Source organism: Tenacibaculum sp. M1.3A, from assembly GCF_057732375.1.
The window spans coordinates 57,672-288,357 of sequence record NZ_JBYJEF010000003.1 but is presented as its reverse complement, the minus strand read 5'-3'; the positions used below and the strand labels follow the sequence as shown (position 1 = coordinate 288,357).

The 230,686-nt window shown below is 33.9% G+C and carries 229 protein-coding genes and 3 tRNA genes (2 of these 232 only partly in view); 135 read left to right on the top strand and 97 right to left on the bottom strand.

What is annotated here, in order from left to right; translation table 11 throughout:
- The 9 genes from AC28QF_RS06740 to AC28QF_RS06700 all read left to right on the top strand — a co-directional run.
- Positions 1 to 506 carry the 3' portion of a cytochrome c oxidase subunit II gene (locus AC28QF_RS06740; protein ID WP_488201044.1) on the top strand. The gene continues 502 nt to the left of window position 1, outside the view, so 506 of the gene's 1,008 nt are visible here — the last part of the coding sequence; its start codon lies beyond the left edge, outside the window; its stop codon occupies positions 504 to 506.
- 29 nt (positions 507 to 535) lie between these two features.
- Positions 536 to 2,323, top strand: a complete 1,788-nt coding sequence (locus AC28QF_RS06735; protein ID WP_488201045.1) for a cytochrome c oxidase subunit I — start codon at positions 536 to 538, stop codon at positions 2,321 to 2,323.
- Between the two features lie 151 nt (positions 2,324 to 2,474).
- Positions 2,475 to 3,497 (top strand): Holliday junction branch migration DNA helicase RuvB, encoded by a 1,023-nt coding sequence (gene ruvB / locus AC28QF_RS06730; protein WP_488201046.1) that lies wholly within the window; start codon positions 2,475 to 2,477, stop codon positions 3,495 to 3,497.
- Positions 3,498 to 3,501: 4 nt separating this feature from the next.
- A complete protein-coding gene (locus tag AC28QF_RS06725; RefSeq protein ID WP_488201047.1) occupies positions 3,502 to 4,797 on the top strand; it encodes a hypothetical protein in 1,296 nt (431 codons plus the stop codon).
- Positions 4,798 to 6,528 (top strand): SulP family inorganic anion transporter, encoded by a 1,731-nt coding sequence (locus AC28QF_RS06720; RefSeq protein WP_488201048.1) that lies wholly within the window; start codon positions 4,798 to 4,800, stop codon positions 6,526 to 6,528. It abuts the gene before it with no gap.
- A gap of 8 nt (positions 6,529 to 6,536) precedes the next feature.
- Complete coding sequence (locus AC28QF_RS06715; protein ID WP_488201049.1) at positions 6,537 to 7,943, top strand: MBL fold metallo-hydrolase; 1,407 nt, start codon at positions 6,537 to 6,539, stop codon at positions 7,941 to 7,943.
- Positions 7,944 to 7,949: 6 nt separating this feature from the next.
- Positions 7,950 to 8,327, top strand: a complete 378-nt coding sequence (locus AC28QF_RS06710) for a rhodanese-like domain-containing protein (protein WP_488201050.1) — start codon at positions 7,950 to 7,952, stop codon at positions 8,325 to 8,327.
- Between the two features lie 17 nt (positions 8,328 to 8,344).
- Complete coding sequence (locus tag AC28QF_RS06705; protein ID WP_488201237.1) at positions 8,345 to 8,497, top strand: heavy-metal-associated domain-containing protein; 153 nt, start codon at positions 8,345 to 8,347, stop codon at positions 8,495 to 8,497.
- A gap of 470 nt (positions 8,498 to 8,967) precedes the next feature.
- Positions 8,968 to 10,125 carry a Fic family protein gene (locus tag AC28QF_RS06700; protein ID WP_488201051.1) on the top strand — a complete coding sequence of 386 codons (1,158 nt, stop codon included), beginning with the start codon at positions 8,968 to 8,970 and terminating at the stop codon, positions 10,123 to 10,125.
- Positions 10,126 to 10,550: 425 nt separating this feature from the next.
- Here the strand turns inward: AC28QF_RS06700 and AC28QF_RS06695 are convergent, their stop codons facing one another.
- Positions 10,551 to 11,528 (bottom strand): PorP/SprF family type IX secretion system membrane protein, encoded by a 978-nt coding sequence (locus tag AC28QF_RS06695; RefSeq protein WP_488201052.1) that lies wholly within the window; start codon positions 11,526 to 11,528, stop codon positions 10,551 to 10,553.
- A gap of 12 nt (positions 11,529 to 11,540) precedes the next feature.
- Positions 11,541 to 14,681: a T9SS type B sorting domain-containing protein gene (locus AC28QF_RS06690; RefSeq protein ID WP_488201053.1), complete on the bottom strand. Its 3,141-nt coding sequence runs from the start codon at positions 14,679 to 14,681 to the stop codon at positions 11,541 to 11,543.
- A gap of 1,101 nt (positions 14,682 to 15,782) precedes the next feature.
- On the opposite strand from AC28QF_RS06690, the gene AC28QF_RS06685 reads away from it, so the two are divergent.
- Positions 15,783 to 16,220: a hypothetical protein gene (locus AC28QF_RS06685; RefSeq protein WP_488201054.1), complete on the top strand. Its 438-nt coding sequence runs from the start codon at positions 15,783 to 15,785 to the stop codon at positions 16,218 to 16,220.
- Here AC28QF_RS06685 and AC28QF_RS06680 read toward each other — a convergent pair.
- From AC28QF_RS06680 to AC28QF_RS06650, 7 genes are all read right to left on the bottom strand, one after another.
- On the bottom strand, positions 16,210 to 16,341 hold the full coding sequence (locus tag AC28QF_RS06680; RefSeq protein ID WP_488201055.1) for a hypothetical protein: 132 nt from the start codon (positions 16,339 to 16,341) through the stop codon (positions 16,210 to 16,212). The genes AC28QF_RS06685 and AC28QF_RS06680 overlap by 11 nt on opposite strands.
- A gap of 176 nt (positions 16,342 to 16,517) precedes the next feature.
- Entirely contained in the window at positions 16,518 to 18,839 is a 2,322-nt protein-coding gene (locus tag AC28QF_RS06675; RefSeq protein WP_488201238.1) for a TonB-dependent receptor, read from the bottom strand.
- Positions 18,840 to 19,321: 482 nt separating this feature from the next.
- Positions 19,322 to 19,726 (bottom strand): alternative ribosome rescue aminoacyl-tRNA hydrolase ArfB, encoded by a 405-nt coding sequence (gene arfB / locus AC28QF_RS06670; protein WP_488201056.1) that lies wholly within the window; start codon positions 19,724 to 19,726, stop codon positions 19,322 to 19,324.
- Between the two features lie 2 nt (positions 19,727 to 19,728).
- The gene (locus AC28QF_RS06665; RefSeq protein WP_488201057.1) at positions 19,729 to 20,340 is read right to left on the bottom strand and encodes an AAA family ATPase; all 612 of its coding nucleotides are present in this window, start codon (positions 20,338 to 20,340) and stop codon (positions 19,729 to 19,731) included.
- A complete protein-coding gene (gene pnuC, locus AC28QF_RS06660) occupies positions 20,301 to 20,933 on the bottom strand; it encodes a nicotinamide riboside transporter PnuC (RefSeq protein WP_488201058.1) in 633 nt (210 codons plus the stop codon). Before pnuC ends, AC28QF_RS06665 begins: the two co-directional genes overlap by 40 nt.
- On the bottom strand, positions 20,917 to 21,177 hold the full coding sequence (locus AC28QF_RS06655; protein WP_488201059.1) for a hypothetical protein: 261 nt from the start codon (positions 21,175 to 21,177) through the stop codon (positions 20,917 to 20,919). The genes pnuC and AC28QF_RS06655 overlap by 17 nt, the downstream gene beginning before the upstream one ends.
- Before the next feature lie 83 nt (positions 21,178 to 21,260).
- Complete coding sequence (locus AC28QF_RS06650) at positions 21,261 to 21,887, bottom strand: 4'-phosphopantetheinyl transferase family protein (RefSeq protein WP_488201060.1); 627 nt, start codon at positions 21,885 to 21,887, stop codon at positions 21,261 to 21,263.
- A 63-nt stretch (positions 21,888 to 21,950) separates the two neighbouring features.
- Here AC28QF_RS06650 and ahcY point away from each other — a divergent pair, with 63 nt between their 5' ends.
- Positions 21,951 to 23,267 carry an adenosylhomocysteinase gene (gene ahcY, locus AC28QF_RS06645; RefSeq protein ID WP_488201061.1) on the top strand — a complete coding sequence of 439 codons (1,317 nt, stop codon included), beginning with the start codon at positions 21,951 to 21,953 and terminating at the stop codon, positions 23,265 to 23,267.
- A 1,434-nt stretch (positions 23,268 to 24,701) separates the two neighbouring features.
- On the opposite strand, the gene AC28QF_RS06640 is transcribed toward ahcY, so the two are convergent.
- The 12 genes from AC28QF_RS06640 to AC28QF_RS06585 all read right to left on the bottom strand — a co-directional run bounded on the left by AC28QF_RS06640 (position 24,702) and on the right by AC28QF_RS06585 (position 41,074).
- The gene (locus AC28QF_RS06640; RefSeq protein ID WP_488201062.1) at positions 24,702 to 25,709 is read right to left on the bottom strand and encodes a TlpA family protein disulfide reductase; all 1,008 of its coding nucleotides are present in this window, start codon (positions 25,707 to 25,709) and stop codon (positions 24,702 to 24,704) included.
- Positions 25,710 to 25,786: 77 nt separating this feature from the next.
- Complete coding sequence (locus AC28QF_RS06635) at positions 25,787 to 27,325, bottom strand: YifB family Mg chelatase-like AAA ATPase (protein ID WP_488201063.1); 1,539 nt, start codon at positions 27,323 to 27,325, stop codon at positions 25,787 to 25,789.
- Between the two features lie 139 nt (positions 27,326 to 27,464).
- Complete coding sequence (locus AC28QF_RS06630; protein ID WP_488201064.1) at positions 27,465 to 29,429, bottom strand: protein-disulfide reductase DsbD family protein; 1,965 nt, start codon at positions 29,427 to 29,429, stop codon at positions 27,465 to 27,467.
- A gap of 26 nt (positions 29,430 to 29,455) precedes the next feature.
- Positions 29,456 to 30,769, bottom strand: coding sequence for a tRNA lysidine(34) synthetase TilS (gene tilS, locus AC28QF_RS06625; protein ID WP_488201065.1), 1,314 nt, complete (start codon positions 30,767 to 30,769; stop codon positions 29,456 to 29,458).
- 17 nt (positions 30,770 to 30,786) lie between these two features.
- Complete coding sequence (locus AC28QF_RS06620; RefSeq protein ID WP_488201066.1) at positions 30,787 to 31,608, bottom strand: lysophospholipase; 822 nt, start codon at positions 31,606 to 31,608, stop codon at positions 30,787 to 30,789.
- Positions 31,609 to 31,611: 3 nt separating this feature from the next.
- Positions 31,612 to 31,845: a hypothetical protein gene (locus AC28QF_RS06615; protein WP_488201067.1), complete on the bottom strand. Its 234-nt coding sequence runs from the start codon at positions 31,843 to 31,845 to the stop codon at positions 31,612 to 31,614.
- A gap of 5 nt (positions 31,846 to 31,850) precedes the next feature.
- A complete protein-coding gene (locus AC28QF_RS06610) occupies positions 31,851 to 32,771 on the bottom strand; it encodes a sterol desaturase family protein (protein WP_488201068.1) in 921 nt (306 codons plus the stop codon).
- 35 nt (positions 32,772 to 32,806) lie between these two features.
- Complete coding sequence (locus AC28QF_RS06605) at positions 32,807 to 34,129, bottom strand: anthranilate synthase component I family protein (RefSeq protein WP_488201069.1); 1,323 nt, start codon at positions 34,127 to 34,129, stop codon at positions 32,807 to 32,809.
- A gap of 64 nt (positions 34,130 to 34,193) precedes the next feature.
- Entirely contained in the window at positions 34,194 to 36,737 is a 2,544-nt protein-coding gene (locus AC28QF_RS06600; RefSeq protein WP_488201070.1) for a sodium-translocating pyrophosphatase, read from the bottom strand.
- 118 nt (positions 36,738 to 36,855) lie between these two features.
- The gene (locus AC28QF_RS06595; protein ID WP_488201071.1) at positions 36,856 to 37,383 is read right to left on the bottom strand and encodes an inorganic diphosphatase; all 528 of its coding nucleotides are present in this window, start codon (positions 37,381 to 37,383) and stop codon (positions 36,856 to 36,858) included.
- Positions 37,384 to 37,485: 102 nt separating this feature from the next.
- Positions 37,486 to 40,014, bottom strand: a complete 2,529-nt coding sequence (locus tag AC28QF_RS06590; protein WP_488201072.1) for a DUF5686 and carboxypeptidase-like regulatory domain-containing protein — start codon at positions 40,012 to 40,014, stop codon at positions 37,486 to 37,488.
- Between the two features lie 76 nt (positions 40,015 to 40,090).
- Positions 40,091 to 41,074 (bottom strand): pyruvate dehydrogenase complex E1 component subunit beta, encoded by a 984-nt coding sequence (locus AC28QF_RS06585; protein WP_218772143.1) that lies wholly within the window; start codon positions 41,072 to 41,074, stop codon positions 40,091 to 40,093.
- Between the two features lie 215 nt (positions 41,075 to 41,289).
- On the opposite strand from AC28QF_RS06585, the gene AC28QF_RS06580 reads away from it, so the two are divergent.
- The 9 genes from AC28QF_RS06580 (at position 41,290) to AC28QF_RS06540 (ending at position 49,138) form a co-directional block, all read left to right on the top strand.
- The gene (locus tag AC28QF_RS06580) at positions 41,290 to 42,030 is read left to right on the top strand and encodes an electron transfer flavoprotein subunit beta/FixA family protein (RefSeq protein ID WP_488201073.1); all 741 of its coding nucleotides are present in this window, start codon (positions 41,290 to 41,292) and stop codon (positions 42,028 to 42,030) included.
- A 92-nt stretch (positions 42,031 to 42,122) separates the two neighbouring features.
- Positions 42,123 to 43,076 carry an electron transfer flavoprotein subunit alpha/FixB family protein gene (locus AC28QF_RS06575; protein WP_488201074.1) on the top strand — a complete coding sequence of 318 codons (954 nt, stop codon included), beginning with the start codon at positions 42,123 to 42,125 and terminating at the stop codon, positions 43,074 to 43,076.
- 142 nt (positions 43,077 to 43,218) lie between these two features.
- A complete protein-coding gene (locus AC28QF_RS06570) occupies positions 43,219 to 43,836 on the top strand; it encodes a bifunctional nuclease family protein (RefSeq protein WP_488201075.1) in 618 nt (205 codons plus the stop codon).
- A gap of 13 nt (positions 43,837 to 43,849) precedes the next feature.
- Positions 43,850 to 45,568 carry a NupC/NupG family nucleoside CNT transporter gene (locus AC28QF_RS06565; protein ID WP_488201076.1) on the top strand — a complete coding sequence of 573 codons (1,719 nt, stop codon included), beginning with the start codon at positions 43,850 to 43,852 and terminating at the stop codon, positions 45,566 to 45,568.
- Between the two features lie 112 nt (positions 45,569 to 45,680).
- Positions 45,681 to 46,505 carry a thymidylate synthase gene (locus AC28QF_RS06560; protein ID WP_488201077.1) on the top strand — a complete coding sequence of 275 codons (825 nt, stop codon included), beginning with the start codon at positions 45,681 to 45,683 and terminating at the stop codon, positions 46,503 to 46,505.
- Positions 46,506 to 46,567: 62 nt separating this feature from the next.
- The gene (locus AC28QF_RS06555) at positions 46,568 to 46,753 is read left to right on the top strand and encodes a hypothetical protein (protein WP_488201078.1); all 186 of its coding nucleotides are present in this window, start codon (positions 46,568 to 46,570) and stop codon (positions 46,751 to 46,753) included.
- A 20-nt stretch (positions 46,754 to 46,773) separates the two neighbouring features.
- A complete protein-coding gene (locus AC28QF_RS06550; RefSeq protein ID WP_488201079.1) occupies positions 46,774 to 47,262 on the top strand; it encodes a dihydrofolate reductase in 489 nt (162 codons plus the stop codon).
- A gap of 126 nt (positions 47,263 to 47,388) precedes the next feature.
- Positions 47,389 to 48,282, top strand: a complete 894-nt coding sequence (gldA, locus tag AC28QF_RS06545; protein ID WP_488201080.1) for a gliding motility-associated ABC transporter ATP-binding subunit GldA — start codon at positions 47,389 to 47,391, stop codon at positions 48,280 to 48,282.
- A gap of 13 nt (positions 48,283 to 48,295) precedes the next feature.
- Positions 48,296 to 49,138, top strand: coding sequence for an alpha/beta hydrolase family protein (locus AC28QF_RS06540; RefSeq protein ID WP_488201081.1), 843 nt, complete (start codon positions 48,296 to 48,298; stop codon positions 49,136 to 49,138).
- Here the strand turns inward: AC28QF_RS06540 and AC28QF_RS06535 are convergent, their stop codons facing one another.
- Positions 49,139 to 49,495, bottom strand: a complete 357-nt coding sequence (locus AC28QF_RS06535; RefSeq protein WP_488201082.1) for a hypothetical protein — start codon at positions 49,493 to 49,495, stop codon at positions 49,139 to 49,141.
- A gap of 2 nt (positions 49,496 to 49,497) precedes the next feature.
- Positions 49,498 to 53,871: a DNA polymerase III subunit alpha gene (dnaE, locus tag AC28QF_RS06530; RefSeq protein ID WP_488201083.1), complete on the bottom strand. Its 4,374-nt coding sequence runs from the start codon at positions 53,869 to 53,871 to the stop codon at positions 49,498 to 49,500.
- 239 nt (positions 53,872 to 54,110) lie between these two features.
- On the opposite strand from dnaE, the gene AC28QF_RS06525 reads away from it, so the two are divergent.
- The 3 genes from AC28QF_RS06525 to rimM all read left to right on the top strand — a co-directional run bounded on the left by AC28QF_RS06525 (position 54,111) and on the right by rimM (position 55,536).
- The gene (locus AC28QF_RS06525) at positions 54,111 to 54,302 is read left to right on the top strand and encodes a cold-shock protein (protein ID WP_260587001.1); all 192 of its coding nucleotides are present in this window, start codon (positions 54,111 to 54,113) and stop codon (positions 54,300 to 54,302) included.
- A 173-nt stretch (positions 54,303 to 54,475) separates the two neighbouring features.
- Positions 54,476 to 54,985, top strand: a complete 510-nt coding sequence (locus tag AC28QF_RS06520) for a 30S ribosomal protein S16 (RefSeq protein WP_488201084.1) — start codon at positions 54,476 to 54,478, stop codon at positions 54,983 to 54,985.
- A 20-nt stretch (positions 54,986 to 55,005) separates the two neighbouring features.
- Positions 55,006 to 55,536: a ribosome maturation factor RimM gene (gene rimM, locus AC28QF_RS06515; RefSeq protein WP_488201239.1), complete on the top strand. Its 531-nt coding sequence runs from the start codon at positions 55,006 to 55,008 to the stop codon at positions 55,534 to 55,536.
- A gap of 92 nt (positions 55,537 to 55,628) precedes the next feature.
- Here the strand turns inward: rimM and AC28QF_RS06510 are convergent, their stop codons facing one another.
- Positions 55,629 to 56,132, bottom strand: a complete 504-nt coding sequence (locus AC28QF_RS06510; RefSeq protein WP_488201085.1) for a GNAT family N-acetyltransferase — start codon at positions 56,130 to 56,132, stop codon at positions 55,629 to 55,631.
- Between the two features lie 57 nt (positions 56,133 to 56,189).
- Here AC28QF_RS06510 and AC28QF_RS06505 point away from each other — a divergent pair, with 57 nt between their 5' ends.
- Positions 56,190 to 56,780 carry a PhnA domain-containing protein gene (locus AC28QF_RS06505; RefSeq protein ID WP_488201086.1) on the top strand — a complete coding sequence of 197 codons (591 nt, stop codon included), beginning with the start codon at positions 56,190 to 56,192 and terminating at the stop codon, positions 56,778 to 56,780.
- Between the two features lie 95 nt (positions 56,781 to 56,875).
- Here AC28QF_RS06505 and AC28QF_RS06500 read toward each other — a convergent pair whose 3' ends face one another.
- Positions 56,876 to 57,925, bottom strand: a complete 1,050-nt coding sequence (locus AC28QF_RS06500; RefSeq protein WP_488201087.1) for a nucleoid-associated protein — start codon at positions 57,923 to 57,925, stop codon at positions 56,876 to 56,878.
- Positions 57,926 to 57,958: 33 nt separating this feature from the next.
- Entirely contained in the window at positions 57,959 to 58,558 is a 600-nt protein-coding gene (rnhB, locus tag AC28QF_RS06495) for a ribonuclease HII (protein WP_488201088.1), read from the bottom strand.
- 70 nt (positions 58,559 to 58,628) lie between these two features.
- On the opposite strand from rnhB, the gene AC28QF_RS06490 reads away from it, so the two are divergent.
- On the top strand, positions 58,629 to 60,596 hold the full coding sequence (locus tag AC28QF_RS06490) for a putative porin (protein WP_488202413.1): 1,968 nt from the start codon (positions 58,629 to 58,631) through the stop codon (positions 60,594 to 60,596).
- A gap of 38 nt (positions 60,597 to 60,634) precedes the next feature.
- Positions 60,635 to 60,889, top strand: coding sequence for a hypothetical protein (locus AC28QF_RS06485; RefSeq protein WP_488201090.1), 255 nt, complete (start codon positions 60,635 to 60,637; stop codon positions 60,887 to 60,889).
- Here the strand turns inward: AC28QF_RS06485 and AC28QF_RS06480 are convergent.
- Positions 60,840 to 61,292 (bottom strand): GNAT family N-acetyltransferase, encoded by a 453-nt coding sequence (locus tag AC28QF_RS06480; RefSeq protein ID WP_488201091.1) that lies wholly within the window; start codon positions 61,290 to 61,292, stop codon positions 60,840 to 60,842. The genes AC28QF_RS06485 and AC28QF_RS06480 overlap by 50 nt on opposite strands.
- A gap of 104 nt (positions 61,293 to 61,396) precedes the next feature.
- Positions 61,397 to 62,863, bottom strand: a complete 1,467-nt coding sequence (nhaC, locus tag AC28QF_RS06475; protein WP_488201240.1) for a Na+/H+ antiporter NhaC — start codon at positions 62,861 to 62,863, stop codon at positions 61,397 to 61,399.
- An 80-nt stretch (positions 62,864 to 62,943) separates the two neighbouring features.
- Between nhaC and AC28QF_RS06470 the strand changes: the two genes are divergently transcribed.
- On the top strand, positions 62,944 to 63,966 hold the full coding sequence (locus AC28QF_RS06470) for a metal-dependent hydrolase (protein WP_488201092.1): 1,023 nt from the start codon (positions 62,944 to 62,946) through the stop codon (positions 63,964 to 63,966).
- Here the strand turns inward: AC28QF_RS06470 and AC28QF_RS06465 are convergent.
- Positions 63,963 to 64,601 (bottom strand): MarC family protein, encoded by a 639-nt coding sequence (locus AC28QF_RS06465; RefSeq protein ID WP_488201093.1) that lies wholly within the window; start codon positions 64,599 to 64,601, stop codon positions 63,963 to 63,965. The genes AC28QF_RS06470 and AC28QF_RS06465 overlap by 4 nt on opposite strands.
- 212 nt (positions 64,602 to 64,813) lie before the next feature.
- On the opposite strand from AC28QF_RS06465, the gene AC28QF_RS06460 reads away from it, so the two are divergent.
- Positions 64,814 to 65,272: an Lrp/AsnC family transcriptional regulator gene (locus AC28QF_RS06460; protein WP_488201094.1), complete on the top strand. Its 459-nt coding sequence runs from the start codon at positions 64,814 to 64,816 to the stop codon at positions 65,270 to 65,272.
- Here AC28QF_RS06460 and AC28QF_RS06455 read toward each other — a convergent pair.
- From AC28QF_RS06455 to AC28QF_RS06440, 4 genes are all read right to left on the bottom strand, one after another.
- Positions 65,267 to 66,367, bottom strand: coding sequence for a DUF4407 domain-containing protein (locus AC28QF_RS06455; RefSeq protein WP_488201095.1), 1,101 nt, complete (start codon positions 66,365 to 66,367; stop codon positions 65,267 to 65,269). The two genes, AC28QF_RS06460 and AC28QF_RS06455, sit on opposite strands and share 6 nt — an antisense overlap.
- Positions 66,368 to 66,463: 96 nt before the next feature.
- Positions 66,464 to 68,173: a M56 family metallopeptidase gene (locus AC28QF_RS06450; protein ID WP_488201096.1), complete on the bottom strand. Its 1,710-nt coding sequence runs from the start codon at positions 68,171 to 68,173 to the stop codon at positions 66,464 to 66,466.
- Positions 68,173 to 68,541 (bottom strand): BlaI/MecI/CopY family transcriptional regulator, encoded by a 369-nt coding sequence (locus AC28QF_RS06445; RefSeq protein WP_488201097.1) that lies wholly within the window; start codon positions 68,539 to 68,541, stop codon positions 68,173 to 68,175. The genes AC28QF_RS06450 and AC28QF_RS06445 overlap by 1 nt, the downstream gene beginning before the upstream one ends.
- Before the next feature lie 436 nt (positions 68,542 to 68,977).
- Positions 68,978 to 70,366, bottom strand: a complete 1,389-nt coding sequence (locus tag AC28QF_RS06440; protein WP_488201098.1) for a dipeptidase — start codon at positions 70,364 to 70,366, stop codon at positions 68,978 to 68,980.
- A gap of 101 nt (positions 70,367 to 70,467) precedes the next feature.
- On the opposite strand from AC28QF_RS06440, the gene AC28QF_RS06435 reads away from it, so the two are divergent.
- Positions 70,468 to 70,549: transfer RNA gene (locus AC28QF_RS06435), tRNA-Leu, on the top strand.
- Between the two features lie 180 nt (positions 70,550 to 70,729).
- Here AC28QF_RS06435 and AC28QF_RS06430 read toward each other — a convergent pair.
- The gene (locus AC28QF_RS06430; protein WP_488201099.1) at positions 70,730 to 71,371 is read right to left on the bottom strand and encodes a TlpA family protein disulfide reductase; all 642 of its coding nucleotides are present in this window, start codon (positions 71,369 to 71,371) and stop codon (positions 70,730 to 70,732) included.
- A gap of 211 nt (positions 71,372 to 71,582) precedes the next feature.
- Between AC28QF_RS06430 and AC28QF_RS06425 the strand changes: the two genes are divergently transcribed.
- Entirely contained in the window at positions 71,583 to 71,789 is a 207-nt protein-coding gene (locus AC28QF_RS06425; RefSeq protein ID WP_488201100.1) for a hypothetical protein, read from the top strand.
- A gap of 248 nt (positions 71,790 to 72,037) precedes the next feature.
- Here AC28QF_RS06425 and AC28QF_RS06420 read toward each other — a convergent pair whose 3' ends face one another.
- The 5 genes from AC28QF_RS06420 to AC28QF_RS06400 form a co-directional block, all read right to left on the bottom strand.
- Positions 72,038 to 72,838, bottom strand: a complete 801-nt coding sequence (locus AC28QF_RS06420) for a DNA/RNA non-specific endonuclease (protein ID WP_488201101.1) — start codon at positions 72,836 to 72,838, stop codon at positions 72,038 to 72,040.
- A complete protein-coding gene (locus AC28QF_RS06415) occupies positions 72,838 to 73,281 on the bottom strand; it encodes an acyl-CoA thioesterase (RefSeq protein ID WP_488201102.1) in 444 nt (147 codons plus the stop codon). The genes AC28QF_RS06420 and AC28QF_RS06415 overlap by 1 nt, the downstream gene beginning before the upstream one ends.
- Positions 73,282 to 73,450: 169 nt before the next feature.
- Positions 73,451 to 74,533: an ABC transporter permease gene (locus tag AC28QF_RS06410; protein WP_488201103.1), complete on the bottom strand. Its 1,083-nt coding sequence runs from the start codon at positions 74,531 to 74,533 to the stop codon at positions 73,451 to 73,453.
- The gene (locus AC28QF_RS06405) at positions 74,523 to 75,812 is read right to left on the bottom strand and encodes a mechanosensitive ion channel family protein (RefSeq protein ID WP_488201104.1); all 1,290 of its coding nucleotides are present in this window, start codon (positions 75,810 to 75,812) and stop codon (positions 74,523 to 74,525) included. The genes AC28QF_RS06410 and AC28QF_RS06405 overlap by 11 nt, the downstream gene beginning before the upstream one ends.
- A gap of 8 nt (positions 75,813 to 75,820) precedes the next feature.
- Positions 75,821 to 76,516 (bottom strand): queuosine precursor transporter, encoded by a 696-nt coding sequence (locus AC28QF_RS06400; RefSeq protein WP_488201105.1) that lies wholly within the window; start codon positions 76,514 to 76,516, stop codon positions 75,821 to 75,823.
- Positions 76,517 to 76,646: 130 nt separating this feature from the next.
- Here AC28QF_RS06400 and fabD point away from each other — a divergent pair, with 130 nt between their 5' ends.
- Positions 76,647 to 77,534, top strand: a complete 888-nt coding sequence (gene fabD, locus AC28QF_RS06395; protein WP_488201106.1) for an ACP S-malonyltransferase — start codon at positions 76,647 to 76,649, stop codon at positions 77,532 to 77,534.
- Between the two features lie 60 nt (positions 77,535 to 77,594).
- Here the strand turns inward: fabD and AC28QF_RS06390 are convergent, their stop codons facing one another.
- Both AC28QF_RS06390 and AC28QF_RS06385 read right to left on the bottom strand, forming a co-directional pair.
- Positions 77,595 to 78,005 carry an MFS transporter gene (locus tag AC28QF_RS06390; RefSeq protein WP_488201107.1) on the bottom strand — a complete coding sequence of 137 codons (411 nt, stop codon included), beginning with the start codon at positions 78,003 to 78,005 and terminating at the stop codon, positions 77,595 to 77,597.
- Between the two features lie 6 nt (positions 78,006 to 78,011).
- Entirely contained in the window at positions 78,012 to 79,163 is a 1,152-nt protein-coding gene (locus AC28QF_RS06385; RefSeq protein WP_488201108.1) for a DegT/DnrJ/EryC1/StrS family aminotransferase, read from the bottom strand.
- Positions 79,164 to 79,233: 70 nt separating this feature from the next.
- On the opposite strand from AC28QF_RS06385, the gene AC28QF_RS06380 reads away from it, so the two are divergent.
- Entirely contained in the window at positions 79,234 to 81,615 is a 2,382-nt protein-coding gene (locus AC28QF_RS06380) for a penicillin acylase family protein (protein WP_488201109.1), read from the top strand.
- 48 nt (positions 81,616 to 81,663) lie between these two features.
- Here the strand turns inward: AC28QF_RS06380 and AC28QF_RS06375 are convergent, their stop codons facing one another.
- From AC28QF_RS06375 to AC28QF_RS06345, 7 genes are read right to left on the bottom strand one after another with little or no spacing between them, the layout of a single operon-like run.
- On the bottom strand, positions 81,664 to 81,957 hold the full coding sequence (locus AC28QF_RS06375; protein ID WP_488201110.1) for a hypothetical protein: 294 nt from the start codon (positions 81,955 to 81,957) through the stop codon (positions 81,664 to 81,666).
- A gap of 3 nt (positions 81,958 to 81,960) precedes the next feature.
- Positions 81,961 to 82,695 (bottom strand): nitroreductase family protein, encoded by a 735-nt coding sequence (locus tag AC28QF_RS06370; protein ID WP_488201111.1) that lies wholly within the window; start codon positions 82,693 to 82,695, stop codon positions 81,961 to 81,963.
- Positions 82,696 to 82,730: 35 nt separating this feature from the next.
- Positions 82,731 to 84,104 carry an aldehyde dehydrogenase gene (locus tag AC28QF_RS06365; protein WP_488201112.1) on the bottom strand — a complete coding sequence of 458 codons (1,374 nt, stop codon included), beginning with the start codon at positions 84,102 to 84,104 and terminating at the stop codon, positions 82,731 to 82,733.
- Positions 84,105 to 84,108: 4 nt separating this feature from the next.
- The gene (locus tag AC28QF_RS06360) at positions 84,109 to 85,140 is read right to left on the bottom strand and encodes an alkane 1-monooxygenase (RefSeq protein ID WP_488201113.1); all 1,032 of its coding nucleotides are present in this window, start codon (positions 85,138 to 85,140) and stop codon (positions 84,109 to 84,111) included.
- A 26-nt stretch (positions 85,141 to 85,166) separates the two neighbouring features.
- The gene (locus AC28QF_RS06355; protein WP_488201114.1) at positions 85,167 to 85,853 is read right to left on the bottom strand and encodes an RluA family pseudouridine synthase; all 687 of its coding nucleotides are present in this window, start codon (positions 85,851 to 85,853) and stop codon (positions 85,167 to 85,169) included.
- Positions 85,854 to 85,886: 33 nt separating this feature from the next.
- Positions 85,887 to 86,498: a ribosome biogenesis GTP-binding protein YihA/YsxC gene (gene yihA, locus AC28QF_RS06350; RefSeq protein WP_488201115.1), complete on the bottom strand. Its 612-nt coding sequence runs from the start codon at positions 86,496 to 86,498 to the stop codon at positions 85,887 to 85,889.
- Between the two features lie 15 nt (positions 86,499 to 86,513).
- The gene (locus AC28QF_RS06345) at positions 86,514 to 87,281 is read right to left on the bottom strand and encodes an alpha/beta fold hydrolase (RefSeq protein WP_488201116.1); all 768 of its coding nucleotides are present in this window, start codon (positions 87,279 to 87,281) and stop codon (positions 86,514 to 86,516) included.
- Between the two features lie 203 nt (positions 87,282 to 87,484).
- Here AC28QF_RS06345 and mraZ point away from each other — a divergent pair, with 203 nt between their 5' ends.
- The 15 genes from mraZ (at position 87,485) to AC28QF_RS06270 (ending at position 103,460) form a co-directional block, all read left to right on the top strand.
- Entirely contained in the window at positions 87,485 to 87,952 is a 468-nt protein-coding gene (gene mraZ / locus AC28QF_RS06340; protein ID WP_488201117.1) for a division/cell wall cluster transcriptional repressor MraZ, read from the top strand.
- The gene (rsmH, locus tag AC28QF_RS06335) at positions 87,939 to 88,835 is read left to right on the top strand and encodes a 16S rRNA (cytosine(1402)-N(4))-methyltransferase RsmH (protein WP_488201118.1); all 897 of its coding nucleotides are present in this window, start codon (positions 87,939 to 87,941) and stop codon (positions 88,833 to 88,835) included. Before mraZ ends, rsmH begins: the two co-directional genes overlap by 14 nt.
- A complete protein-coding gene (locus AC28QF_RS06330; protein ID WP_488201119.1) occupies positions 88,835 to 89,164 on the top strand; it encodes an FtsL-like putative cell division protein in 330 nt (109 codons plus the stop codon). The genes rsmH and AC28QF_RS06330 overlap by 1 nt, the downstream gene beginning before the upstream one ends.
- Before the next feature lie 6 nt (positions 89,165 to 89,170).
- Positions 89,171 to 91,183 carry a penicillin-binding protein gene (locus AC28QF_RS06325; RefSeq protein ID WP_488201120.1) on the top strand — a complete coding sequence of 671 codons (2,013 nt, stop codon included), beginning with the start codon at positions 89,171 to 89,173 and terminating at the stop codon, positions 91,181 to 91,183.
- Between the two features lies 1 nt (position 91,184).
- The gene (locus AC28QF_RS06320) at positions 91,185 to 92,651 is read left to right on the top strand and encodes a UDP-N-acetylmuramoyl-L-alanyl-D-glutamate--2,6-diaminopimelate ligase (protein WP_488201121.1); all 1,467 of its coding nucleotides are present in this window, start codon (positions 91,185 to 91,187) and stop codon (positions 92,649 to 92,651) included.
- 1 nt (position 92,652) lies between these two features.
- Positions 92,653 to 93,879, top strand: a complete 1,227-nt coding sequence (mraY, locus tag AC28QF_RS06315; protein ID WP_488201122.1) for a phospho-N-acetylmuramoyl-pentapeptide-transferase — start codon at positions 92,653 to 92,655, stop codon at positions 93,877 to 93,879.
- Between the two features lies 1 nt (position 93,880).
- Complete coding sequence (gene murD / locus AC28QF_RS06310) at positions 93,881 to 95,215, top strand: UDP-N-acetylmuramoyl-L-alanine--D-glutamate ligase (protein WP_488201123.1); 1,335 nt, start codon at positions 93,881 to 93,883, stop codon at positions 95,213 to 95,215.
- 15 nt (positions 95,216 to 95,230) lie between these two features.
- Complete coding sequence (locus AC28QF_RS06305) at positions 95,231 to 96,421, top strand: FtsW/RodA/SpoVE family cell cycle protein (protein ID WP_488201124.1); 1,191 nt, start codon at positions 95,231 to 95,233, stop codon at positions 96,419 to 96,421.
- Entirely contained in the window at positions 96,405 to 97,499 is a 1,095-nt protein-coding gene (gene murG / locus AC28QF_RS06300; RefSeq protein WP_488201125.1) for an undecaprenyldiphospho-muramoylpentapeptide beta-N-acetylglucosaminyltransferase, read from the top strand. Before AC28QF_RS06305 ends, murG begins: the two co-directional genes overlap by 17 nt.
- The gene (murC, locus tag AC28QF_RS06295; RefSeq protein ID WP_488201126.1) at positions 97,496 to 98,842 is read left to right on the top strand and encodes a UDP-N-acetylmuramate--L-alanine ligase; all 1,347 of its coding nucleotides are present in this window, start codon (positions 97,496 to 97,498) and stop codon (positions 98,840 to 98,842) included. Before murG ends, murC begins: the two co-directional genes overlap by 4 nt.
- 2 nt (positions 98,843 to 98,844) lie before the next feature.
- The gene (locus AC28QF_RS06290; RefSeq protein WP_488201127.1) at positions 98,845 to 99,582 is read left to right on the top strand and encodes a cell division protein FtsQ/DivIB; all 738 of its coding nucleotides are present in this window, start codon (positions 98,845 to 98,847) and stop codon (positions 99,580 to 99,582) included.
- Positions 99,572 to 100,918 carry a cell division protein FtsA gene (gene ftsA, locus AC28QF_RS06285; RefSeq protein WP_488201128.1) on the top strand — a complete coding sequence of 449 codons (1,347 nt, stop codon included), beginning with the start codon at positions 99,572 to 99,574 and terminating at the stop codon, positions 100,916 to 100,918. The genes AC28QF_RS06290 and ftsA overlap by 11 nt, the downstream gene beginning before the upstream one ends.
- Before the next feature lie 77 nt (positions 100,919 to 100,995).
- A complete protein-coding gene (gene ftsZ / locus AC28QF_RS06280; RefSeq protein ID WP_488201129.1) occupies positions 100,996 to 102,864 on the top strand; it encodes a cell division protein FtsZ in 1,869 nt (622 codons plus the stop codon).
- Positions 102,865 to 102,932: 68 nt separating this feature from the next.
- On the top strand, positions 102,933 to 103,379 hold the full coding sequence (locus tag AC28QF_RS06275; RefSeq protein ID WP_488201130.1) for a GatB/YqeY domain-containing protein: 447 nt from the start codon (positions 102,933 to 102,935) through the stop codon (positions 103,377 to 103,379).
- A 7-nt stretch (positions 103,380 to 103,386) separates the two neighbouring features.
- Positions 103,387 to 103,460, top strand: a tRNA-Arg gene (locus tag AC28QF_RS06270).
- Here the strand turns inward: AC28QF_RS06270 and AC28QF_RS06265 are convergent.
- From AC28QF_RS06265 to AC28QF_RS06250, 4 genes are all read right to left on the bottom strand, one after another.
- Positions 103,414 to 105,030 carry a recombinase family protein gene (locus AC28QF_RS06265; RefSeq protein WP_488201241.1) on the bottom strand — a complete coding sequence of 539 codons (1,617 nt, stop codon included), beginning with the start codon at positions 105,028 to 105,030 and terminating at the stop codon, positions 103,414 to 103,416. The genes AC28QF_RS06270 and AC28QF_RS06265 overlap by 47 nt on opposite strands.
- Before the next feature lie 4 nt (positions 105,031 to 105,034).
- A complete protein-coding gene (locus AC28QF_RS06260; protein WP_488201131.1) occupies positions 105,035 to 105,208 on the bottom strand; it encodes a hypothetical protein in 174 nt (57 codons plus the stop codon).
- A 124-nt stretch (positions 105,209 to 105,332) separates the two neighbouring features.
- On the bottom strand, positions 105,333 to 105,509 hold the full coding sequence (locus AC28QF_RS06255) for a hypothetical protein (protein WP_349372899.1): 177 nt from the start codon (positions 105,507 to 105,509) through the stop codon (positions 105,333 to 105,335).
- 98 nt (positions 105,510 to 105,607) lie between these two features.
- Positions 105,608 to 106,303: a hypothetical protein gene (locus tag AC28QF_RS06250; protein ID WP_488201132.1), complete on the bottom strand. Its 696-nt coding sequence runs from the start codon at positions 106,301 to 106,303 to the stop codon at positions 105,608 to 105,610.
- A gap of 515 nt (positions 106,304 to 106,818) precedes the next feature.
- On the opposite strand from AC28QF_RS06250, the gene AC28QF_RS06245 reads away from it, so the two are divergent.
- Genes AC28QF_RS06245 through AC28QF_RS06230 form a run of 4 tightly spaced genes read left to right on the top strand, consistent with a single transcriptional unit; the run spans position 106,819 to position 109,975 of the window.
- The gene (locus AC28QF_RS06245; RefSeq protein WP_179022111.1) at positions 106,819 to 108,060 is read left to right on the top strand and encodes a replication/maintenance protein RepL; all 1,242 of its coding nucleotides are present in this window, start codon (positions 106,819 to 106,821) and stop codon (positions 108,058 to 108,060) included.
- A gap of 3 nt (positions 108,061 to 108,063) precedes the next feature.
- Complete coding sequence (locus AC28QF_RS06240) at positions 108,064 to 108,549, top strand: hypothetical protein (protein WP_178989515.1); 486 nt, start codon at positions 108,064 to 108,066, stop codon at positions 108,547 to 108,549.
- Positions 108,549 to 108,821 carry a hypothetical protein gene (locus AC28QF_RS06235; protein ID WP_179022112.1) on the top strand — a complete coding sequence of 91 codons (273 nt, stop codon included), beginning with the start codon at positions 108,549 to 108,551 and terminating at the stop codon, positions 108,819 to 108,821. Before AC28QF_RS06240 ends, AC28QF_RS06235 begins: the two co-directional genes overlap by 1 nt.
- Positions 108,821 to 109,975, top strand: a complete 1,155-nt coding sequence (locus AC28QF_RS06230; RefSeq protein ID WP_488201133.1) for a glycosyltransferase family protein — start codon at positions 108,821 to 108,823, stop codon at positions 109,973 to 109,975. Before AC28QF_RS06235 ends, AC28QF_RS06230 begins: the two co-directional genes overlap by 1 nt.
- An 11-nt stretch (positions 109,976 to 109,986) precedes the next feature.
- Here AC28QF_RS06230 and AC28QF_RS06225 read toward each other — a convergent pair whose 3' ends face one another.
- The gene (locus AC28QF_RS06225; protein ID WP_488201134.1) at positions 109,987 to 110,118 is read right to left on the bottom strand and encodes a hypothetical protein; all 132 of its coding nucleotides are present in this window, start codon (positions 110,116 to 110,118) and stop codon (positions 109,987 to 109,989) included.
- Between the two features lie 327 nt (positions 110,119 to 110,445).
- Here AC28QF_RS06225 and AC28QF_RS06220 point away from each other — a divergent pair, with 327 nt between their 5' ends.
- Genes AC28QF_RS06220 through AC28QF_RS06200 form a run of 5 tightly spaced genes read left to right on the top strand, consistent with a single transcriptional unit; the run spans position 110,446 to position 118,946 of the window.
- Entirely contained in the window at positions 110,446 to 113,106 is a 2,661-nt protein-coding gene (locus AC28QF_RS06220; RefSeq protein ID WP_340154445.1) for an N-6 DNA methylase, read from the top strand.
- A gap of 20 nt (positions 113,107 to 113,126) precedes the next feature.
- Positions 113,127 to 113,528, top strand: coding sequence for a hypothetical protein (locus tag AC28QF_RS06215; RefSeq protein WP_340154446.1), 402 nt, complete (start codon positions 113,127 to 113,129; stop codon positions 113,526 to 113,528).
- Positions 113,521 to 117,780, top strand: a complete 4,260-nt coding sequence (locus AC28QF_RS06210; protein ID WP_349372903.1) for a strawberry notch C-terminal domain-containing protein — start codon at positions 113,521 to 113,523, stop codon at positions 117,778 to 117,780. Before AC28QF_RS06215 ends, AC28QF_RS06210 begins: the two co-directional genes overlap by 8 nt.
- On the top strand, positions 117,781 to 117,993 hold the full coding sequence (locus AC28QF_RS06205) for a hypothetical protein (RefSeq protein ID WP_272022813.1): 213 nt from the start codon (positions 117,781 to 117,783) through the stop codon (positions 117,991 to 117,993).
- Positions 117,994 to 117,995: 2 nt separating this feature from the next.
- Entirely contained in the window at positions 117,996 to 118,946 is a 951-nt protein-coding gene (locus AC28QF_RS06200; RefSeq protein WP_272022814.1) for an AAA family ATPase, read from the top strand.
- Between the two features lie 2 nt (positions 118,947 to 118,948).
- Here the strand turns inward: AC28QF_RS06200 and AC28QF_RS06195 are convergent, their stop codons facing one another.
- From AC28QF_RS06195 to AC28QF_RS06185, 3 genes are read right to left on the bottom strand one after another with little or no spacing between them, the layout of a single operon-like run.
- Positions 118,949 to 119,155, bottom strand: coding sequence for a GDCCVxC domain-containing (seleno)protein (locus AC28QF_RS06195; protein WP_272022815.1), 207 nt, complete (start codon positions 119,153 to 119,155; stop codon positions 118,949 to 118,951).
- A gap of 8 nt (positions 119,156 to 119,163) precedes the next feature.
- Positions 119,164 to 119,763 carry a mercuric transport protein MerTP gene (gene merTP, locus AC28QF_RS06190; RefSeq protein WP_272022816.1) on the bottom strand — a complete coding sequence of 200 codons (600 nt, stop codon included), beginning with the start codon at positions 119,761 to 119,763 and terminating at the stop codon, positions 119,164 to 119,166.
- A gap of 11 nt (positions 119,764 to 119,774) precedes the next feature.
- Complete coding sequence (locus AC28QF_RS06185; protein ID WP_272022817.1) at positions 119,775 to 120,146, bottom strand: ArsR/SmtB family transcription factor; 372 nt, start codon at positions 120,144 to 120,146, stop codon at positions 119,775 to 119,777.
- 128 nt (positions 120,147 to 120,274) lie between these two features.
- On the opposite strand from AC28QF_RS06185, the gene AC28QF_RS06180 reads away from it, so the two are divergent.
- Genes AC28QF_RS06180 through AC28QF_RS06155 form a run of 6 tightly spaced genes read left to right on the top strand, consistent with a single transcriptional unit; the run spans position 120,275 to position 123,284 of the window.
- Entirely contained in the window at positions 120,275 to 121,288 is a 1,014-nt protein-coding gene (locus AC28QF_RS06180) for a DUF7192 family protein (RefSeq protein ID WP_272022818.1), read from the top strand.
- On the top strand, positions 121,281 to 121,607 hold the full coding sequence (locus AC28QF_RS06175) for a hypothetical protein (protein ID WP_272022819.1): 327 nt from the start codon (positions 121,281 to 121,283) through the stop codon (positions 121,605 to 121,607). Before AC28QF_RS06180 ends, AC28QF_RS06175 begins: the two co-directional genes overlap by 8 nt.
- Positions 121,608 to 121,610: 3 nt before the next feature.
- A complete protein-coding gene (locus tag AC28QF_RS06170) occupies positions 121,611 to 121,925 on the top strand; it encodes a hypothetical protein (protein ID WP_488201135.1) in 315 nt (104 codons plus the stop codon).
- Positions 121,926 to 121,934: 9 nt separating this feature from the next.
- Positions 121,935 to 122,555: a hypothetical protein gene (locus AC28QF_RS06165; RefSeq protein WP_272022821.1), complete on the top strand. Its 621-nt coding sequence runs from the start codon at positions 121,935 to 121,937 to the stop codon at positions 122,553 to 122,555.
- Positions 122,556 to 122,557: 2 nt separating this feature from the next.
- Positions 122,558 to 122,803 carry a hypothetical protein gene (locus AC28QF_RS06160; protein ID WP_272022822.1) on the top strand — a complete coding sequence of 82 codons (246 nt, stop codon included), beginning with the start codon at positions 122,558 to 122,560 and terminating at the stop codon, positions 122,801 to 122,803.
- A 4-nt stretch (positions 122,804 to 122,807) separates the two neighbouring features.
- Positions 122,808 to 123,284 (top strand): hypothetical protein, encoded by a 477-nt coding sequence (locus AC28QF_RS06155; protein ID WP_272022823.1) that lies wholly within the window; start codon positions 122,808 to 122,810, stop codon positions 123,282 to 123,284.
- Here AC28QF_RS06155 and AC28QF_RS06150 read toward each other — a convergent pair.
- The 4 genes from AC28QF_RS06150 to AC28QF_RS06135 all read right to left on the bottom strand — a co-directional run bounded on the left by AC28QF_RS06150 (position 123,253) and on the right by AC28QF_RS06135 (position 128,136).
- Positions 123,253 to 123,984 (bottom strand): hypothetical protein, encoded by a 732-nt coding sequence (locus AC28QF_RS06150; protein ID WP_349372904.1) that lies wholly within the window; start codon positions 123,982 to 123,984, stop codon positions 123,253 to 123,255. The two genes, AC28QF_RS06155 and AC28QF_RS06150, sit on opposite strands and share 32 nt — an antisense overlap.
- 50 nt (positions 123,985 to 124,034) lie before the next feature.
- Positions 124,035 to 124,166, bottom strand: a complete 132-nt coding sequence (locus AC28QF_RS06145; protein ID WP_282068584.1) for a hypothetical protein — start codon at positions 124,164 to 124,166, stop codon at positions 124,035 to 124,037.
- Positions 124,167 to 124,248: 82 nt separating this feature from the next.
- A complete protein-coding gene (locus AC28QF_RS06140) occupies positions 124,249 to 126,048 on the bottom strand; it encodes a UvrD-helicase domain-containing protein (RefSeq protein ID WP_349372905.1) in 1,800 nt (599 codons plus the stop codon).
- Positions 126,049 to 128,136, bottom strand: coding sequence for an ATP-dependent nuclease (locus AC28QF_RS06135; RefSeq protein WP_145000630.1), 2,088 nt, complete (start codon positions 128,134 to 128,136; stop codon positions 126,049 to 126,051).
- A 143-nt stretch (positions 128,137 to 128,279) separates the two neighbouring features.
- Here AC28QF_RS06135 and AC28QF_RS06130 point away from each other — a divergent pair, with 143 nt between their 5' ends.
- From AC28QF_RS06130 to AC28QF_RS05995, 28 genes are all read left to right on the top strand, one after another.
- Positions 128,280 to 128,732 carry a hypothetical protein gene (locus AC28QF_RS06130; RefSeq protein ID WP_145000632.1) on the top strand — a complete coding sequence of 151 codons (453 nt, stop codon included), beginning with the start codon at positions 128,280 to 128,282 and terminating at the stop codon, positions 128,730 to 128,732.
- Between the two features lie 4 nt (positions 128,733 to 128,736).
- Positions 128,737 to 129,759 carry a hypothetical protein gene (locus AC28QF_RS06125; RefSeq protein WP_488201136.1) on the top strand — a complete coding sequence of 341 codons (1,023 nt, stop codon included), beginning with the start codon at positions 128,737 to 128,739 and terminating at the stop codon, positions 129,757 to 129,759.
- A complete protein-coding gene (locus AC28QF_RS06120; RefSeq protein WP_145000636.1) occupies positions 129,759 to 130,688 on the top strand; it encodes a zonular occludens toxin domain-containing protein in 930 nt (309 codons plus the stop codon). Before AC28QF_RS06125 ends, AC28QF_RS06120 begins: the two co-directional genes overlap by 1 nt.
- A gap of 167 nt (positions 130,689 to 130,855) precedes the next feature.
- Positions 130,856 to 132,337 carry a Fic family protein gene (locus AC28QF_RS06115; RefSeq protein WP_145000639.1) on the top strand — a complete coding sequence of 494 codons (1,482 nt, stop codon included), beginning with the start codon at positions 130,856 to 130,858 and terminating at the stop codon, positions 132,335 to 132,337.
- A gap of 245 nt (positions 132,338 to 132,582) precedes the next feature.
- Positions 132,583 to 132,708, top strand: a complete 126-nt coding sequence (locus tag AC28QF_RS06110; RefSeq protein ID WP_488201137.1) for a hypothetical protein — start codon at positions 132,583 to 132,585, stop codon at positions 132,706 to 132,708.
- A gap of 73 nt (positions 132,709 to 132,781) precedes the next feature.
- Positions 132,782 to 133,693: a hypothetical protein gene (locus AC28QF_RS06105; RefSeq protein WP_145000641.1), complete on the top strand. Its 912-nt coding sequence runs from the start codon at positions 132,782 to 132,784 to the stop codon at positions 133,691 to 133,693.
- 102 nt (positions 133,694 to 133,795) lie between these two features.
- The gene (locus tag AC28QF_RS06100; protein ID WP_145000643.1) at positions 133,796 to 134,437 is read left to right on the top strand and encodes a hypothetical protein; all 642 of its coding nucleotides are present in this window, start codon (positions 133,796 to 133,798) and stop codon (positions 134,435 to 134,437) included.
- 91 nt (positions 134,438 to 134,528) lie between these two features.
- A complete protein-coding gene (locus AC28QF_RS06095; RefSeq protein WP_488201138.1) occupies positions 134,529 to 135,065 on the top strand; it encodes a hypothetical protein in 537 nt (178 codons plus the stop codon).
- A 1-nt stretch (position 135,066) separates the two neighbouring features.
- Positions 135,067 to 135,627, top strand: coding sequence for a hypothetical protein (locus AC28QF_RS06090; RefSeq protein WP_145000647.1), 561 nt, complete (start codon positions 135,067 to 135,069; stop codon positions 135,625 to 135,627).
- Positions 135,602 to 135,829 (top strand): hypothetical protein, encoded by a 228-nt coding sequence (locus AC28QF_RS06085; RefSeq protein WP_145000649.1) that lies wholly within the window; start codon positions 135,602 to 135,604, stop codon positions 135,827 to 135,829. Before AC28QF_RS06090 ends, AC28QF_RS06085 begins: the two co-directional genes overlap by 26 nt.
- A 9-nt stretch (positions 135,830 to 135,838) precedes the next feature.
- The gene (locus AC28QF_RS06080) at positions 135,839 to 136,312 is read left to right on the top strand and encodes a hypothetical protein (RefSeq protein ID WP_145000651.1); all 474 of its coding nucleotides are present in this window, start codon (positions 135,839 to 135,841) and stop codon (positions 136,310 to 136,312) included.
- Positions 136,309 to 137,067 carry a hypothetical protein gene (locus AC28QF_RS06075; RefSeq protein WP_282068599.1) on the top strand — a complete coding sequence of 253 codons (759 nt, stop codon included), beginning with the start codon at positions 136,309 to 136,311 and terminating at the stop codon, positions 137,065 to 137,067. The genes AC28QF_RS06080 and AC28QF_RS06075 overlap by 4 nt, the downstream gene beginning before the upstream one ends.
- Positions 137,060 to 138,649, top strand: a complete 1,590-nt coding sequence (locus tag AC28QF_RS06070) for a YncE family protein (RefSeq protein WP_145000653.1) — start codon at positions 137,060 to 137,062, stop codon at positions 138,647 to 138,649. Before AC28QF_RS06075 ends, AC28QF_RS06070 begins: the two co-directional genes overlap by 8 nt.
- Positions 138,633 to 139,070: a TIGR02594 family protein gene (locus AC28QF_RS06065; protein WP_145000655.1), complete on the top strand. Its 438-nt coding sequence runs from the start codon at positions 138,633 to 138,635 to the stop codon at positions 139,068 to 139,070. The genes AC28QF_RS06070 and AC28QF_RS06065 overlap by 17 nt, the downstream gene beginning before the upstream one ends.
- A gap of 10 nt (positions 139,071 to 139,080) precedes the next feature.
- Positions 139,081 to 139,575, top strand: coding sequence for an N-acetylmuramoyl-L-alanine amidase (locus AC28QF_RS06060; RefSeq protein WP_145000657.1), 495 nt, complete (start codon positions 139,081 to 139,083; stop codon positions 139,573 to 139,575).
- Entirely contained in the window at positions 139,576 to 139,764 is a 189-nt protein-coding gene (locus AC28QF_RS06055) for a hypothetical protein (protein WP_145000658.1), read from the top strand.
- Positions 139,764 to 140,210, top strand: coding sequence for a hypothetical protein (locus tag AC28QF_RS06050; RefSeq protein ID WP_145000660.1), 447 nt, complete (start codon positions 139,764 to 139,766; stop codon positions 140,208 to 140,210). Before AC28QF_RS06055 ends, AC28QF_RS06050 begins: the two co-directional genes overlap by 1 nt.
- Complete coding sequence (locus AC28QF_RS06045) at positions 140,207 to 140,695, top strand: hypothetical protein (protein WP_145000662.1); 489 nt, start codon at positions 140,207 to 140,209, stop codon at positions 140,693 to 140,695. The genes AC28QF_RS06050 and AC28QF_RS06045 overlap by 4 nt, the downstream gene beginning before the upstream one ends.
- 1 nt (position 140,696) lies before the next feature.
- Entirely contained in the window at positions 140,697 to 141,218 is a 522-nt protein-coding gene (locus tag AC28QF_RS06040) for a hypothetical protein (protein WP_186439166.1), read from the top strand.
- 9 nt (positions 141,219 to 141,227) lie between these two features.
- The gene (locus tag AC28QF_RS06035) at positions 141,228 to 141,731 is read left to right on the top strand and encodes a peptidoglycan-binding domain-containing protein (protein ID WP_145000664.1); all 504 of its coding nucleotides are present in this window, start codon (positions 141,228 to 141,230) and stop codon (positions 141,729 to 141,731) included.
- Positions 141,731 to 142,234 carry a hypothetical protein gene (locus AC28QF_RS06030; RefSeq protein WP_145000666.1) on the top strand — a complete coding sequence of 168 codons (504 nt, stop codon included), beginning with the start codon at positions 141,731 to 141,733 and terminating at the stop codon, positions 142,232 to 142,234. Before AC28QF_RS06035 ends, AC28QF_RS06030 begins: the two co-directional genes overlap by 1 nt.
- Positions 142,212 to 142,460: a hypothetical protein gene (locus AC28QF_RS06025; RefSeq protein WP_145000668.1), complete on the top strand. Its 249-nt coding sequence runs from the start codon at positions 142,212 to 142,214 to the stop codon at positions 142,458 to 142,460. Before AC28QF_RS06030 ends, AC28QF_RS06025 begins: the two co-directional genes overlap by 23 nt.
- Entirely contained in the window at positions 142,457 to 142,780 is a 324-nt protein-coding gene (locus AC28QF_RS06020; RefSeq protein ID WP_145000673.1) for a hypothetical protein, read from the top strand. Before AC28QF_RS06025 ends, AC28QF_RS06020 begins: the two co-directional genes overlap by 4 nt.
- Positions 142,780 to 143,130 (top strand): hypothetical protein, encoded by a 351-nt coding sequence (locus AC28QF_RS06015; protein ID WP_145000675.1) that lies wholly within the window; start codon positions 142,780 to 142,782, stop codon positions 143,128 to 143,130. Before AC28QF_RS06020 ends, AC28QF_RS06015 begins: the two co-directional genes overlap by 1 nt.
- Positions 143,081 to 143,455, top strand: a complete 375-nt coding sequence (locus AC28QF_RS06010; RefSeq protein WP_145000677.1) for a hypothetical protein — start codon at positions 143,081 to 143,083, stop codon at positions 143,453 to 143,455. Before AC28QF_RS06015 ends, AC28QF_RS06010 begins: the two co-directional genes overlap by 50 nt.
- Positions 143,455 to 143,985, top strand: coding sequence for a hypothetical protein (locus AC28QF_RS06005; protein ID WP_145000679.1), 531 nt, complete (start codon positions 143,455 to 143,457; stop codon positions 143,983 to 143,985). The genes AC28QF_RS06010 and AC28QF_RS06005 overlap by 1 nt, the downstream gene beginning before the upstream one ends.
- Before the next feature lie 85 nt (positions 143,986 to 144,070).
- Positions 144,071 to 144,412, top strand: coding sequence for a hypothetical protein (locus AC28QF_RS06000; protein ID WP_042269915.1), 342 nt, complete (start codon positions 144,071 to 144,073; stop codon positions 144,410 to 144,412).
- A gap of 110 nt (positions 144,413 to 144,522) precedes the next feature.
- The gene (locus AC28QF_RS05995; protein ID WP_145000681.1) at positions 144,523 to 145,053 is read left to right on the top strand and encodes a D-Ala-D-Ala carboxypeptidase family metallohydrolase; all 531 of its coding nucleotides are present in this window, start codon (positions 144,523 to 144,525) and stop codon (positions 145,051 to 145,053) included.
- A 301-nt stretch (positions 145,054 to 145,354) separates the two neighbouring features.
- Here AC28QF_RS05995 and AC28QF_RS05990 read toward each other — a convergent pair whose 3' ends face one another.
- From AC28QF_RS05990 to AC28QF_RS05870, 25 genes are all read right to left on the bottom strand, one after another.
- Positions 145,355 to 146,272 (bottom strand): NERD domain-containing protein, encoded by a 918-nt coding sequence (locus AC28QF_RS05990; RefSeq protein WP_261375250.1) that lies wholly within the window; start codon positions 146,270 to 146,272, stop codon positions 145,355 to 145,357.
- On the bottom strand, positions 146,269 to 147,819 hold the full coding sequence (locus tag AC28QF_RS05985; RefSeq protein ID WP_145000683.1) for a hypothetical protein: 1,551 nt from the start codon (positions 147,817 to 147,819) through the stop codon (positions 146,269 to 146,271). The genes AC28QF_RS05990 and AC28QF_RS05985 overlap by 4 nt, the downstream gene beginning before the upstream one ends.
- Positions 147,806 to 148,753 (bottom strand): hypothetical protein, encoded by a 948-nt coding sequence (locus tag AC28QF_RS05980; protein ID WP_349372909.1) that lies wholly within the window; start codon positions 148,751 to 148,753, stop codon positions 147,806 to 147,808. The genes AC28QF_RS05985 and AC28QF_RS05980 overlap by 14 nt, the downstream gene beginning before the upstream one ends.
- Positions 148,750 to 151,944 (bottom strand): hypothetical protein, encoded by a 3,195-nt coding sequence (locus tag AC28QF_RS05975; RefSeq protein WP_145000688.1) that lies wholly within the window; start codon positions 151,942 to 151,944, stop codon positions 148,750 to 148,752. Before AC28QF_RS05975 ends, AC28QF_RS05980 begins: the two co-directional genes overlap by 4 nt.
- Entirely contained in the window at positions 151,937 to 152,632 is a 696-nt protein-coding gene (locus AC28QF_RS05970) for a condensin complex protein MksE (protein ID WP_488201139.1), read from the bottom strand. Before AC28QF_RS05970 ends, AC28QF_RS05975 begins: the two co-directional genes overlap by 8 nt.
- Entirely contained in the window at positions 152,602 to 153,675 is a 1,074-nt protein-coding gene (locus AC28QF_RS05965) for a hypothetical protein (RefSeq protein ID WP_145000691.1), read from the bottom strand. The genes AC28QF_RS05970 and AC28QF_RS05965 overlap by 31 nt, the downstream gene beginning before the upstream one ends.
- 454 nt (positions 153,676 to 154,129) lie before the next feature.
- The gene (locus tag AC28QF_RS05960) at positions 154,130 to 154,894 is read right to left on the bottom strand and encodes a M90 family metallopeptidase (protein ID WP_145000693.1); all 765 of its coding nucleotides are present in this window, start codon (positions 154,892 to 154,894) and stop codon (positions 154,130 to 154,132) included.
- Positions 154,895 to 154,909: 15 nt separating this feature from the next.
- Positions 154,910 to 155,122 carry a heavy-metal-associated domain-containing protein gene (locus tag AC28QF_RS05955; RefSeq protein WP_145000695.1) on the bottom strand — a complete coding sequence of 71 codons (213 nt, stop codon included), beginning with the start codon at positions 155,120 to 155,122 and terminating at the stop codon, positions 154,910 to 154,912.
- A gap of 23 nt (positions 155,123 to 155,145) precedes the next feature.
- The gene (locus AC28QF_RS05950; RefSeq protein ID WP_145000697.1) at positions 155,146 to 157,404 is read right to left on the bottom strand and encodes a heavy metal translocating P-type ATPase; all 2,259 of its coding nucleotides are present in this window, start codon (positions 157,402 to 157,404) and stop codon (positions 155,146 to 155,148) included.
- A 110-nt stretch (positions 157,405 to 157,514) separates the two neighbouring features.
- Complete coding sequence (locus AC28QF_RS05945) at positions 157,515 to 158,081, bottom strand: helix-turn-helix domain-containing protein (RefSeq protein ID WP_145000699.1); 567 nt, start codon at positions 158,079 to 158,081, stop codon at positions 157,515 to 157,517.
- 12 nt (positions 158,082 to 158,093) lie between these two features.
- Positions 158,094 to 158,270, bottom strand: a complete 177-nt coding sequence (locus AC28QF_RS05940; RefSeq protein WP_186439168.1) for a hypothetical protein — start codon at positions 158,268 to 158,270, stop codon at positions 158,094 to 158,096.
- Between the two features lie 71 nt (positions 158,271 to 158,341).
- Positions 158,342 to 160,144, bottom strand: coding sequence for an efflux RND transporter periplasmic adaptor subunit (locus tag AC28QF_RS05935; protein WP_145000701.1), 1,803 nt, complete (start codon positions 160,142 to 160,144; stop codon positions 158,342 to 158,344).
- An 11-nt stretch (positions 160,145 to 160,155) separates the two neighbouring features.
- Complete coding sequence (locus AC28QF_RS05930; protein WP_488201140.1) at positions 160,156 to 160,584, bottom strand: DUF305 domain-containing protein; 429 nt, start codon at positions 160,582 to 160,584, stop codon at positions 160,156 to 160,158.
- A gap of 76 nt (positions 160,585 to 160,660) precedes the next feature.
- Positions 160,661 to 161,365, bottom strand: coding sequence for a PepSY domain-containing protein (locus AC28QF_RS05925; RefSeq protein ID WP_145000705.1), 705 nt, complete (start codon positions 161,363 to 161,365; stop codon positions 160,661 to 160,663).
- A 1-nt stretch (position 161,366) separates the two neighbouring features.
- Entirely contained in the window at positions 161,367 to 161,951 is a 585-nt protein-coding gene (locus AC28QF_RS05920) for a DUF2911 domain-containing protein (protein ID WP_488202412.1), read from the bottom strand.
- A 6-nt stretch (positions 161,952 to 161,957) separates the two neighbouring features.
- Positions 161,958 to 162,440, bottom strand: coding sequence for a YybH family protein (locus AC28QF_RS05915; protein WP_488201242.1), 483 nt, complete (start codon positions 162,438 to 162,440; stop codon positions 161,958 to 161,960).
- A 19-nt stretch (positions 162,441 to 162,459) separates the two neighbouring features.
- Positions 162,460 to 163,017, bottom strand: coding sequence for a potassium channel family protein (locus tag AC28QF_RS05910; protein ID WP_488201142.1), 558 nt, complete (start codon positions 163,015 to 163,017; stop codon positions 162,460 to 162,462).
- A gap of 561 nt (positions 163,018 to 163,578) precedes the next feature.
- A complete protein-coding gene (locus AC28QF_RS05905) occupies positions 163,579 to 164,139 on the bottom strand; it encodes a DUF3347 domain-containing protein (RefSeq protein WP_488201143.1) in 561 nt (186 codons plus the stop codon).
- Positions 164,140 to 164,159: 20 nt separating this feature from the next.
- Positions 164,160 to 164,615, bottom strand: coding sequence for a heme-binding domain-containing protein (locus tag AC28QF_RS05900; protein WP_488201144.1), 456 nt, complete (start codon positions 164,613 to 164,615; stop codon positions 164,160 to 164,162).
- Positions 164,616 to 165,218, bottom strand: coding sequence for a DUF3347 domain-containing protein (locus tag AC28QF_RS05895; protein WP_488201145.1), 603 nt, complete (start codon positions 165,216 to 165,218; stop codon positions 164,616 to 164,618).
- Between the two features lie 28 nt (positions 165,219 to 165,246).
- The gene (locus tag AC28QF_RS05890) at positions 165,247 to 167,787 is read right to left on the bottom strand and encodes a multicopper oxidase domain-containing protein (RefSeq protein WP_488201146.1); all 2,541 of its coding nucleotides are present in this window, start codon (positions 167,785 to 167,787) and stop codon (positions 165,247 to 165,249) included.
- Positions 167,788 to 167,846: 59 nt separating this feature from the next.
- Entirely contained in the window at positions 167,847 to 168,281 is a 435-nt protein-coding gene (locus AC28QF_RS05885) for a hypothetical protein (RefSeq protein WP_145000714.1), read from the bottom strand.
- Positions 168,282 to 168,283: 2 nt separating this feature from the next.
- A complete protein-coding gene (locus tag AC28QF_RS05880; RefSeq protein ID WP_488201147.1) occupies positions 168,284 to 169,504 on the bottom strand; it encodes a TolC family protein in 1,221 nt (406 codons plus the stop codon).
- Positions 169,501 to 173,253 carry an efflux RND transporter permease subunit gene (locus AC28QF_RS05875; protein WP_488201148.1) on the bottom strand — a complete coding sequence of 1,251 codons (3,753 nt, stop codon included), beginning with the start codon at positions 173,251 to 173,253 and terminating at the stop codon, positions 169,501 to 169,503. Before AC28QF_RS05875 ends, AC28QF_RS05880 begins: the two co-directional genes overlap by 4 nt.
- Positions 173,254 to 173,360: 107 nt before the next feature.
- Complete coding sequence (locus tag AC28QF_RS05870) at positions 173,361 to 173,777, bottom strand: HYC_CC_PP family protein (protein ID WP_488201149.1); 417 nt, start codon at positions 173,775 to 173,777, stop codon at positions 173,361 to 173,363.
- Between the two features lie 258 nt (positions 173,778 to 174,035).
- Here AC28QF_RS05870 and AC28QF_RS05865 point away from each other — a divergent pair, with 258 nt between their 5' ends.
- The 39 genes from AC28QF_RS05865 to AC28QF_RS05675 all read left to right on the top strand — a co-directional run bounded on the left by AC28QF_RS05865 (position 174,036) and on the right by AC28QF_RS05675 (position 213,939).
- Complete coding sequence (locus AC28QF_RS05865; protein ID WP_488201150.1) at positions 174,036 to 176,234, top strand: TonB-dependent receptor family protein; 2,199 nt, start codon at positions 174,036 to 174,038, stop codon at positions 176,232 to 176,234.
- Positions 176,235 to 176,327: 93 nt separating this feature from the next.
- On the top strand, positions 176,328 to 177,026 hold the full coding sequence (gene rpiA / locus AC28QF_RS05860; RefSeq protein WP_267676232.1) for a ribose 5-phosphate isomerase A: 699 nt from the start codon (positions 176,328 to 176,330) through the stop codon (positions 177,024 to 177,026).
- Between the two features lie 307 nt (positions 177,027 to 177,333).
- Positions 177,334 to 177,756: an HYC_CC_PP family protein gene (locus AC28QF_RS05855; protein ID WP_449274495.1), complete on the top strand. Its 423-nt coding sequence runs from the start codon at positions 177,334 to 177,336 to the stop codon at positions 177,754 to 177,756.
- A 171-nt stretch (positions 177,757 to 177,927) separates the two neighbouring features.
- A complete protein-coding gene (locus AC28QF_RS05850) occupies positions 177,928 to 178,509 on the top strand; it encodes a helix-turn-helix domain-containing protein (RefSeq protein ID WP_488201151.1) in 582 nt (193 codons plus the stop codon).
- Between the two features lie 72 nt (positions 178,510 to 178,581).
- On the top strand, positions 178,582 to 179,184 hold the full coding sequence (locus tag AC28QF_RS05845) for a WG repeat-containing protein (protein ID WP_488201152.1): 603 nt from the start codon (positions 178,582 to 178,584) through the stop codon (positions 179,182 to 179,184).
- Between the two features lie 221 nt (positions 179,185 to 179,405).
- Positions 179,406 to 179,675, top strand: a complete 270-nt coding sequence (locus AC28QF_RS05840) for a hypothetical protein (protein WP_488201153.1) — start codon at positions 179,406 to 179,408, stop codon at positions 179,673 to 179,675.
- Positions 179,676 to 179,970: 295 nt separating this feature from the next.
- Positions 179,971 to 180,189: a heavy-metal-associated domain-containing protein gene (locus tag AC28QF_RS05835; protein ID WP_034886844.1), complete on the top strand. Its 219-nt coding sequence runs from the start codon at positions 179,971 to 179,973 to the stop codon at positions 180,187 to 180,189.
- A 19-nt stretch (positions 180,190 to 180,208) separates the two neighbouring features.
- A complete protein-coding gene (locus tag AC28QF_RS05830; protein WP_145000736.1) occupies positions 180,209 to 180,427 on the top strand; it encodes an SHOCT domain-containing protein in 219 nt (72 codons plus the stop codon).
- A 17-nt stretch (positions 180,428 to 180,444) separates the two neighbouring features.
- Positions 180,445 to 180,723: a DUF5676 family membrane protein gene (locus AC28QF_RS05825; protein ID WP_070237419.1), complete on the top strand. Its 279-nt coding sequence runs from the start codon at positions 180,445 to 180,447 to the stop codon at positions 180,721 to 180,723.
- A gap of 114 nt (positions 180,724 to 180,837) precedes the next feature.
- Positions 180,838 to 181,458, top strand: coding sequence for a lycopene cyclase domain-containing protein (locus AC28QF_RS05820; protein WP_488201154.1), 621 nt, complete (start codon positions 180,838 to 180,840; stop codon positions 181,456 to 181,458).
- 4 nt (positions 181,459 to 181,462) lie between these two features.
- Positions 181,463 to 181,978 carry a hypothetical protein gene (locus tag AC28QF_RS05815; protein WP_349372913.1) on the top strand — a complete coding sequence of 172 codons (516 nt, stop codon included), beginning with the start codon at positions 181,463 to 181,465 and terminating at the stop codon, positions 181,976 to 181,978.
- 26 nt (positions 181,979 to 182,004) lie between these two features.
- Positions 182,005 to 182,469, top strand: a complete 465-nt coding sequence (locus tag AC28QF_RS05810) for a universal stress protein (protein WP_261375252.1) — start codon at positions 182,005 to 182,007, stop codon at positions 182,467 to 182,469.
- A 34-nt stretch (positions 182,470 to 182,503) separates the two neighbouring features.
- Positions 182,504 to 183,856 (top strand): NAD(P)/FAD-dependent oxidoreductase, encoded by a 1,353-nt coding sequence (locus AC28QF_RS05805; RefSeq protein ID WP_488201155.1) that lies wholly within the window; start codon positions 182,504 to 182,506, stop codon positions 183,854 to 183,856.
- Between the two features lie 7 nt (positions 183,857 to 183,863).
- On the top strand, positions 183,864 to 185,219 hold the full coding sequence (locus AC28QF_RS05800; protein ID WP_488201156.1) for an APC family permease: 1,356 nt from the start codon (positions 183,864 to 183,866) through the stop codon (positions 185,217 to 185,219).
- 21 nt (positions 185,220 to 185,240) lie between these two features.
- Positions 185,241 to 186,254 carry a type II glyceraldehyde-3-phosphate dehydrogenase gene (locus AC28QF_RS05795; protein ID WP_488201157.1) on the top strand — a complete coding sequence of 338 codons (1,014 nt, stop codon included), beginning with the start codon at positions 185,241 to 185,243 and terminating at the stop codon, positions 186,252 to 186,254.
- A gap of 11 nt (positions 186,255 to 186,265) precedes the next feature.
- A complete protein-coding gene (locus AC28QF_RS05790; protein ID WP_488201158.1) occupies positions 186,266 to 187,327 on the top strand; it encodes a class I fructose-bisphosphate aldolase in 1,062 nt (353 codons plus the stop codon).
- 12 nt (positions 187,328 to 187,339) lie between these two features.
- A complete protein-coding gene (locus AC28QF_RS05785; protein WP_145000749.1) occupies positions 187,340 to 188,695 on the top strand; it encodes a dicarboxylate/amino acid:cation symporter in 1,356 nt (451 codons plus the stop codon).
- Positions 188,695 to 189,615 carry an alpha/beta fold hydrolase gene (locus AC28QF_RS05780; RefSeq protein WP_145000751.1) on the top strand — a complete coding sequence of 307 codons (921 nt, stop codon included), beginning with the start codon at positions 188,695 to 188,697 and terminating at the stop codon, positions 189,613 to 189,615. Before AC28QF_RS05785 ends, AC28QF_RS05780 begins: the two co-directional genes overlap by 1 nt.
- Positions 189,602 to 190,576, top strand: a complete 975-nt coding sequence (locus AC28QF_RS05775; protein WP_488201159.1) for an ATP-dependent 6-phosphofructokinase — start codon at positions 189,602 to 189,604, stop codon at positions 190,574 to 190,576. Before AC28QF_RS05780 ends, AC28QF_RS05775 begins: the two co-directional genes overlap by 14 nt.
- A gap of 2 nt (positions 190,577 to 190,578) precedes the next feature.
- Positions 190,579 to 191,847, top strand: coding sequence for an MgtC/SapB family protein (locus AC28QF_RS05770; protein ID WP_488201160.1), 1,269 nt, complete (start codon positions 190,579 to 190,581; stop codon positions 191,845 to 191,847).
- Positions 191,848 to 191,859: 12 nt separating this feature from the next.
- Positions 191,860 to 192,849 carry a 2-hydroxyacid dehydrogenase gene (locus tag AC28QF_RS05765; RefSeq protein WP_488201161.1) on the top strand — a complete coding sequence of 330 codons (990 nt, stop codon included), beginning with the start codon at positions 191,860 to 191,862 and terminating at the stop codon, positions 192,847 to 192,849.
- Positions 192,850 to 192,891: 42 nt separating this feature from the next.
- Positions 192,892 to 193,665, top strand: coding sequence for an SDR family oxidoreductase (locus AC28QF_RS05760; protein ID WP_488201162.1), 774 nt, complete (start codon positions 192,892 to 192,894; stop codon positions 193,663 to 193,665).
- 24 nt (positions 193,666 to 193,689) lie between these two features.
- Positions 193,690 to 194,526 carry a universal stress protein gene (locus tag AC28QF_RS05755; protein ID WP_488201163.1) on the top strand — a complete coding sequence of 279 codons (837 nt, stop codon included), beginning with the start codon at positions 193,690 to 193,692 and terminating at the stop codon, positions 194,524 to 194,526.
- Positions 194,523 to 195,365: an ATP cone domain-containing protein gene (locus AC28QF_RS05750; RefSeq protein WP_488201164.1), complete on the top strand. Its 843-nt coding sequence runs from the start codon at positions 194,523 to 194,525 to the stop codon at positions 195,363 to 195,365. The genes AC28QF_RS05755 and AC28QF_RS05750 overlap by 4 nt, the downstream gene beginning before the upstream one ends.
- 42 nt (positions 195,366 to 195,407) lie before the next feature.
- The gene (locus AC28QF_RS05745; RefSeq protein ID WP_488201165.1) at positions 195,408 to 195,662 is read left to right on the top strand and encodes a hypothetical protein; all 255 of its coding nucleotides are present in this window, start codon (positions 195,408 to 195,410) and stop codon (positions 195,660 to 195,662) included.
- Positions 195,663 to 195,677: 15 nt separating this feature from the next.
- On the top strand, positions 195,678 to 197,054 hold the full coding sequence (locus AC28QF_RS05740) for an MBL fold metallo-hydrolase RNA specificity domain-containing protein (protein WP_488201166.1): 1,377 nt from the start codon (positions 195,678 to 195,680) through the stop codon (positions 197,052 to 197,054).
- 28 nt (positions 197,055 to 197,082) lie between these two features.
- A complete protein-coding gene (locus AC28QF_RS05735) occupies positions 197,083 to 198,585 on the top strand; it encodes a thymidine phosphorylase family protein (protein WP_047418785.1) in 1,503 nt (500 codons plus the stop codon).
- 6 nt (positions 198,586 to 198,591) lie between these two features.
- Positions 198,592 to 199,485 (top strand): ribose-phosphate pyrophosphokinase, encoded by an 894-nt coding sequence (locus tag AC28QF_RS05730; RefSeq protein WP_488201167.1) that lies wholly within the window; start codon positions 198,592 to 198,594, stop codon positions 199,483 to 199,485.
- A 44-nt stretch (positions 199,486 to 199,529) separates the two neighbouring features.
- Positions 199,530 to 200,126 carry a hypothetical protein gene (locus AC28QF_RS05725; protein ID WP_261375255.1) on the top strand — a complete coding sequence of 199 codons (597 nt, stop codon included), beginning with the start codon at positions 199,530 to 199,532 and terminating at the stop codon, positions 200,124 to 200,126.
- 5 nt (positions 200,127 to 200,131) lie between these two features.
- Entirely contained in the window at positions 200,132 to 200,425 is a 294-nt protein-coding gene (locus tag AC28QF_RS05720) for a phosphoribosylpyrophosphate synthetase (protein WP_145000763.1), read from the top strand.
- 18 nt (positions 200,426 to 200,443) lie between these two features.
- Positions 200,444 to 202,576, top strand: a complete 2,133-nt coding sequence (locus AC28QF_RS05715; protein WP_145000765.1) for a copper-translocating P-type ATPase — start codon at positions 200,444 to 200,446, stop codon at positions 202,574 to 202,576.
- Positions 202,576 to 203,796, top strand: a complete 1,221-nt coding sequence (locus AC28QF_RS05710; RefSeq protein ID WP_145000767.1) for an MFS transporter — start codon at positions 202,576 to 202,578, stop codon at positions 203,794 to 203,796. The genes AC28QF_RS05715 and AC28QF_RS05710 overlap by 1 nt, the downstream gene beginning before the upstream one ends.
- A gap of 235 nt (positions 203,797 to 204,031) precedes the next feature.
- Positions 204,032 to 204,403, top strand: coding sequence for a hypothetical protein (locus AC28QF_RS05705; protein WP_349372916.1), 372 nt, complete (start codon positions 204,032 to 204,034; stop codon positions 204,401 to 204,403).
- A gap of 114 nt (positions 204,404 to 204,517) precedes the next feature.
- Positions 204,518 to 208,882, top strand: a complete 4,365-nt coding sequence (locus AC28QF_RS05700; RefSeq protein ID WP_145000771.1) for a CusA/CzcA family heavy metal efflux RND transporter — start codon at positions 204,518 to 204,520, stop codon at positions 208,880 to 208,882.
- A complete protein-coding gene (locus AC28QF_RS05695; protein WP_145000773.1) occupies positions 208,883 to 210,076 on the top strand; it encodes an efflux RND transporter periplasmic adaptor subunit in 1,194 nt (397 codons plus the stop codon). It begins immediately after the preceding gene.
- Positions 210,077 to 210,086: 10 nt separating this feature from the next.
- Positions 210,087 to 210,503, top strand: a complete 417-nt coding sequence (locus tag AC28QF_RS05690; RefSeq protein ID WP_042293777.1) for a Fur family transcriptional regulator — start codon at positions 210,087 to 210,089, stop codon at positions 210,501 to 210,503.
- 53 nt (positions 210,504 to 210,556) lie between these two features.
- Complete coding sequence (locus tag AC28QF_RS05685; RefSeq protein ID WP_042270709.1) at positions 210,557 to 210,919, top strand: DUF3703 domain-containing protein; 363 nt, start codon at positions 210,557 to 210,559, stop codon at positions 210,917 to 210,919.
- Positions 210,916 to 212,883 carry a heavy metal translocating P-type ATPase gene (locus tag AC28QF_RS05680; RefSeq protein WP_488201168.1) on the top strand — a complete coding sequence of 656 codons (1,968 nt, stop codon included), beginning with the start codon at positions 210,916 to 210,918 and terminating at the stop codon, positions 212,881 to 212,883. Before AC28QF_RS05685 ends, AC28QF_RS05680 begins: the two co-directional genes overlap by 4 nt.
- A gap of 240 nt (positions 212,884 to 213,123) precedes the next feature.
- Positions 213,124 to 213,939, top strand: a complete 816-nt coding sequence (locus AC28QF_RS05675; protein ID WP_488201169.1) for a zinc-dependent peptidase — start codon at positions 213,124 to 213,126, stop codon at positions 213,937 to 213,939.
- Here the strand turns inward: AC28QF_RS05675 and AC28QF_RS05670 are convergent.
- The 3 genes from AC28QF_RS05670 to AC28QF_RS05660 all read right to left on the bottom strand — a co-directional run bounded on the left by AC28QF_RS05670 (position 213,928) and on the right by AC28QF_RS05660 (position 216,607).
- Entirely contained in the window at positions 213,928 to 214,560 is a 633-nt protein-coding gene (locus AC28QF_RS05670) for a Crp/Fnr family transcriptional regulator (RefSeq protein WP_488201170.1), read from the bottom strand. The two genes, AC28QF_RS05675 and AC28QF_RS05670, sit on opposite strands and share 12 nt — an antisense overlap.
- 12 nt (positions 214,561 to 214,572) lie before the next feature.
- Positions 214,573 to 215,229, bottom strand: coding sequence for a ribulose-phosphate 3-epimerase (gene rpe / locus AC28QF_RS05665; RefSeq protein WP_488201171.1), 657 nt, complete (start codon positions 215,227 to 215,229; stop codon positions 214,573 to 214,575).
- Between the two features lie 514 nt (positions 215,230 to 215,743).
- Positions 215,744 to 216,607: a sigma-70 family RNA polymerase sigma factor gene (locus AC28QF_RS05660; RefSeq protein ID WP_028890199.1), complete on the bottom strand. Its 864-nt coding sequence runs from the start codon at positions 216,605 to 216,607 to the stop codon at positions 215,744 to 215,746.
- 222 nt (positions 216,608 to 216,829) lie between these two features.
- Here AC28QF_RS05660 and AC28QF_RS05655 point away from each other — a divergent pair, with 222 nt between their 5' ends.
- The 3 genes from AC28QF_RS05655 to AC28QF_RS05645 are packed head-to-tail and all read left to right on the top strand — an operon-like array spanning position 216,830 to position 218,435.
- Entirely contained in the window at positions 216,830 to 217,399 is a 570-nt protein-coding gene (locus AC28QF_RS05655) for an RNA polymerase sigma factor (RefSeq protein ID WP_488201172.1), read from the top strand.
- Positions 217,400 to 217,404: 5 nt separating this feature from the next.
- Entirely contained in the window at positions 217,405 to 217,599 is a 195-nt protein-coding gene (locus AC28QF_RS05650; RefSeq protein WP_488201173.1) for a hypothetical protein, read from the top strand.
- A gap of 17 nt (positions 217,600 to 217,616) precedes the next feature.
- The gene (locus tag AC28QF_RS05645) at positions 217,617 to 218,435 is read left to right on the top strand and encodes a mechanosensitive ion channel family protein (protein ID WP_488201174.1); all 819 of its coding nucleotides are present in this window, start codon (positions 217,617 to 217,619) and stop codon (positions 218,433 to 218,435) included.
- Positions 218,436 to 218,743: 308 nt separating this feature from the next.
- Here the strand turns inward: AC28QF_RS05645 and porT are convergent, their stop codons facing one another.
- From porT to AC28QF_RS05620, 5 genes are all read right to left on the bottom strand, one after another.
- Positions 218,744 to 219,445 carry a type IX secretion/gliding motility protein PorT/SprT gene (porT, locus tag AC28QF_RS05640; protein ID WP_488201175.1) on the bottom strand — a complete coding sequence of 234 codons (702 nt, stop codon included), beginning with the start codon at positions 219,443 to 219,445 and terminating at the stop codon, positions 218,744 to 218,746.
- Between the two features lies 1 nt (position 219,446).
- Positions 219,447 to 220,175 (bottom strand): bifunctional demethylmenaquinone methyltransferase/2-methoxy-6-polyprenyl-1,4-benzoquinol methylase UbiE, encoded by a 729-nt coding sequence (gene ubiE, locus AC28QF_RS05635; RefSeq protein WP_488201176.1) that lies wholly within the window; start codon positions 220,173 to 220,175, stop codon positions 219,447 to 219,449.
- Positions 220,176 to 220,187: 12 nt separating this feature from the next.
- Positions 220,188 to 221,081, bottom strand: a complete 894-nt coding sequence (locus AC28QF_RS05630) for a NifU family protein (protein WP_488201177.1) — start codon at positions 221,079 to 221,081, stop codon at positions 220,188 to 220,190.
- A 103-nt stretch (positions 221,082 to 221,184) separates the two neighbouring features.
- Entirely contained in the window at positions 221,185 to 222,537 is a 1,353-nt protein-coding gene (locus AC28QF_RS05625; protein ID WP_488201178.1) for an OmpP1/FadL family transporter, read from the bottom strand.
- 48 nt (positions 222,538 to 222,585) lie between these two features.
- Positions 222,586 to 223,806 (bottom strand): hypothetical protein, encoded by a 1,221-nt coding sequence (locus AC28QF_RS05620; RefSeq protein WP_488201179.1) that lies wholly within the window; start codon positions 223,804 to 223,806, stop codon positions 222,586 to 222,588.
- A gap of 147 nt (positions 223,807 to 223,953) precedes the next feature.
- Between AC28QF_RS05620 and proS the strand changes: the two genes are divergently transcribed.
- From proS to rpsT, 3 genes are all read left to right on the top strand, one after another.
- A complete protein-coding gene (gene proS, locus AC28QF_RS05615; RefSeq protein WP_488201180.1) occupies positions 223,954 to 225,432 on the top strand; it encodes a proline--tRNA ligase in 1,479 nt (492 codons plus the stop codon).
- Positions 225,433 to 225,816: 384 nt separating this feature from the next.
- A tRNA-Glu gene (locus AC28QF_RS05610) sits at positions 225,817 to 225,888 on the top strand.
- Positions 225,889 to 225,923: 35 nt separating this feature from the next.
- Entirely contained in the window at positions 225,924 to 226,175 is a 252-nt protein-coding gene (rpsT, locus tag AC28QF_RS05605; RefSeq protein WP_488201181.1) for a 30S ribosomal protein S20, read from the top strand.
- Positions 226,176 to 226,352: 177 nt separating this feature from the next.
- On the opposite strand, the gene rodA is transcribed toward rpsT, so the two are convergent.
- The 4 genes in view from rodA to mreC are tightly spaced (at most 54 nt apart) and all read right to left on the bottom strand, a layout consistent with a single transcriptional unit that may run on beyond the window.
- Positions 226,353 to 227,630 (bottom strand): rod shape-determining protein RodA, encoded by a 1,278-nt coding sequence (gene rodA / locus AC28QF_RS05600; protein WP_488201182.1) that lies wholly within the window; start codon positions 227,628 to 227,630, stop codon positions 226,353 to 226,355.
- Positions 227,611 to 229,494, bottom strand: a complete 1,884-nt coding sequence (gene mrdA / locus AC28QF_RS05595; protein ID WP_488201183.1) for a penicillin-binding protein 2 — start codon at positions 229,492 to 229,494, stop codon at positions 227,611 to 227,613. Before mrdA ends, rodA begins: the two co-directional genes overlap by 20 nt.
- Before the next feature lie 54 nt (positions 229,495 to 229,548).
- Positions 229,549 to 230,055: a rod shape-determining protein MreD gene (gene mreD, locus AC28QF_RS05590; RefSeq protein ID WP_488201184.1), complete on the bottom strand. Its 507-nt coding sequence runs from the start codon at positions 230,053 to 230,055 to the stop codon at positions 229,549 to 229,551.
- Positions 230,048 to 230,686, bottom strand: the 3' portion of a protein-coding gene (mreC, locus tag AC28QF_RS05585) for a rod shape-determining protein MreC (protein ID WP_488201185.1). 168 nt of this gene lie beyond the right edge of the window; 639 of the gene's 807 nt are visible here — the last part of the coding sequence; the start codon falls outside the window, past its right edge; it ends in the stop codon at positions 230,048 to 230,050. Before mreC ends, mreD begins: the two co-directional genes overlap by 8 nt.

Sequence of the window (230,686 nt, the reverse complement as noted above, 5' to 3'; positions counted from 1 at the left end):
TCGACTGGCAAGCACGTTATGCAGGAGCAGATAATGAATTAGGTTTAGGGAACGTAAACTTTATTAAAGGTATTAACTCGATGGGAGTTGATATGTCTGACCCAAAAGCTCAGGATGATAAAAAAGTAACAGAACTTGTTTTACCTAAAGGGAAAAAGATATTATTTAAGTTCCGTTCTCAAGATGTATTACACTCAGCTTATATGCCTCACTTTAGAGCTCAAATGAACTGTGTACCAGGTATGGTTACTCAATTTGCATTTACACCTAAGTTTACTACTGAAGAGATGCGTAAAAGCTCTGAAGTAATTGCTAAAACAGATGGAATTAATAAAATCAGAAAAGCAAAAGGTGAAGACCTTTACGAATTTGATTATTTGTTATTGTGTAATAAAATTTGTGGTGCATCTCACTACAATATGCAAATGAAAATTACTGTTGTTGAAGAAGCTGAATACAGTAAGTGGTTATCAGAACAACAAACGTTAGCTCAAGTTATTAAATAAGATATTTTTTAAAAGTATATATATAGATTATGTCAGATCATCATCACAAAGAAACATTTGTAACCAAATACATCTTCAGTCAAGATCATAAAATGATCTCGAAACAATTCCTTGTTACGGGTATATTTATGGGTGTTATAGGAGGTTTTATGTCTATGTTATTTCGTTTGCAATTAGCATGGCCAGAAACATCATTTTCAATTATTGAAGCATTCTTAGGAAACCATCAAACAGATGGAATTATGGACCCTGATATGTACTTAGCATTGGTTACAATTCACGGTACAATAATGGTATTCTTTGTATTAACTGCAGGATTAAGTGGAACCTTTTCTAACTTATTAATTCCATTGCAAATTGGTGCACGTGATATGGCTTCTGGTTTCTTAAACATGGTATCATATTGGTTATTCTTCTTATCATCGGTAATAATGATAATTTCATTATTTGTTGAAGCAGGACCAGCATCAGCTGGATGGACAATTTATCCACCTTTATCAGCATTGCCACAAGCAATTCCAGGTTCAGGTACAGGTATGACATTATGGTTAGTTTCTATGGCAATTTTTGTTGCATCGTCGTTAATAGGATCATTAAACTATATCGTAACAATTTTAAACTTACGTACAAAAGGAATGAAAATGACAAGATTGCCATTAACAATGTGGGCATTCTTTATCACTGCTATTATTGGTGTTATTTCATTCCCAGTATTATTATCTGCAGCTTTATTATTAATTTTTGATAGAAGTTTCGGAACCTCATTTTTCTTGTCAGATATTTTTATATCAGGTGAAGTATTACATTACCAAGGAGGATCGCCTGTATTATTTGAACACTTATTTTGGTTCTTAGGGCACCCCGAAGTATATATTATATTATTACCAGCATTAGGCCTTACTTCAGAAGTAATATCAACAAATGCTCGTAAACCAATTTTTGGGTACCGTGCAATGATTGGATCAATCATCGCGATTGCTTTCTTATCAACTATTGTATGGGGTCACCACATGTTTATTACAGGAATGAATCCTTTCTTAGGATCTGTATTTACATTTACAACAGTATTAATTGCAATTCCATCCGCAGTTAAAGCGTTTAACTACGTTACAACTCTTTGGAAAGGTAATTTACAGTTAAACCCTGCCATGTTATTCTCTATCGGATTGGTTTCTACATTCGTAACAGGAGGTTTAACAGGATTAGTTTTAGGAGATTCTGCATTAGATATTAACGTGCATGATACTTATTTCGTAGTAGCACATTTCCACTTAGTAATGGGTGTATCTGCTTTATTAGGTATGTTTGCTGGTGTATATCACTGGTTCCCTAAAATGTATGGTAGAATGATGAATAAAACATTGGGTTACTGGCACTTTTGGTTAACAATTATTGCGTCATACGGGGTGTTTTTTCCAATGCACTTTGTTGGTTTAGCAGGTTTGCCTCGTCGTTATTATACAAACTCAAACTTTCCAATGTTTGATGATTTAATTGAAATCAATGTATTTATGACTTTAATGGCATTCTTAGGAGGAGCTGCTCAGTTAATATTTTTAGCAAACTTCTTTATCTCAATGTATAGAGGTAATAAAGCAGAACAGAATCCTTGGAAGTCTAATACTTTAGAGTGGACTACACCTGTTGAACATATTCACGGAAACTGGCCAGGTGCTATTCCAGAAGTTCACAGATGGGCGTACGATTATAGTAAAGTTTGGGATGATGAAAATGATCCTAGATTTGGGGAGTATGTTCACGGAAAAGATTTCGTTTTACAAACTACACCATTGTTAGATGGAGAAGAACCATCTTAATAAATAAAAGAATTTATGAAAAGCCTTCCAATATTGGAAGGCTTTTTTGTTTTACAATTCTAAATGCTATTATGTACCTTAGCATTGGTAATGTTGTTGCGTAACAATTATTACAAAACAAAAATTATATTTCAAGTATATTTGTACCTATATGAACGAAAACTTAAATCCTGAAAATACGAATCTATCAAATGACGATTTAGATGTAGAAAAAAAACTACGTCCGCTTTCTTTTGATGACTTTTCAGGACAAGATCAAGCAATTGATAACTTAAAAATATTTGTTGAAGCAGCCAATCAAAGAGATGAAGCATTAGATCATACCTTGTTTCATGGTCCTCCGGGACTGGGTAAAACAACCTTGGCACATATTTTAGCCAATGAGTTAGGTGTGGGTATTAAAGTTACCTCAGGACCTGTTTTAGATAAGCCAGGAGATTTGGCAGGTTTGTTAACAAACCTTGATGAACGAGATGTGTTATTTATAGATGAAATTCATCGATTAAGTCCTATTGTAGAAGAGTATTTATATTCTGCAATGGAAGACTATAAAATCGATATTATGATTGAGTCTGGACCCAACGCACGTACAGTTCAAATCAATTTAGAACCGTTTACATTAGTAGGAGCAACAACTCGATCTGGATTGTTAACAGCACCAATGAGAGCACGATTTGGTATCAGTAGTCGTTTGCATTATTATTCAACAGAATTACTTACTACTATTATCCAACGAAGTTCACAAATACTAGGCGTACCAATTTCTATGGAAGCAGCAATAGAAATTGCAGGTAGAAGTAGAGGTACACCAAGAATAGCAAATGCATTATTACGAAGAGTTAGAGATTTTGCACAAATAAAAGGAAACGGAAATATTACTATTGAAATTGCAGAATATGCCTTAAAAGCATTGAATGTAGACGCCCATGGATTGGATGAAATGGATAATAAAATTTTAGTAACTATAATTGATAAATTTAAAGGAGGCCCAGTAGGAATTAGTACAATTGCAACAGCGGTTAGTGAGAATACTGAAACTATTGAAGAAGTTTATGAACCGTTTTTAATTCAACAAGGTTTTATAATGCGTACCCCGAGAGGAAGAGAAGTAACCGATTTAGCCTACAAACATTTAGGACGAATAAAAGAAGCAACCCAAGGAGGATTATTTTAAATTTATGGAAGACAATATTAAAACTAAAAATTGGTTACAAAGATTGAAAGACGAAAGTTGGGAAGCAGAATTATTAGTTTCTGCAATAGCCATTTTTGGTACTTTTAAGCTTTTTAATTTTGTTGATTTGGGTACAAATTTCTTTATAAATATTTTAAACCCTAACCAATATTTCATTGCCTACTTCATTACTTTTTTTGGTCTTATTGCTGTAAGTATGTTATCAGCCATGTTTGTGACGCACTTTGTATTAAGAGCTTATTGGGTCGGTTTAGTTGGTTTGAATTCTGTTTTTCCTGATTACAGTATTGAGGATAGTGCTTATTCAAAAATTTACACAAAAAAAATAGTTGGCATATTGCCAAAACTCAAAGATTCTATTAAAAAAGTAGATGAAATGTGTAGTGTTATTTTTTCGATGGCATTTACTTTTTTGTTTATAATCGGGTACATGGCAATATTTAATAGTATCTATTTACTATTTTATAATTTATTGTCGCCTTATGTTTATTCATACATTCTCTTAATTCCGGCAACTATTATTGGTGTAGGATTAATGGTTCAAATGGTAGTTTCTATTTATGCAAACCTTAAAAAAAATAAAGAAAAAGAAAAATTACAACATATTAATTTTACATTAGTAAAGTATGTAAATATGTTGGCTTTCGGACCTTTATATAAAAATATTTTACAAGTAACGATGATTTTTGGCTCTAACTTTAAGAAAAAAAAATCATTAGCATATTTAGGAATATTATTCTTTTTTTTAGGCTTTTTTGTAGCTGGAATGCAAATACCAAAAACGAATATTTTCTTTTTGGTAAAAACTCATTTCAATACTCCTTTTGATGTTGATAAAACGTATTCTAATTATTATAAAGATGCGAATAATTCTAATTTTTTATTAGCGCCAGAAATTCAATCTGACATGGTGAAATCAAATATTCTTGAAGTTTTTATTCCAATATTTGATTATGAAGTTTCTATGAGAGAAACTGTTTGTGGTATTTATGAAAAACAAAACGAGATGAGTAAACCAGAGGAACGTGTTCATCGAGCTGAATATTTAAAAGAATGTTATAAGAAATACCATAATATATTTTTAGACGAAGAAAAGATTGAAACTTCATATTTAAGATATAACAACCATTATAAAACAAATCAGTTTGGAATTTTATGTTTTATAGAGTTAGATAAATTATCAAAAGGATTGCATGAAATTAAGATTGAAAAAATTAATAAAAACGAACCTTTTTTAAAATGGACGATTCCATTTTATTATAATTTTAAAAAGGAATAATTGAAACTACTGAAAAAGCTCATACCAATACTTGAATGGTTACCAAACTACAAGAAATCACAAATAAGAGGTGATGTTGTAGCTGGTATAACTGTAGCAACGGTTTTAATTCCGCAAGGAATTGCTTATGCACTAATTGCAGGATTACCACCTATTTATGGTTTGTATGCAGCCTTGGTACCGCAATTAATGTATGCAATTTTTGGATCGTCTCGCCAAGTAGCAATCGGTCCTGTAGCAATGGATTCTTTAATTGTGGCTACAGGAGTTTCAACATTAGCATTAATGGGATCAGAAAGTTATATTGCTATTGCTATTTTATTAGCATTAATGGTGGGAAGTATTCAGCTTTTAATGGGGTTGTTTCGTTTGGGTTTTATTGTTAATTTTTTATCAAGACCCGTAATAGTAGGATTTACATCTGCGGTAGCATTAATTATAGGTTTAAATCAATTTAGAAACTTATTAGGAGTAGATTTTTTACAGAGCGATCAGGTACATATTATTATTGAAGACATCTTTAAAAGAGTTTCATATTTTAATACTAACACAGCCATAATCGGAATTATTGCATGTATTATAATTATGATTTTTAGAAAAATCAATAAAAAAATACCTAATGCCCTAATTGTTGTAATAATAGGGATATTGGTAATCCGTTTTTCTAAAGATTATTTTATAGATGTAGCAATTGTAAAAGGGATTCCGTCTGGATTACCAGGCTTTAATATTCCGGTTATAGATATCGCATTAATAAGAGAGTTATTACCAATAGCAATAACCTTAGTTATGGTAGGATATTTAGAAATTATATCGATAGGAAAAACATTAGAAGCAAAGCAAGATGAATATAGAATAAGACCAAATCAAGAACTTATAGCTTTAGGTTTAAGCAACGTTGTAGGTTCGTTATTTCAATCATATCCATCAACATCAAGCTTTTCTCGTTCGGCAATTAATGAAGAAGCAGGTGGTAAAACGGGTATATCAGCAATTGTATCTGTACTAATAGTTGTACTCACATTACTTTTCTTAACACCAGTTTTTTATCATTTACCAAAAACAATATTGGCTGCTATTATTATAGTAGCTGTATTTAATTTAATAAATGTAAAAGAAGCTAAACGACTTTGGACAGCTAATAATTTAGATTTCTGGTTATTGGTGGCAACATTTTTAGCAACTATATTTTTTGGTATTGAATACGGTATTTTAATAGGTGTAAGCTTGTCTTTAGTGATCTTAATTTTTAGAACATCTCGACCATATGTAATAGAATTAGGAAAGGTGCCAAATTCGGATTTTTATAGAAATAAAAACAGATTTAAAGATGTAATTATTGATGAAAAAGTATTAGTATTTCGTTTTGATGCACAACTATTTTATGCCAACTCAAACTATTTTCATGAAAAACTAGATGAAATGGTAGAGGATAAAGGAAAATTATTAAGACTAATTGTTTTAGACGCCGAAAGTATTAATAGGGTTGATAGCACCGGAGTAGAAATGCTTAAAGAGCGTATAAAATATTATAATAAAAGAAATATAGCGTTTTATTTTGCAGGTGTAAAAGGCCCTGTTAGAGATGCTTTTTTTAGAGGAGGTTTGTTAGAAATTGCAAGTATAGATCACTTTTTTATGCGTGCCAATGGCGCAGTAAATTTTTTTAAAACAGGAGATAATAAAAATCAAAAAAAATACGCACAGTACATACATCAAGCGTACGAATAAATAAGATTATGAATATAGAGCAAATTTATACAGGTTGTTTAGCACAAGGAGCATATTATATAGAAAGTAATGGTGAAATAGCCATTATAGATCCGTTACGTGAAGTGGCACCTTACATAAAAAAAGCAGCAGAAGCTAACGGGAATATTAAATATATTTTTGAAACTCATTTTCATGCAGATTTTGTTAGTGGTCACGTAACCTTAGCAGAAAAAACAGGAGCAACAATTGTGTACGGTCCAACCGCTAAAACAAATTATCAATCTCATATAGCAACAGATGGTGAAGTTTTTAAAGTAGGTAATATTACCATTACAGCAATGCACACCCCAGGGCATACGATGGAGAGTACTTCATATTTATTGAAAGATGAAAACGGGAAAAATCACGCAGTTTTTAGTGGAGACACCTTGTTTTTAGGTGATGTTGGGCGCCCTGATTTAGCACAGAAAGGAGCACTTACTCAAGATGATTTAGCGGGACTTTTATATGATAGCTTACGCACAAAGATAATGACATTAGAGGATGATGTTATTGTATACCCTGCACACGGAGCAGGTTCTGCTTGCGGAAAAAACTTAAGCAAAGAAACGGTAGGCTCTATTGGAGATCAAAAGAAAACCAATTATGCTTTAAGAGCAGATATGACTAAGGCAGAATTCATAAAAGAAGTAACAGATGGCTTAGCACCACCACCAGCTTATTTTCCTTTAAATGTAAAGATGAATAAAGAAGGATATGAATCAATAGATGAAGTTATTAAAAAAGGAGCAATAGCATTATCAGCTACTGATTTCGAAAAAGTAAGTAACTCAACGGATGCCATTATTTTAGATGTACGTCATCAATTCGATTTTATAAAAGGATTTATACCGCAATCAATATTTATTGGTTTAGGAGGAACCTTTGCTCCTTGGGTTGGTGCTTTAATTAAAGATGTAACACAACCAATTTTATTAATAACACCTTTAGGAGAAGAAAAAACAGCAATTACACGTTTATCTCGTGTAGGTTTTGATAATGTATTGGGATATTTAGAAGGTGGTTTTGATACCTGGCAAAAATCAGGAAAAGAAATAGATACTTTACGTTCTGTATCGGCAAATGATTTAGAAGAAGCGATAAACAACAAAGCAAAAGTTTTTGATGCCCGAAAACCGGGCGAATATGCAAACGAACATATTATCGATGTGCCAAGTACGCCGTTAGATTTTTTAAATGATCATATACAAGAGTTTCCTAAAAAGGAAAACTTTTATATTCATTGTGCCGGAGGGTATCGTTCAGTAATAGCAGCATCTATTTTAAAATCGAGAGGGTATCATAATGTAATTGATGTAGCTGGTGGTTATGGAGCCATCAAAAAAACAACGATCAATAGAACAGTCAGTGTTTGTCCGTCAACTTTAAAATAAAACAACATGAAAAAAAATATTTTTTATTTAGGATTTATTTTAACGATAATAATGTCTTGTGCTTCAAAAGAAGATGGAGTAAAAGATATTTCTATTAACGATTTACAAGTTGTATTAAAGAACAATGAAAATGTTCAGCTAGTAGATGTTCGTACGCCAGAAGAATGGGTAGAAGGTACTATTAAAAATGCGATAGAAATAAATGTAACAGGTAGTGATTTTGAAACAAAGGCATTGGCTAAATTAGATAAAACAAAACCAGTATATATCTATTGCCGATCAGGAGGTAGATCTAAAATAGCATCAGAGTTATTATTAAAAAAAGGATTTCAACCATATAATGTTTTAGGCGGTTATTTAGAGTGGGAAGAAAAAAACAGATAAAATAAAACAAGAAATATATAGAGAATTTAAAATGTGGTGGTTGTGCAAATACCATAATTAACGGATTAAATTCAATAAATGAAGTAGCTGAAGTAAATGTTAATATAGAAAATTCATTGGTTACTCTAAAAGTAAACAACTTTAGGTTTAGTAAAATAAAAACCACCTAAATTTGGATATCCTGAAGTAGGAGATAAAAAAACGGTATTGCTTTAAGCAATACCGTTTGTAATTTGTGCAATTGGTAGCGTAAATAAATAATAAAAAATCCCGAGTTAAAAACTTGGGATTTTTTATGTTCCGCTAACGTTTAGTATAAAACACGTATGGCATTTAAAATACACTACATTTCGGGTTTAACACTTAGTTAAATATAAATATTTTGCTTTTAAATTTCGTTTAAATGCCAAATTTTATATTTAGCGGACTTTGTAATTAGCACAAAAGCCCTATGTTTTTTATAGATTGTTAGCTGTAGTTGTTGCTTCTTGTATTCAATGTTTGTTAAATAGTTAATTCAATATTGTTAATTGTCGTTTTTTAAAATATATTTGTAATATCTTGATAAGTAGTTGTTTTTTGTTGAAAACCGTTAATTATTGTTGTTGTTGTTGTTAATTGTTTTTTAAATTAAATATAAATGTCACAAGCTAAATTTTTAGATTATAAATTAAAATTAGTAGAACCTTCTTTCGACTCTTCTTTAACTGATTTGATAATTGAATTAGATTATCTAAGAAAAAAACCATTGGGAGGTTCGACACATCCTCGTGTTTTTTTTCAGTTAAAACATATTTTTCATACTTTGGAAAGTATTGGTTCTGCAAGAATAGAAGGGAATAATACAACTGTAGCAGAATATATTGAGACAAAATTAGAAATTAATGAAAGTGTTTCTGAAGGAGTAAGAGAAATTAAGAATATTGAAAAAGCTATGGAATTCATAGAGGATAATATTAATGAATACCCTATTAATAGAATGTTTCTTAGTGAATTGCATAAGATGATTGTGGAAGATTTACCACCTCCACCACGAGGTGAAGGAGACAGCACTCCTGGAGTATATAGAAAAGTAAATTTAAAAATTAGTAATTCAACTCATTTACCACCTGATTCTATTAAAGTTCAGGATTATATGACAGAATTATTGGATTTTATAGAAAGAGAAGATAGTCCTAAATATGATTTACTAAAGGCAGCTATTGCTCATCATCGTTTTGTTTGGATTCACCCGTTTGGAAATGGAAATGGTAGAACAGTAAGGTTATTTACTTATGCAATGCTTGTAAAAACAGGATTCAATGTTAATGTAGGTAGAATTATAAATCCAACAGCTGTTTTTTGTAGTAATAGAAATGATTATTATGATAATTTGTCAAAAGCTGATTTAGGGACAGACAAGGGTATTTTGTCTTGGTGCGAATATGTATTAAAAGGATTGAAGGATGAGATAGAAAAGATTGATAAATTAAGTGATTATGATTTTTTAAAAAGTGAAATATTATTGCCTTCAATAATTCATTCTCTTGAAAGAAAATATATAACAGATACAGAATCAAAAATATTAAAAAAAGTAATTGAGTTACAAGTTATTCAAGCCTCTGATTTAAAAAAGATATTCGCAGGTAAAATGAGTGCTGAAATATCAAGACAAATAAAAAGGTTAATTAAAAAAAAGATGTTAGTTCCAGAGAAAGAAGGAGGAAGGAAATATATTATTCGTTTCGATAATAACTTTTTACTTAGAGGAGTAATTAAGATTCTTGATGAAAAAGGTTTTCTTCCTGTTAGAGATTAATTTTAATTACAGCTAACTTTAATGATATGAGTGCGTTTCAATGACTTATATCAGGAGTTAGCGAAGTTATATTCTTCCAACAAAAAAATCAAGAGGAAAATGGCTTATTTTAATAAAAAAAACCTGAGCTTTTGCTCAGGTTTTTTCCTTTCAAAAAATAATATATTTTAAAATTTTAAAGTAGCATTATATTAAATTTTAAACGTAGCTCCGTCATTAGCATTTACTGTGTATGTGACATAATACATTAATCTATTAGATTCATCGTCATTAGCACAGAAAAAAAGCGGTGTAATTATTACAACAAAAAGTAATTTTTTTCATATTTATTATTCGGATTTAAAAGTACTTCTACTGCTTTTCTTATATGTAAGCTAAAATGCCCGAGTAAATGTAGTAGTTTTCGCTTCTAGGCTATGTAGAGATCACTCTCCTTCTTCTTTTTTGTTTTCTGTGATAGTTTCAATAGATTTAGAACTATTCATCCAATAGAATGAAGGTTTTTTATTTGGTGTTTTAGATGATTTACCAATATCGAATATTAAACTTAATTCATGTGAGCCTCCCACTGCATTAGAAAGATCTGATGTAATTGCATCATACGAATACCCAATTTTAAGTGCTTTTGTAATTCCTATCTGAAATAACCCCGAAACAGATTCTCCGATTCTATGGGAAACTCCAAATTCTAACTTATTAAGCCATAATACACTTGTCGATATATCGGTAGATAATGGACTTCCATTAACTGCTCTCATTAAAAAAGATGGCTTTAGTTTAAAGGCCTTTCCTAAATTAAAAGCATAGCCAGAAGAAAGATAAAAAATCATTTCATCTGAAGCACCCGTTACCACATTATTTTTTTCGTAATGTTTACTTTTTAAAATGTTAACAGTTGATATACTGGCGTAAAATTTTTCTAAATAGTAAAAAACACCTACACCAAAATTAGGATTAAATTTATTGACATTATTACTAAACAAGTCATCATTATTAATTCCTAAAGATAAAAAATCAACATTCAAAAAAGTTCCACCTGCTTTTAAACCAAAAGCTAGGGTAGAGTTTTCAGATGGAGAAATTGAATAGGAAAAATCAGCATAAACATCTGTTTGATCTAGTACAGACACTTTATCATGAACAATAGAAAAACCCAATCCTACATTTTTACCCAAAGGACCATGAATTGATAGTGTTTGAGTTTGAGGACTATTAGGTTCTCCTGCCCATTGACTCCTTACATTTAGTGTACCCGTAAAAAGACCATGACTGCCAGAATATGCTGGATTAATCAAACTAAAATTATTATAATACTGAGTGTATAAAGGATGTTGTTGCCCGAAAATCTGTACCGTTGTAAATACTATAAATATAACAACCGTGTTTTTTAATATATTTTTCATTTTCTTTTTTTCTTAATAATTAATGAAAACCCAACCCTTAACTATTCTACGACCACCATCGATGCTTAGTACATAGTAGTAGGGAGCTGCAGGTAATTTTCTGTTTTTACCAGAAGAGATACCATTCCAAGAGTTTTGATAGGCTTTTGATTCATACACCTTATTTCCATAACGGTTGTATACTTGAATACTGTTGTTCGGGTATTTATGAAGCCCTAAAATGATAAACTCATCATTAGTGCCATCTCCATTAGGAGAGAATCCTTTAGGTATTTCTATATCTCCTTGGTCACATATATCTCCAATACCATTACGATCTAAATCTTGTTGGTCACTGTTCGCTGTTGTTGGACAGTTATCAATATCGTTGTCAATACCATCACCATCCATATCATTGTCACATACATCAGCAATATTGTCATTGTCTAAATCATTGGAAGTAATGGTTATAATTGCCATTTCAGAAGCGCTGTTGCCGTTTACATCAGCAACTGTTAACGTTACGGTGTGATCTCCTAAAGTAGGGCACGAAAATGATGCTTGGTCTAAACTCATAGAAGCAATACCACAAGCATCGCTCGAACCATTGTCTATATCACTAGCTACGATACTAGCATTTCCAAAATTATCTAATTCTACAGAAATGTTTTGAGTAACCACAATCGGAGTGATAGTATCTGTAACAGTTACCATTGCTGAGCATATAGTACTATTTCCAGAACTATCGGTTACGGTAAGTGTTACGGTGTTTTCACCTATAGATGAACAATCAAAAGAAGTAACATCAATACTCATAGAAGCAATACCACAAGCATCGTTCGAACCATTGTCTATATCACTAGCCACGATAGAACCATTACCACTTGCATCTAGTTGCACTGTTATATCTTGGCAAATTGCCACTGGAGGGACATTGTCTTCTACAGTAACTGTAGCGGAACAGATAGAGGAATTTCCGTTATTATCGGTCACTGTAAGAGTTATTGTATTAGTACCTAAATTAGCACAAGTAAATGAACTTTGCGATACAGAAAGTGAAGCGATACCACTGGTATCATTAGAACCATTATCTACATCGGCTGCAGTAATAGATCCATCACCATTTACATCTAGTTGCACAGTTACATTTTGACAAATAGCCACCGGAGGAATATTATCAACTGGCGTGGCACTTGCATTACCAGAAGGACTCGTGTCTTCTGAGGCTCTTGTAGTTATTATAAAATCATAGGCAGTGCCATTGGTAAGTCCGGTTACCGTATAAGTGATTATATTAGGGTCAAAAACCTGATGAAAATCTACAAAATTCCCTGTTACTTGTTCATACCAAAAAATATTGTATTGTTGGAAAGTACGTCCGCCTATATCTGATATATCCCAGGAAAGCGCTACCTCCGTATTACCCGGTGTAGCGGTTACTGCAGGAGCGGTCATGGTGCCATAAGGCGTTGCCGACACAGTATTACTCGCTGGCCCAAGATTCCCTGGAAGGGCAGCACCATAATTTGCCTGTACCTCAAATTCATATTCAGTTCCATTGGTCAGGCCAGTAATTGTTGCAGTCAAATCAGTTGAAGGAACATCTACAGACTCACCGAAATCTCCTACTTCACGATATTCTATCCGATAATTAAGAATAGTAAGATTATCATGATGAAGAGGTTCAGTCCAACTTAAGCCTACAGATCCATCTGTAATTGTTCCAAGACTTAACGCTGAAGCTAGACCTAACTGAAAAGCGCCAATATCGCGAAAACCGTTGGCATCATTTCTATCATTACCAAATACATCCAAAGTAATAGGAGTACTAGTTATTGGATTTGTTAAAACAGATACCGCAGGGATTATGTCTATCAACTCACCTGGAAAGGCTGGTTTCACCATTTCTGCATCAAAATAACTAGTAGAAGTAACAACAGGGCTATTGAAAGCAGTTCCATTTGAACGTAGTTGAGATTGAAATGTAATGGCTCTTAGTGCAATTGCATCTTGATTAGTAGTAGGTTGTATCCATGTATATGTATCCGCAGTAAATCCAGCACCAGTGCCTGTATTACCTAGTGTATTCAGAAGCGTAGTTAAGCCACTTGTATTATTTAAACCGATAGCCGACTCCTTAATATTTATTTTACCAGCTCCTCTACGTTCAATGAGCGATTGTGAAAGCTGAGACTGGCATAAACCATCACAGTAATTATTATTCCACATCAATGAGGATGCCGTAATATTCATGTCTCCACTCGCGCTATTGATAATTCGGTCACCAGACTTTGGATTTTGAGTATCTTCATTTACCCATATTGAGTTCACAAAATTACTAACACTTATACTTCCTGATAAAAATATACCACCGGATAGCATAAATCTAGAACTTACAATATTTACTTTTGAGGTTGATTGACCGTCCCAACTGATGGCAAATTGGTTTCCTCCATTATTATTAAAAAACAGTGTGTTTTCTATAGTTAAATCACCAGCATTAGAACTACTTATTTCAGAAGTAGTAGCTGGATCTCCCCAGTTTACGGTATTAATAAATTGTGAGTTTTTAATAGAAATTGAGGCGCCAGCATCTGCACTTAACAGACCTCTAGAATTACAATTAAGAGTTGACCATATTTTATCGGCGTTAAAATTTTCAAATTCTAAAACGGCATTATCTCTTACCTTAGCGATAGAATTAAATTGTTCTATAGATAAATTTTTAACGGTTACAGTAATACCCGTGTTATCGACATTAATAGTCCCAACCTGCATAAAATTGGGCATCGACGCAAGAACAACTGAACTCGGGACATCACCAGGGCAATCGTTTAGAGAATTCCATTCACCACTAGCACTTAGCCATCTTTGCGAACCAATTAAGGCACCACCTTTTCCGTCGATGGTAACGGATTCCGTAATGTTAAGCATATAATCGGCTAGACCCCCTGGTATATAGTTAAGATGAGTTGCGACTATTTGTAATCCAGGTGTAAACTCAATAATATCGGCACCAGGGTTGTTGTTGGCTAAATCAATAGCTTCATTAATTGAACCAACTCCATCTTTTGAAGTTGAAGTTACGGTATACGTTGTTTGTGAATAACCTATATGAATATATAAAAAACAGGTTAATAATAAAATTGTGTTGTAGTGTAATAGTTTTTTCATACTTATTATTTTTAGCAATTAATGGTAATTATAAAGATAAGAATTTTTGTTAAGTATGTATTAAAGTGAAAAAAATCAATTACTTATACCTATTCTAAGTTTGTATTTCGCTTTTTTAATTATAATATGAATTGCTTTAATCGGGCAAAGCTTTTCCTGGCACTCTTAATTCAATATTATTTATAGTTGAATTTGGAGTATCATTTTCAATTGATTGTTTGTCTGATTGCAAAAGACCTCCTTCAGGAGTCCATTCCGTCTATATAGATAAAGTTCCTTGATACGAAATATATCCAAAAGTTACTGTTTCTAACACTAATCCGGCTCTTATTCGAAGATTGATTACCCAAAGAGAAGAAACATTGTTTACTTCTTTTAAATTATCTTGTCAATCTGATATAGGCTACTTACTAGCATTTACTGTTTATCTGACATCATACATTAATCTATCAGGTTCATCATCATTAGAAAATGAAAAAAGTAATTTTTTCATAATTAATATTTTTTTGTGCATTATTCGGTTTTGAAACTGAACTGTACCAAGAACGTCTCCGTTTTTATGCATATTTTATGTAATTCATTGCTAGATTTTTATAGTGAATCATCACTGGTGGTCTAAATATATGCAAAACTTTTATTTTTAGTAAGCAGAAGACATAAAAAAAGGCATCAACCTTTAGATTAGTTGTAAACTCAATTATACATACAAATCAAAACCTAGGTAAGCGCAATTCGGAATCTTTTCAGAACTGGGATGCTTCTTTAGTGTATCGAAAACATAGAGATGTAAAATGGAGTATGAAATTAAAGTAACCAACATTTTAAATATCGATTCTCAGGTAAGAAATAGCGCAAATAACCTTTCCGTTTTACGTCATAAATTTTTATACAATCATGATTTGTAACCTTTAGGTTTGTATATACTTTGTAAGTTAAAGCTTGAATTTTAAATAATGGTTTTAGATATGGGAAGTAGAATTTAATGATAGTTGGTTCTCCCTACAAAAATTAGATAAATTTCTGATTAAGCATTCAAATGAGTGTTTTTTGTAAAGTTTATTTATCATAATTTAATTAAATTACGATGAAAAAAATAGTAAAATGAGTAGAGCAAAAGATAGACAAAAACTTTCTTGGGAGGGAATGTTTTATAGTATTCAAAGAATTGATCTTTTAATTGTTTCAATTTGTGGAGCAGGAATTTATGTTTGCTTAGAAACAATTAAATATTTGTCTGATAAACCTCAAGATATAAATTTACTAGTCAGAATTTCAGGTGGTTTATTTTTGTTTGGAATAATAATCAATTTTCTATCTCAAATTTTTGGATATAAAGCAAATCAACAAGATTTTTTAATGTGTCAAACGGAAATTGAGTCAGGAGATAAAATTAGTAAATCAGAGCAAGGTGAAATTGATAGTTATGACAAAAAAGCAGAAATGTTCTCAAAACTGACAGACAAATTTAATTACATGAGTATGGGCTTCATGTTTGTAGGATTAATATTAATAATGTGGTTTTTCCTATTTATTTTTTAGGAGGTGTAGGTCTAATTGGTGGCCGAGTAATCCCTTTATTTCCACCTCTGTCTGGGTTAGAATTTGGTTTTGGCTGACTTGGTCTATTTGGCTTGGTTGGTCTTGTTGGTTGTTTACCCATAATTTTGTTTTTTTCAAATTGTTGCCAACTTTAATAATATGACGATTTTCAATTCTTTATATCAAGAATTAGCTGAGTTATATTTTTAGAATGATATAGTCAAGAGAAAAAACACCCATAAAACAAAAAACCCTGAGTTATAACTCAGGGTTTTTTGTTTTAATAAATTTAAGTTCCTAAAACTTAAAAGTAACACCTACTAAAAAGTTAATAGTTGCCTGCGGATAATATCCTTGTGCTTCTTGTGTAGTTCCGGGAGTAGACCAATCATCTAAATAAATATAACCTCTATCTACATATTCTTTGTTAAAAACATTGTTTACCAACCCTGTAAATACAATAGATTTAAAAATTGATGCTGTTTTTAATTCATACATCACATTTAAATCACTTGTGTAATAGCTATCTAATCTTGATGCTTTTGTATCCGTATTACTTAAGTATTGCTCCCCAACAAATTTTGTTAAAAAAGCTATCTGAAAATCCTCAGAAGGTTGATAGGTAAATGCGTTACCGGCAACAATATTAGGCGAATTTGCAATGGTGGTATTTCCTAATTCTTGTATTGCTCCGTCTCTATTAGTAAAAAAATCTACATTTTTGTTTTTACTTACAGCAATGTTTTGGCGAACAGAAAATTGCTCAGTTAAACGAATGTCTGCATCAATTTCTAAACCTAACCTATAACTGTTACCGCTTGTACCACGCAAAGGGTCTCCGGTATCATCAATTTCACCAGTTAATACTAACTGATTCTGGTAATCCATAAAGTAAACATTCGTGTTTAATTTAACGATGTTGTTTTTTAAACGCCAACCTAATTCGTAATCATTTAAACTTTCCGAAGTGTTTATACCATCTTTAAAATCGCTTCTATTTGGTTCTCTATTTGCTTTTGCAAAAGATGCGTAAAAACTATTTTCGTCGTTTAGTTTGTAAGTTAAACCTACTTTCGGATTAAAGAATTTAAAATTTTCATCAACATTTAAAGGTTTTCTTTTAGAGGTTAATCCGTTTGTTTTATAAGAAATAAAACGTCCTTGTAAATCGATAAAAGTTCTAAGTTTTTCGGTAATATTAAAAGACACTTTAGAGAAAATACTAAAGTCGTTTTTAGTTGATTTTCCTTCATAATAACGATCTCTAATATTAGTGTTAGCAGCTAAATCGCTTCCCCAAATAAGTTCACCGTAATGATCGTTTTTAAAGTTACTAAAAGAACCTCCCGATATAATTTCTAATCCTTCATTTTTATAAGTAGCGTTAAAGTTACCAACATAAAAGTGATTGTCTAACCAACGACGAACAATAACATCGCTATCATCAACAATTAAATTATTATAATCTTCAGCATCTCTACCGTCTTTAAATTGCTCGAAATAACCTTTACCACGTGTATAGTTTAAACCAAGATTGGTAGTCCAATTATTAGTTAATTTTTCGTTCCAATGTAATTGATAATGGTCTTGTTGATAGTTGTCAACCTCGTTATCGTAGGTTAACGGATTCTGTCTTCTATCCTCTTTTAATTGTTGTGCAGAAATTCCGTCCCAAGCTTGGTACGTTTCTTCTTTTCCACCAAAAGCTATTGCCTTAATCAACGTATTATCATCGGTATAACTACCTTGTAAAAAGTACGATTTTAAATCGGTAGAAGCTCTATCTATATATCCATCAGAATAAATGTTAGATACACGCCCTGCAAATTCAAAGTGTTTGTTTAGTTTTCCTGTCGTAAATTTTACAGTGTGTTTTCTTGTGTTAAAAGAACCAAAAGAATTAGAAATTTCTCCACCAGCATTTTCGGCACTAGCATCCGTAAGAATATTTAAACTTGCTCCAAAAGCACCCGCACCATTGGTTGAGGTACCAACACCACGTTGTAATTGTAGGCTTTGTGTAGATGAAGCAAAATCGCCTAAATTAACCCAAAAAGTTCCTTGACTTTCGGCATCGTTATACGGAATTCCGTTTATCGTAACATTTACTCTCGAGGCGTCAGAACCACGAACACTCATGTACGTATAACCAACACCAGCACCAGCATCTGAAGAAGAAACAACGTTTGGTAAATAGTTTAATAAAACAGGAATATCTTGACCTAAATTACGTTTCGCAATTTCTTTTTTAGATAAGTTAGAGTGTGTTACAGGCGCATCGGCTTGTACACGAACTGCTGAAACTAATACTTCTTCTAAGACAGTAGTATCTGAATTTAATTGAATGTTGATGTTTTGATTTTTTAAAACAGTTATGTTTTTAACTAAAGTTTCAAGACCTACATAAGAAACCTCTATTTCGTATGTTCCTTTTTCTAGTTTTAATTTAAAGTTTCCGTCAAAATCAGTAGCGGTTCCTTTTTTTAATTCTTTTATAGCAATGGTAGCGCCTACAAGTGGTTCTTGATTATTGTTAACTACTTTACCCGTTATAATAAAGTTTTGTGCATTTACTGTTATAGCAGTAAATAATACGATTAAAAAAGCTACAGCTTTCATTTGTTTACTAAAAGACATCGGTCTCATTTTTTTATAAAATAAAATCGAATAAAAAGAGGTAATTATTCCTTGTTATTGTTGAATAATTGATTGCTTACGTTATTGTGATTATGGCAAAATATCTTTTACATAAAGATTACGTTACTTGGTTCACAACAGTTTGTTTACAAAATGGCGATTATCGCCTCCCTAAACAGCATTACCTGTTCTAGGTTCATTGGGTATGATCTCAGCCGATATAGGCACCCCTTTACGAGAACGCGGCAAAGGTAAAGCGAATTTTAAAATTAAAAACAAAACAATAGATAATTTTAAGTGTAATGTTAAGGTTGGTAAAAAGTAGTCAACATAATACATTAAAACATATAAGAATTTTATTCAGAAGCTATTTCCTGCTTTCACTACTCGCTTTTTTCGTACCTCAAAAGAGCTCAAACAAACCGTTCAATCAGGGCTAAGATTTTTGTGAAGTATTTAGCTGTTTAATCGAGTTTTGGTTTCTTTCTCAAAGTTTTTTTAACGGAGGTTCTTTTTTTGTTTTCAGCTTTTCTTAAAACAGAGCCTCTACTTGGTTTCGTAGTCCTTCTTATTTTAGGTCTTTTTAAGCCTTGGGTAATTAGCACTAAAAAACGTTTTATAGCAAGGTCTTTGTTTCTGTGTTGAGAACGTGTTTCATCACAAGACAGCATTAAAACATGTTCTTTGGTAAGTCGAGAAGCTAGTTTTTTAAAGAGTATTTCTTTTTGTCTTTCAGATAATTGATTAGAATTTGCAAGATCAAAAGCTAATTCTATTTTAGACGATACTTTATTTACATGTTGCCCGCCAGCGCCAGAACTTTTTATGGCTTTATATTTTAGTTCTTTAATAAGCTCGTGCAAATTCATAATTATAAAGAAGGTTTGTTTAAAGTGGTAGAAAAAGAATACAGATTTTCTTTTTTAGAAAGCAATTCATCTATAATTTCAATTGCTTTTTTCAATCGCGTTTCTTTATCTCCTTTTAATAAAATATATGGTCGATTGTACTTTTTTAACGTATTTTCAAAAGCAGTAAACATTTCTAAACGTTCGCCGGGTTTATCACGTAAATCGTCAGCTTCCCACGGAGTATCAATATACGTTAAAAAATAAATATCATACGAGTTTTCAATAGCTGCTTCATCGAGTATAGGATCTACAAAACCACCATAATATTCTTCTGAATATACTTTTGTTTCTAGCAAATCGGTATCGCAAATTAAAACTTTATCTGCTTTTAGCGATAAATCGTTTTCTAGTTTTATTTGTCCTTCGGCAATAGGTATTATGTCTTTTTGTTCACAAATTTCACGTTCGTTATTCCATTTGTTTTGTAAATACTCACGCGCAAATTCAGGTGTCCAAACGGTGTTGTAATAACGTGCTAATTGTCCAGAAAGTGTAGTTTTGCCGGTGCTTTCGGGTCCGAATAAAACAACCTTTACAAGGTTGCTGTTTTTTTGTTTAAGCTTTTTTTCCATGCTAAATAACCGCTAACGGCAATAAAGGTAAAAATTAAATATTGAAAACTTGTAAACGTAAACCCTTTGTAAAGATAAAGAGGCACAGAGATAATATCTCCGATAATCCAATAAATCCAATTTTCAATTTTGCGTTTTGCCATTAACCACATTCCTACAAAGAAAATAGCGGTAGTAAAAGTATCTACATAAGCTGTCCAATTATTCCATTTATCAAAATAAGTATATACAGCATACACAAAAATTAGAGTTGCAAAAAATATAAAAACACTTGTTTTCTTTTCTTTTAAGGTCGTACTAGAAATAGGAGTAACGTGCGTTGCATCTACACTGCGAGTCCAAATATACCAACCATAAACGCTCATGATAAAATAGTAACCATTTATCATCATATCGCCTAATAGTTGCCATTTTAATAACAGATACACAAAAATAGCGGTGCTAATCATTCCGGTAGGAAATACCCAAATTTTATTTTGTTTAGAAAACCAAACAGATAAAAAACCAAAAATTACAGCAATAATTTCTAACCAAATATCTAAATTAGAGTAGGTTGTGTACTGGTTGAATAGAAAATCAAAAACTTGGTTCATAGTCGCTACGGTCTGATTTTACAATTTTCATAAATAAAATCCCTTTATCAATTAATTCGAATGAATTTTTTAATTCTGTAGTAACCACTTGCATTACGGTATCATAATGGCCATATACTTGTGTGCTTAATGGGTTTTCAAGCACTGTTAAGCCAGAAGCTCTTAGTTTTTTTATAAAATGAATAATTGGTTCTTCAAAATTATTTTGAAGTGGTGTTAAGGTAAGTTCTACTGATATTTTCATAAACGAAATTTAAAGGAAGCAAAGTTACAAAGTTTGTAAGTGCCATTTTTATGAAGAGCGTAAACTTTTAGGATATGTCTTTTTTAACTAGCATAGACACAAGTAAATCCTTCGGTTTCTAAAAAGTAAATTTTATATTCATCGGTAACACCTTCATATAAAATTTTACCAGAAGTTTCGTTTGTTTCAAAAGAAAAATCTTCAATATAAATATTATCTAAAAAGAGTAATTTTTTCTTACCGTAAATTTTATACAAGCTTTCTTTGGCTCCCCAAACAATGGTTAGTTTACTCACTAAAGCTTCGTGATTTGCGATCGATTTATATTCTTCAATCGGTGTAAATTTATGTGCTATTTTTAAAATTTTATCTCGTTGTTTTTCAATATCAATACCTACGGGTTTGTCATCAGAAATTATAATACCAGAAAAAGTAAAAGAATGTGTTATCGAAATAAATTTACCATCTTTTAAATGTGGCTTTCCATATTCATCATATACTAAGTCTGCATCAGTATAGCCAAACTTATTTAGTAAGTGACGAATGCTTAAAAAACCCCTGCGGTGTAAATCCGATTTCATGTTGTTAACTCGGTCTTTACTACTTTGAGTAAGTTCAATGCCTACAGATAAATTTTCAAAAGATTCTTCAATCTTCCAAATCAATACTTTAGTGGTTTCGTTTACCGTTAATGTTTTGTGAACAGGCATATTTTAGAAAGTTATTTCGTAATTTTGCGACTTAGAAATTTAGATATATAAATATACATAAATATGAGCACAAAAAACGCTACATACGTTCCTTTTAAAGTTAAAGATATCACTTTAGCTGATTGGGGAAGAAAAGAAATTTTATTGGCAGAAGCTGAAATGCCAGGATTAATGAGCTTACGTGAAGAATATAAAGATGAGCAACCATTAAAAGGAGCTAGAATTGCAGGGTGTTTACACATGACAATTCAAACTGCTGTTTTGATAGAAACTTTACAAGCTTTAGGTGCTGAGGTAACTTGGAGTTCTTGTAATATTTTTTCTACACAAGATCAGGCTGCTGCTGCAATTGCTGCTACAGGAACACCTGTATATGCTTGGAAAGATATGACAGAAGAAGAATTTGACTGGTGTATCGAACAAACTTTATTCTTTGGTGAAGATAAAAAGCCATTAAACTTAATTTTAGATGATGGAGGTGATTTAACAAATATGGTATTAGATCGTTATCCAGAATTAGCTGCTGGAATTAACGGATTATCTGAAGAAACTACTACAGGAGTTCACAGATTGTATGACAGAGTAAAGGCAGGAACTTTACCAATGCCAGCAATTAACGTAAACGATTCTGTAACTAAATCTAAATTTGATAACAAATACGGATGTAAAGAATCTGCAGTTGATGCAATTCGTCGTGCAACTGATATTATGTTAGCAGGTAAACGTGTTACAGTTTGTGGTTATGGTGATGTAGGTAAAGGTACAGCTGCTTCTTTTAAAGGTGCAGGTTCTATCGTTACTGTTACTGAAATTGATCCTATTTGTGCTTTACAAGCTGCAATGGACGGTTTTGAAGTTAAAAGACTAGAAACTGTTGTTGGTAATTCTGATATTATTATTACAACTACTGGTAACAAAGACATTATTCAAGGTCGTCATTTCGAAGAAATGAAAGACAAAGTTATTGTTTGTAACATTGGGCACTTCGATAACGAGATTGATATGGCTTGGTTAAATAAAAACCATGGTCATACAAAAGATACTATCAAACCTCAGGTTGATAAATACAACATCAACGGAAACGATATTATTCTTTTAGCAGAAGGACGTTTAGTAAACTTAGGCTGTGCAACTGGTCACCCAAGTTTTGTAATGAGCAACTCATTTACAAACCAAACTTTAGCACAAATCGAACTTTGGAAAAATAAAGCTGCTTACGGAAATGATGTATATATGTTACCAAAACATTTAGATGAAAAAGTAGCGAAATTACACTTAGCTAAAATAGGAGTAGAGCTTACAGAATTACGTTCTGAGCAAGCATCTTATATTGGTGTAACTGTTGATGGTCCTTATAAGCCAGAACACTACAGATACTAAATTTTATTATTCTGAAATTGTCACCTTGAGCGTAGTCGAAAGGTTGTTTTAGAATTTTATCATAACAAACCTAAAACCCTTGCATTAATTTGTAGGGTTTTTTTGTTTGAGCGTTTTAACAGGCTATCCGCTATATCTTTTTTATTGTTGTTCTCGATACAATTTTTATCATTCTTCAAAAAATCACTCGAACAGACATTAAAAAAGGATGCCACTACTATCCTTAATGCAGCTTTAGGCTCGGAACAATAATTTATTACAACTCCATTTTGTTTCCTGTCACCTTGATCACAGTCGAAAGGTTGTGTTTTAATTGTTTTGGTATTATAGCTAATAATGTTGAATTTCGGAGCTATTCTATTTTAAGAAGAAGATTACTTCGTTTCTCTCGTAATGACGTTTTATTAAAAATTATAGAGAAAGGTTTTATTTCTTGTCTTTAAACACAAATATGTTTTTGCATAGCATCATTCTGAATTTATTTTAGAATCATATGAAACCTGCTATTAATTATGCGAACCTGAAACAAGTTCAGTTTGACGTATTCGATTCGTAACAATAACTTCTGTCACCTTGAGAGCAGTTAAAAGGTTGTGTTTTAATTGTTTTGGTTTTATAGCTAACAATGTTGAATATTCTGTGGTAATCTATTTTAAGAATAGGATTGCTTTGTTTCTCTCGTAATGAGGTTTTATTAAGAATTATAGAGAAAGGTTTTATTTCTTGTCTTTAAACACAAATATGTTTTTGCGTAGCATCATTCTGAATTTATTTTAGAATCATATGAAACCTGCGCTATTAATTATGCGAACCTTAAACAAGTTTTTCAATTTGACGTATTCGATTCGTAACAATAACTTCTGTCACCTTGAGAGCAGTCGAAAGCTTGTGTTTTTAATTGTTTTGGTTTTATCGCTAACAATATTGAATTTCGGAGCTATTCTATTTTAAGAAGAAGATTACTTCGTTTCTCTCGTAATGACGTTTGTTTAAGAAGTATAAATAGGTTTTATACCTAGCCTTAGTATAAAATTACATTTTCAGAGATTTTGCTATTTTGTAATCGTCATTGCGAAGTTTATTTTTTTAAACTGTGGCAATCTATCTCTAATAATAAGATTATTTCGTTTTTCTCGTAATGACTTTTGTTTAAGAATTATAGAGAAAGGTTTTAGTTCTTGTCTTTAAACACAAATATGTTTTTGCGTAGCATCATTCTGAATTTATTTCAGAATCACACCTAATAAGTTAACTCATTATTAAAAAACTAGAATGACCAATTGTTTTAAAATTAAACACATTAAAATACTTAGCCCCGATTGAAATGTTTGTTTGAGCTCCTCGCAGAGAGCGAGTGCGGAAAGCGGGAATTAGCTTCAAAAAAGAATCCTACAACTAAGTTGCAGGATTCTTTATATAAATTTTAAACTTAAATTATATCTTTAAAGAATTAAACAATTCAATTAACCTTGGGCTAGAAGGTCTAGGAGCATTTGCATCTACAATATTACCTTGTGGATCGATTAAGATAAAACGTGGTATGCTATTTACTTTATAAGCGCCAGCAAAGTTTTTATCTCTTTTAGAATATAATTGAATTCCGGTTAAGTTTTTGTCGGCTACCATTTTTTTCCAAGTTTCATAATCTCTTTCACTATCAACAGAAATACTTACAAACTCAATGTCTTTGTTATGATATTGTTTTTCTATTTTTTGTAAAAAAGGAATTTCTTGTTTACATGGGTTACACCAAGTAGCCCACATATCAACATAAACATATTTACCTTTTAAGTCATCTAAAGAAGTTGTGCCTCCTTTAAAATTTTCGTAATCAACAAACTTAGGCGACTCAATACCTTTTGCTAGTTTAGTAGCTAAATATAACTTGTCTGCATGTGTTTTGTTTAAGTAATTTGTTAAACCTGTAATGTTTTGTTTTTGTGAAGCAACAAAAGTAGAATCTAACTTTGTCTCAGAGATTCTTTTGTTAAAATCAGCAGTATAATTATTTACTTTCGTATCGAATTTCTCTTTTGGTAAAGTAAATAAGTCTTTATCGTTTAAAAGATTTTCTTGTAATAATGATGTTTTTGCTAAGAAGTTACTTTCACCAGAACCTTCACCTGTATAAGCAACACTTTCATCAAATTCTTTTGAGTCAATTGTCATAGTAACATTTGCTCCGTTTTTTAAATATAAAGAAGTTGATTCTTGTCCGTCAAAAAGACGATAAAAACCATCTTTAAGGTTCATAGTGTCTTTAAAAGTACCGTTTTCATCAACCTTAATTACTCTACTAAATTTTAATTGAGGATTAGAAATGACGATAGAATCTGAATTTTTATTGGTAATTTTCCCTGAAAAAGTAACAAAATTATTTGGTTCTTTTTTACAAGAAATCATAGCAATGGCAATTGCCATTATACAAACTATTTTTTTCATCGGATGATTAATTTAACTGTTGTTTTATAAGCTACTAAATTACTAATTTTTCTATATAAATTATTAGTTTTTGCGTTTTATCCTAACCAGCCTTCCCTATCTAAACTTCGATATTGAATTGCTTCTGTTAAATGATCTGATTTTATATTTATAGATGCATCAATATCTGCAATTGTGCGTGCTACTTTTAAAATTCGATCATAAGCTCTTGCAGAGAGGTTGAGTTTTTCCATCGCCATTTTTAATAAACTTTTACTTTCGTTAGATAGTTTACAAAATTCACGAATCTGTTTTACGTTCATCTGGGCGTTGTAATGTACAGTATCAGAATTGCTAAAACGAGCTGTTTGTATTTCGCGAGTTTTTGTTACTCTCTTTCTTATGTCTACGCTAGATTCTCCTTTTCTTTCTTCTGATAATTTATCAAACGGAACCGGTGTTACTTCAATATGTATATCAATCCGATCTAATAAAGGTCCAGATATTTTACTTAAATAGCGTTGCATTTCTGCAGGTGAAGATGTCATTGGTGAACTAGGATCGTTAAAAAAACCAGATGGACTAGGATTCATGCTTGCAACTAACATAAAACTACTGGGGTAGTTTACCGTGAATTTAGCTCTAGAAATAGTTACTTCTCTGTCTTCTAAAGGTTGTCTCATTACTTCTAAAACTCCGCGTTTAAATTCTGGCAGTTCATCTAAAAATAAAACACCATTATGAGCTAAGGAAATTTCACCCGGTTGGGGTAAGTTATTTCCCCCACCAATTAAAGCGATATCCGAGCAGCTGTGGTGAGGAGATCTAAAAGGACGGCTAAATTGTAATCCCGAATTTTTTATTTTACCTACAACAGAGTGTATTTTGGTGGTTTCTAAAGCTTCTTGTAATGTCATTGGTGGCAATATAGAAGGTAGTCTTTTAGCTAACATTGTTTTTCCTGCGCCTGGCGGACCAATTAAAATAATGTTATGACCACCCGAAGCTGCAATTTCCATACAACGTTTTATACTTTCTTGCCCCTTTACATCTGAAAAATCAAATTCAGGAAAATCAATATGCTTGTAAAATTCAGCACGTGTATCAACAATAGTAGGGGTTATTAATTCTTTGTTTTCTAGGTGATTAATAACCTGCATAATATTATCAACTGCTAAAACATTTAAATCATTAACGATTGCAGCTTCCCTTGCGTTTTCTTTAGGTATAATAAAGTACTTGTAACCTTCCTCTCTAGCTTTAATAGCAATTGGCAAAGCTCCTTTAATAGGTTGAAGACTTCCGTCTAAAGAAAGTTCTCCCATTATTATGTACTCGTTAATGTTTGTGGTTTTAATTTGATTAGAAGCAGCAAGAATACCAACAGCTAAAGTTAAATCGTAAGCGGCTCCCTCTTTACGGATATCGGCAGGAGCCATATTTATAATTATTTTTTTTCCAGGAAGTTTAAATCCGTTATTATTTAATGCTGCAGAAATACGATAAGAGCTTTCGCGAACAGCATTGTCTGGTAAACCAACCAAATGATAGCCTACTCCTTTATCTATATTAACCTCTACAGTAATAGTTGTGGCTTCAATACCAAAAACAGCTGACCCATAGGTTTTTATTAGCATAACTTTCTCTTTCTGTTAAAGATAGCTAAAATTATTGTCTTTATTTATTATGTGTTAATTGTAATATTATTACAATTAAGTCTATCAAAAAAAATGCCTCTTTATTAAAGAGGCATTTTTGAATATATAGTTTAATAGATTATTTTTTATTAAAATTATCTAATCCTGTTTTTAACCATTCGTAATATGCTGTTTGATCTGAATATTGTTGAGGTGAGTTTAAAAGCTCTAAACTTGGGCTCATTAATATATAAAATGGCTGTGATGCTGTTTTAAAGTTTGCAACCTGTAAAGTAGCCCATTTATCACCATAAGTTCTAATCCTTTTTACTTTACCATTCGGCTTAATAAAATCGAATTGCTCTTCTTCTGGTAATTGTCTTTCGTGATCATCAACATATAAAGATATTAAAACATAATCATCATTAATTAAAGAATAGATTTCTGGTTTAACCCAAATCGTTTCCTCCATTTTACGACAGTTAACACATGCCCATCCTGTAAAATCTAATAATACTGGTTTGTTAACTGATTTCGCGTAAGCAATACCTTCTTCAAAATCTTTATAGCAGTTTAATCCTAACGGACATTTATTGTCTTTTTTATAGATACTATGAAATTGAGGTGGAGCAAATCCACTTAATAAAGCATTTTGGTTCCATACTGGTTTTTCCATTACACCAGGTGCTAAGTATATTGCTAACGATAGAGACGCTATTCCTAGTAGTACTCTAAAGAAAGTAATTTTACCGTACTTTTTACCGATGAAACCGAATAAGTATAGTGCAGTTAATAATGATATAACCGTCCAGATACCAATAAATACTTCTCTTTTTAATAAATCCCAGTGACCTACTAAATCAGCATTTGATAAGAATTTAAAAGCAAAAGCTAATTCTAAGAAACCTAAAAACACTTTTACGGTGTTTAACCATCCACCAGATTTTGGTAAAGAGTTTAACCATTTAGGGAACATTGCAAATAAAGCAAAAGGTAATGCTAAAGCTGCTCCAAAACCGATCATACCTGCTGATAATTGCATTGCACCACCATCACTTCCTAAAGAACCTGCTAATAATGACCCTAAAATAGGACCCGTACAAGAAAAAGAAACAATCGCTAAAGTTAAAGCCATAAAGAATATACCAATAATTCCTCCAATACTTGAAGCACTATCAGCTTTGTTACTCCATGAGCTAGGCAATGTTAATTCATAAAATCCGAAGAATGAACCTGCAAAGAATATTAATACTGTGAAGAAAAATAAATTCAACCACATGTTGGTAGAAATACTATTTAAAATCTCAGGATCTAAAGTATCTAAGTAATGAAAAGGTAAGCTTAATAAACCGTAGATTAACACGATAAAGAAACCATATAAGATTGCACTACGAATCCCTTTTCCTTTTTTCTCATTATGCTTTGTAAAGTAAGATACTGTTAAAGGCACCATTGGAAAAACACAAGGAGTTAAAAATGCTAGTAAACCACCAACAAATCCTAATAAGAATATGTTAAGTAAACTATCTCCGTCTTCTTCAGAAGATTTTTGAGTTGTACTTTTTAATAAAGCAGTATTTTTTAAGTTTAAGTTTAAAGATTGTGCTAAAGATTGACTTTTATCATCAACTTCAACAACAGTTTGTGAAACTTCTTCTCCAATTAAAGAGAAAGTAAAGTCTTCATCAAAAGGTAAACAGTATTCTTTACAAACTTGTGCGTCTAAATTAAGTGTTATTTGAGTTAGGCTAGCGTCAGAAACAGTAATTCTTTGTACTAATCGACCTTCGTCTACGAAGAAGATTTCGTCTTTCCCCCAAATTTCACTAAATTCAGTCTCAGTATCACCCTCTTTTGCTTTTCCATTAAGAGTGTAACCTGTTTGTCCTTCAGCAGGAGATATCGACATTGGTAATGAAGCATCTTCTGGATTGTATTGTGAGTATAAGTGCCAGTCTTCTGCAATTTCAATATCGAAAATTAAATCGTATTCTGTATCCGAAATTTTTTCAACGGTAGGTGTTACCACAATAGGATTATCATCAGATTGGGAGAATACCGTTAAACCGATGAATAATAAAAATAGAGTAAAGAATTTTTTCATTCGAGTTAGTTTATAAGGGGTTGTTTTTAATTAGTTATTCTTAATAATTGTGTTGTTTTACTTGAAGGTAAAAAACGTTTGTCTTGTCGCCTTCCAATAATCCATATAATTTCATTATCATTTGAGCAAAGCAACCATGTGTTGTTTTTATCCAAAAGCGATAATTTTTCATCTTTAAAATACTTGCTAACTTTTTTCTTTCCTAACATTCCTGTTGGATAAAAATAATCACCAGCTTTTTGCTTTCTAATGATGAGGGGGTAATTTAACAAAATTTTATCAACAAAAATACAATTTGTGTTAATAATTATATTTTCATAAACATTTTTGAATAACAAGTTAATTGGATTTGTTATTCTTGTTTTGTCCTTATGAATTATAACCTCTTCATTTTCAGCGGTGTCTTGTTCATTGGTGGGTAAAAGTAGTAAAAAATCTCTATCTTTTAATAAAGTATGTGATTTTGTTGTTAGTTTCTTGCCAGATTCTGCGTAAATTAAGTCGTAAACATCATTCCATTCAGTGAATTTATATTGTTTTAAAAGTTGTTGTAAATAAGGTTTCGGGTCCGATAACTGTAATAATTCTACAATATTTATTTTTAATAAATTTTCTTGTTTACTAACTATTTTAGAAGAAATTTCTTCCATTTTGTCAGTAATGATTTGTTGAGATTGTTTAAGAAAAGTGGTAGTTTTATGATGTGTTTTTAAAAAACTAGGATTTAATTCTTTTAAAAGAGGAATAATTTGATGCCTTATTTTATTTCTGATATATTTTATTTCGGAATTACTAGCATCTTCTCGCCATTGAATGTTATTATCTGTGGCGTATGTTTTTATTTGTTCTCGAGAGAAAATTAATAAAGGACGTACTATTTTTCCGTTTACAGCAGGAATACCTGTTAAACCATCTAAACCTGTTCCTCGGGTTAAATTAATAATAAAAGTTTCTAGATTGTCATCAGCATGATGCCCCGTTAAAATATAATCGAAATTATTTTCTTTTATCAATTCATCAAACCAATTATACCGAAGCTTTCTAGCAGCTATTTGGGTTGATAATTTATGTTCTTTAGCATATTTGGATGTTTCAAATAGTACTGAGAAAACAGGAGTATTTAATTCATTTGCTAGCTCTTTAACATACAGTTCGTCTAAATTACTTTCTTCATCTCTTAGCTGAAAATTACAATGTGCTAAAGAAATAGTAAAGTTTAATTGATGTAATAAATGTGTTAAAACAACACTGTCAACTCCTCCTGAGATTGCAATTAAGAGTTTTTTTTCTTTTAAAAACGAAAAATGAGTATCAATATGTTCCGCTAATTGTTGCAGCATTTTATAACCTATATTTTTTACAGTTGATTATTTAACCAGTTAATAATGTCTTGCATCATTTCTTCTTTACACAAATCATGTTGTAGCTCATGATAACCGCCTTCATAAAGTTTTAAGCTTGCTTTTTCTGTAGCATTGGCAAAAGTTTTGGTTCCTTTATAATCGATAATTTTATCACCTGTGCCATGTAATAGAAACATAGGTTTTTTTAAGTTTGTAGCATTTTTAATAGCCCATTGACCGGAATCAATAAATGATAAAGAAAAATTCGGACTAATTTTATCATGCACTAACGGATCGTTAATATATTTTGCTACTTCAGTTTTGTCTCGAGAAACATCATTTGCATCTAATTCGTTTCCTAAGGTTATTGACGGTGCAATTTTTTGCATCATTTTACCTAAAGAAAGTTTCCATGCTGGCGGATCAAAAGCTAACTTAAGCATTGGGCTAGTGGCAATGATTCCTGTTAAGTCATTTTCTTTACGAAGTGTGTAGTTAATAACTGCGTTTCCGCCCATAGAATGTCCGTATAAAAAAAATTGTTTATCTCCGAACACTTCCTTTGCTTTTGTAATTAACTTTGATATGCTTTCTAAAACGGTATCAAAACCAGGATTATGACCTCTTTTGCCTGTGGTTTTTCCATGGCCAAAATGATCAAAAGCAATAACACCAAAATTATTATCGGTTAATTTTTTAGCAACATGTTGGTAACGACCAGAATGTTCTCCCATTCCGTGAATAATAACCACCACAGCTTTTACGGTTTCGGGTTGCCAAAACTGACCAAAGAAAGTAGTTTTATGATAATCGAAATTGAATTCTTGATGCGTCATAGTTTATTGTTTTTGTAACCACTGTCTTATCTCTTTTCTTAAAGAAACTTCGGGTTTTGGTAACGGAATTGTTTTTCCAAACTGTTTACCTCTCTTAAATTTAGAGAAGGTAATTTTATGTTGTTTCCAAGCTTCAGGATACAATTCTAAAAATTTATTAAAAAAACTTTGTTCGTTTACGCTTCCTTCTATTTTAGGAAGTACTGCTTTAAATTTTTCTTCTTGATCTATTATCATTACACCTATTTTTTTTGGGCGATAAGTTTTCGCATCTCTTTAACACTAATCGTACTTCCGTCATGACTCCAGCCCGGAGGGCCAAAAATATACATAAATTTATGAATCCAATTACTAGATTTTTTGGAGTCGTTAAAAATATCTTTGTATTCATGGGTTAAAATTACCCAAGGATTATATGAATTAGGAGCATGAGTTACACCATATTCAATATCAATTTCTTCATCTAATTCTTTCCACGTACCAAATATTCTATCAAAAATGTTTAAAAATCCGCCATGATTTTTATCCATATATTCAATATTCTTTGCGTGATGTACTTGGTGCATTGTATGCGTGTTAAAAATTACATCAATATATTTAATTTTTGATATATAAACCGAATGTAATTGAAATTGCCATAAAGCTTCAATACCTAAACAAACAACTACCATTTCTGGTGGAAAACCAATTGCAGGCAACCACATATAAAAAAAAGGCTTGTATAAAATGGTAAACCAACCATTACGAACGGCGGTTCCTAAATTAAAGTTATTTGATGAATGGTGTACAATATGTGCTGCCCATAAAAAACGAACCATATGATTTTGTCTGTGAAACCAGTAGTAGCTAAAATCATCTAATAGCTGGCAAATAATCCAAACATACCAAGCATACCCAAAAGACTCCCAACCCATAATATTCATGCGAACATCATCTACTAACGGATTAAAAATTTCATACACATAATTAAAGATAATAATTGCTGAAATTGTTTTAATTAAAGGCGCAATAATAGCAGAGCCAATTCCCATTGTTAAGCTAGATCCTAAATCTTTCCAGTCATATAAATCTTTCTTATTGTGTGTTTTGCTATAGGTGAGTTCTAATAAAATAAGACCCAAAAAACAAGGTACGCCATATACTAATGGATTGGTGAAATTCATGTAATTTTTAAATATTGAGGGTTCAATATAGTGAACTACTTTGAGTTTAATAGCACATATTTCATTGCTTTTGCTTTTAGTAGGCACTCTTCATATTCTTTTTCGGGAGTTGACTTGGCTGTAATTGCGCCACCAACTGAATATGAAACGTATTTTTCATCAGCATTGTATAAAATGCTTCTAATAATTACATTAAAATCAAAGTCGCCATTTGGTGTGAAATAACCAATGGTTCCTGAATACAAACCACGTTTGGTCTCCTCTAGTTCTTCAATAATTTTCATGGCGGATACTTTCGGAGCTCCCGTCATGCTTCCCATCGGAAACGTGTCTTTAATAACATCAACAGGATGTGTGTTTATAGCTATTTCTGAAACTATGGTAGATATCATTTGATGCACTTGTTTAAAAGAATGTACTTTGCAAAGTTCTTCAACAATAACACTTCCTTTTTTTGCAGTTTTTGATAAATCATTACGAACCAAATCTACAATCATCACATTTTCTGCTCGCTCTTTTTCATCGCGCGATAAATCGAAAGCTATTTTATCATCTTCAATAGCATCAATTAATCGCTTTGCGGTACCTTTAATAGGTTGCGATATAATTTTTGTTCCTTCTTTTTTTAAATACCTTTCGGGTGTAGCGGATAATAAATACAAGTTTTCGTGCCTGAAAAAAGTAGCAAAAGGTGGTTCTGATATGTCGTTTAAATGCGTGTATATTTTATAAGGATTGATGCTGGTATTTTCGGCATAAAATTCTTGGCAGAAATTAGCTTCATAAATATCGCCTCTATGGATATGTTTTAAAACTTTTGTTACTTTTTGAAGGTACTCATCTTTATGGATACGAAGTTTTATTTTAATTTTTTCTTCTTCTGATGATTTTTCGATTTCATCAGGAATAATAGTAGGGTTCGTTTCTAAGATGTCATTAAAATCTTCTTCCAGTTCATCATCTATCATTTGTAAATAATGAAACTCAACCGTATTTCCTTTAATGAAAATTAATTTTTGAGGTTGAAAAAAATATAAGTCAGGAAAATGAAGTCCGTCAAAATTAGTAGATCGTAGTTTTTCGACGTCATTTTTAACATCATAAGAAATATAGCCAAAAAGATAATCTTTTGTATATGATTGATATTCTTTTAGTTTATCAAAAGCATTATAAGCATCAGTTTTTATCGATGTAAATTCATCTGCAGCCAAACAACAATCGAACGAAGAATATTTTTGCTCGTAATTATTAGAATCCAACCAAATAGCAGTTTCAAACTGTTTAGACCAAGCAAATAGTTTTTGCTTAAACTCTTTAGGGTTATCTATTTTAAAATTAGACAGGGTTCTTTTAGACATCGTACAAAAATAAGAAACCCTATAGAATATAACTATCGGGTTTCTATAAAATATAGTTGTTAAATTATTTTACTTCTTCAACATCAATCGTTATTTCTTTAACGATTTTATTACCCTTTTCTGTAGCATTGATGTTAATTTTCTCTTCGCTATTTTCTAAAGCTTTTATTTTCTCTTTTACCTCCTCTAAAGTTCCTTCTACAGTTTCTTCTTTTGTAACTTTTTCTCCGTTTTCGGTAGTAGATGTAGTGATTATAGCTTTTGCGGTTCCGTTATCATTCTTGTTAATATCTACTTTGATAATTTTACTGATTTCATTTTTAATAACGGTTGTTTTACCGTTATCATCAGTATGCTTAACATTTTTGAGTTCTACTTTCATCGTATTTCCATCTTTTGTGATGGTAATGTCTTCTGAATGAGAGTTTGTATCAATATTATGTCCGCCTAAAATAGGTGCAATTACCAAACCAATTAAGCAGGTAAGTTTGATTAAAATATTCATTGATGGACCAGAAGTATCTTTAAAAGGATCACCAACCGTATCACCAGTAACCGCTGCCTTGTGAGCATCCGAACCTTTATAAGTCATTTTCCCGTTGATTTCTACTCCAGCTTCAAAAGATTTTTTAGCATTATCCCAAGCGCCACCAGCATTATTCTGAAAGATTGCCCAAAGAACACCCGAAACTGTAACTCCGGCCATATAACCACCTAACATTTCTGCAATCGCTAAATTGTTCATTCCGAAAATCATTGGTACAAAGGCAATAATTAATGGAAATCCGATTGTTAACAATCCTGGTAACATCATTTCTCTTAAAGAAGCTTCCGTAGAAATTGCTACACATTTGTCGTATTCTGGTTTCCCTGTACCTTCCATTATCCCTGGGATATCTTTAAACTGACGTCTTACTTCTTGTACCATTTCCATGGCTGCTTTACCAACGGCATTCATCGCTAAAGCGGAAAAAACTACAGGAACCATTCCACCCACAAATAACATTGCTAACACAGGAGCTTTAAAAATATTAATTCCGTCTATTCCTGTAAACGTTACATAAGCAGCAAATAACGCTAATGATGTTAATGCGGCAGAAGCAATAGCGAATCCTTTACCTGTCGCTGCAGTTGTATTACCAACGGCGTCTAAAATATCTGTACGCTCTCTAACAATTGGTTTTTGCTCGCTCATTTCTGCAATTCCACCAGCATTATCTGCTATTGGTCCGAAAGCATCAATAGCTAATTGCATAGCGGTAGTTGCCATCATTGCAGAAGCTGCTAATGCTACTCCGTAAAACCCTGCGAACGCATACGATGACCAAATTGCGGCAGCAAATAATAAAACAGAAGGAAATGTAGAAATCATACCTGTCGCTAAACCGGCAATAATATTTGTTCCGGCGCCCGTAGAAGATTGTTGTACTATTTTTAAAATAGGAGATTTCCCTAAGCCAGTATAATATTCAGTTACTGAAGAAATAACAGCACCAACAACCAAACCAACCAATGTTGCGTAAAATACTCTCATTGATGAGATATCTTGTAAACCTTCACCAAAGAATTCCATTTTCATGTTTTCTGGAAGCATCCATTTGCATAAAATAAAACAAGCGATTGCTACTAAAGCAATAGAAACCCAGTTACCTAAGTTTAAGGCGCTCATTACTTGAGACTCTTTAGCATCATTACTTTTAATTTTTACTAGCATGGTTCCGATCATCGAAATTATAATTCCGATACCCGCAATTGCCATTGGTAATAATATAGGACCAATTCCGCCAAAGGCATCAGTAATACTTCCGCCCATATCTTTAATAACATAATTTCCTAAAACCATTGCAGCTAAAACTGTTGCAACATACGAACCGAATAAATCTGCTCCCATACCCGCAACATCACCTACATTATCACCTACATTATCTGCAATTGTAGCAGGATTACGTGGGTCATCTTCAGGAATACCAGCCTCAACTTTACCTACTAAATCGGCACCAACATCGGCAGCTTTTGTGTAAATCCCTCCACCAACACGGGCAAATAGTGCAATGCTTTCTGCACCTAAAGAGAAGCCAGCGAGGGTTTCAAGAACAATCGTCATATCCATAGTATTTGTCCAAACACCTCCCATAAAGAAGTAGAAGAAAGCGATAAAGAATGTAGTTAACCCCAAAACGGCTAATCCGGCAACGCCAAGTCCCATTACGGTTCCGCCTCCAAAAGAAACTTTAAGGGCATTGGGTAAACTTGTTTTTGCTGCTTGCGAAGTTCTTACATTTGTTTTGGTTGCTATTTTCATTCCCATGTTTCCTGCGAAAGCAGAAAAAATAGCACCGCAGATAAATGCAATAACGATTAAATAACTTGTTGTTGGAACAAAGTAGGCTACAATCGCCAGTAAAACACTAACGATGATTACAAAAATTGTTAATAGCTTATATTCTGCATCTAAGAAAGCTAAGGCACCTTCGTAAATATGGTCAGAGATTTCTTTCATTTTTCCATCTCCAGCATCCTGTGTCATTACCCATTTTTTCTTAACGAGCATGTAAAGTAATCCTATTAGAGCAGCTACAATTGGCATCCAAATCATTATTGATTCCATATATTTTATGTTTTGATTAGTTAATTGATGTTCGTAAATATAACGAAATCAGCGACTAAACAAAAAACCTCTCAGAATGATCTGAGAGGTTTTGGTAATTTATATAGAATTTTACTGATTAAATAGTAAAATCTCCATTTGCTTTATGCTCGCTATTTTCGTAACGTTCGATACACTTATCTAAGATTTCATAAGCTTCGTTTGCGTCTCCCCAACCACCAACATCTACTTTTTTCTTTTCTAAATCTTTATAAACTTGAAAAAAGTGAGTAATTTCTTTAACTTGGTGAGGGTTCATATCTTTTAAGTCGTTTAATTGACTCCAGATAGGATCAGAAATAGGAACACAGATAATTTTTTCATCTTGTCCTTTTTCATCTGCCATATGGAAAACACCGATTGGTTTTACTTCCATAACACACATAGGAAAAGTTGGTTCAGCTCCTAAAACTAATACATCTAATGGATCGTTATCTAAAGCTAAAGTTTCTGGAATGAAACCATAATCTCCAGGGTACATCATTGATGAAAATAACATTCTATCGAAACGAATTTTTCCTAAGTCAAAATCGTATTCGTATTTATTTCTACTTCCTTTTGGTATTTCAATTAAAACATCTACTGTTTTTCTTTCTTTTGCAGTCATATTATCTTGCTTTTCTTCGTTTCTAAAAATCGGTTTGCAAAAGTAATAATTTATTAGTGTTTTTTAACAAAAAAGAACTATTTTTTTTTGTTAAACTAATGATTATAAGCCTGGTTTAATTCCTATACGTATTGCGAACTTCGGAGTTGGTGGAGCAAATGAGCCTGTAGGAGGTGTGTAATTACTTCTCCAAATAGCATCTATACGTAAAAAACGCAAGTTACCATACCCAATATTTTCAAGACCAACACTGTATTCGTAATACAGTTTGTTAGGAGTGTTGTAGTTAATATTTGCAGCGCCACTACTATTTACTAAACCATCGTTAATGGCTCTGTTTTCTTTAGATATAGTTCCGTATGCAGCTCTAAAAGTTGCCAAACTACGTAGCTTAAGTTTTTTTAATAAAGGAACTCGGTTTAAAATAAAGCCGTTAAAATGCTGCTCGAAATGTGTCGCTAAATAAGAGTCGGTAACAAAATCATAGTAATTTAATAAGGCAAATGTGTTTTTTGTTAATGATAATGTTTGGTTTGCTGGTATTACGTTTAATAAACCTATTGGTAGTGTACCAAATGTTTTACCTGCTTCTAGAGTAGCATCTAAAACTCCGAATTTACTTAAAAGAATAGGTTGGTTGTATTTAAACTGTAATTTATCGTAGGTATGTGACCCGTTAAATACTCCTTTGTATCCTCTGCGGTAATTTAAGACTAAAGTCGGAAAAATATTGCGTCCAAAACGTCTTTCAACACCAAGCCCGTATACAAATCTACCAGGTGTATAAGAAATATAAAGATCCGAAGCAACATCGGTGATTCTAGATTTAATGTTTCCGCTTTCATCACGATAGTCCATCGAGAAATCTTTAGGAGATGCAGATTTTATAGTTGCGTGTGAAAAATTAAGACCTATATGTAAGTTGGTTTTAATTTGATAATCGAAATTAGTAGCAATTTTTTCAACTTTCGATAAAAAGAAGTTGTCACCTCTAGAAAATAAAGCATCGGTACCAAAAGAAGAACCTAAAAGTTGCGTGGTGTTCAATAAAACACTTGCTAATTGTTCTATATCTTTTTGGTATGCCAATCCAACTGCTATTCTTGGTTTGTATGATAATAGATAACGACCTTCTAAACCGTATTTAAATTCCTTGTCTTTAAATCCATATGCTAAGTGACCACCTAAACGAAAACGATCATCTTTAGATTTAAAGGTTCTGAAGCCGATTTTAGTTCTGAAGCCTTCTACTTGGTTGTTGGCGAAAATTGTCCATAATGGTCCAAATTGAATTCCGGCTGGGGTATTTATAAATCCACTAGCAACCGTGTTAATTAAGCCTGTTATGTTTTTAATCTGTTTTTTTTCTTTGACAATATTTATAAAATTATATGTTGAGTTGCTTTCTTCATTTTGTTTTGATTTCCAATAGGAGTCTTCTTTCTTATATTGGTTGGGTCTTATTTTTACAATCTCTTGTGTGTAAAAATCTTTAGCTAATGGTTTGTCTAAGATATAATCGTTGTAAAGAATTGTTTTTTTAATTGTTAACCCTTTATTGCTTTCATTTTTGTCAAGAAATGTAAAATCACCTACATAAGCATTTTTAGTGGGTATGTAAATGCTATCGTTTCTTACCTCAAATTCTTTTTCAAATGATAAGCCTCTAACAAAGTTTAGGTTGATGCTTTTATGGACTTTCATTTTTATTTTTTCGATAGAAAATGTTTTATCTGACACCCAAAAGTTCCCTTGAAAAGCTAAGTCTCCATCCCTAATAGGAAAAAAGTATATATTATACGATTTTTTGTTGTTTTTAACGATGCTGTCATAAAGGACATAGTCATAAGTAGCAAAACCATCGCTAGATAAAGGACTAGTAAAAGACTTTGTTAATAAAGTAATGTTGTTTTTAAACACATCAACATCTTGAAAGGTATTTGACATTCTATCAAAAACAAAACCTTTGGTTCCTAATCCTTCAGATTTTTCAGCCTCAATATCTTCTCTAATATTATCATTTTTATTATCTCCGTATATGTTAGCTACTTCTTCGTTTAAGTAAATAGGTATATAATAGTTAACACCATCACTATCATACTTTACTTTATCTATTGTTTTTTGATACTCGTCTTTAAAAATGTTTTTTAAGAAAACAGTATCTAAATTATTAAGACCTAATTCAATAGTGCTTTGTCTCTTATATTGATAATTATCAACTAAATCAAGGCCATTTTTTCGTTTTCTCTTCCAGATTTCTTTTAAAATTCGATAAGCAGGATTCTCTTTTTTCTTTAATCGTTTTTTAGGTTTCGAAACAATTATTACCTCATCTAATTGATCAGCTTCTTCTTTAAGAGAAATATTTAAGTATTTAGTTTTTTTATTAACTTTTAAAGTCTGTGTTTGAAAACCAATAAAAGAGACTTCTAAAGTACCTCTAAATCTCTTTGTTTTTAAAAAAAATGTTCCATCATCGTTAGTGGTTGTTCCAAATACTGTGTTTTTTAAAAATACATTAACGTAGGGCATAGGGTTGTTAAATTCATCAACAACTTTACCTTTTAATGTGATTTGAGCACATAAAGAACTGGTAATGAGTAGAAGTAGAATTAGGAGTGATTTCTTCATTTTTTTTAATACAGCAAAATCCTTTTGACATTTGTCAAAAGGATTTTTGTTTTTTTTTTAATTTCTTATTTCTCTATTACTTATTAAGATATAAAACATCTTTAACAGCTTTAACAACATCACTCGCATTAGGTAACCATTCAGCTAATAAAACTGGTGAGTATGGTGCTGGTGTATCAGCAGTAGTAATTCTTTTTATCGGAGCATCTAAATAATCAAAAGCTTCGTCTTGTACTCTAAAAGTAATTTCTGAAGATACACTACCGAAAGGCCATGCTTCTTCTAGTATTACTAATCTGTTTGTTTTCTTTACAGATTTTAAAATTGTATTATGATCCATCGGGCGAACAGTACGTAAGTCGATAATTTCAACAGAAATTCCTTCTTTAGCTAATTCATCCGCAGCTTTATAAGCTTCTTTAATAATTTTACCAAAAGAAACTACCGTTACATCTGTACCTTCTCTTTTAATATCTGCAACTCCAATAGGAATGATATATTCACCTTCTGGAACTTCCATTTTATCACCATACATTTGTTCAGATTCCATAAAAATAACTGGATCATCATCACGTATAGCTGCTTTTAATAAACCTTTTGCATCGTAAGGATTAGATGGTACGATAACCTTTAAACCTGGTGTGTTTGCAAACCAGTTTTCAAAAGCTTGTGAATGTGTAGCGCCTAATTGACCAGCAGAACCTGTTGGGCCACGAAAAACAATAGGACAATTTAATTGTCCACCACTCATTTGACGAATTTTAGCAGCATTGTTAATGATTTGATCAATACCAACTAAAGAGAAGTTAAAAGTCATGTATTCAACAATAGGACGATTTCCATTCATTGCAGATCCAACTGCAATACCACCAAAACCTAATTCAGCAATAGGAGTATCAATAACTCTTTTCTCACCAAACTCATCTAGCATCCCTTTTGAAGCTTTATAAGCTCCGTTATATTCAGCTACTTCTTCACCCATTAAGTAAATGCTTTCATCTCTTCGCATTTCTTCACTCATAGCTTCGCAAATAGCCTCTCTAAATTGTATTGTTTTCATACGTTATATCAGTAGTTGTTTATCAAGAACGCAAAAATAATAAAAATACAAATAAGAAATAGGTTTTTAACTTAAACAAATGGTTGCTTATGTTTATTGGGTTTTAGTGTATAATTAGATGGATAGAGTAAAATATTTACTATGCATGCATAGTAAATTACAAAAAAAGACGTAACTTCGTAGTTCAAAATTAAGTTTCTTAAAAACAACGATATATGAAAATATTAGTTTGTATCAGTCACGTTCCTGATACTACTTCGAAAATCAACTTTACAGATAACGATACAAAGTTTGATACTAATGGAGTTCAATATGTTATAAACCCTTATGACGAGTTTAGTTTAACTCGTGCTATGTGGTTTAAAGAAAAGCAAGGCGCTAGTGTAACTGTTGTAAATGTTGGAGGTGCTTCAACAGAACCAACTTTGCGTAAAGCTTTAGCTATTGGTGCAGATGATGCAATTCGTATAAACGCAGAACCTACTGATGGTTTTATGGTTGCTAAAGAATTAGCTGCTGTTGTAAAAAGCGGTGGTTACGATTTGGTTTTAGCCGGAAAAGAATCAGCTGATTATAATGGGCAAATGGTACCAGGAATGTTAGCGTCTTTAGTAGATTTTAACTTTGTAAATGCTTGTGTTGGAGCTGAAGTAGATGGGGCCAATGTTACATTAAGTAGAGAGATTGATGGAGGAGAAGAGAAAGTTTCTTCAACTTTACCAATGGTAATTGCTGGGCAAAAAGGGTTGGTAGAGGAGAAAGATTTACGTATACCAAATATGCGTGGAATTATGATGGCTCGTAAAAAACCTTTAGCTGTAGTAGAACCAACAGGTGTTGCTGCAAGTACTGCTACTCAGAATTTTGAGAAGCCTGCCGAAAAAGGAGCTGTAAAGTTAGTTGATACTGTTGATGAATTAATCGACTTGTTACACAACGAAGCAAAAGCAATTTAATAGTAAGATTTAAAACCCCGTTGTTGCGAATAAAGTGAAGTGATTTTTAAGAAATTATTTTTTCTCGCGATAACATAAAAAAATATAAAAATATGTCTGTATTAGTTTTTGCCGATGCATCGGAAGGAAAATTTAAAAAAACTGCTTTCGAGGTAGTTTCATACGGAAAAAAAGTAGCAGAACAATTAGGAAGCGATATGTTGGTGTTAACGATCAACGGAGGAGATGCTTCTGAATTATATGCATACGGAGCAGAAAAAGTAATTGAAGTAAAAAATGATGTAGCATCTTTTAATGCAAAAGCATACGCTTCTATTATTAAGCAAGTTGCAGAATCAAAATCAGCAAATACTGTAATCATAGATTCTAGTATTGATGGTTTTACGGTAGCTCCTTTAGTTGCTGTGGCTTTAGAAGCAGGATATGCATCTAATGTTGTTGCTTTGCCAGCAAGTGTTAGTCCGTTTGTTGTAAAAAGAAAAGCTTTTTCAAACAAAGGATTTAATAATACTGAAATCTCAACAGAGAAAAAAGTAGTTGGAGTAGCAAAGAATTCATACGGAGCTCACGAAAATGCAGTAAGCGGATCAACAGAAAGCTTTGATGCAACTTTACCTGAGTTAGGAGTAAAATCAGAAAGTATTAGTAAAGCTAGTGGTACAGTAACTATTGCAGATGCTGATATCGTTGTTTCTGCTGGTCGTGGTATGAAGGGCCCAGAGAACTGGGGAATGATTGAAGAGTTAGCGACTGTTTTAGGAGCTGCAACAGCATGTTCTAAGCCAGTATCTGATTTAGGATGGCGTCCTCATAGTGAACATGTAGGACAAACCGGTAAACCAGTAGCATCAAACTTATATATTGCCATTGGTATTTCGGGAGCAATACAGCACTTAGCAGGTATTAATGCATCAAAAGTAAAAGTAGTTATTAACACAGATCCAGAGGCTCCTTTCTTTAAGGCTGCAGATTACGGAATTGTTGGTGATGCTTTTGAAGTAGTACCTCAGTTGGTAGAAAAATTAAAAGCTTTTAAACAAGCATAATTTTGGTGGGTAAATTTTCTTTTTTATAGAAATTAGAGTTCAACTCATAATTTTTAGTAAATTGTGCCCACTTAAGAAGGCTGTCTAAATTTGAAGCGTAGAGCCTAAAATTAGACAGCTTTTTGTTATTTTATAATTGTACATGAGTTTAATAAAACTAACTATTAAAGGGATTTCGTATAGCCAAACTCAAAGTGGAGCTTATGCATTAGTGCTGAGTGAAATGGAAGGTACAAGAACACTCCCTATTATTATTGGAGCATTCGAAGCACAATCTATAGCAATTGCTTTAGAGAAAGAAATTCGACCACCAAGACCACTTACACACGATTTATTTAAAACATTTTCTGATAAATTCTCTATCAAAGTAACCCAAGTTATTATTCATAAGCTGGTTGATGGTGTTTTTTATTCTAGTTTAATTTGCGAACGAGAAGGAGTAGAGGAGGTTATCGATACTCGTACTTCTGATGCAATTGCATTAGCAGTGCGTTTTCAAGCACCCATCTTTACATATGAAAATATTTTAGATAAAGCAGGTGTTTATTTAAAATTAGATGAGGAATTAATTATAGAAGAAGATCTAGAGTCTGACGGAATAGAATTCTCTCTAGAAGAAGATCTAGAAGACATAGAAGAATCCAAAGGCTATTCACATTTACCTTTACAAGAATTACACGAACAACTTAATGAAGCTGTAGTTAATGAAGATTATGAGTTAGCAGCAGAAATTCGCGACGAAATAAGCAAACGTTCTTAATAAAATATATAAAATGAAGAAATTATTTACTTTCATAATGCTTTGTGCATCAATACTAACTTTTGGTCAGAGCATAGAGAAAAAGTGGAATTTTTCATCGATTACTACTACTGATGGTAATTCGGTAGTAGCCATAAACCCATCAGACGTTTTAAACTTAACTAAAGGATATTTTAATTATTCTTTGGTAGCTAAAGATAGTTTACAAGCTTCGGGAAACTATATTCATCAAAATAACTTATTAATTTTCAATCACAAACAACCTAATGATACGGTTCGTTATTATAATGTGGTTGAGCTAGCAGATAATGTATTAATATTATCAGAGAAGAATGTATTGTATAAGTTTACGTCAAAGACAGAAACTGTAGCTGTTGTTGGTAAAGTTCAAGAAGTAAGTTCTGATGTTGATGGAATTGTGAAAAGCCAAGGATTTTCTATGCAGAGTTTATGGAGAGGTGTTTTAGGGATGCTGTCTTTATTAATTATCGCCTTTTTGTTTAGTTCAAATAGAAAAGGAATTGATTGGAAAACTGTTGGTTTAGGATTAGCTTTTCAGTTAATAATAGCTATTGGAGTCTTAAAAATACCTTTTGTACAAAAAGTTTTTGAATGGATTGGAGGATTGTTTGTAAGTGTATTAGATTTTACACGAGCTGGAAGTGAATTCCTATTTAGTGGGTTGGTAGCTGACATGGGATCTTTTGGATTTATATTTGCTTTTCAAGTATTACCAACTATTATATTCTTTTCAGCATTAACGTCTCTTTTATTCTATTTAGGATTGATTCAGAAAGTGGTGAAAGGATTAGCTTGGTTATTATCAAAAGGATTAAAAATATCTGGAGCAGAAAGTTTATCTGTTGCAGGAAATATTTTCTTAGGGCAAACAGAAGCACCTTTATTGATTAAAGCATATTTAGAGAAGATGAATAAATCTGAAATGCTTTTGGTGATGATTGGTGGAATGGCTACTGTTGCTGGAGCAGTTTTAGCAGCTTATATTGGCTTCTTAGGAGGGGAAGACGAAGTCTTAAGATTAATGTACGCAAAACATTTATTAGCAGCATCAGTAATGGCTGCGCCAGGAGCAATTATTATTTCTAAAATATTGTATCCTCAAACAGAAGAAGTAAATACAGATGTGCAAGTTTCATCAGAAAAAATAGGATCTAATATTTTAGATGCAATAGCAAACGGAACAACAGAAGGTTTGCAATTAGCAATGAATGTTGCAGCAATGTTATTAGTATTTATTGCCTTTATAGCAATGATAAACGGAGTTTTAGGTTGGGTAGGAGATATTACATCGCTAAACACTTGGATGGCTGAAAACACAAGCTACGCTAAGTTTTCTTTAGAAGCAATTTTAGGGTATATTTTTGCACCTTTAATGTGGTTAATTGGTGTGGCAAAAGAAGATATGGCTTTAATGGGGCAGTTGTTAGGTATTAAATTAGCGGCAAGTGAATTTGTTGGTTATATTCAATTAGCTGAACTTAAAAATGTGGCAAGCGCAACGCATTTAACGTATAATAAGTCTATTATTATGGCAACTTATATGTTGTGTGGATTTGCAAATTTTGCATCAATAGGTATTCAAATAGGTGGTATTGGTTCATTAGCACCAGGGCAACGTAAAATATTATCAGAATTCGGAATGAAAGCGTTAATCGGTGGAACAATAGCTTCTTTAATGTCGGCTACAATTGCAGGTATGATAATAGGGTAGTGGCGAGTCGCCACAGAGAACTAAATAGTTAATAACTTATTAATATAAATTTGAAAAGCTTCAGCATTAAATGTTGAAGCTTTTTTATTTTTACAGAAATCAAAAGTAGAAGATGAAGCAATATCTAGATTTAGTAAAGCACGTTTTAGAAAACGGAAACAAGAAGGGTGATAGAACGGGAACGGGAGCAAAAAGTGTTTTTGGTCACCAAATGAGATTTGATTTAAGAGAAGGTTTTCCGATGGTAACCACTAAAAAGTTACACTTAAAATCGATTATCTATGAGTTGCTTTGGTTTATAAAAGGAGATACAAATATTAAGTATTTACAAGAAAATGGCGTTAAAATATGGAATTCTTGGGCTGATGAAAATGGCGATTTAGGACCTGTTTATGGTCATCAATGGCGTAATTGGAACAGTGATGAAATTGATCAATTAAAAGATGTTATTGAAACGCTAAAAACGAATCCAAACAGTCGCAGAATGTTAGTTTCTGCTTGGAATCCTTCTGTAATGCCAGATACTTCAAAATCATTTTCAGAAAACGTTGCTAACGATAAAGCAGCTTTACCACCGTGTCATGCATTTTTTCAGTTTTATGTAGCCGACGGAAAATTATCATGTCAGTTATATCAACGAAGTGCCGATATCTTTTTAGGCGTTCCGTTTAATATTGCTTCATATGCTTTATTTACAATGATGATTGCTCAGGTTTGTGGTTATGAGGCTGGGGAGTTTATTCATACTTTTGGAGATGCACATATTTATAGTAACCATATCGAGCAATTAGAATTACAATTGTCTCGAGAAACGAGAGTATTACCAAAAATGAAAATGAATCCTGATATTAAAAACATCGAAGACTTTACTTTTGAAGATTTCGAATTAGTAGGTTACAACCCACATCCACATATTAAAGGAACTGTAGCAGTATAATTTAACATTATTTTTTATAATTTCTTTAGTAGCTTTGTAATAAGAACCTAAAAAGATATAAAATGACTACAAATGTTGATGTTTTAAAAGATTCCCTCTATGATAAAATAGCTGATATTAATGATGCAAAAGTTTTAGAAGCAATTAAAACCTTAGTTGATAATATAAAAACAGATGTTTTAGGTGAAGCAACTACAAGTAAAAGAGATTTAACAAGTTATATTAAAGAATGGGCAAAAAGTGTTTAGCTATTCATTAAATACAATTTATGATTACAATAATTGCTGCAATAGCAAATAACAATGCTTTAGGAAAAGATAACGATTTAATTTGGCACCTTCCTGCCGATTTAAAACGGTTTAAAAAAGTTACTTCAGGGCATCATATTTTAATGGGACGTAATACTTTTGAAAGTATTGGAAAGCCATTACCTAATCGCACATCGGTTATTATAACGAGGAATGATGATTACTTTAAAGATGGATGTTTAGTAGCAAACTCAATTGAAGAAGCGATCGAGTTATCAAAATCGGCATCGGATGTTTTTATAATTGGCGGTGCCCAAATTTATAAACAAGCCATCGAAAAAGGATTGGTTGATCAATTAGATATTACTATTGTTCATCACGGTTTTGAAGCTGATGTTTTTTTCCCAACAATCGATTTAGATATTTGGAAACAAGTATCACGAGAAGATTTTCAAGCAGATGAAAAAAATATATATGATTACAGTTTTATTTCTTACAAAAGAAAATAAGCGGTTTTTAAATGTCAGGTCGAGCGCAATCGAGACCTTATAAAAAAACACTTCTCGACTGCGCTCGAAGAGACACGATAATTTACGTTATTCTGATTTTATATCAGAACCTCACTTGATAAAAATATGTCAATACAACTTACTTCTATATCCAAAATTTACGGAACACAAAAAGCAGTCAATGATATTTCTTTTGAAGCCAAAAAAGGAGAAATAGTTGGGTTTTTAGGTCCAAACGGAGCAGGGAAATCTACCACCATGAAAATCTTAACCGGATTTATTCAGCCAAGTGAAGGAACTGTTTTTGTAAGCGGAATAGACGTTGTTAAAAAACCTATAGAAGCACAGAAGAAAATAGGGTATTTACCAGAACATAATCCGTTGTATTTAGATATGTATGTGCGAGAGTATTTACAGTTTCAAGCAGCAATTTATAAAGTTGAAAAAAAGAGTATTGCTGAGGTAATTGAAAAAGTAGGATTAACGATTGAATCACATAAAAAAATAGGGCAACTCTCAAAAGGGTACCGTCAAAGAGTGGGATTAGCAGCTGCTATTTTACACGACCCAGAAGTGTTAATTTTAGATGAGCCAACTACAGGTTTAGACCCGAATCAATTGGTTGAAATTCGTGAGTTGATTAAAGAGCTCGGGAAGAATAAAACAGTTTTATTATCTACACATATTATGCAAGAGGTAGAGGCGGTTTGCGATCGAGTAATCATTATTAATAAGGGGGAGCTGGTTATTGATAAATCAATTTCTGAACTTAAAACAAGCAAGGAACAAACAATTAAAGTTACGTTTGATTATAAGTTAGAAGAACAATTTATACAGCGTTTGCCAAATATTGTTTATTATAAAAATACAGTAGAAAATAACTGGATACTTACTTTTGAAACGACGGAAGATATGCGCCCAGTAATTTTCGATTTTGCGCAAGAAAACGGTTTAAAAATACTTGGCTTAAATACCGAAAATAAAAATTTAGAAAGCTTATTTAGAGAATTGACTAATTAGAATAACTCCTATTATGGAAATCAAAAAGAACATAGTTCTAGATAGAGTTGATAAAAAATCTATTTTAATTGATGTGTTTTCTTCAAGAGAAAAGAGTAATCAATCGATTGTTGTTTTTTGTCATGGGTATAAAGGTTTTAAAGATTGGGGAGCTTGGAATTTAATGGCTGAATATTTTGCTAATGTAGGATTTTGCTTTGTTAAATTTAACTTCTCTCATAACGGAGGAACTATAGAAAACCCTATTGATTTTCCAGATTTAGAAGCTTTCGGGAATAATAATTACACCAAAGAATTGGATGATTTACATGATGTGTTGGATTGGGTGTCTTCTTATTTTAAAGAGAACGATAATGTTAACACAAGTGCTATCAACTTAATTGGCCATAGCAGAGGAGGAGGTATTGCAATAATAAAAGCATCAGAAGATACTAGAATCACAAAACTGGTTACATTAGCAAGTGTTAGTGATTTTGCTAAACGTACTGCAACTATTGGAGATTTAAAAGAATGGAAAGAATCTGGTGTTAAGTATGTCGTAAACGGAAGAACGAAGCAACAAATGCCACATTATTATCAGTTTTATACTGATTTTAAAGATAATGAAGAACGCCTTAGCATCAAAGACGCTGAAGAAGAATTAAAGATTCCACATTTAATTATCCATGGAGATAATGACACTTCAATCTCTATTAATGAAGCAAAAGAACTGCATGAATGGAATCCTAAAAGTAAACTACAAGTTATTGAAGGAGCAGATCATGTTTTTAATGTAAAACATCCTTGGAATGAAACTCAGTTATCTGCTGAATTAGAAAAAGTGAGTGAAATTATTTTACACTTCTTAGAGAAATAACTAATTAGAATAATTAGCCCGAAACCATACTTTTTTCCAAACTCTTTTTAATATTAAAAAGGCAATACTTTCGGTATAGGTGTCAATATTTGATGCTTCTTTTTTATAAGTCATTACTTCAGGAATATCAACAATATATAAAAGGTTTTTATAGCTGTTTAAATCCGTCAGAATTAAATGTTTTATTACTTTTCTTAACTCCTCTTTTAATGTAGTTGGTGTGCTATTTTCGTTTAAATTAATCGCTAAATTAGCTAAGCTAAAATCCTTATTTAGCTGAATAATTAAGTTTACATACAATTTTTCATTAACTGCGTTTACTAATAAAGCATCACTGTTAAGATGTTTAGAAAGCATTTTTAATTCAATTTATAATTAATATGTTGCTCATCCAATAACTTTAAAAATTCATTAGAAATTTTAATTTTAGTATTTCTGCTTGGTAAACTCAGCTCTATTTTTTCTTCGGTATCCCAAATAGTAAAATGTAAATTTTGGGATCCTCTATTAGTAGCAAATAAATGCTGTAAATCTTTAATTCTGTTTTCTTTTACGTCTTGTAAAGGCATCTTTATGGTTATTTTTTTACACATTTTATCCATAATGTCATGAAGTAACAAAAACTCGTTAAAGCTGACTCTTGGTTCACCTTTTACACCTTCTTTGTTTGTCCAACCTGGTTTTACCATTGTTTTTACAAACAAGAAAGAATTAGGAACCAAAAAGTGTTTAAAACGAAGATATTCTTCACCAAAAATTCTAAACTCGAAATTTTCACTATAATCCTCAATAAAAAATGTAGCCCAACCTTTTCCTGCTTTTGATATACGATGCTGTACGTCGGTTACAATACCACCGAAAGATAAAGCCATGCCTTCGTATTTAGGTAAATCGTTGTAATTAGATAGTGCGGCGTTGCAAAATTTTAATTCGTTTTTAAAATCATCTAACGGATGGGCAGAAATATAAATACCTACCACTTCTTTTTCTTTACCTAACAGTTCCATGGTTGCCCAAGTATCACAAGTAGGAATAATTGGTTCTGGCATTTCTTCTTCAGAAGCTCCACCAAATAAAGAAACCTGAGAAGAATTCTGATTTTCTTGATATTTGTTACCAAAACGCAATGCTTTTTCTATAAATTTCTGATTCTTTTCATCCTCTACAAAATATTGTGCTCTGTGTGTATTTGTAAAAGAATCGAAACCCCCGGCTAAAATTAAGCCTTCAAATGCTTTTTTGTTAGCTACACGTAAATCAACTCGTTTTGCCATATCAAAAACAGAAGAAAAGTGACCATTCTCTTCGCGCTCATTAATAATAGATTTTACGGCAAGACCACCAACACCTTTAATTGCTGCCATTCCGAAACGAATAGCGCCTTCTTTATTTACTGAGAATTTAGAAAAAGATTCATTTACATCAGGACCCAAAACAGTAATTCCGGCACGTTTACATTCTTCCATAAAAAACGAAACCGATTTAATATCGTTCATATTATTCGAAAGAACAGCTGCCATATATTCAGCAGGATAATGGGCCTTTAAATACGCAGTTTGATAAGCAATCCAAGCATAACAAGTAGAGTGTGATTTGTTAAAGGCGTAGGATGCGAATGCTTCCCAATCTGTCCAAATTTTCTCTAGTTTTTTAGCATCATGTCCGTTTGCAATTGCTTGTTCAACAAACTTAGGTTTCATTTTATCTAGAACCGCAATTTGTTTTTTACCCATTGCTTTACGTAAAACATCGGCTTCACCTTTAGTGAAATCAGCTAACTTCTGAGAAAGTAACATTACCTGCTCTTGGTATACGGTAATTCCGTATGTTTCGGCTAGGTATTCTTCCATGGCTGGTAAATCGTACTCAATTTCTTCGTCTCCGTGTTTTCTTCGGATAAAAGAAGGAATATATTCCATTGGTCCTGGACGATACAATGCATTCATGGCAATTAAATCTTCAAAAACGGTAGGTTTTAAAGATCTCATGTGTTTTTGCATTCCCGGAGATTCATATTGAAAAATACCAACAGTTTCTCCTCTTTGGAAAAGTTCATAAGTTTTTACATCATCTAACGGAAAGGTCTCAGGATCTAAAAGTACATCATGTCGTGCTTTTACAATTTTAACGGTGTCCTTAATTAAGGTTAGCGTTTTTAATCCCAAGAAATCCATTTTTAGTAAACCAGCATCTTCAACAACCGAATTGTCGAACTGAGTTACATACATGTCAGAATCTTTGGCTAATGCAACGGGTACGAATTTGGTAATATCATCTGGGGTAATAATTACACCACAGGCATGAATACCAGTGTTACGAACAGAACCTTCTAAAATCCGAGCCTTATTAATGGTTTCTGCCATTAAATCATTTCCGTTAGAAAGTCTTTTTAGTTCGTTTACTAATTCTATTTCTTCAGCACGAAGTTTTTCCTTTAAGGTTTTTTCATCCAAAGAGAATATTTTCTTCAGCTTCATTCCAGGAATCAACTTGGCAATTCTATCGGCTTCAAAAAGTGGTAAATCTAAAACACGAGCAGTATCTCTAATAGAAGATTTTGCTGCCATGGTACCATAGGTAATAATTTGTGCTACTTGGTTGGCACCGTATTTATTAATAACATAATCCATTACACGACCACGCCCTTCATCATCAAAATCAATATCAATATCGGGCATTGATACACGTTCTGGATTTAAGAAACGCTCAAAAAGTAAATCGTATTTAATAGGATCTATATTGGTAATCCATAAACAATAGGCAACTACAGACCCTGCTGCAGATCCACGTCCGGGACCAACTGCTACATCCATGTTTCTTGCTTCGCGGATAAAATCTTCAACAATTAAGAAGTATCCCGGATATCCTGTTTTTTCAATTACTGATAATTCAAAATCTAAACGTTCTTTAATGCTTTCGGTAATTTCACCGTATCGTTTTTTGGCTCCTACATAGGTTAAATGACGTAAAAAATTGTTTTCACCTCTTTTACCACCATCTTCTTTATCTTTTTCATCTTTAAACTCATCAGCAATATCAAAAGCGGGTAATAAAACATCACGTGCTAAAGTATAAGGCTCTATTTTATCTACAATTTCCTGAATATTGATAATTGCTTCAGGAAGATCGGCAAATAAAGTTTTCATCTCTTCGGATGATTTAAAGTAGTACTCGTCGTTTGGTAAACCATAACGATAACCGCGGCCTCTTCCTATGGGTGTTGCCTGTTTTTCTCCGTCTTTTACACATAATAAAATATCGTGTGCATTTGCATCTTCTTTGCTTAAATAAAAAGTGTTGTTTGATGCAACTGTTTTTACGTTATGCTTTTTAGAAAACTTTAAAAGTGTTTCGTTAACAACCTTCTCGTCTTCTTGATTGTGGCGCATTAATTCAATATATAAATCATCGCCAAATTGTTCTTTCCACCAAAGTAAGGCCTCTTCAGCCTGCGCTTCACCAACGTTTAATATTTTACTTGGCACTTCACCGTACAAACTACCTGTAAGTACAATAATGTCTTCTTTATATTGTTCTACTATTTTTTTATCAATTCTTGGTATATAATAAAAACCATCAACAAAAGCAATAGACGACATTTTTGCTAAGTTGTGATATCCTTTTTTATTTTTAGCCAATAAAACAACTTGGTAACCGTTGTCTTTCTGACTTTTATTAGTGTGATCGTTACAAATATTAAATTCACAACCAACAATTGGTTTTAAAGGTTGTTGCGTAGGTTCTTCTCCTTTTTCTATTGCTTGAATATTAGCCGAATCAACAGCTTTATTCTGATTTAAAACTGCTTGTACAAAATGAAAAGCAGCCATCATATTACCTGTATCGGTCATTGCTACTGCCGACATGTTATCTTTTGCGGCAGCATTTACAATAGCACCAATTTGTATGGTAGATTGTAAAACAGAATATTGTGTGTGATTATGAAGGTGGGCAAATTGGCTATCTTTTAACTCAGCTAAACCTTCATTAGTACTTATTGTTGTTGTGTCACCTTTTGCTTTTTCTTTTCTAGCGCGAATTTTTTCACTTTCTCTTTTAAGATTTAAGTGATTTAACCCAATTATTTGAGTAACGCTCGGGTTGTTTTGAGTGTAACGATCAAAATAATCATCAGTAACCTGAAGTTGTTCTTTGGTAAACTGGCGTAAACGAATTAATTCTAAAAAACATCGTGTTGTTGCTTCTACATCGGCAGTTGCGTTGTGTGCATCTCCAAAACCGTCACCAAATAAATGTTGGTGTAATTCGGTTAATGTTGGTAATTTAAATTTACCACCACGACCACCAGGAATCTGACACATTTTTGCTGTATGCTCGGTACAGGTATCTAATATTGGCAGTTTTGTTAAGTTGTTATCAACACCTAAACGATGGAATTCACATCCCATAATATTAATATCGAAAGCAAGATTTTGCCCAACGATAAATTTTGTTTTACTTAAGGCTTCATTAAATAAAGCTAAACCTTCAGAAAGTTCAATTCCTTGTTCTTGTGCTAAATCGGTAGAAATACCATGAATTCTCTCAGCATCATACGGAATGTTAAATCCGTCTGGTTGAATTAAAAAATCATTATGCTCAATTAAATTACCTAATTCATCATGTAATTGCCAAGCAATTTGTGTTGCTCTAGGCCAATTATTAGTATCGGTAATAGGAGCGTTCCAACTTTTAGGTAATCCGGTGGTTTCAGTATCAAAAATTAAATACATCTAGAGTGTTTTATTGAAGCGTTTAGGTGTTAGCAAAGTGTAAAAATACGAAGAATTTGTGTTGTTTTTAATAGAAGTTATTAACGGATGTATAGCGTGTTTTTAGGTTTTATAATCTATAGAAACACATAATCTATTGTTACGTAGATGTTAAGTTTTAGTATTATTGATATAAAATTAATTAAGAATCGAATTATAGAAGTATCTTTGCACTTTATTAAATATAATATTTTTTTACAATGAAAGAAGGAACAGTAAAGTTCTTTAACGAATCTAAAGGTTTTGGATTTGTTACTGAGTCAGGATCAAACACAGAGTATTTTGTACATGTATCAGGTTTAATCGATGAGATTAGAGAAGGTGATACAGTAGAGTTTGACCTTAAAGAAGGAAAAAAAGGTTTAAACGCAGTTGATGTTAGAGTATTATAATATCTAAACTCACCAAAATTTTCTTAAGAGCTTGTTTTTCAGGCTCTTTTTTATTGCAATAATGTTACGTTTTTAATTTTTAATAAAAAAAAAGCTATACATTTGCGCCCACTTATCACGAGATGATAAGATTTGTTAATAATCAAGGTCGCGTACCTTAAAAATTAAAAATTATGCCTGTAAAAATTAGATTACAAAGACACGGTAAAAAAGGAAAACCTTTTTACTGGGTAGTAGCTGCTGATTCAAGATCAAAAAGAGATGGTCGTTATTTAGAAAAAATCGGAACGTACAACCCTAACACTAACCCAGCAGTAATTGACTTAGATGTTGATACAGCTGTAGAATGGTTACAAAAAGGAGCTCAACCAACTGATACTGCAAGAAACATTTTATCTTATAAAGGTGTTTTATTAAAGAATCATTTAGCTGGTGGAGTTAAAAAAGGAGCTTTAACACAAGAACAAGCAGATGCTAAATTTGCAGCTTGGTTAGAGGAAAAAAATGGTTTAGTTGCTGGTAAAGTTGATGGTTTGGCAAAGGCAGATGCTGATGCAAAAGCAAAAGCTTTAGAAGCTGAAAAAGCTGTAAACGCTGCACGTATTGCTGCTAATACTCCTGCTGCACCTGTTGCAGATAGTGAAGAAGTAGCTGCAGATAACGGAGCAGATAGCGAAGAATAAAAAACTGTACTACAATGATGATGCAAAAAGAAGAGTGTTTTTATCTTGGCAAAATCGTTAAAAAACATAGTTTTAAGGGTGAAGTGGTTATTAAGTTAGACACAGATGAACCCGATCTTTACGAAAATTTGGAATCAGTTTTTGTCGATTTAGGCAATAATCTGGTTCCTTTTTTTATTGAAAAATCTTCGTTAAGTAAAAGCACTATGTTTCGTGTAAAATTTGAAGATGTAGATACCGAGCAAGATGCTGATGCTATTATGCGAGCAGGAATTTATTTGCCTTTAAATTTACTGCCAAAACTTACTGGAAATAAATTTTATTACCATGAGGTTATAGGTTTTACGATTATTGATAGAAATTACGGAGAGGTAGGTACTTTAGCTTATATAAATGATAAAGCAGCGCAACCTCTTTTTGAAATTGAAAACGGAGATACCGAAGTTTTTATTCCTATGATTGATGACTTTATTAAAAAAGTTGATCGAGAGAATAAAACAATTGAAGTAGAAACGCCAAAAGGATTAATTGAGTTGTATTTAGAAGATTAACTTTTTCCTTTTAGAAAATAGATTATAAAAAAGCCTGGAAGATTTAATCTTCTAGGCTTTTTTTATATGACTATAATTAAAAGCCATCTATTTTAAAAAATATATTCGAAAACGCTATCTTCACTATCATCAAAAATACGTTGTAAACCAATGTAATCAAAATCTAGATTTCTTAAAAGTTTCTGAGATGCTTCATTTTTTGGCATCGTAAAAGCGAATACTTTTTCTTGCTTAAATTTAGTTCGAACATATTCAATAATTAATTTGGTAGCTTCAGTAGCATAACCTTTACCTCTTCCTTTAGGCAGAAGTCCATAACCTATATCAACAAATTCTAATTTGTCTCTTTTTAATGCCGTTGAAGCACCAATAGGTTGGTTGGTTTCTTTTAAAATTACGGTAAAAAAACCTAATCCCCCTAGTTTAGAGTTTTTAAGTAGAAGATCTTCTAAATAGTTTTCAGTTTCTTTAACTGATTTTAAATTTTTGTCGCTTATATATTTTAACCAATCTGGATCATTAAATAAATCGAAATAAAAAGCAGCATCGCTTATTTTTGCTTCTCGTATAATTAATCTTTCACTTTCTAAATGCATCCTATAAAGATAAAATAAAAATGTATTTTTACAGACCTTAATTTATAGATTAAAAGAATGAGTTTATTAGAAGAATTACAAGATAGAAGTGGAAATCAATGTGAGTTATGTGCTTCAAAAGATAATTTATCAATTTATGAAGTTAAACCAATGGCTATTGGTGGTGTTGATGGTAGCTTATTAGCTTGTGATACTTGTGTTGAACAAATTGAAGATGTTGAAAAAACAGAAACAAACCATTGGCGTTGTTTAAATGATAGTATGTGGAGCGAGTACAGAGCGGTAAAAGTTGTTGCTTGGAGAATGTTGTCTAGACTTCGTAAAGAAGGTTGGCCGCAAGATTTGTTAGATATGTTGTATTTAGAAGACGACGATTTGCGTTATGCTAAAGAAAGTGGAGATCATTTAGATGAAAGTGAAAAAATAATTCACAGAGATGCAAACGGAGTAATTTTACAAGCAGGAGATTCTGTAGTATTGATTAAAGATTTAAAAGTAAAAGGTTCTAGCATGGTTGCTAAACAGGGTACGGCTGTTCGTAGAATTTCTTTAGATCATGAAAATGCTAATTATATTGAAGGTAAAGTAGGACCTACTCAGATTGTTATAATTACCGATTATGTAAAGAAAATGGCAGAGAAGGAGTAAGAATCGAACGATGAGATTCTGAAATAAGTTTAGAATGACATTAGAAAATAAGAATTAAAAAAGGGAACGTTTTAAAACGTTCCCTTTTTTAATTCTTATTTTTCAGTATTGTAAAATACCTTGTAATATTTCATTTTTTTCTCCTCATCATAACCTTGTTCTAGATATTCTGAAGAGGCATCAGGAGCGTCTATGTCAATTTTAATTAAAATATTAGTGTCGAGTTTAAATTCAGTTTTAAACTTGCTTTTTTCTTTTTTTAATACTGCGTCTGAAACTTCAAAGTTATTACGGATTAAAACATCATTCAAGCCTTCAAAATGTTTTTTGTAGTCTTCAAACATGCCTTTATGCTTTTCATCCTCAAAAATTTCTTCTTTAAAACCATGATAATCTACGTTTTCATGTTCCTTAAAATAATCAACTGTACTGGCTAAGAAATTACTTTGTTCTTGTTTTCCGAATTCAGGCTTTATAATTTCTTCAGAAAAATCTTTACACATTTCTAAATAATTTTGAGTATGTAAATTACGATCATCGGCAAATTTTGCGTTTAAGAAATTTTTAATCCAATATTGGGCATCATAATTATTATTATCTACTGATAAAATTACGGTTCCTTCAGTATCCGAAGAATTTACAATTAAACATCCTTTGTCTAACTTTTTAGTTGAAATTCCTTTCTGAACCACTACATCAAAACTATCATCATCTAAATAAGTTTGTAAAAAATCTACTTTACTTTCAATTTTAAAAACACCAACAGCTTCGGTTAATATGTCTTTATATTCGATACCTTCAAAATAAACTACCAAAACATCACCTGTTTTTATATTGGCAGAATTCGATTGTTCGTATAAGTGATTTACAATGTTTTTAGAGTGCTCGATAAAGGTGTTTTCATCTTCAAAAATATCAGAAGTGTATTTGTTAATCTCGTTTAAACGAACATCAGCATGATGGTTAAAACGATAACTTTGTGTTACTGTACCAAAATTTTTTAATAAAAAAGGCATCAGTAATTCGTAGCTTTCTTCATCGAAACGAACTAAGCTTTCTGAAAAAGCATTTTGGCCACTATTGTATTTATTAGCAACTTTATGAATAATACATTTGCTAATTTCTGCACGCGTTCTTTTAATCATCTTCTAAAATATTGAAAGACAAAAATAGAGAAACTAAAGTTTTAATTTAAATTGTTCAGGAAGTAATTTAAAAGTCATTCGGTGATAAGGAGTTGGTCCAAACTCACGAATAGCGTTTCGATGTTCTTTTGTAGGGTAGCCCTTGTTTTTTCTCCAATTATATTGCGGATATTCTTGATGAATTTTTTCCATATATTCATCTCTATATGTTTTTGCTAATACAGATGCTGCTGCAATACTCATAAATTTAGCATCACCTTTTACAATTGTTTCGTGCGGAATTTCTTTATAAGGTTTAAACTTATTACCATCAACAATAATAAACGCTGGTTGCGGAGAAAGTTGCTCGATAGAACGCTGCATACCAGTTATAGATGCTTGTAAAACATTTATTTCATCTACTTCTTTATGATCTACAAAAGCAACGCCAAAGGCTAAGGCATGTTCTTCTATATACGGTCGTAATTCACGACGTTTTTTTTCTGAAATTTGCTTAGAGTCATTTAGTAAATCATGATGAAAATTTTCAGGCAAAATAACAGCCGCTGCAACAACGGGACCAGACAAACATCCTCTACCGGCTTCATCTGTTCCTGCTTCTAAAATATGTCCGCTATAATTTAATTTCAACATATTACAAATTAACAGTTTTCAAAGAAATTATTCGCGATTTTTGTCGTTTAATTATTTTACTTTTGTCATTATGAAGAAAAGTTTTTTAGTGTTTTTTTGCTTGATGAGTATTCAGCTTCTTTTTTGTCAAATAAGACAGTTAGATGAAGGTTTAGGAGGTTTTAATCGAGGGTTAAACCAAAATCAAAACCGAGATTCAATTTCTAATAATGAAATCACAGTTAAACTTAGCGGTAAAACAAAGTACACCGATTATAAAATAATCTCTTTTAAAAACGATACTACAATTGTAGATACTACGCTAACGTTAAAGAAGCATTATAAGTTTAATTTTTTGCGAAAGGATAATTTCGAGTTATTACCGTTTCATAACCAAGGGCAAACATTTAATAATTTAGGATATAGTTTTAAAGATATTTCTCAGTTTCCTGATATTGGTTTTCGAGCAAAGCAGTTTAATTATTTCGAAAAAGAAGATGTAGATTATTACCATGTGCCAACGCCAACAACCGAAGTTTTATACAGAACAGGATTAGAGCAAGGACAAGTTTTAGACATCTTATTTACCACAAATTTTTCAAAACGATTTAATGTAGGCTTGTCATACAAAGGTCTTCGTTCGTTAGGTACATACAGGCGCGCATTGGCAAGTTCAGGTAATTTTAGAATGAGTTTTAAATATGAAACTCCTAAAGGGCAATATGCTATAAAAGGGCAGGCGGTTAATCAGGATATTTTTAATCAAGAAAACGGAGGTTTAACAGCTACTTCTTTAGAAGCTTTTCTAAACGATGACCCTAATTTTAGTGCCAATAGAGGTCGGTTAGATGTTAACTTAAATGATGCCGAAAATACATTAGAAGGAAAACGTTTGTATTTAGAACATACCTTTAAGTTGCTATCAGCAAAAGATAGCTTGCATGAAAATGATTTTTCGAATTTAAAAATAGGGCATTCTTTTACTAGAGATTCTAAATATTATCGTTTTAACCAGTCAACTGCAACGCCATCTTATTTCGGAGACGCTAACACATCAGGAAGCGTAAATGATAAAGCCAGTTATTTACTATACAATAATGAGGTTTTTTTAGATTTTAATTCTAAATATATATTGGGAAAGTTCCGCGTAAAAACAGGGTATACCTCGTATAGTTACGGTTATGAAAATTTGCAGAATAATTTAGTGGGAATCACTAAGAATAAATTGATAGGGAAAGCAGTTTCTTTCGGAGCAAATTGGAACGGAAAAATAAAAAACTTCTATATAAATGCATCTGGTAATTTAACGCCAGGTAGCGCAAGACTTTCAGGAAACGATATAAAAGCTGAAGCCTTTTATAAAAAAGATAGTTTATTTACGATAAAAGCGCATTTAGAAATAAGTAACAAATTACCAAATTTTAACTTTTTACTACACCAAAGTAGTTATAATGACTATAATTGGGAAAACGATTTTGCATCTGTAGGAACAAGAACATTAGGCGGTGTGTTTGAATCTAAATGGGGAAATGCATCTGTAGATATTACAAATATTGATAATTACACTTATTTTGATGAAACAAGTTCTCCTACACAATTTTCGGGAAGTGTTAACTATTTAAAAGCAAAAGTAGCCAAAGAATTTACTTTCGGGAAATTTGCTTTAGATAATACGGTAATGTATCAAAAAGTAGCAAATGGTAATGACGTATTTAGAGTTCCGGAAATTGTAACAAGAAATACCTTGTATTATTCTGATAGTTGGTTTAAAGGAGATCCTTTATATGTGCAAATAGGAACTACGTTAAATTATTTTTCAGAATATAAAGCCAATGCTTATAATCCGTTATTAGCTGAATTCAGGCTGCAAAATGATACTGAAATTGGTTATCCTACGGTTGATGTGTTTTTTAACGCAAGAGTGCGCAGAACGCGTATTTACTTTAAGGCAGACAATGTGAGTTCTTTCTTCTTAAAAAAGAATTATTTATCGGCACCAAATAATCCGTACCGTGATTTTGTTATTCGTTTTGGAATTGTTTGGAATTGGTTTATATAGCCATAATATGGCAGATAAATTATAATTGATAGATGAGTATGAAAAATCAATTAAAAAATAATTGGAAACTATTTTTAATAGCTAGTTTAACCTTAGGATTGGCTCCTTTTAATCCGCCACATATTGTTGGTAAACTAAAATGGATTTTAGGGGGAAATGCTTTTTCAGGTGAACAAGCAATGCAATCTAAAGATTGGTTTGATGTTTTATTACACGGATTACCTTGGTTGCTTTTAATAGTATCTATGCTGTTAAATCTTTCTGCATTATCGGTAAAAACCGATTCGGAATAGTACTTTCTTTTTTATCAATTATTACAAATCCTTGACTTTCGTAGAAATCCACCGCATTTGGGTCTGCTAATAAAGTTAGCTTGTTCGCATGTAGTTTGTTTGCCTTTTCAAAAGCATGTAATAATAGTTTTTTACCAATTCCTTTTCCAATAAATTCAGGAAGAATAAACAGCATTTCTAATTCAATATTATTTTCTATTGGTTGATTTAAAATATAAAAGCCTGCAATTTTATCATTTTGAAGGAATTTATAAACGAATACATCCTTTATCATTTTTGATGTAACAGTTAAATCACTTCGCCAACTTTCTATTAATTCGTTAGAATAGCCCCAATGCGCTTTAGAGGTTAAGGCAATATTGTTTAATAAATCCCTATCGTTTATGGTAGCTTTTTCTATCATATAAAAAAAAATCCGTCATTCTGAACAAAGTGACGGAATCTATAAAAATATAGTTTTTTGATTATAAGATTACTTCGGAATAAAAATTCTTCGTAATAACGTATTTATTTTTTAGCAATTTGTCTGATTTTAATTCTAAAGGCAGCAAATAACAAAGTCATAAACGGACTTAAGTAATTAAATATGGCATATAAAGCGTATTCACCAACACCAACACCTAAAACACCGGCTTGATACGCACCACAGGTATTCCAAGGAATTAATACAGAAGTTACGGTTCCTGAATCTTCTAAAGTTCTACTTAAATTTTCAGGTGCTAAACCTTTGTCTTCATAAGCTTGTTTAAACATTTTACCAGGAATTACCAACGCTAAATATTGATCTGAAGCAATAATATTTAACCCTAAACAGCTAATAACAGTACTTGCAAATAATCCGAATACAGAAGTTGCAATAGCTAATAATTCTTTTGTAAGTTTTGCTAAGGCACCAATAGCATCCATAACACCTCCAAAAACCATAGCACATATAATAAGTAAGATGGTCCAAAGCATTCCTACAACACCACCTGCGCTAAATAATTCGGTTAATTTTTCATTATCCGTTTGTACTTGAGTATCTGTTAAAACCGCATTTAAAACCGATTGATATCTAGATTCAGATAAAGCATCTAACACATCACCTTGAAAAATAAAAGCAAAAACAGCTGCTAATACAACTCCAGTACCTAAAGCAACTAATGGTTTTGTTTTTAATAAAATCATGGCAATAACTACAGCAGGAACAATAAATAATACCGGCGAAATATGAAACGTATTTTTTATACTACCTAATAAGTTACTTATATCTGTACTTCCGGTAGTATCAATTGTTGCGCTTAAAATAGCAAAAACAATAAGTGTAATTATAATCGTTGGCACTGTGGTGTATGCCATGTATTTTATGTGTGTAAATAAATCGGTGCCAGCCATTGCAGGTGCTAAATTTGTAGTGTCAGAAAGTGGCGACATTTTATCACCAAAATAAGCTCCAGAAATTACAGCACCAGCAATCATTCCTGTCGGAATTCCTAATGCACTACCAATTCCTACCAATGCAATACCTACGGTTGCTGAGGTGGTCCAAGAACTTCCTGTAGCTACCGATATAATTGCTGCAATTATTACCGATGCAGGTAAAAATATTTCAGGACTCAATACTTGCAATCCGTAATAAACCATGGCAGGTATAATTCCACTTACCAACCAAGTTCCTGCTAAAGCCCCAACTAAAAATAAAATCATAATAGGCACAAAAACACTTTTCCAGTTTTCTAAAACTTCGGCAATCATTGTTTTTAGTGATACTTTATTGAAAAAACCAACACCAGCAGCAACGAATCCTCCTATTAATAAAATATATTGATTAGAATAATCTCCTAGCCAAGCTCCGTCTGCATAAAAAATATTATATGCCAACAAGCTCATTAAAATAATTACAGGAATTAAAGCTTCCCAAATATTTAGCTCTTTATTATCAATAATTTTTTGATCTTCTATATTAATTTCAGATAAGTTTTTATCGTCTTGCATTGTATCTTTTTTTCGGTTTGTAATGTTACGATTTTGTATAGAATTATACAAGTAGAATTCGTTTACTACATTTGCTTTATATGGATTCATTAACTCAGATTGTTTTAGGTGCTGCTTGTGGCGAATTAGTGCTTGGTAAAAAGATTGGAAATAAAGCATTATTGTTTGGCGCAATAGGTGGTACAATATCCGATTTAGATGTGTTTATTGGCGGATGGTTGTATGGTAATGAAATTGATGTTATGGCTTTTCACCGAGGGTTTATGCATTCAATGTTATTTGCTGTTTTAGGGTCTTTTCTCTTCGGATGGATAACTTTTAAATTATACAATAAAGGCAAACGTAGTGAAACAACGACATTGAAAAATTGGATTTGGCTTTATTTTTTAGCGATTTTCACGCATCCTATATTAGATAGTTTTACACCTTACGGTACACAATTGTTTTTGCCTTTTTCTGATTATAGAGTTGCTTTTAATAATATTTCGGTGGTAGATCCTTTATACACATTGCCGTTTTTAATATGTTTAGTTGTTGCGATGTTTTATAATCGAAAAAGAACAAGAAGAGCAGCTTGGGTGAAAGCAGGTATTTATATTAGTTCGGCTTATATGATATTTACTTTGATAAATAAGATTTATATAGATAGGGTGTTTAAAAAATCATTTGATAAAGCAGGTATTTCTTATAGCAGATTTTCTACACAACCAACAATATTTAACAATGTTTTGTGGTACGGAGTCGCAGAAACAGAGATGAATTATAAAATAGGGTTCTACTCATTATTTGACACCAAAGCAACAGTAGATACAATACTAACGATTCCTAAAAACAGAAAATTGTTAGATGTAAATCATCCAGATATAAAAACGCTAACTTGGTTTAGTAATGGTTATTACAATTTAGTACCAATAGATTCGTCAGAAAACGTAGAATATTTAGATTTACGCTACCCGTTATTAAATCCTAAAGATTTTACAACATCAGTATTTAAGTTTGAATTAAAAAAAGATGGAAGTCGCTGGGATATGGTTCCGTTTTCAGGAAATCCACCTTCTAAAAAAGACTTAAACGAGTTTTTAAAACGATTTTGGGGAGTTTAAAGCGCGCTAAAAATGTCTAACAATATTGGTTTTAATCCGCTAAAGAAAAACTCTACAGCAATAACCATAACAATTAATCCCATTAAACGCATCATAACATTAATACCAGTTTGGCCAAGTATTTTTATAATTTTTGAAGAGCTATAAAGTATTATATAAGTTAGCAAAATAACTAAGAAAGCAGTAAAAATTAGCGCTATTTTTTTCTCAATAGAATCAGCATCTTCCATCATAACAATTGCATTTGTTAGAGCTCCAGGGCCACAAATCATCGGAATTGCTAAAGGAGTTACAGAGATATCATTTACATAATTTTTTACTTCAGGATCCTTTAATTTTACTTTACCTAATCTTGCATGTAGCATATCCATTCCCATTAAAAAGAAAATTACACCACCTACAATTCTAAAGCTATTAACTGAAATTCCAAAAAAGTTAAATAATAATTGACCAGAAAAAGCAAAAATTAAAATAGTTATGAAACTAACTATCGATGCTTTTTTTGCAGTTTTTGTTCTATGATTCTGATCTAAATCAGCAGTCATAGTCATAAAAATAGGCATGGTGCCAAAAGGATTTATCAACGTAAAAAAAGATGTAAATGATAAAATTCCAAAAGCGATTACTTCATTCATAATTAAAAATAGAGTGTAAATTCTCTTTAGGCTATGAGTTTTGTTATATTAAAATTCATAACATGTTATTTAAATTACAAAACACTAGTTTTTTTGTTTTTAAAAAAAGATAAAAATTCAATTATAGATTATTTTACTATAAAATAGGATTATATTAGTTTTTAAAATTAAATTTTTAACTTTATCCTTTAAAATACCAATATAATATTCAGATGAAACTAGACGAAATAGATAAGAAACTTTTAGTATTACTTCAAAAAGATAGCAAGCAGACAACAAAACAGCTGTCTCTGTTCTTGGGTTTGTCGGTTACGGCTATTTATGAGCGTATAAAAAAGCTAGAAAGAGAAGGTGTAATAACACAATACGTAGCAATAGTAGATAAAGAAAAAATTGAGAAATCGTTTTTAGCATTCTGTCATTTAAAATTAGAGAAGCATGCTAAAGAAAATATTGTTGTTTTTGAAAAAGAAATCACGAAGTTAGAAGAAGTAACAGAGTGTTTTCATGTGAGTGGTAATTACGATTATATTTTAAAAATATATGTAAAAGATATGAATGAATATCGTGATTTTATGGTTAATAAATTAACCGCATTAAAACATATAGAGAGCACCTATAGTACTTTTGCTATTGGCAAAGTTAAAAGCTCTAAAGCAATAATTTTATAAAATATTTTGTTCGTTTTTGTAAAAAGTATCTGCTTGAAGTTTCATGAGATTACGCGCCATTTTTTGTTTGTAATTGTATAATTCCTCCTCTGTTTTTAAATCGGAATATACTTTATTGTTGATGTCAATATCAGTTTTTAAAATAGCTTCTCGTTGCTGTACTTGTTGTTGAATCCACGTTTTTATAATTGATTCCTGATTTTCGAGTTTATAATCATATTCTCCTTTAGAGCTGATGAGTTTCGAAAAAATAGGTGCAGTTTCAATAGCTAAAAACAATAAGAAAATAAAGAATGAAGGTAACCAAGGTAGTTTATTTAAGGCTTCAATACGCGCCATTAATCCGTCGAAATTAGAAATTATGGGTTGTGTTTTCGTTTCCGCTAATTTCTGATTTTCTTGTAAGTTAACGATCGCTAGCTCTTTCGCTTTAATTTTATTATTGTTTTGCTCTTTTAGTAGTTGTAATTCAGCTAAAGCAGCATCGTGTTTGGCTCTTTTTTCTTTATACACAGGGCCTTTTCCTAAGCGTTTGGTTCCTTTTGTACCTTCAGCTTCTGCAATATAAGTTTCATACAAAGCTTCTGTTTCGTCTGTTTTTGTAAGAACTTCATTTTTTAAAACGTCAATTTCAGAACTGATATCTTTTATTTCGGGTGTAAATTGTTGTGCAATTTGAGATTTATTAGCTAATGTCATTTTGTTTTTCTCGGTAAGCAAAACTTGATTTATTTCTTTTTCGAAAATCTTTAATTCTAATGGTTTTGAAATTACCACGGCAATAATAAATGCTAAAAGTAACCGCGGAATTACCTGTATTATTTCTTGACGTTTTGAATCTCTTTTTTTGATGGTTGAAACAATAAACCTATCTAAATTAAAGATTAATAATCCCCAAAAAAAGCCAAAAAAGATAGCTGAGTATATGTTATCGAAAACAGTAAATAAAGCATAGCTACAAGCAATTGTTGCCATTAACGCTGTAAAAAAAACAGTAGCACCAATACCTGCATATTTGTTTTGCTCTCCGTTAGCGCAATCTTTAATTAACTTTAAATCTACTCCCGAACAAATAAGGAAAAACTGTTTTAACATAAAAATAAGTGTATACTATAAGAACGACACTTTTAAATAAATGTTACAAAAAAAGCCTCAATTTAGAGGCTTTTAACATAAACTAAGATAGCTATCTTAGTTTTTAGTAGTTATATAAATTTTTCTAGACCCATCTTTGTTTTTTATGACATTCATTTGGTCAATTTGTTTTGGATCAAGTTTATTTAATTCTGTTTTACTGATTACTTTTTTATCTAAATAATAGGTTACATCTTTATTGGCTGTATCGTATTTTAATTCAGAGATTTCTTTATTACTTAAGTTTTTTATTTTATCAATATTAACTGTTTGTTTTAACTCTTTCCCTTTATTGTCAACTTGTTTTCCCCAACGATTAAAGTATAAAGTTTCTCCTTCTTTTTTTATATAATATATGGTTTGATTGTTAACCTTTATCCAACCTTTATTCTTATTGTCTTTACTTGTAAACAATATTGTTTTTTTTGTATCATTATTTTGAGTTGATACATTTAATCCTTTCTTATTCTTTACTAATTTAAGGACTTCTTTATGAGAAACCTTCTTGCCATCAAAATAAAAAGTTGCGTTTGGATGTTTAAATACCAATTCTTTTGCACTAACTGGTGGAGGTGGAGGAGGAATGTTCGAAACCTCACCTTTCTTTACCATTGGGGCAGGTGGCGGTGGAATATTAGATTTTTCACCTTTTTTAATTACTTTTATACTTGCAGGCCTTGGTGGCGGAGGCGGTAAAATGGTATCTTTATTCTGTATACTCAACTTAAGAGCATTTGCATTTTCTAATTTCAGATTAATATCATCTAAAACTGATTCTGAAGCAATACTTTGTTTTGAAGATCCTCTTTTAATAGGTGCGTCTATATATTTTTTCTTCGGAGTCTCTTTAATTGTTATCTCTTCAATTTTAAACTCGTTTTTTAAAGGAACCTCTTTTGTAATTTCTTCAGTAATTGTTTCTTGTGCTTCAACTCTTTCGGCAAACAAGAATAAGAATCCTAACGTAACTGGTATTACAGCCAGTTTTTTTAATAAGATTCGGGTTGGTGAACTTTGTTTTGTCATCATTAGTAATCTTTTTTTAGTTAATAAATAATTCAAATTACTGGCCAAGTAATAATCGTTGTTCCAAGCTGTTTTTTGCAATAATAAATATTGATACTCAGAAATGTTTTTATGATTAGTAACCACTTTTGTGTCTGCTAAAAATTCGTGATTTAATTGTATTGTTTTTTTTAAGAAGTAAAAAATAGGGTTAAACCAAAAAACGATTTTTAAAACCTCAATAAGCAACACATCAAAAGTGTGTTTTTGTGTAGCATGCGTAAGTTCGTGCGTGAATAATTCTTTTTCAATTTTCTGCGAATTATATGCTGCTTTATTGATGAAAATGTAATTCCAAAATGTATACGGACTTATTTCATCATCAACTAAAACCAACGTTGCTTTTTGATGTTTTGTCGTTGTGTTTTTTCTTGTTTTCTGATAAATAGCAACTACATTTTTTATAAACCGAATTAATAAAATCATCGATATAAAAATTGAGAAGTATATGAAGTAATTAAAATAATTAACAGGTGTTTCAAAAACAATAGATTGCTGTGTTGTCAGTTGCGCAGTTTCTATAATTTGTAAAGGAGCAACTTTTGTGTAAATTATAAATAACGGCGCTAAAAATGAAAATAACACACTGCCTAACAAATAAAAACGATTGAATTTGTGCATTTTTTCTTTCTCTAATACCAAATGATAAAAAAGCAGCAGTAGCGTTAAGCAAATTCCAGATTTTATGAAATAACTAATCATTATTGTTGTTTTTTAATTTGACTATCGATAATTTTTTTTAGGCTTTCTAATTCAGAAACAGATAAATCAGTTTCTTTGGTAAAGAAAGAAGCAAACTGACTAGCAGAATCATTAAAGAAATTTTTTATCAATCCGTTTACGTGCTTCGAGAAATAATCTGTTTTTTTAACTAACGGATAATATTCTCTAGACTTTCCGAATAAATTATATGCAATAAAACCTTTGTCGTTCATCCTTTTTAATAAAGTAGCCACAGTTGTTGTTGCTGGCTTAGGTTCTGGAAACTCCGCTAATAAATCTTTCATAAAAGCCTTTTCTAGTTTCCATAATAATTGCATTACTTGTTCTTCAGATTTTGATAATTGCATAGTATATTTCTTTATTGCTCTACAAACATAGAGTAAATATTTTAATTCTACAAGTGTAGAGTTGTAATATTTGCATTGATATTGATTTTAAAATGGATAGCTCTGTTTGCGTTAAGGATTGAAACGGCATCCTTTTTTACAGATTTTATCAGTGAGTAGCGGGTTTGGTGTAAGTAAAAAACGTACTAAAAATAGTATTGAGTTGAAGTTTTGGTAAAAAAGATATAGAGAAAAGCCTGCCGTAATTATTCTTAAAATAATTACGGAACGCCCAATTTCTGGATACAATTTTATTTCATACTTCAATAAAATCACTCGAAATGACAAGCATAAAAAAAATCCGCTCATTGCCGAACGGATTTTGTTTATGATGATAATGTCTGTTCGAGCGAAGTCGAGAACTTTTAAAACTTTACAACTGCACTCAAAGTGATATTTATTTAGATAACTCTGTAAAATATTTATAAAAATGAGGAATTGTTTCAATTCCTTTAAGGTAATTCCATACTCCAAAATGCTCGTTTGGTGAGTGAATTGCATCCGAATCTAATCCGAATCCCATTAAAATAGTTTTACTTTTTAGTTCTTGCTCAAATAAAGCAACGATAGGAATACTTCCTCCGCTACGCTGTGGAATTGGTGTTTTTCCGAAAGTTTCGGTATACGCTTTGCTAGCCGCTTTGTAAGCGATGTTATCGATAGGTGTAACATAACCTTGCCCACCGTGATGCGGCGTAACTTTTACGCTTACAGATTTCGGAGCAATGCTTTCGAAATGATTTTTAAACAATTCGGTAATTGCTCTCCATTCTTGATTTGGCACTAATCGCATTGATATTTTAGCATAAGCTTTACTTGCAATTACTGTTTTTGCACCTTCACCGGTATAACCTCCCCAAATTCCGTTTACATCTAAAGTAGGGCGAATAGAATTGCGTTCGTTGGTTGTATAACCAGCTTCACCATGTACATCTTCAATCTTTAAAGCATCTTTATATTTATCTAAAGAAAAAGGTGCTTTTGCCATTTCATCACGCTCTTCACGAGATAATTCTTCTACATTGTCATAAAAACTAGGAATAGTAATATGGTTATTTTCATCATGTAATGAAGCAATCATTTTTGTTAAAATGTTGATTGGGTTTGCTACTGCACCACCATATAAACCTGAGTGTAAATCGCGATTTGGACCCGTAACTTCAACTTCTACATAACTTAAACCACGTAAACCTGTAGTGATTGATGGAATATCGTTAGCAATCATTCCTGTATCAGAAATTAAGATAACATCGTTGGCTAATTTTTCTTTGTTTCTTGGTACAAACCAAGCTAAACTTTCAGAACCAACTTCTTCTTCACCTTCAATCATGAATTTTACATTACAAGGTAAGTTTCCTGTACTTGTCATGTATTCCATTGCTTTTACGTGCATGTACATTTGTCCTTTGTCATCACAAGCACCACGCGCAAAAATTGCACCTTCAGGGTGAATGTCTGTTTTTTTAATAACAGGCTCAAAAGGAGGCGAAGTCCATAAATCAATAGGATCTGCAGGTTGCACATCGTAATGACCATACACCAAAACGGTTGGTAAATTTGGGTCAATTATTTTTTCACCATAAATAATAGGATATCCAGGAGTTTCGCAAATTTCTACTTTATCACATCCCGCTTTTTCTAAACTGTTTTTAACAAGATCAGCAGTGTTTAATACATCTTTGCTAAAGGCTGGATCTGCACTTACTGAAGGGATTTTTAATAAATCGATAAGCTCGTTTATAAATCTATCTTTATGTTGTGCAATATATTCTTGTACGTTTTTCATGTGTTGTAATTTAGTATGCATCAAAAATAATAAAAATTTTGTGCTTCTCCTTTGTAGTTTACAAGTATTGTTTATATTTGCAGCCACAATTAAATTTGTATGCGGGTGTGGTGGAATTGGTAGACACGCCAGACTTAGGATCTGGTGCCGCAAGGTGTGAGAGTTCGAGTCTCTTTGCCCGTACAGATTAAAAAAAGCTTCTCATTTACGAGAAGCTTTTTTGTTGTTTAAAAGTTGTTGTAATTATTTAAAACTTCATTTTCGGTTAACTGTTTAATAATCATAGATTATATCTCGCGTTTTAATAAGAAAAACACTTACTTTTTTATTAAACACATTAATAGAAACTATCATTAAGTTACTTTATTTAGTATTATAAGCTGGATTTTGCAATAGTTTGTCGATGATTTTTTCATAGCCTGGATCATATTCTAAAGTTTCCTTCGATTTTGATAATTTATTTCCGAATCCAGTTTTTACATATTCTACGATTCCCTTTTGATTGATGATAAGTGTTGTTGGGTAGCGACTTATATTAAATAATGATGAAATTTCATTACAATCAAATTTGATGTTTTTTTCAATATTTAAAGTTTTCTCTGTGCATTCTGGAATAATTTCATATTCGATTTTAGCTTTTGCAAAATCCTTTCGCATTGTTGAATACATGCTAACGGAATCACTATTAAAATCAATTAAATCTTGTTTAACATTCGGAGCTATTGATAAGAGGATGAAATTTTCTTTTTTATATTTTTTTTGCAATTTATTCAAGTACTTTATTTCTTTCATACAAGGCATGCAACGAATAAACCAGAAATTTAAAACAACTACCTTCCCTTTTAAAGCATCGTCATTCCATGTATTTCCTGAGATACTTTTATTTAATATTTCAGGCATTTTAATACCTATTAAATCTTTAGGTGTTTTGTTAATCGAGTCATTAGATTGTGCGTTGATAACTAAAATAGTGAACAAAAAGAAGAGAGATATTGTTGATTTCATTATTAATGTAAATTTATTTAATACTTTAAAAGTACATTTTTTTTGCTTACAAAGTTTAATCAAATAATTTTTTAGTTTTTAATGAAGGTGCTTAACCTTATAATTCTTATTAATTAAATATTTTACGGTTTTACCATACTTATTTTATGGTTTTTTTTATTTTTTTATTTTTATAATTGTTTAGTTTTGAGAAACTTAAAAAATTTAAATTATGTTAAAAAAAATTTCAAACTTAGGTGTAGTTTTAAGTAAATCTGAGCAAGTTGAAGTATTAGGAGGTAAAGGTAATTGGGCAGTAAGATGCAAAAGTGGGGTTTTAATTGAAAACGCACCTGATGGGAGTTCCGAAACTGCTGCTTTCGCTTGTAAAAATCAAGGAGGATCTTCTTATTCGATTTGTGCAGGATTTGACTGTTAATAAAAACTAAAAAACAAGGTTGTATATGGTACAACTTTGTTTTTCACTTTAAGGATTCTGTTTTATAACTACAATTTTTCTAAGCTTTCAATATGCATATATTGAAGACTTAAAGAATAAATAGCAAAATATTATTTGTACGGAATCAAATGCAGGATGTAAAAAATTTAAAATTGATTAACTTTGTGTTTACTTATTATTATACTTAATAGCTCAATTCACATAAAGTTTATTAAAGTTATATTCAATTACCTAAAACTCCAATTTTTATAATTACTAGAAGCTTCTAGTTTTGTTTCGATAGCATCTGGTAATTTAGGGAAAAAATCGATTCCGGTTTTTTCTTCTAAAACATCAATAGAAACTACAAACTTATATAAAGGTTTATTACTTTCTTCATGAGGAAATAAAAAAGCAACAGCCTTTATTTCTGGTTGTGTATAATCTAATAGTATCTTATAAAATTCGTTAGGAACACTAACTTTATTTTTACCAATAGTTTTTAAACCTGGTTTTAAAACGCCACCAGTTATAACATATAAATGTTGATTCTTTTTAGCCCAATGCCGTGTTTTTTGCTCTAATCTATTCCAAATACCAGCATTAAAATCGTGTTTCTGTGGCGAAATATTAGAGGTGTAAAAAGTTTCATCGTGTGCTTCTTTAGAGTAACGTTTATCCGCAGCAGGACATAAATGCCCTTTATCATACCCAGATTTTTTATAACTCCCCCAATTGGCAGATTCTGTCTTAACTTTCGGGTCGTTAATAAAATAAGGACGCTTAAAATCATTATATACAATATCATTTTTACTTAAAGGATACGCAACCCATTCCGCTTGTTCGTGTTCTTCATGATAAGATAACTGATATCCATCATGTTTTATAATAACACCTGTTGTTGAACTAGGTAAATAATTAAAACCATTTACATCTTCAATTACTATATCCGCAGGAAAATCAATAGCATTTTCTTGAGGTTTTAAATAATAACCAACGATTAAAACGATAATAGCAACTGCTAATTTTATTTTTTTAGAAGTACTCATTAACTTTTTAGCAGAATCTCTTTAAAGTCATCCGTTTTTTCTACTTGATCAAAAATTGTTTGAAATTTTGTTGGAGGCACCGATAGTTTTCTCTTTACTAAATCTAACCAAGCTCCGTACACGGTAATTACTGCCGATAATTTCCCTACTTCATTAAAAACTTCATGTTGTATTTTCCAACGTTCTCCTTTACTCGATAACCCAATCACTTTAAGATTTACAGAAATATCGGTTCCCATATGAACTTCACGTAAAAATTTGGTGTTCTCCTCAAATAAAATCGGACCTGTTTTTTCTTTTGTGAAATCCTGAATCGTAATATTATGTTCTTTAAAAAAACGCAATCTTACCTCTGCAGCATAATCGTTGTATGCTGTGTGTCGCATATGTATATTGGCGTCGAAATCTGACCATCTTGTTTTAAACTCTACACTAAAACTCATTTTTGTATTTTTTTTGAAAAGCGAAGATACAAAATTTCAATTTTTTAGCGTTACCACAAGGGTCGGGCTTTTCGTACTCGCTTTTTGTTCGTGCCTCACAAAAGAGCTCAAACAAATACTATAATCCCTAACGTAAGTGCAGTTATTAACTTTTAGCGAAGTCTTAAAATTAAGATTTTACATCTAAAGCATCACGCAGTGTATTTCCTATCAACATAAAAGCCATTACTAAACTCATAATTGCCAAACCCGGAATTAACGCTAAAAATGGTTTTCCTAAAATAATATAGTTATAATGATTTTTAATCATGGCTCCCCAAGACGGAGTAGGAGGTTGCGCACCGATTCCTAAAAAACTCAAGCCACTTTCTATTAAAATTGCCGCAGCAAAATTAGCCGCAGATATTACAATTATAGGTGCTAAAATATTTGGTAATATATGTTTAAAAATAATTCTGAAATCAGAAAAACCTAAGGCTTTTGCAGCTTCAACATATTGTTGCTGTTTGGTGGTAATTACTTGTCCGCGTACCACACGAGCAACTTCTACCCACATTGTTAAACCAACAGCAATAAACACTTGCCAAAACCCTTTTCCTAATGCTAAAGTGATGGCGATTACTAATAATAACGTAGGTATGGACCATGTAATATTAATAATCCACATAATAAAATTATCAACTTTTCCTCCAAAATAACCCGCGATTGCTCCAACCGGAATTCCGATTATCAGCGAAATAAACACGGCAATAAATCCGATAAAAAAAGAAATTCTTGCTCCGATTAATAACCTGCTTAATAAATCGCGTCCATATTTATCGGTACCAAACCAAAAGGTTTTTTGCTGAATATATGCTGTAGGTTGATTCTTAAATAAAGATAACGGATAGGTTTTTGCTAAACCGTCGGAATATTTTAAAATTGCTAATTGATTCTCTGTTAGGGTGTATGATTTTATGGGTATTTCGGTAGGCGAATGCTGTTTTCCATCCATAAAAACAGAAAACCAAGATTGTTGTTCTTTTGATTTTGACGGAATACTAAGCATCATTACAGAAAATCCTGGAGATTTAGAGTGAATTTCTAAATGCATCTGGTTTGCAGCGTTGCTATTGTCTGGCGCAATCAGGTAACAAAAAACAGCTGTTAATCCGCACAAAACGATAAACAAAAAGCTAAAAACACCAATTTTACTTTGCTTAAATTTTTTGATTGCTAATTGCCATAAAGAATTGCTTTGATTATTTTTCACGTACAGTATTTTCTTTTTTAGTAACCGAAAGATCTCTTAGGTTTTGGATGTCAATACTTGATGGATTTTGAAAAATTTCTAAATCGAAATATTTAACCGAAGCTAAAATATGATCAAAAATATTAGCCATAACACGTTCGTAATCTTCCCATACTTTTTCTTTACTAAAAGCATAAATCTCTAAAGGAATTCCGTTAGGCGTTGGTTCTAATTGACGAGACATTAATAGCATTTCTTGATTTATTTGAGGATGATTTTGAATGTAATGATCTAAATATACCCTAAAAGAACCAAAATTAGTTAGGTTTCTACCGTTTAATAAAACTGTTTTATCAATGTTATGTTCGGTGTTGTAATCATTTACCTTACCACTTGCTTCATTGATATAATCAGTAATTAAATCAATTTTTTTGAAATTTTCGATATCTGATTCCGTTAAAAAACGAATACTATTTATTTTAATTAATATAGCACGTTTAATTCTTCTTCCGCCAGAGTTACTCATTGTTCTCCAGTTTTTAAAAGAATCGGATGTTAAATAGTAGGTTGGAATACTAGAAATGGTATTATCAAAATTTCTAATAATAACCGATGTTAAGTTAATCTCTACAACATCACCATCAGCGCCATATTTATCCATAGTAATCCAATCCCCAATTCTAACAGTATCATTTACGGCTACCTGAATACTTGCAACAAAACCAAGAATAGTGTCTTTAAAAATAAGTAGTAATACCGCAGAAAATGCTCCTAATGCAGTTAAAAACTTAATAAGAGGTTTTCCTGTTAATACCGAGAAAGATAAGATGATACTTATAAGCCAGAGTGCAATCATAAAAATTTGCACATAACTATCTAAAGGTTTGTCTTTAAAAGCATCTGTAGTTCTTAAAAAGTCTTTTACACTATTAAGTACGCTTTTTAAAAACCAAACAACAGAAAATATAATGGCAATACTAAGAATGCGCTCGGAAGCCGATAATACATTAGGGAAATCTGCTAAAAGTTCTTTTATGAAGTTAAATACAATGATAAGGATAATACTTCTAGAAAGATTTAAAAACACCCTGTTTTTAATAAGCATATCGTCTAACTGAGTGCCTGTTTTATCTGCTATTTTATGGATAGCTTTTCTACCAACATACCTAATTACTCTAAAAAGAATAAAGCCTAAAACAATAAAAAGAATAAGATTTGTTATAAGATTTAGATAGGTTGCTAATGTTTCAGAAAGCGATAATTGCTCTTTAAATATTCTATAAAAAAATTTATCAGACATAATTTAATTTAAGAGTCAAAAGTAGGTATTTCTTGGCCAACTTTTAAATTGAATTTTTTTCGAAACCAAAAAACAATAAGGTATAAAAAAGGAGTATCAAAGGCAGCTATAATAACTTTAAACAAAAATCCGCTAATTAATAAGCTTGTAAAAATATTCCAAGGAAGTACTTTAAAAGAACATAACAAAAACACTACAGTAAAAGTGTCTATAAACTGAGAAAGAAAAGTAGAGAAGTTATTACGTAGCCATAAATGTTTTCCGTTGGTTAAGTTTTTCCAATAATGAAAAATTCGAATATCAACAAACTGAGCAAATAAATAAGCAAGCATAGATGCTAAAACAGCTAGTGGAGATAAACCAAATACAGTAGAGAAGGTTTTGTTATCAATAGGAGAGCTATTAATTGCAGGAGTATAATCTGCAACTAAAATAATTAGCATAGAAAAAAACGATGCAAAAATACCGGCGATTACAACCTGATTGGCTTTCTTTTTTCCGTAAATTTCAGATAAAATATCGGTAATTAAAAAAGTAATTGGGTACGGTAAAATTCCTGCAGAAATTTCAAAACGATATAAATTAAATGGTTCCCAGTAAAAAAATTTCTGAAAAATTAAGTTAGAAGTCACCAAAGAAGCAATAAATAATGCTGCTAAAATTAAATAGATAAGTTGAGCTTTATTTTTTAAATATTCAGTCATAGAACAAAATTACTAATTAATAATGATTTTAAAAATGTGTATGTTTGCAACTTATATTAAACGATAATTAAAAGACAAAATCTTCTTTATCGATTATATCAAAAAATAATAATAAATTAGAGAAAAACAGATGAAAGCATATATTTTTCCGGGTCAAGGAGCACAATTTACAGGTATGGGATTAGATTTATATGAAAAATCTCCATTAGCTCAAGAACTTTTTGAAAAGGCAAACGATATACTAGGTTTTAGTATTACAGATGTAATGTTTGAAGGTACGCCAGAAGCTTTAAAAGAAACAAAAGTAACCCAGCCAGCCATATTTTTACATTCGGTGATTTTAGCAAAAGTATTAGGTGATGACTTTAAGCCAGAAATGGTTGCGGGTCATTCATTAGGAGAGTTATCAGCTTTGGTAGCAAACGGAGTTTTATCTTTTGAAGACGGATTAACATTAGTTTCTAAACGTGCTTTAGCTATGCAAAAAGCATGTGAGATTAAGCCATCTACAATGGCAGCTGTTTTAGGTTTAGAAGATAAAATAGTTGAAGATACTTGTGCGGAGATTGACGGAGTTGTAGTTGCTGCAAATTATAACTGCCCAGGGCAATTGGTAATTTCGGGAGAAGTAGAAGCAATAGAAAAAGCTTGTGCGGCGTTAACTGAAAAAGGAGCACGTAGAGCTTTGGTTTTACCTGTTGGAGGCGCATTTCATTCGCCAATGATGGAGCCTGCTCGCGAAGAATTAGCAAAGGCAATTGAAGAAACTATTTTTAGTGAGCCAACGTGTCCGGTATATCAAAATGTCGTTGCAAAAGCAGTTACAAACCCTACAGAAATAAAAGAAAATTTAATGGCGCAATTAACGGCTCCAGTAAAATGGACACAGTGTATCCAAGCAATGATTGCTGATGGAGGAACTGAGTTTGTAGAGGTAGGTCCTGGTAAAGTATTACAAGGTCTTATGCGTAAAATAGATAGAAGTGTAGCGGCTAGCGGTGCTAGTGTTGAAGCTTAGATAAATTATTTATAAAGTATTAAAAAAGCGAACTCAATTTTGAGTTCGCTTTTTTAATATCTATAATTCAGGATTTTTAATTTTCAAAAGCTGATATATTTTATCTTCTTTAGGCGCTAAAAGAATCATATAAAATAAAAGAATAACTCCAAATAATAAAAATTCAGGTTTTAAAAATAAAATTAAAAAACAAGCTCCTTCTAATACAGCCCATTTAATAATAGAAGCGCTTTGATAAATTGCAAACTTTTCATCATCACTATCACTTTCTTTTATTTTGTTCAACGTATTTTTAAATAAAAAATTACTCAACACGTAGGCAGCAGCAGGAATAAAAGAATAGATTAATGAAGCATTGTCTATTTCTAAATTTAAAATATTTTTAAAATCACCAATTAAAAAATAAGCTAAAGTAACTCCAGCTATTAATGCGAGGTGAATTATTTTAAGTGTTTTTATTTTTTGATTCATAGCTTTTTATTGAATAAAGGCATTGATTTTTTCTGTAATAAAAGCTAATTGTTCTTCATCTAACTCAGTATGCATTGGTAATGAAATTACTTCGTCAATTAACTGATTGGTAACCGTAAAATCATTTTCATTATAACGTTCATCTTTATACGCTTTTTGAGCATGTAAAGGAACAGGGTAATAAATTGCATTCGGAATATTATTATCTAATAAATACTGGTGTAATTCATCACGTTTTCCATTTGTAATTCTTAAAGTATATTGATGAAAAACATGGCAGTTACAGGTATCGCATATATTGTTACCACAAGAGCTAGTTGATGGTGTTATTATATTAGTATTACTAGCAAAAGCATTGTTGTAAAATGTAGCAGCTTTTCTACGGGCATCACAAAAACTATCTAATAAGGGTAGTTTTATTTGTAAAACTGCAGCTTGCAAACTATCTAAACGAGAATTTACACCTACTACATCATGGTAATAACGTTTGTACATTCCATGATTTACAATTCCTCTAATAATATGAGCTAAATCATCATCGTTGGTAAAAATTGCACCACCATCACCATAACAACCTAAGTTTTTAGAAGGGAAAAATGACGTTGTACCTACATTACCAATAGTTCCAGATTTCTTTTTTGTCCCGTCAGAAAATGTATAATCTGCACCAATTGCTTGAGCATTATCTTCAATAACAAATAGGTTATGCTCTTTGGCAATATCCATAACCGCTTCCATATTTGCACACTGTCCGAATAAATGAACAGGAACAATAGCTTTGGTTTTCGGTGTAATTGCTTTTTTTAAAGCTTCAATATCGATGTTAAAAGTATCAGCATCAACATCTACTAAAACCGGCGTTAATTTTAACAACGCAATTACCTCTACAGTAGCGGCAAAAGTAAAATCTGCAGTAATAACTTCATCCCCTTGCTCTAAGCCTAATCCCATCATTGCAATTTGCAAAGCATCGGTTCCGTTAGCACAAGGTATAACATGTTTTACATCTAAGTATTTTTCTAAATCAGTTCCGAAGCCTTTAACTTCAGGGCCACCAATGTAATAAGCGGTGTCTAAAACACTTTCGAAAGCCTTATTTACTTGTGGTTTTATTTTTGCGTATTGACCTTGCAGGTCAACCATCTGAATTTTTTTCATTTAACATGATTTTATAGAATTCAAAAATACGAATTAAATTTCTGTTATCTTTGAACAAAATCTTTAGTAAATGAAGTTGTTTAAGAAACTTTTTAAAATTATATTGATATTATTAATTTTAGTAGTCGCTGCCGTTTGGTTGTTTTCTAGAACTTTACACCCTACTTATAGCGGAGAGTTAGAGTTATTTACCATTTCAGATAAAGTTACCGTGTATTATGATGAGGTTGGTGTACCGCATATAGAAGCTAAAAATCAACAAGATGCTTATACAGCTTTAGGTTATGTGCATGCGCAGGATAGACTGTGGCAAATGGAGTTGATTAGAAGAATTGCTGCAGGAAGATTGGCTGAGGTTTTTGGAAAAGAACTGCTTAAAACAGATGTTTTTTTCTCTGGATTAGGAATTGAAGAAGCAGCGAATAAAACGATTCATAATTTAGATAGAAATTCTGAAGCATATAAATTAACAGAAGCTTATTTAAACGGAATAAATCAGTTTATAGAAGAAGGAGCCACTCCGTTAGAATTTTACTTAGTAGGTCTCGAAAAAGAAAAATATACGATTAAAGACGTGTATAATGTATTCGGTTATATGGCCTTTAGTTTTGCTGTTGCTCATAAAACAGATCCGTTACTAACAGAAGTAAAAGAAAAACTAGGCGATGCTTATTTTGAAGAACTAAACGGGGCAAATTTCGAAAATCTTACATTTATCAAAAGTGAGAAAAAAACTGAAATGAATGCTAGTTTTGCACAGGCAATGAATACATTATTAGATAAGTTACCAATTTCACCTTTTATAGGAAGTAATTCGTGGGTTTTAGGACCTGAGAAAACGAAAAACGGAAAAGTAATTTTTGCTAATGATCCACACATTGGGTTTTCACAACCTTCGGTTTGGTATCAATCACATATTAAAACTCCAGATTATGAGATATACGGATTCAATTTAGCGTTAACTCCGTTTCCTTTATTAGGTCATAATCGTGATTATGCTTACGGATTAACAATGTTTGAAAACGATGATGTTGATTTTTATTACGAGCAAAACAATCTCAATAATCCGATGGAATATAAAACTCCGTTAGGATATGAGAAATATAAAATAATTGATAAAAAAATAAAGGTTAAAGGTGATGTTGATACCACTTTTCAAGTAAAAGTAAGTAAGCACGGGCCTGTAATGAATGGTTTAATTGATTTTATTGATGATGAGCGACCAATTGCAATGCAATGGATTTACACTAAATTAAACAATCAATTATTAAACGTTTCTTACGAAATGTCGCACGCTAATTCGTTGCAAGAGTTTAAAAACGGAGCGAGTAAATTACATGCTCCTGGATTAAATATAATGTACGGAGATGCCAAAGACAATATAGCTTGGTTTGCTTCTGGTAAATTATATAAGTACAGAGATAGCCTAAACACAAAACTGATTTTAAACGGAGCTTCAGGAAAAGACGAAATTAAAGAGTGGTTAGATTTCGAAGAAAATCCACAAGCGATAAATCCGAGCTTAAATTATGTGTATTCAGCAAATAATCAGCCAGATTCTATTGCAGGAATGCTATATCCAGGTTATTATTTATCAGAAGATAGAGCAAAAAGAATTGTTGATTTGTTAGCTCCTAAAAACGATTGGACAAAAGAAGATGTTGGCAAAATGATTTATGATGTTACCTCGCCAGTGGTGCCAGAAATTATTATGCATTTAACCAGAAGTGTAAATAGGTCTCAGCTTACACCAAGTGAGAAAAAAGCATTTCATATTCTAAAAAATTGGAGAGGCTATTACGGAAAAGAAGAAATAGCACCTGTTATTTACACTCGTTTGTGGTATGAGTTTGTTAAGAATACTTATAAAGATGAAATGGGTGCGGCTTTTAAGCAGTTTGCAAATACACCTTTAGAGGAAAAAGCAGTAGCGAGTCAGGTAAAGAAAGAGCAATCTGTTTGGTGGGATGATATTACTACCAAAAAGGTAGAAGATAAAGAAGCTATAGTAACAAAGTCTTTTCAGAATACGGTTACTTTTTTACAAAAACAATTGGGCGAAAACGTTGAGGGTTGGTATTGGAAAAGAGTAACTTCGGTAGAGTATGAGCATCCAATAGGAAAAGCGAGTGGATTATTGCGTAAGTTTTTTAATGTAGGACCTTTTGAAACAAATGGAGGAGATCAGGTAATTAACAATCAAATTTATACAATTGATAGTACAGGTGTTTATAAAATAAAAGCAGGACCTTCTACACGAAGAATTGTAGATTTTTCTGATGTAGAAAACAGTATTGCTATTTTACCAACAGGGCAATCGGGTAATGTATTTAGCGCGCACTATAAAGATCAAGCTAAAAAATATTTAAACGGTGAGTTTGTGAATATGAAATTGAATCAGTCGAACATTAAAGAAAGTAAAAATAGATTGATTTTTTCTCCGAAGGATTAACAACTGTTTTAGTTAAAGCTAAATAAAATACATAAAAAAGAGAAACTGTTAATTTATTACAGTTTCTCTTTTTTTATTTAATTTAAGTAAGCTGTCGTTTGTTTTTAAAAACTTTAACTCAACTTTTATTATAGAATCTCTGTGGTTTTTTGTTTTAATAGGAATCGTGTCTGATAGCGTAATTATTTGATGCATCCACTCTTGGTGTTTTTCAATAATATCTTCACCTTTATTTTGATTTATAGTATTAAACTTCCTTACAATATTATAGGATATGGTAAGGAATAAGATCATTGCAACGCTGACTCCTATGAAAATGAATGTAATTTTTTTACGAGTCATTTATTAAATTTCTTTATAAACATCATTAAAAGGAATTCTAAAACGCTCACCATATACGCCTTTATCTGTTCTAATACCACAGCTAACAATCATGTTAATTTTCGCGCCTCTAGGTAATTTTAATAAGCGCTTTACACGCCAGGTGTCAGAACCTTCCATCGGGCAAGTGTCATAACCTTCAGCAGCCATAGATATCATGAAGTTTTGTGCTGCTAATCCTGTAGTTTTTTGTGCTACTATTCGCATATCACTATTACGAACCTCACGATATGTTGGTCTAAATAAGCCTGTAATTAATGTTACCAAGTATTTTAACCAACCAAAAATTCCTAAAAAATCGAAATAGATAAACGGAATCACTTTTCCGTAATAATTTCTAGCTACTTTTTCTCTACTGCTTTGTGTTTCTTTCGCATTATCTTTTCCAAAAGTTTTATCCATAAATGCTAAATTTGCTTTTGCACGTTTTCGCCATAAATCTTTTCGAGTAACAAAAACAACTAATTGTTGTGCGGTTTTTGCTGCATTTTGATTAAAACACATCGGCGCAATTTTAGCAATAGTTTCTTTAGAAGTAATATGATAAAATTCCCATAATTGCATATTACTACTCGTAGGAGCTAAACTTGCTAGTTCAATACATTTTTTCACGATATTAGTATCAATAGCTTTTTCTGGGTCAAATATTCTTACAGAGCGACGATAATTAATTGCCGCTGAAACTGTTTTTTCTGCCATCTTTTATGTTGTTTCGTATTTTAAATAGTGGGTAATTAACTTATCTTCATTAAGAATTTTAGTTGTTTAAGCTTTCCTTTGTAAGGTGCGTAACGGGTAGGAACATCCAACCAGTTACCTCTTGTAACTACACCCTTTTTATGAGAAAAGGTATCAAATGTTTTTTTACCATGATAACCTCCAATTCCGCTTTCACCAACACCTCCAAACGGTAAGCGATGGTTTGCAAAATGAACAGTGGTATCGTTAATTGTTCCACCACCAAAAGAATATTTAGCAATCATTTTTTTTGCGAAACGGCTTCGTGTTGTAAAAACATATAAGGCTAACGGTTTGTCGTATTTAGCAATAATAGCATCGAATTCTTCTTCTGTTTCGTATGAAATTAAAGGAAATATTGGTCCGAATATTTCACCTTTCATAACTTCACTGTCTAAACTAGGTTCATCAATAACAGTAGGAGCTATATAGTTGTCATCTCTATTTATTTGTCCTCCAATAGTAATTTTTTCACCTTGTAAAAGTGCGGCAAGTCTATCGAAATTACGAGTATTTACAATACGTGGGTAATCTTCAGAGGTTTCTGGGTTTTCACCATAAGCATTTGTGATTTCCTTTTTAAAGTAATTTATAAATTCTTCTTTTACTGATGTATGAATCAATAAATAATCAGGAGCAATACAAGTTTGCCCTCCATTAATAAATTTACCCCAAACTAAACGTTTAGCGGCCAATTTTATATTAGCGGTTTCATCTACAATACAAGGGCTTTTTCCTCCTAACTCTAATGTAACAGGCGTAAGATATTCTGCGGCAGCTTTAGCTACAATTTTACCTACGGGCACACTTCCTGTAAAAAATATATAATCCCAACGTTGTGCTAATAATTCTTGAGAAACAGCAACACCGCCTTCTACTACTGCAACATGGTTTTCATTAAAAACAGCTTCAATAATTTCTTTGGTTACTTTACTTGTGTGAGGTGTTAATTCAGATGGTTTTAAAACAACATTATTTCCTGCTGCAATTGCTCCTAAAAGAGGTGCGAAAGCTAATTGATAAGGGTAATTCCAGGGTGCAATAATTAATACTGTTCCGTAAGGTTCGCTATGAATTTTTGCAGAAGAAGGAAAGTTTAATAAAGACGGTAAAACACGTTTTGGTTTACTCCAAGAATGAATATTTTTTATAGTCATTTTTAGCTCGGCTAAAACAATAGATGTTTCTGTCATCAATGCCTCGTACTCCGATTTTTTAAAATCATTATAAAGTGCCGCAACGATATCTTTTTCTCTTTTGATAAGTTCTTTCTGAAGTTTTTTTAATGCGTTTTTTCTAAAGGAAATGTCTTTAGTTTGTTGCGTTTTAAAAAAGTTTTTTTGGGATTTAACCAATTGTGATATATCCATAAAATTAAATTTCTTGTAGTTTTTTATTCATTACTAAAAACCATAAAGGCGGAATCAAAGAAAGCAGCATCATACCAGGATAACCGGTTGGCATTTGCGGACTTTCAGGAACCGTTTTTAGTAATTGATAATGTTTAGATCCGTTATAATGATGGTCTGAATGACGCGATAAATTAAATAATAATACTTGCCCGATTACATGATCAGAGTTCCAAGAATGTATTCTTTTTACACGCTCGTATCTTCCGTTTTCAAGTTGTTTTCTTAATAAGCCATAATGTTCAATATAATTTATTGTTTCTAGTAATGCTATTCCGAAAACGGCAGCTCCTATAAAAGAGAGTAGTACAAAGGGAGTAAAGATTAAATATATTAATCCGAGAAATAATAGGTTACAAATAGTATAAATAACCATTCTGTTTTGGTGATGAAACCAATTTCTATCAGTATTTTTTAAACGTTGATTTTCGCTTTGCCAAGCTTGGTAATAACTGGTAATGTGTGAGCGTACCCAAAATAAATATAAAACTTCATTTTTTCTGGCAGTTGCAGCGTCTTTTGGCGTTGCAACATTTAAATGATGGCCTGCATTATGATAGGGTAGAAAATGTGTGTTTAAAGATGTAAGTAATAAAATTTCTCCTAAAAACTCGTCAAAGCGATTATTGCGATGACCTAATTCATGACCAACATTTATACCTATAACTCCGCACATAACTCCTAAAGCAAGAATACGACCTGTAATTTCTGTGGTTGTTAAATTAACTTCTTGAATAGCATAAAAAAACCATCCAAGAAATAGTAGTTGAATAGGTATTGTTGCGTATAAAATTAGTGTATATAATTTATTTTCTTTTTCGATAAGTGCTTCTTCTTTATTTAAATTTTTTTTATCTGTTTTAAAAAAAAGTTCAGCAAAAGGAACTGCTCCAAAAAAAGTGAGTATAGGTAAGAAAGTAATCCATCCTTTATTGGTAAAGGCCAAAAACACTGTAATTGGTAAAATAACTATTGATAAATATTTAAGGGCTTTCATACTTGAAATTTCCCTAAAGATACAACTTAGAAACAAGCATCCCAAATAGCTTCTTTTGGGGTTGGAGCGGTAATTTTTACCAGCTCTTTACTTACCGGATGAATAAACTCAATTTTACGAGCATGTAAATGAATGCTACCGTCTTTATTACTTCTTTTTGCGCCGTACTTTAAATCACCTTTAATAGTCGCGCCAATATTTGATAGTTGTACGCGAATTTGATGATGACGACCGGTTTCTAAATCAATTTCAAGTAAAGAATAATTATCTAGTTTTTTAAGAATTTTGTAATGAAGAATCGCTTTTTTACTACCGTCAATTTCTTTAGAGTATGCAGTAGATTTATTGTTTTTAGGATTTTTTTTCAAAAAATTAATAAGAGTGTCTTCGCTTTTCTTTGGTTCGTTTTTTACAACAGCCCAATATGTTTTTTTGATGGTTTTTTCGCGAAGCATCTTATTTAAGCGCTCTAAAGCTTTTGAGGTACGCGCATAAATTACAACGCCAGATGTAGGCCTGTCTAATCGATGAACGGTTCCTAAATAAACAGCGCCAGGTTTGTTGTATTTATCTTTGATGTATTCTTTAACAACGTCTGAAAGTGGTTTGTCTCCTGTTTTATCACCCTGAACAATGTCACCGGCTCTTTTGTTAATAACCACTAAATGATTATCTTCATGTAAAACTTGTAGATTGTCTTTGTTAGAATGCATTTTTAAAGTATCACTTCGAGCTTGGTCGAGAAATTATTGAAAATCTTTAGCTATAGCCTCATTAGTATCGTCAATGAATTTTAAAAATTCATCACGTCCTACGCCTGTTTCAGCTGAAGTAAGAAAAGAGGTTGGAAGAATTTCCCAATGTTTTAATAATTTCTTTTTATAAGAAGCAATTTGTTGATTTATTTTAGAACTCCCTAATTTATCCGCTTTTGTAAAAACGATTCCAAAAGGAATTTGGTTTTCGCCTAAAAACTGCATAAATTCTAAATCTATTTTTTGCGGGTCATGACGAGAATCTATCAAAACAAACGTAAAAACTAGCTGTTCCCTTTCTTTAAAGTAGTTTTCAATAAAAAACTGAAAAATAGTTCTTTTCTTTTTAGAAATTTGAGCATAACCGTAACCAGGTAAATCAACTAAAAACCACTCTTCATTTATTTTAAAGTGATTGATAAGTTGTGTTTTTCCAGGTTTACCAGATGTTTTAGCTAAACTTTTACGTTCCATCAACATGTTGATTAACGAAGATTTACCAACATTAGAGCGGCCTATAAAAGCGTATTCAGGTATTCTATCCTTTGGTGCTTTCATAACATTACTGTTACTCATCACAAAATCGGCAGATTTTATTTTCATAAATACTAGGTTGTGCTATTTTATATTTCTTTTAGAAAGCCAGCTTTCTAAAATATTATTAAATTCTTCAGGAGTTTCCATCATTGCTGCGTGTCCACATTTGTCAATCCAAAATAAATCTGAATCTGGTAATAATTTGTGAAAATCACTCGCTACTTCAGGCGGAGTTACACCGTCTTGTTTTCCCCAGATAAGGCAAGTTGGTTGCATCATGTTTGGTAAGTCATTTGCCATGTTATGACGAATGGCGCTTTTAGCGATAGAAAGTGTTTTTAAGGCTTTAACTCTATCGTTTACAATGCTATAAATATCATCTACTAATTCTTTTGTTGCTACTTTTGGATCGTAAAAAACTTCTTGAGCTTTTGTTTGAATATATTCATAGTTTCCTCTCTTAGGATAACTATCTCCCATAGATTTTTCATACAAGCCAGAACTACCAGTTAAAACCAGCGCGCCAACATCTTTTGGGTAATGCTTTGTGTAATATAAAGCAATATGACCACCTAAAGAATTTCCTAAAAGAACAACGTCTTTAAGTTCTTTGTACTCAATGAAATCATGTAAATAACTAGCTAAGTGTTTTACATTTGTTTTTAATAGCGGTAGCGTATATAAAGGTAATTCAGGAATTAAAACTCGATATCCTTTTTTAGAAAAATATTTAAAAGTTTCATCAAAATTACTAAGAGCCCCCATTAATCCGTGTAGTACGATTAACGCTCTTCCTTCACCTGCTTCTGCATATGTAAAATCGCCTTCTTTCTTTAAAAATTCAGTCATTGATATTATAGGTTTGACTTAACCACAAATGTAGTCCTTTTTTGTTAAAATTTCACTTTTATTATTTCATACTCATTACCGAAGTTAACCTCTCTTACTGTCAGTTTTTTAGCTTAAAATTTAAAATTTATCAACAAAGTGGTAAAAAGTGGTAAAAAGTGGTAAAAAAACTTTATTTTTGATGCAAACTATGAGCGTGCAACGTGGTAAATTTAATTGGAACATACGAATGTAAAGTAGATGCTAAAGGGAGGTTGATGATGTCATCGGCTTTTAAGAAGCAGTTATCTGCTGTGTTGCAAGATGGCTTTGTGGTTAAACGGTCTGTTTTTCAGCCATGTTTGGAGTTGTATCCAATGAAGGAGTGGGATTTAATGATGCAAAAGATTAATAAATTAAATCGATTTGTAAAGAAGAATAATGATTTTATTAGAAGGTTTACGGCGGGTGTAAAAACTGTTGATGTAGATGCTTCGGGTAGGGTTTTGATACCAAAAGATCTCTGTCAGTTTGCAGGTATAGGAAAGCAAGTGGTGCTATCTTCTGCTGTAAATATTATTGAGATTTGGGATAAAGATAAGTACGAGAAAGTAATAGATGATGCTGTTGTTGATTTTGCTGATTTAGCGGAAGAGGTAATGGGAAATACAGAGGTAGATGAATTATCATAGTCCAGTTTTGCTGAAAGAAAGTGTAGATGCGCTTAATATTAAAGAGGATGGAGTGTATGTTGATGTTACTTTTGGTGGCGGTGGTCATTCAAGAGAAATATTAAATAGGTTGGGTAAGAACGGAAAGTTGTTTGCTTTTGATCAGGATCCTGATGCGCAACAAAATAAAATTGATGACGAGCGTTTTGTTTTGATTGGAGAGAATTTTCGATTTATATCAAGATTTCTTCGTTTTTACGGAATTCGTAAAGTAGATGGTGTTTTGGCAGATTTGGGAGTTTCTTCTCATCAGTTTGATGAAGCGGAAAGAGGTTTTTCTACCAGATTTGATGCTGATTTAGATATGAGAATGGATCAGAAATCAGATTTATCAGCAAAAAAAATCATCAATAAATATAGTGAAGAAAGATTAGCCGATGTGTTGTTTTTGTATGGGGAGTTAAGAAATGCCAGAGCATTAGCAAAGAAAATTATTGAGGCAAGGCAAGAGGAAGAAATTGCTACAAGTTTTCAGTTAAAAGAAGTTTTAAAAGAGTTTCTGCCGCAGGCTAAAGAACATAAGATATTAGCGCAAATATTTCAGGCGGTAAGAATAGAGGTAAATCAAGAGCTTGAGGTTTTAAAAGAATTCTTGCAGCAAATGCCAGATATGTTAAACGAAGATGGGCGTTTAAGTGTTATTTCTTATCATTCGTTAGAAGATAGGTTGGTAAAACGATTTATAAGAACTGGTTTGTTTAGTGGTGAGCCAGAAAAAGATTTTTATGGAAACATTAGTGTTCCTTTAAAGAAGGTTGGTAAAATGATTATACCAGCTAGAGAAGAAATTAAAGCGAATAATAGAGCAAGAAGTGCTAAGTTAAGAGCAGCAACACTTAAGTAATGTCTAAAGTAAGAGAGGGTGTTTATGGTGTTTTGCGAGGGCGTTTCTTGACAGATGACAGTTCTTTCAATAATTGGCGGATATTAATTTTTGTGGTAGTACTGTTGTTAATCATGATATCGAGCTCACATAGTTTGGATGCTAAAGTTGTAAAAATAGCGGAGCTAAATAAATTGAAAAGAGAATTTAGGGCAGAAGATTTTGATACGAGTACGGAGTTAACAAGAATGAAGTTAGAAAGTAGTATTCGGAAAAGAGTAAAAGAAAAAGGTTTGTTTCCGGCTGAGAAACCTCCTCAGAAAATAAAAGTAACAACTAAAAAAGAATAGATAAGCATGGTAGAAAAGAAAGGCATATTAAATAAACTCTATGTAGTAGTTGTTTTAATGACGCTTTTCTTTGTGGTTATCGTTTTTAGAGTGTTTAATCTTCAGTATGTAGATGGCGACAAGTATAGAAAACTATCTCAAGAAAAAACAGTAAAAAACGACACGATATTTGCAAATCGAGGTAATGTGTATGCTGCGGATGGAAATTTATTAGCAACTTCAATGTCAAAATACACAATTCGTATGGATGTTGTAGCTGTAAAATCAGAAGTTTTTGAGAAAAATATTAGAGCATTGTCTGAGTCGTTGTCGGCAATGTTAGGTAAATCTACGAGTTACTATCAGAAAAAAATAAGACAAGCAAAAAAACAACAAAATCGTTATTTATTAATTGCTCGTAATGTAGGTTACAATGATTATATGAGAATGAGAAAATTCCCGATTTTTAAAGAAGGAATTTACAGAGGTGGTTTTATTGCAGAACAAAGTACAGTGAGAGTGCATCCGATAGGTAAAATAGCAGAAAGAACAATAGGTTATGATAATAAAATAGGAGGAGCCGGAATAGAAGGTGCTTTTGCTGATTATATGCAAGGAGAAAACGGTTGGCGTTTAAAGCAGAAAATAGCAAAAGGACAATGGAGACCTATTAATGATGTTAATGAGAAAGAGCCAATAGATGGTAGTGATGTAATAACTACGATCGATGTAAATATTCAAGATATAACGCATCATGCATTGCTTAGTCAGTTAGAGTATTTTGAGGCAGATCATGGTTGCGCAGTTGTTATGGAAGTGGCAACAGGAGAGATAAAAGCAATATCTAATTTAGGAAGAACATCTCAAGGGAAGTATTACGAGAAAAGAAATTATGCGGTTTGGGAAAGTCACGAGCCAGGTTCTACTTTTAAATTAGCAAGCTTAATGGCTGCTTTAGAAGATAAAGTTGCCGATACTTCGGATGTAGTTGATTGCGAAAAAGGTAGGATTTATGTTAATAACAGAAAAGTAGAAGATAGTAAAAGAGGTGGTTATGGTAAAATATCACTAGCGCGTGTTTTCGAAGTTTCCTCTAATGTTGGTATTGTAAAAACGATAAAAAAACATTACGATAAAACACCTAAAAAATTTATAAAACGTATTAAATCTTTTGGTTTAGATGAGTTAACCAGCGTTAAAATAAAAGGAGAAGGGAAACCATATATTCCAAATCCCTCAGAAAAAAGCTGGAGTCCGATTTCATTAGAATGGATGGCTTGGGGTTATGGAGTTTCGCTTACGCCCTTACAAACATTAGCTTTTTATAATGCTGTTGCGAATAATGGAAAACTAGTAAAACCTTATTTTGTTAAAGAGTTAAGAGTTGGTGGGAAAACCGAAAAAAGTTTTGGAACTCAGGTTTTAAAAGAAAAAATAGCTTCTCAAATCACCTTAAATAAGGTGCGAAAAGTTATGGAAAATGTAGTTGAAAAAGGTACGGCAATGAATGTGTATTCTTCAAACTTTTCTATGGCTGGTAAAACAGGAACTGCAAAAAAATGGATTCCTAAACATAAGGATGAAAATGGTAAAACGGTTTATGGCCATTATTCTAGTAAAAAATATGTAGCATCTTTTGCTGGTTTTTTTCCTGCGGATGCGCCTAAGTATTCATGTATTGTAGTTGTTCATAGTCCGAAGAAAGAAAAAGGCTATTATGGGGCTATAGTTGCTGCGCCAGTTTTTAAGGATATCGCACAGAAAATTTACACTACAACTCCCGTAAACAATCAATTAGTATCCGATGAAATTTCATCTAAAAGCATTGATAAAGAATATAAGGATTACTATAACAAGCTGAGAAAATATAAAACAATTATGCCTAATGTTAAAGGTATGAGCGGAATGGATGCAATTGCTTTGTTAGAAAATATGGGATTGAAAGTTGCATTCTCAGGAATGGGAAAAGTAACAGAACAATCTATAGATAAAGGATTAAAAATATCAAAAGGAGCAACTGTTTATTTAAAGTTATCATAAGTTGAGAAAGTTAAAAGACATATTGTATAAAGTAACTGTAAATAAAATTTACGGAGACACTGATGTTACAATCAATAATATTCAGTTTGATAGTCGATTAGCGCAAAAAAACGACCTGTTTGTAGCGCAAAAAGGAGTTACTGTCGACGGGCATCAGTTTATAGAAAAAGCATTGAATTTAGGGGCTACTGTTATTGTTTGTGAAAGTATTCCTGCGGATAAAAAAGAAGGAGTAACTTATGTTGAGGTTGACGACTCTAATGTTGCATTAGCAATTATGGCGGCTAATTTTTATGAGAATCCGTCAAGTAAATTACAATTAGTTGGGGTTACCGGAACAAATGGTAAAACAACGATTGCTACTTTATTATATCAGTTATTTAAAAAAGCGGGCTATAAAGTTGGTTTGTTATCAACAGTTAAAATAATGGTTGCTGATGAAACGCATAAGGCAACACATACAACACCAAATTCTTTAGCGATAAATAAATACTTATCGCTGATGATTGATGCAGGTGTGGAATATTGCTTTATGGAAGTTAGTTCTCACGGGATTCATCAAAAAAGAACAGAAGGACTCGTTTTTGCAGGCGGTGTTTTTACCAACTTATCTCACGATCATTTAGATTATCATGAAACATTTGCTGAGTATAGAGATGTAAAAAAAGCATTTTTTGATTCGTTGCCAAAATCAGCATTTGCATTGGTAAATATTGATGATAAGAACGGGCAAATAATGCTACAAAATACCAAAGCAAACAAGCAAACCTATGCTTTAAAAACATTGGGTGGTTTTAAAGCTAAAGTGTTAGAAAAAAGTTTTTCAGGAAGTTTATTAACGATCAATAATATTGAGGTTTGGACTAAGTTAATAGGTGAGTTTAACGCTTCTAACTTATTGGCAATTTTTGGAGTTGCAAATTTATTGGGCTTAGAAAAATTAGAAATATTAAGACTTATAAGTGAGTTAGAAAGTGTAGATGGGCGTTTTCAATACATTGTTTCAGATGGTGGTGTAACGGCAGTTGTAGATTATGCGCATACGCCAGATGCACTTAAAAACGTGTTGCAAACTATAAACGATATCCGTACTGGTAACGAAAACGTTATTACTGTTGTTGGTTGTGGAGGTGACAGGGATAAAACAAAGCGACCAAAAATGGCGTTGATTGCTTCTCAGCTAAGTAATCAGGCAGTTTTCACTTCAGATAATCCAAGAACAGAAGACCCTCAGGTTATTATTGATGAAATGGAAGCCGGTGTGTCAGCAGAAAATTATAAAAAAACATTGTCGATTTTAAACAGAAAGCAAGCGATTAAAACAGCATGTAAATTGGCTATAAAAGGAGATATAATATTGATTGCAGGAAAAGGACATGAAAATTATCAAGATATAAATGGTGTAAAACATCATTTTGATGATTTAGAGGAAGTAGAGAATTGTTTCAATCAATTAAAAAACACATAGCATGCTGTATTATATATTTCAATATTTAGAAAGTGAATTTAATTTAACAGGAGCAAGTGTGTTTCAGTTTATTACGTTTCGTGCAGCAATCGCATTTATTTTGTCTTTGTTGATATCAACCATATTCGGAAAAAAAATAATTAATTTTTTAAGAAAACAACAAATTGGCGAAACAGTAAGAGATTTAGGTTTAATGGGGCAAGTGCAAAAAGCTGGAACGCCAACTATGGGTGGACTTATTATAATTCTTGCCACTTTAGTTCCTGTTTTGTTATTAGCAAAATTAGAAAACATTTACATTATTATCTTATTAATTACCACGGTTTGGATGGGAGTAATAGGTTTTACTGATGATTATATAAAAGTATTTAAAAAAGACAAGGCAGGTTTAAAAGGAAAATTTAAAGTTTTAGGTCAGGTTGGCTTGGGTATCATTGTAGGATCTATGTTATATTTTCATCCTAATGTAACGATAAAAGAGCAGTTGACAAAAGCTGAACAAGTAGTTCAGGTAAACGGAAAAGTAAAAGTTTTTGGTGAAGCACATAAATCAACAAAAACAACCGTTCCGTTTTTAAAGAACAATGAATTAGACTATGCAAAAGCGTTTAATTTTTTAGGTGATGGTTATGAAAAATACGGATGGATTGTTTTCATTTTCGTAGTTGTTTTTATTGTAACAGGAATATCAAATGGCGCAAACTTAACAGATGGAATTGACGGCTTAGCAGCCGGTACATCGGCAATTATGGTAATCGCATTGGCAATATTTGCATGGGTATCAGGAAATATCATTTTTGCAGATTATCTCGATGTAATGTATATCCCAAATTCGGGAGAAATGACGGTATTTATATTTGCGTTTGCAGGCGCCTTAATTGGGTTTCTTTGGTACAATACATATCCTGCACAGGTTTTTATGGGAGATACAGGTAGTTTAACAATCGGTGGAATCATCGCAGTTATTGCCATTGCAATTCGTAAAGAATTATTGTTGCCAATTTTAGCAGGAATTTTTGTTGTTGAGAATTTATCAGTAATCCTTCAGGTATTTTATTTTAAGTACACCAAAAAACGATTTGGCGTAGGAAAGAGAATTTTTAAAATGGCACCGTTACATCATCATTATCAGAAATTAAATTACCACGAAAGTAAAATAGTTACCCGTTTTTGGATTGTAGGAATTTTATTAGCGGTATTAACCATTATAACCTTGAAATTAAGATAAAATGAAAAGGTTGGTGGTTCTTGGCGGAGGAGAAAGTGGTGTTGGTACAGCATTATTAGGAAAACAAAAAGGATTTGATGTTTTTGTTTCTGATAAAGGGAGTATTGCGGAGAAGTACCAAAAAGTTCTTTTACATAATTCAATTGATTTTGAAGAAAATCAGCACACAGAAAGCAAAATTTTTAATGCTGATGTTATAATGAAAAGTCCGGGTATTCCTGACGGCGTGAAGTTGATTCAAGAACTGATTTCAAAAGGAATAAAAGTGATTTCAGAAATTGAATTTGCGGCTGAATTTACAAAAGCAAAAATAATCGGAATTACAGGTTCAAACGGAAAAACAACGACCACTTTGTTAGCAGGTCATGTGCTTAAAAAAGCAGGTTTAAACGTTGGTGTAGGTGGTAATATAGGGGATAGTTTTGCGCAGCAGGTAGCACAGAGAGATTACAGTGAATATGTATTGGAATTAAGTAGTTTTCAGTTAGACGGAATTATAGATTTTAAACCACATATTGCGATTATAACAAATATATCAGCAGATCATTTAGATAGATACGAGTATAGTTTTGATAAGTATATAGCATCTAAATTTCAAATAACAAAAAATCAAACGTTAGATGATTTTTTAATTTATGATGCAGATGATGAGGCGATACAAAATTGGTTAAGTAAAAATAAAGTTAACGCAAAAAAAGTGCCTTTTTCGGTTGAAAAAGAATTAGAGTATGGTGCTTTTTTAAGACAAGATAAAATAATAATGAAATTAACAACAGAAGAAATATTGATGAACGTTTCTGAACTAGCACTAAAAGGAAAGCACAATACTAAAAATGCAATGGCAGCGTCAATGGCTGCAAGATTGTTACAGGTAAGAAAAGAAACAATAGCAGAAAGTTTATTGGATTTTGAGGGTGTAGAACACCGTTTAGAATATGTGCAAAAAATTAATGGTGTACAATTTATTAACGATAGTAAAGCTACAAACATAAATGCTGTTTTTTATGCGTTAGAATGTATGGACAACCCTACTGTTTGGATAGTTGGTGGAGTTGATAAAGGAAACGATTATACCGATTTATTGCCACTAGTAAGAGAGAAAGTAAAGGCAATTGTTTGTTTAGGTTTAGATAATCAAAAAATTATTGAAACATTTGGCAATGTAGTAGATGTTTTGGTTGAAACTGCAGGTGCTGAAGAAGCTGTAAAGGTTGCAAATAAAGTTGCTAAAGCAGGAGATGTTGTTTTATTATCTCCAGCTTGTGCTAGTTTCGATTTATTCGAAAATTATGAAGACAGAGGTAATAAGTTTAAAGAAGCAATTAAAAATTTATAAAAATAAAATAAATTAATGAAAACCATTTTTCAACATATAAAGGGGGACAGGGCTATTTGGGCTATTGTTACTGTGTTGGCTATATTTTCATTTATGCCAATATATAGTGCTAGTACCAATTTGGTATATGTAGTTGGTAATGGTTCTACTTTAGGACATTTAGTAAAGCATGTTGTGTTATTAATTACTGGTTTTGCTGTGATTTATGGGGTACATAAAGTTCCGTATAGATATTTTAGTGGAGGTTCAGTTATAATGTTGCCAATAGTAGTATTGTTACTAATATTTACACTAGCACAAGGAACAACAATTGGGGGAGCGAATGCAAGTAGGTGGATTCATATACCGTTTGTAGGTATTGGTTTTCAGACCTCTACATTGGCAGGTTTAGTGCTAATGGTGTATGTATCTAGATATTTGGCAAAAAATAAAGAAAAAACAATAAGTTTTAGAGATAGTTTATTGCAGTTGTGGCTGCCTGTAGCTTTCGTATTAGTACTAGTGCTTCCTGCTAATTTCTCTACAACAGCTATTGTTTTTTTTATGATTTTATTATTGACCTTTATTGGAGGTTATCCTTTAAAATATATAGGTTATATATTAGGAATGGGGCTTTTTTCACTACTTTTTTTCATACTTGTAGCAAAAGCTTTTCCTGATGCAATGCCAAACAGAGTAAGTACTTGGCAAAGCAGAATAGAAGGGTTTTCCGACTCAGACGGAAAAGAAAATTACCAAGTAGAAAAAGCAAAAATAGCAATCGCCACTGGCGGTATGTTAGGTAAAGGACCAGGTAAAAGTGTTCAGAAAAATTTTTTACCACAATCTTCTTCCGATTTTATATATGCAATTATTGTTGAAGAATATGGCTTAGCAGGAGCTATTGTTGTTGTATTTATTTATTTTTTATTGTTATTTAGAATTTTAATAACAGCCAAAAACGCAACAACAATATTTGCGACATTAATGGTGCTGGGTGTAGGAATACCAATTGTTTTTCAGGCAATGATTAATATGGCAGTAGCCGTAAATATACTGCCAGTAACTGGGCAAACATTACCATTAATTAGTAGTGGAGGTACTTCTATTTGGATGACTTGTTTTGCTTTAGGAATGATATTAAGTGTAAGTGCTCATAAAAATGAAACAGAAGAAACAATTTTAGATGATAATCCTTTAAGTGTTTTACATGAAACAATCGATTAACGTTATTATAAGTGGTGGTGGTACTGGCGGACATATTTATCCGGCCATTGCAATTGCGAACGAAATAAAACTCCGTTATCCAGCGGCTAATATTTTGTTTGTTGGTGCGAAGGATAAAATGGAGATGGAAAAAGTTCCACAAGCTGGCTATGAAATAAAAGGATTGTGGATTTCAGGTATTCAAAGAAAGTTGACAGTTGCTAATTTATTGTTTCCTTTTAAATTACTGAGTAGTTTATGGAAAGCGCATAAAATTATCAGAAAATTTAAGCCAAACATTGTGATTGGTACAGGTGGTTTTGCAAGTGGACCAACGTTAATGGTTGCTAATAAAAAAGGAATTCCTACAGTTGTACAAGAGCAAAATTCATATCCAGGAATTACAAATAAGTTATTAAGTAAAAAAGCAGGTAAAATATGTGTTGCTTATGATAATTTAGAGCGTTTTTTTCCGAAAGGTAAAATTGTAAAAACAGGTAATCCTGTTCGTCAAGATTTGTTAAACATTCATACAAAAGTTAAGGAAGGAAAAGATTTCTTTGAGTTAGATAACTCAAAAGAAACAATGCTGATTTTAGGTGGAAGTTTAGGGGCAAGAAAGATAAATCAACTAATAGAAGAAAATTTAACGTTTTTTAAAAATCAGAATGTTCAATTAATCTGGCAATGTGGTAAATTGTATTTTGATGATTATAAAAAATATAATGAAATTGAAAACGTACAAGTACATCAGTTTTTAAATAGAATGGATTTAGCCTATGCAGCGGCAGATTTTGTGGTTTCAAGAGCGGGCGCAAGTTCAGTTTCTGAATTATGTATTGTGGGTAAACCAACTGTTTTTATTCCCTCACCTAATGTGGCAGAAGATCATCAAACAAAAAACGCGAAGTCTATCGTAGATAAACACGGTGCTGTTCTTGTAAAAGAAAGTGATCTTGATACTTTTCCGATAGTAATTGAAACGTTATTAAAAGATAAAGGTAAACAGCAGAGCTTAAGTGAAAACATTAATGAGTTAGCATTACCTAGTGCAACGAGTGATATTGTTAACGAAGTAGAAAAATTGATTAATAGGTGAATTTAAAAACAATACATAACGTTTATTTTATAGGTATCGGAGGTATCGGTATGAGTGCTATTGCTCGTTATTTTGCTGTAAACGGAAAACAAGTGTTTGGCTATGATAAAACACCAAGTTCGATTACTAATAAGTTGGAGGAGATTGGTGTGAAAATCCATTTTGAAGATGCTGTTAAAAATATCGATATTTCTTGTTTAGATAAAAAACAAACGTTGGTGGTTTATACACCTGCGATTCCGAGTACGCACCAAGAATTAAACTATTTTATTAATAACGGATTTGAGATTTTAAAAAGAGCTGAGATTTTAGGAGAAATAACCAAAAACACTTTTTGTTTAGGTGTTGCTGGTACGCATGGTAAAACAACAACGTCTTCTATTTTAGGGCATATTATGCAGCCTCAAAAAGCAACTTCTTTTTTAGGAGGAATTGCAGAGAACTACAACTCGAATTTAATTTTAGGTGAAGATAAAATATCAGTTGTAGAGGCAGATGAGTTTGATCGTTCGTTTTTAAAATTATCGCCAAATATTGCGTGCGTTACCTCTATGGATGCTGATCATTTAGATATTTATGGAGAAAATGAAATGTTGCAACAGTCGTTTAGAGAATTTGCAAATAAAGTTTCTGATACATTAATTGTAGCAAAAGGATTGCCTTTAAAGGGGTTAACATATGCTATTGATGAAGTTGCAGATTATAAAGCATACAATGTAAAAGTTGAGACAGGAAAGTATGTTTTTGATGTACAAACACCAACATCAGAAATAAAAAATATAGAATTTCACTTACCAGGAAAACACAATATGATGAATGCTTTGGCTGCTTTAGCAATGGCTGATGTATATGGTGTTTCTCTAGATAATATTAAAGAGCAATTAAGAACTTTTAAAGGAGTTCAACGTAGGTTTTCATATAAAATAAAAACAGAAAATGTAGTACTGATTGATGATTACGCACATCATCCAACAGAAATAAATGCCGTAGGATATTCTATACGAGAAATGTACCCGAACGAAAAAGTATTAGCGGTTTTTCAACCACATTTATATACGAGAACAAAAGACTTTGTAGAAGATTTTGCAACTGCACTTTCTAAGTTTGATGAAGTGTTATTGTTAGATATTTATCCGGCAAGAGAATTACCAATAAAAGGAGTTACTTCTTCATGGTTACTAGATAAAATAAAATCAAACAATAAGGCGTTAGTATCAAAAGAAAATTTAGAGAGTGAAGTCTTAAAATCTGAATCGAAAATTATAGCAATGTTAGGAGCTGGAGATATCGGTTTATTAGTTGATAAAGTAAAAAGTAGTTTAGAAAGAAAATATAATATTTAAGAATGAAAACAGTAGCAACATACCTTTCTTTTTTCGTGTTACTAGTGTTTCTAGGCTTTTTGTACGGGTTTACAGCGGGTAAAAACGGTGTTAAAAAGGTTGAAAAGACTGTGGTTGAATTTGAGGCAGGCGACAATAACTTTTTGACGCACAGCATGGTTGATAAATTGTTAATACAAAATAAAAAATTTGTTAAAAATCAACCAAAAAGAGTGGTAGATTTACATCTTCTAGAAACCAATGTTTCAGAGAATCCTTATGTTGAAAAAGCGGCTGTTTTTTTAACAATTAATGGTGTCTTAAAAACACTAATAAAACAGCGTACACCAATAGCTCGTGTTGTTAATAAAAATGAGTCTTATTACGTTGATAAATTTGGAGTAAAAATTCCTTTGTCGGTTAATTTTTCTGCAAGAGTGCCATTGGTTTCGGGGGTAGAGAATATTAAAGATATTAGTGAGTTAATAAGCTTGCTAAAAGTAATTGGGGATAATGATTTTTTAAGTAAAGAAATTATTGCAATTCAAAAAAGTGCTCAGAACGAATATGTTTTTACAGTTCGAAGTGGTGAGTATGAAATAGTTTTTGGTAATCTAGAAAATATAAATGTAAAATTTAAAAAGTTAATAGCTTTTTATAACAAGGCATTGATTGATAAAACAATTAAAAATTATAAGACAATAAATGTAAAATACCACAACCAAGTTGTGTGCACAAAACAAAAGCAAGATGGAGAATAATAAAATTGCAGTTGGTTTAGATATTGGTACCACCAAAATTGTTGCTATGATTGGTCGTAAGAACGAGTACGACAAATTAGAGGTTTTGGGTATTGGTAAAGCTAAAAGTTTAGGTGTAAAACGAGGAGTGGTAAATAATATTACTCAAACTATTCAGTCTATCCAGCAAGCAGTTGATGAAGCGCAAAGTGTTTCTGGGCAAATGATTGAAAATGTAGTTGTTGGTATTGCAGGGCAACATATTAGAAGTTTACATCACAGTGATTATATAACAAGAGAAAAATCAGACGAAGTAATTAACGAAGCTGATATAGAAAGTTTAGTAAATCAAGTGCATAAATTGGTAATGCTACCGGGTGAAGAAATTATTCATGTTTTACCACAAGACTTTAAGGTTGATAGCCAAGCGGAAATCAAAGAACCTATAGGTATGTATGGTGGTAGATTAGAAGCTAATTTTCACGTTGTTGTTGGTCAGGTTTCGTCTATCAGAAATATAGGAAGATGTGTTAAAAGTGCAGGTTTAAGTTTGTCAGATATAACATTAGAGCCATTAGCATCAGCATCAGCAGTTTTAAGTCAAGAAGAAAAAGAAGCAGGTGTTGCTTTAATTGATATTGGAGGCGGTACAACAGATTTAGCAATTTTTAAAGACGGTATTATTCGTCATACAGCAGTGATTCCTTTTGGAGGAAATGTTATAACTGAAGATATTAAAGAAGGCTGTTCGATAATTGAAAAGCAGGCTGAATTATTAAAAGTAAAGTTTGGTTCTGCATGGCCAGGAGAAAATAAAGAAACAGAAATTGTTTCTATTCCAGGGTTACGAGGAAGAGATCCGAAAGAGATTACGCTTAAAAATTTATCGAAAATAATTCACGCTAGAGTGCAAGAGATTATAGAGCATGTGTATTTAGAGATAAAAAATTACGGGCACGAAACTCAGAAAGGAAAACTAATAGCAGGAATTGTTTTAACAGGAGGAGGTTCTCAGTTAAAACATTTACGTCAATTGGTAGAATATATAACAGGAATGGACGTTCGTATTGGGTATCCTAATGAGCACTTAGCAGGCGATTCTGACGAGGTTTTATCAAGTCCGTCATATGCAACCGCAGTAGGTTTGTTAATGGAAGGTTTGCGTAAAGATTCTTATGAGGCTTTAGAAGAGGAAGTTGTTCAGGAGCCAGTGGTTGCAGAAATAGAGAATGTATTGCATACAGAAAATGTTTCAGAAGAATTGAATGATAAAAAACAAGTAGTTAGAGGGAAAACAAAATCTATTTTCGACAAATTTAGAGAAAGATTTACAGAATTTCTAGACAACGCAGAGTAAGTATATATAAATTAAGTGTTCTTTCTTATCCCCAAAAAAAAGAATATAAATGAATAAAAATTAAAAGAAAAGTTATTATGAGTACAGAATTCAATAACATTTCATTCGACATGCCAAAAACACAATCGAATGCTATTAAAGTGATTGGTGTTGGTGGGGGTGGAAGCAATGCTGTAGACCACATGTTTAGTAAGCAAATTCACGGCGTAGATTTCGTGATTTGTAACACCGATGCGCAAGCGCTAGAAAGTAGTCCGATTCCTAATAAAATTCAATTAGGAGCACATTTAACTTCTGGTTTAGGAGCAGGGGCGAATCCTGATGTTGGTGCGCAAGCAGCAGCAGAAAGTATTCAAGAGATTCAGCAAATGCTAAGTACGCATACTAAAATGGTATTTATTACTGCAGGTATGGGTGGTGGTACAGGTACTGGAGCTGCACCTATTATAGCTAAGATAGCAAAAGATATGGATGTTTTAACGGTGGGTATCGTTACAATGCCATTTCAGTTTGAAGGAAGAATGCGTACCAAACAAGCTCAAAAAGGAATAGACGAACTACGTAAAAATGTAGATTCACTTATTGTTATAAATAATAATAAATTAAGAGAAGTATATGGAAACTTAGGCTTTAAAGCAGGTTTCTCTAAAGCTGATGAAGTTTTAGCAACAGCTGCTAAAGGTATTGCTGAAGTAATTACGCATCACTATAAACAAAATATTGATTTACACGATGCTAAAACTGTACTTTCTAATAGTGGAACTGCAATTATGGGATCTGCTAAAGAAACAGGTGATAATCGTGCTAAAAACGCCATAGTAAAAGCATTAGATTCTCCGTTGTTAAATGACAATAAAATTACAGGAGCTAAGAATGTTTTATTATTAATCGTATCGGGAGCTAATGAAGTTACTTTAGATGAAATCGGAGAGATTAACGATTATATTCAAGATGAAGCAGGCTATGATGCAAACATCATAATGGGTGTTGGTGAAGATGAGTCTTTAGAAGATGGTATTGCCGTTACTATTGTTGCAACGGGTTTTACAGCGGATCAACAAGGAACAATTACAGATACTGAGGTAAAAAAAATTGTTCACACTTTAGAAGATGAACAAAAAGCAACCTATAATTTTGGAGAGCAAAAAGTACAGGTAGCACCGAGTATAAATCAACCTTTTCCGACTGTAACTCCTAGTAAAATTGTTCATGTTTTAGAAGAAGAAAAAGAAGTGCCGCGACTAAATTTAATTACAACTACAGATGTAATAAAAAATATTAATGTTGTTTATGAAGAAGTTGCTATAGAAACAATCTCTGAAGACGATTTTATTATTACGAATATAGCAGAGCAAGAAGTTGTGCAAAAAGAAGTACAACAGCAAGTTGTTCAACAAGATTTATTGTTTGATTTACCGGTAAATTCATATGAAGAAATAACACCAGTAGCACCAATAATAACAACTACAAATGAAATTAAAAATATAAACGTAGTTGCACAAGAGATTAAACCACAAGTGCATCAAGTAGAAAAGCGTTATGTTTTAGATGATTTTAATGCGCAGCCAACTATAGGTAAAAGTTCTACGCCTGTTATAAAAGAAGAAGTTGAGGCATCTTTACAATTTAAAGTAAAGACCAAGACTCAAGAAGAAATTAATAATATAGAAACAAGAAGTGAAGAAATTTCTCCTTTAGAAATTACCATATCTGAATTGCAAAAGAGAACGCAAGAAAGACGTGATAAAATGAAAGGATTTAATTATAAATTCAACGATCAAGTTAGTAAAAATATTGATGAAATCGAACGTCAACCAGCATATAAAAGATTGGGTGTAGATATTAATGCAGGTTCAAATATAAGTAGATCAGATACTGCATTAAATACAGATAATAACGATTTATTACGTTCGAATAATTCATTTTTACATGATAATGTAGATTAATTAAGAAATAATAACAATTTGAAATTCCCGCTTTGTCGGGAATTTTTTTTAAAATAAAATAGATAATTATGAGCTTTCAAAAACAAGTTGTAGAAAAGATGAAAGAAGCTATGAAATCGAAAGATACAATAGCTTTAACGGCTCTTAGAGCTTTGAAATCAGCTTTTATGTTAGCCAATACCGAAACAGGAACAGGAGAGACTACAGAAGCTGAAGAATTAAAGATTATTCAAAAACAAGTAAAGCAACGTAAAGATAGCGCTGTTATTTTTTCTGAACAAGGAAGAGACGATTTGGCGGAACCTGAATTAGCAGAAGCAGCTATTTTAGAACAGTTTTTACCTGAACCTTTATCTGAAGAGGAGATAGAGGAAGTAGTAAAAGAAATTGTAGCTAAAGTTGGCGCAGAAGGAATGAAAGATATGGGTAAGGTTATGGGAATAGTATCGCAACAATTAGCAGGTAAAGCTGATGGTAAAACTATTTCAATGATTGTAAAAAAAACCTTAGCATAAGGGTAATGGCTGCGTAGTTCAACTGGATAGAATATCAGATTTCGGCTCTGATGGTTGGGGGTTCGAATCCCTTCGCGGTCACTAAAAGGGAATTTTCAATATTATTTTGAAGGTTCCCTTTTTTATTTCCCCCTAATGTATCTGATAGACAGGCTATTTGAGCAAAAATAGAGTTCACTCTAAAAGTTTGAACTCTCTTGTTTTTGAAGTCATACCCTAAACCGTCTGGAAAGACCATGTATTGAAGTTTTCTTTTAACCTCAATATCCCCAGAACTCCATAATAGCGGTAGATTGAGCGCATATTTCAAGGCTATATTAATTGATTTCTTAAGGTTTGAACTATCGAAGCTATGTTTTGATAAATTTTTCTTTTTTTGATTAATTTCTGCTACCAACTTAGTTCTGAATCTATCATATTGAGACTTGTTTATCTCTTCAAAAACATAACGTTCCTCTAATCGATCTAACTTCATTTCAATAGCAACTATGCCACTTGATAGTTCTTTGGTTTCTTTAATGGCTTCTTCATTCATACTTACAAAGGTGTCATAGACCATTTCCTTTAATGGTGCTACAAACTTCTTATCCTTTAGTTTGTAGGTCTCTAAAAGCTCTAAAAACTCTTGATGCAGTTTTTTTGCACTTCTATTTTCCTTACTTCCCTTACGACGATTCTTATAATAGTAAAGCCCTTTTTTCTTTACAATAAACCCTGTGTAAGGAGTCCCACAAGTTGTGGACTTCAGGAAAGTTTTTAGAGGTAAGTTTTCGTCATCTACGCAGTATTTTCTGGTTTCAGTTCCTGTATTCAATAGGTTATGAATTTTAAGAAATAATTCTTTAGTAATCATAGGCTGATGATTGCCTTCAATAACTTCTCCTGGTATTAGGCTATTTACAATAAGTCCACAATAGAAAGGATTTCTGAATAGAACGCTCAATCTCTTATCGTTTATTTTAAGCCCTTTCTCCTGTAATTTATTTGCGATTTCAACGTGAGACATATTGCTGTTTGCTTTCCACAAGAAAGCCTGCTTCAAAAGCTTTCCTTCTTTTGTAATAACAAATTTGGGAGTTTTTCCTTTTCCTGGATTAGCATTTGTGTAGCCAAACGGATATGCGCCTGTCCAATGTCCTTTGCGAAGTTTCTCTTGCATTCCAGACACAGATTTATCTCTTCTCAATTCATTATCAAACTGAGAAAACATATAGTAAAGGTTCTGTTGGAATGATCCTGCACTTGTAGAAGTATCGACCTCTTGGGTTGCTGATATTGTAACAATACCTTGTCTTTTTAACTGATCACTTATGTAAGCGCCATTAGCTCCAGTTCTTGAAAATCTATCGTAAGAATAGACAATGATATAGCCTACGTTACTTCTTCGCTTTACATAATTAAGCATCTTTTGAAATTCCTTACGCTCATCACTTTTAGCTGACTCATAGGTTCCTCCAAAATACTCACTTACCTCAAGTCCTTTTTTATTTGCAAGCTCCTTACAGTACTTTAATTGAGTTTCTAAACTGGCGTTGTTTTCTGCTTGTTCTTTGGTAGATACTCTTGTGTATATAACAGCTTTACCATCTGTTCGTAATTTTTGTCCTTTACCTTTTTTGGCAAACTGGTCAAATACAGTATTGTCTTTCATACGCTTAACTACTATTTTGAAGATGCTCGCAAAGTATTTTTGCAAATTCTTCTAATTTATTTATTGTGTCTTTTGCCTTCTTATCTGAGTATTCTTCAAAGCCCTCAAATTTCTGAAGCCATTCACTATCATATTTACTAAAACTAGGTTTTTCTTCTGCTACAATTGCCTTTAACATTTTTCATTCCTTATCAATTGCTCCATTACTTATTGGTTACAATTGAATCTGAAATAGTGATCCTTATGATCTCTTAGCATAGCTTCAGTATTTCCGATGACTATACTCAGTTGCTTTAATTGGTTTACTTAACCTTTGTTTTTACTGTTCTGTTAATCAACACGATTCTTCCATCGCTTTGCTTAATCTCAATATTCTGATAATCGTGTTGTTTAAGGATATCTACTATTTTAGTTCTGTCCTCAATACGCTCAACTCCTTCAATCATATCAATTCGACCATCACGTTTTACTATTCTCAATGATTGAAACTTTTGATTTCTTGTCATTTCGATTAACTGAAGTTCTTCGGGGCTAAAATCATCTAATGACTTTGAATCCTTTTCCTCTATAATTAAGCTCATTTCCTTTCGTTTAATAGCTCTCTCAATAAATCCACTTCTCTTTTAAGAGAAATATCAAGTTTCTCACGCGTCTCTTTAAGCTCTTCTCTTAGCTCTCCCATTTCTTCTTTAAATGAAATACGCATTTCTTTTATTTCTTCTGATTTCTCTATTAAAATAAGTTCTAATTTTTTTGATGAAGATTTGCTCTCCACTTGTATTTTTGAGATAATAGTCAGGAACTGTTTTACTCGTTCGCCATCTATTTGAGATATAAAGTTGTTAATCATTGTATTGACTTCTACAACTTCTACTAAGGTGTTCTTTGAGCCAGCCTCAGCATTGTTGATTCCTTTTATCTTTCCATTACCTGCGTGAATATTAGTCGCGTTATCTCCAGTACTACTTATTCCGTTTTTCTTTACAGTAATATTTGTGATAGTTGGTGGCTGATATTGCAATGGGGTTTCATTGTAGAAGTAATTCATATCTACATTAAAACGCTTAGCAAAATTGATGAGAGCTAAATGCGGAATATGCTTCGATCTACTTCTTACTGCAGAAACTATACTTCTATTAGTGGGATATACCTCTTTGCCGATTGAGCTATCATTGTTGGGTTTAATGCCTAACTCAGAATTTACAGCGATCACTTCATCTACTGCATTTACAAATTTGAGGTCTATCTCATCATACTGGGGATTTTCTTTCATCTATATCTATCTATTTATCAATACGTTATTTACTTTATTGTTTTTAAAACAACATTATTTTAGATTATTATGTTAATTGAAATGCAATATTAAGTATATTTGGCATCAAATAAAGTATAAATGATGTTTTATTTATATTTTATTTACAATATGTTGTCAATTAATTTACTAAACATTTAATTAATGTACCTAACAGAAGATATTAAAAAGGTGGTTCTCAGGATGGAAAAGCTTTATGATAGTCCCGTGAACGTCATAAAAAGCAAAACACAATTATCACGCCCAACGATTACCAAGTTTTTTAGACTACAATCTATTAGACCCAGTAGTGTAGAAATTATTTATGAATTGTGCCTTGATCTTATCGAAGAAAAAGAAGAAAAGCGATCTTCTATTAAAAAACGAACAGAGATACTATTCAACGAGGCATAGAAATTAAGATGCTTAAACGGGCACTTCATTCAAATTACCAGTACAGACAGCAAAAAAGCTGATTACTGGCTATTGTCTCAACAATGGCCATCATACAATACTCAACCGCATTTAATGCTTTAGAAGGTTACGTTAACCAGCATAATGCAAGCACAAAGGACCTCTCTTCGCATATAAGACAGGCAATGATCTTAACCACTCAAGAGATCATCAAGATTTATTCTATATCCTTACTAAAGGCAAACAGTATAGCTGCCATAGATTTACAGAATTTACCTCCACTAAAGACTAATAATGTGCAATTGGCAAAACGTGCCAAAGCAAGCACAAGAACCATCCAGCGACACCTGAAACGCCTCATAGAAGCTAATATCATCACTAAAAAGATATGGCACGGTTCCAATTCGGGATACGAGCTTTTTATCAACCCAAACATCTTGTTAATAGGTGGTGTAAAAGCCGTTAATAAGGCTAAAAATGAGCTTCAAACTGAAAAATCAAAAACTACTGATAATCAGTTTTTTAAAAATAATAGAACGACAACTTGTCCTCATACAGATACTAGTAACAATGGTTACATAAATAATATAATAATAGGCGTTGATAAGTTGAAGACTAAAGCGAGTTCGTTACCACTCACGAACGGTTATGAGTCACGCAACGCTACTAGTAACACTTTTACAGGATACACAGGAAAAATAGACCCCAAAAAAAATAATGATGCAGGGGAAATAGAGCGGAAATCACGAGCCACAGATCAAACTGGCGCCGAAATTTCAAGCGTCGATCAGGCTCGTTCCGCTTCCCTATCATTTTATGTCAAGTCCTTTTGGAAACTGGCGCGAAATACCATCTACAAAGACCATTATCTTACCCAAAGTCAAGAGAAAACCGCGCTAAAACTGCTTTATCTGTGGTACGAGCCTGTCTCGGACAAACAATTACAAAACGTTCACGAAGTTTACGTAAGTCGCTTAGCAATTGTACAAAAATACATTGCCAGAGATCCAACAAAACGATATGTCCAGCTGCCAGATAAATATTTTGACCCACAAAATCCATCAGGTTTTACAGGAACGAGAATCTGGTACCAAAAGCAGAAAAAAAGAGAATACGAGGTGCGGTTAAAACTGATTTTACAAGCTCAAATTCGTCGTTTTCTCAACAATGAGAAAAAAGAAACCGCAAAGCAAAAACCTCGCCTTGAGTTATTTAGGTCTTGCGAAACCAGAATCAGCAAATTAGGTCAACCAGAATTGTTGAACACTTTTCACGCTTCTGTTTTGAATCACTCTACACACAAATATTTACAACTTAATACTTAAAAAATGAATCCATTTAAAAAAAATGATGCGTCTTTGAGCAAAAAACTCAAAGGTGCATTAACCGATTTGACGGTTGATATTTTTGGTTACGAAAAGATGGTAACTAAAACTATCACTAACCGCACCAACTATATTTCCAACAGACTTCAAATCCCAAAGGATCGTCTCTACATCAGGATTTTTCAAAAAGATCACATCATACGTTCATTTCTATACAATCAGAGTAAACCTGTGAGCGCTATACCTACTCAAGAGCTCACGTATTTCTTTATGGAAGAGCAATTAGCACAATTGGATAACGTACAGAATAAAGTTGCCTTCAGCATCAAACAATACCTCAAAGAGTTTGCAGAAGCCAATCGTATTGATGAAGAAAGCGTCCGTATTTGGATTCACCTCAAGGACGATAAAGTCCAGGTTAGAGCTTTTCAAAATGAAGAGTTTATCAAACAAATCCCACTTAATTCACTAATTAAATATTTCAAATAATGGCACAAAGCAAAGGATGGAAACTAGGACAAGATTCATTTACAAAAATGATAGTCTGGTTTAAAGACGGTAACGTAAGAACAATGTATTCAATAGATTGGAAGCACAAACTATCAAGAACACGGAGCAAAGAAACTGGTATGGAACGTTTCAGAAAAAAGATAAAACAATATGGTCCGCTAGCTGGTACCATTGAGATTTATGACAAAGCAACCGGACAGCGCATCGCAAAATTTTATGAAGGCATTGAGAAATCACTTGAAACCATATAATGAGAACGATCAAAGAATTACAAGTGAGGCTCAATCCTAAAAACAGTTTTGACCAGCGACATAACATAGAAGCAGATGATAAAATTCATCTGCTTTATGTGAGTCCTAAACTCAATGCGACAGGTTATTATAGAATGATAACACCAGCATTAGAAATCAACAAAACAGATACGCATAAGGCCATTATTACCAGTATCGAGACCAATGACTTCTCGAGGAAACTCTCTGATTTTGTTAATCAGTTGGATGAGCGTTTAATTAACTGGGCAGATTACATCATTTTTCCCTCACTGTTTAGTGATGTGACTTATTTGATGCAAGCTATCAAAACGCTTAATCCTTCGGTTCAATTGGTAATGGACTTAGACAAAAATTATTTTGCAGTACCTGTTTCTATTCCGCTTTCGCGAAAGCTGACTAACGAAAAACTAAAACGCCTAGAAAATAACTTAGGTTTAATGGATATCGTGACTGTTGCAATTGAGGCTTTTCAAAAGTTCTTGCAGCGATTCATTGACGACCGTTTAGAAAACGCTCATACGTTTGTGCAATACCTTCCCAGTTTAGTCTCGAGATATGGCTATGAAGAAATGCCACCACTTACAAGAAACACTTCAGAGAAATTACGAGTAGGATTCATAAAACCAAATGAAGAAGATTTGCTATCTCTTAAGGAAGTACTTTTTAAAATGCGTGCCGATTTGAAAGAGAAAATTCAATTTGTTTGTCTTGGCAAGCCCCATTCTTCTAAGGAAGGAGATTTACTCCTTGAGGAAATAGATTGTGAAATACACGACTCCGTTTCCTTCTTGGACTATTTTGAAAAGCTAAATAGCTTACAACTGGATATAATTTTGCTACCTGCTAAGGAAGGACTTTTTAGCAGACATCAAAATAGCAAGTTGTTTTTAGAACTTTCTGTTTTTGGGATTACAGTAGTAGCTTCTATTTATCATCCAGCTAAAGCATTCATCAATGATGGCGAAACTGGATTTATTGCTAGTGAGGTTCCAGAGTGGATCGATATAATTAACCTCCTTATTAACGACAAAACACTAATTAACCGAATTGGGAAGAATGCAATCAAATCGGTTTGGATTAAAGATAGCTGGACGCAAAAGAAGCTCAATTACTCTCAAGAAGCATTCATTTAATAATTACAGAATTAATCTCCTTTCTTATGCTTATGTAGTTTTAAGGAAGGAGTGTTTCCTGGTGTGCTTTTATTGTCTCTTTGTCGTCTATCTGGTTTTCCAGTAGATTTTGCGATTCTTTTAGGTCCTGTTTTAATGCCCATAACTATCTAGTTTATTATTCATTCTAAAAATAGCCAAAATTCAATTTTGCTCAAAAGCTTATCACTAGGACTTATCAACCCTTATCAACAATTTCTAATAAGGAATTCTATCAAGTACCGCTATAATCTTACTAATTTACCCCACCCATAAATTCAAAACCCTTACCATTCCTACGATTACCCATTTCAACCTAATTTCAAAATAATCCCAACGTACCAAGGTACATTTCCGTAAGGTCAATCGCCCGAGTCTCAAATCTATATTTATCCTAAATCAAAGAGAAAACGAGCTTCCTATAGCGATGCGTTTTCCTATTTCCGATAAAGATGCAGGTAACGATTACAGAGAACGAAGAGAAAAACGCAATAGAATTACTATTCAGTGAAAACCTACCCAAAGAGTTTTCGACCTTCCTATTAGAATTGGGCTTTCGCGAGGTTTTAAAGAAGAAAAACACTTGGTACTCAGATGCACATCCAGCCTATAAAAGTTTTGCTACTTCCTTAAGAGATGCGTTTTCTCGTGGCGGCGATTGGAAAATGGTTTCGATGTATCCATCGTTTCAACCTTCCTTAGAAAACATTGATAAAAGCAAATTCAGTTATGTAACGATTTCCTATCGGGGCAAAGAAAAGGCCGAGAAGGACGAGTATGTGTTATTCGATCCCTATAAGAAGGTTGCTATGCAAATTGCCACTCAATATGCCATTATCAAATATGGAGACGATTTACAAAACGTCGAAGTCTCTCCCAGAAACTATAAGCGCAAAGCCCGCATTCTATATGACAAAGGGCAAATTATAAATCGTATTGAAGTTGAGGATAAATCAGAAATAGAAGAGCTACCTGCTAAGGAAATAGAAAACGAACTTCCTAAAGAAAATAACAAAACTGAAAACAAAGAGACTCTTGAAGAAGTGCCTAAAGAAAATGAGTCTGGTTACAAGACCGATAAAGAGCGCAAAATTTCTACTCGCGAGATTTTAAACGAAGTCATCGAGAAACTTATCATATTAGAAAACACACTCGAAGGCGAAGATGAAACCATTATAGCTACTACCATTTTAGATTTGGAAGATGCAGCTGCCCAATCTAGTAAAGTTCATTTTAAAAATGAACTTTTAAAAGCACTTCAGAATTTTGAAGATTGGATTTACGACTTGTCATTTTCAACACGTACAGCGGCGTTAATGGAAATCAATAGATTGAATAAATCACTCGACTTACCATTCTTCAATCTTAAAGAAGATATTCCTAAAACGCTATCTGTCTCAAAAGATATTTTCAATCGCGATCATATCGTTCCTAATGTTTTAGTGCCAGCAAAAGCTGGCGAACCATTTCAATCAGGAGGGCTCAATTTAGGCGATGCTAATTTTTTGAGAATGAAGTTTAAGCGACTCTACAACATTACAGACGAAACTATTGAACAAGCTTCTGGATTGGATTTATTTCGCCTCTCACAAATGGCACATCCTAATGACTATGGAATTAATGTGAATCGATCTACCGTACTTCGTGAGTGGGAGAGTCGCGGTCGTGAAGCGTTTGAAGAAATCGGCTATCCTACAGATTTGGATTATCCCTATGTGAACGTTCACACTGGCTACAAAAGCGTCTCAACTTTGGCTTCTCAAATTGGCGCATACGATGACAGGCATCAATGGTGGTCTGCGGTGGAACATTCCAGACCTATTGCAGATTTGGCGAAAGGAATTGTGATTATGGATTCCTTATTAATGGAATTGGTTGAAAAGAAATTAGAATTAGTCAACCCAAAAACTAACAAGCCAAGAACCGATAAGCAGTCCAAAGAAGCTTTCAATGATATTGAATGGGAAATAAGCCGATTAGAAAGATCCAAGCTGGTCATTCAGGATTATATGAACAAGGATTTAGAGGTCGAAGAATCACTTCCAGAACCCAAACCAAAGAAAGAAAAGTATCAAGAACCCAATGACTATTTAGACAAGGTCATCGCTATTATGCATACCGCTTTCGCGAAAGCGGAACGCCTATCAAAAAAGAAAATTGAAAAGCTTAGAGTAGAAACCAATGCGCCTACAATAGGCGCACTTTGGGAAGCGGTGGAATTGAGTTGGTTGTTATGGTATAAAATGCTCTACAGAGAACCCATTCCATTTGAGGTACGACTTAAAAAGATGGTATTGTTTTGGAATAAGGTGCAGCCAACCTATGCGTATTCTGACAGCAGCAAAGAGCTCTACAAACAATATTCTACGCCTTGTCCTATCGGAGCCATCGTGGCACAATACACGGGAATGGATGAAGCCGAGTTCATCTTTGAGCCCAGTGCAGGAAATGGGTTACTACTTGTTGGAGCAAATCCAAGAATCACGCACGTCAACGAGATAGATAAAAGTCGAAAGCAATCGTTAGAGCATCAAGGTTTCGGCAGAATCACTTCTGATAATGCTGCACAACCTTTTCCAGAAATGATGCACAAAGTTCACGATGTAGTGGTGACCAATCCACCTTTTGCAAGTTGGGATGATTCTAAGTTTGATAAAGAGCGCATCATTCAGAAATATTTTAATAAACATCGTGGATTAGCAAACCATATTCGTCTGGAGCATTTGATGGCTGGATTGGCGCTTCACACGATGAAAGATGATGGCAAAGCGGCAATCATCATAATGGGTCACATCTATTTTGGAGACGATGGTCTCTTTGCAAAATACCGTCCGTTTTTCAATTGGTTGTATCGTTATTACAAGGTAGACGATGTTATTAATATGAACAGCTACAAGCTCTATAACAAGCAAGGTGCTGTCACAAAAACAATGTTAATACTCATTGGTGGTCGTAAAACTAAACCTTCTGGAGTAGCACCAAATAAGAGCGAACAACCACATTTAGAAGATATGGTAGAGACGTTTGAAGACCTCTGGAAGCAAACCAGATCGCATATCAAACCAAATATCGATACCATCATAAAACAGCTTAAAACCGCACGTACAAAATGATTTATTTCAATAATCAATTAATGCCTAACGACACGAGCACAAAGCTCTTTATGGTCACAAACACAAAACCTTTTGAACGCTATGAAGATCACGAAGCAGCGCTTTACATTCAATTACATCAACTGGTGGAACACGCTTTTGCGAAAGGTGAAAACCCAATTGCTCTTATTGAAGATTATCTGGAGCTGGTCTATACCGAAGGGAAATCGGTAGGAGAAATAGCTGACTTTCTTGCTAATACAGACAAGATGCAACTCGCACTCTGGACACTTAAAGAACGTTGGGATACACTGGATGAAACTGCACCTCAAGATTCATTGCTTTATGGAAGCGGAATGGATAAAGAAGAAGCCATTCAGCTGTATTCTGAAATTACACTACGAACCTATTTAGAAGCTTTAGCCCTACATAAGAATGAGTAATCAAGAATTAGAAATAGAACAGACAGATTTTAAGCAAGATGCTGAAGAGGTTGCAAAACTTGCCACGCAAGAAAGCGCTTTGGTGGAATACGTTCCGAAGTCAAAAGCACCATATCGGATGAATACGCTCATTCCTCGTAATATGGCTTTTGAGGTTCAGAAGTCGCTTAACAGTATTGTGAAGTCGAAAGGGAACATTGATAATTATGTCCGTAACCAATTAAAGTATAAATCCACCAAACAATTGTGGAATGGATTGGGTGCAGAACAGGTTGATGCAGTTGGTTTATACCTGAAGCAATTTGAGAATGAGCAAGGAATTATCATAGCAGATCAGACAGGAATAGGAAAAGGTCGGCAGGCTGCTGCGGTGATACGACACGCAGTTATGAACGATTATATTCCTGTCTTTTTCACTAAGAAACCAGACCTCTTTACCGATATGTATCGTGATTTGAAAGCGATTGGCTTTGAGAACATCAGACCGTTTATCGTCAACACGGATACCAATGCCAAAATTAAAGATGCAGATGGTAATGTGGTTTTTAGTCCGCTGAGTAGTTCTGCTCAAGCTGACTTGATTTCAAACGAAATAGAATTCCCAACAGAAAGTCCAGAATCTATTGAATACCATAAAAAGATTGGAAAGAAGTTACCTGATCCTGATAAAGTCCCAACCATCAAAATACCGCTTACATTAGATCATTTACCATTGGGTTATGATATGATTTTTGCCACCTACTCTCAAGTGCAATCTGCACATCCATACAAACGAATGTGGATTGAGAAAATGGTAAATAATGGAATCGATGGAAGCAAAAAACACAAGAAGCTCATCTTCATTCTCGATGAGTCGCATATGGCTGGTGGTTTCGATTCCATCATCGGTACCTGGATGCGCGAAGTTTTACCACAAACTAAAGCCTGTTGTTTCTTAAGTGCCACCTTTGCCAAATATCCAGAAGTGATGCCGTTTTATGCTAAAAAGACCGCAATTGCTGAAACTGGTTTGAATGATTCTAATTTTGTGCGTTCAATGACAAGTGGCGGATTGGCGCTACAAGAAATTGTAGCCTCTAATCTTTCAGAAAGTGGTCAACTTATACGACGCCAACGATCCAATGAAGGAATTAATGTCGATTACATCACACTTGATGCCGAACCACAACGAAGTAAGAGTCGTGAGAGTGTGAATCGCATCATTAGTTTAATGAATGATGTGGTGGCTTTTGAACAAGAATTTGTGGCGCCATTATTGGCAGATGTTCACGCTTCCGCGAAAGCGCAAGGTGAGCATATGTCTTCTAAACCAAGAGGACTTGGCGTAAAACAATCGCCATATTTCTCACGTGTGTTCAATATCATTGACCAGATGTTATTTGCTTTGAAAGTCAAAGATGTGGTAGCACACACCATCAAATTACTGAAGGAAGACAAGAAAGTAGTGATCGCATTCAAGTCTACAATGGGTGCATTCTTGAAAGATTTGAATTTAGTAAGTGGCGATGTGATTCCTAAAGAACAACTGGATTTTGTGAGAACTTTGGTTAAAGGACTTGACGGAATCTTTAACTATAATTATGTGGCGATTGATGGCGAAAAAACCAGAGAACGTATTCAGTTAGAGGAATTACCTCAGAATGGGATTGAGAAATACAACGACATCAAAAAGCGAATGTTATTAGAGAGTTCTGGACTTTCTATTTCGCCTATTGATGAGTTGATTCACTTGTTACAAACCGAAAAGAAGCCCAAACATTTGGGCGGTCATTCTGATCTATTTTTCAAAGTTGCCGAGGTTACTGGTCGTAATCAGCGCATCGATTTAACGGATGATGAAGCTGTTGTAGAATCTTTCCGAAGTAATACAGAACGCTCTTTTAGAATGTTTAATAGTGGCGATTATGATGTACTACTCATCAATCAAAGCGGTAGCACAGGATCTTCTGCGCACGCCAGTAAAGATTTTAAAGATCAACGTCAGCGTGCAATGATTGTGCATCAGTTTGAATTGGATATTAATACTGAAGTTCAAAAACGTGGTCGTATCAATCGTACTGGTCAAGTGAACTTGCCAGAGTACTATTATATAACCAGCGACATTCCTACCGAAAAGCGTTTAATGACAATGCTTAAAGCGAAATTGAAATCGCTGGATGCCAATACTACAGGTTCTCAAAAAACCAATGATGACACCTTGAAAAGCGCCGACTTCCTAAATAAATATGGAGATATCGCTGCGTGGAATTGGGTAGATGAGAATCAGGAAATGATGGAACAGCTCGGTTATCCAACGTATCAAAAGAAAACGGATAAGCGAGGCTTTATTTCTTATGAGCGTAATGGTTTTAAAGAAGGTGCTATTCGTCAATTGACAGGACGAGCTGGATTGCTTAAAGTGGAAGATCAAGATGCTTTATATGATGATTTATTAGAGCGTTATGACCATCAAATCAAGTTAGAAAAGCAACAAGGCACGTATGATTTGGAAACTGAATTCTTACCACTCGATGCCGAAGTAAAAAAGCGTTTCCTATTTCAAAAAGGTCAAGGTGGTCGCACACCATTTGGAAAAGACACGGTTCGAGATATTACTATTGTCAATAATCTAAAGCGCCCCTTTACCAAACAAGATATTGATGAACGTATTCAAGATGCACTCGATGGAGAAAAACCAGTTCAAGTGAGATTGAAGCTTGAAGATCAAATCAACGAAGCTTATCCTAAACTTTTAGAGGACCGAAAAGCAAAACGTTTTAAAGCCATAGAAAAACTGAAAGAAGACCGTGAAGTATTACCACAACGAGGTAGCGGAGAAACCGAAGAAGAGAATGAAAAGATTCTATCGGATTGGAACAAGCTGGAAGCGCTTATTAATCAGAAAACTTATCAATTGGCTACTTATATTGCTGGTTTAGAAAATATTCAAAACATCATTCTTCGGTATATCAATATGTGGAATATTGGCGATGTTATTCGTGTTCCGTTTATTGGTACGACCATTAAACCATCTTGGGGAATCTTCTTGGGTGTGAGCGTTGGGAAATCTGGAAAGAACCCATATACGTTGAGTAATATCAGTTTAAAATTCGGTGTTACGGATTCCCGTAAGATTTTAACCTACAGTTTACAGCCTGCCGAACAGAGTTTCATTAGCCAGGTATTTACAGAGGGTCGTGGCATTACTGATGCAGATGTACAAATGGTTAATCTGGAATGGAACGAGCTGATTAAAAAGGCTTCCTCTAAAAGGGAACGTCGACATATTTTGACAGAGAATATCGTAGGTGCTTCTGGTCAGATTGGTACTCAAAACAAACTGATTAAGTACAATACCAAAGAAGGAACCATCAAGAATGGAATCCTATTACATAGAGACTTTGGCAAAGAAGGCGAGGCAGATTCGGCGTTGCTTCCAGTTTCTGAAGCGTATCCAATTATTAGCAAATTGGATTTAGATGACTTCTTTGCAGATCATAAGTTAAGTTTTCGCGCAAAGCGAATAAGTGACAATTACTATCAAGTCTATTTAGACAAAAAGGATTTATATCCAGCAGTTATTGATGAAAAATTACGCTCGTTATTGAGACGTGAATCAGGACAATCGCAATATGAATTGCCAGACTTTGTGCAAAATGCTGGAGATATGACTGGCGCATTACATTTGGAAAATTTACAACCGTTTCTGAATCGATTGGATGCTTTTCAAGTACAGTATATGGGTAAAGCGCGTGAGTTGGAAGATTGGGAGATTGAAAATGAAACCGATTGGAAAGCTCAGACCAAACAGAAAAAAGGAAACTTCAAATATCAATTAGGTCGTGCGTATGGCCAAGGTAGTAATCCTACGATTGGTTTTGTAAACTATGAAGAACCAACTGCAGATTATGAATTTGGTTTAGTGATTTACAATCGACTTCTAACTGATAAAGAGAAATATAATTACTCGCTGATTCCCATTTTCAAGAACGTTGAAGAGCCTTACCAAGATTGGAAAACGACTATGCTGAAGACAGGAATTAAAGACGATTTTAACGCCATTATTGTGGAAGTAAGAGATCTACCATTACACGAAGCGATTGAAGCTATGGGTTATTTCATTTTGAATAACCTACACGAAGATGGGAATGCAGAATTTGTATTTGGAAAGTACACCGCTCAGGATTTAGGACGTGTGTTTTATGAAGACACGATTGCTCAAATAGCATCTATCGATGAATTAATTAATCAACTACAAATTGCTTTGAAATAGATGAAAGTGAATCCTAACAAAATGTATCTCGTTTACACGCCTTTCTACAGAAGTCGCAAAGGAATATTTGATGGCAAGCCAACAACAATGCAGGAACTCAAAAATAAATTTAAGCGTGGTATGGATGCAGATGTCATCGATGGTATCTACTCAACCAAAAAAGAAGCCAATGAGTCAGCTGACAAGCTATTCAAAAAAGCAAAAATAAATTAAGAATGAATAACAGAAAATTAGATATCCCAGAAGTACAGCAGATTCCGCAGTTTATGAAAATTATGGACGATTTAAGTGTTGGTAATAATCCATACTTAGTTGGAAGTGCCGGAACAGGAAAAACCACCATAGGCGAGAAAATTGCATACGCCATAAAAGGGCGTGCAGAAAATGATGGACGAGAATTGCCTTTTACCATTGTAAACTGTAATCAATGGACATCGCCCATTGATATCAAAGGTGGTCAAACTATTTCTGGTTACAAAGAAGGTGCTCTTATTGAAGCTTGGCGTGACGGGAAGGTTTTGATCCTGGACGAAATGCCAAAACTTGATGCCAATACCGCTGGACTATTAAATGATGCTTTAGCGAAAAGTGCTCGTGAAGATGCTATTATCTTTAATGGGAATAATGAGCCAATTAAGAAACACCGAAACTTTGGTTGTATCGCTACTGGAAATGTTATTGGAAAAGGTGCAAGTGGAAACTATGTTGGGAACAACAAACAAGATGCCTCTTTGCTTGACCGATTTAGCGGTTGTATTTATCGCATTGGGTTTAATGAAACCTTAGAAAGACAACTTGTTTATCCTGCAGTAGTAGATATCTGTTTAACCATTCGTAAATCTATTTTGAAATATGAAGGTAAAGAAGATGGAGACGACGATACAGAAGATATTATGACACTTCGTACAATGCTCAACTTTGAACGCGCCTACGAGCTTGAAATGAAGCGAGAAACAGGAATGAAAGATGAGTTTGGTAAGACCTATCGCAAGATGCCCAATGGTAAGACTTTGAAAGATTCTTTACACAGCTACTTTATTGCAATGACCAAAGAAAAAGCAGAACACATCAAGACTGAAATAAATCTTGAAGGGTTCTTAAATTCTTATAAAAGTAGTGGGATGAAACAGGCTTTTATTACGGAGTTTAAGAGGCGGATTGGATAAGTCTAGCAACAACTATTTCCTTCTTGAATAGGCGGACAAGCTACTGTTCCGTAAGAACAATATACACAACAATCACCTTGTTTTGGTTTTAGCACCTGATTGCAATTATCGCACTCATAAAAGAACTGACAAGCGTTTGTTGGCATATCTTCTACTTTTTTATGTCCGCAATTTGGACAAGTGATTTCAGACTGTAATGTGATTTCCATAATTATTGCTACTCTATATTTATTACTTTATATCCCGTTGAGTTTATCGCTTTTTCTATATCCTCTTTAGTCGTTTTCGAATTATCGAATTCTACTGTTGTGTTAGCATTATCAAAAGAAGCTGCGACATTAATAATGCCTTCTAATTCATTAACTGCTCGCGTAACGTGTTGCTCACAAGAAGCACAGGTCATTCCTTTAACATCAAAATTCGCAGTTTGAATATCAGACTGATTCACTATAACTACTTCTTTCTTATTATCAGGATAAAAAATGTGAGAGTAATATGGAAAGCTAATTGAGATAGCCGCAAATAGTGTAATTCCTATTAAAAATCCTTTGGTTTGAAACCACTTTGGTTTTGCATCTACTTCACAACAATCCTCTGCTTTTTTCGGTTTTAAATAATCATACCACGCATAACCAATTGCTACTATAGCGACACCAATTAAATAGGGTCTAAAAGGTTCCATCCAAGATAAAGCAGAAGCACTTCCTCCAACGCCTGCAATTAATGCAATAACTGGTGGTATGCAACAAGATGATGCGGCTACAGCAGCAAACAAACCTGTATATGCTGCATTTTTTGATGTTTTTTCTGTTTTCATTATTATAAAATTTAGGCTATTTTTCTTTCTAATTTGATTGACTTAAAAATACTATTCAGAATATCCGTCTCATCCTCGTTCAATGAATAGTATAAGGTTTGCCCTTCTCTCCTTGAGCTTATAATACCTGCATCTTTCATTTTTCGTATATGCTGTGAAACTGCTGGCACGCTCATACCTAAAATATCAGATAAATCACAAGGACATAATTCTTTTTCCATATTTAAAAGAAATAGAATCTTTAAGCGCACCTCATTACCTGAAATGGATAATAATTTCGATACATTTTGAAAACCGCCTGCCATATCATCAATAGTTGTTCTACAGTTTAATAACTGTTTATGATTTGCCTCAGCTCTTGTACAGGATATTTCTAGTTTCATATTACTGCTTTAGACGAGTAAAGGTAATCTTAATTACGTATTTAAGCAAATACTTAAATATAGTTGTACCAAACTACAATTCCATACCGCAACTCACACCACTTCAAAATTTACTTTTATGAGCATACGTGAGCGCACCAAAACAACATACCCTTAAAAGTCCTGATGGCAAATACAACTATCTATTATTTGATAGTCTGTTTGCTTTCAATGCATTTGTAGATGATGAGATTAAAAATCTCTCGTCTGCAAACCAGTCGCGTTGGGATTTTATAGAAGAAAGTACCTATAGTCAACTACAAAGCAGAACTGATTGGTACGGCACACCAACACCTAAAAGTGTTAAGGAACTCAACGAACATCGTACCTTTTTAGGGATGTCTTTAGTCGCTAAGATTCAGCCAAAAATCAAGGAAAAGCTCACACATTATTTGCAGTATCTCAACGATTCTGTAATGCCTAAACCTAAGATGGCTTACAATGATCGCGGTCTTGGCGTGTTTTCTTTTGAGCGTGCTGCGATGGGAATGTATCAACAATTTCCTATCAATACCACTTCGCCACTTAACACTTCTGTGAGTCAGATGAATATTGAGTTGGGAAACAAAAAAGTACTCACTTCGGTGAAGAGTGTGTTTGCATATTTCAAGGACAAGCAAATGTCGTATCCTTCGCTTCAATTGTACATTATGGCTGGTGCAAATGCCCACGTAAAGGGTAACGATTTGCTCTACGTAGGTCTCGCTTGTGCAGAACTTGTGGAGTTTATGGAACTGCGAGGAGTTTCTGTCGAAGTGAATGTGATGTTGGGCACTTCATTTAATAACCAGGTCACGATGGGTTGTGTGCGTGTAAAACGCTTTCAGGATAAACTGGATAAAAACCAATTGCTATTGATGAGTAGTGATCCGCGTTATTTCAGGTTTCGTGGGTTTAAATCTTTGGTGGCGATGAGCAATTATTTCGGTCTCACGATTCCTTCTGGTTTGGGAACTATTTCGGCTAGTATGGGTACCGCTTTCGCGAAAGCGATTAACCCAAAAGGATTCGTATTTGAACAAAGTTATTCGATGGATTCGGCAGTTAAAGAAGTCTCACAAATCATTACCAATTATAAGAATCAGTTGCAGCCAAATGGATAAAAAAACCTTAAAACAAAGTGTCATTCACAAGATAATGGACAGAGCTGTTGAAATCAATAAAGCTTGTAAAGAGCGATGTACAGATTTTCAGATTATGCTTTCGCGAAAGCGTAAAAATACCTTAATCCTGCGCTGGACGGCCATTGATATTTCAAACGAAGATAATCCCGTGCAATGCTACCGTTACGAGTGTTTTAAAACCGATGGAACATCTCAATTATGTTCCATTCACTATGCAGACCAGGAAGAAGCAAATGATTTTATCTGGTCGCTGGAACCGCTGTACCATCAACAATATGCCATAGATCATAAATTATAGAAAATGTATAAAACTAAGAATATAACCAAGGATGCGCTCAAGGCGTTGAAGATTAAAAATCAAGATGAAATTGTAGATCTCACAGGTAGTAAACTTGATCCTGTAAAGGCTTGGGAAGTGATAAAATCAACTTCTGAAGATTTTAGCAAGTCTGATGCGAAAGCCCAAGAAGCAGATGCGCTTTTACATGAGATGCTGCATCCTAAAATGCAACAGAAAGATAAACGTAGCGATGCTAAAGAAATCATACGCCTTCAAGAAAAAGAACGTGCCAGAGCGTTAGACTTACTGGAACTAGAATTACTAATCGCAGCTTAAAAATAAACGATGACCATACAACAATTACAAGCGCTCGATATGAGCAATGTGCAACCTGAAGCATTACAAACTGCTGTGCAGGACATACTGGATGACTACAAAGAAACCAATGATAAAAAGGCTTTTGAAGAGATTGCCAAGGAGAACATTGAAAAGGTTTTTCTGTTAGTGGAACGTCTCGCACCTAACGCCATAAAAGCTGAGAAAGCGGAAAAGAAGGAATCTAAAGAGACGTCTAAAAAAGAATTATCTGATTCTAAAAAGGATGCTCCAAAAAAGGACAAAGAACCTACTAAAACCGTCAAGAAAGAACTGGATAGTTTGAGTAAAGACATCAAGGCGTGTCGGTTAAAAATCAAACGCTTTAATGAAGAAAAGCGCAAGAATGAGCCTAAGAAGCCTAAGCCAATGCGCCACACCAAAATCAAGAATCATTTTATCGCGATAGCTAATTTGATTCCGCCAGTGCATAAGGATAATGTGAAGATGCAAAAGGAAGCCGAAAAGATTCTGTTGCGAGCGCACAGAGGTATTATGAATACCTACGGAATCAACTTTGTACGTGCCGAAGCTGGGGAAAAAGACATCAAAGCGAAGTATGATAAAATGGAAGAAAAAGCCACCAAATAACTATGAATAAAAAAGTATTAATCATCACAGGCGCTGGACTCGCCATAGGTTTTGCCGAAGCGCTCATCTATTATAATTTAGGTAAGAATGACCCAACAAAGGAGTTTAAACTACAAATACCCAAAGGTGCTGAACTTTTAAAAACAACAGGTATTATCATCGTGACCTCTCTGGCGACAGCAGCGCTATCTAATGTTTTAGAAAATGCTATTGCAGATAAACAGGAACTCATCCCAATAACAACATAAGATTATGAAGAAAATAGAACATCAGGTTTTCCTGAAGAATAACAAGTTGGATAAGAAATTACTATTGCAACCTATTCAAGAAAAAATAGAAATTTTTGATAGAATGCATAAGCTACTTGAAACGGTTTCAGATTGTGAAAAAGGGAGTTTATACGAACAGCTTGAGGAACTGGATTTAGAAATCCTTGAAGACATAGATGAAGAATATGCCGATAAACTAGAGTTCAATGAGATTGAAGATGCACTAGAAGAACAACCAGAACTTGAAAAAGTAGCACCTAAAAAGGAAGCTGCAAAACCTGCTAATGACGAGGCTATTTTAGAGGAGTTAGTAAGAATGGGACGTGTCCGAAATATTGCTGGTTCGACATTTCGAGATTTGGGTGTAAAAACGCAGTTGGGTTGGAATACCGTGATTGGAAAATATCGTGTGGTACGGACTAGTGTTTTTAGGTATCGGTATGAGGTGGAGCGGATATAGCTTTATTCGATTTACTATTTGTATTAAAAACGCCCTCATTTTGAGTGAAAAAATGGCAAATCATTACTATTCCAAACATCCATAATAAGCCAGTTTGAAGTTCTTTATAACCCATAAGTTCTTCAATCTGGTTTTCTTCTGTAAGGTCAATATGTTCAATGAGTTGTTTGATTTTTTTGGGAGATATAAGGTTTGGTCTGTAACCTTCTTTACCCAAAGCTCCTCTAAATTCTTCAGCAGTTCGCTCATAATTTCCATTGTGAATAATATCAGCTAACATATCTTTTTTCGCTGCCTGCATTCTTCCCCATTTACCTTCACCTTGCCAAAACTCTAAAATCTTATAAGCTTCCAGCATCGTGAAACTTTTTCTCCCTATTAGATTATTTGCTACAAAATAGGTTTTAAATTGTTCATTAAAAGTAGTTTTTGATTTGAGTCTAGTTATTTGGTATAGCACCTTTTTAGGAATACGTTCTGTGAATAGTGGCTGAAATCCAGCTATTATTTCTTCGTTTTTAATGTCTTGAGAAGGAGTTTCCCTTAAATCTATAACAGAGCTATAATGAGAAATATAAATCAAAAAGCGCCTAAAGGACTTGAAATTATAATTGAGTAAGCAAGCTCCAATGAACCAATAGGGAACGCCACTTTCCCAGGTTTCGTGAAATCTATCTATTTTAAAATCTTCTTCCGTCATAGTAACAATATGGTCGCAATGTGTTAGTCATTGCGACCATCAGTTTTGCATTACTTCTTTACTTTAGAACCAGAGTTTGCAGTTTTACTTGAACTTGTTCTCGGTTGATTGTTACCTCTTCCGCCTCCTGATTTGTTTCCTGTTTTACTTGGTCCGTTTGGTGGTGTGTTTGACTTTGCCATAATTTTGAGTTTTAATATTAATAATGGTTCAAATATATTAGGCTTTATTTAAGTGGATTGTAAACTTTGGACGATAGAGAATTTATTTAAAAATGCTTACATTATTTGCTCCAAACCATTTTTTTATGGTTGTCATTGCAGGAGCTTCCATTTTAGATAGCGCGAGAACTACAAGATTTTCTTTTGCTCGTGAACATGATACATAAAAAAGATTTTTTGTCCTTTCTTTACGACCATCAGATGTATCACTATCGTCAAAATAACCTTCAAATTTATATTGGGATTTCCAACTAGTATCATCAATAACAACTAGAACATTACGGTATTCCTCTCCTTTAGTACCGTGTTTGGTGGAAAAAACATTTTGATTTTGTGTGTATTCAAAAAGGGCTATAATCTCTTTATAGGGTAATGCCATTACAGAATCGTAAAAGATTTTCTCTTTTTCTATTTTAGCCTTTTCATCATCAGATAGTCCATCTGTATTTTTATTAACCTTTTCTTGTAATCTATACATACCTTTCGAAAGAACAATAAGCTTGTTTTCTAGTGCATAATCTAAAACATCTTTAGTTGATTTTGTATTTCTTGTAGTTATCAATCCTTCAATTTTTTCGTTAATAACCTTCTTATCGGAATGCTTTTTTAAATTGATTGATTGAGAGCCATTACGTTTTAAAAAACTAGATATTTCATTATACGAACCATTATCATAATGATTTACTAAATGTTCTATTCCAGTCTTCCTCTCTATAGATGTTTTTTTATCCATAGACCCAACAAAAAGGGCTGTTAAAGGATGCTCTCGTTTAATTAGAGCATCTGCAGCACCAAGAGGAAATCTACGATTATAAATCCCGTAAAGTTTTCCAAAACCACCTCTTCGAGCAACACGGCTATTTGCTATAATTAGAATTTTATCTTCGCTTCCTGCTCCGAATTCCCAGCCTTTTGACTCTAACTCCTTTATAACGTAATCATAGTTTTTACTTTTTTGTGGCATCAATGAATCTTCATATTCTTTTACCTTTTGACCCTTAATTTTGTCAGGATAATTTTCACTATTTATAAACTCTACACTACCTTTTTCCTTTTCAGCACCCTTTGGTATTTCCTGTTTTATGTTTGTTCTAACATTGTTAAGTAAGTCAATAACCTCTTGACAACTGCGGTAATTTTCAATTTTGTCAATATTTTCAATCCGTTTTGCATCAACATAACTTTTCAATGAACCTATTCCTGAATTATAGATTTTTTGATGTGAATCGCCGTAAAATCCTAGTAGAATATTCTTTTCATTTCTTGGAAGTAGAAAGTCTAGGAATGCACTAATAATTTCTGGGGCAGTATCTTGATATTCATCAACAAAAAGATATGGATATTTCGATGTAATTATTGATGTTAATAACTCATAATTCTCAAACATTCTTTGAGACAAAAGAATTAAGTCATCGTGTCCTACGGTTCCATTTTCAAAATCACTAAAAGCTCTATCCGAATACTCAACAGATTTTATACGGTCAGCTAATCCAAGGATATGTTTGTCTGGCTTTTCTTCGTGTTTAATGGTATTGATAGCATCAAATTCTATAATTAACTGCTTGTTAAATAGTCTTATACTATCCCACAGAAACTCGTGAATTGTAGAAACTAATACTAAAGGATTATTCTCAAGGCGATCTATAATTTCATTTTTGGCTACATTAGTGTAAGTAATGCAGACAATTTTTTGATTATTAAGAGATAGGTCTTTACCCTTAGTGTCAATGAGATGGTTAATAGTTTGAATTAGTGCATAAGTTTTTCCTGCACCTGCACCAGCTTCCAATACAAAACTTTTCTGCGTGGTAATCTTCTCTTTTATTTGATCAATAGCTTCCATTTATTCTTCTTCTCCAGTTGCATCAACGATTTCTTTAGTAATATTTTTATCGATAGGTTTTTCTAACCATTTCAAACCTTCATCTATATATACTGGGACTTGCCAATTTGAAATATCATCTTCAGGGAAGGACATTACATCAAATGCAAAATTAGTTTTTGCGCTTGAACTTGTAGGTGCTAGTTCAAATGGAGTTTCAGAATTTAAAGTCTCAAGAGTCTTAACCTTTGCGAAACTAAAAAGGTTTTTCACATTTTTCTCCTCGCCTTTATCGTCGGTGTAATTTGATTTTAAAAGATCCAGATTCGTGTTAATAAAAGCTTCCTCAAAGCTTCTACCTACAATACCGTTTTCAGTTGTTTGATATGCTACTCTAACAATATTATTTTCAATTTTATTCTTTTCCTCACAAGCGATAAGTTCTGTGATTTTAGACTTTTTGGGAATCCAATCCTTCAGTGTGTGATTAGATGTTAATTCTCCATCTATACCACCATTGACTTCACATCGTTCTCCATTTACAGAATCTACAGAATCTATATCTGTCACAACCAGTGTTTTTAGCTTTAAAAACTCTAATATTTCCTTAAATTTATGCGTATATGCACCGCCTACTTCAAGAATTGACACATACTGAGTGGAAAGTCCAGGAGCCGATTTGAAGATGAGTTGGGGCATTAGCATACGTTCTGTAGTGCCTTCAACGATAATTACTTTGTCTGAAAAAAACAAGTCAGATTTGTGTAGGGTCAAATACTGTTTTAAAAATCTTGCGGTTTGTTTTTCATTTGAAATTTCAAGAGTATTAAAGTCTTGTACCTCAATACCGCTATCAATTCTATTAAAGTATCGAATTCTTTTAAAACCTTTGTCAGAATCAATTCCCGCTTCAGATAGAATATGTGAAGAGTGCGATGTAATTAACAATTGGACGTGTATATTGTCTTTCTTAGCTTCTTCAAGAATACCTTTGATCTGGCTAATAAACACTTGTTGCATCTGCGGATGCATATGCGCTTCAGGTTCTTCAATAAGTACAGTAAGGAATTCTGAAACTTTATCTTCTTTTGCATTTCGGAAACGCTGGATAAAACTAGCAAGCTCTAATACCATATAAATAAGATTACTATAGCCTAATCCATTATAACTTTCCGGTAGATTAATTTCCTCTTGCTTGTAATAATATTTGATATTATTTCTTATAACTGCCTCGGAATCAAATTCTGAATCTATAGTAATTGGAGGTATCACGATAGGAGTCTTTGCTCCAAATTTTCCAAGATCGACTAGAATCTTTTTTAAAACAACATCATATTTCTCTTTAAGGTCAATAGATACTTCTTTAAGCTTATCTTCAACAGCCTTAACATTGGCATCTGTTTTATCGCGCTCATTATAATATTTAGAAAAACCTAGTGCGAGTGTTTTGTTCTTATCATTCTTTTTATCATCTAAGATTCTCAAAGCTTTGATATCTTCAAAAGAAACTATCTTTTTTATCTTTTCTTTGAAACCTAATTCAATTTCACGCTGGTAGTCGGACTTAACATCTTTAGCATAACAGCGTAACCTATAAAAAGTATTTAAATTTTCTTTGAAATATGGAATCAAAGTGATCTTTTTATCTTCTCTGTTATTGAACATTTTTAATAACCCTAACGTATTTATAGGTTCATAGGATAACAAAACACAAGCATCATTTCTCTCCTCGTCTAAATCTGTGATAAACTCACTTAACTCTGTTAATGAGTCTTTTAATTTATCGTAGTGAAATTCAATTTGAAGTTGAATCTTAGGAAAACGTTTCTGAATATCTATTTCAATAGTCTCTTTGTTCTCATCCGTTATCTCAGGAACGAGAGTCTTTTCAAACTCTATATTCAATTCTTTAAATAGAGAATATGAGGATTGAGAAAAGTCTTCAAAAGATAAAGAATCGTCGTTGGATGTAAGCATTTTAATTACTTCAAGAAGTGATGTCTTTCCTGTATTATTTCTTCCAACAATTAATGTAATATCATCTTCTAAATTAATAGACGTATCTGCTAATAATCTAAAAAATCTAACCTGTATATTCTTGATTCTCATAAACTTCTTTTAAACCCTACAAGTTAAAAAACATTCGCACCTACTCAAGTGAAAACTAAAGTAAATCTTCTATAAACTTTTTGTAAATAAATTAAAAAACAACTTTTAGTAGTTTGCCTGTCAAACAATTCGGCATTAGCCCAATGAAAAAGACAGCACACGATTATCACGATTTACAGCAAAGTATAGATTCCTTAATTGGGAAATTTGGACTTCAAAAAACCATTGAGGTTATTGATAGTCTAACCAGTAATACAGAGCTTACCACACAAGACAAAGAGAAAGTAAAACTTCTTCTCGTTTTTATTATTTCTCAGAGCATTGAAGTCTTTGATTTAAAAGAAGAAAACTTCTACACCAGCAGCGTTCAAGAGTATCGTGAAGCGCGTATGTCCTGTTATTATTTACTCAAGAAATATACAGATTCTAGTTATGCCAAGATTGGCGAGAGTTTTAACCAATCTAAACGTGCCATTCTTTACAACTATCACAAGTGCGATGAGATTCTTTCCATCCCACAATTCTACAAACCTTTTGTAGAAAAATTCAAAATCCTCGAAAACAACATCATCAATTTTATTGCAAAATTGAACTAAGCCTATGCAAGACAAAATCGCTCAAGAGGTACAAGATGCCCTTACCGCAACTCCAGAAGAAATCAATTTTGAACAACTTCAAAACGAAGATAGTAGTCCGCTTAACCAACCTGTAATTGAAAAAGACATAGGTGGCGAACGTCCTGTTGAAACCGAAGAAGAAAAACAGAAAAGTTGGAACGTTTGGAAACCAGAACAAGAGCATAAGACCCTTGATGAACTAGAACCTGGACGCAGCGGAAACACCCAAACCGATTTTAGAACTAAGGTCGAAGCAAAGGTCGAAAAGGAAAAAGAACAAGAACCACTTGATGCTCCAGAACAAGAAATTAACGGAAACGGATTTGATACCGAAGCTGATGAAACCGTAACCGACCAAGATTTTGAAGTACCGCTCGCACAAGCAAATCAAGCAGCCGATGCGATATTGGGAATGTCTAACAATGTTCTTGCAGTTGGCGGTGGTTACTTCGTAAAGATCAGAAAGCACCAAGAGTTCTATGAGTTTGAGGAAATCATTCAGGTTGTAGACCAGCAGAATGATAAGAATGTAGAACGCATCAAGCTTGACAAAGAAGATCAAGCTTTACTTAGACCATTGCTTGCTCAAGTACTTCGTAGGAAGGCTAAAAAACTCACGCCAGAACAGCAATTAATGGGTGCAGTAATTTCCATCTTGATGAAAAAGGCTCAAGTCGTTATGGAAGTGCGAGCAGAAAACAGCCTACTTGAAAATCGCATTCTGGACATCGTCCGTCAGGAAAAAGTGGAAACTGAAGTAGAAGATATTAAGGAGGAAGATGAAAATGAGGATGTTTCAGATGGTACGGATTCCGCTTTCGCGAAATCGAGCGTGCGAGATTCACGACCGCAGGGAGAGCGGAGCGTTAAAGCGCAACCAGAACAAGAGCCACTTCAAAAAAAAGTAAATAAGCCAGAACCTACCATTCAAGATATAGAAGTTGAAGAAGTCGATGATGACATTCCCATCATAGATGTTGCTGAAGAACCACAAAACAATTCCTAATGTCTCAGAAAGCATCTAACAGAGGTCGTAAGCCCATAAGCTATAAGAAAGAGGATTTAGAGCGCCAACCAATGATTATGCTCGTTTGTGGAGAAACTGGTGTTGGTAAAACCTATCGCAACAAACAAGAGATCAAACACTATATGATGGATCATTTAGTGATGGGAAAGAAAGGTCGAAAAGTGTTAGCTTTTGATACTAATGATGATGATTACCCTCAATTCAGAACAGTAAGCCCAAATCATTTAAAAGCACTTACCAAAGTATCTTCAAGACGTATCCGTCCTTTTAATGCAGATGGTTCGCCTATGGATAATGATGAAAAGAAAGAAGTCATTACTAAGATTATGAAACACTATAAAAATGGTCTCGTAGTCTTAGACGATATTGACCATTATATGACAGGTGCAAAAGGACAGTCTATGATTGGTGCGCTTTGTACAGTGCGTCATAAAGGAATTGACATTGTACTCACACACCAGTCTGTAGCAAAAATCACAACCTCAGAATGGCAAAATTGTACGTGGTTGCGATTGCACCACCAAGTTGACGATGTGACGCGCTATCGAGAACGTATTCCTAAATATCAAATGGTTCGTATAGGTCAGCTTATTGTAGATGAACAATACGAGCTGTGTTCCAATGCTTTTGCAATGGGTAAGATTACAGAGCTTGAATATAAAATCCAGAAGAGCTTTTTTGTGTACGTCAATATGCGAGAGCAACGTATTAAAGGTTGTAGTCGTGCAGCATTTATAAGAGCCTGTAAAAAGTTTATCGACCAGGAAGAAAGTCGCAAAGTCAAGATGCTACTTAATGAGCAAGATTTTGATGGGAATAACATCTACAAAACCAAGAACGAGGCTATTGTAAAGATGATTTCTGAAAAGTTACGTTATCACGAAGATGGGTTGAATAGTCCTTTATAGTAGAAAATATTTTAAATAAATAGCGTTTTAGTGGAATAAATTTTAATAATTCACAAGTTGAACACATTTTAGTAGAAATTATTTAATCTCTATTAATAGAAATTATTTTAATAAAAATACGTTTTAGTGGAAAATATTTTACATTTTTGTCGTAAATCCACTTTTTAATGGAAAAAAATATACCAATCCACTTACAAGAGATCATTTTTAGCTCTTCCGATTCTGCGACATCGCAACAAATATCGAAGTTAGAAAAAGAGGGAACGATACGGAAGCTGGCAAACAGAGTTTACACTTCTAATCTTGAAGATACACCAGAAGACATAACAAGACGCAATCTATTTCATATTCTTGGGCATTTATATCCAGGTGCACTATTAAGCCATCGTTCTGCGTTTGAGTTTGCACCAACAGCCACAGGACAAATATTTTTAACGTACACCTACACAAGAAAAGCACAATTACCAGGAATAACAATTCGTTTATTGGCTGGCAATAAACCTATAAAAGGCGACACCATCTTTTCTGGAGAATTATACCTATCTCAAAGAGAACGTGCTTTGCTGGAAAATATGGAATCTTCTCGAAAGCTTGGTCCCGATTCTAAAACATTAACCTATCCAGAAATTGAAGAAAAGCTGGAACAAATCATCCGTATTAATGGAGAAGACGAATTAAATGCGGTAAGAGACAAAGCAAGAAAGATTGCCAAAGAAGTGGGCTTGATTAAAGAGTTTACCAAGCTAAATAAAATCATAAGCGCCTTACTCACTACAAAACCATCGAGTATATTAAAATCGCCAGTAGCATCAGCAAGAGCATTTGGAGTGCCTTATGATCCGGCTAGAATTCAACTTTTTGAATCGTTGTTTACAGCTTTGAAACAACAAGAGTTTCAGCATCGAGAAGAAAAAAATACCACAACTGCTGCTTATAGAAACTTTGCCTTTTATGAAAGTTACTTTTCCAATTACATAGAAGGTACTGTCTTTGAAATTGAAGAGGCAAAACGAGTCATCGAAACTCAAAAACCACTACCATCACGTAATGAAGACTCTCACGACGTATTAGGAACGTATCAAATTGTTTCTAACCCACGCCAAATGAAAATCGTTCCAAGCACTAAAGAAGAATTAGTAGAAATACTTCAGTACAGACATCAGATATTATTGAGTGCTCGAGAAGATAAAAAGCCAGGAAAGTTCAAAGACAAAAACAACAGAGCTGGAGACACCTCTTTTGTAGAAATGGAATTAGTTACAGGAACACTTTATAAAAGTTTTGACTACTATCAAGCACTAACACATCCTTTTGCAAAAGCAGCTTACATAATGTTTGTGATTAGTGAAGTCCATCCTTTTTTAGATGGTAATGGACGTATTGCACGTGTAATGATGAATGCTGAACTATCTACTGCATCACAGACCAAAATAATTATCCCAACAGTCTACAGAGAAGATTATTTAGGAGGATTACGCAGGTTAACCAGAAATCAAGACCCATCCGTTTACATAAGAATGCTCAACAGAGCGCAAGCTTTTAGTGATACATTGCTTGGTGATGATATGGTTGCAATGGAAGAAGTTTTGCGTCAAAGTGAGGCGTTTAAAGAGAGCAATCAAGGTGTATTGAGGATAATTAATAATTAGAAAACCAGTTAGAAGCACTTTATAATTCATTATTGCATTGACGCCTTAACTTCATCGTTAAGGCGTTTTTTATTTCCACTCGTCCCAAAGTCCCTTTCGCGACAGCGGAAAAACTACCATTCATTCTCAACTTCGCACTCAATCAAGGTTTAGAGACCTCGCCAAGTAATTCAAAACGAAATCAATCAATAATTAAACGAATAGCAAACAAGAACGACATCGCCTGGACACCAATTCTATATTGTGTGGGAGCAGGCGTCGCTGGAATCGCATTAGGAACATTTTTAATTGCTCCGATGATGCAAAAAATGAAAGCTAAAAAATTAGCTGAAGCAAAGAAACCAGCAACCGCAAGTCCAACTAAAAAATAGTGTTTAGAGACACTTTTGGACTCCAAAACAAAAGTATCATCCTGTTTTTTGAACAGGCAAACAATGAAAACAAATGAAAGATTATAACGACGAATTAATGCGTTACGAAGAAGCTGCTGAAGATCAGTATGACGACTACGATAACGACGAGATGTACGACGATGAAGAAGACGACTTCGATACTGGATTTGAAGGTTTAGAAGACGGTTATGACGAAGAGTACGAAGATGAATATGATGATTACGACGACTACGCTGATGAAGGCGAGTACGACGATGATGCCTATGATGATTACACAAAATCAAGTATTGGCAAGATAGACCCTAACGATAGAACCCTTACGGTTGTCGTGACTAACAAATCTGGCGCTCGTGCAGAGGCAGTTATTTTTGGTGGTAATGCAGAAGCTGCTCAACCTAACGGACTAACCGTTGAGATTGAAGAGTCCAGTCACAAAGAAGTACGTGAAGAGAGCAAATCAAATCCGTTCAAGATTGCGGGAATGAAATACTCTGTGAGTAACGCACTGCAATTTGATAACGTGCTACGTATTGACCGTAGAACCGCTTCTGGGTCTAAAACCACCAGAGTGTATCAACCGCGTAATGCGACTTCGCCACAAAACTTTACCCAACAACTCATCGACGATGATAACTTCGAGATGGATGTTACAGGTCAGGATTCCCTGCGTGTATCTGTAGAAGATGGTGTGACGGCAGTATTCACATTTACGATTAAAGCGAGAGCAAATCTGGGTAACCTTTTAAAAGGCACTAACGTGGCAGAGCTTTCAAGAGCACCACGTACCACTGGGCTTCCACAACTGGATTTAATCCGTAGAAAAAGACCAACAGCATTAGGTGTGCGTCCTAGACGTAGAGTGGTGAGACGTCCTACTCGTAGAGTTGTAAAACGTCGTAGACTAGTCAGAAAACCGGTGACGAGACGTCCAGTTTCTCGATTGGTAAGACGTCGTAGACGATAGTCCTGTAATAAGGAAATCGTCCAGACTTTGTACCTAATACCAGACAGCCAGAGTCGGTTTTCCCCTAAACCATATACTCTGGCTGTTCTTATTGAAATCAAGATGAAAAACTCAAAACAAACACCTTCACTAGCTCAAAATAGAATCGATTATATCGTCTATCACAATACAGATGATGTTGCAAAATTGTTATTTGAGTATGGTTTTGAAGCGCCCGAAGACCCTAAACACCTAGCAGAAGCTATAAAAGAACTTGCTCGCAAAAAAGGGCGTAAAGTCATTAAAGAGCTCATACAATTGCATCCCGATAAGGATGCTATTTTAAAGCTTAGCCAATCCAAAGAAGATAACTTTTGTGGTGCTTGTAGCAACGACTCTTATAATACAGAAAGCAATTTCTGTAAAGCTTGTGGACATTCTAATTATTCAGGGACAGGCGATGAAGACAGTTTTCTCAATCAGTTTGAGAGCTATTCGGACAAAGACTTAGAACGCTATTACCAAACCATCGTAAAACGATCTAACGCTCAAGCAGATGACAAAAATCTTGCTCAGGAAGTACAAATGGTTTGGAACGAAGTGCGCATTCGTAAAGAAGCAAAGAAAAAAGAAGAAGAACCTAAACCACAACCGCATAAAACCTTCAGCGTGACTAAAGATGAACTCCTACTTTTTGGAGTGGTTTTCATCGCAGGCGCTTTAGTTGGGCACGGTTTAAAATTCAATTTTAGCAATGTCAAATAAACAATCACAATACAATCAGGCGATTGACAACCTTACCTATTTGGTTCTCAATTATCCAAAACCTGTTCAAGAAATGCTTGCTAAAAGCAATGTGTTCTTTCAAGGTAAACCATCAAAAGAGCAACTCGTAAATGAGGTGGTTGACCTATTAAAAGATGGAGATTACGCTTTCGCGAAAGCGTTAGAAACTTTAATCGCTCGCTTTTCATCACAAGAGAACGACCAATTTTGGGGAGCGATTGCCAAAGGTGCTGTAGGCATTATAGGTGGACTCTTTAAGAAAAAGAAACGCGGAGGTTCATCTAATAGTGGCGCAGCTCAAGCAGCTGCACAAGCAAGAGCATCTGCCCAAGCTGCTGCGGCCAAAAGAGATATGGAAATGCGTATGCAACGTATGCGCGAAGAGCAAGAACGTAAACGTCGAGAAGCCGAAGAACGTCGCAGACAAGAGGAAGCGCGTCGTCGTGAGGAAGAAAAGAAAAAAGCCGAAGCTGCCAAAAAGAAGACTAATATGATGCTAATGATAGGTGGCGGTGTGGTCGTCTTAGGTATTGGAGCGGTAGTATTAATGAAATCGGGACGTCCACCAATGCCTTACGGACAACCACCGATGCCAATGCCGAGATAAAATGACAAACACCTACGCACTTACAGATTATGATGTTTATCAGGACGAAGACTACGATAATTTTGGAGGCAGACGTCGTCGTCGCAGAAAGAAACGCCGTACTCGAAAACTATTAAAAAGCACACGGTCTTCTAAACCAAAATTAAGCAGACCACCTGTAAGAAGTCGCCCCAGAGTCGTTCGTGGTCGTCCTATGAAATTACCGCCTATTCGAGTAAAGACAATTCCTGTGATTCGTAAGAAAACGGTACAACCGAAAAAAGCGGTCATCAAGACTAAAAAACCACCAGTCAAAACAAAGACACCCATAAGTCACTTGATTAAAAAATCAAGTCCAGCGGTTGTCAAAACACCATTATCTGCTATTGCAAAAGCCGAAGTCAAACAACTTCAAGCCAACCAAGTAGAAGCCAGTAAAAAGGCAATGAAATCTGACAGTAAGGTTAGCAAAGTGGTTAAAGTAATTGCTGTAGTGGGAGTTGTAGGCGCTACGGGATTTGGGATTTATAAATTCATTCAAAACAAAAAATTACAAAATGGACATATTAGCACAAGTAAATGAAATTGACACAACGGTCTCAGGAGAAATAAGTGATGGGTTTTTGAGCGCCTCAATTAAAAACGTGGGAGAAGGAAAAGCTTTGGTTAATGGAGTGGTTTTATTTCCTGGCGAAGCAAAGGGCTATCCTTTTGTGGGTAAAGGTTATAAGAAAATTGCCTATGATCCTGGTGCCTCGACCTTAAGAATAATGCAAATTATCTAATACCCATTTATGATTTTAGGAGAAACAGAGAGCATTTTAAGTCGCCATCTACAAGATGAGGATTACGATGATTTTTTTGGAAATAAAAAGAAACGTAAAGCAAGACGTGCCAAGCGAAAAGCAAAACGTCTAGCAAGAAGAACGGTAAGAAGATCTGCTCCAAAACGAATAGAGCGCAAAGCAAAGCGCACGAAGTTCTTTAAAGATGTAGGTCAGATTTATAAAGAAGCTGGAGGCGCTACAGCGATAGGTCAAGTAATCGATTCTTTTACTACACCAAAACCTTTAGATGGATATGGCACTAACGCAGAATTGCCCTCAGACTTCTCTGTAGACTTAGGAGCTCCAGAAGTTCCTGAAGAAGAGAAAAAAGGCATTCCTACCATCGTTTATGTTTTAGGTGGCGTCGTAGTTGTCGGAGTGATTGGACTTGCGGTAATGAGTGGTTCTAAGAATAAGCAATACCAACAATATCCTCAGTGATAACAACCATTCCATCAAATAGAGAACGCTTTCAGATAAAACTGACCATTATGGCTTTGATGCCTTTTGAGTTGGGAATTCGTGTGTATGATCCTGAGCATCCTAACAGTTATTATTTTAGGAGAAAAGCCGCTTTCGCGAAAGCGAACTCAAAACGAGAATTTGTGATCGCATTGCCAGTCTCTCCAGAGGTGCTGGAAATGGAAGTCTTTGATAAAAACCACGCAGATGACGATGCTTTTGAAATCGTCAATGTGAAAATTGAAAAAATGCCAGCACTTGCGGTTTGGGCGACTGATGACCAACATCGCTTTTTAGAATTTGCGATTCAGTTTGCGCAAAAAGCAGGATATGTACCTCCTGGATTTTATGAAAGTACCGACAACGAATTTCTGTTTCAATATTTAGATAAAATAACAGATCCTTTAGGCGCAGAGCTTATCACACCTGCGAGAACGCATCGAAAAATGCCGAGAGTACAGATTTCACAACGTTTGTTTAAGTCTTACACTATTCCTATTCGCGTGGCAATTTTAGCGCACGAAGGCTGTCATTGGTTCTTAAATACACGCAGTCAAACCACCGCAGATTTATGCGGAATGAAACAATACCTCGATTATGGTTTCCCAACCATTGAGGCGGTGTATGCGGTAACGAAAGTGTTCGGGAAAAACCCAGAAATGGTTGGTGCATCACAAATTGAGCGTACCAAAGATGTTATCAATTTTATAGAAAATTATAGAGCCAATGAGTAGAGCAACATATACTTGGTTAGACAAGCAGGCAAGTTTAAAACGTTTCTACGCGCAACTTCAAAAAGAGAATGATGTTGTACAAGTAACGGTTACAAACCATACGAAGGATATTAGAAAAGTATGTCTTTGGGGTGCGATTGCTTGCACTCCACTCACTGACCCAATGTTTATAAATGAAGAAGGCACAAAAAGTGTAGTCGTAGATAAGCAACCACAAGAGCTGGTCTATAATGTTGTTACAGACTTATTTTATGTAGTGAATCAATTAGGCGATTCTGTCTCGGTGGTTAATCCTTCAGGAGAACTTGTCACTACAATTGACTTGTTTCAAGGTAATTCTCAGACTGATGACGGATCTGGAGTTGGCGAAAGAAGAACAACTAATCCAACGACTTTAAGAGTTCCAGGTAGTGTTAGTCCAGTTGCTTTAGCGGTAAATACATCTACTAATAGCGTTGAATATGGAGTTGTAGCAATAGCTTGCTCAGTTTCAAATGAGGTGGTTTTTATAAATCAGGACTTTTCAATTTTAAGAAGAGAAGCTGTTGGTAATCGCCCAGTAGATATTGTTTATAATCCTGTGGATCAATGTTACTATACAGCAAATTTAGTTTCAGGAACAATCTCTAAAATTTGCATCAATCGTAGAGTAAATAATTTGCCTTTAGTACCTGGAGCCAGAACACTTGGAGTTGATACAGATTCAGGCGATTTATACATTCACAATATTGTGGATGGCGCCATCAATGTGTATGATCTTCAAGGCAATCAAAAAGGAAGCGTAGGTTCTGTAGTGGCAGATATTGTTTCGTTTCAATTCCATCCAGTGACCAAGAATATGTATATGGTACTGAATAATTCAAATTCTGTTTCGATTTTAGACACCTTAAGATTTGGAGCCATCACTAAATTAAGCGTAGGCAAAAATCCTGTGGCTATTGCTTATAATCCCCATAATGGATTGATGTACGTTGGGAATCGAGGCGATCAAACGTTTAGTAGAATTAGTCCAAAGCATCAAGTAATAGATACTATTAAAACTGAAAGTTTTGGACTTGGGTTAGCAATTAGTTCTAAGGAAGAGATTATAGGCGTGAGCAACTCTACAGATGATACGGTTAGTATTTCGGGATTACAATCTGGTCCTACCGTAACAGTAAACGAAGAATATTATGAAGACCGTGAAGACTTCCAACATAATCCTGCGATGGTTGGTCACGTCAAATTGGTTGCTTCTGGAGAAGACCGAATCAATGCACTACAGATTACTGAAAAGTCCGTCACTGGCACCGAAATCTGTAAAACCATCTCGTTGAGTAATAGTCAGAGTCCTCAAAACTTTGCTAACGTGTCAGAAGTATTTGACTTTGATGGCAATTTGATAGATGGACACGTGACCTGGTGTTTTAAAATCAATCCGTTACAACAAGTCAGCTTTTTAATTTATTACAATCAAATAGAGATGTATAATCTACTTCCCGAAAAATCAAGAATATCTACTGGTGTCCAAATGAGTAAAGGCATTCCAGTATCGTGGCTCGATAACCCTAAAGACGATCCACCTAATGAGTCAACTTATTAATATAGCCTTAAGCCAATACGGTGTAACCGAAATTGTAGGCTATCAACATAATCCCATTGTTCTCAACTACTTCAAGGAAATAGGTCATACTTGGGTTTCTACAGATGAAACTGCTTGGTGTTCTGCCTTTATCAATTGGGTAGCGCTCAAGGCGAAAGTGCAAAGAAGTAATAAACTTACTGCGCGCTCTTGGTTGCAAGTTGGTACTGATATCAAAGAACCCAAACTCAACGATGTGGTCGTCTTCTGGCGCAGTAAAAAAGCCAGTTGGAAAGGTCACGTAGGTCTTTTTATCAGCTATTCTGAAGATAAAAAGTACATCTATGTCTTGGGTGGTAATCAGAGCAATCAAGTCAACATCAAGAAATATCCTGTCTATCGCTTATTGGGCTTTAGACGCTTAACAGCTATAAACTCTTAAATCACAACAGATGCAAAAAGTAGATTATCTCATCATACAAAGTACAGACACCAGCGAAGCGAAAGACTTTGGTAAGGAAATTATTATCAATCAGCACACGCTACCAAAAGATAAAGGTGGTTTTGGTTGGAACCGTCCAGGCATCGATTACCTCGTGCTTCAGGATGGTGTGTTACAAACTATCATTAGCGAAGACAGCCCAACAACTACTGATTTATGGGGTATTTCTCACGGTCAAAACGGTATCACGGGAATTGCCAAACACATTGCCTATGTAGGTGGTAGAACACTCAAAGAGGCTTGGGATAAAGACACACGTACCGATGAACAAAAAGCGGCACTTGAAGCGATTGTAAAGTTCTATATACTGCGCTTTCCAGATATCATTATTGCAGGTTTTAATGAAATTCCTGCCAAAGCAGATGAAGATAGTCCAGGATTTGAGGTAGCAGAATGGCTCAGAGAATTAGACATTCCCGAGCATAATATTTACAAGAGAAAGTAGATGAAAACGATTTTGACATTAGGCGTTGGTTTTTGGTTGGGCAGGCAGCTGTATATCAATTATGATAAGCGAACCGCTTTAAGAAAAGAAGCACAACTCAAAGCTCGCCTTCAGCAATTTTTAGAACAAAACGATTTCAGTAAAACCGATAGCAAAAAACACAGTAATACCATTTTCAGGAGTAATTAATGGCGATACAAGTAAACATAGATAACCGCATTTTTTTAGTTCCAGAAGCAGACGATCCGTGTGACTTCTGGACAAGCTATTTCACGAAATTAAAAAGCGAATTAGGTCAAGAGAATGCAAAAATGATATGGCTCATTACTTGGAAATCTAATGGTGCAGCATCTTGTACTACGAGTCCCAACTTTAACAAATGGCTCAATCAAAACAACCTTGATGTTTCCAATATGGCAACCAGAACCATTGCCGATTTATCTGAAATCGGTGGTAATATTTTTGGCTTGGGGAAAAGTTTGACAAAGGTATTATCGATTGGAGTACCTGTATTACTTGCGGTCGTATTGGTTAGTGTTATTGTACTTCTTAAAAATTCAGCAAAGAATGCAGATGTGTCGGATTTAGCAATGCTCACACCTGCAGGTCGTGGCTTAAAACTGTTGGGCAAATGAATTTGACATACAAAATTATTGGCGCAAGTGTTGGATCACTTTTAATTGGGACTACTTATTTCTCAGTTAGAAAGCGTAGTCGAGATTTGAGAACGAGCAAATTACTATCTGCAATTCAAGCGCAAATTCAGCCTATATCTAGTGGGCTTACTTCTCAAAACGCTTTTGATATTCATTATCTCAACAAGGTATTACAAACAGTAAACCGTGAAGTTTTAGTACTTAAAACCAGTACTGCCTCTCGATATGCAGACCAAATTTATAAGTCTTGGGGAAGTTGGTATCAAGGTGGCGATGATGAAGAACAAGTCTACGGAGTCTTCCGCAAGATGAAGGATAAAGTTCAGGTCTCTCAAGTGGCAAAAGCGTATCAAGAAACCTATTCAAAAAACCTAATTGACACGCTCAAAGACCGCTTTGATAAGGAAGAAATAACCATAGTGCTCAACATTGTTAAGGCACTACCTAATTACAGAACAGCTTAATATGGAAATCTCAAAAACAGGATGGTGGATGATAGGTGGCGCAGGACTTGGCGTTATCGGGATAGGTGTTTTTGTTACGCTTTCGCGAAAGCGTACAAAGCAACAAGCACTGCAATCCACAACAATCACATCTATTGGAAACGGCGTGCAAGTCACTACTGGAAACGTAGGAACTACCAAACAAGAGCCGAACTGGAACAGTCCATTTGATCTGAACTACCTAACTGATGTTCAGAAATGGGTAGCGCCCAAAAGTATTCAAGTATTGGATGATGCTTCGGCTAAGAAACTGGCTAAAATCATTAGGGATGCGAAAGGCACTTTTAATGATGACGAAGAGGCTATCAAAGATGTTTTCGGTAAAAAGTTGCGTGATAAAACACAAATCGCCAGTCTTTCTAAAGCATTTTATCAGCTCTACAAAAAGGATATGTGGCAACACTTGAATAGCTTCTTAAGCCAAAGCGAAATGAAGGAATACGTCTCAAAATATGTGCAACGCCTTCCCAATTATCAATCATAAATCGAACCAATGAAACAGAAATCAACAGCAACAAATCCGTCATTTATGGCTAAGAACAAAGACCTTTTAGTGGTAGGTGGTGTAATCGTGGTACTCGCTGGAGCTGCTACCGCGTATTATTTTATGACCAAGAAAAAGGAGAAAAAAGAAGCTCAATTAGCGAGCGCTTCTTCATCAGGAATTACAACAGTTTCAAGTAGTTCATCCAGCTACCAAACGCCTCCTTTTATTCCGAGTTCTTCAACATCATCAAGTTCAAGTACAAAACCAATTATTACCAAAACAGGCTATCCATTAAAATACGGAAGCCGTCATCCTGATGTGAAAATATTGCAACGTTACCTTAAAATCTACAAAGAAGATTTAGGCAAAACGGGACCAAAACGTGATGGTGTGGATGGGCAATTTGGTCCTAAAACCTCGCGAGCGGCACAAAAGCGATTAAAGAAAACAGTATTCACTCAAGCCGATATCGCAGGAATGCGAAAAGCGCTGTCAAGTCTTGGAAAATAATGAGCGAACAAACGATGCAAAAAGGATTGCTTATCGCTGGTGGATTTTTGGGATTGGGATTGTTGGGCTATGTCCTCTTTAGAGATAAAGAAGAAACGGTTGAGGATGCCGAATTTACAATCGTCGAGGAATCTCAACCTGTAAAAGTCGAGAAACCTACTCCGCAGAAAAAAGAGGTTTCTGTGGTTGAAATGAAGCCTACTGTTCCTTTAGAAAAAGAAAAGAAAGCAATCGTCATCAAGCCCGAAGCACTGCCAGAACCCAATGATGATTTCCCTTTAAAATTAGGAAGCAAAGGAGAACGCGTCTACCAACTACGCGTCTATCTCTTAAAAAATCACGGTGCTGCAAAAGGCTTAATCACAGATGAATTTGATGCTATTACTGAAGAACGTGTTTTGAGGTTGTATAAAGTAAAAGAGGTTTCAGAACAGCTGTTTAATGAACGCAATATTGGCAACATAAAAAAGCAACACAAAGATGGCAGAAAAACGAAGCATTAAAGATTTAATAGACGGTCTGGTAGATAAAGACGGCATCAAGACGGAAGTTACCGTAACACTTACCAATCAAACATTAACCAAAATTGTGCTTGCTCTGTTGGCTTCTGGAGCAACCATAGTTGTCGTGGCTCATTTGACTAAGAATTTATTTCCAAATCATCAAATAGCGGCTCTGCAAGTAGATATTAAAAGCATAAAAGAAACCCTAAAAACACAATTAAAATGATAGAAATTTTATCACACATCTCCAATTATTTAAACAGCCTGGATTGGGCTTACATTTTCACATTCATCGTCATTGCTTATGGTCTCAACCATTACCGCTCAACTAACTTCTTTTATGAAGTTTTTAAGCTGAAAATAGCCACGCGTTATCGCGTTCTTATCATTGGCATTATTTACGGAGTCGCTTTGTATTTCATAAGAGGTTATCAGATCAAGATGATTGAATGTTTATTACAATCGTTTGCTTTTGCGCTGGTGTTTCATAAACTCCTATTAGAGAAATTTTTAAACAAACTATTTCAAACGAAACCCAAGGAGTAATGAAGTTTTGGAAACCTTTTTTATTAGTGCTTTGGATTGCAGGGATTCTTGTCTTGCTCATCTTTTACATCATTCCGCAAGAGGAAGCTTTGAACAATAACACTATTCAAAAACTTGAAAAGGAAAACGAGCTGTTAACGGTTAAAAACGTTAGCCTTGATGAAGAAATTAAAAAGCTTAAAAAACAAACTGATAGTTTAACTGGTAAAATAGTTTTAAGCCATAAAACAATAGAGAATTTACAAAATGCATTGGAAGAAAAAATTAACACTATTGATAGGATGTCTGCTCTGGACTTGTATGAGTATTTCTCAGGATTTACAGCCGATAGTACAAGACATAAAAAGTAAGAAATATTTCTGTTTTGACTTATCACAATCAAAGTATTTGGCAAAGCGATTAGAGTTCAGTCTTTATCAAGATAGCATTATTGATACGTTGCAATTACGCAATTATAGATGGCAGTATCTCACTCAAAAAAAGGATACCATCATTTTTAAATTGGAGCGTAAAGTTGAAAATCTTGTTGTCATTCAGGATAATGATGAATCTCAAATTCAAGAGCTGAACTTGACCATTAAGAGACAGCACAAACAAATAAAAAGAGGTAAGCTGGAGCGCTGGTTTTTTGGCGGTGGTTTACTCATATTAACCGGAATAATAATAGCACAATAATGAGTATAGTAGGATATCAAAGTAATGTGCCAAAAGCACAAGGTGGCGGATTAATAGCAAACACTCAGCGAGAGCTGAGTGTGCCATCAAATCAATTAAATGCAGATATGTTGCACTCTCCTGGGCGCAACATTTATGCAGTGATTAATGAAAATATCGTAATCGGCAAGGACATTCGTTTGCGTTCAAGGTCTGGAAGAAAGGAAATTGCAGGATGGCAATTAAGTCTACCTGCACCGATCAATAAAAACCAACAAGGCGAGCACACAGGAACATTGTTGAGTCGTCAAGGCAAACCATTTTATTATGCGATAGATGATGACGGTCGCGTATTTGTAAGTGGCGTTTTTAACGATCCAGAAGATGAAATCATTTTTAATGTGAATCCTTATGTGGCGGAGCTTCCATTGAAGTTTAGACCGTTTTCTGGTGGAATATTTGTGCTACCACCTGATATAATCGAGGAAGACGAAATCGAAGAATCTGAGCCAGTCTTAGTAAGACGAACTCGAGTGCCAAGCACCTTATAAAAATCAATGAAGCTTTCGCGAAATCGAGTTTACGGGATTCACGACCGACGGGAGAGCGAAGCGGTAAAGCGTAATCTAAAAACTAATGGACTTAATTAAAATTCTTGCAATTGTACTGGGCGCTACTGGGTTTTGGAAACTCATTGAAGTGCTATTGCAATATGGGACGCAAAGACGTCTTAAAAGCGCCGAAATACGCAATCTCAATGTTCAAGCGAATAGCCTTGTAGTGGAAAACTATAAGCTATGGTCTGAAAATATGGAAAAACGGTTGAAACAACTGGAAAGTAAGAATACGCTGATGAATAAAACGATTACCAAACAAAGGGATCGTATAACAGATCTTGAAAGATACATCGAGCAATTGGAAGCTGAAATTCAATTATATAACAAACAAAAAAACAATGAACGTGGACAAAGGAAATAACACATTGAACTATATTTTTGGGGCATTTATACTACTAAGCGCTGTAAAAATAAGTTCAGATTTATTCTTGAGATACAAGAAAAGTAAAGAAACAGCAAAAGGTTGTGGCTGTGGTAAAAAGTAACAATCAGCATATTTATGTTGGATTAGGCACCTTGTCAATTTTGATGATAGGTGCTTTTGTTATTTTTAGAAAATCAAAAATGAAGTTGGTTAAAAATCGAGTGGTACAAATCAATCAACGACCTATCGACTTGTCAGTTTTTGATAGTCCAGATCTTCAAGGTTCTGGTAATTGTATGGATAGGCAATTAATCTTTATGCTTCAGCAACTGGAAGCCAGAACAGGATATCCCATTTTTGACTGGATCAACTCTGGAGCTCGTAGCCCTTCACACAACAAAAAAGTAGGTGGTGTTTCCAGTTCTTCTCATAAAATACCAACTTGTAAAGCTGTAGATATCAAAGCTCAATCTACGTTTATTCGAAATCACTTAGTCTCTGTAGCTCGTGATGTTGGTTTTAAGCGCATTGGTGTAGGTAGAACCTTTGTGCATCTTGATACTGATGATATGAAGTCGCAGTATGTAGCTTGGGGCTATCCAAGTGGGACGCCTGCGGAGGTTAATCCTTTTGTTTGAACTCAAACAACAAAAATCAAGTGTTGTTTTTTAAACCAAACTTCCCAAATGGATTATCTCTAAACTCTGAGCTATTAGACATTTTAGGGTTTTGAAAATAGCCGAATTCCTCTTGAATTTTAGTGGCGTTTTTTAAAAACTCATCTGTAAGATTTGGAATGTAATGATGGCATATATCAAAAACACTTTCTCCATTAATATTTGAACCAATTGCTATACCAATTACATTATGAATAGACGGGTTTAATTTTCGGGCTACAATGCACCTTAACTCAAGCTCTTGTTCTTTTCCTTCCCAATTTTATTGAGTTAATGGAATAAACACGTATAGATGGTTAGCATTTTCTTGGGGTAGTAACATCCTAGCATTAGACTTTTTGTTAATTGCATCGTCTAAACATATTCCTAACTCTATTCTATTCATCCTATTTTCTTGATTAATCAATCTAACCGCAAACTCCATATTATCTCTTCTTTCTTGACTAGTAGAGTCTGTTATGTGGTAATTGAAAAGATGATTTATCATATAATCCCATATAAAACTAGGCTTAATAGTTTCTCGCCAATTATAATACTCTTGTGATGTAAGATAGCTTTCCCACAAATCATCAGGACAAGTTAAAACATCAACAGGTTGATCAAACTCTAAAGTTGTTTCTATATAAATTGCCAGAAAATCAACCTCACAAGCAACAAGTAAATTACAATTTTTAAGAAATTTTTCTTTTGCAAATAGATAGTTTGTGAAATCGGTAATTGTGTCCAACTCAGAAAGTATAGTTGCAGTAGATTTCTCATCAAAAATATGTACAAACTCCTCTTGATAATTTCCAATAGGAATTTGGTAATCTTTATCACTACCAAAAGCAATGGCTATTCTATAAATTACCCTTTGATCTTTTTTTGGCAGTTTAATAGATTTTTTTCTGTCTTTTAAAAGAATACTGTCTACAGAATTCAAATGCCGTTCAGCTCCTTTTATTTGATTTATATAGCTTTCTATAGCTTTCTTCGACCAACGCTTTTGCTGTATTTTTTGATTTTTATGTTCTGAAAACTTGATGTCTTTTACAGATATAATAATGACCGTATTAGCACATACTACAAGTAAATCGCAAAGTTCTTTTCCGTTTTTCCCGATTGGGTTTGGAAAGCTCCAAAACGGCAAGAAAGATATTCTGCATAAATGTGTTATATACTTTTCTGAAGGTGTCATCATATTTTAACAAGGCCTTTACCTTTAACTTTTTCCTCACTGATATAAGAATATACTTTAGGTAGATTAACAATATGACCAGAGAATCCAGAGGCTTTTAAAAGTAAAATCGCAGTAAGCTTATGCACAATCATACTGATATGAAATAACCCTTTGAACTCAGCTTCATAGTCTAAGCTATTTGATAAAAAATCGTCACCGTGTAAAAATTTATTACGGTCAATAAATACTGCATCGGATTCATCTTGACTTAGTTTATAATTAAACTTATCAAAAGGTTCAGAAAGTTTTTTGTTGTTGGTCCCACTATTAAGTCTATCTAATTTTGAACATATTCGGGCGTAGTTAGCTTTATATGCTTTTAAATCTGCTTCAGATAGATTTTTAGGCTCATTATCTCTTTTTAATTGGTTGACTTCTTTTTTAGCGTTATAGGTAATTTTTTTTAGTGCTTTTGCTATTTCAGTCTCTTCTATAAGTGTTGATTCTCCTTTGTCATTTTCAGCAAACATTTTCGATATATTTTCCAATGCAACAAACAGGGAAGGTACTTTTAATTCTAAGGTGTTGGAGTGACTATTAATTAATATTATTATAGATCTTAATACCTGTCCATTAGAATTAATCAAAGAGCAGAGGTTTGAATAGTTCTCCGTAGGGAATTCATTCAAATATTCTAAAGAGGTATTACGATTAACTCTTTGAAGTACACCATTTTTATCTTTTTCAATTTTCATTTCTTGAAACTTCATATACTTATGTGGACTTACTGTATGAAGCTCAAAACCTTTTAAATTACTTTTTGCGTAATCAATAGTTTTAATACCAATTGGATTTTCAAATTTTTTATTATTATAAGAAAAAAGATAGCCTTCTCCACCAAAGTATTTACCCTTTAAAAAGGCATAAGTCATTAAAATAGAATTACAAACTCTGGTGAATTCATCGTAACTAATTTTGGATTGAGAATCTATACCTAGAAAAGTTTCTTCTTTCTTTTTGACGGTATAAAAATGATATTCTTGTGAGTCTATGCTTAATTTGATGAGTATGTCTGGACTGTTAAGACTATCTATCTGTATGCACCAACTGGGTTGGAAATCTCTCATTAAAATGGTTACATCCTTTATTGGAAGTAATAGTCGGTAATACTTCTTTTTTTTATAATGAGTTTTACTTTTGTTAGAAATAGAGTGAATATTTGAAATGACTTTTTTGGTGATTGAACTATTTGTCACCATTGGATCGTCAAAATTTGGAAAAGAAATATGTTTTGGTATAATATGCTTTCCTAATATGTAATAGTCAATATCAGTACAGCTTAGTTTTAATTCAGTTTCAGCTTTTATTTTATAATCTGCTCCTTGCATTTTTTTAGTTATGTATGGATCTGGCTCTAAGGTGATATTATCAATAAAAGATATATTACAATTTAGGTTTGTATAGGGATGTTTGGGTGATGTGCCTACTTCTAAAACACCTTTACGGTCAGTCTTTAGTGATTTTAGAAGTTGAAGGTTGGGAACTATTAGTTTATTAATTATTGCCATCAAGTATATTATTATTTTCAATCATTATTTTGAGGTTGTTTCCTTCTTCCGTAATCCAATGATTTTTATGTATTAATTCTTTAATGAGAGATATGTCTCTTTCTGAATAAAATTCTTTTTTTAAACCAGATAAACTATCAGGATTCTCAGAATCCTTCCAATGACTTTTATGATCTGTATCTTTTATACCTCTAGAAATTCCATCGGGATGTAAAAGCTGTATATCTGGAATTATATTCTTCACTAATTGATATATTTCTAAACCATCTTTATCCCAATCTGCTGAATAATAAATGGGCAATCCTCTTCTTAATTCATAAGTATACTCTAACTTTGGAACATTCTTACCACCAGCATACCACAGTTCATACCCATTTTCTCTTGGTAATTTATCTCTGTTTAAAAAATTCCCGTTCTCACATAGAATAATAAGTTTTGGATCATAGCATTGTAAAACGTACAAGAACTGTTGGCTTTTATTATCTACAAGTTTTATATTAAAAATAGAATTGATGGCGTCGACAAGAGAAGGATGCTTATTTAAATACTTTTCATTTTTAAAAAACATTAGTGAAAAACCTTTTACACTCTCTTGAGCTTCTACAAGATCCGCTTTTAGTTTTTTTAGACTTCCATCTTTAATACCTTCTTTAAAGTCTATTAGTAATTTTATATCGTTTTCTTCAAACCTAAGTTGAGGCTTCAATAGGTTTTCACTATCTAAAAAAGTATTATAGTGCTTGTATTTTTCTAGATACTTATTTTCATAGACCTCTATAAAATCTTGATTTCGACTAAATGTTTTTCTATTACGCTTAATTTCTAAAGCTGTCTCGTGATTTTTAAAAACGGGACTTTTACTTATTGTCTTATTCAGTTTTACTTCTCCAGTCTCATAGAGCCTGTGCAATGCCTTTATTTCTATCCAATTCATTTAGTAGCCTTTCTTTTTAAATACCCCTGTAACTGTTCGTTTTTATAGTTTGTTTTAAAGCTACTATTAGGAATGGGATAATTACGATTTTTGTCTGTTTTACCTTCAAGAAGTTGATGCAAATACCAACCATCTTCTGTATTAGAACCAAATGGCTCTGGTGTCATTGTTATAATTTGATAACCATATTTTTGAGCAATTTGAGGGAAGGTGTTGAAATTGTCATCATCTAAATTAGATACTTCCTCCAGTATTAAAAATCGTAAACCGTCTCTTTTTTCTTTGGATGTTATAGACAACCTGCCAATGCCCAAGAGAACTCTAGCTGTATAACTCTCTCCTGTACTACCAGGATATTCTTTACCGTCACTATCCTTAAATTCTGTTTTGAGAGTGAAGTACGTTTTGGGGTCTAAAAGATCAGAAAATTCTATCTTTTTGGAATAACCAGAGATATCTTTAAACGCTTCTTCAACAAAATTTTCTACTGTTTCTGACTCAAACAATCCTGCTGTTTGAGCTTTAGAAGACAAGCTATTTATCCAATTAATTTTGAAGTTGACATTGGGATCAAAGACGACTTGGAAATAGTATTTTTTACTTATCAACTCTCCTTTAAAAAAAGTATTAAGTTTAGCTACCACAGATTTATAATTATCATATTCATTCTGAGTCTTATGAAAAATCTTTAGCATTGTATCTATTATTGCCGAGGCCAGTTTATTCCTGTCTTGATGAATACTACCTAATGCTTTTTCAATATTTTTTGTGGTAACAATATCATTACCTAATAATTTTTTCTCAAGAATTTTATACTCAAAAGTCTCTGTTTCTTTTTCAATTTCTTGTCTTACCTCAATATCATCCTTTAGTTCTTTATAGTTAGTTAGTGAGGATTTATAGCTGGACTCATATGCAGTTTTTGCTAGTGCGAATTTTTCTTGAATAGAAGTAAGATTATCTACAGATGTAACATCTTTTAATAACGCACTTTTTAAGCTTGGATATTTAATCAATATAGCTTTCTCTTCTGCTTCAATTTTTTTGAGCCCTTCAATTTTTAAATCTTCAATCTCTTTAGGATTGTAGTTAACCTTTTCTAGTTCTTCAGTTTTAGTATTTAATCGGGTTTTTGTGCTCTCAAATGCTCCATTTGCCTCAAGTTGGCCGGTGTTGAGTTTACTTTGTTCTGCACTACATTTGTTTATTTCTTCATCTAGATTTTCATTTGAAAACTTGAAAGGAATTTTCAAAGACAATGCATCTAGTTTTTCTTTTTTGTCTGCAATGGAAGCTTTTATATCAGCTTTAAAAGTATCTAGGTTCTGAATCATAATTACAGAGGATTTATACTCTTTAACTTTTCTTTGGTCTGGGATATTTACATCCCAATTAAAATCTAAATCAAGAGATTCTATACTATCTAATAGACCTTGTTCCAGTTTTTTTATACTATTAAGCTTCTTATCTATTTGGGTTATTTCTGTAATTAAATTCTGCTTTTTAATGCTAAAAGCATTGGACAAAGCATCTTTGTCATCAAACAAACGATCTGAAGAAAGTGATTTTATAAATCTTTTTATACCTCCTATGTTATACCACCATCCTTGGTTTTTCTCATCCTCTTCTATAAACTCCTCGTTGAGAATATCTAAACTAGAGGAATACATTACTTGATCTACAACTTCTTCCGGAAAATTCCATTTAGTGTCTAACAGAAAAGAGCGAAGTACGGTCTCTTGTCCAAGAGAAATACTCTGCTTCTTATTAAGAAGCTGTGATGCAAATGAGGTGTCATCTTTGAGTTCTAATATTTCAGATAACTTTTCAAGATTACCTTTCTTTTTTAAGAGTTGATTTTTTAGGGTGTTTAATTTCTCATTTTGCTTTTGATATTGCTCTTCTACGCCTTCAATAGTTTTATATTCCTTAACTACATTTGTTACATCCTTAATTGACTGAATAATTTGTTTTACAGTCAAGTTCTTAAAATCAAAATCAATATTACCATTTTGAACTATTTTGGGCAGTTTACAATCATTTAAATCATTTAAATCTTGTTTTGTTTTAAGATAATCTGAATAGTTATTCTTATAAGTGTTAAGGTTGCTAAGAGCTTCAGAATATGATTTGAATTTTTCAATTGCCTTTTTCTGTTTTTCTTCTAAGTCTGGAATAGACTTATTGTATTTTTTAATTTCTGCATCAAGCTTATCTACTTTTGTTTTTGTATCGTCCCAAGTCTTACATTGTTGATTGAAGGTGTATTTATTTACGTAAAATTTATTCAACAAATATTCTTTTTCTGTTTCCTGATGCGTTATTGAAAGCTCTTCTAAAACTTCTAAGTACTCTCTCTTACCAGTAAGTGAACTTATTAAATCGCTTAGGCTCTTGTAGCGCTCTACATAATCATCTAAGTTTTGTTTATTCTGTTTGTACTCAGCTTCAATTGCGTTTTTCTTGTTCTCAAATAAAAAACTTTTTAGACTCTCATCTTTATCAGTTTCTAGAGTGTTTGCTTTTGAAAATGCCTGTAAAACTTTAGCGAAAGCGGTAAGATGTGTGTCTTGGCTTAGATTGAGAGGAAGTATGTTTTTGTCAAAAAAGAACTGGTATAACTCATTGCGTTCTGCCTTTCTGGTAAATACATCTAGGTATAGTTCTTTTTCGTCTCTTAGATGTTTAGTAAGTACATCAATAGAAGGTATTGAAGGTTTTGTCCCTTTTGTAATAAAATCATCTTGATACAAAAGCTTGTGCTCAGGTATTAAACTACCTCCAAGGCTTTGCCTTTCTTTTTTAGTTTTTTTTGAATCTTTTTCTGAATCAAAAGGTTCGTTAAGAATTCTAAATAATTTGATTTGACTAGCACTAGAGTTGGGTATGTTTACACCAAATGTGATATACATTTTATGCTCAACTTCTATATTTAGAAAGAAATAAGCATTAGGCGTTTTATAAGGAATGGTATGAATTTGACGGTGTTCTTTTTTTACACTATCAGTTCCAAAATGTATTTTCTTGCGCTCGGCAATAAATAGAATTTGTAGTAAATCTGCTAAAAGGGATTTACCTATCCCGTTAGGACCAGTAAAATCTGTACGTGTATCGTGTATAAGATAATCTTGGTTATAATGCTTTATAACTCCTACAGTAGATATGGAATGTATTAATGGTAGTTTATTCATTATCTGTTTCTGTTAGGTTATTTACAAACTCTTCAAAATTTGATATTTCGTACTCATACATCATCTGAAAGCGATGTATAGATTCTTTTATAACAAAGGAAAAATCATTTTCCCCTTTTTGAGTTAGTTGATCTACCCAACCTAACTGCTCAAAATCTTGAATAACATTTTTAATATTTTTCGTTACATTGGCCCACTCCTTTGGTGTAAAATTATCTCTTGCTCCATTTTTAAAGAAAACAGATTTGTACAGGCTACTAAACTCGCTACCTAAAATTTTTGATTTGATATCTTTTAAAAAGGAAATTTCTTTTACATTTTCAAAGTACCTATCATAATACATTTGAAGCAGGGTAATTGCTGTGATTGTCTCAATAGCAGTTAAATCTCTATGTCTGGTATGATCTGAAAGTATTCCTTTAGACTCCTCGCTAAAGGTTAAGAAGAAATAAGTTACTCCTTCAAATGTTTTCTTATCTAAAACAAGACGATAGAAAACATCATAATATTTTTTGAACTCTATGTAGTATTTTGATAGAATTCTATGATGATAATGTTCATCATCCTGAATGTGCTTTCCTTTCAGTAGTTCGATGTTTAAATCTGCAAAATGTTTTTGAACATCTCTTAGCTTAAAAACATCTATAAAATTATAATTTAGCGTTTCTGCCATATGTTCATCTGCCATATTAAAATATTTTTGTCCTGATAGTCTTCAGGTATTTGTTGTAGTATCTTTATGTCATAGTCCTTATGTTTACTAGCATATTTTAGGACATCATATATTACTTTTAAAGCAACTCCCTCATCTTTGGTTTCATCTAACAATCTGTAGAACTCCTTAGTAATGTCAGTGTTCTTATATTTTGATAAATTGATTTTAAGTATATTGAGTTGACGTGCAATTTCCTCTTGCTTTAATAATAAACTATTAGCGCTCTGTGTCTGTTGTAATGCATAAACAGGATCTATTTCTTGAGTAAGGACGTAACTTTTTTTCTTTATAAAGTTGTTATACTTTTTAACGTTTAAGAATTTAAACGACTCTTCTGGAATATTTTTTAAATCAATATTTTTATAAAACTTAAGACCGTCTTTTCTATCATAAACAGATGCCTGAAGACTAGCTTCTAAAAATTTACGTAGATTTCTCTGGAATTGGGTTCTGGTTCTAAAATTCTCTTTAAAATTGGCTAACTGCTTATCAGCATAAATATATCTTTCGATAATCTGCTCTAATTTCTGCTCAATAATTTCAAAAAAAGTATACACTTCATTTTTGATTTTTAGAGCTATTTCATAATCAGCTTTAAGGTTTTCTAAGACTAGAGGCTCTTTTTCTATTTTAGTGTGTGAAACTTGTGAAATTTGACTTTCAAAATAATCGACAACAATTCTTATTTGTCCTTTTAAACTACTACTGAGTTGAAGGGTCTCTTTAATCTCTTCCGACCTAGCCATACTATCTCTAAATAGAGTAGTGAAAGCATCAAGATTTTCTAGAGCTAGACTATCTGTATTGGTAACAATAGTATTAAGTCTAATAATAGATTGATTAACCAGGTCTTTAAAGGCCTCTAGATGGTCTTCAATAACTGTTTTACTACTATTCTTAAAATTATGCTCATACCAAGATTCAAATTCTAAAATCTCTTTAATTTCTTCAGCTTTGAAAAGCCCGTAATTTTGAAATGTTTTGCGAAGTGGAAAATGTTTGTGTTCATTAAACAACTTTTTCCCTACAAATTGAATAAACCTTACTGCGTGTGGTGTCAGTATATATTTATAAGGTTTATTAGGTGGATGTTCTATAAAAAAATGAAGTAAATTTTGTGTGAGTTTTTCAATTTGAGGTTTTGCTTCAGGGAAGAAATCTGATGCCTCACCAATGGCGCGTTCAAGATCAATCTCTTCAAACTCATTTCCTATATAATCAAGTTCAATTCTTTTATGAAGGATATATAGAAGTAATCCCTCTGATTTAGAGGGAACAAGTCTATCGTAAAAATCGTTTATATCTTGTAACTCGGTTTCTATACTACACTGGTATTAAGTTCGTCTCCTAAGATAAAACTAATTGAATTTTAAGTGTAGAATTTTCTAAAAAGAATTCAAAAAAACATTTTCAAAGATTTTTTAGTAGTGATTCTCTATAGAGTGTAAAAAATTAAATAGTTTATGTACTTCAATTTTGATTAAAACTTTTTACCATCATTTTATATAGTTCAGGATGTTTCTTTTTGAACAAATCTGGACGTTCAAAAAAATATTCTGAAGCTACTGCAAAAAACTCTGCTTGATTTGTAGCTCCATATTTTCGAATGTCAGATTGGTTATTATTAATGGCTTCCATTTCTTTATGGATTAAGTTCAACCACGGTATTGCATATTGGTGTTCTAATAGTCGTTCTGGCACACCATCTGTTCTCTCATCCAGCTTATCTATGAGATGCACAAATTCGTGTATACCAGTATTACTTTTATCACTAGTATTATTAAAACCGTGATATAATGCTTTTTTGGATAAAATCATTTGTTTTTCAAAACGCCCATTTCCAACTATTCCACCAATGTTACGTGCGTTATCTTTACTGCTAAATTGCATATCCTCATTAAAATTATCTGGATATAAGAGGACACCACTTAAATTAGTGTAATGCCATTCTTTAAACCCAAAGACAGGAATTACCGCACTTGCTGCAATTAAAATTTTGTCTAATTCTTCCAATTCAAACTGCACACTATCTATATAAACCTCACTCAAAAAAAGCATCATTCTTTGTTGAAACACAAGTTGCTTATCTTCTGAAAGATTTTGATAATAGAGAACATTCTCCATTAATAGCCTGTGCCAATGTTCTGGGAAAGGCTTTATAGTCTGTCGTGCTGTTTTTCTATAAAAATGAATAACAAATAGAAGAAGCACTACTAAAGTTAAAATGTAAATCATACTAACGTATGTATATTAATTTACAAGCTCTGCTTTAAAGCCTATTTTTTGTAATGTAGCTTTTACATCTTCTTCTGTAGCCCCATTGCTTTCAATGGTTAGGATTTTATCAGCATTAGCAGTATCTACTTCCCAACTTTCTACACCTTCTTGCTTGTTTAAAAAAGGGGTCACTTTTGATATACATCCACCACAATTGATATTTGTTTTAAATTTTAAAGTTTTCATAGTTTTTGAATTTATAATTAATATTAAAGTTTTACTCGTTTAAGTCTTAAGCTATTTAAGACCACAGATACGCTACTGAAAGCCATTGCCATTCCAGCAATCATTGGGTCTAATAAAAAACCATTTACGGGATACAAAACGCCTGCTGCAATTGGAATACCAATGATATTATAAATGAATGCCCAAAATAGATTCTGACGTATACCCAAAACCGTTCTTTTTGATAGTTCCAACGCTTTTGGTATGGATTGTAAATCTGATGTTATCAATGTCATCTTCGCAACGTCCATTGCTATGTCAGAGCCTTTACCCATTGCGATACTCACATTAGCCTGTGCCAAAGCGTGTGAATCATTAATGCCATCGCCAACCATAGCTACTATCTTACCATCAGCTTGTAACTTTTCAACAAAAGCTGCTTTCTCTGAAGGCATTACTTCTCCTTGGTAATTTATTATTCCTACTTGTTTTGCGACAGCGGATGCGGTTTTATTATTATCTCCAGTAAGCATATAAACCTCAATACCTCTTTCTTGAAGCGTTTCTATAGCTTTTTTTGAAGTTTCTTTAATCTTGTCTGCAATAGCGAGTATCGCCAGCACTTGTTTTTCATTGCCAAGGAAAATGACTGTTTTTGCTTGCTCTTCGAGGCTTTCTGCAGTTTGCATTAAGGAAGCGTCAATTTGAATATTTTTCTCAAGCATTAGTTTATGGTTTCCAACATAGTATTGTGAACCATTTTCTGTTTGAGCTTTCACACCTTTACCTGTAATACTTTCAAAAGAAACAATTTCAGCTTTTTCAATATTTTCATCTTTTAAGTGGTTGACTAAAGCTTCCGCCAAAGGATGTTCTGATTGCGCTTCAATCGCCAAAAGAACTTGCTTGTATTCATTATTATTTTCAAGTTTATCATTCCAAAGTATATCAGTTACTAAAGGTTTACCTTCCGTAACTGTACCTGTTTTATCAAGAATAACAGCGTTCACTTTATGACCGAGCTCTAAACTTTCAGCATCTTTTATAAGAATATAATTTTCAGCGCCTTTGCCAATACCAACCATAATAGCAGTAGGTGTTGCTAATCCTAATGCACAAGGACAAGCGATAACCAAGACAGCTACCGAAGTTAATAAGGCTTGTGAAAATGCATTATCACCACCAATTAATATCCAAACGACGAAAGTAACGATAGATATACTCAACACAACAGGAACAAATATTCCAGCAATTTTGTCTACCAGTTTTTGCACAGGTGCTTTACTACCCTGCGCTTCCTGAACCATTTTAATGATTTGGGATAGCAAGGTTTCTCCACCTACTTTTTCGGCTGTAAAATGAAAACTTCCTTTTTGGTTAACTGTGCCTGCAAAGACTTTTTCATCCTTTGATTTTTCTACAGGAACTGGTTCTCCCGTAATCATACTTTCATCTACATACGAGCTGCCTTTTGAAACTTCGCCATCTACAGGAATCTTTTCTCCCGGACGCACCAAAATAGTTTGACCTACTTGCACAGCCGAAATGGGAATTTCCTTCTCTTCACCATTCTCTATAATCTTTAAGGTTTTAGGCTGTAGCCCCATCAATTTTTTAATAGCAGAAGAGGTATTTGACTTTGCCTTTTCTTCCAATAGTTTTCCCAAGGAAATAAAAGTTATAATTACTGTTGCCGCCTCATAATAAACGTGAGGCTCGATACCTTGACTTAGCCAGAATTCTGGAAAAAAGGTATTGAATACACTAAAGATAAAAGCGATTCCGGTACTCAAGGCTACCAAAGTATCCATATTAGCCTTACCGTATTTAGCTTGCTTATAAGCATTGATAAAAAAACTACGACCAAACCAAAATAGAACAGGAATAGATAGTGCCAACGATATCCATTTCCCAGGTTCCCATTGCATAAAAAACATTCCTAACACAAAAATAGGAAGTGTAAGAATTGCCGACCAGATGGTACGGCTCTTTATATCTTGGTAGTGCTTTTGTTGAAGTTCTTGTTGTACTTCAGAAGGATTTTCTGCATCTATGATAATATCATAACCTACCTCACGAAGTGCGTTTTGAAGTTGATTAGGACTCAACTCTTTGTCGTATTCGACAAGAACAGAACTATTGGCAAAGTTTACGCTGGCATCAAATACTCCTGATGTGTGTTTTAAGACAGATTCAACGCTGGATGCACAAGATGCACAGGTCATTCCCGTAACAGGAAATGATTCTTTTATACTCTCTTTACGGTTCTTTTCTTTGGTTGCAAATACGTTAATTGTCTCCATAATCCTATTCTTATTTGTAGACTACAAATTTCAGAATTAAAGGACTTTAGTATGTTACGTTTTAGGCTGAATGATTTGTAGAATTTGCTTGTGTATTATGATTTTAGTAGTTAAATTTCATCCAAAGATTTTCGGTTCTTATTGGTGCTTTTTTTGAATTTTGTAGGCGTCATTCCCGTAACTTTTTTAAATTGATTACTTAGATAGGCGACACTACTATAGTCAAGTTTAAAAGCTATCTGACTCAATGTTAATTCATCATAGATTATTAATTCTTTTACACGCTCAATCTTCTGATTGATGATATATTGTTCAAGCGTAATACTTTCAACAGATGAGAACAGTGAACCAAGATATTTATAATCGAGATGTAGGTTTTGACTTATATATTCTCCCCATTTTATATGTAATTCCCCTGAAGAATGATGAATTTTATCTACGACCAAAGTCTTCATTTGTTCAATAAGCTGACTTTTACGATTGTCTATTAAACTAAACCCTGAGTTTAGAAGTGATTGGGACAGACCTGATTTTGTTTTAGAATCTAATGTAGAAAGTAATTTGACCTCTCCCAATTTGATAGAAGTGTAGCGTATTTTCTGTTGGTCTAAAATATGTGATACCGCAGATATACATCTTGGGCATACCATATTTTTTATGTAAATAGTCTTATTCATATCTTATCTACTTTAAAAAAGTGTCCACCCTGCTTTACTTAGAGAATAATAAACCGCCGCTATAGCAGCAACTGCAAAAATTAATATCATTGCAATTAATGCTATAACTTTATCTTTATTTGAAATATCACTTTTGGGTTTATATTTCTCTTTTTGAATTTTCCTTCTATTTCTTCTGCTTTCACTCATTATCTTTTTTCTCTTTTAAAGCTATAATGCTTTAAAAAACAATCAAACTACTTTCAAATTCTAAATTGCATTTATTCTATTGTGGCTTTTACTTCACCACATTTTAACATTGCTTCACCATAATATGGGTTGCGAATTTCTTCTTCTAAACTCAACCAATATGCACCTTTGTTATTGTCTGCCATTGGGCAAAACTCACTGTATACTTTTTGATTAATTCCAAAAAGCTTGACACCACTTGTCATATGTGAAGAAAGATGCTTAAAATGTCCTCTTTGCTCTGCTATATCTGAATTGTTTTCAATTCCATTAGCAGACGTTTTTAATTCCTTTTGAATAGTCATCCAATGGTTATGCGCTTTCTCGTCCTTAAGCAGCTTCATATCTACTTTTGCTAAATTCTTTCCTATGCTTTTTGCAGCTGTTTGTGCATCATTACTGTTATCATTTATCAAAGCATCTTTTAGAAGGATATAATCATTAAAAACCTGTTTTAACTGATTCTGAAATTTGTTTGAAACTTCAATCCTTTCTTTCATTTGAGAATGGTTGGCTTCATTTGTATTTTCTCCAGAATTATCTTCTTGCATTCCCAAATGCCCTTCGTGGCCTGTCATTGTTTTACCACCAGATGCATTCATCATACTTTTTTTTCCCTGTAATTGTGCAGCGGCATCTACGGTAAACGTTCCGTTAGTTACGACTTCATCTCCATTCTTTAAACCTTCAAGAATGGTATAACTATCGCCATTGGCATTGCCCAATAAAACTTCCCTCATTTCGAAAATAGCTTCATTAGGGTTTGTTTTGACATAGACTACAGAGCGTTCTCCCGTCCACATAACAGCGGTTGACGGTACGGAAACGGTATTCTCGGTGCTTGTTTGCGTACCCTCAATTATACCTTCCACAAACATTCCCGGTTTAAAGAGGTCTTTCTTATTTTGCAAGACCGCTCTTACAACCACCGTTCTAGTTGCAGAATTTAATAAGGGGTCGATGAATGAGACTTTTGCATCAAAAACCTCATTGCGATAAGCATTTGTGGTCACTTTAATAGTTTGCCCTTCTTTTAGGGATGCAATTTGATTTTCATAAGCATCAAATTCTGCCCATACTGTATTGAGATTTGCAATTTTGTATAAGGGTTGTCCTTGCTTTAGATAATCTCCTTCTTCTACCATTTTCATTGTTACCGTTCCTGAAACGGTTGCAAAAACCGGAAAGTTTTCTTGCACTTTCCCAGCAGTTTCTATGGCGTTGATTTGCTTTTCGGAAAGTTTCCAAAGTTTAAGTTTGTTCCTAACAGCCTTATACAATTCTGGTTGCGATTCTTTTAATGATGAAGCAGTAAGCAGTTCTTGCTGTGCCGCAACCAATTCTGGCGAATAAATAGTTGCCAAGCGTTGTCCTGCTCCAACACGTTCTCCTGTAGAATTAACGTACAGTTTTTCTATTCTTCCTCCAAAATATGTGACCTGTACGGCATTTGACTCTTCGTTGGCTTTAATCTTACCAGATAACTTAAGGGAATTATTTCCCATTTGTCCTTTTCCTACAAGTGATGTTTGGATATTGGCCAGAGCCATTGCGTTATCGGTCATTTTTATTTCATTGGCATTGAGGCCATCTGCACCAGATTCGGCTGGAATTAAATCCATTCCACAAATGGGACAATCCCCAGGTTCTGGTTGCATAATCTGTGGATGCATAGAACACGTCCACATTTGATTAGAAGCAATTTCTTCTGAATGGTCGTGGGTGTCTTTCGCATTATTTGTTGCCTTGTCCGCAGAACCTCCACCGAATAGTAGAAAGCCGCCTAACAGGCCAACAATCAAGGCAACACTTATATAAATGATGTTTTTATTCATTTTAATTTTATTTATTTGTTATTTTCCAATCTTTTAATCATTGCTTTCATTTCAGCAATTTCCTTTTTTTGAGCCTCAATAATATCTTCTGCCAATTTTTTAACCTCTGGGTCTTGAATGTCCGCTCTTTCACTAGTCAAAATAGCAATCGAGTGGTGTGGTATCATTGCTTTCATCCACAATACATCTCCTACCGTCGACTTCTGATCACGTACCAATCCTAATGCACCAACAAATAGCACAATACTACCCAAAACAATGGCTATATTCTTCTTTTTGCTTTGATACATATTTCGCATCGCCACAAACATTATAATGGCCATGGCAGCAATACCCAAGCAACTCATATAAAAACGTGTAAGGCTAAAATAGACGTGATCTATTTGATAAGTGTTCAAGTACATTGTAATGTACATTGCTATAAATGATACAGCGAGCATCAATAAAAATTTTGTGTAATTTCCTTTTTTCATTTCTTCGTTTTGTTTTTGTGTATTCATTTGTTAATGGTTTTAATTATTTTCTTTTTTTTATTTTTCTAACAGTAGGCGAACTTGTGAACCAAAGTAAAAACCCACTGAGTACTGTTATTAATCCTAAAAGGGAAAAAGCCCTTAAAACTATTGTGTTAAAATTATCGCGTCCTTGATAATCCATGGTATGTGTCATCCATAAGAAGTCGAACCAACGCCAATCTCGATGACGAACTGTTTGAAAAGCTCCGTTTTTAATCGCCACATAAGCCTTAAGATTTTCATCAGTTTTATATGAAATTTCATAAGCCGGCAAAGGTCTTCCTCGGTACTCATGATGATCACCTACAGTTTCAATCCTTCGTATTTGTTCAAATTTTAAATCCGACAACATATAGCGCTCAGCTACTTTTATGGCTTCCTGTTCTGTGAGTTCGTCTTTCTTTACACCTGTAAGCGCATTATAAAGGGTTGTTTCATTAATCCAATAGTAAGGTGTATCTGCTATTTCAAGAAGCTCTAGTGATCTAATAGGCTCTTTTAAACCTAATTGAGAACTTCCCAATAAATCAGCAAATGCAGCTTGTTCAGGATTTTCTTTTTTGAAATGGTCACCGTGAATCTCATCAATATCCGTCCAACTAAAGTACATTCCGCTAATAGTCCACATCAAAAATTGGACGCCTAAAAAGAGGCCCAAATAGCGATGCGCTTTTCTAATTTTTATTGCTGTCTTTCTTTTTACCATTTTAATTTACTTCAAATGGAAATTCAACAACGACCTTTTCCCAACTCAAACTCATTGTACCTGATACATCGGAAGTCTTTATTATCTTATATTCTAAATGCTCCTGAACTTCTTCGGAAATTTTAGGGGTTACTTTAAATTGTAATACATCATCTTTCTCGTCATATTCATCTTTACCGTGTTGATCCCAATTTGAATTAAACATTATGGTCCATTTTTCTTTTGATGGAATAGTAAAAAACCCATATTTACCTGCTGGTAAAACCTTCCCATCAATGGTTAAATCCTTATTGGTTTCTATCCAAGTTGCGTTATGTGCGCCAGCTTGCCACACCTGATCGTAAGCCAACAATCCACCAAATATTATTCTATCTCTAACTCCAGGTGATGAATAGTCGATATGAATATGAGCATCACCTATCATTGCCATAGTTGAAGTATGTGGACTTAATATTTTCTTTGACGGCTTAGATGTAGTTTCAGTTTGTGATTGCTCTGGAATTATTTTGGCTTCTTTTTTATCTTGCTTACAAGACGTAAAAAGAGTAGTACAAAACAATAGGGTAAAAAGAATACGTAGTTTCATATGATTTTATTTTTTATTTCTGGAAGAAGAATGTGTTTTAATAATTTTCCATTTTTCATCCATTTTCTTTAGAATGGAAGTTGCAACACCTTTCTTAGCTATAGTTCTACTTTCGCCTTCCTCATTGGTTTTTAATACAATGGTATAGATATACGTTTCTGTTGTAAAGGCATAAGTGCCATCAACCTGAACATCGATGTCATAATCTGAAAATGTGAAGCTTTTAAAGTGTCCCAATTCTGGGCCTAAATGATGCTCTATATAGTGTGCATAAGAACCTTCTACACCACCAGATTCAAATACTTTTGAATCTTCTGTAAATAGTTCAAATGTCCCCTCGGTCGTTAAATTTTGTAATGCATCCTTATATGACTTCATTACAGATATTACGCCTTCTTTATCCGTAGAATCTTTATCATTCTGTGCATTGGTAATGCTGACTGTTGCAATAAGAACAGTTACGAGTGTAATAATTTTAAGTACTTTCATAATTATAGTTTTAAATGGGTTATTTGTTAACGTGAATTCTATTAATGTTTGCAATACCAAATACCAATACCAAAAAGCTCAATAAAACTTCCATCATTACCAATAGTTTACCTTCAATAGTCAATGGTACAATATCTCCAAACCCAACCGAGGAAAAAGTGATTAAGCTGAAATATAAAAACTCGAAAAACTGTAATAAAAATGAGCCATTGAGCGCTGTACTCGATTTAAAATTTTCAGGGTTCAAAGTATATAAAGCGTGATAATCTGCTGAAAACGAAAGGACAATCAAAATAATCAATACCCCAAATAAAGTAAGAACGTGGGTTAGCTGATGACTTTCGCCTATTATTTTACTTAACTGTATAAAAGTGAGCCTAACGATAAATACTGTTTTAACCAATGCTAAACCAACAATTAAGAAAGGTAGAAATAGACTGCTTGAATCTAAACCAGCCCAAAGAGTATAACTCAACGATAGAGCAATCACTACACTTGCAGTAAGCAATACCTTTTTAAACAGTTGCTTGTAAAAGCCTGTTCTTTCAGATTTTTCTATTGTGTTCACTTTAGTCATTTTCAATTTATTTTCTTAACTAAATAATTGAAGCGCCAATGCACCACCAACTATTAAGATTAGTATGGTATATATTATGTAATTGAACCATTTTCTAACTACAGACTTTTCAGTTGTATTTTGACACCCGTCTTTGCAACACTCTTTCATTGTTATATCATCCTTTTTTATATGCAAAAATCCTTTAAATAATACTTGAAAATGAGAGGCAACCTTTATTAACCAATAAACCAACCAAAATGTTTACCCCTCACAATCAAGTACTCTTCACTAAACTTCTCTTCATCATAAATTTTTAATCGCCTGACCTAGGAAGAGAGATGTTATATTTTAGGGATTTTTAATCTCTCTCTCTCCCTTGTGCAGGCTGCTATTAACCAAATCAACTTTTCTTTTCAAAATTAATTGTGCCTGACTAGGGAAGGAACTAACACTAACCATTAACATTGTTTTCCTTCCCAGGACAGGACTTAAAAACTATTCAGATATCTTTATCATTTTACAACCTTCTGTTAACTAATAAACCAGAACATTGAAAATATTTTTTAAACAAAGGATTATCTATTGAATAGTCTTTTGAACTTTTCCGCATTTAAGCATTCTACTGCCGTAATATGGATTTTTCACTTCTTTACTTGTACTCAACCACGCACTACCCTTATCATACATTGGGCAAAATTGCTCGTATAACGTGCTTTTTGTACCCGTAATAGCTACCATATCAGTAATATCCTTACTTAACGTTTTAAAGTGCTCGCGTTGGTGGTCTATCGCACTTTCAGAAATATGTTCTGCGTGCTCGGTAGCATCTTCTATGATATCGGCCAGCTCTTCTTGCTGTTCTTTTGTATAACTACTACTATCAAATGCTTTTAGAGAGGCTACCAATTTAGTACCTGATTGTGCCGCTTTTTTAGTATCATCTCCTACCAAAGCATCTTTTAATATGAAGTAATCACTTAAAATAGCTTCGGCTTTTGCATCACTATTCATATTCATCATTTTACTATGATCCATTTTCATCTCTCCATGATCGTGGTTCATTTTTTCCTTTTCCTGTGCATTGGTAAAAGAAACTGCTAACAATAACATTGCTGCTATACTTATTTTTAAATTTTTCATCTTTTTTCTTTTTAAATTAATTATAAACTGTCTTTTAATTGTGTGATAAAACTGATTAATTCCGCTGCTTCAGCTTCTGAAAACTTTGCATCTTTATGAATCAAGGTATAAGAGTCCAAAGGCATTTCGCCACTTTCTATCTGTTTGATAATTGACCTTAACTTACTTTTCTTTCTTCGACTAGATAAAGAATCCCATTCATTAAAATTAAGTTCAGCTTTGCCTTCTTTTATGTGATCTTCTAAAAACCAAGTAATTGGTTGGACTCTATTGTACCAAGGGTATTGGGTATTATTACTATGACAATCATAGCAGGATACTTGTAACTTTTTTTGAATTGTTTTAGGTACATTATTAACCAACATAAAATCGGTTACCGGGACAATATCGCTTTGGTTGCGTTCTGTGGGTACAAATTGAATTCCCACTAGAACGACCAATGCGATAATTGCTATGATATTTATAGCCTTTTTCATTTAGTTAATCTCTCTTTGTACTTTTCCACATTTTAGCATTTTGCTACCGTAATAAGGGTTCTTAACATCTTTACTCATACTTAACCAAGCACTACCGCCGTCATACATTGGGCAAAACTGTTGATATAGCGTGTTTTCTGTTCCTGTGATTGCAACCATATCGGTTACATCCTTACTCAAGATTTTAAAATGCTCTCTCTGGTGGTCTATATCACTTTCAGAAATATGCTCTGCGTGCTCCACCGCATCTTCAATAATGTCTTTTAGATCAGCTTTTTGAGCGTCTGTATAATTTGAAACATTAAGATTACCGAAGCTTTTTGCAAGAGTAGCACCAAGTTCTTTTGCCTTAGCATTATCATCAGATACTAAAGCATCTTTGAGGTTGAAATAGTCATTTAAAATGACTTGAGATGCACCATTTCCATTCATTGCCATTTTCTTGCTTTCTTCATCGTGATGTCCATCGCTGTTATTATGGTTCATTTCTGAATGATTACCATCTGAGTTATTTTGTTCCTTTTTTGCGTCTTTGCAAGACACCGCTGTTAAGGTTATAAATGCTATCGCAACTATACCTAGTGTTGATTTTAGTTTTTTCATTTTTATTTATTTTAGGTTATTAAATTATTTAAAATCTTACTGATAATCCTCCGCCAGTACCAAAACGGTTATCGTAACTCGCCATAAGTGAAAAGTTTCTTGAGAGCATATATTCAGCTCCTGTACTCCAAACTGTTTCTGAAGTGAAGTCTTTATTCATTGGTATATTATCCACAAAACCTAAATCTATTTGATATTCATAATAACCGAATACAGACAGTTTAGGGAATATCATTATACTTCGTCCTACACCAATTCTTGGTCTTAATTTATTATCAACGCGTACATCTAAATTGAATAAGTAAGGCGTTAAATAACGAACACCAACAACTGCTGTTGTACTAAATTTCTCTAAGCTATCACGTGTTTCATTCTCAATATTAATACCACCGAAAACCCTTAGATAATCGTGTAAATAGCGTTCATAAGTTATTTCACCTTCCATATTCTGGTTCCACCCATATTCAAAAGATGCGTTAAATTGATTTCTAATATTAGAGGTCATTAAATTAAAACCAGTAGTGTGCGACGCCGCATCTACCAATCCCCAAGAGTACCATTTGTTAGTTTCTTCAATAATTTTAGAAGCTGGAAATTCATCCATTCTTGGATCTCTTGGTGTATCATAGGACACTACTCTTGCCATACCACCCATCATATGATATAAAATATGGCAATGGAAAAACCAGTCTCCAGCCTCATCACCATTATTCCCATAAAATTCTATGGTCATTTTTTGCATTGGTGGTACATTTACCGTGTGCTTTAATGGTGAGTATTCTCCATTTTCATTAAGTACCCTAAAGAAGTGACCGTGCAAGTGCATTGGGTGGTGCATCATCGTCAGGTTATTGAATGTAATGCGCGTTACTTCCTTATTATTTATTTTGATATTATCCGCCTCTGACAATGGTACACCATTCATACTCCAGATATAACGATTCATATTTCCTGTAAGATTTAATAATATTTCTTTTACAGGAATATTTTTATCATAGTTTGTTTTTTCAGGCGACTTCAAATAATCATAATTATACTCGGAAAACATATCCATTCCTGCCATATTAGAATGGTCCATCTTGCCCATTGCTGTAGTATCTTTTGGTTTCTTCATATCCATGCCTGACATTTTTGAATGATCCATCTTCATACCTTCCATTTTAGAATGGTCCATTGACATAGAGTCTTTAGACATCTCCATATTCATTCCAGACATTGTTTTGTCTTTCTTCATATCCATTCCAGACATTTTTGAATGATCCATCTTCATACCTTCCATTTTAGAATTATCCATTGGCATAGAATCTTTAGGCTTCTCCATATTCATTCCAGACATTGTTTTGTCTTTCTTCATATCCATTCCTGCCATTTTAGAATGGTCCATTTTCATCTCTCCATCCATTTTCATTCCTTCCATTTTATCCATCTGCATCCCGTATTCCTCTTTCATCTCAAAACGCTCATCCTTACCTGGCTGAAATTTTAAGGCGTGTGCACCCATTTTCATATCCATTTTAGCCATTTTCTGCATCATCCCGATTTTATCTGGTCGAGCAACATCCATTGCAGGTAAAATTGGACCATTACCTATAAAAGCAGAGGCTGTACCAGAACCATCTTGTGCAGTAATTCTAAATTCCATCTTACCCTCTTGTGGAACTGTGACAATAAAATCATACGTTTCTGCTACTCCTATAAATGTTTTATTTCTTTCAACAGGAACCACATCTAATCCATCTGAAGAAACCAGTACAGGCGTTTTCCCACCAAAAGTCATCCAAAAAGAGGTAGAAGCTCCTCCATTAATCATTCTCAATCGAATTTTTTCACCAGGTTTAAATTCTGGGTACTCAATACTTTCTTCTCCATTAATTAAAAATGCAGGATAGTATACATCTGCTATATCTGCACCTTCCATACGCTGTCTCCAAAAATCTAATTGTGCACCAAAAGCGCCACGTGCAATTACTTGGTTAAGTGGTGTAGCTGTTCCTTTTTTAATACCATACCATTCGTTGCCACGTTTTAAATTACGCAGTACATTCATTGGCTTTTCATTTGTCCAATCAGATAATACCAACACCAATTCTTTGTCATAATCCAACACTTTTTCTTTAGGCTGAATTACTATTGACCCATAAACACCACTTTGTTCTTGTAACATTGTATGGGAATGGTACCAGTACGTTCCTGATTGTTTGATAGGAAATTCGTATTTCTGTGTATGTCCTGGCTCTATAGGTGGTGTGTTTAAGTACGGTACACCATCGTAAAAATTAGGAAGTAAAAGTCCGTGCCAATGCACAGAGGTTTCTACACTCATTTCATTTTTTACATAAATAACCGCGTATTCTCCTTCGGTAAACTCTAAAGTAGGACCTGGAATTGTTCCGTTAACGGTCATTCCCATAACGTCTTTCCCTGCTTTGTTTACTATAGCTTCACGTAAGGTTATGGTATGTTCTCTTACTGGAAGGTTGTTTATATTTCCTTCCGCTACTTGCACTTCTTGTGCAAAAATGCCCGTAGTTAATGTAAGTAAGAATAATACTATTAGTTTTGTTTTCATTTTTGTTTTCATTTTTTTAAATCAACCTTTTTAAGATAGTATTTTTTGTTTTTTTATCTTTAATGAGATTCTTTATACTTGCTGTAATTTTCTTCTGACTCAAAATAAGCTACTTCACCTTCTTTTTTCATTAAAACAATATAAGCTTCTGTTTTATCAACTTTTTTATTACTATAAGGATCTGTACCTGTTCTAGCAGTTTCCTCGTTATTTAATTTACCTACACACATTTGGCAGCAACCGTAGTAGGTCTTACCATTAACAGGTACTGGTATTTGAGGTTTTCCCATATAGGCATTGTTTACCATACAAACTAAATCGTTTGGTACTTTGGCACCTACTTCGTACTCTTGTTGTGTTTCTTGAATTGTCTCCTTTTGTAGTGTCACTACAGCTGTTTCTTTTTCTTTATTCTGTTTCGTTTTTGAATTACAAGCTGTTAAGCTAAAGGTTACTAATAATAGTAATACGAATGGTTTTGCTAATTTTTTCATTTTTATTTATTTATTAAATAGTTTATCAAGGCAGACTTTAAATAATAGCCTTTTGTAGATTCGATTAAATTGATTTGAAACCTTAATTGCAATTCTTGTACATCGAGCACATCGTTAAAATCTATAGTTCCGGTTTCGTAATTCTTAATGAGAATTTCTTCGGCGTCATTCGCCTGCTTTAAATTGTCTGTTTGTACATTAAACTTAATTCTCATTGTATTTCTGTTATAAATAGCTTGTGCAAGACGTGTTTCAAGGTTATTGAGCCTCTCTTCTTTCTGTGATTTTATTTCCAATTGTTTCAATTCATTTTGCTTTGTCACTGACTTATATTTATTATTGAAAATGGGAATTGAAATAGAAACCATAGGCATCACAATGTCTTTACCATTATCGGAAAAATTCATATCTGGACGTTCTGATACAGGCACATAGTCCAAACCAAAACCGATATTGGGCGCACTCTCTTTTTGGTTTAATAATTCGGCTTCTTCGATAGATTCATATAATTTATCGTATTTAATAAGTTCTGGGTTAAGCTGTAGATTGTCAGTCAAAATAAACACATCTTCTTCGGGAATTATCATCTGCTTTACGACCTCTACGGCAATATTTTCATCACGATTCAAAAGATTATTAAAGAGCGCTTGCTCCGCCAAATAATCTTGTTCCAGCACTTCTTTCTGCTGAATCAACTCGTTCTGTCTTATCTGAAGGCGAAGTACATCAACCGCTGATGCCTTTCCCACTTCTACAGAGGTTAATGCAAGGCGTTCATAGGTTTCCAAAAGTTCTATATTCTCATCCAGAATACCCTGTTTTGCACTTATGGCATAGAGTTTATAATAGGATTGGGATACTGATAACGAAAGTTTTCTTTTTGCAATCGCTATATCAACAAATTGGGCTTCGGCCATTGATGAAGCATAGTTTTCCCTTGCTGATATGGTTCCAAACCAAGGCAACATTTGTTTTACTGAAAAACGTGCACGTTGCGCCCCTGTACGGGTTTCTGGTTCGCTCACAAAGTAGCCTACGCCAATCTCTGTGTTTGGTAACCAATCAGCTTCATTTACCTTTTCTTCCGCTATGTTGTAGCGCAATTCAAAAGCTTGAATTTCTGGATTATTCTTTTCAGCTTCCTGAATATAGGATGCTAAATCTTGTGCATTTACTTCCGCGAAAGCGAAAAAAACAAGTACTATTAAAATTATATATCTCATTTTTTAGCTCGTTTTAATTGAAATTCTTTCTTCCAGCTAAATAGCACTGGTAACAAGAAATAAGAGGTAATATCGATAATCATCCCACCAAAAATTGGGATGGCCATAGGTATCATTATATCACTTCCTTTTCCTGTAGAAGTGAGTATGGGTAATAGTGCCAGAATGGTAGTTACGGTTGTCATTAAACAAGGGCGTATTCTCTTGCCAGCAGCTTCAAGGGTTACCAGTCGAATTCCTTTTTTATCCTCTGGATTTTCCCTGTCAAAAGACTGTGTGAGATAGGTTGCCATTACCACCCCATCATCTGTAGCAATACCGAAAAGAGCAATAAAACCTACCCAAACCGCCACACTTAAATTGATAGTTTTCATATTGAACAGGTCTCGCATATTTTCCCCGAAAAGATTAAAATTGAAGAACCAATCTTGGCCGTATAACCAAATCATAATGAAACCACCAGCAAAGGCTATAGTAATTCCTGAAAATACCATAAGCGATGTGCTGACTGATTTGAACTGGAAATATAGAATCAAGAAAATAATAAGAAGTGCGAGTGGCACTACAACAGAAAGTGTTTTCTCCGCTCGTAATTGATTTTCGTAGGTACCTGTAAATTTATAACTGATTCCTTTAGGAACGATTAACTCGCCAGCCTCAATTTTCTTTTTAAACAAGGCCTGCGCATTTTCAACTACATCTACCTCGGCAAAACCATCGAGCTTGTCAAAAAGTACATAACCGATTAAGAATGTGTCTTCACTTTTAATTACTTGCGGACCTTGTTCATAACGAATATCCACCAACTCGCCTAATGGAACCGGACTTCCTTTTTCCACAGGTACATAAATATTTTTAAGGTCTTCTGGGTTACCACGCAACTCTCTTGGGTAGCGAACACGAACACCATAACGCTCACGACCTTCTACGGTTTGGGTAAGTGGCATACCGCCTACGGCTACTTGAAGTACTTCTTGAACATCCATAATTGAAATTCCGTATCGCGCCAATTGCTCTCTTTTTATATCAATTAACAAATAAGGTTTACCTACAATACGGTCTGCAAAAACAGCTTGTTCTTTTACACCTTCGGCTTGTTTCAAAAGACCTTCCAATTGCAGGCCAAAGGCTTCAATAGTTTTTAAATCAGGCCCTTTCACTTTGATGCCCATAGGTGCTCGCATTCCAGTCTGAAGCATTACCAATCTTGTCTCGATAGGTTGTAGTTTCGGTGCAGAGGTAACTCCAGGAAATTTAGTGACCTTAACTATTTCATTCCATATATCATCAGGACTGACTATTTCTGGTCTCCAGTTACGGTAGTATTCCCCATCATCATCTGGAATTAAATCTTCATTAGTTGCGTTTGTTTTAAGTTGAGATGCTTCGTAGTTTGCATCGTCACTGATTTCGTTATTTGGGTTGATGATGAATTTTTCATTTTTCAATACAAACAATCCATCATCATTCATTTTATAACGTTGGCGCTCTCCAGATTCATTCCGCATATATTCAGATTTATACTGAATCATATTTTCATACATTGATAACGGTGCTGGGTCGAGCGCAGATTCTGTTCTACCAGATTTTCCTACTACCGTTTCTATTTCTGGAATCGTAGCAACCGCCATATCGAGTTGTTGCAGTACGCGCTTGTTTTCTTCTACACCTGAGTGCGGTAAAGAAGTAGGCATTAAAAGAAATGAACCTTCGTTGAGCGATGGCATAAATTCTTTCCCTGTGTTACGCATTATAAGCACTCCTAAAATAAACACCGTTGTTGGAATGATTAAAAACAGCAGTCGGTTTTGAAGTGCCCAGCGCAATATATTGTCATAATATCGTTGGAAAATTGAAAACACACCGAGTAATCCAAAGCAGATAATCGCTACAAAAATCAAGTTCATTAAAATACTACGGTCAAAACCAAGCGGTCGCCAGTATTCAGCCAGTAAGAATACAATTGCAATACAGGAAATGATGATGTGAAATAAATTAGCTCTTTTTGTTGTAATAATATCTCTTACACTCAGTAGCGCAACAACTCCATACCCTATTAAGATAAGCCCTAACCAATAGCCGTAAACAATGGCAGTGATGCCAAGAATAATAAGCAAACCATTAAGAATGTATTTAGAACGTTCCCTAATATTTGTTTTTCTGAATAGGAAAGCGGCAAAAGGTGGTATCAAGAAAAGTGCAATAACTAAGGCCGCAGAAAGCGCCATTGTTTTAGTGAATGCTAGCGGTCTGAATAGTTTTCCTTCAGCACCTATTAATGTAAATACTGGTATGAAGCTTATAATAGTTGTGAGAACCGCTGTTAAAATAGCTCCTGAAACCTCGGCAGTAGCATTATAGACAATTTCATCATTAGTGTATTCGATTCCGCTTTCGCGAAAGCGTAATTTTTCATCTTCCAAATGCCGAATCATATTTTCGGCAAGTATGACACCTACATCTACCATCGTACCAATGGCAATAGCAATACCAGAAAGTGCAACAATGTTTGCATCTACATTGAATAGCTTCATCGCAATGAACACCATTAACACGGCAACAGGCAATAATCCTGAGATTAAGATGGATGCACGCAGGTTGAACACCATTACTATAATGACCAGAATGGTAATTAAGATTTCAAGCGTAAGAGCTTCATTTAGGGTATGAAGTGTTTCTTGAATAAGTTCTGTACGGTCATAAAATGGAACAATGGTTACTTGTGATGTGCGACCGTCTGCTAAGACTTTGCTTGGTAATCCGGATGAGAGTTCCGCTATTTGGTCTTTCACATTATTAATTACTTCCATTGGGTTTGCACCGTAACGAGCCACAACGACACCACCCACAACTTCAGCTCCTTCTTTGTCTAATATACCACGTCTGGTTTGTGGTCCTAAATTTACTTTTGCGATATCCTTGATTCGTATAGAAGTAAAATTTTCTGAAGTAACTACTGCATTTTCAATATCAGCTACAGATTTTACATAACCCAAACCACGAACTAAATATTCTGCTTGATTTATTTCTAAGGTCTGCGCCCCAATATCTTGGTTGCTTTCCTTTACTGCTTTTACAACATCGCTTAAACCAATACTGTATTGGCGCATTTTTTCAGGGTCAACATCAACTTGGTATTCCTGCACATAACCGCCAATAGAGGCAACTTCTGAAACACCACTTGCCGAGGACAATCCGTATTTTACATAGTAATCTTGAATACTACGCAGCTCCTGTAAATCCCAGCCGCCAGTTACATTTCCTTTTTCATCACGCCCTTCTAATGTGTACCAATATATTTGACCTAAACCTGTGGCATCGGGTCCTAAAGATGGATTTACGCCACCTGGTAATAGGTTGGCTGGCAGTGAATTTAGTTTCTCTAAAATCCGACTACGTGACCAATAGAATTCAATATCTTCTTCAAAGATGATATAGATACTAGAAAACCCAAACATAGAGGAACTACGAATGGTCTTTACACCAGGTATGCCCAGTAATGACGTAGTTAAAGGGTAGGTAATCTGGTCTTCAATATCTTGCGGTGAGCGACCTTGCCACTGGGTAAAAACAATTTGTTGATTTTCCCCAATATCTGGAATAGCATCTACTGCGACAGGATTAGATGGTAAAAAACCAGTGTCCCAACCAAAAGGCGCGTTTACAACGCCCCAACCTATAAATAGGGTGAGCATTAAAACTGCAACGAGTTTGTTCTCAATTAGAAATTTGATGCTTTTATTTAGCATAGAAATGATTATTAAGTAATTATTATAAATCTTGTTTAAGAAATGAAAAACAAGCAGAAATGTCCTAAACAAATTAATGCAGGACTACAGTTCTAATTACTTAAAAATCAAATAAGGAAGGTTTGGTCTAAAACTTGAATATCCCTGACCAAGGGAGGAGGTGTATAATCTCTAAATGAATTTAAATCTTCTTGAGATTCGAAAATCAAATTTATATAGGTGTGGATAAAAGCAGCAACAAATAGTTGTTGGTCTTTATCCAATTTTTCGAACGACGTTTTTAAAGTATCTTGACCTTCAACAATCACTTGTTCATCACTACAACAATCTTTTTTGGAGATATCACACTCTGATGAATTCGATTGCTGTTGAACTTCCATACCACAAGTTTTGACGTGACCGAATAAAGAAGTATCCACTAAAGTATCGCCACAGTAATGACTATCAACAGTAAAAGATACTGTTGATAACAGCACTAAAAGTGCCATAAAAAATGATGATATTTTAAAGAAAATCTCTTTCATTAATATTTGCAAAGGTATTAAATTTTTAGCAGAATTTCTTTATTTAACAAAAAATTAAAATTGCACTTGAGGATTTGTACTGCATTTAATCCATTACAAATTATAAATTATTGAGTCTAAATTGCTTAAATCTTATTATTAAGAATTATTTTAAATAATATTTGTTTAATTGAAAAAGACCACTAAATTTGTTCTTTATTTATATTCATCCTAAATAATTTAAAGCAAATGCGAATTCTCTTTATTCTAATACTTATCTTGCAATTCCCAAATATATGGGCACAAACTAATCCCCAAAAAAAAGATACTATCCAACAAAAAACGGAACAGTTAAAAGAGGTTGTAGTCTCAGGAAATACTATACTAGGTAGTAGGTTTGAGGTTAAAAACAAAACGGGTTCTGCAAGCTATATTTCCGAAGAAGACTTAAAAAAATTCTCTTATACTAACATCAACAGGGTATTACAAACAGTTCCAGGAATTAACATTTATGAAGAAGATGGTTTCGGATTACGCCCAAATATAAGTTTGCGAGGCACATCGCCTGAGCGTAGTGCAAAAATCAATTTAATGGAAGATGGTGTGCTCATTGCCCCTGCACCTTATAGCGCACCTGCCGCCTATTATTTTCCTACCATTGGTCGTATGCAGGCCGTAGAAGTTTTAAAAGGAAGTAGTCAAATTCAATACGGTCCCAATACCACTGGTGGCGCCATTAATATGATATCTTCCCGAATTCCAAACAAATTCTCTGGAAGGGCTTCCATTGCTGCAGGAAATTACGATTCAAGAAGTACTCAATTAACAATTGGTGATAGCTATAAAAATTTTGGATTTGTAACGGATTATTTTAATTATAATTCTGATGGTTTTAAAAATCTTGACGGTGGTGGCAATACAGGATTTGACAAATCTGATTATTTGGCCAAGTTTAGGGTTAACTCAAATTTAGACGCAAAAACGTATCAGTCATTAACGTTTAAAATTCAGTATTCCGAAGAAGAGGCAAACGAAACTTACTTAGGTTTGACAGATGAAGATTTTCAAGAAAATACCTTTAGAAGGTACAGAGCTTCTTCAGAGGATGTAATGAATGCCGAGCATCAACAATACCAACTTACCCACTTTATCCGATTATCATCATCATTAGACATAAGCACTACCGGTTACTTGAATAAATTCAAACGTAATTGGTACAAATTGGATGATGTAAATTTAGGCGAAAGAGTGAGCATTAGTAATATCCTTTCATCGCCACAGAATTTCCCATTAGAATACCAAACCATTTTAGGAAACGAAAACACCGAAGAAGATGCTATGGGCGTAAAGGCAAATAACAGAGCATACACTTCAAATGGTGTTCAATCCATTGCCAAATTACGATGGGGTTCTGATTGGTTACAAACTTTAGAAGCCGGAATACGCTACCACGAGGATGATGAGGACAGATTTCAATGGGTGGACAGGTATGAATTCTTGAACAATGAATTAATACGTACCGAAGTAGGCGAAAAAGGGTCTGACGCTAACCGCATAAGTGGTGCAAAAGCTCTCGCTGCACACCTCTTATACACCATAAAAGTTGAGAACTTGACCCTAACACCTGGCTTACGCTATGAGAATATAACTCTAACCCGAAGGGACTATGGTACCAATGACCCTTCGAGGACTGGTCAAGATTTATCCATTCGCGAAAACAAGGTAAACGTATGGATTCCTGGTTTAGGCGCAAACTACAGATTTAGTAACGATTTTTCAGTTTTTGGTGGTGTACACAAAGGGTTTTCCCCACCAAGCAATACACCAGGGCAAAATGCTGAAGAAAGTATTAATTACGAAGTAGGAACCCGATTTAGCGTTAAAGGGCTACAAGGGGAACTTGTTGGGTTCTACAATGACTATCAAAACCTACTGGGAAGTGATTTGGCTGCTACAGGTGGTACGGGAAGTCTTGACCAGTTTAATGCAGGTGAAGTGCGCGTAAGCGGTATTGAATTTTTACTGAATTACGACCTATTATATAATAAGTCAGGAAAATTTAAACTTCCTGTGTCGGTTTCCTATACCCTCACGGATACCGAATTTCTGACCAGTTTCGATAGCAACGAGGATATTTATGGAGTGGTGACCAAAGGGGACGAAATACCATACATCGCAAAAAATCAATTAAATGCAACTTTTGGGCTAGAGCATAAGAAATTTGAAGTAAACCTAAATTCACGATATACTGGAGCAATTAGAACTAAAGCCGGTTCAGGATCTATTCCTGAAAATTTTAAAGTGGATTCTAACTTCATAGTTGACTTATCTGCTCGTTATTTTCTTAATGAAAATTTTACGCTATCAACAAACATCATAAACCTATTTAATACAAAATATGCTGTATCTCGTGTGCCAGCAGGTTTACGTCCTGGCCATCCTTTTGGGATAAATTTTTCTGTTGCGTATGGGTTTTAGGAAAATATACTAAAGATGACAAAAGACACAATTTTATTGAATAGACCTTACCTTTGGGATTGTTAAATTAATAATAATCAAAGTTTTATTAAAATGATCTGGAAGAATAACATAAGTGAAAATTTTAACTGGGGGCAAGAAATATCAAATATAGACCAAAAAGAGATAGTTGCAAAGAAAATCTCAAAATTGGTTCAAGACAGTCAAACCATAGGTATAGGCTCGGGCTCTACAGCATTTTTAGCCTTGAAGCATATTGCTCAAAAAGTAAAAGAAGAGCAATTGACAATAAAAGTTATTCCCACTTCTTATGAGATAGAATTAGCGTGCACATATTTGGGTCTCACACTAACAACACTTCAGCAAGAGAGACCAGATTGGTACTTTGATGGTGCTGATGAAGTGGATGTAGACAACAATTTAATAAAGGGACGTGGTGGTGCTATGTTTAGGGAAAAATTGTTATTAATGTCGAGCAATAAAAATTATATTATTGTAGACAAATCAAAGATGGTCACTCATTTAGGAGAAAAGTTTAAAGTACCAATAGAAGTAATCCCTGAGGCTATAAACTATGTACGCCATTCACTAGTTAAAATGGATATAGTAACAATGGATTTAAGAATGGCCACAAAAAAAGATGGTCCTGTAATAACAGAAAATGGAAATTTTATTCTTGACGTAAAATTTAAAAAAATAGAAAGGACATTTGAAAAAGATATAAAGAATATCGTTGGAGTTATTGCGTCTGGATTATTTCAAAATTATGACATCTCAATTATTACACCTTAATCAAATTTTAGTCCTATTAAAAATACTTTAAAATCGAAAACATTTTATTATCATATTACACCAATCCTAAATTTATTTTAGAGACAACAAGGTTTGGAATGAGTTCAGTAAAAATAAAATTTTCTGTAGCAATCAAGTAATCTATAAAAGATGACAAATATCATATTCCTGTTGAACCTTTAAAATTATCTTCGCATTAATTAATTTGGAATCAATTCATAATTATCTGAAAATGATATTATTAATCAATAGTGTTTAACCTACAAGAAATCGTTAATGCTAAACAAAAATTCCGTAAATTCATAGCGTGAAGTCTTTTTTTACTAAAATACTGTCCTTTTTTTTAGCAGTTTTTATACTGTTTTCTACTTCTTCCTTCACGGTGGATATGCACTTTTGCTGTAATAAATTGGTGGATATGGCTTTTTTTAGTAAGGCAGAATCTTGTATGGAGAATGCACAAAAAAAAGATAATAATTCCAAGCAATGTACTTCCATACAAGAAAAGGATTGTTGCGATAATCAGACCATTGTAAAAGAAGGAGATGACACCTTTAAGAAGTCCAATACAATTTTAGAGATTGAGACTTTAGTTTTCTTAAATACTTTTTTTAATACTTATATTAATCTGTTCGAGGGGCTAGAAGAAAACGTCATTTCTTTTAAAACCTATAGGCCGCCTTTATTATCTACAGATATTATAATTCTCAACGAGACATTTTTGATTTGAATTTGCACATCGCAGATTGACTTTAATCTGCATTACCTCTATAGCCAAAGTTTCACTTCTGGCTAACATTTGTTGTACTCTATTCCCAACAATACCATACACCATTAACCCTGTTAGGTCTTAACCTTTCAAACCATTGAGTTAAAACTCAATGACAATACATTATATACTATGAGCAAACCAAAAGAATTTTGGATTAAGAATATGGTCTGTAATCGCTGCTTAAAAGTAATTATGCAGGAGTTACAGGAACTTGAAGTAACCGTAATTTCATTGGAATTGGGAAGGCTGTTGGTAGAAGCACCAAATAAAACAGACAATGAAATTATCAATGCAGTAACAACCGTACTTCACGCCAATGATTTTGAAATAGTGCAGAACGAAGAAGAAATGCTCGTAGAAAGAATCAAGATTATTCTAATTGAACAATTGCAAGAGCTACCATTACATATCAAAGTAAAAACATCTGAACTATTGGCATCAAGCCTTCATAGGGAATACAAGACATTGAGTAAATTATTTTCAGCAAATCAACAGACAACCATTGAAAAGTACTTTATCAAATTAAAAATAGAGAAAGTTAAAGAGCTCATTCAACTCAAACAACATTCCTTTTCAGATATAGGGTACTTATTGGGCTACAGCAGCGTCAACCATCTGTCTAGACAGTTCAAAGAAGTAATTGGAGTGAGTATGACCGATTATAAAAATACTGAAAACTGGAAAAGAAATTTTTACGATGAAATTATGTAGATAACAACGAAAGTTATGCAGATGCAAAACGAGAATCGTCACTAAATTTAACAAAACCAAAATCAATTTAAAATGAAAAAACTACTTATCATATTATTATTAATTCCCTTTATTGGAATTGCACAAACTTTAGAAGATTTAGAGTATATCTCGCCTTTTGTCGATGATGTAGCAGCAATTAAGAAAGGAAATGAATGGGCCTTTATAAATAAGAATGGCGACATAGTTATCGATTTTAGAAGTGACCTCGTATCATCAAATATAGATGGAGAAAACTATCCGTTATTCTATAACGATAGATGTTTGATTGCACATCATAAGGAAGGGGTGCTGTATTACGGTTATATAAATAAAAAAGGGGAAACCACCATCATACCTCAATTCCTCAACGCTACTAATTTCAAAAATGAGAAGGCATTAGCACTAACAGTTCATAAAGAAACCATTGGTTACAATGACATTTTCAACAAAGACGTGGTTAGCTACCATTATTTTGAAGTAGTTATAGATAAACAAGGAAAAACCAGTGACCATCTTACTCAATTGGCCATTCACATATCGCCTAAAGATAAGAACAATAAAAATCCACCTGTAATTACATCCAAGCTAATCTCTGGAAGTTTAGTTCTGGTTAGTGGCGAAAACAAGAAATGGTCACTAAAGAAAATAGAATAAACCATATTAATAACTTAAAAGAAATCAAAATGAAAACAGTAGTAATTATTTTATCAGTAATTGGGCTTTTAAGCTTAAGCAGTTGCAACCAAGGAGCAGATCCTCAAGCACTATTGGAAAATCCTGAAACTCGTACGGAGGTGTTTAATGCCGTTACCGAGAACCACGATTATATGACCGAGTTTATGGAAAGTATGCACGGCAGTCAACACACAATGGCAATGATACAGGGCAACAAAAAAATGATGGGCTCTATGATGCAAGGAGAAGGAATGCAAATGATGATGAAGGACAGTACAATGATGCATTCGATGATGAACCAAATGATGAATGACGGAAAAATGATGGGAACAATGATGAAAATGATGCACGAAAAAGGAATGATGAGCGAGGACTGTATGGAATCTTGCTCAAAGATGATGGGCGAAAAAGGAATGGATATGCAGAATATGAATAGTCCAAACAAACAGGATCATACCGAGCATCATTAATTTTTAACTTCTAAATACAAAAACAATGAAAAACAATCACTGGATTTGGATGGTCATAGGTTGTGGGCTACCACTATTGTTCATCTTTTTAGCGCCCTCATTTGGTATAGGAGGTGGTTCATCACTATTTATTTTCATCCTTTTTATGTTCGGCATCCATCTGTTTATGCCCCACGGTTCACACGGACACGGAAAGCACAATAATCATAAGCATCAGGATAGCGACCACAATCATTCTGAACAAGAAACAAAAGAAGAACACAAAGGACATCAACATCACTAAAAACTATATACAATGAAACAAAAATTTCAAATAAACGGAATTAGTTGTGGTGGATGTGTAGCAAGGGTCAAGAAGACTTTGGAAGAACATCCCAATATCGAAAAGGCAGAAATTTTTCTGGCACCAAAAGGAGCTACACGTATCACGATGAATGAAGCACTTTCGGTTGCCGACTTGCAAAAGCAACTCGATGAGCTCAATGGATATACAATCACAGAACTTAATCAATAACAATTAAAATCTAAAAACTATGCATTTATACGACGGACACTTTGGAGGAATGCACCTAATATGGTGGATTATATGGGTCATCTTACTTGCTTGGATATTCTTTATCCCAGCAGATATACCCTATCAAAAAACAATGAAGGACAGCCCACTGGATATTCTTAAAAAACGCTATGCAAAAGGCGAAATATCCAAGGAAGACTATGAAGAATCTAAAAGAATTTTAAACTCGGACAACTAATCTTAAACTATAAAATTATGCATCGCTTAAACGTAAAAAAACTCGGATTTGCCTTCGGTCTTACAGGAACCATAATTTATTTGGGCTGTATGATAGTAATGGCTACAGCAGGGCGGGAAGGTTCAATCATCTTTTTCAATAGCTTATTGCACGGCTTGGATACCACCAATGTCATTAGAATGGATGTTCCCCTATTAGAAGTGTTAATGGGTATCGTACAAACTTTTATCCTTTGGTGGCTTATAGGCGCTTCTATTGGCGCTTTTTATAATGCGCAAATAAAAATAAAAAAGTAAAAAAACCTTTTAGGATTTATGCAGTATGTCTGGTTCATATGGTCGCTTATCATTCTTGCTCTTTGGGTAGTTATATATATATCCAAAAAAGGAGTTAGGAAAGAAATGCTCAAAATGAGCCTGATTACGATGCCCTTTGGTTTAACAGAACCGTTGTTTGTACCAGAATATTGGTTTCCACCTTCGCTTTTTGATTTGGCCGAAAAAACAGGCTTCGATATCGAAAGTTTGATTTTCTCTTTCGCAATAGGTGGAATTGGCACTGTACTCTACAACCTTATTTTTAAAAGAGGACTTGCCGAAATACCACATAGCGAACGAAGTCATAGTAGGCACCGATTGCATATTTATATACTTTTTATACCAGCAGCTGTATTCATCATTCTGGCGCTTTTTACGTCGCTCAATCACATTTATTGCGGCATTATAGCTTTGTTCATAGGTGGATTGGCGACTCTTTATTGTCGCCCAGATTTAAAAGGAAAGATTTGGGTTGGGGGAATTCTGTTTACGGTATTGTACTTCATTTATTTCGGAAGTATCCTTCCGTTCTATCCTCAATATGTGGAGTTGAACTGGAATCTAGACAACCTGACCCATATTCTTGTCTTGGGCATTCCTATTGAAGAATTAATGTTCGCCTTCACTTTTGGGATGTATTGGTCTGGATTGTATGAACATATCTATTGGCGAAAACTCATTCAAACTGAAATAATTATTCCACTTAAAGATTAACACTATGAAACGAATACACTCAAATCAAAAAAACAATGCTATCCAAGTTGTAGCCATTAAGAACCCAGTAAGAAAGATATACCAGGTATCCATCGCTATATTGTTCCTTCTACTGCTTTCAGCAGTACTTCTATCCTGTTCTGGCAAGAAAAAAGATGTTGCAGAAAGCGTAACACAGCCAACTGTTGAAACATCCCAAACAGCAAATGAGGCCATTATATCAGCCCAAAATTATGAAATCGTTCCCAACGAAAAAGTCTGTATGGTCAATGACCGATTTATGGGTGTGTCACAAATACCTATTGACGTCAATGGAACTATCTACTATGGTTGTTGTGAAAATTGTGTTGAAAAGTTACAGAAAAATCTAGATGATGTTCGCTTTGGGAGTAATCCACTAAATGATACAAAAGTTGATAAAGCTTCAGCAATTATTGTTCAAGATAAAAGTAGCGGAAGTGTTTTTTATTTCGCTTCCATAGTAGATGCCCAAGATTTTATAAGTAAGAATAAAGCATAATACAGTTAATTGATAAAAACATTCAAATGATGAAAATAGTGTTAGCAATAGATGGTTCAGACTTTAGTAAAGAGGCTGTTAAGGAACTTGCAAAAATGCCACTACCAAATGATAGTGAAATTAGTATTATAAATGTTTATGAGCATCCAGCGATGTCAACACCAGAACTAATGGCGACGGGCGGAAGCTTGAACAATTACTTTGAAGAGTTCATTAACGGTGCCCAAAAAATGGGGGACAAAATTGTTTTGGAAGCTAGTAATGTTCTAAAGAGCAAAAACGAAGAATTCATCATAACTACTAGCGTAGTCAGTGGGTTGCCTAAAAGTGCTATTCTTGAAAAAGCGGAATCCTTTGATGCCGATTTAATCGTGGTAGGTTCACAAGGCCAAGGGGCATTTTCACGTTTTTTATTAGGTTCAGTATCGCAATATTTAGCAACACACGCCAAATGTTCAGTAATGATTGTAAAAGACAAGGATGCAAAGTAACCTATCGCAAATACAAATGATATAAAAATTAAATATGAATATTAACCACTCAAATAACACAAAAGAGTCTGCCTGCAAAGTAACATATGAAATCTGCCTACCAGATACTAAATTACCTCGTGTAGTTGTCATTGGTGGTGGTTTCGCTGGTTTGGCATTAGTAGAAAAATTGAAAAACAAAGAAGTTCAAGTTGTATTATTTGATAAAAATAACTTTCATCAATTTCAACCCTTATTTTATCAAGTGGCAACTAGTGCTTTGGAACCTGATAGTATTGTATTTCCTTTCAGAAAACAAATTAGTGGTTATAAAAATGTTCTGTTTCGGCTGGCTGAAGTAGAAGAAATTCAACCTTCTTCAAACACTGTTATAACCAATAAGGGAAGTGTGCATTTCGATTATCTCGTATTAGCTACAGGAACAACCACCAATTTCTTCGGAATGGATAACGTCGAGTCCCATAGTCTTGGGATGAAAGACATTCGCGATTCTCTAAATATTCGTCATATGATGCTTCAAAATTTGGAAGAAGCAGCCATTACCTGTGATGACAACGAACGTGATGCCCTGACTAATTTCGTAATCGTTGGCGGTGGACCCGCTGGTGTAGAAATGGCAGGTGCCTTGGCTGAATTCTGTAAATATATCCTTCCCAAGGATTATCCAGAATATCCAGCTTCAATAATGAAAATTTATTTAGTAGAAGCATCAAGCGAGTTATTAGGAGCAATGTCCGATAAAGCTTCGGCCAAAACACTAAAATATCTAGAAAAACTAGGAGTTGAAGTCTTGTTAAATGAGTCTGTAACTGATTATGACGGAATAGTAGTCAGAACAAAAAGTGATAAACTAATACTAGCCAGAAATCTCATCTGGACAGCTGGCGTAAAAGGGCAATTTCCTAAAGGAATTGATGAAAAGAATGTGGTACGTGGCAACCGTTTAAAAACCGATTCCTATCTAAAAGTAGAAGGATATGAAAACATTTTTGCAATAGGTGATATAGCAGCTATAATTACAGAAGAGACACCAAAAGGGCATCCGCAAGTGGCCCAAACAGCAATTCAACAAGGAAAATATTTGGGCAATTCAATACTGAATATCATAAATAACAAACCCATAAAATATTTCAAATATAAAGACAAAGGTTCATTGGCAACTGTAGGTAAACGCAAAGCCGTAGCAGATATAGGTGCCTTCAAATTTGGAGGATACTTTGCTTGGCTATTATGGTCTATTGTGCATTTAATGTCAATAAGCGGTTTCAGAAATAGATTGATGGTTGGTTTTAATTGGGCTGTAAGCTATTTCACTTATGAAAAGAGCAACCGCCTGATTATTAGAAACTTCAAACCAACACCAACTATAAATAACACCAAAAAATAAATTGAATATGAAAGACACAACAGAAAAAAACAATAAGCTTTCCTTAATAGGTTCTATATCTCTTGGCACAGGAGTAATGATTGGTGCTGGAATATTTGTGCTTATGGGACAAATAGCAGAGTTGGTGGGAGATTTATTCCCGATTGCATTTATTGCTGGTGCTATTGTGGTAGGTTTCAGTTCATATTCTTATGTAAAGTTCTCAAATGCCTTTCCATCTTCTGGTGGTGTTGTTAAATTTTTTAATAAAGCCTACGGACCGGGAACTACAACGGGTGTCTTTTCTCTGTTAATGTATGTTTCAATGGTCGTTTCAGAAAGTTTAGTGGCGGGTACTTTTGGGGCTTACACGCTTCGGTTGTTCCCAGAAAGTTATGCTGGTTACGCATCCATTCTTGGGATTTTACTTTTGGTAACTGCCTATATATTAAATATTTTAGGCAATAAAGTTATTGGAGCAACGGCTACTTTTACAGCAATTATTAAGGTTGCAGGTATTGCATTGCTAGCCATTGCTGGTCTAATAATTTCTGGGGTTGCAGATATTACAGGGAACTATATTCCTAAAAATTCTGAAACTATGCCACAAGGTCTTGCCTTTGTAGCAGCATTGGCATTATCAATCCTTGCCTATAAAGGCTTTACAACAATTACAAATCAAGGTGGAGATATTAAAGACCCTCATAAAAACATCGGTCGATCTATTGTGTATTCAGTCCTTATCTGTACTCTAATATATGTAGCATTGGCGCTTTCTGTTGCAGGAGGTTTAAGTATTCCTGAAATAATTGAAGCAAAAGATTATGCTTTGGCAGCGGCAGCAGAACCCGTTTTTGGAGAATGGGGTTTATGGATTACCATAGCCATTGCAATTGTAGCGACCTTCTCAGGGGTTTTAGCTAGTATGTTTTCTGCATCTCGCTTATTAGGGATGTTAAGTAATATGAAACAAGTACCATCCTTAAAGAAACTAGGAAATTTTAAAAACCCTGCACTGGTTTTTACGGCTTCTCTTGCTATTTTATTGACTGTTCTGTTCGATTTAACAAGGATAGCTTCTATAGGAGCTATTTTTTACCTTATTATGGATATTGCTATACATTGGGGGCTTTTCCGTCACCTTAAAAAAGAAGTGAAATTCCTACCAATCATTCCATTAATAGCCATAGTAATGGATATTGCAGTGCTCGTTGCCTTTCTATATTTAAAATATCTGAACGATCCATTAGTACTCATCGTTGCAGCAATTGGAATTATTTTAATACTCGTTGCAGAACGTTTTTTTATGAAGTCGCACACAAATGATGACGGTAATATGGAGATGGGAATGGAAACTACAAGTAACAAAAACAATAAAAAATAATTAATTAAAAAAACAATTTATATGAAAAATATAGCAGTTATAGGATACGGAGTCATTGGCAAAAGAGTTGCTGATGCCATTAATTTACAAGATGATATGAAGCTTACGGGTGTGTGTGATATCATTAGCGATTGGCGCATTCAAAATGCCGTAAGAAAGGAATATGATATTTATGCTGCCACTTCGGAAGCTAGTAAGGAAATGAAAAATGCTGGCATTCCCGTAAAAGGAAGTATGCAGGATCTTCTAAAGAAATCAGACCTCGTCGTGGATTGTACCCCTAAAAAAATTGCGGCTCAAAATGTGGCGATTTATAAAGAACAGAACATCAAATTTATTTTGCACGGAGGCGAAAAACACGAAACCACAGGCCATTCTTTTAGTGCTGAAAATAATTATCAATCAGCTCTAAATCTAGATGCTACAAGAGTTGTTTCTTGCAACACCACTTCTATTTTAAGGACGTTGACCGCTTTAAAAAGAGCCGATTTATTGGATTATGCCAGAGGAACACTTTTAAGAAGAGCAACAGATCCTTGGGAAAGTCATTTGGGCGGAATTATGAACACAATGCTTCCAGAAAGAGATATTCCAAGCCATCAAGGTCCTGACGCTAAAAGCGTAGATCCTGATTTGGACGTCATCACTTCCGCAGTAAAAGTTCCAGAAACTTTAAGCCATATGCACTATTGGAATGTGAAGTTAAAAAAACAAGCCTCGAAAGAAGAAGTGCTGAATGCTTTTAAGACATCTAGTCGTATCAAGCTAATTCAATATGACCAAGGCCTAGTTTCTAACAACACTATCAAGGAAATGTTTTTGGATATGGGAAGACCTTGGGGCGATATGTATGAAGTAGCCCTATGGGAAGATATGCTGAAGGTAGTGGGGGATGAACTTTTCTACTCCTATGTGGTAGACAACCAAGCAATTGTTATACCCGAAACTATTGATGCCATTAGAGCACTTACAGGAATTGAAACAGATGGTGCCAAATCCATCACTAAAACAAATGAAAGTTTAGGAATTCATTAATCATTAATACAATGAAAATAGACATAAATATTACACAACTGTTAGGGGAAAAAGCAGACTTCTATTTGAATCACGTTTGTGAAAAAATAACCAAGGATGAATTGCAAACCCCAAGTAGAACAAGCCTAGATAAGGTATTTACCCAAAGCAACAGAAATCCGCAGGTACTACGAAGTCTTTCACAATTGTATAACCACGGAAATCTTGGTGGTACAGGCTACTTGAGCATCCTGCCTGTAGACCAAGGTATCGAGCATAGTGCAGCTTTTTCTTTCTATAAAAATCCGGATTATTTTGACCCAGAGAATATTATAAAATTAGCGATGGAAGCAGGTTGTAATGGCGTGGCTTCCACCTTTGGTGTATTGGGATTGAACGCTAGAAAATATGCCCATAAAATTCCCTTTATCGTAAAGATTAACCATAACGAACTACTTACCTATCCCAATAAATATGACCAAACCTTATTTGGCAAAGTAAAAGCTGCGTGGGATATGGGAGCAGTTGCCGTCGGTGCAACTATCTATTTTGGTTCCGAAGAAAGTAACAGACAGCTTAAAGAAATAGCTGAAGCTTTTGAAGAAGCCCACAATTTAGGTATGGCTACCATTTTATGGTGCTATACCCGTAACGAAGCTTTCAAAACTGGAAAAGAAGATTATCACGTTGCTGCCGATGTAACAGGGCAAGCAAATCATATTGGGGTAACCATTCAGGCAGATATCATTAAGCAAAAATTACCTACAAATAACTTTGGTTTCAAAGAAATCGGTTTTGGAAAATATGATGATGAAATGTATGAGACGCTGACAACAGAACATCCCATCGACCTGTGCAGGTTGCAGGTGGCTAATTGCTTTATGGGAAAAATCGGATTGATTAATTCCGGTGGTGGCTCTAAAGGTAAGTCTGATTTGGTGGAGGCAATAACAACTGCCGTTATCAATAAAAGAGCTGGTGGCTCTGGATTGATAATGGGAAGAAAAGCGTTTCAAAAGCCCTTCGGCGAAGGCGTGGAAGTATTACAATCCGTTCAGAAAGTTTATTTGGATACTAAAATTAGCATTGCATAACAATAAAAAAGAATGTTCGACACAGAAGTAAAATCACTTAAATCATTCAATCACTACCTCTCAAAATTGGTAGAAAGTCGTCTATGGCTAAAGGTTATCATTGCCTTATTTTTGGGTGTTGGTTTTGGATTGCTGTTAAGTCCTCAAAACGGGTGGATTACTAAAGAAACAGCAGACATCGCAGGGAATTGGCTGGCATTGCCTGGCGTACTTTTTCTAAAACTGGTTCAAATGATTATGATTCCTTTGATTGTGGCTTCTATCATCACAGGAATCGCAAGTAATGAAAAGGACAGTCTAAAAAAATTAGGTGGTGGCGTTTTATTATATTTTCTAGGCACTACCATAGTTTCGGTAAGTTTGGGTGTAATACTATCTCAAATTTTTAGACCTGGTCGCTTTTTACATCAACAAGCTCTAGCTGAACATAATGAAATTACTGCTGTTCCAACGGAAAATCCCGAGCTTTCCTTCGGTCTTGAAACTATTCCAGATGCCATATCAAACTTACTTCCAGAGAACCCTTTAGCATCTATGGTTAGTGGTGAAATGTTAAGTATTGTGATTTTCACAATCATTATTGGTGTAGCTGTGCTATCACTTGAAAATGCCTTACTGCGCCCAGTAAAGCTTCTTTTAAGTGCCATTCAGGAAGTCTGTATGACAGTAGTAAAATGGTCAATGCTTCTAGTACCTATTGCTGTTTTCGGACTAATGGCGCAGCTTACCTCTAGTGTTGGTTTAAGTTCTTTATCAGGTTTAACGTACTATGTTGGGGTAGTACTTCTCGGTCTTCTTTTATTGGTAATTTTCTATTTGGGACTCATCGTACTTCTCGGAAAGAAAAACCCATTGCAATTCCTAAAAAAAATAAGGGATGTTCAATTATTGGCTTTTTCAACCACAAGTTCTGCCGCTGTGATGCCCTTATCTCTAAAAACCGCCGAAGAAGAACTAAAAGTGGACAAGACTATTAGCAATTTTATCATACCTATAGGGGCGACCGTCAATATGGATGGTACTGCACTATATCAAACTATTACAACTCTTTTTATTGCCCAAGCTTACGGACTGGAAATGAGTTTACTCAATATTATAGTGGTCATTGTAACTATTGTCGCTGCATCCATTGGTACACCTGCCATTCCAGGAGGTGGTGTGGTTATACTCGCTTCTGTTTTGGGAAGTGTCGGCATACCCGCTGAAGGCATCATCATTATCATTGGTGTAGAAAGACTCTTGGGAATGTTTAGGACTGCTGTAAATGTAACTGGTGATTTAACTGCCTGTATGGTCTTCAATAGATTCTATGGTAAAACCCCAATCTTGGTTAGTGAGAAAACGAATAATAAATCAATTTCAAAATAATGACATTACTACTCATATCCATAGTGTTCATTCTTCCTGTTGTGGCTATTGCCAGCTATCAGCATTATAAGATTGGTAAGCAACCAGCTTATGATGCCAAAGAAACACTGTTGAATTATGAAATAATAGGCTCTGGAGAAAACAAACTTGTTTTGTTACACGGTTTAACAGGCTCATTGCATTATTGGAAACGCAATTTAGAAAGTATTACAACTACGCATAAGCTACTTTTAGTCGACCTGCTAGGTTTTGGTGATTCGCCAAAACCACAAAGTGATTATTCCCTTTCAATACAATTGCAGGCCCTTGAATTGATTCTTAACAAAGAAGGATTCAATGATGGAAATATCATTATTGCAGGACATTCTATGGGAGCTATGATTTCATTAGCAATATTGGAAAAGCAACCAACTTGGTTCAAGGCAGGAATTTTTATAAGCATACCTGTCTACAAGAACGCTGATAAGTTTAAAGAAATTATGTCGTCCCATTCCTTTGTAGATAGGATTTCAACAAGCAAATTTTCGAAATACATATGTATGATTCATCCCATTTTTATGTCAAGCGCATTCAAACCCCATAACCTAACGGATGAAGTTTATGAAGATGTAAAAAAGCATCATTGGATGAGCTATTATTATTCGCTCACAAAAGTCATCTTGAAAACAGATTTATATGAAATGGCAAAGAAAATTAAAGATAAAGACGTGCTTTTTATTCACGGAGAAAAAGACACCACTGCACCTTTAGAAAATGCCTTGAAATTATCAAAGGAATTTAAAAACACACAAATAATTACTTCACCTGAAGGAGATCACCAGTTTTTTCTGAAAGAAACAGAATTTGTTTGGAGCACAATTCAAGATTTTACTAATTCGGAAAAAAAGTTACAAAAAACAATATCTAATGAGCACGAATAAAATTAAACATATAGGCGTATTCACATCTGGAGGCGATAGCCCTGGGATGAACGCTGCACTCTTCGCCATTGCCAAATCTGCTGAAGCAAAGGGAATTAAAGTAAGTGGTTTTCGAAAAGGATATGAAGGATTGATAGATGGCGATTTGACACCCTTAAAATCCCACGAACTAAAGAAAATAACTCAAAAAGGCGGTACTATTCTAAAAACAGCACGGAGCAAACGATTTCTGGAATTGGAAGGTCGTAAAAAAGCATTCCAAACTCTAAAAGTAAATAATATAGATGCATTAATTGCTATTGGTGGCGATGGTACATTCAAAGGACTACTAGCTTTTTCAGAAATATGCGACATCCCATTTATAGGTATTCCTGGGACTATTGACAACGATATTTCAGGAACGGATTATACCCTTGGTTTTGATTCCGCAGTAAACACAGCCATTGAAAATATTGACAAAATAAAGGACACCGCCGAATCCCACAACCGCGTATTTATTGTAGAAGTAATGGGAAGAGATTCAGGTTACATAGCTATTCATTCGGGTTTAATGTCGGGTGCAGATGCCATACTAATTCCAGAAAGCGGGAAAGACTTTATTTGTCTATTGGATAAGGTTAAAAATTACAATAGCGAAGATGCTTTCCTTGTCGTGGTCTCTGAAGGTGATGAAATAGGCGCTGAACTGGTTTCCTCAAAAATAAAGGAAGTTAATCCCAATGTCGATTTACGAATTACGAAGCTTGGGCACGTGCAGCGAGGTGGAAATCCGTCAGCTTTAGATAGAATGTTGGGAATTAGACTTGGAGTGGCAAGTGTAAACGCACTTTCACAAGGTAAAAAGAACGCAATGGTTGGAATTTTAAATAATCAATTGCATCTAACCCCTTTTAAAGAGGTGGTCAAGCAACATCAGGTAAATACTGAATTATACGAACTTTTAGAACTATTTGGAAATTAGAAATGATAGAAGCTTTTAAAAATATCAACCCATTTATCCTCGGACTACTCATTAGTCTGGGCATTGGTCTTATTCTGGGATTGGAACGTGAATACAATAAACTGAAGGAAGAGCAAGGCTTTGCCGGAATAAGAACCTTCCCGATTGTCGCTATTATTGGTTTTATCTTGGGAAATCTTTCCACAGTCTATACGCCTTGGTTGGTCATTATAATTGCAGCGGCATTTCTTTTGTTTCTGTCTTTGAGTCATCTTTCCATAGTGCAAAAGCACATAATGACTGGTATTACCACCAATATGGCATTGTTCGCTACGTTGATTTTGGGTGTTATGGTCGCCAATCATTTGCATAAGGAAGCAGTTGCTACTGCGGTAATTATAGTTACGTTGTTATCGTTGAAAACAACATTTAATACCTTCATTAAAAATATTACTTCAGAAGAGCTTTTTGCATTTATTAAGTTTTCAATTATTGCGCTTTTGATTTTACCTTTCTTGCCGAATCAAGACTATGGTCCAGAAGGTTTGTTGAACCCTTTTGAGATTGGAGCAATAATAGTGATTGTCTCTTTTCTGAATTTTATCGGCTACTTTCTTGTAAAATATGTTGGCTCTAAACGTGGTATTTTGCTCACTGCAATTTTAGGCGGATTGATTTCAAGTACCGCAGTTGCTTGGATATATGCTTCTAGGAGTAAGGAATCACCAGAACTTTCAAAAGAATATGCTGCGGGTATCATTATAGCTTCTGCAATAATGTTTCCCAGACTTGCAATTCTGGCCTATATTTTTAATAGTGCCATACTTACCTATTTAGTCGTTCCATTTACCATTCTTACACTTATCTGTTTGATAAGTGCACTCGTATTTATCAAAAAGAATACAGACGTACCAAAGACGGATATCAATCTGGGTAATCCGCTCAATATTTGGAACGCCCTTGGGTTTGGTGGCATTTATGTGGTTATCCTATTTGCCGTTTTTTATGGAAATCAATTTTTTGGTGAAAGTGGTTTATACTATTCAGCCCTAATTGCAGGATTGGCAGATACGGATGCGATAACTATTAGTATGTCAAAATTCGGGTCTTTGGAAGACAAACTCGCGCTCGCAACCAATGTCATTATTACCGCAACTATAAGTAATATGATTGTGAAGCTGGGTATTACCTATTTCAAAGGTTCTAAAAAAACAGGAAAACTGGTATTGCTAATTTTTGGAAGTGTCGTTGTCGTTGGTATAGCCTATATATTAATACAGTTAGGAAATTAAAAAGAAAGTAAAATGAAAACAACCATATTCAGTACACATAAGTTTGAAGAACCTCATTTGCTAGCTGCAAATAAAGGTAAGCACGAGTTAAACCTACTTGAGCTACGGTTGACGGAAAAAACTGCTTCTTTGGCGCAGGGCACCGAGGCCATCAGTCTATTTACAAGTGATGATGCCTCTACTCAAGTGCTTGAAAAATTAAAGGAATCGGGAGTTCAATATATTGCGCTTCGTACCGCTGGGTATAATAATGTATCTATCGAAAAAGCTACCGAACTGGGTATAAAAGTGGCTCGTGTTCCAGCCTATTCCCCTTATGCCATTGCAGAGCATACAATGGCGCTCATACTTGCATTAAACCGAAAATTGATTAAAGCACACAACAGGGTACGTGACCAGAATTTCTCATTGAACGGTCTTACCGGTTTCGACCTCAATGGAAAAACCGTCGGCGTTATCGGGACTGGAAAAATTGGGTCTGTATTGGTAAAAATACTACACGGTTTTGGTTGTAAAATACTTGTTCAAGATGTCATTGTGGATGAAAATTTAATCAATTCTTATAACGTAAGCTATACCAATTGTGAAACTATTTGTAAGCAGTCCGATATCATAAGCTTGCACGTACCACTAACGTCTTCAACGAAACACTTTATTGATGCAAAACATATTTCATTAATGAAGCAAGGCGTAATGCTTATCAATACAAGTCGTGGAGGATTGGTCGATACCAAAGCTGTTATCGAAGGATTGAAAACTAAAAAAATTGGGTATTTCGGAATAGATGTGTATGAGGAAGAAGAAGGATTGTTCTTTGAAGACCATTCCGATGACATTTTGCAAGACGATGTGATTGCCCGATTAATGACCTTCAACAATGTTTTGATAACCAGTCATCAGGCCTTTTTAACCGAAACTGCATTGACAAATATTGCTGAAACCACAATATATAATCTGGATTGTTTTGAAAAAGGCAAAGTTTCAGGAAACGAAGTTTCTTGATTAAGAAGCAAAAAATAGTAGTAACACTTAAATCTTAAAATTATGAATCGAGTAAAAAATAAAGTAGCCATTGTCACAGGAGGTGCCTCTGGTCTAGGTAAATCAAGTGCTATTTTATTGGCACGCGAAGGAGCAAAAATAGTAATAACAGATTTGGATGAAGAAAACGGAAATAAAGTAGTCCAACAAATCAAGAACGATGGCGGTGAAGCCATATTTATAAAACAAGATGTATCCAAAGAAGATCAATGGAAAAAGGTAATCGAGACTACGCTCAAAACTTTTGGCAAGCTAAATATCCTGGCTAATGCTGCTGGTATAGCAATCGGTAAAAATGTGGAAGATATCACGCTTGCAGACTGGAAAAAACTTTTAAGCATCAATTTAGATGGCAGTTTTCTAGGTACCCAATACGGTATTAAGGCTATAAAAGAAAGCGGAGAAGGTGGCTCAATCATTAACTTTTCTTCAATTGAAGGCCTTATTGGCGATCCCAATTTAGCTGCATATAACGCAAGTAAGGGTGGTATAACTTTATTTACCAAGTCTGCTGCACTTCATTGCGCGAAACAGGGTTATGGCATCCGTGTCAATTCCATTCATCCAGCCTATATATGGACACCAATGGTAGAAAATTTTCTGAAAGCTCAAGGTAATGTAGAAGAAGGCAAAAAGCAATTAGAAAGTTTGCATCCTGTTGATCATTTGGGAGAGCCTGATGATATAGGCTATGGAGTCGTCTATTTAGCTTCGGATGAATCCAAGTTTATGACGGGTTCTGAATTGGTAATCGATGGTGGCTATACCGCACAATAACAAACTACCCTAAAACAAAAAATTATGAAAAACATACTTGTACCTACCGATTTCTCTGAAAACTGTACTAAAGCTGCACATCTCGGGATTAAAATGGCAAAAACATACAATGCAGAAATACACTTTCTACATCAAATGACAACACCTGTGGATTGGGTAAAATTAGACAAACTTAAAGAAAAGCGTTATCCAGAAACCTTAAAGCAGATAGGTGCTGCAAAGGCTAATTTACGTGAACTCGAAAAAATAGCGGAACACGAAGGTCTTAAATGCCGAACCTTTCTTCAGTTCGATTCAGGACAAAGAGATATTCTGGAACATTCTGGCCATTTTCATCACGATTTTATTATAACTGGCAGTAGTGGAACAAAGGGTCGAGTGAGGGAAATAACTGGCAGCAATGTTGAGAAAATTGTCCGAAAGGCCAATGCCCCGATTATTGTGGTCAAAGAAGAGGAAGTAACATTTCCCTTTAAGGACATTCTATTCGTATCAGATTTTGAAGAAGATGTGAGTCATCCGTTTCAAGAAGTACTTTCGATAGCTGAAAAATGTGATGCAAAAATTCATTTGTTACGCATTAATACAGAAACAGACTTTAATAGTATCAACGCTGGATTAAACCCTGTCAAGCAATTTCTTGAAAAGTTTCCCACCTTAAAAAACTTTTCTATGAACGTTCACAACGAATCGTCAGTAGAGGCAGGTATTAATACATTTTTAAAACATCAGCCAGCAGATTTGATTGCAATGAGTACCCACGGAAAGACAGGATTTTTGAGTTTATTTTCAAAAAGCATTGCCGAAGGTGTAACTAATCATTCAGAACTACCTGTGATGACCATACATATTAAAAAATGAAAAATTCAATCAACATAGTGAAATATTCTGGCGACGTGGTTCCTTTTGATGTGGATAAACTTATCAATTCCTTAAGACGTGCACAAGCTAGTAAAGAATTGATTCAGGAAATTGTTGAGCAAGTTGAAAACAAAATATATGAAGGTATTACTACTAAAAAAATCTACCAGATGGCATTTAAAATACTTAAAGGCAAATCACGTGTAAGTGCCTCAAAGTATAAGCTCAAAAAAGCATTGATGGAATTAGGTCCTTCTGGTTTTCCTTTTGAAAAGTTAGTAGGCAAACTATTGGCACACGAAGGATTTTCAACACAGGTTGGTGTTATAGTTCAAGGTAATTGCGTTCAACACGAAATAGATGTGATAGCGCAAAAAGATAATCAACATTATATGATTGAATGTAAATACCATAGTGACCAAGGAAGGACTTGTAATGTAAAAATTCCGCTCTATATCCAGTCTAGATTTTTGGATGTAAAAGCAAAATGGGAACATCAAAAAGGGCACGAAACTAAACTTCATAAGGGAGGTGTATATACCAATACACGATTTACCACCGATGCTGTGCAATATGGTAAATGCGTAGGATTATTATTGACGAGTTGGGATTACCCGATGGGAAACGGTTTAAAAGACAGAATAGACAAGTTGGGACTACACCCTTTAACGGCATTGACTACCCTGACCAAAGCCGAAAAAACGAAGTTATTGGACATAGGCATTGTGCTCTGCAAAGAGCTTCACAAAAAACCTGCGTTATTGGAACAGATAGGAATTGATAAAAAAAGACACAAAAAGATTTTAGAAGATTCAGAAGCGCTATGTAAAAGCACGTAAGGATTATTAATATAAAAGTTCAACAACCTTAAAACAAAACTTATGAAAACAGATGAACTACAAAAACCGAACAGTATAGATTTAGAGCCATTTTACCAAGCATTGGAAGATGATTCAAAACTACTTGAAGAAGCCCTCGAAATATTATTGGGTATGGTACACTTCGAGCCTAAATCCGTAAAGAAGTTGGCACTCGTAATAAAAGAGGATTCCCGTAATCTATATAATGAAATAGCGGAATTGAGCAAATCAAACCAAGATAAAGGAAACACACCTTCCTGCTGTGGTGGAAACTAAATAAATACTATAAAGATGAAAAACAATAAAATAAACATCCACTTTTTGGGAGCGGCAGGCACCGTGACTGGCTCAAAATATTTGGTGGATACAGGAGATAGAAAGATACTTATAGACTGTGGCCTCTTCCAAGGGTTAAAGGAATTACGCCTTAAAAACTGGGAGTACCCACCTGTTAATGTAGGTGATATTGATGCTGTTTTGCTTACCCACGGTCATATGGACCATACAGGTTATTTACCCAGATTGGTAAAACAAGGCTTCAATGGTCCCATTTATGGTACGAATCCTACTTTGGACATTGCAAAAATCATTTTGAATGATAGTGCAAAAATACAGGAGCAAGAAGCCGAACGTGCCAATAAGGAAGGCTATTCCAAACATAGTCCCGCAGAACCATTATACGATTTAAAGGATGTAGAAAAAACTATCCCACACTTTAAAGGAATTCCACAATCACAATGGATTCCGTTATTTGATGGAATTAGGGCTCGCTTCCAATACAACGGACATATTCTGGGTGCAACCTATATTGAGTTGGATGTGCACGGAAAACGTTTTGTCTTTTCAGGAGACATTGGTAGAACCAATGATTTATTGCTCTATCCACCCCTTAAACCAAAAAAAGTGGATGTGCTTTTCATTGAATCCACTTATGGTGGAAGGTTTCATCCCGATGAAGTAGAAGCACTTCCACATATTGAAAAATTAGTACATGATACCATCAACAGAGGAGGTAGCTTATTTGTCCCAAGCTTTTCGGTAGAACGTGCCCAGCTAATGATGCTCATCTTTTGGAAATTATTGAAAGAAAAGAAAATCCCCAGAGTACAAATGATTATGGACAGCCCGATGGGTGCCAATGTATTGGAACTGTTTCATAGAACTCGCGATTGGCACAGATTGGAGGACAACGAATGTGATGAAATGTGTTCACACTTTACGGTCGTAAGCAGTTATCGAGAGACTATGGAATTACGAACCGATAATAAACCAAAAATCGTAATTGCTGGAAGTGGAATGCTAACCGGAGGAAGAATGCTCAACTATCTCGAAACCCAAGCGCAAAATCCAAATAACACCTTGCTTTTTGTGGGCTATCAAGCCGAAGGCACACGTGGTAGAAAATTATTGGAGGGTGAGAAAGAACTAAAAGTCTATGGAAAATGGGTGCCGTTTCATATGGAAGTTGCTGAAATCGAAGGGCTTTCGGCACACGCAGACCACGCTGAACTTATGGATTGGATGCGCAAAATAAAAAATAAGCCAGAGCGGATTTTCATTGTACACGGTGAAAAAGAAAGTGCAGAAGCATTACAAAAGGGCATCAAGGAAACCTATGGGTGGGATGCAGAAATTCCGCAATTATACACCATCGAAGAAATAGAATAAATCGAAAAATCACAACAATCAATAAAATATGGACACACACTCAAACATATTAAAATATAAACATCTCGGAATCTATACCCAAAACGAAAATGTAGTGTATATGCGCGAAGATTGCCACGTCTGTATTTCAGAAGGGTTTGAGGCACTTACCCGAATAAGAATATCCAATGCAAATAAATCAATCGTAGCAAGTCTTAATGTCCTGAATTCTGATATTCTGTTGCCCAATGAAATCGGACTATCAGATGCTGCTGCGAAAAAACTGAATGTTTCCCCAAATGATACATTATATGTTTCCCATTTAGAACCAATTGAATCTTTAAGCCACGTCAGGGCGAAAATTTATAATCAAAAACTGGATTATTCAGCATTTAATGAAATCATAACCGATATAGTTGAAGGCGATTATTCCAACATCCATCTTTCGGCATTTATTACGGCCTGTGCAGGTGACCGACTGGATATTGACGAAATATCTGACCTTACCAAAGCAATGATTGCTTCTGGTAAGCAAATGAATTGGGACAAAGAAATTGTGGTAGATAAACATTGCATTGGCGGATTGCCTGGAAATAGAACCACCCCATTAGTGGTTGCTATTGTCGCTGCGTATGGACTTACAATGCCTAAAACATCCTCACGCGCCATCACTTCGCCAGCAGGCACAGCGGATACTATGGAAGTACTGACCAATGTGACGCTTTCTTTAGAAGAAATAAAAACCGTGGTAGAAAAAGAAGGCGGTTGTTTTGTCTGGGGCGGAACAGCCCAATTAAGTCCTGCGGATGATGTGCTCATCAAAATTGAAAAAGCCTTGGATATTGATAGTGAAGGGCAGCTCATTGCTTCGGTACTCTCTAAAAAAGCAGCAGCTGGTTCCACTCACGTGGTCATTGATATTCCCGTGGGTGAAACCGCCAAGGTTCGCAGTACCGAAATGGCTCAAAAACTAAAAAATCATATGGAAACTGTTGGGACTGCTGTTGGGTTGAACGTAAAGGTAGTTATTACAGATGGCACACAGCCCGTTGGAAGAGGTATTGGTCCCACTTTAGAAGCCATCGATATATTAAAAGTTTTAAAAAATGAAGCTGATGCACCCAAAGACCTAACAAAAAGAGCATTGCTCTTAGCCGCTGAACTAATAGAGCTTTCTGGCAAAGTAGAAAAAGGGAAAGGGTTAGAAACCGCACATCAAATTCTCACATCTGGTCAGGCTTATAAAAAATTCCTTGCTATTTGTAATGCGCAAGGTCGCTTTTCAAAACCTGTTTTAGCACCCTATAAAACCGAAATTAGAGCAGAAACCTCTGGGAATCTAAAGCGAATAGATAATAGGAAGATTGCAAAACTCGCCAAGCTTTCCGGCGCACCGCAGTCTAAATCGGCAGGGATTCTTTTGAATGTCCATTTAAATGAAAAAATTGAAATAGACCAATTGTTATATACCATATATGCTGAATCCAAAGGCGAACTCAACTATGCTCTGGAATATAAAAACAACCATAATGACATCATAACTATAATTTAAAAAACTATGAAAACAATATTATTCAGTCTTCCCGGAAACGAAAAACTCACAGAACTAATGGCTACAAAAATGGATGCCGAAGTTGGCAAAGCCACTTTGCGCAACTTCCCTGATGGAGAATCCTATACACGTATCTTATCTGATGTTAAAGACAAATGTGTTGTACTGGTATGCACCTTGCACGAACCAGATGAAAAACTATTGCCCCTTTATTTTTTAAGTCATACTGCCAAATCATTAGGGGCAATGTGCACCTGTTTGGTAGCGCCTTATTTGGCATATATGAGGCAGGACAAAGTATTTAATGAAGGCGAAGGGGTAACTTCTGGTTTCTTTGGAAAATTGATTTCAGGTTTTGCCGATAGCATTACCACGGTTGACCCTCATTTGCATAGAATTAGTTCATTAGGAGAAGTGTATCAAATTCCAAATAAAGTAATTCACGCTGCCGATGCTATTTCAGATTGGATAAAGGAAAACATCGAAAACCCAGTACTTATCGGTCCCGATTCTGAAAGTGAACAATGGGTTTCAGAAGTCGCCAAAAATGCAGGAGCACCATTTACAGTATTACAAAAGGTGCGTCACGGTGACCGTGATGTAGAAGTCTCTGTTCCCGATGTGGATAAGTACAAGGATGCTACACCTATTTTAGTAGATGATATTATTTCCACCGCGCGAACAATGATTGAAACCGTACAACATTTAAAAAAAGCAGGAATGAAATCACCTATATGTGTGGGCATTCACGCAGTTTTTTCAGGTAATGCCTATCAAGATTTATTAGATTCCGGTGTAGAAAAAATAGTGACTTGCAATACCATTCCGCATCCCTCAAATGCTATCGATTTAAGCGATATAATGGCAAAAGAGGTAAAGAAATTAATGCATCATATATGAGAAAAAAGGGCTTCATATTACTATTAATCTTATTCAGCATATCAATGAATGGACAAACTGAAATGCTCATCGGGCAGATTTCAGGCAGATCTATTGTTCGAGAAAATTTCGATGAAGAAGGTGCTTTTCTCAATAAACAAACTTTTGAAGCTGGTGAAACAATAAAGAAAAATGAATATTACGAAATTAAGGTGGTTACGGAATTGTTTGATAAAGACAAAAAATCCACCGATAAATATACAACGACCTATCGCTGTAAGCCTGATGAAGCCAGTGTAATGGTAATGGCATTTCCATTTTCAAACCCAAAATTAAAAGAAACTGAGATCAATACCACTTCTGAAAATTTTAAAGAGCTATACGATTTGGAAAACTTGGAAGAAATAGAACTGGAAATGAGTTTTGACTCGGGTCTGCTGATTTTTTTTGGTTCAAAAAGCATTATAAAAATTTACGACCGAACATTGGAAAGCAACAAAAACGATATTAATTCAAAAATAAATATTAAGGCCTATGCGTGGGGAATTCGCATTAAACAACTCAACTACACCGTCAACGAAAAATTAAACGAAAACGGCTTATTGACATTTCAAAAATTTACAGAAGAAGACAACAGTTATTTTACAATGACTTATAAATAAGACAAATGAAAAATTACGATACACTATCAGAAGCTATTAACGATTTACAGGCAAACGAGTATCCCTATGATTTCAACTTAAATCCTGAATGTTTGGAATGTGCTTCGTTAAAAATTGAGATCCGACCAGAAGATTTTAAAGTAGATAAAACCTATCGCTTTGAAGGTATGAGCAGTACCGATGACAATAGTGTGCTTTACGCCATTTCATCAAAAAATGGGATAAAAGGTCTTTTGGTAGATGCCTATGGCGTATATGCCGAAAACATTTCAGAAACAATGAGAAAGAAATTACGATAACACTTAAACAAGACAATAATGGAAAATCACGAACACCACAAAAAAGAAGAAATGGACCATTCAAAGATGGATCATTCAAAAATGAATCACGAAAAAAAGGACCACTCAAAAATGGATGATTCCAAAATAGATCATTCTAAAATGAAACACGGCAGTGAAGACCATTCAGGTCATAATCCGGGTCACGGGCAAATGGGCCACGACCACCATAAAATGATGATCGCAGACTTTAGAAAACGATTTTGGGTAACGCTTGTTCTTACCATTCCTATCTTGTTCTTCTCACCCATGATTCAAGAATTTTTCGGTTATGAATTTTTACTTCCTGGAAATTCTTATGTGCTGTTTGCACTTTCTACCATTGTATATTTCTATGGTGGTTGGCCATTTCTTAAAGGATTTGTTTCCGAAGTAAAGAATGGTGCACCTGGAATGATGACGCTCATCTCTATGGCAATAAGTGTCGCTTACTTTTATAGTTCAGCAACCGTCTTTGGTTTAAAAGGCGTTGATTTCTTCTGGGAATTGGCTACACTAATTGCAATTATGCTCATTGGGCATTGGATAGAAATGAAAAGTGTTTTGGGTGCTTCAAAGGCATTACAGCTGTTGGTAAGTATGATGCCTGCGGAAGCTCATCGCGTTAAAGGAGATACTATTGAAGATATTGCGCTTGAAGATTTATTAAAAGATGATGTAATACTAGTTAAGCCAGGAGAAAAAGTTCCAGCTGATGGAGTTATTGTTGAAGGTTCAAGTTATTTGAATGAATCAATGCTTACAGGAGAATCCAAACCAGTAAAAAAAGACGCAAAAGATAAAGTAATTGGAGGGTCAGTAAATGGTAATAGCACATTAAAAGTTAAAGTGGTGCATACAGGTAAAGATAGTTATCTCAACAAAGTTATTACAATGGTTGAGGAAGCACAAAAGACCAAGTCCAAAATGCAAAACCTTTCCGATAGAGCGGCAAAATGGTTGACATATATCGCTTTAGCTATTGGTTTTGGAACATTGGCAGTTTGGTTGCTTTTGGGCTTTCCATTTGTCTATGCGTTAGAAAGAATGGTTACCGTTATGGTAATTGCTTGTCCGCACGCATTAGGTCTTGCCATTCCACTTGTGGTTGCTATTTCTACCGCTGTTTCTGCGCAAAATGGATTATTGATTCGTAATAGAACTGCGTTTGAAGAATCGCGCAAGATATCTGCCTTACTATTTGACAAAACAGGGACATTGACCAAAGGAGACTTTGGCGTTACCAGAATTGAATCTATAGATAAGTCATATTCGCCAGAAGAAATTTTACGACTCTCAAGTGCGTTGGAACAAAGTTCAGAACATCCTATTGCAGTTGGTATCATTAAAAAAGTGAAAGAAAACAATGTTCCCATTCCCAATCCAGAAAACTTTAATTCAATAACAGGAAAAGGTGTTGAAGCCAAAGTTGAAGGTAAACAAGTAAAAGTAGTAAGTCCTGGTTATTTAAGAGACGAAAAAATCACCATTCCTGAAGATGCCTATAGTGATGCTGCAGAAACTGTAGTATTTGTATTAATTGATGGAAAATTGGCAGGTTATATTGCCCTTGCGGATGAAATTAGACCAGAATCTGCGGAAGCTATTAAAATATTCAAAAAGAATAATATTAAAGTCTTAATGGCGACAGGCGACAATGAAATAACAGCCAAGGCAGTAAGCGAGAAACTTGGATTGGATGGCTATTATGCCGAAGTATTACCACACCAAAAAGTGGAAATCGTAAAAGGACTACAAGACAAAGGAGAATTTGTTGCGATGACTGGTGATGGTGTTAATGATGCACCTGCATTGGCACAAGCAAATGTCGGGATAGCGGTTGGTTCAGGCACCGATGTGGCAGCAGAAACAGCCGATATTATTCTGGTAAATAGCAACCCACAGGATATCGCGAACCTAATTTTATTTGGAAAGGCTACCTACAATAAAATGATTCAAAATTTAATCTGGGCTACAGGTTATAATGTCGTAGCAATTCCACTAGCAGCTGGTGTACTATATTCTTCAGGCTTTGTTTTAGGTCCTGCGGTAGGAGCTGTATTTATGAGTTTAAGTACCATTATTGTGGCTATTAATGCGCAGTTATTAAAACGAAAAATCGGTAAAAAATAATGGATAGAAAAGAAAAACTCAACAGGATATCCTTAATTCTGTTGAGTTTATTTGTAGTGATGTTGGGCTATGGCATTTTATTGCCAACCCTTCCCTACTATACAGAGAGACTTGCTCTCAAAGATAATCTGGATGCGGATTTAGTCAATTTTCATATAGGATTACTCACTAGTATTTATCCATTTTTCCAATTACTTTTCGTAGTGGTATGGGGAAAGCTATCAGACAGATATGGTCGTAAACCTATTATCATTTGTGGATTAATTGGTTTTGTAATTATGCAATTACTTACTGGTCTTGCCACATCTCTAACAATGTTATATATCGCTCGAATTTTTGGTGGAATTTTCACTTCTTCGGTTATTCCCGTGAGCAATGCATATTTAAGTGATATTACATCTAAAAAACGTAGAACAAAAATAATGGCTTGGTCTGGTGTTGCCATTAGCTCTGGGGTTATTTTCGGTCCTATCATAGGTGGTTTTCTATCCCAAACAGACCTTCATCTAGAATATTCAATCGGTCAGCTGCATTTAGACCGATTTTCAATGCCATTCTTGTTTGCTGCTATATTGGGATCGATTGTTTTATTCATTGTAATGAAGTGGCTAAAAAATACCGTTCGAGTGCATAAACTTTTTGCAAAAAAAACACCTTTTCGATTTACATTTAGTAACCATTTTGTTGTGTTGCTATCGTTGTCGTTTGTACTACAATTTGTGGTGACTTTATTTGAAACAGTGTTTTCAATTTATGGAAAAGATGAATTAGGCTTTAACAGCAACCAAGTGGGTATTGGTTTTATGCTATGTGGTTCTGTAATGGCAGTTTTACAACCTGTTTTTGCAAGTTATGGAGAGAAGCTGTTATCAATCAAAAAACAAATTGCTTTAGGTTTGCTTATAGCTGGAACATCTTTAATTGCCTTTCCTTTTTTTAAAAATGAATACTTTGTCTACGGCTTAATTATTCTTTTTGCAGCTGGAGGAGCAATGGTAACTCCTAACTTATTATCAGCAGTTTCCTTAATATCAAAAGAAAATACGGGTAGAAATATATCTATACAAAGCTCTTCAAATAGTGTTGGTCAAATTTTGGGGCCTATTTTGGGAACTTGGTTAATTGCTGGGGGGTTCTATTATCCTTTTATTCTTTCAGGAGTAATCACTTTAATAGCCATAGGATTAGTTTATTTGTTAAAGCGGAACAGTCAAAATTAATTTCATCTAACCTAGATTTGAAATAAACGCGTATTTACATGATAGTTAAAAGTTTAATGGTTTGAACTTCTAACTATTTGAATAACTAATTGACAATTTGTTGACCACTACATTAAAGCAGGAAACCTGATTACAGTTTATCGAAAATTAAGGCTATGAAAACGAAAATGCAATCCAGTTGCATCATAATTCTGTTATCTTTGTATTTCAAATGAAAATATTCACATCCATATCAATGGCTATTTTATTCCTTACTCAAGGGGTATCGCCTAATATGGAATTATGTGAGCAACTGGAAAAATTCTCTAATTTCATTTCCCATTATCAAATTCACAAAGAATACGGTGGGGACTCTTTTTATGAGTACGTAGTAGAAGAGCTCTTTAGTGATGATGGAGATAATAAAGCACATCACGATGGTTCGCACGAAGATAAAGCTCCAGTACACTCACACCAGCAGTGCTGTCACCCTTCGGTTTTCATTCCAACCTCAAATAGTATAACCTTAAAGACATTTGATCTTAAGGTAAAAAAGGAATATTCCTATTATTCTTTTCAATTTAATTCCAGATATCTGGAATCTCTCTTTCAGCCTCCACGGGCTTAATTCAGTTTCATAGGGATTGCTATTCCCTATTACGTTGTGAGTTCAAATACTTGCAATTTTTGCGCTTTCGCGAAAGCGTAAAACATTTTGTTTAACTGAATTATTTTCAACCTTATGCTTAATAAAATTATTAAGTACTCCATAACCCATAAGTTGGTTATTGGATTACTCACCTTTGCTCTTATTATTTTAGGGGTATATTCTCTAAGGCAATTGCCTGTTGATGCAGTGCCTGATATTACTAATAATCAAGTACAAGTCATAACCAACTCGCCCACACTTGCGGCTCAGGAAGTAGAACGCCTTATTACATTTCCCATCGAAATAACGATGGCGACTATTCCACAAATTGAAGAAATACGTTCTTTTTCAAGGTTTGGACTTTCGGTCGTAACCATTGTTTTTGAGGAAGATGTAGATGTGTACTGGGCACGACAGCAGGTTAATGAACGCCTTGCCGAAGCTCAATCTGAAATTCCGAAAGAAATAGGTAAGCCGGGAATAGCACCTTTGACCACAGGTTTGGGAGAAATCTATCAATACGTAATCACAACTGAACCAGGTTACGAAGACCAATATAATGCAACCGAATTAAGAACAATCCAAGACTGGATCATCAGGCGCCAATTATTAGGCACGCCTGGCGTGGCTGACGTTAGTAGTTTTGGCGGTTATCTTAAACAATATGAGATTGCCATCAGACCTGAGCTTCTGAACACTATGAATATCTCAATTACAGAGATTTTTGATGCGCTCCAGACCAATAACCAAAACACAGGTGGTGCCTATATTGAAAAGAACGATAAAGCTCTTTTTATACGTAGTGAAGGTTTGGTAGGTTCACTGGAGGATATTGAAAATATTCTAGTCAAACAAACGGAATCTGGTAATCCCATATTGATACGCGATGTGGCTAAAGTTCAAATAGGAAAAGCCATACGTTACGGAGCGACTACCCGTAACGGAGAAGGTGAAGTGGTAAGTGCTATCGTGATGATGCTCAAAGGTGCTAATTCTGCCAAAGTAATAGAAGATGTAAAGGAGCAGATAGCAACCATTAGCAAAACGCTACCCGAAGGTGTGGTCATTGAGCCATTTCTGGATCGAACGAAACTAGTGGATAATGCGATTGGCACCGTGACCACAAATCTAATCGAGGGCGCTCTTATCGTTATATTTATCTTGCTGTTATTATTAGGAAACTGGCGGGCAGGTCTTATAACGGCATCTGTAATTCCATTAGCACTTCTTTTTGCATTCAGTATGATGCATATTTTTGGTGTTTCGGCTAATTTAATGAGTCTTGGTGCTATTGATTTTGGTCTAATTGTAGATGGAGCGGTCATCATTGTTGAAGCCACGCTGTTTCATTTGGGCGCTTTAACGCTTTCGCGAAAGCTGACTCAACAAGAAATGGATGAGGAAGTATTCAAATCTGCAAGTAAGATCAGGAATTCTGCTGCTTTTGGAGAGATCATTATTCTTATAGTTTATCTCCCTATTCTTGCTTTAGTAGGTACGGAGGGTAAAATGTTCGGCCCTATGGCGCAGACGGTAAGTTTTGCCATTCTGGGTGCGTTTCTTTTGTCATTGACCTATGTGCCGATGATGTCTGCGCTTGTTTTAAGTAAAAAAGGCGGTCATAAAAAGAATATTTCTGATCACATTATGAATTTTTTCTATCGCCTTTATGAGCCAGTAATAAAATGGGCGATGCATACAAGGATTATATTAGTTGGAGCAACCTTAGTCTTATTTGCAGTTGCGTTTTTCATATTCAGTACCTTGGGTGGCGAATTTATACCAACACTAGAAGAAGGAGATTTTGCGGTGGAGACCAGAGTGATTACGGGCAGTTCTCTATCCAACACAATTAAGGCGACCACCAAAGCCGAAAAAATCCTACTCGATAACTTTCCCGAGGTAGAACAGGTCGTATCTAAAATAGGTTCTGGGGAAATACCAACAGACCCTATGCCTGTAGAAGCTGCCGACCTTATGATCATTCTAAAAGATAAATCAGAATGGACAACGGCATCAAACAGGGAAGATCTGGCTAACAAAATGGCGGAAGCCTTGGAAGTTATTCCAGGGGTAACCTTTGGTTTTCAGCAGCCCATACAAATGCGTTTTAACGAACTGATGACAGGCGTGCGCCAAGATGTTGCGATTAAAATCTATGGAGAAGATCTGGAGCAACTATCTACGTATGCTAACCAGATAGGACGTATCGCAGGATCGGTCGATGGCGCAGTTGATATGTATGTGGAAGAAGTTACTGGTATCCCACAAATAGTTGTGGATTATAAGCGCAATCAGCTAGCAAAATACGGACTGTCCATTGATGATGTGAATATGGCTATTCAATCTGCCTTTGCTGGCGCTGCCACTGGAACAGTATATGAAGGAGAAAAAAGGTTTGAAATGGTCGTCCGGTTAAGCGATACCAATCGTTCCACAATTTCTGACGTTCAAAATTTATATATTAACGGCAGTAACGGCGAGCAAATCCCTTTAAAACAACTGGCAACAGTTTCAATTATTGATGGTCCGTATCAAATACAACGAGACGATACACAGCGTCGCATCATTGTAGCTTTTAATGTGCGTAACCGCGACGTGGAGAGCGTGGTCAATGAAGTTAGCAAGCTTATCAATACCCAAGTAGATCTAAAGCCGGGCTATACCGTAAGTTATGGTGGGCAATTTGAGAACTTAGTCGAAGCTAGGGAAAGACTTGCAGTAGCTGTTCCGCTTGCTCTGCTACTCATTTTCATATTACTCTACTTCACATTCGGCTCGCTTAAACAGGGAGTATTAATCTTTACTGCGATTCCGCTTTCTGCTATAGGTGGCGTGTTTGCGCTCTGGCTACGGGATATGCCTTTCAGTATATCTGCAGGAGTAGGTTTTATTGCGCTCTTTGGAGTCGCGGTATTAAATGGGATTGTCCTAATTGCAGAATTCAATAGTCTTGAAAAAGAAGGCGTGAAAGATATATTCCAACGCATTTATATGGGAACTAAATCACGTTTGCGACCTGTTATCCTTACTGCATCGGTGGCGTCCTTAGGTTTCCTGCCTATGGCTATTTCACAAACATCAGGAGCAGAAGTGCAGCGACCATTAGCAACCGTTGTAATTGGCGGACTGATTACAGCAACGTTTTTAACGCTGGTAGTTTTACCCATTCTCTACTATTACTCAGAAAAGAAATTCAAGATGAAAAAGAATAAAATTACAAGCGTTTTGCTATTTCTGATGATGGGAACGGCGTACCAAGCAAATGCTCAAACAGAACAAAAAGTATATCAATCCTTAGATCAAGTTTTAGAAGTAGCACTTGAGAACAATCCCAATCTCAAGGTAGCACAGTTTCAAACAGCACGAGAGCAGGCACTTAAAGGGACAAGCTTCAACTTACCTAAAACAGATCTGGGCGTTGAATACGGTCAGACCAATAGTATTGCAGACAATGATACGCGTTTCAGCATCAGTCAGACCTTTGAGTTTCCCACCGTTTATTCGCGTCAAAGCAAACTCAATAGTTCTAAAGTAGCCGCTTCAAAATTGAGGCAGGAAGTCGTTCAAAATGATCTGGTAGCCCAGGTATCTTCGACCTATTACCGCCTTTGGTTTTTGAAGAGCAAGGGAAATGTATTGCAACGTCAGGATAGTATTTATTCCCGTTTTTCTTACGCCGCGCAATTGCGTTATGATAACGGAGAAAGCAACGCACTGGAACTTGCCACAGCAAATGCAGAACTCGCTGATATCAACATTATGGTTCAACAAAATGAAGCCGCAATCGCTGAAGGTCAATTTACCTTACAGAATTTGATGAATGTGGATGACGCTGTTGAAATCGAAACTCCAAAATTGGAGATGAAATCTGCAATGGAAGTTAGCAATACCACAGATATGAACGTTTCAAAAAACCCTCTGGTGTCCTATTACAAGCAACAGATTGATGTGGCAGAAAATGAACGTAAGGTAGCATCAGCAAAACGGTTACCTGATATTACATTGGGTTATTTCAACCAATCATTTATAGGTACGGGAGATGCAGGAACCATTTACGATGCTGGAGATAGGTTTACTGGTGTGCAGCTGGGATTGAGCATTCCGCTATGGGCAAAACCACATACCGCTAAAATTACGGCTGCTAAAATTTATAAACAGGAAACTGAGGCTCAACTAGAGGTCATCGAAAATCAAACCAAATCTAAACTTCAATCGCTGTTTACCGAACTTCAAAAGAATTTAAAAAATATTGAATACTATCGCAAGAGTGGCCTGCCACAATCAGATGTGCTGTTTAAAACCGCGCAACGTGGGTTTGAAGAAGGCGAGATCGGGTACATTGAATATGTACAAGGTCTCAACCGTGCGTTGACTATTCAGGTAACCTATTTGGATTTTTTAAACCAATACAATCAAACACTCATCAACATTGAGCAACTTATAAAAGATATTTAAATGAAGAATATATATAACATCACAATCGCAGCCCTTCTATTGCTTGCAACAAGTTGCAAAACAGAATCGGAGCCCGCAATGGAAGAACATTCTGCAACAAACGAGAATGTTGTAGAGCTTACCCAAGCACAGCTGAAACAGACTTCTATTGAAGTGGGAAAGGCGGTGAAAAGAAATATTGGTAATGAAATAACTGTCAACGGTATGATAGACGTGCCACCACAAGGCAATATATCGGTAACCATTCCTTACGGTGGATTCCTGAAATACACGGAGATGCTTCCTGGAACCAAAATACGTAAAGGACAAATAGTTGCTAAAGTTGAGAATCCAGAATTTATTGAATTTCAAAGAGCCTATTTAGAAGCTATTGCAGATAATGATTATCTAAAATCCGATTACGACCGTCAGAAAATTTTGAACGATGAACGAGTATCATCCACCAAGGTTTTTGAGAAGGCAAAAAGCATATATCTCAACAATCAGGCAACGATCAAAGCCTTGGGAAGCAAACTGCGATTGATAGGCATCAATCCCAAAAACGTTAGAAATGGAACCATTTCATCCACTGTAAATGTGTATTCACCTATCAATGGTGTTGTTAGGGATGTGTATGTCAATACGGGAAAATATTTTGGAACACAGGATGTCTTGATGGACATAACGGACGCGTCAGACCTTCACGTAGAACTCAATGTTTATGAGGATGATATTCCACTAATCCGTATAGGACAGCGCATACGTTTCCGTCTGGCAAATGCTCCCGAGGAATGGATGAAAGCAGAAATTTTCCTTATAGGGAACAACGTTCGGGACGATAGGTCAGTTACCATACACGGGCACTTAAAGGAATCTGAAACTTATGAGGAGCTGCTGCCTGGAATGTTTGTCAATGCCAAAATTGAGGTAGGAACATTAGAAATGTACGCCGTACCAGAAGAAGCCATCGTAAGATATCAAGGCAACCAATATATTTTTGAAGCATTGGGCAACCGCACTGAAGGTAACGCAACAATGATGGATTATGAAATGCTCGAAGTTGAAAAGGGCAATGCGGAGGATGGTTTTGTAGCAATTGAATTAAAAGATAAATCGAGATCTATTGAATCTATAGATCTGGTATTAAAAGATGCATTTACACTTCTGGCCAAAGCAAAAAACAGTGAAGAAGAAGGTGGCGGACACGGACATTAATCAAATTAAAATGACAGAAATAGAAAAAACATTAGAAAATCATCAAGTACGTCCTACGGCGATGCGTATTTTGATTTATAAATACTTGGCTGAAAAGAAGATTGCGGTGGCGTTAACTGATATTGAGTACGCTTTCGCGAAAGCGGAACGTACCACATTATATCGTACACTCAAAACCTTTGAAGAAAAGAAGATCGTTCACCAAATAGATGACGGTACGGGAATTTCAAAATATGCTTTGTGCGAAAGTGGTTGCAACTGTGAGATTGAACAAGATTTACACTTGCATTTCCATTGTAACAATTGCAACGAAACTGTGTGTCTTACGGAACATAAAATTCCTCAAATTAAAGTACCTGATGGCTTTGTTTCAGAGAATGTAAACCTAGTCGTAAAAGGAATATGCGATAAATGCAGTGGTCAATAAATGCACTTCTGTTGCACTACTAATAGAACTACTTTTAATGAAATTTAAAGGATATGAGGTTGAATATTAAAATACCAAAACATCTAAAACAGGCATATAGTAAAGAGTTAGAGTTATACCGCAATAACTTAGAAATGGAAGAATTTGCTATTGCTTGGTATCATTTAGAAAGAAGTCACATTATAGGTCAATCGTATCCAATGGAGCATACCTATTCACATTGGTTAATGTTGAAATTTGGGTTGATGCAAAAGAATACTAAAGAAGTATTTGGTCAAATAATTAGATTAATCGTTGGTGGTTGGAAGTCGTTTATTAATCACGTGCCACTAGGTAATACAGGAGGTTCAAATGTGCCACCATTAAAACGTATGCCTATACCAAATGACATAATTAACTTATTGAATATCAAATGAAAAAGAAAAAAGTAAACTTAAGAGATATAGACACGCAGAAACATTCTGGTGAGCACAGTCACGATGATGGACACAATCACAGCAGTCCAGAAAGTGTTTCAAAATTCAAGACGTATGTACCTGCTATTTTCAGCTTTGTAATGCTTATGATAGGTATTGCAGTTGATTATTTTGACGCCTTACCATTTTTCAAAGGATGGGTGAGAATTGTATGGTATACAGTGGCGTATATTCCTGTTGGCTTTCCAGTAATTAAAGAAGGCTGGAACAGTATTAAGAATGGAGATTTCTTTACAGAATTCTTCTTAATGTCCATTGCGACTTTAGGTGCATTCGCCATTGGCGAATATCCAGAAGGTGTAGCTGTGATGTTATTTTATGCTGTAGGTGAACTGTTTCAACAAGCCGCAGTGAATCGAGCAAAGGGAAATATCAAGGCATTACTTGATGTGCGTCCTAATGAGGCTTTGGTTTTTCGTAATGGTGATTTTATTTCTGTGAATCCTGAGACTGTAGAAATTGGCGAAAAAATTCAAGTACGCGTAGGAGAAAAAGTGCCTCTTGATGGATTATTACTTTCAGAGAAGGGTTCTTTCAATACCGCTGCTCTTACCGGAGAAAGTAAACCAGATACCGTCCAGAAAGGAGCATCCGTATTTGCAGGAAGTATCAATCTTGATGGAGTTATTGAGGTAGAAGCGACAAAGGAGTTTAAGGACAGTTCTATTGCACGTATCCTAGATATGGTACAGAATGCAACAGCTCGTAAATCTAAAACTGAATTATTCATTAGGAAATTTGCTCGTGTTTATACGCCTATTGTAGTTTTCTTAGCGATAGGTCTCACATTACTTCCTTACTTTTTTGTAGATGATTATGTTTTTAGAGACTGGTTATATCGAGCTTTAATCTTTCTTGTAATCTCCTGTCCTTGTGCATTGGTAATCTCTATTCCGCTGGGATATTTTGGTGGATTGGGAGCAGCATCTCGTAATGGGATTTTATTCAAGGGAGCTTCTTTTCTAGACGCAATGACCCAAGTTAATACCGTTGTGATGGATAAAACTGGAACGGTAACTAAAGGTGTGTTCAAAATAAAGGAAGTTATAAGTGATTCCGCTTTCGCGAAAGCGGACTTTATGAAATACTTAATGGCAATGGAAGAGAAATCCACTCATCCCATTGCTAAAGCCATAATGGAATACAAAGCCGAAGGTGCCGACTATGATGCAACCGAAGTAACTGAAATCGCAGGAAAAGGATTGAAAGGAACCGTAAACGGGAAAACCGTGCTGGTAGGAAACAAAGCTTTAATGACTTCAAACGCTATTGACGTTCCATCAGAAACTGATAGTATTGTTCAATCCATAGTGATGGTCGGAATTGACGGTAAATTTGCTGGTTATGTAACCATTGCAGATGAGTTGAAAGAGGATGCTCATCAAGCCATTAAAGAAATACGTGCGTCAGGTATTATTAAAATTATTATGCTATCGGGCGATAAAGATTCTATTACTCAGCAAGTAGCCAAAGAATTAGGCATCGATTGGGCAAAAGGAGGATTACTCCCAGAAGATAAACTCAACGAAGTAGAAAAACTTAAAGCACAACCAGGCACTAAGGTTGCTTTTATAGGAGATGGAATTAACGATGCACCAGTACTAGCAGCAAGTGATGTAGGAATTGCAATGGGAGGCCTTGGAAGTGATGTTGCTATTGAAACCGCAGATGTCATCATTCAAAATGACCAACCCTCGAAGATTGCACGTGCTATAAAAATAGGACGTTCCGCAAGAAGTATTGTTTGGCAGAATATTGTTCTAGCCTTTGGAGTCAAAATTATAGTTCTAATTTTGGGAGCAGGTGGTCTAGCCACAATGTGGGAAGCTGTATTTGCCGATGTGGGTGTAGCATTGCTCGCTATTTTAAATGCCGTTAGGTTGCAAAAAATGAAGTGGGATTAAATCATTAAGATGCTGAATTATTCATAATTATTGATTTTGAGATAATTAGGTTAATATCTTCCTTCAAAAAGTTCGAACTTTGTCCCTTCGAGGTCACAAAATAAAAAGCAGTAGGTATATCTACTGCTTTTTTTAGGGGAATATAAAAAGAGTGGACTTTTTAATAAAACGCTAAATTATATAAGAATTACTTTTTATTATGTAACAAAGGTTACATAATAAAAAATAATAATAATCTAAATGAAGCATATATCTATAATCAAGTATTTAGCTATTTTTATTAGTTTTTTAACGATTCTAATAAATGTTATTGAATCTATTTATGTTTATATATTTAATAAACCCGTTTTTGTTCATTTCTATTTAGTAAAAAAGAAATTACCAATTAAAAAGAAAGAGTTTTTAATCAAAAACATATCTTTTTATCAAAAATTAGATAAAAAAAACAAAGGTTATTTTGAGCATAGATTAACTGTGTTTATTCGAAATTATGAATTTATAGAAAGAGAAAATTTTAGGTTAACTCCAGAAATAAAGATATTAATAGCATCAAGTTATATAAAGTTGACTTTTGGAATGAGAAAGTATTTGACAACAACTTTTGATAAAATTGTTGTTTATCCTACTAGTTTTTACTCTATAATCACCAAAAAGTATCATAAAGGAGAATTTAATCCTAATTTTAAGATGATAGTATTCTCTTGGGAAGATTTTTTACTAGGAAGCATCGTGTTAAATGATAATTTAAATCTTGGAATTCATGAGTTTACACATGCTTTAACTTTTCATGGAAGAAAATCTAAAGATGTTAGTGCTAGAATATTCTATAAAATTTTTGAAGAAATTACTGCATTTATGGATAATGAAAATAATATTGAAAGAGTAAAAGAATCAGGTTACTTTAGAGATTATGCTCTTACAAACAAGTTAGAATATGTGGCAGTTATTATGGAACATTTTTTTGAAACTCCAGAAGATTTATATAATAAATTTCCAGAGCTTCACAGAAAAATTACTCTTATGCTTAACTTTAATTCAATAAAATTAAAGAGCTAATATTTTTATTTGATTTCGATGCAATTCTATTTTTGATTTTTTTTCTAAAGCCTTTAGCAACCTAGAGATAACAACTCTAGAAGTATGTAAATCGTTGGCTACTTGTAAATGAGTAACATTTAAAACGTCGTTACCAACAACCATCGCTTTGTCTTTTAAATACTTATATAAACGTTCGTCCATGTTTAAAAAAGCAATAGAATCTACAGCTTCAATAAATTCGTTAAGTCTAGAATGATAGCTTAGTAAAATATATTCTTGCCAGCTTTTGTATTTACTTAACCATTCAGACATTTTGTTTTTAGGTATCATTAATAATGTAACATCTGTCTCGGCAATTGCTTTGATTTTACTTTTCGTTTCTCCCATGCAGCAAGAAAGTGTCATGGCACAAGTATCACCTTTTTCGATATAATATAAAACTAATTCTTCACCTTCTTTATCTTCTCTTAAGATTTTAATAGCACCACTAATTATTAAAGGAATGGCAACCATATTACTATCAACATCTATAATAATAGTGTCTTCTTTAAATTCTTTATAAACGGCAACATTAGCGATTTCGTTAATTAAATCGTCTTCAAATAGATAACCGTAATGTTGTTTAAGTTTTTCTATCAATTTATTGTTGTTTTAGTTTATTAATTCTTTTAGGTTTTTAATAGTTTCGGTAGGGTCGTCACTTTTAAAAACATAACTACCAGCTACTAAAACATCAGCGCCAGCTTCAATAAGTTTGTTGGCATTTTTATCGGTTACTCCTCCGTCAATTTCTATTTGACATTTAGAGTTCGAAAACTCGATTAAATGTTTTAATTGATTTACTTTTTTATAGGTGTTTTCTATGAAAGATTGTCCTCCGAAACCAGGATTTACACTCATAATACAAACCAAGTCTAAATCGGCAATTACGTCTTCTATAACGGCGATTGGTGTATGCGGGTTTAAGGCAACTCCGGCTTTCATTCCTGCAGCTTTTATAGCCTGAATTGTTCTATGTAAATGTGTACAAGCTTCGTAATGTACCGTTAAAACATCGGCTCCTAAACCTGCAAATGTTTGAATGTATTGATCTGGATTAACAATCATTAAGTGTACATCGATTGTTTTCTTGGCGTGTTTGGTTATTGCTTTTAAAACAGGCATTCCGAAAGATATGTTTGGTACAAAAACACCATCCATAATATCAATATGAAACCAATCGGCATCACTATTGTTTACCATTTCGATGTCTCTTTGTAGGTTAGCAAAATCTGCGGCTAAAATTGATGGTGCAATTAATTTACTCATTTGTTTGTTGTTGTGTTGTTATTTCGTGTAAAGATAATTAATTGGAAGTTGTTTTTTGAAATTTAAAAGTAAGAATGAATGTTTTTTAATGTATTCTTTTTTATGATTTATTTAAATTGACGTCATTGCGAGGAACGAAGCAATCTTTCTTTTACGGTGAGATTGCCACAGTTTACAAAAAAGTAAACATTGCAATGACAGTAGTAAATTTGTAATTGTGATTAACGATACTTTTATATTTTAAAGAGTGTTGAATTATTTGCATTTGAAGCGGTACCCTTTTATACTTAAAATAAATAACCGTCATTACGAGGTACGAAGCAATCTGTTTTGTAATTATGAGACTACCATTGTTTACAGAAAAACATACTTAGCAATAACAGCATAAAAAGATATGGCGGAAAGCTAGAAATAGCTTCAAATAAAAAAACTCCCGAAAATTAATTCGAGAGTTTTATATATGTTTCATGCTTTTCTACAGCATGAGTGAGATACCAAAAGAGGTCTGCGACTTCTATCCAAGGTATGTCATTAATATCTTAGATCTAGATGTATGTTTTAATCTTCTGATTGCTTTTTCTTTAATCTGACGAACACGCTCACGAGTTAAATCGAACGTTTCACCGATTTCTTCTAAAGTCATTGGTTGGTGCTCTCCTAAGCCGAAGTATAATTTTACAACATCTGCTTCACGAGGTGTTAATGTTTCTAACGCACGGTTAATTTCGATACGTAAAGATTCATGTAATAATGTTTTATCTGGATTTGGAGATTCACCTGAGTTTAATACATCGTATAGGTTAGAATCTTCACCTTCAATTAAAGGAGCATCCATAGATACGTGACGACCAGAGTTTTTCATAGACTCTTTTACATCATTCACTGTCATGTCTAGCTTCTTAGCAATTTCTTCAGGACTTGGAGGTCTTTCGTTTTCCTGCTCTAAGAAAGCATACATTTTGTTAATCTTATTGATAGAACCAATCTTGTTTAACGGTAAACGTACAATACGAGATTGTTCTGCTAATGCTTGTAATATAGATTGACGAATCCACCATACAGCATAAGAGATAAATTTAAAACCACGAGTTTCATCAAAACGTTTTGCCGCTTTAATTAAACCTAAGTTACCTTCATTAATTAAATCAGGTAATGTTAATCCTTGATTTTGATATTGCTTTGCTACCGAAACAACGAAACGTAAGTTAGCCTTCGTTAATTTTTCTAAGGCTCTTTGGTCACCAGCTTTAATTCTTTGTGCCAGTTCAACTTCTTCATCTGCAGTAATTAAATCTACCTTTCCTATTTCTTGTAAATATTTATCTAATGATGCGGTTTCTCTATTAGTAACCTGCTTGGTAATCTTTAGTTGTCTCATCTAATTAAGTAATATTTTTAATTCATCAATCCGTCTACATTAAGTTATACGTATGATGTTTCAATAATGTTACAAAATAAATAAAACTTTTTATTTATTTCGACAAGCAGTTAAATTTTTGTTAAATTTGGTTCGTAAAAAGAAATATTAGTGACCCTCTTCTTTAAAGAGTGTCTAAGATAACTGCAAGACAAGCTATAAACCTAGAATCAAACTCAGCTATTGAAACCCCTTGATGACACAAAACTAAGCGATGAGGAGCTGGTTAGTAAAATAGTAGAAAAAAATGATACTCATTTATTCGCTGTTTTATATGACCGTTACGCAGGTGTTGTTTATAATAAATGTTATGGTTTTTCAAAAAACAAAGAAGAGGCCCAAGATTTAACACACGATGTGTTTATTAGGTTATTTGTGAAATTAAGAACTTTTAAAGGAAGATCTAAGTTTTCTACATGGTTGTATTCTTTTACCTACAATTTCTGCGTAAATTATGTACAAAGAAATAAAGAGAAGAAGAAAGAAAAAGTAACTGTTGTAACAGATAATATTAAAGAAGATAGTAATGAGGATGAAATTGATGATGCTGCGTTATTTGAGCTAAAGGCAGATAAGTTAGCAAAGGCACTCGAGAAAATACAGGTTTCTGAAAAGATGATTTTATTAATGAAGTATCAAGACGATATGAGTATTAAAGAAATTTCAGAAGCATTAGAATTAGGAGATAGCGCAGTAAAAATGCGTTTAAAACGAGCGAAAGAAAAAGTTATAAAAGCATATAATGCACTGTAATAATTATGGAGAATCCATTTAAGAAAATATTACATAACGAAGAATTGCCAGAGGCACTTAAAGGAAAAGTGCTAAACGATGTGGCAATGATTAAGCTATCGATAGATATGGCTGATTTATTTGTGGTTAAATACCCAAGTACAATTACTGATTTATTAGGTGGTGGTGCATCTAAAAATGAATTTAACAGCAACGAATAAAGAACCAATACGAAACTATGAATATATTACAAATTGATATTATTAAGCCCTTCAAAAATATTTTTCAGAATATTATAGATTCATTACCAACAGTGCTTGGCTTTTTAGGCTTTGTTATATTAGCTTGGTTAATCATCAAGCTCTTTTTGTTTATTGTTAGAAAAGCATTAACAAAAACAAAGATTGATGAATGGTCTAAAAAATTAAGTGAAACTCAAATATTTGGTAATTCTACCATAAATATTGTATTAACAAATGCAATACTCGCGGTGTTAAAATGGTTTTTAATTTTAACCTTTGTAATGGCTGGATCTAATATCTTTGGTTTGACAGTGGTTTCAGAAGGTATTACAAGCTTTTTTGCATATTTACCAAAATTATTAACAGCGTTAGGTATTTTTGTTGCTGGGGCCTATTTAGGTACAATGGTTAAGAAGGCAATACAAACAATGTTTAAATCGTTAGAAATATCAGGAGGAAACCTTGTAGGGAATATCGCTTTTTATTTAATAGTAGTTTTCCTGTCAATAACAGCATTAGATCAAGCAGGTGTAGATACATCAGTAATTAAAAGCAATTTAACTCTTTTAATAGGTTCCGTTCTGTTGGCATTCACTTTAGCCTTTGGTTTAGGGGCAAAAGAGGTTGTTGCAAGATTACTTTATGGTTATTATTCTAGGAAAAATGTAAGCATTGGTAAAGAAGTTATTATAGGTGATGTTGAAGGTGTTGTAATAGCCATAGATAATATTTGTTTAACCATTAAAACAGCTGATGGAAAAGTTGTTTTTCCTATTAAAGAGGTGGTAGACAGTAAAATAGTTGTTAAAAATTAATGATTTGTCGGTTTTTATTTTATATTTGTTGATAATAATGAAAAATTAATTAAGAAAATGATAGATTTCGGGGGACTTCTATCTTATAGATAAAGATTTATCTTTATCGTTATGACCATCGAAAGATGGTCATTTTTTTTGTGAAATAAAGTGACTTAAATAAAAAAGAGGTGTCAAACTACTAGATGATAGATTCGGGGGGATCTATCATCTAGTAGTTAAATTAAATGACTTCCTGTAAGGGAAGTCATTTTTCGTTTACAGGAAATAAAATACATAAAAAAAGCCACTGTTAACAGTGGCTTTTTTTACTCGAAAGATAAGTGGAGAAACACTCCTCTTGTACCTAAGAAATCAATTGGGTCTGTCCATTGACTTGGGCTAGTATTATCGTAAACGGTTTCGTTATTAACTGCAAAGATTCCTCTAATAGAAGGAGAAAATTTAAAATAACTTAAATAAATATCTATTCCAACACCTACTTCGTACATTATATTACTAGAAGTAGTTCTAAATTCACCACCAAAATTATCATCGCTATTACTTTCATTACTAGAAAAATTATAATCGTATGATATACCACCTAATACATACGGCCTAACATTGTTAAGTCTGTTGGTGCTAAATTTTAAGATAAAAGGTAAATGCAAATAAGTAGCACCGACTTCTCTTTCTTTCTGATTCTCTGTGCCAGCAATATGTTTAAAACGTAATGTTTTAGTATTAGACATTAAGCCTGGTTCAAAACGAAGGTTGATATTGTTATGCAGCCTTAAATCAGCAATTAAACCAACATTAAACCCTATAGATGAACTTACTTCTATCTCAGCATTATTAAATGCGCTAGGTTTATAGGCAACTTTATATCCATTATTATTTAAACCTAGATAAAAACCATAATGAAATATAGGTTTATCAAAACTAGGTAGGTTTAATATCTTTTCGCTTTGCGCTTGAAAGCTAATGCTGATAAATGCGAAAAATCCGAAGAATAAAAGTTTTTTTAACATACTATTTTAAAGCGGTATAAATTGATGCGACTCCAAAAGTCACAGGTAAATTCTTTGCATTGTTAAACCCGTTTTTTTGTAAAATATTGTTAAAGGCTTCACCAAAAGGAAAAGAATTTGCACTTTCTGATAAATAAGAGTAGGCAACTTTGTCTTTTGAAAATATTTTACCAATAACGGGTAAGATAAAATTGGTATAAAACTTATACCCTTGTTTAAAAGGAAACTTAGTCGGGTTAGAGGTTTCTAAGACCACAAATTTACCACCAGGTTTTAAAATACGGTATATTTCAGTTAAACCTTTATCTAAGTTTTCGAAATTACGAACTCCAAAAGAAACAGTAATAGCATCGAAAGTATTATCATCAAAAGGCATGTCTTCGCTATCGCCAACAATCATTTCAATCTTATCACTTAAGTTTGCTTTTGCAATTTTTTGTTTACCAACTTCTAGCATCCCTGCAGAAATATCTAAACCTACAATTCTTTGTGGCTTCAATTTTGCCATCATTAAAGCCAAATCGCCTGTTCCGGTAGCGATGTCTAAAATGTATTGCGGATTATTTTCGCCAACTAATTTTACCACTTTTTTTCGCCAACTTACATCAATTCCTAAAGAGATAACACGGTTTAAGCCGTCATAATCTTCAGAGATATTGTCGAACATTTTTGCAACTTGCTCTTTTTTTCCTAATTCAGAATCTTTGTATGGTTTGATGGTTTTTGACATATAATTTAAAAATTATCCGTTAATAGCAACTACTTCGTTAATTTGATCTGGTAACATATCTTTAAGCATAGTTTCAATACCGTTTTTTAAAGTAACAGTTGATGACGGGCATCCGCTGCAAGCACCTTGCAGTATTACACTTACTCTTTTTGTTTCCTTATCGTATGATTGAAACGCAATGTTTCCTCCATCTGAAGCTACAGCAGGTTTTATGTATTCATCTAAAATATCAACTATTTTAGCTTCTGTCTCTGTTAAATCTTCCTTTGGAATTTCAACATTTTGTTTTGTTTGTTGTTTAGGAAGCTCTTGTATAATTGTTTTTCCGTCTTGAATATAGGTTCTAATAAAAGAACGAATTTCTTGATGAACTTCATTCCATTCTATCATATCGTATTTTGTAATAGATATGTAGTTTTCAGAGATGAAAATTTCTTTAACAAATGAGAATCCAAATAATTCTGTTGCTAAAGGTGATGATTTACTAGCCTCTTCAATGTTTTTAAACTCAACATCTGTTTGCGTAAGTGCTTTGTTTGAACCAAACTTCATTACAGCTGGATTTGGCGTAACTTCAGCATACACTTCAACAGCATCTTTTTTAGTTGTTTCTTCTTGTACAAGGGTGTTACCTTCTTGTAAATAGTTTTCTATTTGTTGGCGAACTTCTTCTTCAACATCATCCCATTGAACAATATCAAAACGCTGAATAGCAATGAAGTTAGCAGTGATTAGTATTTTTTTTACAAAAGGAAGGTAAAAAAGTTGTTGTGCTAAAGGTGAGCTTTTAGCATCGTCTATATTATTAAACTCGTAACTACCGCCGTTTACTAAAATTGTGTTACTCACAAATTTAAGAATGGTTTCGTTATTAGTTTCTTGTAATGTTATTTTTAGTGTGCTCATAGGTTGTAAAATAAAGTGCAAAATTACGGTAAAAAAGTGAGATATGTATATATAAAACATCCTGCAAAAGCAGGATGTTTTATATATACATATTGTGATAAAATTATAGGCTAAAAGTAATGGTTCCTGAAATTCTACTCGTATTGTTATCTATGTTTAAATCACCAGAATTATATATGGTGTAATATTGCCTGTTTTCGTATTTACTGTATGATAAATCAAATTTCATGTTTCCGAAATTGTAACCTAAACCAGCTGAATATCCTTTAATATTATCTTTATTGGTATTGCCTCCTAAAAGTAAGTTTGGGTCCTTTTCATAATGATATCCACCTCGAATACTCATTTTATCGAAACGCCATTCTGTACCAATGTTTAAAGCGTGTGTATTTCGATAGTCATTTGAGAAGTTTGCGTTTTCTTGATTAAAATCACCATCATTAAATTTAATGTTTTTATAATCTTTATACGTATAATCAACACTAATTAAACCTTGTTTACCAAAAATATAAGCACCACTGGCAGTTAATCTTTCAGGAGATTTAAATTTATAGGCGTAAGAATCTGGACCAATAACATCAAAATCTTCATCAATATTTAAAGCATCAACTTCATTCATTATCAACTCATCATAATAGTCCTCAATAACTTCTTGATACCAAGTTGGTGTTTCATAAGCTAAACCAACTCTTATATTTTGATTTACTTTATAAATAAAACCTAAGCCAAGAGAAAATCCGCTTCCTTGAATATAAGTTTCGGTATAACTCTCTACATCTAAAATATTCCCGTCGGCATCGTCATTAACTTCATTAAAATAAGCTTCTCTGTAAAATTCTAAATCATGAAAGTTTAAAGAGGCTCCTACAAATAATTTGTTTTGGTGTACAGCAGAGAATCCTATATTAAATACACTTGCTTCGCCTTCTGTTTTGCTAGAGTTATATTGATCGATGCTTGCATCAAACTGTGTTTTTGCAGGTTTTGGGTCAGTAACATGTTCGTTGTAGAATAGGTGATTACTATTACCTTCAGCTGAATAAAATGCGTTAAAGTCTTTTTTAATTCTGTAATTAAAACTTAATGCAAAACGATTCCAATCTGTGTTATAAGCGGTATCAAAAGTTAAAATACCACCGGCTTGGCTAACATCAAAATAATTGTCTTGTGAGTTTGTGGTGTTACCGTAATACATAGACGAATATTCGGTATTTCTATTACTTAGAGTTACTGAAAACACACTTTTTTGTGCAACAGCAGCTCCCGCAGGGTTAACACTAAAAGCAGAAATATCGCCTCCCAGGGCACCAAATGCACCACTCATGCTCTCAAAGCGAGCTGTTCCGTAATTATCATCTTTAGAAAATAAAATACCTAAATCATTATAGTTTAATGATTGTGAAAAGGCACTATAAGCACTAGCGATTAGTATCGCGAAAATTAAAATTCGTTTCATGTGTTTTCGTTAATTAGCTTAAAACCTATTTAGAAAAATGGATTATATTTATCTTCTACTACCTCTAGAGCTTCTACTACTAGAAGAATTTCTTGAGCTTCTGCTAGAGCTACTTCTAGATGAAGAGCTACGTGAACTCCTAGATGGAGCAGAATAACTTCTTGAATTTTTGCTTTCTGAAGAATAGTTATTATTGCTTTTCGGTTGTTTTTTTTCGCTATTTCTATAATTAGAAGCGCTTCTTTTGTTTGACTCTCTAGATTTAGATGCTTCTCTAGAAGAAGAGCTGTTGTTTCTTGTGCTTCTACCTCTTGTTGAGCTGCTACGACTATTTCGATTTCCTCTTGTTCCTTTTACAGATCTGTTTCCGTTAGGATTATATCCTTTTGTGTATCTACTATTAGAATTCCCTCGTGTTGTATTTCCACCTCGTGTGCTTCTTCTTGATTTTATAGCTCTTGTAGAGCGTGTAGAATTAGTGTTACTTCTTCTGTAGGTTTTTGATGACCTTCTAGATGTAGAGTATTTTCGGTTGTTATTTTTATAACTTCTGCTATAACCGGTTGTTCCTCTTCTTGAGTTCGATGCAGTTCTATTTCCTCTATAATAATTTGCTCCTCTATAAGGTCTGTAATAAGGATTGTTTCTGTAATAACGATTATTGTAAAAGTTATTTCTGTAGTACGGATTGTAAAATCCGCCAAAACCAACGTAAAAACCTCGGTTACTAAATCTTCTGTAATTATAAGGATTCCAATAATTGTTATACCCCCAACCATAACCATAATCTCTTGGTCCCCACCAAGGATTGTTGAAGTTATTGTACCCATAAAAATTATCCCACTCATTATAATAACCCCATCTCGGTGAAGTGTTTATGTTTATTACAACATCACTGTTGTTATTATAACCCCAAGGTTCATTGTTGCTATAGTTAATGTTGTTTTCCTCTTCGTATATAATATCCTCGTCTTCATCATAGTTGCCATCATCAGAGGTATAGTTTTCTATGTCCGTAAAAATATCAGTTCCGTTTAAAGCACCTAAACGCTCAATTTCTTTTGTAAAATAGTTCTCTTCATACTCCTGATATTCATTTTCATCAGCAATAATAACCCTTCGTTGAGGTTCTTCTTGTTGATCATCAGCATAAATACCATCACCACTGCCAGCAACCGTTTGCATTGTTCCGCAAGAAACAAGTGTTACTGCCATTAATAATGATAGAATATAAATAGGTAGCTTGGTGTTGGTGTAATGTAACTTCATGGCTTATTTTTTTAGGTTATTAAAAACTAATTCGAAAACCGGATTGCAAAATATTATTTCTTTGTTGGGCTTGTAGCCTTTTTAATGTAGTTTTGCATAGACAATTTACGCATAAAAAATAACAATATTTATGCCAAACTTTTGATTATGGGCAAACATTTAACAAAAAGAGAAGAAGATTACTCTAAATGGTATAACGAATTAGTTGTAAAAGCTGATTTAGCTGAGAATTCAGCGGTAAGAGGATGTATGGTTATAAAACCTTACGGATATGCTATTTGGGAAAAAATGCAAGCAGAATTAGACAGAATGTTTAAAGAAACAGGGCATGAAAATGCTTATTTTCCGCTTTTTGTACCTAAAAGTTTGTTTGAAGCTGAAGAGAAGAATGCGGAAGGATTTGCAAAAGAGTGTGCTGTTGTAACACATTATCGTTTGCAAAGTGATCCTGATAAACCAGGAAAATTAAGAGTAGATCCTGAAGCTAAGTTAGAAGAAGAATTAGTGGTTCGCCCTACTTCTGAGGCTATTATATGGAATACCTATAAAGGTTGGATACAATCATACCGTGATTTACCTTTATTAATAAATCAATGGGCAAATGTAGTTCGTTGGGAAATGCGTACACGTTTGTTTTTACGTACAGCCGAATTTTTATGGCAAGAAGGGCATACCGCACATGCTACAAAAGCAGAGGCTATTTCTGAAGCAAAACAAATGCAAGAAGTGTATGCAACATTTGCTGAAGAGTTTATGGCAATGCCAGTAGTAAAAGGAGCTAAGTCTGAAAGTGAACGTTTTGCAGGTGCCGATGATACCTTAACTATTGAAGCATTAATGCAAGATGGAAAAGCATTACAAGCTGGAACATCTCACTTTTTAGGTCAGAATTTCGCAAAAGCTTTTGATGTTAAATACACCTCTAAAGAAGGTAAGAAAGAATATGTTTGGGCAACTTCTTGGGGAGTCTCAACACGTTTAATTGGTGGGTTAATTATGACGCATTCTGATGATGCAGGGTTAGTTTTACCTCCAAAATTAGCGCCAATTCAAGTTGTTATTGTACCTATATATAAAGGAGAAGAGCAATTAACTGCTATTTCAGAGAAAGTAGAAGTAATCGTTAAAGAATTGCGTAAAAAAGGAGTTTCTGTTAAGTTTGATGATAGAGATACTTATAGACCAGGAGCTAAATTTGCCGAATATGAACTAAAAGGTGTGCCGGTTAGAATTGCAATGGGTAACCGCGATTTAGAAAACGGTACTGTTGAAGTTGCACGTCGTGATACTTTCGAGAAACAAACGATTGCTATTGATGAAGTAGTAAATGTTGTTGCCAATCTATTAGAAGAGATTCAAGAAAGCTTATTTAAAAAAGCGTTAGATTATAGAGCAGCTCATACTACTGAGGTTACAACTTTTGATGAGTTTAAAGACGTAATAGAAAATAAAGGAGGTTTCGTATCGGCTCATTGGGACGGAACGACTGAAACTGAAGATAAGATTCAGGAATTAACAAAAGCAACCATTAGGTGTATTCCTAACGATGCTAAAGAGGAAGTAGGTAAATGTATATTTACAGGAAAGCCATCCTCTAAAAAAGTTCTTTTTGCGAAAGCATATTAATAAAAATAAAAACCCTGCAAGTGCAGGGTTTTTATTTGCCTTTATTTCTGGAAAATATCCGTTAAAAACTTTTAGTAGGTAATTATTACGGCTAAAAATAATCTTACCTTAAGTAATTATATATTGTTTAAATCTATTTATATAGCGGTAAGTCGATTTAATTGGTGGTTGTTTTGAAATAGACGCATTTTATTAAAGAATATTTTTTTTGGCTGCAATTAGTTTTTGCATTGAAATGGTGCTGAAAACTATTGTGTTAGGTTTTGTTTTTAAGATTATGTATTTTAATGTAAAATAAAAATAATTAAAAAAAACAAAAAAGCTTTGTATGAATAAAAAACTGTTACTATATTTGCACCCGCAATCAGGAAAACTGATTGTTTTGGTCCGTTCGTCTAGGGGTTAGGACGCATGGTTTTCATCCATGTAACACGGGTTCGATTCCCGTACGGACTACAAAGTTTTTTATAAACAATTAAGAATCTAGTATAATGGCAAATCACAAGTCAGCATTAAAAAGAATTAGAAGTAACGACGCAAAACGTTTAAGAAACAAATATCAGCATAAAACAACACGTAATGCTGTTAGGAGATTAAAAGCGTCTGAAGACAAGAAGGAAGCAGAAGGTATGTTTTCTACTGTAGTATCTATGTTAGATAAATTAGCTAAGAATAATATTATTCATAAGAATAAGGCATCTAACTTAAAATCTAAATTAGCTAAACACGTTGCATCTTTATAAGACAATTTAAAGCTACAAAATAAAAAACGCTTCGATATAATCGAAGCGTTTTTTTGTGCGCCTTTGTTTGAAGTAAATAAGATGTTTGACTTGTAGTGTAAATAACACCAAAAACGCTTTTAGAATGCGTGTATTAAGTTTTATACTTGTGTCTGGATGATGTTGTTAGCGATTGTTTTACCAATCGTATTTCTTGTGAGCATCTAATCTTATGAAAATAAATAGAAGTAGTGTAAAACCCCATAAAGAAGAGCCTCCGTAGCTGAAGAAAGGTAAAGGAATTCCGATAGTTGGCAGTAAGCCAATAACCATACCTATATTTACAATTAAGTGAAAGAATATGATAGAGGCTATACCATAGCCATAAATACGACCAAATTTATTAGTTTGCTTTTCCGATAAATATATAATACGATATAAAAGTAACATAAATAGTAGTATTACGACTGAACTCCCTAAGAAGCCCCATTCTTCACCAACAGTACTATATATATAATCTGTGTGTTGCTCAGGTACAAAATCTCCTTGCGTTCGATCTCCTTGTAAGAAACCTTTACCAAAGAAACCTCCAGAACTAATTGTTAATTCAGACTGATAAGAGTTATATCCAATACCTTTGGTATCCGTAACTTTTCCTAATAAAATATCAAATCTGTTTTTTTGATGTTGTTCTAGAATATTATCATAAGTGTATCCGATTCCAAAAACAAATACACTCGTAAAAAGATATAGAGCTACTACTTTAAAAGCGTTAAAACGAAGAAAACGTTTATCTCTATAAATAGCATATATGGTTACAAGAGTGATAAGGGCTAAACAAATAATGAGGATTAGTTTGGCTCCGAAATAAATAGTTAATATAAATAAAAGTATGGATGCGGCCCCAAATATTAAATATATTAAACTTAACCCTTCTCTATTTAAAACAAAAAAGAAAGCAAAGTAAATTAAAACAGAACCCATATCTGGCTGTAACGCAATAAAAAAAGCAGGTAAAAAGATTATAACAAATGTTTTTACTTGGTTTTTTATTAGTTTTAAGTTGTATTTACGATCACTCATTAGTTTCGCAAGCGCTAATGCAGTAAATGCTTTTGCAAACTCTGAAGGCTGTAAGCCAATACCACCGAAATTATACCAAGACGTAGCTCCGTTAATAGTTTTCCCAAAAATAAAAACTCCGGCTAGTAGTATTAAAGAGAAGATATATAAAACACTTGCAAATTGTTCGTAAAACTTCGAATTAAAGAAAAGTATAAGAATAATAACGGGAATAGTTAAGGATATGAAAATTAATTGTTTTCCGTACTTAGTAGAAAAATCGAAAACTTCTCTAGTTTCATCTGTCGATGAGGATGCGTAAATATTCATCCAGCCGAAACCAACAAGTATAATATAAATAAAAACTAGCAACCAATCGATGCCTTCAAATATGTTATTTCGTTCCTGACGCAAGAGTATCTTTCTTTTTAATTAATTTATCATATTCTTTTTGAAGACTCATGTTAATCATGCGGTCTTCAAGGCGCTTATTTGTAATTGAGCCTCTAAGGTATTTTTCAATGAGAAGGCTGGTTACTGGTCCGGCTATTGTTGAGCCGTATCCTCCATTTTCTACAAAAATAGCAATAGCTATTTTAGGGTTATCTTTAGGGGCAAAAGCAATAAAAATAGAATGATCTTGGGCTTGTACCTTTTCTCCATCAATCATTTTAATTTTATTTTCAGCAGTTCCTGTTTTTCCACAAATTTCAATCCCTTTTACTTGATACCACTTAGCGGTTCCGTATGTAAAAACTTCGTGCATTGCTTCGATAGCAATAGGAAAATGTTTAGGGTCTATAGTCGTATTTCTACGAGTAGAGTATGCAGAATCTGTAACTGTTTTATTATCAATCTTTTTTACAATATGTGGTGTATAAAAGTAACCTTTATTAGCAATTGCAGCAGTCATGTTTGCTAATTGCATAGGAGTTGCAAGTATTTCACCCTGACCAATTGAGTTTGAAATAGTATAGGTTGATTGCCATCTATTTTTATACCACTTGTTGTAAAAATCCGCATCGGGTACCATTCCTTTTCTTCCTGCAGGTAAATCATAGCCAAGATAATTTCCGAGGCCAAAACTTTCAACGTGTTTGTTCCAGTTTTCCATTCCTTCTTTAGGATCACCAGTTTTATCAATAATTTTCTTATAAGTTGTAGCAAAATAACTATTACATGATTTGGCAATAGCGGTTTTTAAACGAATTGGTCTGCCTGTAATACCACAGTGGCATCCCATGAACTCATTTTTACGTGCTCCGTATCTGTATCCATGGTAACAATACACACCAAAGTCTTTATCAATAACCTCTTCTTGTAAGCCAATTAATCCATTCAGAATTTTAAACGGAGAGCCAGGAGGGTACATAGCTTGCAATCCGCGATCAAAAGTTGGCATGTTTATGGTATCATTAAATAATTTTACTGAATTAGGAGACCTTTTTCTACCAACCAATAAATTAGGGTCGTAAGAAGGTGCTGTTATTAAAGCTAAAATCTCACCAGTTTTTGGTTCGATAGCTACAATACCACCTCTTTTTCCTTTCATTAATAATTCGCCGTATTGTTGTAATTCGCTATCAATAGTAAGTGTTAAATCTTTACCAGTAACAGCAAGTGTATCGAATTTACCATCTTTATAGGAACCGGTAATTTTATTTAAGTTGTTTCTTTTAAAACGCTTTTTACCTTTAACACCTCTAAGAACTCCTTCGTATTGTTTTTCTACCCCAAGTTTACCTATTAACTCTCCTTGTTCGTAATAATCATTTGCTCTTGCTTTTTTTTCGTTTACTTCAGCAATAAAGCCTAAAATATTGGCGCCAGTATCAATAGGATAATTTCTAATAATACGTTTTTGAATGTAAAAACCTTTGTATTTTGGTAGCTTTTCTTGTAAGTAAGCAAAATCTTCTTTCGCTAATTGTTTTAGAAACTTAGAAGGTAGCCAGCGTGCATATTTTTCTGCCTTGTTATATCTTTTTTTAAAGTCTTCTTTTGTTATTTTTAAAAGGGCGCAAAACTCTAGAGTATCTAATGGCTCCACATCTTTAGGAACTACCATTACATCATATGATAATTGATTTGCTACTAATAATTTATTATTACGATCGTATATATAGCCACGTTCGGGATAGTCATATTCAATTTTAACAGCAGAACTTTGTGTAGGATTTTGATCTGAACCACGAATAACTTGTAATTGAAACAATCGAACAATATAAATTAGTCCAATAAGTGTAATTAAAAATATAAGTAAGAAACTACGTTTCATTTATTATTAGTGGTTTTACTTGTTAAAAAGAAATAGTTTTTAGTTTAAGAAGGCTTAAGTTAGCTTTTTTCTAAATATAAAGCTACCTAAAAAATACAATACTAACGTAAATACGCTTGAATATATTGTATTGAGAACTACTTCTGATAAATTGTAAAAACTAAAATTAACTAAACTAAATAAAATGAAGTGGTGAATTAGTGTTAAAATTACGGTGAAGTTAAAAACTTTATCAAATGTTTCGAGCCTTAAGCTGAATAATAAATAATCAGGTTCGTGTTTTTTGAAAATTGTTCTGATAAAAAAAAGTCTTATGTAAGCGATACATAAAATAGAAAAAGCATGTATTCCACCTGAGTTAGAAAAAGCATCAATAGATAATCCTAAAATAAAAGCAAAAGTTAAAAAAGGGAATCTATTAGAGTTTAAAGGATATAAAAAAACAAAGGCAATGTATAGGTACGGATTTACATAACCCATAAACAAAACATTATTTAGCACTAGCACTTGTAGTAATAAAAGGAAAAAAAATAAAAAGATGATATAAATGGTTCTATTCATTTTCAATTTTTTTGATTTCTTCTTTATTAAGGCTTGTAATAATATAAATATGCCCTAAATTTGCCATGTCGTTAAATAACCTCACGTTAATAGTATTCGAAGCAGAAAGGTTTTTAGGAACTTCACTAATGGTACCAACAAGAATTCCTTTAGGGAAAATAGTAGATTTACCACCTGTAATAATGGTATCACCTATTTTAAAAACTGCCTGACGTGGTATATCTGTTATTTGAACACTGTTGTAATCTAATCCATCCCACTTTAGCGTACCATAATAATTGTTATTTTTAAACCCAACATTAATTCTGCTATTAGAATTTAAAATTGATTGTACTCTTGAAAATTTAGTTCCTACATTATCTATAATGCCAATAATTCCTTTACTATTTATAACAGCCATTTCTGAACTAACATCATGTGTAGAACCTCTGTTTATGGTAATAAAATTATTCGGTTTACTGTAGGAGTTATTTGTGACTTTCCCGTTAATGTATAAGAAGTTTCGGTTGCTATCTATCGTTTTATTAATAGTATCATTAGTAACAGAAAGTTGATCTAATTTATTTTTAAGATGCGTATTTTCTTCAGATAATTCCTTATTTCTACTTTTTAAACTAAGGTATTCTGATAA

Coding starts and splice junctions, on each gene's coding strand:
- AC28QF_RS06695 (WP_488201052.1), bottom strand. CDS start 11,528: ATGAAAAATATATTAAAAAACACGGTTGTTATATTTATAGTATTTACA.
- AC28QF_RS06170 (WP_488201135.1), top strand. CDS start 121,611: ATGTATAAAACTAAGAATATAACCAAGGATGCGCTCAAGGCGTTGAAG.
- AC28QF_RS05990 (WP_261375250.1), bottom strand. CDS start 146,272: ATGATGACACCTTCAGAAAAGTATATAACACATTTATGCAGAATATCT.
- AC28QF_RS05675 (WP_488201169.1), top strand. CDS start 213,124: ATGAAGCATATATCTATAATCAAGTATTTAGCTATTTTTATTAGTTTT.
- AC28QF_RS06275 (WP_488201130.1), top strand. CDS start 102,933: ATGAGCTTTCAAAAACAAGTTGTAGAAAAGATGAAAGAAGCTATGAAA.
- AC28QF_RS06690 (WP_488201053.1), bottom strand. CDS start 14,681: ATGAAAAAACTATTACACTACAACACAATTTTATTATTAACCTGTTTT.
- AC28QF_RS05835 (WP_034886844.1), top strand. CDS start 179,971: ATGAAACAAAAATTTCAAATAAACGGAATTAGTTGTGGTGGATGTGTA.
- AC28QF_RS06355 (WP_488201114.1), bottom strand. CDS start 85,853: ATGCATTCTAACAAAGACAATCTACAAGTTTTACATGAAGATAATCAT.
- AC28QF_RS06250 (WP_488201132.1), bottom strand. CDS start 106,303: ATGAAAGAAAATCCCCAGTATGATGAGATAGACCTCAAATTTGTAAAT.
- AC28QF_RS05770 (WP_488201160.1), top strand. CDS start 190,579: ATGATAGAAGCTTTTAAAAATATCAACCCATTTATCCTCGGACTACTC.
- porT (WP_488201175.1), bottom strand. CDS start 219,445: ATGTTAAAAAAACTTTTATTCTTCGGATTTTTCGCATTTATCAGCATT.
- AC28QF_RS06125 (WP_488201136.1), top strand. CDS start 128,737: ATGCAAGACAAAATCGCTCAAGAGGTACAAGATGCCCTTACCGCAACT.
- AC28QF_RS06450 (WP_488201096.1), bottom strand. CDS start 68,173: ATGATTAGTTATTTCATAAAATCTGGAATTTGCTTAACGCTACTGCTG.
- AC28QF_RS05735 (WP_047418785.1), top strand. CDS start 197,083: ATGGACACACACTCAAACATATTAAAATATAAACATCTCGGAATCTAT.
- AC28QF_RS06135 (WP_145000630.1), bottom strand. CDS start 128,136: ATGAGAATCAAGAATATACAGGTTAGATTTTTTAGATTATTAGCAGAT.
- AC28QF_RS06065 (WP_145000655.1), top strand. CDS start 138,633: ATGAGTCAACTTATTAATATAGCCTTAAGCCAATACGGTGTAACCGAA.
- AC28QF_RS05795 (WP_488201157.1), top strand. CDS start 185,241: ATGAAAAATATAGCAGTTATAGGATACGGAGTCATTGGCAAAAGAGTT.
- AC28QF_RS06235 (WP_179022112.1), top strand. CDS start 108,549: ATGGCACAAAGCAAAGGATGGAAACTAGGACAAGATTCATTTACAAAA.
- AC28QF_RS06010 (WP_145000677.1), top strand. CDS start 143,081: ATGAGTATTTCTCAGGATTTACAGCCGATAGTACAAGACATAAAAAGT.
- AC28QF_RS06400 (WP_488201105.1), bottom strand. CDS start 76,516: ATGACTGAATATTTAAAAAATAAAGCTCAACTTATCTATTTAATTTTA.
- AC28QF_RS05620 (WP_488201179.1), bottom strand. CDS start 223,806: ATGAAGTTACATTACACCAACACCAAGCTACCTATTTATATTCTATCA.
- AC28QF_RS06525 (WP_260587001.1), top strand. CDS start 54,111: ATGAAAGAAGGAACAGTAAAGTTCTTTAACGAATCTAAAGGTTTTGGA.
- AC28QF_RS05825 (WP_070237419.1), top strand. CDS start 180,445: ATGCATCGCTTAAACGTAAAAAAACTCGGATTTGCCTTCGGTCTTACA.
- AC28QF_RS06210 (WP_349372903.1), top strand. CDS start 113,521: ATGAGTAATCAAGAATTAGAAATAGAACAGACAGATTTTAAGCAAGAT.
- AC28QF_RS05900 (WP_488201144.1), bottom strand. CDS start 164,615: ATGAAAAAGGCTATAAATATCATAGCAATTATCGCATTGGTCGTTCTA.
- ruvB (WP_488201046.1), top strand. CDS start 2,475: ATGAACGAAAACTTAAATCCTGAAAATACGAATCTATCAAATGACGAT.
- AC28QF_RS06070 (WP_145000653.1), top strand. CDS start 137,060: ATGAGTAGAGCAACATATACTTGGTTAGACAAGCAGGCAAGTTTAAAA.
- AC28QF_RS06455 (WP_488201095.1), bottom strand. CDS start 66,367: ATGTTAAAACAGTTTTTCCTTATTTGTTCGGGAGTAGATTTAAAGTTA.
- rpsT (WP_488201181.1), top strand. CDS start 225,924: ATGGCAAATCACAAGTCAGCATTAAAAAGAATTAGAAGTAACGACGCA.
- AC28QF_RS06565 (WP_488201076.1), top strand. CDS start 43,850: ATGAAGAAATTATTTACTTTCATAATGCTTTGTGCATCAATACTAACT.
- AC28QF_RS06225 (WP_488201134.1), bottom strand. CDS start 110,118: ATGGGCATTAAAACAGGACCTAAAAGAATCGCAAAATCTACTGGAAAA.
- AC28QF_RS05840 (WP_488201153.1), top strand. CDS start 179,406: ATGATACAGGGCAACAAAAAAATGATGGGCTCTATGATGCAAGGAGAA.
- AC28QF_RS06145 (WP_282068584.1), bottom strand. CDS start 124,166: ATGGCAAAGTCAAACACACCACCAAACGGACCAAGTAAAACAGGAAAC.
- AC28QF_RS05915 (WP_488201242.1), bottom strand. CDS start 162,440: ATGAAAGTACTTAAAATTATTACACTCGTAACTGTTCTTATTGCAACA.
- AC28QF_RS06570 (WP_488201075.1), top strand. CDS start 43,219: ATGAGTTTAATAAAACTAACTATTAAAGGGATTTCGTATAGCCAAACT.
- AC28QF_RS05715 (WP_145000765.1), top strand. CDS start 200,444: ATGGAAAATCACGAACACCACAAAAAAGAAGAAATGGACCATTCAAAG.
- AC28QF_RS06615 (WP_488201067.1), bottom strand. CDS start 31,845: ATGATAATAGATCAAGAAGAAAAATTTAAAGCAGTACTTCCTAAAATA.
- AC28QF_RS06020 (WP_145000673.1), top strand. CDS start 142,457: ATGATAGAAATTTTATCACACATCTCCAATTATTTAAACAGCCTGGAT.
- AC28QF_RS05800 (WP_488201156.1), top strand. CDS start 183,864: ATGAAAGACACAACAGAAAAAAACAATAAGCTTTCCTTAATAGGTTCT.
- AC28QF_RS05755 (WP_488201163.1), top strand. CDS start 193,690: ATGAAAAACATACTTGTACCTACCGATTTCTCTGAAAACTGTACTAAA.
- AC28QF_RS06245 (WP_179022111.1), top strand. CDS start 106,819: ATGGCCATCATACAATACTCAACCGCATTTAATGCTTTAGAAGGTTAC.
- fabD (WP_488201106.1), top strand. CDS start 76,647: ATGAAAGCATATATTTTTCCGGGTCAAGGAGCACAATTTACAGGTATG.
- AC28QF_RS06405 (WP_488201104.1), bottom strand. CDS start 75,812: ATGTCTGATAAATTTTTTTATAGAATATTTAAAGAGCAATTATCGCTT.
- AC28QF_RS05725 (WP_261375255.1), top strand. CDS start 199,530: ATGAATGGACAAACTGAAATGCTCATCGGGCAGATTTCAGGCAGATCT.
- AC28QF_RS06380 (WP_488201109.1), top strand. CDS start 79,234: ATGAAGTTGTTTAAGAAACTTTTTAAAATTATATTGATATTATTAATT.
- AC28QF_RS06415 (WP_488201102.1), bottom strand. CDS start 73,281: ATGAGTTTTAGTGTAGAGTTTAAAACAAGATGGTCAGATTTCGACGCC.
- AC28QF_RS06100 (WP_145000643.1), top strand. CDS start 133,796: ATGAAAAACTCAAAACAAACACCTTCACTAGCTCAAAATAGAATCGAT.
- arfB (WP_488201056.1), bottom strand. CDS start 19,726: ATGAATTTGCACGAGCTTATTAAAGAACTAAAATATAAAGCCATAAAA.
- AC28QF_RS05875 (WP_488201148.1), bottom strand. CDS start 173,253: ATGCTAAATAAAAGCATCAAATTTCTAATTGAGAACAAACTCGTTGCA.
- AC28QF_RS05710 (WP_145000767.1), top strand. CDS start 202,576: ATGGATAGAAAAGAAAAACTCAACAGGATATCCTTAATTCTGTTGAGT.
- AC28QF_RS05850 (WP_488201151.1), top strand. CDS start 177,928: ATGAGCAAACCAAAAGAATTTTGGATTAAGAATATGGTCTGTAATCGC.
- AC28QF_RS05645 (WP_488201174.1), top strand. CDS start 217,617: ATGAATATATTACAAATTGATATTATTAAGCCCTTCAAAAATATTTTT.
- mraY (WP_488201122.1), top strand. CDS start 92,653: ATGCTGTATTATATATTTCAATATTTAGAAAGTGAATTTAATTTAACA.
- AC28QF_RS06005 (WP_145000679.1), top strand. CDS start 143,455: ATGAGTATAGTAGGATATCAAAGTAATGTGCCAAAAGCACAAGGTGGC.
- AC28QF_RS05625 (WP_488201178.1), bottom strand. CDS start 222,537: ATGAAACGAATTTTAATTTTCGCGATACTAATCGCTAGTGCTTATAGT.
- ubiE (WP_488201176.1), bottom strand. CDS start 220,175: ATGTCAAAAACCATCAAACCATACAAAGATTCTGAATTAGGAAAAAAA.
- AC28QF_RS06500 (WP_488201087.1), bottom strand. CDS start 57,925: ATGATTAAAAGAACGCGTGCAGAAATTAGCAAATGTATTATTCATAAA.
- AC28QF_RS06470 (WP_488201092.1), top strand. CDS start 62,944: ATGGATTCATTAACTCAGATTGTTTTAGGTGCTGCTTGTGGCGAATTA.
- AC28QF_RS05880 (WP_488201147.1), bottom strand. CDS start 169,504: ATGAGATATATAATTTTAATAGTACTTGTTTTTTTCGCTTTCGCGGAA.
- AC28QF_RS06445 (WP_488201097.1), bottom strand. CDS start 68,541: ATGCAATTATCAAAATCTGAAGAACAAGTAATGCAATTATTATGGAAA.
- AC28QF_RS06085 (WP_145000649.1), top strand. CDS start 135,602: ATGGACATATTAGCACAAGTAAATGAAATTGACACAACGGTCTCAGGA.
- AC28QF_RS06595 (WP_488201071.1), bottom strand. CDS start 37,383: ATGACTGCAAAAGAAAGAAAAACAGTAGATGTTTTAATTGAAATACCA.
- AC28QF_RS06510 (WP_488201085.1), bottom strand. CDS start 56,132: ATGCATTTAGAAAGTGAAAGATTAATTATACGAGAAGCAAAAATAAGC.
- AC28QF_RS06220 (WP_340154445.1), top strand. CDS start 110,446: ATGCAGGTAACGATTACAGAGAACGAAGAGAAAAACGCAATAGAATTA.
- AC28QF_RS06120 (WP_145000636.1), top strand. CDS start 129,759: ATGTCTCAGAAAGCATCTAACAGAGGTCGTAAGCCCATAAGCTATAAG.
- AC28QF_RS05910 (WP_488201142.1), bottom strand. CDS start 163,017: ATGACTAAAGTGAACACAATAGAAAAATCTGAAAGAACAGGCTTTTAC.
- AC28QF_RS05780 (WP_145000751.1), top strand. CDS start 188,695: ATGACATTACTACTCATATCCATAGTGTTCATTCTTCCTGTTGTGGCT.
- AC28QF_RS06620 (WP_488201066.1), bottom strand. CDS start 31,608: ATGACGCATCAAGAATTCAATTTCGATTATCATAAAACTACTTTCTTT.
- AC28QF_RS06465 (WP_488201093.1), bottom strand. CDS start 64,601: ATGAATGAAGTAATCGCTTTTGGAATTTTATCATTTACATCTTTTTTT.
- AC28QF_RS05955 (WP_145000695.1), bottom strand. CDS start 155,122: ATGAAAACTTTAAAATTTAAAACAAATATCAATTGTGGTGGATGTATA.
- gldA (WP_488201080.1), top strand. CDS start 47,389: ATGTCAATACAACTTACTTCTATATCCAAAATTTACGGAACACAAAAA.
- yihA (WP_488201115.1), bottom strand. CDS start 86,498: ATGAAAATAAAATCTGCCGATTTTGTGATGAGTAACAGTAATGTTATG.
- AC28QF_RS06330 (WP_488201119.1), top strand. CDS start 88,835: ATGTCTAAAGTAAGAGAGGGTGTTTATGGTGTTTTGCGAGGGCGTTTC.
- AC28QF_RS05905 (WP_488201143.1), bottom strand. CDS start 164,139: ATGAAAAATTTAAAAATAAGTATAGCAGCAATGTTATTGTTAGCAGTT.
- AC28QF_RS05895 (WP_488201145.1), bottom strand. CDS start 165,218: ATGAAAAAACTAAAATCAACACTAGGTATAGTTGCGATAGCATTTATA.
- AC28QF_RS06055 (WP_145000658.1), top strand. CDS start 139,576: ATGAAAACGATTTTGACATTAGGCGTTGGTTTTTGGTTGGGCAGGCAG.
- AC28QF_RS05920 (WP_488202412.1), bottom strand. CDS start 161,951: ATGAAACTACGTATTCTTTTTACCCTATTGTTTTGTACTACTCTTTTT.
- AC28QF_RS06725 (WP_488201047.1), top strand. CDS start 3,502: ATGGAAGACAATATTAAAACTAAAAATTGGTTACAAAGATTGAAAGAC.
- AC28QF_RS06265 (WP_488201241.1), bottom strand. CDS start 105,030: ATGAAAGACAATACTGTATTTGACCAGTTTGCCAAAAAAGGTAAAGGA.
- AC28QF_RS06260 (WP_488201131.1), bottom strand. CDS start 105,208: ATGTTAAAGGCAATTGTAGCAGAAGAAAAACCTAGTTTTAGTAAATAT.
- AC28QF_RS06555 (WP_488201078.1), top strand. CDS start 46,568: ATGACTACAAATGTTGATGTTTTAAAAGATTCCCTCTATGATAAAATA.
- AC28QF_RS06485 (WP_488201090.1), top strand. CDS start 60,635: ATGAAAAATCAATTAAAAAATAATTGGAAACTATTTTTAATAGCTAGT.
- AC28QF_RS05820 (WP_488201154.1), top strand. CDS start 180,838: ATGAGCCTGATTACGATGCCCTTTGGTTTAACAGAACCGTTGTTTGTA.
- AC28QF_RS05705 (WP_349372916.1), top strand. CDS start 204,032: ATGGCTATTTTATTCCTTACTCAAGGGGTATCGCCTAATATGGAATTA.
- AC28QF_RS06385 (WP_488201108.1), bottom strand. CDS start 79,163: ATGAAAAAAATTCAGATGGTTGACCTGCAAGGTCAATACGCAAAAATA.
- AC28QF_RS06650 (WP_488201060.1), bottom strand. CDS start 21,887: ATGCCTGTTCACAAAACATTAACGGTAAACGAAACCACTAAAGTATTG.
- AC28QF_RS06290 (WP_488201127.1), top strand. CDS start 98,845: ATGAAAACAGTAGCAACATACCTTTCTTTTTTCGTGTTACTAGTGTTT.
- AC28QF_RS06370 (WP_488201111.1), bottom strand. CDS start 82,695: ATGGCAGAAAAAACAGTTTCAGCGGCAATTAATTATCGTCGCTCTGTA.
- AC28QF_RS06535 (WP_488201082.1), bottom strand. CDS start 49,495: ATGCTTTCTAAACATCTTAACAGTGATGCTTTATTAGTAAACGCAGTT.
- AC28QF_RS05830 (WP_145000736.1), top strand. CDS start 180,209: ATGCATTTATACGACGGACACTTTGGAGGAATGCACCTAATATGGTGG.
- AC28QF_RS05815 (WP_349372913.1), top strand. CDS start 181,463: ATGAAACGAATACACTCAAATCAAAAAAACAATGCTATCCAAGTTGTA.
- AC28QF_RS06365 (WP_488201112.1), bottom strand. CDS start 84,104: ATGGATATATCACAATTGGTTAAATCCCAAAAAAACTTTTTTAAAACG.
- AC28QF_RS06600 (WP_488201070.1), bottom strand. CDS start 36,737: ATGGAATCAATAATGATTTGGATGCCAATTGTAGCTGCTCTAATAGGA.
- AC28QF_RS06665 (WP_488201057.1), bottom strand. CDS start 20,340: ATGGAAAAAAAGCTTAAACAAAAAAACAGCAACCTTGTAAAGGTTGTT.
- AC28QF_RS06585 (WP_218772143.1), bottom strand. CDS start 41,074: ATGAAAACAATACAATTTAGAGAGGCTATTTGCGAAGCTATGAGTGAA.
- AC28QF_RS06575 (WP_488201074.1), top strand. CDS start 42,123: ATGTCTGTATTAGTTTTTGCCGATGCATCGGAAGGAAAATTTAAAAAA.
- AC28QF_RS06610 (WP_488201068.1), bottom strand. CDS start 32,771: ATGAATTTCACCAATCCATTAGTATATGGCGTACCTTGTTTTTTGGGT.
- AC28QF_RS06150 (WP_349372904.1), bottom strand. CDS start 123,984: ATGACGGAAGAAGATTTTAAAATAGATAGATTTCACGAAACCTGGGAA.
- AC28QF_RS05760 (WP_488201162.1), top strand. CDS start 192,892: ATGAATCGAGTAAAAAATAAAGTAGCCATTGTCACAGGAGGTGCCTCT.
- AC28QF_RS06045 (WP_145000662.1), top strand. CDS start 140,207: ATGAATTTGACATACAAAATTATTGGCGCAAGTGTTGGATCACTTTTA.
- merTP (WP_272022816.1), bottom strand. CDS start 119,763: ATGAAAACAGAAAAAACATCAAAAAATGCAGCATATACAGGTTTGTTT.
- AC28QF_RS06325 (WP_488201120.1), top strand. CDS start 89,171: ATGGTAGAAAAGAAAGGCATATTAAATAAACTCTATGTAGTAGTTGTT.
- AC28QF_RS05775 (WP_488201159.1), top strand. CDS start 189,602: ATGAGCACGAATAAAATTAAACATATAGGCGTATTCACATCTGGAGGC.
- AC28QF_RS05765 (WP_488201161.1), top strand. CDS start 191,860: ATGAAAACAACCATATTCAGTACACATAAGTTTGAAGAACCTCATTTG.
- AC28QF_RS05745 (WP_488201165.1), top strand. CDS start 195,408: ATGAAAACAGATGAACTACAAAAACCGAACAGTATAGATTTAGAGCCA.
- AC28QF_RS06635 (WP_488201063.1), bottom strand. CDS start 27,325: ATGCTAATAAAAACCTATGGGTCAGCTGTTTTTGGTATTGAAGCCACA.
- AC28QF_RS06105 (WP_145000641.1), top strand. CDS start 132,782: ATGAAAGATTATAACGACGAATTAATGCGTTACGAAGAAGCTGCTGAA.
- AC28QF_RS06460 (WP_488201094.1), top strand. CDS start 64,814: ATGAAACTAGACGAAATAGATAAGAAACTTTTAGTATTACTTCAAAAA.
- AC28QF_RS06580 (WP_488201073.1), top strand. CDS start 41,290: ATGAAAATATTAGTTTGTATCAGTCACGTTCCTGATACTACTTCGAAA.
- AC28QF_RS06590 (WP_488201072.1), bottom strand. CDS start 40,014: ATGAAGAAATCACTCCTAATTCTACTTCTACTCATTACCAGTTCTTTA.
- pnuC (WP_488201058.1), bottom strand. CDS start 20,933: ATGAACCAAGTTTTTGATTTTCTATTCAACCAGTACACAACCTACTCT.
- murG (WP_488201125.1), top strand. CDS start 96,405: ATGAAACAATCGATTAACGTTATTATAAGTGGTGGTGGTACTGGCGGA.
- AC28QF_RS05845 (WP_488201152.1), top strand. CDS start 178,582: ATGAAAAAACTACTTATCATATTATTATTAATTCCCTTTATTGGAATT.
- rsmH (WP_488201118.1), top strand. CDS start 87,939: ATGAATTATCATAGTCCAGTTTTGCTGAAAGAAAGTGTAGATGCGCTT.
- AC28QF_RS05810 (WP_261375252.1), top strand. CDS start 182,005: ATGATGAAAATAGTGTTAGCAATAGATGGTTCAGACTTTAGTAAAGAG.
- AC28QF_RS05950 (WP_145000697.1), bottom strand. CDS start 157,404: ATGGAGACAATTAACGTATTTGCAACCAAAGAAAAGAACCGTAAAGAG.
- AC28QF_RS06430 (WP_488201099.1), bottom strand. CDS start 71,371: ATGAAATCAACAATATCTCTCTTCTTTTTGTTCACTATTTTAGTTATC.
- AC28QF_RS05985 (WP_145000683.1), bottom strand. CDS start 147,819: ATGGCAATAATTAATAAACTAATAGTTCCCAACCTTCAACTTCTAAAA.
- AC28QF_RS06685 (WP_488201054.1), top strand. CDS start 15,783: ATGAGTAGAGCAAAAGATAGACAAAAACTTTCTTGGGAGGGAATGTTT.
- AC28QF_RS05690 (WP_042293777.1), top strand. CDS start 210,087: ATGACAGAAATAGAAAAAACATTAGAAAATCATCAAGTACGTCCTACG.
- AC28QF_RS06000 (WP_042269915.1), top strand. CDS start 144,071: ATGGACTTAATTAAAATTCTTGCAATTGTACTGGGCGCTACTGGGTTT.
- AC28QF_RS05650 (WP_488201173.1), top strand. CDS start 217,405: ATGGAGAATCCATTTAAGAAAATATTACATAACGAAGAATTGCCAGAG.
- AC28QF_RS06440 (WP_488201098.1), bottom strand. CDS start 70,366: ATGAAAAACGTACAAGAATATATTGCACAACATAAAGATAGATTTATA.
- AC28QF_RS06505 (WP_488201086.1), top strand. CDS start 56,190: ATGAGTTTATTAGAAGAATTACAAGATAGAAGTGGAAATCAATGTGAG.
- AC28QF_RS06480 (WP_488201091.1), bottom strand. CDS start 61,292: ATGATAGAAAAAGCTACCATAAACGATAGGGATTTATTAAACAATATT.
- AC28QF_RS05750 (WP_488201164.1), top strand. CDS start 194,523: ATGAAAAATTCAATCAACATAGTGAAATATTCTGGCGACGTGGTTCCT.
- AC28QF_RS05805 (WP_488201155.1), top strand. CDS start 182,504: ATGAATATTAACCACTCAAATAACACAAAAGAGTCTGCCTGCAAAGTA.
- AC28QF_RS05700 (WP_145000771.1), top strand. CDS start 204,518: ATGCTTAATAAAATTATTAAGTACTCCATAACCCATAAGTTGGTTATT.
- AC28QF_RS05930 (WP_488201140.1), bottom strand. CDS start 160,584: ATGCTCGCTGTATCATTTATAGCAATGTACATTACAATGTACTTGAAC.
- AC28QF_RS06160 (WP_272022822.1), top strand. CDS start 122,558: ATGAATAAAAAAGTATTAATCATCACAGGCGCTGGACTCGCCATAGGT.
- AC28QF_RS06375 (WP_488201110.1), bottom strand. CDS start 81,957: ATGACTCGTAAAAAAATTACATTCATTTTCATAGGAGTCAGCGTTGCA.
- AC28QF_RS06550 (WP_488201079.1), top strand. CDS start 46,774: ATGATTACAATAATTGCTGCAATAGCAAATAACAATGCTTTAGGAAAA.
- AC28QF_RS05940 (WP_186439168.1), bottom strand. CDS start 158,270: ATGAGTGAAAGCAGAAGAAATAGAAGGAAAATTCAAAAAGAGAAATAT.
- AC28QF_RS05870 (WP_488201149.1), bottom strand. CDS start 173,777: ATGAAAGAGATTTTCTTTAAAATATCATCATTTTTTATGGCACTTTTA.
- AC28QF_RS06655 (WP_488201059.1), bottom strand. CDS start 21,177: ATGAAAATATCAGTAGAACTTACCTTAACACCACTTCAAAATAATTTT.
- AC28QF_RS05975 (WP_145000688.1), bottom strand. CDS start 151,944: ATGAATAAACTACCATTAATACATTCCATATCTACTGTAGGAGTTATA.
- AC28QF_RS05695 (WP_145000773.1), top strand. CDS start 208,883: ATGAAGAATATATATAACATCACAATCGCAGCCCTTCTATTGCTTGCA.
- AC28QF_RS05890 (WP_488201146.1), bottom strand. CDS start 167,787: ATGAAAACAAAACTAATAGTATTATTCTTACTTACATTAACTACGGGC.
- AC28QF_RS05685 (WP_042270709.1), top strand. CDS start 210,557: ATGAGGTTGAATATTAAAATACCAAAACATCTAAAACAGGCATATAGT.
- AC28QF_RS06185 (WP_272022817.1), bottom strand. CDS start 120,146: ATGAAACTAGAAATATCCTGTACAAGAGCTGAGGCAAATCATAAACAG.
- AC28QF_RS05730 (WP_488201167.1), top strand. CDS start 198,592: ATGAAAACAATATTATTCAGTCTTCCCGGAAACGAAAAACTCACAGAA.
- AC28QF_RS06080 (WP_145000651.1), top strand. CDS start 135,839: ATGATTTTAGGAGAAACAGAGAGCATTTTAAGTCGCCATCTACAAGAT.
- AC28QF_RS06200 (WP_272022814.1), top strand. CDS start 117,996: ATGAATAACAGAAAATTAGATATCCCAGAAGTACAGCAGATTCCGCAG.
- AC28QF_RS06715 (WP_488201049.1), top strand. CDS start 6,537: ATGAATATAGAGCAAATTTATACAGGTTGTTTAGCACAAGGAGCATAT.
- AC28QF_RS06030 (WP_145000666.1), top strand. CDS start 141,731: ATGAGCGAACAAACGATGCAAAAAGGATTGCTTATCGCTGGTGGATTT.
- AC28QF_RS06680 (WP_488201055.1), bottom strand. CDS start 16,341: ATGGGTAAACAACCAACAAGACCAACCAAGCCAAATAGACCAAGTCAG.
- AC28QF_RS06230 (WP_488201133.1), top strand. CDS start 108,821: ATGAGAACGATCAAAGAATTACAAGTGAGGCTCAATCCTAAAAACAGT.
- ftsZ (WP_488201129.1), top strand. CDS start 100,996: ATGAGTACAGAATTCAATAACATTTCATTCGACATGCCAAAAACACAA.
- AC28QF_RS06025 (WP_145000668.1), top strand. CDS start 142,212: ATGGCAGAAAAACGAAGCATTAAAGATTTAATAGACGGTCTGGTAGAT.
- AC28QF_RS05970 (WP_488201139.1), bottom strand. CDS start 152,632: ATGGCAGATGAACATATGGCAGAAACGCTAAATTATAATTTTATAGAT.
- AC28QF_RS06345 (WP_488201116.1), bottom strand. CDS start 87,281: ATGACTGAATTTTTAAAGAAAGAAGGCGATTTTACATATGCAGAAGCA.
- AC28QF_RS06240 (WP_178989515.1), top strand. CDS start 108,064: ATGAATCCATTTAAAAAAAATGATGCGTCTTTGAGCAAAAAACTCAAA.
- AC28QF_RS06560 (WP_488201077.1), top strand. CDS start 45,681: ATGAAGCAATATCTAGATTTAGTAAAGCACGTTTTAGAAAACGGAAAC.
- AC28QF_RS05630 (WP_488201177.1), bottom strand. CDS start 221,081: ATGAGCACACTAAAAATAACATTACAAGAAACTAATAACGAAACCATT.
- dnaE (WP_488201083.1), bottom strand. CDS start 53,871: ATGTATTTAATTTTTGATACTGAAACCACCGGATTACCTAAAAGTTGG.
- AC28QF_RS06050 (WP_145000660.1), top strand. CDS start 139,764: ATGGCGATACAAGTAAACATAGATAACCGCATTTTTTTAGTTCCAGAA.
- AC28QF_RS06015 (WP_145000675.1), top strand. CDS start 142,780: ATGAAGTTTTGGAAACCTTTTTTATTAGTGCTTTGGATTGCAGGGATT.
- AC28QF_RS06420 (WP_488201101.1), bottom strand. CDS start 72,838: ATGAGTACTTCTAAAAAAATAAAATTAGCAGTTGCTATTATCGTTTTA.
- nhaC (WP_488201240.1), bottom strand. CDS start 62,863: ATGCAAGACGATAAAAACTTATCTGAAATTAATATAGAAGATCAAAAA.
- AC28QF_RS06215 (WP_340154446.1), top strand. CDS start 113,127: ATGCCTAACGACACGAGCACAAAGCTCTTTATGGTCACAAACACAAAA.
- AC28QF_RS06040 (WP_186439166.1), top strand. CDS start 140,697: ATGGAAATCTCAAAAACAGGATGGTGGATGATAGGTGGCGCAGGACTT.
- AC28QF_RS05740 (WP_488201166.1), top strand. CDS start 195,678: ATGAAAAACAATAAAATAAACATCCACTTTTTGGGAGCGGCAGGCACC.
- rnhB (WP_488201088.1), bottom strand. CDS start 58,558: ATGTTGAAATTAAATTATAGCGGACATATTTTAGAAGCAGGAACAGAT.
- AC28QF_RS06130 (WP_145000632.1), top strand. CDS start 128,280: ATGAAAAAGACAGCACACGATTATCACGATTTACAGCAAAGTATAGAT.
- rimM (WP_488201239.1), top strand. CDS start 55,006: ATGCAAAAAGAAGAGTGTTTTTATCTTGGCAAAATCGTTAAAAAACAT.
- AC28QF_RS05925 (WP_145000705.1), bottom strand. CDS start 161,365: ATGGTAAAAAGAAAGACAGCAATAAAAATTAGAAAAGCGCATCGCTAT.
- AC28QF_RS05785 (WP_145000749.1), top strand. CDS start 187,340: ATGTTCGACACAGAAGTAAAATCACTTAAATCATTCAATCACTACCTC.
- rpiA (WP_267676232.1), top strand. CDS start 176,328: ATGATCTGGAAGAATAACATAAGTGAAAATTTTAACTGGGGGCAAGAA.
- AC28QF_RS05790 (WP_488201158.1), top strand. CDS start 186,266: ATGAAAATAGACATAAATATTACACAACTGTTAGGGGAAAAAGCAGAC.
- AC28QF_RS06205 (WP_272022813.1), top strand. CDS start 117,781: ATGAAAGTGAATCCTAACAAAATGTATCTCGTTTACACGCCTTTCTAC.
- AC28QF_RS06155 (WP_272022823.1), top strand. CDS start 122,808: ATGAAGAAAATAGAACATCAGGTTTTCCTGAAGAATAACAAGTTGGAT.
- ftsA (WP_488201128.1), top strand. CDS start 99,572: ATGGAGAATAATAAAATTGCAGTTGGTTTAGATATTGGTACCACCAAA.
- rpe (WP_488201171.1), bottom strand. CDS start 215,229: ATGAGTAAATTAATTGCACCATCAATTTTAGCCGCAGATTTTGCTAAC.
- AC28QF_RS06035 (WP_145000664.1), top strand. CDS start 141,228: ATGAAACAGAAATCAACAGCAACAAATCCGTCATTTATGGCTAAGAAC.
- AC28QF_RS06090 (WP_145000647.1), top strand. CDS start 135,067: ATGACAAACACCTACGCACTTACAGATTATGATGTTTATCAGGACGAA.
- mrdA (WP_488201183.1), bottom strand. CDS start 229,494: ATGAAACGTAGTTTCTTACTTATATTTTTAATTACACTTATTGGACTA.
- ahcY (WP_488201061.1), top strand. CDS start 21,951: ATGAGCACAAAAAACGCTACATACGTTCCTTTTAAAGTTAAAGATATC.
- AC28QF_RS06700 (WP_488201051.1), top strand. CDS start 8,968: ATGTCACAAGCTAAATTTTTAGATTATAAATTAAAATTAGTAGAACCT.
- AC28QF_RS05885 (WP_145000714.1), bottom strand. CDS start 168,281: ATGAAAAAATTAGCAAAACCATTCGTATTACTATTATTAGTAACCTTT.
- AC28QF_RS06630 (WP_488201064.1), bottom strand. CDS start 29,429: ATGAAAAAATTCTTTACTCTATTTTTATTATTCATCGGTTTAACGGTA.
- AC28QF_RS06305 (WP_488201124.1), top strand. CDS start 95,231: ATGAAAACCATTTTTCAACATATAAAGGGGGACAGGGCTATTTGGGCT.
- AC28QF_RS06710 (WP_488201050.1), top strand. CDS start 7,950: ATGAAAAAAAATATTTTTTATTTAGGATTTATTTTAACGATAATAATG.
- AC28QF_RS06140 (WP_349372905.1), bottom strand. CDS start 126,048: ATGGAAGCTATTGATCAAATAAAAGAGAAGATTACCACGCAGAAAAGT.
- AC28QF_RS06490 (WP_488202413.1), top strand. CDS start 58,629: ATGAAGAAAAGTTTTTTAGTGTTTTTTTGCTTGATGAGTATTCAGCTT.
- AC28QF_RS06520 (WP_488201084.1), top strand. CDS start 54,476: ATGCCTGTAAAAATTAGATTACAAAGACACGGTAAAAAAGGAAAACCT.
- mreD (WP_488201184.1), bottom strand. CDS start 230,055: ATGAATAGAACCATTTATATCATCTTTTTATTTTTTTTCCTTTTATTA.
- proS (WP_488201180.1), top strand. CDS start 223,954: ATGGGCAAACATTTAACAAAAAGAGAAGAAGATTACTCTAAATGGTAT.
- AC28QF_RS06060 (WP_145000657.1), top strand. CDS start 139,081: ATGCAAAAAGTAGATTATCTCATCATACAAAGTACAGACACCAGCGAA.
- tilS (WP_488201065.1), bottom strand. CDS start 30,769: ATGCTGCAACAATTAGCGGAACATATTGATACTCATTTTTCGTTTTTA.
- AC28QF_RS06640 (WP_488201062.1), bottom strand. CDS start 25,709: ATGAAAAAAATAGTTTGTATAATGGCAATTGCCATTGCTATGATTTCT.
- AC28QF_RS05960 (WP_145000693.1), bottom strand. CDS start 154,894: ATGATTTACATTTTAACTTTAGTAGTGCTTCTTCTATTTGTTATTCAT.
- murD (WP_488201123.1), top strand. CDS start 93,881: ATGAAAAGGTTGGTGGTTCTTGGCGGAGGAGAAAGTGGTGTTGGTACA.
- AC28QF_RS06425 (WP_488201100.1), top strand. CDS start 71,583: ATGTTAAAAAAAATTTCAAACTTAGGTGTAGTTTTAAGTAAATCTGAG.
- AC28QF_RS05660 (WP_028890199.1), bottom strand. CDS start 216,607: ATGAGACAACTAAAGATTACCAAGCAGGTTACTAATAGAGAAACCGCA.
- AC28QF_RS06360 (WP_488201113.1), bottom strand. CDS start 85,140: ATGAAAGCCCTTAAATATTTATCAATAGTTATTTTACCAATTACAGTG.
- AC28QF_RS06605 (WP_488201069.1), bottom strand. CDS start 34,129: ATGTCTAAAAGAACCCTGTCTAATTTTAAAATAGATAACCCTAAAGAG.
- AC28QF_RS05935 (WP_145000701.1), bottom strand. CDS start 160,144: ATGAATAAAAACATCATTTATATAAGTGTTGCCTTGATTGTTGGCCTG.
- AC28QF_RS06390 (WP_488201107.1), bottom strand. CDS start 78,005: ATGAATCAAAAAATAAAAACACTTAAAATAATTCACCTCGCATTAATA.
- AC28QF_RS06195 (WP_272022815.1), bottom strand. CDS start 119,155: ATGGAAATCACATTACAGTCTGAAATCACTTGTCCAAATTGCGGACAT.
- AC28QF_RS06735 (WP_488201045.1), top strand. CDS start 536: ATGTCAGATCATCATCACAAAGAAACATTTGTAACCAAATACATCTTC.
- AC28QF_RS06540 (WP_488201081.1), top strand. CDS start 48,296: ATGGAAATCAAAAAGAACATAGTTCTAGATAGAGTTGATAAAAAATCT.
- AC28QF_RS05680 (WP_488201168.1), top strand. CDS start 210,916: ATGAAAAAGAAAAAAGTAAACTTAAGAGATATAGACACGCAGAAACAT.
- AC28QF_RS05980 (WP_349372909.1), bottom strand. CDS start 148,753: ATGAATTGGATAGAAATAAAGGCATTGCACAGGCTCTATGAGACTGGA.
- AC28QF_RS06675 (WP_488201238.1), bottom strand. CDS start 18,839: ATGAAAGCTGTAGCTTTTTTAATCGTATTATTTACTGCTATAACAGTA.
- AC28QF_RS06175 (WP_272022819.1), top strand. CDS start 121,281: ATGGATAAAAAAACCTTAAAACAAAGTGTCATTCACAAGATAATGGAC.
- AC28QF_RS06115 (WP_145000639.1), top strand. CDS start 130,856: ATGGAAAAAAATATACCAATCCACTTACAAGAGATCATTTTTAGCTCT.
- AC28QF_RS05945 (WP_145000699.1), bottom strand. CDS start 158,081: ATGAATAAGACTATTTACATAAAAAATATGGTATGCCCAAGATGTATA.
- AC28QF_RS05720 (WP_145000763.1), top strand. CDS start 200,132: ATGAAAAATTACGATACACTATCAGAAGCTATTAACGATTTACAGGCA.
- AC28QF_RS06165 (WP_272022821.1), top strand. CDS start 121,935: ATGACCATACAACAATTACAAGCGCTCGATATGAGCAATGTGCAACCT.